This is a genomic window from Thiobacillus denitrificans ATCC 25259 (assembly GCF_000012745.1).
Classification (GTDB): domain Bacteria; phylum Pseudomonadota; class Gammaproteobacteria; order Burkholderiales; family Thiobacillaceae; genus Thiobacillus; species Thiobacillus denitrificans_B.
Map to the genome: position 1 here is coordinate 2309667 of NC_007404.1, position 222667 is coordinate 2532333.

General features: G+C 66.6%; 234 protein-coding genes, 1 tRNA gene and 2 pseudogenes (2 of these 237 only partly in view). 94 read left to right on the forward strand and 143 right to left on the reverse strand.

The genetic code is table 11. The annotated features are described in order from the left end of the window. Together TBD_RS11195 and rpe are read right to left on the reverse strand one after the other, a co-directional pair. Positions 1 to 136, reverse strand: the 5' end (the start) of a protein-coding gene (locus TBD_RS11195) for a phosphoglycolate phosphatase (RefSeq protein ID WP_011312741.1). 548 nt of this gene lie to the left of the window's left edge; only the first 136 of its 684 coding nucleotides appear in the window; it begins with the start codon at positions 134 to 136; the stop codon falls past the left edge of the window. 126 nt (positions 137 to 262) lie between these two features. After that, positions 263 to 946: a ribulose-phosphate 3-epimerase gene (gene rpe, locus TBD_RS11200; protein WP_011312742.1), complete on the reverse strand. Its 684-nt coding sequence runs from the start codon at positions 944 to 946 to the stop codon at positions 263 to 265. 105 nt (positions 947 to 1051) lie between these two features. Here rpe and apaG point away from each other — a divergent pair, with 105 nt between their 5' ends. Together apaG and mltA are read left to right on the forward strand one after the other, a co-directional pair. Continuing rightward, entirely contained in the window at positions 1052 to 1435 is a 384-nt protein-coding gene (apaG, locus tag TBD_RS11205; RefSeq protein ID WP_011312743.1) for a Co2+/Mg2+ efflux protein ApaG, read from the forward strand. Positions 1436 to 1610: 175 nt separating this feature from the next. Beyond that, positions 1611 to 2813 carry a murein transglycosylase A gene (gene mltA / locus TBD_RS11210; RefSeq protein WP_011312744.1) on the forward strand — a complete coding sequence of 401 codons (1203 nt, stop codon included), beginning with the start codon at positions 1611 to 1613 and terminating at the stop codon, positions 2811 to 2813. 46 nt (positions 2814 to 2859) lie between these two features. Here mltA and TBD_RS11215 read toward each other — a convergent pair whose 3' ends face one another. Together TBD_RS11215 and TBD_RS11220 are read right to left on the reverse strand one after the other, a co-directional pair. Further along, positions 2860 to 3438 (reverse strand): ferritin-like domain-containing protein, encoded by a 579-nt coding sequence (locus TBD_RS11215; protein WP_011312745.1) that lies wholly within the window; start codon positions 3436 to 3438, stop codon positions 2860 to 2862. Positions 3439 to 3480: 42 nt separating this feature from the next. Next, a complete protein-coding gene (locus TBD_RS11220) occupies positions 3481 to 3615 on the reverse strand; it encodes an entericidin A/B family lipoprotein (protein ID WP_011312746.1) in 135 nt (44 codons plus the stop codon). A 174-nt stretch (positions 3616 to 3789) separates the two neighbouring features. Between TBD_RS11220 and TBD_RS11225 the strand changes: the two genes are divergently transcribed. Further along, a complete protein-coding gene (locus TBD_RS11225; protein ID WP_011312747.1) occupies positions 3790 to 5163 on the forward strand; it encodes a sensor histidine kinase in 1374 nt (457 codons plus the stop codon). A gap of 1 nt (position 5164) precedes the next feature. On the opposite strand, the gene TBD_RS11230 is transcribed toward TBD_RS11225, so the two are convergent. The 4 genes from TBD_RS11230 to TBD_RS14635 form a co-directional block, all read right to left on the reverse strand. Beyond that, positions 5165 to 5551, reverse strand: coding sequence for a response regulator (locus tag TBD_RS11230; protein WP_041432728.1), 387 nt, complete (start codon positions 5549 to 5551; stop codon positions 5165 to 5167). A gap of 49 nt (positions 5552 to 5600) precedes the next feature. Further along, entirely contained in the window at positions 5601 to 6236 is a 636-nt protein-coding gene (locus TBD_RS11235; protein ID WP_011312749.1) for a response regulator, read from the reverse strand. Positions 6237 to 6287: 51 nt separating this feature from the next. Next, positions 6288 to 6452: a DUF1328 domain-containing protein gene (locus tag TBD_RS14630; RefSeq protein WP_041432730.1), complete on the reverse strand. Its 165-nt coding sequence runs from the start codon at positions 6450 to 6452 to the stop codon at positions 6288 to 6290. Between the two features lie 133 nt (positions 6453 to 6585). Next, positions 6586 to 6759 (reverse strand): DUF1328 domain-containing protein, encoded by a 174-nt coding sequence (locus tag TBD_RS14635; RefSeq protein WP_011312751.1) that lies wholly within the window; start codon positions 6757 to 6759, stop codon positions 6586 to 6588. A gap of 362 nt (positions 6760 to 7121) precedes the next feature. Between TBD_RS14635 and TBD_RS11250 the strand changes: the two genes are divergently transcribed. The 9 genes from TBD_RS11250 to TBD_RS11290 all read left to right on the forward strand — a co-directional run bounded on the left by TBD_RS11250 (position 7122) and on the right by TBD_RS11290 (position 15178). Further along, positions 7122 to 7421, forward strand: coding sequence for a hypothetical protein (locus tag TBD_RS11250; protein ID WP_011312752.1), 300 nt, complete (start codon positions 7122 to 7124; stop codon positions 7419 to 7421). Between the two features lie 23 nt (positions 7422 to 7444). Next, positions 7445 to 7858: a hypothetical protein gene (locus tag TBD_RS11255; RefSeq protein WP_011312753.1), complete on the forward strand. Its 414-nt coding sequence runs from the start codon at positions 7445 to 7447 to the stop codon at positions 7856 to 7858. Beyond that, positions 7818 to 8228 carry a hypothetical protein gene (locus TBD_RS11260; protein ID WP_148203052.1) on the forward strand — a complete coding sequence of 137 codons (411 nt, stop codon included), beginning with the start codon at positions 7818 to 7820 and terminating at the stop codon, positions 8226 to 8228. The genes TBD_RS11255 and TBD_RS11260 overlap by 41 nt, the downstream gene beginning before the upstream one ends. Positions 8229 to 8251: 23 nt before the next feature. After that, a complete protein-coding gene (locus TBD_RS11265) occupies positions 8252 to 9694 on the forward strand; it encodes a phospholipase D-like domain-containing protein (protein WP_011312755.1) in 1443 nt (480 codons plus the stop codon). A gap of 116 nt (positions 9695 to 9810) precedes the next feature. Then, entirely contained in the window at positions 9811 to 10401 is a 591-nt protein-coding gene (locus TBD_RS11270) for a hypothetical protein (protein WP_011312756.1), read from the forward strand. A gap of 261 nt (positions 10402 to 10662) precedes the next feature. Continuing rightward, positions 10663 to 11031, forward strand: a complete 369-nt coding sequence (locus TBD_RS11275) for a hypothetical protein (RefSeq protein ID WP_011312757.1) — start codon at positions 10663 to 10665, stop codon at positions 11029 to 11031. A 78-nt stretch (positions 11032 to 11109) separates the two neighbouring features. Continuing rightward, a complete protein-coding gene (locus tag TBD_RS11280) occupies positions 11110 to 12009 on the forward strand; it encodes a Ku protein (RefSeq protein WP_011312758.1) in 900 nt (299 codons plus the stop codon). A gap of 3 nt (positions 12010 to 12012) precedes the next feature. Then, positions 12013 to 14553 carry a DNA ligase D gene (gene ligD / locus TBD_RS11285; protein WP_011312759.1) on the forward strand — a complete coding sequence of 847 codons (2541 nt, stop codon included), beginning with the start codon at positions 12013 to 12015 and terminating at the stop codon, positions 14551 to 14553. Positions 14554 to 14692: 139 nt separating this feature from the next. Further along, the gene (locus TBD_RS11290) at positions 14693 to 15178 is read left to right on the forward strand and encodes a hemerythrin domain-containing protein (protein ID WP_011312760.1); all 486 of its coding nucleotides are present in this window, start codon (positions 14693 to 14695) and stop codon (positions 15176 to 15178) included. Between the two features lie 178 nt (positions 15179 to 15356). On the opposite strand, the gene TBD_RS11295 is transcribed toward TBD_RS11290, so the two are convergent. The 16 genes from TBD_RS11295 to TBD_RS14340 form a co-directional block, all read right to left on the reverse strand. Further along, a complete protein-coding gene (locus tag TBD_RS11295; RefSeq protein WP_011312761.1) occupies positions 15357 to 15908 on the reverse strand; it encodes a hypothetical protein in 552 nt (183 codons plus the stop codon). Positions 15909 to 16058: 150 nt separating this feature from the next. Next, a complete protein-coding gene (locus TBD_RS11300; protein ID WP_011312762.1) occupies positions 16059 to 16274 on the reverse strand; it encodes a CsbD family protein in 216 nt (71 codons plus the stop codon). A 45-nt stretch (positions 16275 to 16319) separates the two neighbouring features. Beyond that, a complete protein-coding gene (locus TBD_RS11305) occupies positions 16320 to 16631 on the reverse strand; it encodes a BON domain-containing protein (RefSeq protein ID WP_011312763.1) in 312 nt (103 codons plus the stop codon). Positions 16632 to 16692: 61 nt separating this feature from the next. Further along, positions 16693 to 17394: a PEP-CTERM sorting domain-containing protein gene (locus tag TBD_RS11310; protein ID WP_011312764.1), complete on the reverse strand. Its 702-nt coding sequence runs from the start codon at positions 17392 to 17394 to the stop codon at positions 16693 to 16695. Positions 17395 to 17671: 277 nt separating this feature from the next. Continuing rightward, the gene (locus TBD_RS11315) at positions 17672 to 18841 is read right to left on the reverse strand and encodes an AI-2E family transporter (RefSeq protein ID WP_011312765.1); all 1170 of its coding nucleotides are present in this window, start codon (positions 18839 to 18841) and stop codon (positions 17672 to 17674) included. A gap of 26 nt (positions 18842 to 18867) precedes the next feature. Further along, positions 18868 to 20766: an AsmA family protein gene (locus TBD_RS11320; protein ID WP_011312766.1), complete on the reverse strand. Its 1899-nt coding sequence runs from the start codon at positions 20764 to 20766 to the stop codon at positions 18868 to 18870. Between the two features lie 49 nt (positions 20767 to 20815). Beyond that, entirely contained in the window at positions 20816 to 21193 is a 378-nt protein-coding gene (locus tag TBD_RS11325) for a hypothetical protein (protein WP_011312767.1), read from the reverse strand. Between the two features lie 31 nt (positions 21194 to 21224). Continuing rightward, positions 21225 to 21929, reverse strand: coding sequence for a superoxide dismutase (locus tag TBD_RS11330; RefSeq protein WP_011312768.1), 705 nt, complete (start codon positions 21927 to 21929; stop codon positions 21225 to 21227). A 131-nt stretch (positions 21930 to 22060) separates the two neighbouring features. Then, positions 22061 to 22465 carry a hypothetical protein gene (locus TBD_RS11335; RefSeq protein ID WP_011312769.1) on the reverse strand — a complete coding sequence of 135 codons (405 nt, stop codon included), beginning with the start codon at positions 22463 to 22465 and terminating at the stop codon, positions 22061 to 22063. 231 nt (positions 22466 to 22696) lie between these two features. Then, a complete protein-coding gene (locus TBD_RS11340; protein ID WP_011312770.1) occupies positions 22697 to 23863 on the reverse strand; it encodes a Gfo/Idh/MocA family protein in 1167 nt (388 codons plus the stop codon). A 39-nt stretch (positions 23864 to 23902) separates the two neighbouring features. Next, positions 23903 to 24223, reverse strand: a complete 321-nt coding sequence (locus tag TBD_RS11345; protein ID WP_011312771.1) for a hypothetical protein — start codon at positions 24221 to 24223, stop codon at positions 23903 to 23905. A 27-nt stretch (positions 24224 to 24250) separates the two neighbouring features. Then, a complete protein-coding gene (locus TBD_RS11350) occupies positions 24251 to 25051 on the reverse strand; it encodes an OBAP family protein (RefSeq protein ID WP_011312772.1) in 801 nt (266 codons plus the stop codon). A 107-nt stretch (positions 25052 to 25158) separates the two neighbouring features. Beyond that, positions 25159 to 25494, reverse strand: coding sequence for a hypothetical protein (locus tag TBD_RS15015; protein ID WP_011312773.1), 336 nt, complete (start codon positions 25492 to 25494; stop codon positions 25159 to 25161). Positions 25495 to 25548: 54 nt separating this feature from the next. Further along, complete coding sequence (locus TBD_RS11360) at positions 25549 to 25911, reverse strand: PRC-barrel domain-containing protein (protein ID WP_011312774.1); 363 nt, start codon at positions 25909 to 25911, stop codon at positions 25549 to 25551. A 51-nt stretch (positions 25912 to 25962) separates the two neighbouring features. After that, the gene (locus TBD_RS11365) at positions 25963 to 26271 is read right to left on the reverse strand and encodes a hypothetical protein (RefSeq protein ID WP_041432734.1); all 309 of its coding nucleotides are present in this window, start codon (positions 26269 to 26271) and stop codon (positions 25963 to 25965) included. Between the two features lie 166 nt (positions 26272 to 26437). Then, positions 26438 to 26863 (reverse strand): BLUF domain-containing protein, encoded by a 426-nt coding sequence (locus tag TBD_RS14340; RefSeq protein ID WP_011312776.1) that lies wholly within the window; start codon positions 26861 to 26863, stop codon positions 26438 to 26440. A 260-nt stretch (positions 26864 to 27123) separates the two neighbouring features. On the opposite strand from TBD_RS14340, the gene TBD_RS11375 reads away from it, so the two are divergent. Together TBD_RS11375 and cueR are read left to right on the forward strand one after the other, a co-directional pair. Next, entirely contained in the window at positions 27124 to 29496 is a 2373-nt protein-coding gene (locus tag TBD_RS11375; RefSeq protein ID WP_011312778.1) for a heavy metal translocating P-type ATPase, read from the forward strand. Beyond that, entirely contained in the window at positions 29493 to 29891 is a 399-nt protein-coding gene (gene cueR, locus TBD_RS11380; protein WP_011312779.1) for a Cu(I)-responsive transcriptional regulator, read from the forward strand. Before TBD_RS11375 ends, cueR begins: the two co-directional genes overlap by 4 nt. 2 nt (positions 29892 to 29893) lie before the next feature. On the opposite strand, the gene TBD_RS11385 is transcribed toward cueR, so the two are convergent. Next, positions 29894 to 30745, reverse strand: a complete 852-nt coding sequence (locus tag TBD_RS11385) for an energy transducer TonB (protein WP_011312780.1) — start codon at positions 30743 to 30745, stop codon at positions 29894 to 29896. Between the two features lie 108 nt (positions 30746 to 30853). Here TBD_RS11385 and TBD_RS11390 point away from each other — a divergent pair, with 108 nt between their 5' ends. Further along, positions 30854 to 31654 (forward strand): dienelactone hydrolase family protein, encoded by an 801-nt coding sequence (locus tag TBD_RS11390; protein ID WP_011312781.1) that lies wholly within the window; start codon positions 30854 to 30856, stop codon positions 31652 to 31654. Between the two features lie 22 nt (positions 31655 to 31676). Here TBD_RS11390 and TBD_RS11395 read toward each other — a convergent pair whose 3' ends face one another. Beyond that, a complete protein-coding gene (locus tag TBD_RS11395; RefSeq protein ID WP_011312782.1) occupies positions 31677 to 32441 on the reverse strand; it encodes an extracellular solute-binding protein in 765 nt (254 codons plus the stop codon). A gap of 329 nt (positions 32442 to 32770) precedes the next feature. Between TBD_RS11395 and TBD_RS11400 the strand changes: the two genes are divergently transcribed. The 4 genes from TBD_RS11400 to TBD_RS11415 all read left to right on the forward strand — a co-directional run bounded on the left by TBD_RS11400 (position 32771) and on the right by TBD_RS11415 (position 36747). Beyond that, positions 32771 to 33337 (forward strand): ANTAR domain-containing response regulator, encoded by a 567-nt coding sequence (locus tag TBD_RS11400; protein WP_011312783.1) that lies wholly within the window; start codon positions 32771 to 32773, stop codon positions 33335 to 33337. Between the two features lie 264 nt (positions 33338 to 33601). Then, a complete protein-coding gene (locus TBD_RS11405; RefSeq protein ID WP_011312784.1) occupies positions 33602 to 34873 on the forward strand; it encodes a CmpA/NrtA family ABC transporter substrate-binding protein in 1272 nt (423 codons plus the stop codon). Between the two features lie 52 nt (positions 34874 to 34925). Then, on the forward strand, positions 34926 to 35825 hold the full coding sequence (gene ntrB, locus TBD_RS11410) for a nitrate ABC transporter permease (RefSeq protein WP_011312785.1): 900 nt from the start codon (positions 34926 to 34928) through the stop codon (positions 35823 to 35825). Positions 35826 to 35949: 124 nt separating this feature from the next. Next, positions 35950 to 36747 carry an ABC transporter ATP-binding protein gene (locus TBD_RS11415; RefSeq protein WP_011312786.1) on the forward strand — a complete coding sequence of 266 codons (798 nt, stop codon included), beginning with the start codon at positions 35950 to 35952 and terminating at the stop codon, positions 36745 to 36747. 73 nt (positions 36748 to 36820) lie between these two features. Here the strand turns inward: TBD_RS11415 and TBD_RS11420 are convergent, their stop codons facing one another. Genes TBD_RS11420 through TBD_RS11435 form a run of 4 tightly spaced genes read right to left on the reverse strand, consistent with a single transcriptional unit; the run spans position 36821 to position 41918 of the window. Beyond that, the gene (locus TBD_RS11420; protein ID WP_011312787.1) at positions 36821 to 39529 is read right to left on the reverse strand and encodes a DEAD/DEAH box helicase; all 2709 of its coding nucleotides are present in this window, start codon (positions 39527 to 39529) and stop codon (positions 36821 to 36823) included. Between the two features lie 32 nt (positions 39530 to 39561). Continuing rightward, positions 39562 to 41172, reverse strand: a complete 1611-nt coding sequence (locus TBD_RS11425) for a site-specific DNA-methyltransferase (RefSeq protein WP_041432736.1) — start codon at positions 41170 to 41172, stop codon at positions 39562 to 39564. A gap of 43 nt (positions 41173 to 41215) precedes the next feature. Further along, the gene (locus TBD_RS11430; protein WP_011312789.1) at positions 41216 to 41599 is read right to left on the reverse strand and encodes a type II toxin-antitoxin system RelE/ParE family toxin; all 384 of its coding nucleotides are present in this window, start codon (positions 41597 to 41599) and stop codon (positions 41216 to 41218) included. Then, a complete protein-coding gene (locus TBD_RS11435) occupies positions 41592 to 41918 on the reverse strand; it encodes a type II toxin-antitoxin system Phd/YefM family antitoxin (protein ID WP_238376450.1) in 327 nt (108 codons plus the stop codon). The genes TBD_RS11430 and TBD_RS11435 overlap by 8 nt, the downstream gene beginning before the upstream one ends. A 514-nt stretch (positions 41919 to 42432) precedes the next feature. Here TBD_RS11435 and TBD_RS11440 point away from each other — a divergent pair. Beyond that, the gene (locus TBD_RS11440; protein WP_202943205.1) at positions 42433 to 43686 is read left to right on the forward strand and encodes a sensor histidine kinase; all 1254 of its coding nucleotides are present in this window, start codon (positions 42433 to 42435) and stop codon (positions 43684 to 43686) included. Between the two features lie 129 nt (positions 43687 to 43815). Here the strand turns inward: TBD_RS11440 and TBD_RS15020 are convergent, their stop codons facing one another. The 7 genes from TBD_RS15020 to TBD_RS11470 all read right to left on the reverse strand — a co-directional run bounded on the left by TBD_RS15020 (position 43816) and on the right by TBD_RS11470 (position 49906). After that, positions 43816 to 43977 (reverse strand): hypothetical protein, encoded by a 162-nt coding sequence (locus TBD_RS15020; RefSeq protein ID WP_187147195.1) that lies wholly within the window; start codon positions 43975 to 43977, stop codon positions 43816 to 43818. Between the two features lie 50 nt (positions 43978 to 44027). Further along, positions 44028 to 44537 (reverse strand): FKBP-type peptidyl-prolyl cis-trans isomerase, encoded by a 510-nt coding sequence (locus TBD_RS11445; protein ID WP_011312792.1) that lies wholly within the window; start codon positions 44535 to 44537, stop codon positions 44028 to 44030. A gap of 15 nt (positions 44538 to 44552) precedes the next feature. Next, on the reverse strand, positions 44553 to 44942 hold the full coding sequence (locus tag TBD_RS11450; RefSeq protein WP_011312793.1) for a hypothetical protein: 390 nt from the start codon (positions 44940 to 44942) through the stop codon (positions 44553 to 44555). A 99-nt stretch (positions 44943 to 45041) separates the two neighbouring features. Beyond that, on the reverse strand, positions 45042 to 46910 hold the full coding sequence (gene aprA / locus TBD_RS11455; RefSeq protein ID WP_011312794.1) for an adenylyl-sulfate reductase subunit alpha: 1869 nt from the start codon (positions 46908 to 46910) through the stop codon (positions 45042 to 45044). Next, the gene (aprB, locus tag TBD_RS11460; RefSeq protein ID WP_011312795.1) at positions 46910 to 47392 is read right to left on the reverse strand and encodes an adenylyl-sulfate reductase subunit beta; all 483 of its coding nucleotides are present in this window, start codon (positions 47390 to 47392) and stop codon (positions 46910 to 46912) included. The genes aprA and aprB overlap by 1 nt, the downstream gene beginning before the upstream one ends. A gap of 48 nt (positions 47393 to 47440) precedes the next feature. Further along, entirely contained in the window at positions 47441 to 48289 is an 849-nt protein-coding gene (locus tag TBD_RS11465) for an adenylyl-sulfate reductase (protein ID WP_011312796.1), read from the reverse strand. A gap of 687 nt (positions 48290 to 48976) precedes the next feature. Beyond that, positions 48977 to 49906 carry a LysR family transcriptional regulator gene (locus tag TBD_RS11470; RefSeq protein ID WP_011312797.1) on the reverse strand — a complete coding sequence of 310 codons (930 nt, stop codon included), beginning with the start codon at positions 49904 to 49906 and terminating at the stop codon, positions 48977 to 48979. Between the two features lie 106 nt (positions 49907 to 50012). Here TBD_RS11470 and metE point away from each other — a divergent pair, with 106 nt between their 5' ends. The 3 genes and pseudogenes from metE to TBD_RS15305 all read left to right on the forward strand — a co-directional run. Further along, positions 50013 to 52331, forward strand: coding sequence for a 5-methyltetrahydropteroyltriglutamate--homocysteine S-methyltransferase (gene metE / locus TBD_RS11475; RefSeq protein WP_011312798.1), 2319 nt, complete (start codon positions 50013 to 50015; stop codon positions 52329 to 52331). 202 nt (positions 52332 to 52533) lie between these two features. Beyond that, positions 52534 to 53289: a DUF2238 domain-containing protein gene (locus TBD_RS11480; protein ID WP_011312799.1), complete on the forward strand. Its 756-nt coding sequence runs from the start codon at positions 52534 to 52536 to the stop codon at positions 53287 to 53289. Between the two features lie 25 nt (positions 53290 to 53314). After that, positions 53315 to 53533, forward strand: a pseudogene (locus TBD_RS15305) (hypothetical protein); the annotation flags it as partial. Between the two features lie 100 nt (positions 53534 to 53633). Here the strand turns inward: TBD_RS15305 and phnP are convergent. The 14 genes from phnP to phnF are packed head-to-tail and all read right to left on the reverse strand — an operon-like array spanning position 53634 to position 64775. Next, entirely contained in the window at positions 53634 to 54401 is a 768-nt protein-coding gene (phnP, locus tag TBD_RS11485) for a phosphonate metabolism protein PhnP (protein ID WP_011312800.1), read from the reverse strand. A 1-nt stretch (position 54402) separates the two neighbouring features. Next, a complete protein-coding gene (gene phnN / locus TBD_RS11490) occupies positions 54403 to 54975 on the reverse strand; it encodes a phosphonate metabolism protein/1,5-bisphosphokinase (PRPP-forming) PhnN (RefSeq protein WP_011312801.1) in 573 nt (190 codons plus the stop codon). Continuing rightward, on the reverse strand, positions 54968 to 56122 hold the full coding sequence (locus TBD_RS11495; RefSeq protein WP_011312802.1) for an alpha-D-ribose 1-methylphosphonate 5-triphosphate diphosphatase: 1155 nt from the start codon (positions 56120 to 56122) through the stop codon (positions 54968 to 54970). The genes phnN and TBD_RS11495 overlap by 8 nt, the downstream gene beginning before the upstream one ends. Next, a complete protein-coding gene (gene phnL / locus TBD_RS11500; RefSeq protein ID WP_011312803.1) occupies positions 56119 to 56841 on the reverse strand; it encodes a phosphonate C-P lyase system protein PhnL in 723 nt (240 codons plus the stop codon). Before phnL ends, TBD_RS11495 begins: the two co-directional genes overlap by 4 nt. A gap of 10 nt (positions 56842 to 56851) precedes the next feature. Next, complete coding sequence (locus tag TBD_RS11505) at positions 56852 to 57682, reverse strand: ATP-binding cassette domain-containing protein (RefSeq protein WP_011312804.1); 831 nt, start codon at positions 57680 to 57682, stop codon at positions 56852 to 56854. Beyond that, positions 57679 to 58578 carry an alpha-D-ribose 1-methylphosphonate 5-phosphate C-P-lyase PhnJ gene (locus tag TBD_RS11510; RefSeq protein WP_011312805.1) on the reverse strand — a complete coding sequence of 300 codons (900 nt, stop codon included), beginning with the start codon at positions 58576 to 58578 and terminating at the stop codon, positions 57679 to 57681. The genes TBD_RS11505 and TBD_RS11510 overlap by 4 nt, the downstream gene beginning before the upstream one ends. Then, a complete protein-coding gene (locus TBD_RS11515) occupies positions 58575 to 59687 on the reverse strand; it encodes a carbon-phosphorus lyase complex subunit PhnI (protein ID WP_011312806.1) in 1113 nt (370 codons plus the stop codon). The genes TBD_RS11510 and TBD_RS11515 overlap by 4 nt, the downstream gene beginning before the upstream one ends. Continuing rightward, positions 59684 to 60268 (reverse strand): phosphonate C-P lyase system protein PhnH, encoded by a 585-nt coding sequence (phnH, locus tag TBD_RS11520; protein ID WP_041432740.1) that lies wholly within the window; start codon positions 60266 to 60268, stop codon positions 59684 to 59686. The genes TBD_RS11515 and phnH overlap by 4 nt, the downstream gene beginning before the upstream one ends. Next, positions 60255 to 60722 (reverse strand): phosphonate C-P lyase system protein PhnG, encoded by a 468-nt coding sequence (phnG, locus tag TBD_RS11525; RefSeq protein WP_011312808.1) that lies wholly within the window; start codon positions 60720 to 60722, stop codon positions 60255 to 60257. The genes phnH and phnG overlap by 14 nt, the downstream gene beginning before the upstream one ends. Further along, positions 60722 to 61528 carry a phosphonate ABC transporter, permease protein PhnE gene (gene phnE, locus TBD_RS11530; protein WP_011312809.1) on the reverse strand — a complete coding sequence of 269 codons (807 nt, stop codon included), beginning with the start codon at positions 61526 to 61528 and terminating at the stop codon, positions 60722 to 60724. Before phnE (TBD_RS11530) ends, phnG begins: the two co-directional genes overlap by 1 nt. Beyond that, a complete protein-coding gene (gene phnE / locus TBD_RS11535; RefSeq protein WP_238376451.1) occupies positions 61525 to 62328 on the reverse strand; it encodes a phosphonate ABC transporter, permease protein PhnE in 804 nt (267 codons plus the stop codon). The genes phnE (TBD_RS11530) and phnE (TBD_RS11535) overlap by 4 nt, the downstream gene beginning before the upstream one ends. Further along, entirely contained in the window at positions 62303 to 63082 is a 780-nt protein-coding gene (gene phnC, locus TBD_RS11540) for a phosphonate ABC transporter ATP-binding protein (protein ID WP_011312811.1), read from the reverse strand. Before phnC ends, phnE (TBD_RS11535) begins: the two co-directional genes overlap by 26 nt. A gap of 56 nt (positions 63083 to 63138) precedes the next feature. Then, positions 63139 to 64011 carry a phosphonate ABC transporter substrate-binding protein gene (gene phnD, locus TBD_RS11545; protein WP_011312812.1) on the reverse strand — a complete coding sequence of 291 codons (873 nt, stop codon included), beginning with the start codon at positions 64009 to 64011 and terminating at the stop codon, positions 63139 to 63141. A gap of 35 nt (positions 64012 to 64046) precedes the next feature. Beyond that, positions 64047 to 64775 carry a phosphonate metabolism transcriptional regulator PhnF gene (phnF, locus tag TBD_RS11550; protein WP_011312813.1) on the reverse strand — a complete coding sequence of 243 codons (729 nt, stop codon included), beginning with the start codon at positions 64773 to 64775 and terminating at the stop codon, positions 64047 to 64049. Between the two features lie 487 nt (positions 64776 to 65262). On the opposite strand from phnF, the gene minC reads away from it, so the two are divergent. The 3 genes from minC to minE are packed head-to-tail and all read left to right on the forward strand — an operon-like array spanning position 65263 to position 67114. Beyond that, positions 65263 to 66018 (forward strand): septum site-determining protein MinC, encoded by a 756-nt coding sequence (minC, locus tag TBD_RS11555; RefSeq protein WP_011312814.1) that lies wholly within the window; start codon positions 65263 to 65265, stop codon positions 66016 to 66018. A 24-nt stretch (positions 66019 to 66042) separates the two neighbouring features. Further along, on the forward strand, positions 66043 to 66858 hold the full coding sequence (minD, locus tag TBD_RS11560; protein WP_011312815.1) for a septum site-determining protein MinD: 816 nt from the start codon (positions 66043 to 66045) through the stop codon (positions 66856 to 66858). A 1-nt stretch (position 66859) separates the two neighbouring features. Continuing rightward, positions 66860 to 67114, forward strand: a complete 255-nt coding sequence (gene minE / locus TBD_RS11565) for a cell division topological specificity factor MinE (RefSeq protein ID WP_011312816.1) — start codon at positions 66860 to 66862, stop codon at positions 67112 to 67114. Positions 67115 to 67236: 122 nt separating this feature from the next. On the opposite strand, the gene TBD_RS11570 is transcribed toward minE, so the two are convergent. From TBD_RS11570 to TBD_RS11595, 6 genes are all read right to left on the reverse strand, one after another. After that, complete coding sequence (locus TBD_RS11570; protein ID WP_041432741.1) at positions 67237 to 67794, reverse strand: DUF305 domain-containing protein; 558 nt, start codon at positions 67792 to 67794, stop codon at positions 67237 to 67239. A 121-nt stretch (positions 67795 to 67915) separates the two neighbouring features. Further along, entirely contained in the window at positions 67916 to 68389 is a 474-nt protein-coding gene (locus TBD_RS11575; RefSeq protein WP_011312818.1) for an SRPBCC family protein, read from the reverse strand. 31 nt (positions 68390 to 68420) lie between these two features. After that, entirely contained in the window at positions 68421 to 68903 is a 483-nt protein-coding gene (locus tag TBD_RS11580) for a GNAT family N-acetyltransferase (RefSeq protein ID WP_041432743.1), read from the reverse strand. A gap of 46 nt (positions 68904 to 68949) precedes the next feature. After that, positions 68950 to 69282 carry a nitrite reductase small subunit NirD gene (gene nirD, locus TBD_RS11585; protein WP_011312820.1) on the reverse strand — a complete coding sequence of 111 codons (333 nt, stop codon included), beginning with the start codon at positions 69280 to 69282 and terminating at the stop codon, positions 68950 to 68952. A gap of 19 nt (positions 69283 to 69301) precedes the next feature. Then, positions 69302 to 71758, reverse strand: coding sequence for a nitrite reductase large subunit NirB (gene nirB / locus TBD_RS11590; RefSeq protein ID WP_011312821.1), 2457 nt, complete (start codon positions 71756 to 71758; stop codon positions 69302 to 69304). Positions 71759 to 71846: 88 nt separating this feature from the next. Then, a complete protein-coding gene (locus TBD_RS11595) occupies positions 71847 to 74531 on the reverse strand; it encodes a nitrate reductase (protein ID WP_011312822.1) in 2685 nt (894 codons plus the stop codon). Between the two features lie 269 nt (positions 74532 to 74800). On the opposite strand from TBD_RS11595, the gene TBD_RS11600 reads away from it, so the two are divergent. The 3 genes from TBD_RS11600 (at position 74801) to TBD_RS11610 (ending at position 79202) form a co-directional block, all read left to right on the forward strand. Beyond that, complete coding sequence (locus TBD_RS11600; RefSeq protein ID WP_041432746.1) at positions 74801 to 76885, forward strand: catalase; 2085 nt, start codon at positions 74801 to 74803, stop codon at positions 76883 to 76885. Positions 76886 to 77212: 327 nt separating this feature from the next. Beyond that, complete coding sequence (locus TBD_RS11605) at positions 77213 to 77662, forward strand: Hsp20/alpha crystallin family protein (RefSeq protein ID WP_011312824.1); 450 nt, start codon at positions 77213 to 77215, stop codon at positions 77660 to 77662. 223 nt (positions 77663 to 77885) lie between these two features. Continuing rightward, positions 77886 to 79202, forward strand: coding sequence for a hemolysin family protein (locus TBD_RS11610; protein WP_011312825.1), 1317 nt, complete (start codon positions 77886 to 77888; stop codon positions 79200 to 79202). A 19-nt stretch (positions 79203 to 79221) separates the two neighbouring features. Here the strand turns inward: TBD_RS11610 and queD are convergent, their stop codons facing one another. From queD to TBD_RS11630, 4 genes are all read right to left on the reverse strand, one after another. Next, positions 79222 to 79590 (reverse strand): 6-carboxytetrahydropterin synthase QueD, encoded by a 369-nt coding sequence (gene queD, locus TBD_RS11615; RefSeq protein WP_011312826.1) that lies wholly within the window; start codon positions 79588 to 79590, stop codon positions 79222 to 79224. A 75-nt stretch (positions 79591 to 79665) separates the two neighbouring features. Further along, positions 79666 to 80802: an NAD(P)/FAD-dependent oxidoreductase gene (locus tag TBD_RS11620; RefSeq protein ID WP_011312827.1), complete on the reverse strand. Its 1137-nt coding sequence runs from the start codon at positions 80800 to 80802 to the stop codon at positions 79666 to 79668. Positions 80803 to 80850: 48 nt separating this feature from the next. Continuing rightward, positions 80851 to 81021 (reverse strand): rubredoxin, encoded by a 171-nt coding sequence (locus TBD_RS11625; RefSeq protein WP_011312828.1) that lies wholly within the window; start codon positions 81019 to 81021, stop codon positions 80851 to 80853. A gap of 38 nt (positions 81022 to 81059) precedes the next feature. Continuing rightward, positions 81060 to 81533 carry a rubrerythrin family protein gene (locus TBD_RS11630; RefSeq protein ID WP_011312829.1) on the reverse strand — a complete coding sequence of 158 codons (474 nt, stop codon included), beginning with the start codon at positions 81531 to 81533 and terminating at the stop codon, positions 81060 to 81062. Between the two features lie 185 nt (positions 81534 to 81718). Here TBD_RS11630 and TBD_RS11635 point away from each other — a divergent pair, with 185 nt between their 5' ends. Beyond that, the gene (locus TBD_RS11635) at positions 81719 to 82129 is read left to right on the forward strand and encodes a YqaA family protein (RefSeq protein ID WP_011312830.1); all 411 of its coding nucleotides are present in this window, start codon (positions 81719 to 81721) and stop codon (positions 82127 to 82129) included. On the opposite strand, the gene TBD_RS11640 is transcribed toward TBD_RS11635, so the two are convergent. From TBD_RS11640 to TBD_RS11660, 5 genes are all read right to left on the reverse strand, one after another. Further along, the gene (locus tag TBD_RS11640) at positions 82130 to 85201 is read right to left on the reverse strand and encodes an efflux RND transporter permease subunit (RefSeq protein ID WP_011312831.1); all 3072 of its coding nucleotides are present in this window, start codon (positions 85199 to 85201) and stop codon (positions 82130 to 82132) included. Continuing rightward, positions 85198 to 86343 carry an efflux RND transporter periplasmic adaptor subunit gene (locus TBD_RS11645; RefSeq protein WP_011312832.1) on the reverse strand — a complete coding sequence of 382 codons (1146 nt, stop codon included), beginning with the start codon at positions 86341 to 86343 and terminating at the stop codon, positions 85198 to 85200. The genes TBD_RS11640 and TBD_RS11645 overlap by 4 nt, the downstream gene beginning before the upstream one ends. Continuing rightward, positions 86340 to 87725 carry a TolC family protein gene (locus tag TBD_RS11650; protein WP_011312833.1) on the reverse strand — a complete coding sequence of 462 codons (1386 nt, stop codon included), beginning with the start codon at positions 87723 to 87725 and terminating at the stop codon, positions 86340 to 86342. Before TBD_RS11650 ends, TBD_RS11645 begins: the two co-directional genes overlap by 4 nt. 92 nt (positions 87726 to 87817) lie before the next feature. Next, on the reverse strand, positions 87818 to 87958 hold the full coding sequence (locus TBD_RS15160) for a hypothetical protein (RefSeq protein ID WP_011312834.1): 141 nt from the start codon (positions 87956 to 87958) through the stop codon (positions 87818 to 87820). A gap of 196 nt (positions 87959 to 88154) precedes the next feature. Then, positions 88155 to 89060, reverse strand: a complete 906-nt coding sequence (locus TBD_RS11660) for a LysR substrate-binding domain-containing protein (RefSeq protein ID WP_011312835.1) — start codon at positions 89058 to 89060, stop codon at positions 88155 to 88157. Positions 89061 to 89151: 91 nt separating this feature from the next. On the opposite strand from TBD_RS11660, the gene TBD_RS11665 reads away from it, so the two are divergent. Next, positions 89152 to 90069, forward strand: coding sequence for a ZIP family metal transporter (locus TBD_RS11665; protein ID WP_011312836.1), 918 nt, complete (start codon positions 89152 to 89154; stop codon positions 90067 to 90069). Here TBD_RS11665 and TBD_RS11670 read toward each other — a convergent pair. The 3 genes from TBD_RS11670 to TBD_RS11680 all read right to left on the reverse strand — a co-directional run bounded on the left by TBD_RS11670 (position 90020) and on the right by TBD_RS11680 (position 92082). After that, positions 90020 to 90877 carry an HPP family protein gene (locus TBD_RS11670; RefSeq protein WP_011312837.1) on the reverse strand — a complete coding sequence of 286 codons (858 nt, stop codon included), beginning with the start codon at positions 90875 to 90877 and terminating at the stop codon, positions 90020 to 90022. The genes TBD_RS11665 and TBD_RS11670 overlap by 50 nt on opposite strands. Before the next feature lie 18 nt (positions 90878 to 90895). Further along, entirely contained in the window at positions 90896 to 91243 is a 348-nt protein-coding gene (locus TBD_RS11675; RefSeq protein WP_011312838.1) for a TusE/DsrC/DsvC family sulfur relay protein, read from the reverse strand. Positions 91244 to 91746: 503 nt separating this feature from the next. Next, positions 91747 to 92082: a TusE/DsrC/DsvC family sulfur relay protein gene (locus TBD_RS11680; protein ID WP_011312839.1), complete on the reverse strand. Its 336-nt coding sequence runs from the start codon at positions 92080 to 92082 to the stop codon at positions 91747 to 91749. Positions 92083 to 92190: 108 nt separating this feature from the next. On the opposite strand from TBD_RS11680, the gene TBD_RS11685 reads away from it, so the two are divergent. Together TBD_RS11685 and hmpA are read left to right on the forward strand one after the other, a co-directional pair. Beyond that, a complete protein-coding gene (locus TBD_RS11685; protein ID WP_011312840.1) occupies positions 92191 to 93042 on the forward strand; it encodes a LysR family transcriptional regulator in 852 nt (283 codons plus the stop codon). Between the two features lie 199 nt (positions 93043 to 93241). Then, positions 93242 to 94429 carry an NO-inducible flavohemoprotein gene (gene hmpA, locus TBD_RS11690; protein ID WP_011312841.1) on the forward strand — a complete coding sequence of 396 codons (1188 nt, stop codon included), beginning with the start codon at positions 93242 to 93244 and terminating at the stop codon, positions 94427 to 94429. Positions 94430 to 94458: 29 nt separating this feature from the next. Here hmpA and TBD_RS11695 read toward each other — a convergent pair whose 3' ends face one another. From TBD_RS11695 to TBD_RS11725, 7 genes are read right to left on the reverse strand one after another with little or no spacing between them, the layout of a single operon-like run. Beyond that, positions 94459 to 95064 (reverse strand): class I SAM-dependent methyltransferase, encoded by a 606-nt coding sequence (locus tag TBD_RS11695; RefSeq protein ID WP_011312842.1) that lies wholly within the window; start codon positions 95062 to 95064, stop codon positions 94459 to 94461. Continuing rightward, complete coding sequence (locus TBD_RS11700; RefSeq protein WP_011312843.1) at positions 95061 to 95771, reverse strand: DsbC family protein; 711 nt, start codon at positions 95769 to 95771, stop codon at positions 95061 to 95063. Before TBD_RS11700 ends, TBD_RS11695 begins: the two co-directional genes overlap by 4 nt. 28 nt (positions 95772 to 95799) lie before the next feature. Then, positions 95800 to 96957, reverse strand: coding sequence for a UbiH/UbiF family hydroxylase (locus TBD_RS11705; RefSeq protein ID WP_011312844.1), 1158 nt, complete (start codon positions 96955 to 96957; stop codon positions 95800 to 95802). Continuing rightward, complete coding sequence (locus tag TBD_RS11710) at positions 96954 to 98090, reverse strand: FAD-dependent monooxygenase (protein ID WP_011312845.1); 1137 nt, start codon at positions 98088 to 98090, stop codon at positions 96954 to 96956. Before TBD_RS11710 ends, TBD_RS11705 begins: the two co-directional genes overlap by 4 nt. Next, positions 98087 to 99388 (reverse strand): aminopeptidase P N-terminal domain-containing protein, encoded by a 1302-nt coding sequence (locus tag TBD_RS11715; RefSeq protein WP_011312846.1) that lies wholly within the window; start codon positions 99386 to 99388, stop codon positions 98087 to 98089. The genes TBD_RS11710 and TBD_RS11715 overlap by 4 nt, the downstream gene beginning before the upstream one ends. Then, positions 99378 to 100070, reverse strand: a complete 693-nt coding sequence (gene murU / locus TBD_RS11720) for an N-acetylmuramate alpha-1-phosphate uridylyltransferase MurU (RefSeq protein WP_041432747.1) — start codon at positions 100068 to 100070, stop codon at positions 99378 to 99380. The genes TBD_RS11715 and murU overlap by 11 nt, the downstream gene beginning before the upstream one ends. A gap of 17 nt (positions 100071 to 100087) precedes the next feature. Then, positions 100088 to 101080 (reverse strand): aminoglycoside phosphotransferase family protein, encoded by a 993-nt coding sequence (locus TBD_RS11725; RefSeq protein WP_011312848.1) that lies wholly within the window; start codon positions 101078 to 101080, stop codon positions 100088 to 100090. A gap of 42 nt (positions 101081 to 101122) precedes the next feature. On the opposite strand from TBD_RS11725, the gene TBD_RS11730 reads away from it, so the two are divergent. The 6 genes from TBD_RS11730 (at position 101123) to TBD_RS11755 (ending at position 107919) form a co-directional block, all read left to right on the forward strand. Continuing rightward, on the forward strand, positions 101123 to 103309 hold the full coding sequence (locus tag TBD_RS11730) for an LPS-assembly protein LptD (RefSeq protein ID WP_011312849.1): 2187 nt from the start codon (positions 101123 to 101125) through the stop codon (positions 103307 to 103309). Beyond that, entirely contained in the window at positions 103287 to 104597 is a 1311-nt protein-coding gene (locus TBD_RS11735) for a peptidylprolyl isomerase (RefSeq protein ID WP_011312850.1), read from the forward strand. Before TBD_RS11730 ends, TBD_RS11735 begins: the two co-directional genes overlap by 23 nt. A 25-nt stretch (positions 104598 to 104622) precedes the next feature. Then, entirely contained in the window at positions 104623 to 105609 is a 987-nt protein-coding gene (pdxA, locus tag TBD_RS11740; RefSeq protein WP_011312851.1) for a 4-hydroxythreonine-4-phosphate dehydrogenase PdxA, read from the forward strand. Positions 105610 to 105643: 34 nt separating this feature from the next. Beyond that, positions 105644 to 106411, forward strand: coding sequence for a 16S rRNA (adenine(1518)-N(6)/adenine(1519)-N(6))-dimethyltransferase RsmA (gene rsmA / locus TBD_RS11745; RefSeq protein ID WP_011312852.1), 768 nt, complete (start codon positions 105644 to 105646; stop codon positions 106409 to 106411). 201 nt (positions 106412 to 106612) lie between these two features. Further along, on the forward strand, positions 106613 to 107290 hold the full coding sequence (locus TBD_RS11750) for an OmpA family protein (protein WP_011312853.1): 678 nt from the start codon (positions 106613 to 106615) through the stop codon (positions 107288 to 107290). Positions 107291 to 107322: 32 nt separating this feature from the next. Beyond that, positions 107323 to 107919, forward strand: a complete 597-nt coding sequence (locus TBD_RS11755; RefSeq protein ID WP_011312854.1) for a DUF4202 domain-containing protein — start codon at positions 107323 to 107325, stop codon at positions 107917 to 107919. A 9-nt stretch (positions 107920 to 107928) separates the two neighbouring features. On the opposite strand, the gene gloA is transcribed toward TBD_RS11755, so the two are convergent. The 9 genes from gloA to TBD_RS11800 form a co-directional block, all read right to left on the reverse strand. Further along, entirely contained in the window at positions 107929 to 108342 is a 414-nt protein-coding gene (gene gloA / locus TBD_RS11760; protein WP_011312855.1) for a lactoylglutathione lyase, read from the reverse strand. A 100-nt stretch (positions 108343 to 108442) separates the two neighbouring features. Continuing rightward, positions 108443 to 109096, reverse strand: a complete 654-nt coding sequence (locus tag TBD_RS11765; protein ID WP_011312856.1) for a M48 family metallopeptidase — start codon at positions 109094 to 109096, stop codon at positions 108443 to 108445. A gap of 28 nt (positions 109097 to 109124) precedes the next feature. Continuing rightward, positions 109125 to 109847, reverse strand: coding sequence for a lysophospholipid acyltransferase family protein (locus TBD_RS11770; RefSeq protein ID WP_011312857.1), 723 nt, complete (start codon positions 109845 to 109847; stop codon positions 109125 to 109127). Beyond that, positions 109844 to 110386, reverse strand: a complete 543-nt coding sequence (gene gmhB, locus TBD_RS11775) for a D-glycero-beta-D-manno-heptose 1,7-bisphosphate 7-phosphatase (RefSeq protein WP_011312858.1) — start codon at positions 110384 to 110386, stop codon at positions 109844 to 109846. The genes TBD_RS11770 and gmhB overlap by 4 nt, the downstream gene beginning before the upstream one ends. A 9-nt stretch (positions 110387 to 110395) precedes the next feature. Next, positions 110396 to 112501: a glycine--tRNA ligase subunit beta gene (glyS, locus tag TBD_RS11780; protein ID WP_011312859.1), complete on the reverse strand. Its 2106-nt coding sequence runs from the start codon at positions 112499 to 112501 to the stop codon at positions 110396 to 110398. Beyond that, positions 112498 to 113436: a glycine--tRNA ligase subunit alpha gene (gene glyQ, locus TBD_RS11785; RefSeq protein ID WP_011312860.1), complete on the reverse strand. Its 939-nt coding sequence runs from the start codon at positions 113434 to 113436 to the stop codon at positions 112498 to 112500. The genes glyS and glyQ overlap by 4 nt, the downstream gene beginning before the upstream one ends. 119 nt (positions 113437 to 113555) lie before the next feature. Next, positions 113556 to 114326: a molybdopterin-binding protein gene (locus tag TBD_RS11790; RefSeq protein WP_011312861.1), complete on the reverse strand. Its 771-nt coding sequence runs from the start codon at positions 114324 to 114326 to the stop codon at positions 113556 to 113558. Further along, a complete protein-coding gene (locus tag TBD_RS11795) occupies positions 114319 to 115161 on the reverse strand; it encodes a cytochrome b/b6 domain-containing protein (protein ID WP_011312862.1) in 843 nt (280 codons plus the stop codon). Before TBD_RS11795 ends, TBD_RS11790 begins: the two co-directional genes overlap by 8 nt. 82 nt (positions 115162 to 115243) lie before the next feature. Then, on the reverse strand, positions 115244 to 117196 hold the full coding sequence (locus TBD_RS11800) for an ABC-F family ATP-binding cassette domain-containing protein (RefSeq protein WP_011312863.1): 1953 nt from the start codon (positions 117194 to 117196) through the stop codon (positions 115244 to 115246). Between the two features lie 278 nt (positions 117197 to 117474). Between TBD_RS11800 and TBD_RS15025 the strand changes: the two genes are divergently transcribed. Next, the gene (locus TBD_RS15025) at positions 117475 to 117636 is read left to right on the forward strand and encodes a hypothetical protein (protein ID WP_187147196.1); all 162 of its coding nucleotides are present in this window, start codon (positions 117475 to 117477) and stop codon (positions 117634 to 117636) included. Positions 117637 to 117798: 162 nt separating this feature from the next. On the opposite strand, the gene TBD_RS11805 is transcribed toward TBD_RS15025, so the two are convergent. Together TBD_RS11805 and TBD_RS11810 are read right to left on the reverse strand one after the other, a co-directional pair. Beyond that, complete coding sequence (locus TBD_RS11805) at positions 117799 to 119085, reverse strand: ATP-binding protein (RefSeq protein ID WP_011312865.1); 1287 nt, start codon at positions 119083 to 119085, stop codon at positions 117799 to 117801. Between the two features lie 9 nt (positions 119086 to 119094). After that, complete coding sequence (locus TBD_RS11810; RefSeq protein ID WP_011312866.1) at positions 119095 to 119802, reverse strand: response regulator; 708 nt, start codon at positions 119800 to 119802, stop codon at positions 119095 to 119097. A 149-nt stretch (positions 119803 to 119951) separates the two neighbouring features. Between TBD_RS11810 and TBD_RS11815 the strand changes: the two genes are divergently transcribed. The 3 genes from TBD_RS11815 to TBD_RS11825 are packed head-to-tail and all read left to right on the forward strand — an operon-like array spanning position 119952 to position 121311. Beyond that, positions 119952 to 120293 (forward strand): hypothetical protein, encoded by a 342-nt coding sequence (locus TBD_RS11815; protein ID WP_011312867.1) that lies wholly within the window; start codon positions 119952 to 119954, stop codon positions 120291 to 120293. A gap of 32 nt (positions 120294 to 120325) precedes the next feature. Then, complete coding sequence (locus tag TBD_RS11820) at positions 120326 to 120898, forward strand: glycine zipper 2TM domain-containing protein (RefSeq protein WP_011312868.1); 573 nt, start codon at positions 120326 to 120328, stop codon at positions 120896 to 120898. Between the two features lie 41 nt (positions 120899 to 120939). Continuing rightward, positions 120940 to 121311: a hypothetical protein gene (locus TBD_RS11825; RefSeq protein WP_011312869.1), complete on the forward strand. Its 372-nt coding sequence runs from the start codon at positions 120940 to 120942 to the stop codon at positions 121309 to 121311. Between the two features lie 14 nt (positions 121312 to 121325). Here the strand turns inward: TBD_RS11825 and TBD_RS11830 are convergent, their stop codons facing one another. The 7 genes and pseudogenes from TBD_RS11830 to ilvA all read right to left on the reverse strand — a co-directional run bounded on the left by TBD_RS11830 (position 121326) and on the right by ilvA (position 129915). Next, positions 121326 to 122072, reverse strand: a complete 747-nt coding sequence (locus tag TBD_RS11830) for a ferredoxin--NADP reductase (RefSeq protein WP_011312870.1) — start codon at positions 122070 to 122072, stop codon at positions 121326 to 121328. A 68-nt stretch (positions 122073 to 122140) separates the two neighbouring features. Continuing rightward, positions 122141 to 123571 carry an RtcB family protein gene (locus TBD_RS11835; protein WP_011312871.1) on the reverse strand — a complete coding sequence of 477 codons (1431 nt, stop codon included), beginning with the start codon at positions 123569 to 123571 and terminating at the stop codon, positions 122141 to 122143. A 1-nt stretch (position 123572) separates the two neighbouring features. Continuing rightward, positions 123573 to 124022: an archease gene (locus TBD_RS15165; RefSeq protein WP_238376523.1), complete on the reverse strand. Its 450-nt coding sequence runs from the start codon at positions 124020 to 124022 to the stop codon at positions 123573 to 123575. Next, a pseudogene (locus tag TBD_RS11840) lies at positions 124011 to 125201 on the reverse strand (multifunctional CCA addition/repair protein); the annotation flags it as partial. The pseudogene TBD_RS11840 and the gene TBD_RS15165, both read right to left, overlap by 12 nt. Before the next feature lie 16 nt (positions 125202 to 125217). Then, positions 125218 to 126255 carry a complex I NDUFA9 subunit family protein gene (locus TBD_RS11845; protein ID WP_011312873.1) on the reverse strand — a complete coding sequence of 346 codons (1038 nt, stop codon included), beginning with the start codon at positions 126253 to 126255 and terminating at the stop codon, positions 125218 to 125220. A gap of 43 nt (positions 126256 to 126298) precedes the next feature. Beyond that, entirely contained in the window at positions 126299 to 128248 is a 1950-nt protein-coding gene (locus TBD_RS11850; RefSeq protein ID WP_238376452.1) for a transglycosylase SLT domain-containing protein, read from the reverse strand. Between the two features lie 149 nt (positions 128249 to 128397). After that, positions 128398 to 129915 carry a threonine ammonia-lyase, biosynthetic gene (gene ilvA / locus TBD_RS11855; protein ID WP_011312875.1) on the reverse strand — a complete coding sequence of 506 codons (1518 nt, stop codon included), beginning with the start codon at positions 129913 to 129915 and terminating at the stop codon, positions 128398 to 128400. Positions 129916 to 129995: 80 nt separating this feature from the next. Here ilvA and rpiA point away from each other — a divergent pair, with 80 nt between their 5' ends. Then, complete coding sequence (gene rpiA, locus TBD_RS11860) at positions 129996 to 130652, forward strand: ribose-5-phosphate isomerase RpiA (RefSeq protein ID WP_011312876.1); 657 nt, start codon at positions 129996 to 129998, stop codon at positions 130650 to 130652. Here the strand turns inward: rpiA and TBD_RS11865 are convergent, their stop codons facing one another. The 8 genes from TBD_RS11865 to TBD_RS11900 all read right to left on the reverse strand — a co-directional run bounded on the left by TBD_RS11865 (position 130653) and on the right by TBD_RS11900 (position 138270). Then, on the reverse strand, positions 130653 to 130862 hold the full coding sequence (locus TBD_RS11865; RefSeq protein ID WP_011312877.1) for a DNA gyrase inhibitor YacG: 210 nt from the start codon (positions 130860 to 130862) through the stop codon (positions 130653 to 130655). It abuts the gene before it with no gap. After that, complete coding sequence (gene zapD / locus TBD_RS11870; RefSeq protein WP_011312878.1) at positions 130859 to 131614, reverse strand: cell division protein ZapD; 756 nt, start codon at positions 131612 to 131614, stop codon at positions 130859 to 130861. The genes TBD_RS11865 and zapD overlap by 4 nt, the downstream gene beginning before the upstream one ends. A 52-nt stretch (positions 131615 to 131666) precedes the next feature. Next, a complete protein-coding gene (coaE, locus tag TBD_RS11875) occupies positions 131667 to 132275 on the reverse strand; it encodes a dephospho-CoA kinase (protein ID WP_011312879.1) in 609 nt (202 codons plus the stop codon). Further along, on the reverse strand, positions 132275 to 133126 hold the full coding sequence (locus TBD_RS11880) for a prepilin peptidase (RefSeq protein WP_011312880.1): 852 nt from the start codon (positions 133124 to 133126) through the stop codon (positions 132275 to 132277). Before TBD_RS11880 ends, coaE begins: the two co-directional genes overlap by 1 nt. Further along, entirely contained in the window at positions 133123 to 134346 is a 1224-nt protein-coding gene (locus TBD_RS11885; RefSeq protein WP_011312881.1) for a type II secretion system F family protein, read from the reverse strand. Before TBD_RS11885 ends, TBD_RS11880 begins: the two co-directional genes overlap by 4 nt. A gap of 12 nt (positions 134347 to 134358) precedes the next feature. Then, positions 134359 to 136074 (reverse strand): type IV-A pilus assembly ATPase PilB, encoded by a 1716-nt coding sequence (gene pilB, locus TBD_RS11890; protein WP_011312882.1) that lies wholly within the window; start codon positions 136072 to 136074, stop codon positions 134359 to 134361. Positions 136075 to 136171: 97 nt separating this feature from the next. After that, the gene (locus TBD_RS11895; protein ID WP_011312883.1) at positions 136172 to 137470 is read right to left on the reverse strand and encodes an HlyC/CorC family transporter; all 1299 of its coding nucleotides are present in this window, start codon (positions 137468 to 137470) and stop codon (positions 136172 to 136174) included. Between the two features lie 11 nt (positions 137471 to 137481). Next, positions 137482 to 138270, reverse strand: a complete 789-nt coding sequence (locus TBD_RS11900) for a cytochrome C assembly family protein (protein ID WP_011312884.1) — start codon at positions 138268 to 138270, stop codon at positions 137482 to 137484. Positions 138271 to 138334: 64 nt separating this feature from the next. Between TBD_RS11900 and ffh the strand changes: the two genes are divergently transcribed. From ffh to xerD, 7 genes are all read left to right on the forward strand, one after another. Next, positions 138335 to 139678 (forward strand): signal recognition particle protein, encoded by a 1344-nt coding sequence (ffh, locus tag TBD_RS11905; protein WP_011312885.1) that lies wholly within the window; start codon positions 138335 to 138337, stop codon positions 139676 to 139678. A gap of 71 nt (positions 139679 to 139749) precedes the next feature. Then, positions 139750 to 139998: a 30S ribosomal protein S16 gene (gene rpsP, locus TBD_RS11910; RefSeq protein ID WP_041432748.1), complete on the forward strand. Its 249-nt coding sequence runs from the start codon at positions 139750 to 139752 to the stop codon at positions 139996 to 139998. Then, the gene (rimM, locus tag TBD_RS11915; protein WP_011312886.1) at positions 139937 to 140506 is read left to right on the forward strand and encodes a ribosome maturation factor RimM; all 570 of its coding nucleotides are present in this window, start codon (positions 139937 to 139939) and stop codon (positions 140504 to 140506) included. Before rpsP ends, rimM begins: the two co-directional genes overlap by 62 nt. Continuing rightward, positions 140506 to 141216, forward strand: coding sequence for a tRNA (guanosine(37)-N1)-methyltransferase TrmD (gene trmD / locus TBD_RS11920; protein WP_011312887.1), 711 nt, complete (start codon positions 140506 to 140508; stop codon positions 141214 to 141216). Before rimM ends, trmD begins: the two co-directional genes overlap by 1 nt. A gap of 137 nt (positions 141217 to 141353) precedes the next feature. Further along, positions 141354 to 141734: a 50S ribosomal protein L19 gene (rplS, locus tag TBD_RS11925; protein WP_011312888.1), complete on the forward strand. Its 381-nt coding sequence runs from the start codon at positions 141354 to 141356 to the stop codon at positions 141732 to 141734. Positions 141735 to 141840: 106 nt separating this feature from the next. Then, on the forward strand, positions 141841 to 142311 hold the full coding sequence (locus tag TBD_RS11930; protein WP_011312889.1) for a methylated-DNA--[protein]-cysteine S-methyltransferase: 471 nt from the start codon (positions 141841 to 141843) through the stop codon (positions 142309 to 142311). Beyond that, on the forward strand, positions 142292 to 143182 hold the full coding sequence (gene xerD / locus TBD_RS11935) for a site-specific tyrosine recombinase XerD (RefSeq protein ID WP_011312890.1): 891 nt from the start codon (positions 142292 to 142294) through the stop codon (positions 143180 to 143182). Before TBD_RS11930 ends, xerD begins: the two co-directional genes overlap by 20 nt. A 2-nt stretch (positions 143183 to 143184) precedes the next feature. Here the strand turns inward: xerD and TBD_RS11940 are convergent, their stop codons facing one another. From TBD_RS11940 to TBD_RS11950, 3 genes are read right to left on the reverse strand one after another with little or no spacing between them, the layout of a single operon-like run. Then, on the reverse strand, positions 143185 to 144153 hold the full coding sequence (locus tag TBD_RS11940; protein ID WP_011312891.1) for a succinylglutamate desuccinylase/aspartoacylase family protein: 969 nt from the start codon (positions 144151 to 144153) through the stop codon (positions 143185 to 143187). Continuing rightward, complete coding sequence (locus TBD_RS11945; RefSeq protein ID WP_148203055.1) at positions 144150 to 144887, reverse strand: sulfite exporter TauE/SafE family protein; 738 nt, start codon at positions 144885 to 144887, stop codon at positions 144150 to 144152. The genes TBD_RS11940 and TBD_RS11945 overlap by 4 nt, the downstream gene beginning before the upstream one ends. Further along, entirely contained in the window at positions 144884 to 145246 is a 363-nt protein-coding gene (locus TBD_RS11950) for a dihydroneopterin aldolase (RefSeq protein ID WP_011312893.1), read from the reverse strand. The genes TBD_RS11945 and TBD_RS11950 overlap by 4 nt, the downstream gene beginning before the upstream one ends. 60 nt (positions 145247 to 145306) lie before the next feature. Between TBD_RS11950 and plsY the strand changes: the two genes are divergently transcribed. Next, on the forward strand, positions 145307 to 145909 hold the full coding sequence (plsY, locus tag TBD_RS11955; protein WP_011312894.1) for a glycerol-3-phosphate 1-O-acyltransferase PlsY: 603 nt from the start codon (positions 145307 to 145309) through the stop codon (positions 145907 to 145909). A 12-nt stretch (positions 145910 to 145921) separates the two neighbouring features. Further along, a complete protein-coding gene (locus TBD_RS11960; RefSeq protein WP_011312895.1) occupies positions 145922 to 146722 on the forward strand; it encodes a hypothetical protein in 801 nt (266 codons plus the stop codon). Positions 146723 to 146743: 21 nt separating this feature from the next. Here TBD_RS11960 and tsaD read toward each other — a convergent pair whose 3' ends face one another. Continuing rightward, entirely contained in the window at positions 146744 to 147769 is a 1026-nt protein-coding gene (gene tsaD, locus TBD_RS11965; RefSeq protein WP_011312896.1) for a tRNA (adenosine(37)-N6)-threonylcarbamoyltransferase complex transferase subunit TsaD, read from the reverse strand. Between the two features lie 94 nt (positions 147770 to 147863). On the opposite strand from tsaD, the gene rpsU reads away from it, so the two are divergent. From rpsU to slmA, 6 genes are all read left to right on the forward strand, one after another. Further along, on the forward strand, positions 147864 to 148076 hold the full coding sequence (gene rpsU, locus TBD_RS11970) for a 30S ribosomal protein S21 (protein WP_011312897.1): 213 nt from the start codon (positions 147864 to 147866) through the stop codon (positions 148074 to 148076). A 39-nt stretch (positions 148077 to 148115) separates the two neighbouring features. After that, complete coding sequence (locus tag TBD_RS11975) at positions 148116 to 148562, forward strand: GatB/YqeY domain-containing protein (RefSeq protein ID WP_011312898.1); 447 nt, start codon at positions 148116 to 148118, stop codon at positions 148560 to 148562. A 49-nt stretch (positions 148563 to 148611) separates the two neighbouring features. Then, positions 148612 to 150309 carry a DNA primase gene (gene dnaG, locus TBD_RS11980; RefSeq protein WP_011312899.1) on the forward strand — a complete coding sequence of 566 codons (1698 nt, stop codon included), beginning with the start codon at positions 148612 to 148614 and terminating at the stop codon, positions 150307 to 150309. Positions 150310 to 150364: 55 nt separating this feature from the next. After that, positions 150365 to 152335, forward strand: a complete 1971-nt coding sequence (gene rpoD, locus TBD_RS11985) for an RNA polymerase sigma factor RpoD (protein WP_011312900.1) — start codon at positions 150365 to 150367, stop codon at positions 152333 to 152335. A 33-nt stretch (positions 152336 to 152368) separates the two neighbouring features. Next, positions 152369 to 152445 (forward strand) — tRNA-Ile (locus TBD_RS11990). A 48-nt stretch (positions 152446 to 152493) separates the two neighbouring features. Beyond that, the gene (gene slmA, locus TBD_RS11995; protein WP_011312901.1) at positions 152494 to 153108 is read left to right on the forward strand and encodes a nucleoid occlusion factor SlmA; all 615 of its coding nucleotides are present in this window, start codon (positions 152494 to 152496) and stop codon (positions 153106 to 153108) included. Here slmA and TBD_RS12000 read toward each other — a convergent pair. The 5 genes from TBD_RS12000 to gpmI all read right to left on the reverse strand — a co-directional run bounded on the left by TBD_RS12000 (position 153082) and on the right by gpmI (position 158547). Then, entirely contained in the window at positions 153082 to 153837 is a 756-nt protein-coding gene (locus TBD_RS12000) for a HesA/MoeB/ThiF family protein (protein WP_011312902.1), read from the reverse strand. The genes slmA and TBD_RS12000 overlap by 27 nt on opposite strands. Positions 153838 to 153850: 13 nt before the next feature. Then, complete coding sequence (locus tag TBD_RS12005) at positions 153851 to 154246, reverse strand: hypothetical protein (protein ID WP_011312903.1); 396 nt, start codon at positions 154244 to 154246, stop codon at positions 153851 to 153853. A gap of 82 nt (positions 154247 to 154328) precedes the next feature. Further along, positions 154329 to 155735 (reverse strand): S41 family peptidase, encoded by a 1407-nt coding sequence (locus tag TBD_RS12010; RefSeq protein ID WP_011312904.1) that lies wholly within the window; start codon positions 155733 to 155735, stop codon positions 154329 to 154331. A 1-nt stretch (position 155736) separates the two neighbouring features. Beyond that, on the reverse strand, positions 155737 to 156948 hold the full coding sequence (locus TBD_RS12015; RefSeq protein ID WP_238376453.1) for a murein hydrolase activator EnvC family protein: 1212 nt from the start codon (positions 156946 to 156948) through the stop codon (positions 155737 to 155739). Between the two features lie 57 nt (positions 156949 to 157005). Next, a complete protein-coding gene (gene gpmI / locus TBD_RS12020; RefSeq protein ID WP_011312906.1) occupies positions 157006 to 158547 on the reverse strand; it encodes a 2,3-bisphosphoglycerate-independent phosphoglycerate mutase in 1542 nt (513 codons plus the stop codon). Positions 158548 to 158706: 159 nt separating this feature from the next. On the opposite strand from gpmI, the gene TBD_RS12025 reads away from it, so the two are divergent. From TBD_RS12025 to TBD_RS12070, 10 genes are all read left to right on the forward strand, one after another. Further along, positions 158707 to 159036 (forward strand): ArsR/SmtB family transcription factor, encoded by a 330-nt coding sequence (locus TBD_RS12025; RefSeq protein ID WP_011312907.1) that lies wholly within the window; start codon positions 158707 to 158709, stop codon positions 159034 to 159036. Between the two features lie 461 nt (positions 159037 to 159497). Next, positions 159498 to 160538 carry an efflux RND transporter periplasmic adaptor subunit gene (locus tag TBD_RS12030; protein WP_011312908.1) on the forward strand — a complete coding sequence of 347 codons (1041 nt, stop codon included), beginning with the start codon at positions 159498 to 159500 and terminating at the stop codon, positions 160536 to 160538. Between the two features lie 12 nt (positions 160539 to 160550). After that, complete coding sequence (locus TBD_RS12035; RefSeq protein WP_011312909.1) at positions 160551 to 163748, forward strand: efflux RND transporter permease subunit; 3198 nt, start codon at positions 160551 to 160553, stop codon at positions 163746 to 163748. A gap of 10 nt (positions 163749 to 163758) precedes the next feature. Further along, the gene (locus tag TBD_RS12040; RefSeq protein WP_011312910.1) at positions 163759 to 163977 is read left to right on the forward strand and encodes a YgaP family membrane protein; all 219 of its coding nucleotides are present in this window, start codon (positions 163759 to 163761) and stop codon (positions 163975 to 163977) included. Between the two features lie 9 nt (positions 163978 to 163986). Continuing rightward, the gene (locus TBD_RS12045; protein WP_011312911.1) at positions 163987 to 164403 is read left to right on the forward strand and encodes a rhodanese-like domain-containing protein; all 417 of its coding nucleotides are present in this window, start codon (positions 163987 to 163989) and stop codon (positions 164401 to 164403) included. Positions 164404 to 164412: 9 nt separating this feature from the next. Continuing rightward, a complete protein-coding gene (gene grxC, locus TBD_RS12050; RefSeq protein ID WP_011312912.1) occupies positions 164413 to 164676 on the forward strand; it encodes a glutaredoxin 3 in 264 nt (87 codons plus the stop codon). Between the two features lie 81 nt (positions 164677 to 164757). Further along, a complete protein-coding gene (gene trxC / locus TBD_RS12055) occupies positions 164758 to 165186 on the forward strand; it encodes a thioredoxin TrxC (RefSeq protein WP_011312913.1) in 429 nt (142 codons plus the stop codon). Between the two features lie 59 nt (positions 165187 to 165245). Next, positions 165246 to 165704: a protein-export chaperone SecB gene (gene secB, locus TBD_RS12060; RefSeq protein ID WP_011312914.1), complete on the forward strand. Its 459-nt coding sequence runs from the start codon at positions 165246 to 165248 to the stop codon at positions 165702 to 165704. A 14-nt stretch (positions 165705 to 165718) separates the two neighbouring features. Continuing rightward, on the forward strand, positions 165719 to 166171 hold the full coding sequence (locus TBD_RS12065; RefSeq protein WP_187147197.1) for an SH3 domain-containing protein: 453 nt from the start codon (positions 165719 to 165721) through the stop codon (positions 166169 to 166171). Continuing rightward, positions 166168 to 167154 carry an NAD(P)H-dependent glycerol-3-phosphate dehydrogenase gene (locus TBD_RS12070; RefSeq protein ID WP_011312916.1) on the forward strand — a complete coding sequence of 329 codons (987 nt, stop codon included), beginning with the start codon at positions 166168 to 166170 and terminating at the stop codon, positions 167152 to 167154. The genes TBD_RS12065 and TBD_RS12070 overlap by 4 nt, the downstream gene beginning before the upstream one ends. Before the next feature lie 382 nt (positions 167155 to 167536). Here the strand turns inward: TBD_RS12070 and TBD_RS15250 are convergent, their stop codons facing one another. Further along, positions 167537 to 169237: a methyl-accepting chemotaxis protein gene (locus TBD_RS15250; RefSeq protein ID WP_011312918.1), complete on the reverse strand. Its 1701-nt coding sequence runs from the start codon at positions 169235 to 169237 to the stop codon at positions 167537 to 167539. A 207-nt stretch (positions 169238 to 169444) separates the two neighbouring features. Beyond that, positions 169445 to 169909 (reverse strand): tRNA (cytidine(34)-2'-O)-methyltransferase, encoded by a 465-nt coding sequence (locus TBD_RS12080; RefSeq protein WP_011312919.1) that lies wholly within the window; start codon positions 169907 to 169909, stop codon positions 169445 to 169447. Positions 169910 to 169953: 44 nt separating this feature from the next. Between TBD_RS12080 and gshA the strand changes: the two genes are divergently transcribed. From gshA to ptsP, 7 genes are read left to right on the forward strand one after another with little or no spacing between them, the layout of a single operon-like run. Continuing rightward, a complete protein-coding gene (gshA, locus tag TBD_RS12085; RefSeq protein ID WP_011312920.1) occupies positions 169954 to 171234 on the forward strand; it encodes a glutamate--cysteine ligase in 1281 nt (426 codons plus the stop codon). After that, positions 171231 to 172175, forward strand: coding sequence for a glutathione synthase (gshB, locus tag TBD_RS12090; RefSeq protein WP_011312921.1), 945 nt, complete (start codon positions 171231 to 171233; stop codon positions 172173 to 172175). The genes gshA and gshB overlap by 4 nt, the downstream gene beginning before the upstream one ends. A gap of 10 nt (positions 172176 to 172185) precedes the next feature. Continuing rightward, on the forward strand, positions 172186 to 172632 hold the full coding sequence (locus tag TBD_RS12095; protein WP_202943206.1) for a GFA family protein: 447 nt from the start codon (positions 172186 to 172188) through the stop codon (positions 172630 to 172632). A gap of 49 nt (positions 172633 to 172681) precedes the next feature. Next, positions 172682 to 173701 carry an FAD:protein FMN transferase gene (locus TBD_RS12100; RefSeq protein WP_238376454.1) on the forward strand — a complete coding sequence of 340 codons (1020 nt, stop codon included), beginning with the start codon at positions 172682 to 172684 and terminating at the stop codon, positions 173699 to 173701. 29 nt (positions 173702 to 173730) lie between these two features. Then, complete coding sequence (locus TBD_RS12105) at positions 173731 to 174147, forward strand: PTS sugar transporter subunit IIA (RefSeq protein WP_011312924.1); 417 nt, start codon at positions 173731 to 173733, stop codon at positions 174145 to 174147. After that, on the forward strand, positions 174128 to 174397 hold the full coding sequence (locus TBD_RS12110; RefSeq protein ID WP_011312925.1) for an HPr family phosphocarrier protein: 270 nt from the start codon (positions 174128 to 174130) through the stop codon (positions 174395 to 174397). Before TBD_RS12105 ends, TBD_RS12110 begins: the two co-directional genes overlap by 20 nt. Continuing rightward, a complete protein-coding gene (ptsP, locus tag TBD_RS12115) occupies positions 174394 to 176118 on the forward strand; it encodes a phosphoenolpyruvate--protein phosphotransferase (protein ID WP_011312926.1) in 1725 nt (574 codons plus the stop codon). Before TBD_RS12110 ends, ptsP begins: the two co-directional genes overlap by 4 nt. A gap of 11 nt (positions 176119 to 176129) precedes the next feature. On the opposite strand, the gene TBD_RS12120 is transcribed toward ptsP, so the two are convergent. From TBD_RS12120 to TBD_RS12135, 4 genes are all read right to left on the reverse strand, one after another. Next, positions 176130 to 178034: a dynamin family protein gene (locus TBD_RS12120; RefSeq protein ID WP_041432751.1), complete on the reverse strand. Its 1905-nt coding sequence runs from the start codon at positions 178032 to 178034 to the stop codon at positions 176130 to 176132. A 207-nt stretch (positions 178035 to 178241) separates the two neighbouring features. Further along, positions 178242 to 178817: a YggT family protein gene (locus TBD_RS12125; protein ID WP_011312928.1), complete on the reverse strand. Its 576-nt coding sequence runs from the start codon at positions 178815 to 178817 to the stop codon at positions 178242 to 178244. Next, positions 178814 to 179629: a pyrroline-5-carboxylate reductase gene (proC, locus tag TBD_RS12130; RefSeq protein ID WP_011312929.1), complete on the reverse strand. Its 816-nt coding sequence runs from the start codon at positions 179627 to 179629 to the stop codon at positions 178814 to 178816. The genes TBD_RS12125 and proC overlap by 4 nt, the downstream gene beginning before the upstream one ends. A 3-nt stretch (positions 179630 to 179632) precedes the next feature. Continuing rightward, a complete protein-coding gene (locus tag TBD_RS12135) occupies positions 179633 to 180373 on the reverse strand; it encodes a YggS family pyridoxal phosphate-dependent enzyme (protein WP_011312930.1) in 741 nt (246 codons plus the stop codon). A gap of 49 nt (positions 180374 to 180422) precedes the next feature. Here TBD_RS12135 and TBD_RS12140 point away from each other — a divergent pair, with 49 nt between their 5' ends. Both TBD_RS12140 and TBD_RS12145 read left to right on the forward strand, forming a co-directional pair. Next, positions 180423 to 181466, forward strand: coding sequence for a type IV pilus twitching motility protein PilT (locus TBD_RS12140; RefSeq protein WP_011312931.1), 1044 nt, complete (start codon positions 180423 to 180425; stop codon positions 181464 to 181466). Between the two features lie 23 nt (positions 181467 to 181489). After that, on the forward strand, positions 181490 to 182617 hold the full coding sequence (locus tag TBD_RS12145) for a PilT/PilU family type 4a pilus ATPase (RefSeq protein ID WP_041433238.1): 1128 nt from the start codon (positions 181490 to 181492) through the stop codon (positions 182615 to 182617). 97 nt (positions 182618 to 182714) lie between these two features. On the opposite strand, the gene TBD_RS12150 is transcribed toward TBD_RS12145, so the two are convergent. The 5 genes from TBD_RS12150 to TBD_RS12170 form a co-directional block, all read right to left on the reverse strand. Beyond that, a complete protein-coding gene (locus TBD_RS12150) occupies positions 182715 to 183428 on the reverse strand; it encodes an AbiV family abortive infection protein (protein WP_011312933.1) in 714 nt (237 codons plus the stop codon). 153 nt (positions 183429 to 183581) lie between these two features. Next, complete coding sequence (locus TBD_RS12155) at positions 183582 to 183968, reverse strand: type II toxin-antitoxin system VapC family toxin (RefSeq protein WP_011312934.1); 387 nt, start codon at positions 183966 to 183968, stop codon at positions 183582 to 183584. Continuing rightward, positions 183965 to 184213 carry a type II toxin-antitoxin system Phd/YefM family antitoxin gene (locus tag TBD_RS12160; protein ID WP_011312935.1) on the reverse strand — a complete coding sequence of 83 codons (249 nt, stop codon included), beginning with the start codon at positions 184211 to 184213 and terminating at the stop codon, positions 183965 to 183967. Before TBD_RS12160 ends, TBD_RS12155 begins: the two co-directional genes overlap by 4 nt. 80 nt (positions 184214 to 184293) lie before the next feature. Further along, the gene (locus TBD_RS12165) at positions 184294 to 185490 is read right to left on the reverse strand and encodes a THUMP domain-containing class I SAM-dependent RNA methyltransferase (RefSeq protein WP_011312936.1); all 1197 of its coding nucleotides are present in this window, start codon (positions 185488 to 185490) and stop codon (positions 184294 to 184296) included. A gap of 106 nt (positions 185491 to 185596) precedes the next feature. Next, on the reverse strand, positions 185597 to 186010 hold the full coding sequence (locus TBD_RS12170; RefSeq protein WP_011312937.1) for a CopD family protein: 414 nt from the start codon (positions 186008 to 186010) through the stop codon (positions 185597 to 185599). Between TBD_RS12170 and TBD_RS15180 the strand changes: the two genes are divergently transcribed. From TBD_RS15180 to TBD_RS12180, 3 genes are read left to right on the forward strand one after another with little or no spacing between them, the layout of a single operon-like run. After that, complete coding sequence (locus TBD_RS15180; protein ID WP_238376455.1) at positions 186009 to 186383, forward strand: TlpA disulfide reductase family protein; 375 nt, start codon at positions 186009 to 186011, stop codon at positions 186381 to 186383. The two genes, TBD_RS12170 and TBD_RS15180, sit on opposite strands and share 2 nt — an antisense overlap. Continuing rightward, on the forward strand, positions 186356 to 186565 hold the full coding sequence (locus TBD_RS15185) for a hypothetical protein (protein ID WP_049750256.1): 210 nt from the start codon (positions 186356 to 186358) through the stop codon (positions 186563 to 186565). The genes TBD_RS15180 and TBD_RS15185 overlap by 28 nt, the downstream gene beginning before the upstream one ends. Then, positions 186562 to 186765: a SlyX family protein gene (locus TBD_RS12180; protein ID WP_011312939.1), complete on the forward strand. Its 204-nt coding sequence runs from the start codon at positions 186562 to 186564 to the stop codon at positions 186763 to 186765. Before TBD_RS15185 ends, TBD_RS12180 begins: the two co-directional genes overlap by 4 nt. A gap of 106 nt (positions 186766 to 186871) precedes the next feature. On the opposite strand, the gene TBD_RS14355 is transcribed toward TBD_RS12180, so the two are convergent. The 5 genes from TBD_RS14355 to TBD_RS12210 form a co-directional block, all read right to left on the reverse strand. Next, positions 186872 to 189736, reverse strand: a complete 2865-nt coding sequence (locus TBD_RS14355) for an EAL domain-containing protein (RefSeq protein WP_011312940.1) — start codon at positions 189734 to 189736, stop codon at positions 186872 to 186874. A 68-nt stretch (positions 189737 to 189804) separates the two neighbouring features. Next, entirely contained in the window at positions 189805 to 190263 is a 459-nt protein-coding gene (locus TBD_RS12190; protein WP_011312941.1) for a YhcH/YjgK/YiaL family protein, read from the reverse strand. Positions 190264 to 190271: 8 nt separating this feature from the next. After that, entirely contained in the window at positions 190272 to 191936 is a 1665-nt protein-coding gene (gene ettA, locus TBD_RS12195; protein ID WP_041432753.1) for an energy-dependent translational throttle protein EttA, read from the reverse strand. Positions 191937 to 192204: 268 nt separating this feature from the next. Next, positions 192205 to 192699: a peroxiredoxin family protein gene (locus TBD_RS12205; protein WP_011312943.1), complete on the reverse strand. Its 495-nt coding sequence runs from the start codon at positions 192697 to 192699 to the stop codon at positions 192205 to 192207. Then, entirely contained in the window at positions 192696 to 193265 is a 570-nt protein-coding gene (locus tag TBD_RS12210; RefSeq protein ID WP_011312944.1) for a gamma carbonic anhydrase family protein, read from the reverse strand. The genes TBD_RS12205 and TBD_RS12210 overlap by 4 nt, the downstream gene beginning before the upstream one ends. 66 nt (positions 193266 to 193331) lie before the next feature. Here TBD_RS12210 and TBD_RS12215 point away from each other — a divergent pair, with 66 nt between their 5' ends. The 3 genes from TBD_RS12215 (at position 193332) to xth (ending at position 196946) form a co-directional block, all read left to right on the forward strand. Then, positions 193332 to 195425, forward strand: a complete 2094-nt coding sequence (locus tag TBD_RS12215; RefSeq protein ID WP_041433241.1) for a M3 family metallopeptidase — start codon at positions 193332 to 193334, stop codon at positions 195423 to 195425. Positions 195426 to 195565: 140 nt separating this feature from the next. Beyond that, positions 195566 to 196105, forward strand: coding sequence for a glutaredoxin family protein (locus TBD_RS12220; protein ID WP_011312946.1), 540 nt, complete (start codon positions 195566 to 195568; stop codon positions 196103 to 196105). 73 nt (positions 196106 to 196178) lie between these two features. Beyond that, positions 196179 to 196946 carry an exodeoxyribonuclease III gene (xth, locus tag TBD_RS12225; RefSeq protein WP_011312947.1) on the forward strand — a complete coding sequence of 256 codons (768 nt, stop codon included), beginning with the start codon at positions 196179 to 196181 and terminating at the stop codon, positions 196944 to 196946. Here xth and TBD_RS12230 read toward each other — a convergent pair. From TBD_RS12230 to leuS, 10 genes are all read right to left on the reverse strand, one after another. Then, the gene (locus TBD_RS12230; protein WP_011312948.1) at positions 196943 to 197569 is read right to left on the reverse strand and encodes a DNA-3-methyladenine glycosylase family protein; all 627 of its coding nucleotides are present in this window, start codon (positions 197567 to 197569) and stop codon (positions 196943 to 196945) included. The two genes, xth and TBD_RS12230, sit on opposite strands and share 4 nt — an antisense overlap. Before the next feature lie 104 nt (positions 197570 to 197673). Beyond that, the gene (gene rng / locus TBD_RS12235) at positions 197674 to 199125 is read right to left on the reverse strand and encodes a ribonuclease G (RefSeq protein WP_011312949.1); all 1452 of its coding nucleotides are present in this window, start codon (positions 199123 to 199125) and stop codon (positions 197674 to 197676) included. A gap of 16 nt (positions 199126 to 199141) precedes the next feature. Then, positions 199142 to 199753, reverse strand: a complete 612-nt coding sequence (locus TBD_RS12240) for a Maf family protein (RefSeq protein WP_011312950.1) — start codon at positions 199751 to 199753, stop codon at positions 199142 to 199144. A 17-nt stretch (positions 199754 to 199770) separates the two neighbouring features. After that, entirely contained in the window at positions 199771 to 200241 is a 471-nt protein-coding gene (gene rlmH / locus TBD_RS12245; protein WP_041432758.1) for a 23S rRNA (pseudouridine(1915)-N(3))-methyltransferase RlmH, read from the reverse strand. A 5-nt stretch (positions 200242 to 200246) separates the two neighbouring features. After that, entirely contained in the window at positions 200247 to 200600 is a 354-nt protein-coding gene (gene rsfS / locus TBD_RS12250) for a ribosome silencing factor (protein ID WP_011312952.1), read from the reverse strand. After that, positions 200597 to 201238, reverse strand: a complete 642-nt coding sequence (nadD, locus tag TBD_RS12255; protein ID WP_041432759.1) for a nicotinate-nucleotide adenylyltransferase — start codon at positions 201236 to 201238, stop codon at positions 200597 to 200599. Before nadD ends, rsfS begins: the two co-directional genes overlap by 4 nt. A gap of 2 nt (positions 201239 to 201240) precedes the next feature. Then, complete coding sequence (locus TBD_RS12260) at positions 201241 to 202518, reverse strand: glutamate-5-semialdehyde dehydrogenase (protein ID WP_041432760.1); 1278 nt, start codon at positions 202516 to 202518, stop codon at positions 201241 to 201243. Further along, positions 202518 to 203552: a DNA polymerase III subunit delta gene (holA, locus tag TBD_RS12265; RefSeq protein ID WP_011312955.1), complete on the reverse strand. Its 1035-nt coding sequence runs from the start codon at positions 203550 to 203552 to the stop codon at positions 202518 to 202520. The genes TBD_RS12260 and holA overlap by 1 nt, the downstream gene beginning before the upstream one ends. Then, positions 203549 to 204040, reverse strand: coding sequence for an LPS assembly lipoprotein LptE (gene lptE / locus TBD_RS12270; RefSeq protein WP_011312956.1), 492 nt, complete (start codon positions 204038 to 204040; stop codon positions 203549 to 203551). Before lptE ends, holA begins: the two co-directional genes overlap by 4 nt. Next, on the reverse strand, positions 204037 to 206610 hold the full coding sequence (leuS, locus tag TBD_RS12275; protein ID WP_011312957.1) for a leucine--tRNA ligase: 2574 nt from the start codon (positions 206608 to 206610) through the stop codon (positions 204037 to 204039). The genes lptE and leuS overlap by 4 nt, the downstream gene beginning before the upstream one ends. 129 nt (positions 206611 to 206739) lie before the next feature. Here leuS and TBD_RS12280 point away from each other — a divergent pair, with 129 nt between their 5' ends. After that, positions 206740 to 207231 carry a GlcG/HbpS family heme-binding protein gene (locus TBD_RS12280; RefSeq protein ID WP_011312958.1) on the forward strand — a complete coding sequence of 164 codons (492 nt, stop codon included), beginning with the start codon at positions 206740 to 206742 and terminating at the stop codon, positions 207229 to 207231. A gap of 104 nt (positions 207232 to 207335) precedes the next feature. Then, entirely contained in the window at positions 207336 to 208223 is an 888-nt protein-coding gene (locus TBD_RS12285; protein ID WP_011312959.1) for a phosphoribulokinase, read from the forward strand. A 65-nt stretch (positions 208224 to 208288) separates the two neighbouring features. Here TBD_RS12285 and TBD_RS12290 read toward each other — a convergent pair whose 3' ends face one another. Then, positions 208289 to 208540, reverse strand: coding sequence for a MoaD/ThiS family protein (locus TBD_RS12290; protein WP_011312960.1), 252 nt, complete (start codon positions 208538 to 208540; stop codon positions 208289 to 208291). Positions 208541 to 208587: 47 nt separating this feature from the next. Here TBD_RS12290 and TBD_RS12295 point away from each other — a divergent pair, with 47 nt between their 5' ends. Beyond that, complete coding sequence (locus tag TBD_RS12295) at positions 208588 to 210768, forward strand: UvrD-helicase domain-containing protein (protein WP_011312961.1); 2181 nt, start codon at positions 208588 to 208590, stop codon at positions 210766 to 210768. Here the strand turns inward: TBD_RS12295 and TBD_RS12300 are convergent. The 3 genes from TBD_RS12300 to TBD_RS12310 all read right to left on the reverse strand — a co-directional run bounded on the left by TBD_RS12300 (position 210744) and on the right by TBD_RS12310 (position 212770). Continuing rightward, positions 210744 to 211520, reverse strand: coding sequence for a BPSS1780 family membrane protein (locus TBD_RS12300; RefSeq protein WP_011312962.1), 777 nt, complete (start codon positions 211518 to 211520; stop codon positions 210744 to 210746). The genes TBD_RS12295 and TBD_RS12300 overlap by 25 nt on opposite strands. A gap of 156 nt (positions 211521 to 211676) precedes the next feature. Beyond that, positions 211677 to 212000: a DUF2782 domain-containing protein gene (locus TBD_RS12305; protein WP_011312963.1), complete on the reverse strand. Its 324-nt coding sequence runs from the start codon at positions 211998 to 212000 to the stop codon at positions 211677 to 211679. Between the two features lie 41 nt (positions 212001 to 212041). Further along, on the reverse strand, positions 212042 to 212770 hold the full coding sequence (locus TBD_RS12310; protein ID WP_011312964.1) for a TIGR00730 family Rossman fold protein: 729 nt from the start codon (positions 212768 to 212770) through the stop codon (positions 212042 to 212044). A gap of 14 nt (positions 212771 to 212784) precedes the next feature. Between TBD_RS12310 and polA the strand changes: the two genes are divergently transcribed. Beyond that, positions 212785 to 215508 carry a DNA polymerase I gene (gene polA / locus TBD_RS12315; protein WP_011312965.1) on the forward strand — a complete coding sequence of 908 codons (2724 nt, stop codon included), beginning with the start codon at positions 212785 to 212787 and terminating at the stop codon, positions 215506 to 215508. A 64-nt stretch (positions 215509 to 215572) separates the two neighbouring features. On the opposite strand, the gene TBD_RS12320 is transcribed toward polA, so the two are convergent. Both TBD_RS12320 and mscL read right to left on the reverse strand, forming a co-directional pair. Continuing rightward, positions 215573 to 216781 carry an OmpA family protein gene (locus TBD_RS12320; RefSeq protein WP_011312966.1) on the reverse strand — a complete coding sequence of 403 codons (1209 nt, stop codon included), beginning with the start codon at positions 216779 to 216781 and terminating at the stop codon, positions 215573 to 215575. 116 nt (positions 216782 to 216897) lie between these two features. Then, positions 216898 to 217323, reverse strand: coding sequence for a large conductance mechanosensitive channel protein MscL (gene mscL / locus TBD_RS12325; RefSeq protein ID WP_011312967.1), 426 nt, complete (start codon positions 217321 to 217323; stop codon positions 216898 to 216900). Positions 217324 to 217448: 125 nt separating this feature from the next. On the opposite strand from mscL, the gene dusB reads away from it, so the two are divergent. The 6 genes from dusB to hemF form a co-directional block, all read left to right on the forward strand. After that, positions 217449 to 218501, forward strand: a complete 1053-nt coding sequence (gene dusB, locus TBD_RS12330) for a tRNA dihydrouridine synthase DusB (protein ID WP_011312968.1) — start codon at positions 217449 to 217451, stop codon at positions 218499 to 218501. 13 nt (positions 218502 to 218514) lie between these two features. Next, positions 218515 to 218754 carry a helix-turn-helix domain-containing protein gene (locus tag TBD_RS12335; RefSeq protein ID WP_011312969.1) on the forward strand — a complete coding sequence of 80 codons (240 nt, stop codon included), beginning with the start codon at positions 218515 to 218517 and terminating at the stop codon, positions 218752 to 218754. A gap of 7 nt (positions 218755 to 218761) precedes the next feature. After that, the gene (gene purH / locus TBD_RS12340) at positions 218762 to 220321 is read left to right on the forward strand and encodes a bifunctional phosphoribosylaminoimidazolecarboxamide formyltransferase/IMP cyclohydrolase (protein ID WP_011312970.1); all 1560 of its coding nucleotides are present in this window, start codon (positions 218762 to 218764) and stop codon (positions 220319 to 220321) included. A 111-nt stretch (positions 220322 to 220432) separates the two neighbouring features. Beyond that, entirely contained in the window at positions 220433 to 221710 is a 1278-nt protein-coding gene (gene purD / locus TBD_RS12345) for a phosphoribosylamine--glycine ligase (RefSeq protein WP_011312971.1), read from the forward strand. A gap of 10 nt (positions 221711 to 221720) precedes the next feature. Further along, on the forward strand, positions 221721 to 222287 hold the full coding sequence (locus tag TBD_RS12350; RefSeq protein WP_011312972.1) for an L-threonylcarbamoyladenylate synthase: 567 nt from the start codon (positions 221721 to 221723) through the stop codon (positions 222285 to 222287). Then, a protein-coding gene (gene hemF, locus TBD_RS12355) for an oxygen-dependent coproporphyrinogen oxidase (protein WP_011312973.1) crosses the window boundary here: on the forward strand, positions 222287 to 222667 show its beginning. It continues 531 nt past the right edge of the window; 381 of the gene's 912 nt are visible here — the first part of the coding sequence; it begins with the start codon at positions 222287 to 222289; its stop codon lies beyond the right edge, outside the window. Before TBD_RS12350 ends, hemF begins: the two co-directional genes overlap by 1 nt.

Below are 222667 nucleotides of genomic sequence, written 5' to 3' on the forward strand. Positions count from 1 at the left end.
TCTCGAGCGACGGGCAGGGCCGCCCGAGCTCTGCCATCATGAGTTCGGCGGCATGCGCGAGATCGGGCGCCGTATTGAGCAGGGTGCCGTCGAGGTCGATGACGACGGCCTTGATGGGAAGGGGGAAGCTTTTCATTTGAGTAGGGGTCAGGATTCAGGGGTCGGGGTTCAGGGGACGAGCGGCCTGCGGCCGCACAATTTCGAAAGGCGCGAAGCACAAAGCCCCCCGACCCCTGACCCCCGAATCCTGGCCCCTGCGGTTTTACACTTTCGCCAACTCCGCGCGCATCGCGGCGATGATGCTGTTATAGCGCTGCGGGTCGCCCTCTTTGGCCGCGCCGAACACGGCCGAGCCGGCGACGAAGGTGTCGACGCCGGCGCGCGCGACTTCGGCGATGTTGGCCGGGCCCACGCCGCCGTCGATCTCGAGGCTCACGTCGAGGCCGCGGTCGTCGATCATCTTGCGCACGGCGCGCGCCTTGTCGAGCACATAGGGGATGAACTTCTGCCCGCCGAAGCCAGGGTTCACGCTCATCAGGAGCACCATGTCGAGCTTGTCGAGCGTGTATTCGAGCACGTCGAGCGGCGTCGCGGGGTTGAAGACGAGGCCGGCCTTGCAGCCGTTTTCCTTGATCAGTCCGATGGTGCGGTCGATGTGCTCCGACGCTTCGGGGTGGAAGGTGATGTAGGTCGCGCCGGCCTTGGCGAAGTCGGGAATGATGCGGTCGACCGGCTTGACCATGAGATGCACGTCGATCGGTGCGGTGACGCCGTGCTTGCGCAGCGCTTCGCACACCAGCGGGCCGATCGTGAGGTTGGGCACGTAATGGTTGTCCATGACATCGAAATGAACGATGTCGGCGCCGGACGCGAGCACGTTGTCGACCTCCTCGCCTAGGCGGGCGAAGTTGGCGGACAGAATGGACGGGGCGATGCGGTACGTCATGGGGGAGCTCCGGAATTTTTGTCGACCCCGCATTTTAGCTTAAGTGCACCGGCCCATTGCGTTACACTCGGCGATCCATCCCGTCGAGCGGAGCCCAGCACAACCGTGGCCGAAGGCAAGAAATACCAGATAAACATCAGCGTCAACACGGCTTATCTGGCGGAGCAGAGCGACCCGTCGGCCGACCGTTACGTGTTCGCCTACACCATCACGATCGAAAACGTCGGCACGGTCGCCGCGCAGCTGATCTCGCGTCACTGGGTGATCACCGACGCCGACGACGTCGTGCAGGAAGTCAAGGGCCTCGGCGTCGTCGGCGAGCAGCCGCTGCTGCGCCCCGGCGAGACCTTCGAATACAGCAGCGGGGCAGCGCTCGCGACGCCGGTCGGAACCATGCAGGGCAGCTATCAGATGGTGGCCGAGGACGGCAACAAGTTCGACGCCGAGATTCCCCGCTTCACGCTGGCCATGCCGCGCGTGCTGCACTGACGCCGCTGGCGCACGGGGCTTATTTCTTCATGGTCCACCAGACGATGAAAGCGAGCAGTCCCAGCGCAATCCCGGCTTCCAGCACCAGCCAGCCCAAGCCCTGGCTCTCCATGAGTCGTCCTCCTCGCTTGCTATACTCGGCGCTCGTTTTTCCTGCCGTGAACGATATTCACCCGTGACGCCACTACGCGCAAGTCCGTGGCTGGTCGCGCTGCTGCTTTCGGCGTGCGCGGTCCGTCCTCCCGCGCCCGAGGTCCCGCCGCCCGCGCAAGCACCGCAACCCGTCCCGCCGGTGGCCGCGCCCCTGCTGCCAACGCTCGTTCCGGCCGACTGGTCGGCGGTCACTTCCTGGCAGAGCGACAGCGCCGAAGAAGCCTGGGGCGCGTTCCTGCAAAGCTGCAGCGCGCTCGGCAAGCGTCCGGCGTGGCAGGCGGTCTGCGCCGACGCCGCGGCCATGCCCACGCCCGACGCGGCCGCTGCCCGCGCCTTTTTCGAGCAGCGCTTCCAGCCCCACGAAGCGCGCCAGGAGGACGGCAGCGCCGAAGGGCTCGTAACCGGCTACTACGAACCGCTGCTCAAGGGCGACCGCGTGCGCACCCAACGCGCGCGCTACCCGCTCTACGCCGCGCCCGACGATCTCGTCGCGGTCGAACTGGCGAGCGTCTACCCCGAGTTGAAGAACCTGCGGCTGCGCGGACGTCTGGTCGGGAAAAAGGTCGTGCCCTACCCGTCGCGTGGCGAGATCACCACGGGCGGCGACAACGGGGGCTTCCGCGGCAGGCCGATCGCCTGGGCCGAAGACCCGGTCGACCTGTTCTTTCTGCAGATCCAGGGGTCAGGCCGCATCGAATTGCCCGACGGTTCGCACTTGCGCGTCGGCTATGCGGACCAGAACGGCCACCCCTACCGCTCGATCGGCAAGCTCCTGGTCGAACGCGGCGAACTCAAGCTCGAAGAGGCTTCGATGCAGGGAATCAAGAACTGGGGCGCGAAAAATCCCGAGAAGCTGCCCGAACTTCTCGCCAGCAATCCGAGCTACGTCTTCTTCCGCGAGTTGCCGAACGGCACTGAGGGGCCCCTCGGCGCGCTCGGTGTGCCGCTCACGGGCGGGCGCTCCATCGCGGTCGACCCGCGCTTCATTCCACTCGGCGCGCCGGTCTTTCTCGCGACGACCGAGCCGAACTCGAGCGTTCCGCTAAACCGGCTGGTCATGGCACAGGACACGGGCGGTGCGATTCGCGGCGGCGTGCGCGCGGATTTCTTCTGGGGGTTCGGCACGGCGGCCGGGGAACAAGCGGGCCGCATGAAGCAGCGCGGCCGGATGTGGGTATTGCTGCCGCGTACGGCAATCGAGACCGCAGCCGAGCTGCGGCGCTAACCGGCTCGGAACGACAACGCCGGCCGGATCGCGCGACTGCGCGGACTCAGTGCAGCAAGTCCGCCAGCTCGTCGGCGTGGTCCTCCTCCATCGCGAGGATGCCTTCGAGCATGGCGCGCGTCGTCGGATCGTGCTCGCCGAAATAACGCACCATTTCGCGGTAGCTCTCGATCGCGATCCGTTCCGCGACCAGGTTTTCGCGAATCATGTCCTCGAGCGACGCGCTCGTCACGTATTCGGCGTGGGACAGCGAGGTCAGGCACTCCGGATTGAATTCGGGCGCACCGCCGAGTTGCACGATGCGCTTGGCGAGCAGGTCGGCGTGGGCAAGTTCCTCGTTCGAGTGGACGAGAAACTCCTGCGCGATCGGCTCGGAATTGATGCCCTTGGCGACGAACGCATGCTGGCGATACCGCAGCGTGCAGACGAGTTCGGTCGCCAGGGCGGCGTTGAGCAACCCGACCGCGGCCTCGGCCTTGAGGCCGTAGTCCCCGGTCACCGCGCCCGCTTCGATGTGCTGGCGGGCGCGCGCCCGCAGCGTCGCGACGTCGGTCAGAAATCCGCCTGCGGCCGTGCTCCCTTCCGCCTTGCCGGTACCCGCCGCCGGGCGCGCGGTGTCATTCATGAGTTGCTCCTCGGGTTGAAATGAACGGACAGCGTTTGCGGATTACTTGTCGCGGTCAGCGGCGTCCTGAATCTTTTCGCCACCGCTCTCGATATCCTTGCCCGCGCCTTCCATCGTGTTGCAGCCCGCCAGGACGACAAAGAACGACGACATCAACAGTGCAAGAAGCTTTTTCATGGTTTTCTCCTAGGGTTTCATGACTGAATGCGTCACAAGCGGGGCGCTTTGGCACACGCCGGATGACGAATCCATCCTAAGCGCCGGCCCGGGCGCCATCTGTCAGTGCGCGCGGATTGACCTGTCGGAAGATTCCTGCAATAACAAACGACCATTCGCGTTACGCTATCGATCATGCCCAACGCCTCCGCCCGCCCCCCTATTCACGCGCTGCCGCGGCCATCCGAGGATTTGCGCGTCAGCACGCATTTGTATCTTGCAGCCGGCATGGCGCTGCTGATCGGCATGCTCGTCGCGAGCTACATGCAGGCCTCGGCGGGCCTCACCGCGCTCAAGCAATTCGGCGTCGCCAACCAACGCGCCGACCATCTCGACCGCCTGAGCCAGCTCCTGCTCCATGCGCAGTCGGCGACGCGCGGCTACGCGCTGACCGGCAGTCAGTCGCAGCTCGATTCCTATCGCGCGACCGTGCCCCTGATCCAGGACATCCTGCGCGTGATCGAGCGCGACCACGTCACGGAATCGCGCTCCGACACCGCCCGCCTGGTACAGCTCGCGCACGGCGTCGCCGCGCGCCAGGAAATCACGACGCGCCACCTCGAAAGCGGCCTTCCGGCGAAGAAAACTTGGTTCGAGGAAGGCACGCTGGCGATGGACGCCTACCTCCAGCAACACAACAAGATCAAAGTCGATCTGCTCACCGACAACCTGCAGAACGTCCGCCAGTCGGTCAGCGGCTTCGAGATGGCGCGCGTGAGCACGGTCCTGCTCGCGATTGCCTCCTTGCTGCTGCTGTTGCTGACGATCTCGCAGCAGCAGAAGAAGCAGGAGCTGCAAGCCAGGATTCGTCACCTGCTCGAAGCGGAAAACGAACGGCTCGATCACGAGGTCCAGCTGCGCACGGCCGAATTGACGAATCTTGCGACCTACCTCACGGACGTGCGCGAGAGCGAGAAACTGCATCTCGCGCGCGAACTGCACGACGAACTCGGCGCCCTGCTCACCGCGGCCAAGCTCGACGCGGACTGGATCGAGCGCAAGCTGCCGCCGGAAATGCGCGCCCTCGTCGAGCAGCGGCTCACGCGTCTGCGCCAAAGCCTGGTCGGGGGGATCACGCTCAAGCGACGGATCACGAACAACCTGCGTCCTGCGCTGCTCTATGACCTCGGGCTGATCGAGGCCCTCAAGTCGCTGGTCGCCGAGTTCCGCGAGGACGGCGAGGCGGATATCACCGCGGAACTTCCGGAAGACTGCCCCGAACTCTCCGAAGAGGTGTCATTGAGCCTTTTTCGCATCGTCCAGGAAGCGCTCACCAATGTGCGCAAATACGCCCAGGCGAAGCACGTACATATCGCACTACGGACGAAGAGCGACGCGGTCGAGTTGTCGATCACGGACGACGGCGTCGGCTTCGACCCGCATTCGCCGAAAGTCGCGCGCCACGGTCTCGCGGGAATCAAGCATCGGGTGTTCGACCACGGCGGCCAACTCGATATTCGTACGGCGCCGGGAAAAGGCGTGGCGATCAGCGTGATGCTGCCGCTCTGAGTCAGTGCGCGGACTTGTCGTGCGCGGCGGCCGCGACGTAATCCAGGAGCTGGTTGATGTGCAGGGACTTGTCGAAGAAGGCATCCATGCCGAAGCGCTCGCAGCGCTGGCGCATCGTGGTGTGCCCGTAGTTGGTCAGCACGACCTTGCGCGGCGTGCCGTAGCGATCCGAATCGGTCTGCAGCGCGTCGAGCACGCCGATCCCGCTGCCCTGCTTGAGCTCGACGTCGATGATCACGAGGTCGACGGGGTTCTCGGCGAGCCGGCGCAGGGCTTCGGCCTCGCCGTCGGCGCACCCGACGTACTCCACGCCGTCGAGCTCGCTCAGCATGCTGCCGAGCAATTCCTGGAGCAGCAGCGAATCCTCGATCAGGAAGATCTTCAGCATGTCGGGATGCGAGGGCGAGAGCCGAGCCGAGAACTCATTGTGAGCCGGCTTATTCTGCAATGAGTCCGTGTCGTAATGCATAGGTCGCAAGTTCCGCATTGCTCGCGACGTTGAGCTTTTCGGTCACGCGCGAGCGATAGGTACTGATGGTTTTGACGCTGAGGTGGAGTTGCGAGGCAATGTCGGACACCGACTCGCCGCGCGCGAGCCTGAGAAACACCTGAAGCTCGCGGTCCGACAAGGCTTCGTGCAGCACCCCGCGCCGCTCGCCGCTCATTTCTTCGGCGAGCAACTCGGCTGTGCGCGCGGAAACGTAGCGCCGCCCATTGGAAACGGTGTGGATCGCCCGCAGCAGGTCTTCCTGTTCGCAGTCCTTGCACAGGTAGCCGTTGGCGCCGTTCTTGATCATTGCGAGCGCATAGCTTTCCTCGGGAAAGCCGCTCAGGATCAGTACCTTGACGTCAGGATGACGCTGCCTGATCGTTCTCAGCACGTCGACCCCACTTTTCCCGGGGAGGGAAATGTCGAGCAGCAGCACGTCGCAGGGCGCGGTCCGCAACTGCGCAAGCGCCTCGTCGCCATCCGCGGCCTCGAAACTGATGCGAATCGCGGAATCGTCGCCGAGAAGCTCGCGAAAGCCGGTCCGGACGATTTGATGGTCATCGACGATGGCAACCTGAATCATGTAGCGCTCCGTGGCAATGCCGCTACGATCGATCCGGTATTTTCGCGCCTGCTAGCGCCCACGCAGCAGGTTCACCACGAACGTCGCGATTGCCATTATTAGAAAGACGACAAAAAGAATCTTTGCGATGCCTACCGCACCTGCCGCGATTCCGGAGAACCCGAACACGGCCGCCACAATGGCGATGATGAAGAATACCAACGCATAGTACAACATCAAATTCTCCTCGATAGACCTGGGGATGAGTGCCGATCAGATCTGCCGTGTCTCAAAGACTAAACACATGGCAAGCGTGAGCCATCAGCCTGAGCCGGGCCCGTTTGTGGGATTCCGCCTACACACACCTGAGCTACTTGATGCTTTTGACCGCGAACACACCGAGAACCAGGAACAGCAGGAACAGTGCAACGGCAATGTAGAACAGGATCTTGGCGATGGCGGCCGCGCCGGAAGCCACCCCGGTAAAGCCGAAAAATCCGGCAATCAACGAGATGACGAAAAACACCAGTGCCCATTTCAGCATGACGCATCTCCTTCCAAATGACGGCAGACCTGGGGGGCCGATACTTCCGCCTTCGGCGGCGTATGCGGTACCGTACCCGCCTGCCCATCTGATCGCATCATTGCCTACGCGTCACGCCATGAATGTCGGAGACGACCGCGATCGGACTCGGTCAACGCTGTCTTGTCGCGTAAGTGTCGTCCGATTGGACTGTACGAACGATGTAGGGGACCACCTACAGCGGCTTGGCAACGTGACGGACACCGAGCCGCGGTCGACTCTCCTGTGTACCCGCCTGTACGTTTCCTAGACTGAAGCTGTGCCCGGCGCGTGTCCGGCACCGTCCGCAAAACCAGTCTGCCAAGACCACATAGGAGAATCACATGGACCCATGGAACACTGAAAATCCGGCCGGCGGCGTGAGCACCGGCGACCCCGCGGCCGAACACGCCCGCCGCTCGCTCGAGGAGGTTCGCGCGAGCGCCGAAGACCTCGCCGCTCGCGGCAGCGACGCGATCCGCAGCAGCACGGCGCGTGCGCGCGAAGCGATCCATCACACGACCGATCAGGCCGCCCATTACATCCAGCAGCAGCCCTTGAAAGCCCTGCTGATGGCCGCGGCGGCGGGCGCGGCGATCGCGATGCTCGCCGGCCTGCTCAGCAAGAGCCACCACACGCACTGATCGACGACCCTAGGCGGCCTGCCATGTTGCCACCGCTCGTGCGCGCGATGCTCGAGGAGCCCGGCCTGTTCACCGGGTACGTCAAAGCCTACGCCGTGTTGTTCAAACAGGACGCGGCATGGTGGCGAACCAAGCAGGTGCGCCGCCTGGTGAATCTCGCCGCCCTCGTCGGCGGCGGATTTTTCGCCGTGCTGTTCGGCGGCGTGGCGTTGATGATGTTCGCCGTGACCGGCGTGGCCCACTGGCTGTTGTGGGCCGTCCCCGTCGCGCCCGCGCTCGTCGCACTCGTTGCAGCTTGGCGCCTGCGTCACCCGCGGCCGGAATCGGAAATATTTCCACGCGTCCGCGAGCAGGTCGCGCAGGACATGCGCTTATTCAGCCTCAAGGAGCGGACCCATGAACCAGCCCATGAACCAAAACTACAACCAAGATCATGACGCGTCCGTCGCAGCGCCGGCGTTTGGCGACGCCGAGAGCGCACTGCAGCAGAACCGCGACGTGCTGCGCCAGCGTCTGGCACAGCGGGAGCAGGAAAAGCACTCGCTCGACGGCGTGTCCGACTTCGTCGAGATCGCCGCGCCGCTCGCACGTCGGCTCGTGCGCAAGCACCCCTACGCCGCCATCGGCGGTGCCGCCGTGGTCGGCGCACTGCTCGCGCGCGGCAACCTCTGGCGCACGCTCGGCGGGTCGCTGATCGCGGGTGCCGTCGCCCGCGAGGTCGTCAAGGTATCGCTGTCGTCGGGTCGCAGCTGGCTGGAACGGCTCAACGCGGCGGCCGCCGCCGAGGACAGCAGTCCACCGCCGTAATCGCGTGAGGGCGGGGATACGCGATGCCGCATCCGAGCCCCTCACCCATCCCGCGACGCAGTCGCGGCGGGATCGCGGGCCTGACAAGAATCCTGATCGCTTGTTGCGCGGCGCCGCTCTGCGCCTGCGCCACCCTGCCCGAGGCGCCGCGTCTCGCGGCGGGTCCAGTCGCCAGTCCGCCGGTCAATTTCGAGTCCGCTCGCGGCCCGGTTTCGGCACGCCGCAACGCGGCGATCTTCGCCGAGCTCAAGCGCGACGGCGGCGACAGCGCGATCCTGCTGCGCCACCTCGCGCTCGAGGAAGCGGTCAATCGCGACAGCCCGCTCGTCGTCGGCAACCGGCTGACGTTGCTGCAGGACGGGCCGGCGACCTACCGCGCGATGTTCGCCGCGATCCGCAGCGCTCGCGATCACGTCAACCTGCAGACCTATATTTTCGAGGCGGGGCAGACCGGCGAGACCTTCGCGCGCCTGCTGCTCGAGAAACAGGCTGCCGGCGTGCAGGTCAACATCATCTACGACAGTGTCGGCTCGATCGACACGCCGCCCGCTTTCTTCCAGCGGCTGCGCGACGCCGGCATGCGCGTGCTCGAATTCAATCCGGTCAACCCGGCCAAGCTCAAGAAGAAGAAATGGCGGCTCAACAACCGCGATCACCGGAAGCTGCTCGTCGTCGACGGCAAGACGGCTTTTCTCGGCGGGATCAACATCAGCGAGACCTATTCGAGCGGCTCGCTGTCGCGCCCGAGCAAGAAAAAAGCCAAGGACCGTGAATCGGAGGGATGGCGCGACACGCATCTGCAGGTCGACGGTCCTGCCGTCGCCGAATTCCAGAAGCTGTTTCTCGACACCTGGGCGCGGCAGAAAGGCCCGCCGCTGCCCGCGCGCGCGTATTTCCCCAAGCTCGCGCGCCAAGGCAACGAAATCGTGCGCGCGATCGCGAGCGAAGCCGACGAGGGCGACAGCCCGATCTATCTGACGCTGCTCTCGGCGATCGAACACGCCGAGCGCAGCATCCGCCTGACCAACGCGTATTTCGTCCCCGACCCGCAATTGCGCCGGGCGCTCGCCGCCGCGTCCCGGCGCGGCGTCGACGTGCAGATCATCCTGCCGAGCCGGACCGACTCGTGGGCCGTGTTCCACGCCGGACGCTCGCACTACGACGAACTGCTCGACGCCGGCGTGAAGATCTACGAACGCCACGGTACCGTGCTGCACGCCAAGACCGCGTCGGTCGACGGCGTCTGGTCGACGATCGGTTCGACCAACCTCGACTGGCGCAGCTTTCTTCACAACGACGAGCTCAACGCGGTCGTGCTCGGAACCGACTTCGCCCGCCAGCTCGACGCGATGTTCGTGCGCGACCGGGCGGCATCGGAAAAGATCGACCTCGAGAAATGGCGTCGTCGCGCGCTGCACATCCGCATGCAGGAATGGATCGCCCGGCGCTTCGAGTACTGGCTGTAGATCGCGAGCGCCTCGGAGAACGCGGGAACGGAACTTAATCGCCAACGCGGCGACGAATTCGAGTCGCGCCGAATTACAAGCGGCCCCTTCCGGGCCAGAACAGTAAGGAGAGAGACATGAAAACGCTGATCGTCGGCCACTACGGCCAGCAGACCGACGCGGACAACGCCGCACGCGAATTGCTGCGGGCCGGCTTTCCGGCCGCCGAACTGGGCCTCTTTTACTTCAACCCGCAGGGACAACACGCGACCTACCCGATCGGTGGCGACGAGAATGAATCGCCCGGCACCCACGACGCCAAGAGCGGGGCGGTACGCGGCGCGGTGGGCGGCGTCGGCGCCGGCACGCTCGTCGGTGCGGCGACCATTCCGGTTCTCGGTCCGGCCGCGCCGCTGTTCGGTGCGGCCGTCGGCGCCTACACGGGTTCGCTCGTCGGCGCGCTCAAGCACATGGAAGAGTCCGAGGAAGCCGCAAGTCCGCCGCCCGAGCGGGCCCCACGTGCCGCCGCCGCGGACACGCGCAAGGCCGGCATCATGCTCGCGGTCGCGGTCGACACGGCCGACGAGCGTCAAACTGCCGTCGAGGTTCTCGGCGCCCAGGCCGATGAACTCGAAGAGGCGCAGGGCACGCTGCAGAACGGCGACTGGGTTGATTTCGACCCGCTCGCCCCGCGCAAGCTGATCCCCTCCGCCGCCCCACGCCCCTGAGTCCGACGCGGCGGCGCTACCGTCACGCCGCTTCGGACGTCTCCTACATCCGCCTCCACCCGCGCCTGACGGCTGCGAAGACGCGCCCCGGCTAATATCCGAGGGACCGTACGTCGCGCCGGGTTGTGGAAGGGTGGGTTCCGGTGCGACCGATAATGACAAACATACGGAGCAGCCCCCACGGCCCGGCGCGTCGCCACTTGCGCGCGGCCTCTGCGCGCTCGCCTCCGAGGGCCTTTCGCCTGCGAAAGGAGGGAAAAAATGGCTAGCTGGCTGCGGAATTGGTTCGAGAATCTGACCCAGACGCGCAAATTCCATCCGTCCTGGATCCTGATCGGCGTCATCGTATCGGCCTTTCTTGCCGCGCTGGTCTGGGGCGCGGCCGTGCTCCTGACACGCGCCGAGGCCGACGACCTCACGCCCGTCGACACGCGGATCCCGACAGGCGGCGACGCAGTGCACGAGGGCGCGCCGGCGACCATCACGCCACCGGCCGTGCCGCGCGAAGCGCCGCAGAAGACGATCCAGGTCCGCTTCCTCCCGCCGGCCGCCCAGTGGGAGCGCATTCCAGCGGCGACGCCGGCGCCCACGCCGCTGCCCTGGGCGCGCCCGCTCCGCCGCGTGACCTGAGCGCAGGCCGCGGAACGCCCGGCCTGCGGGTGGCTCGAAAGAGTCTGGATCCACGTTTTTGACGACCGGAGGTGAAGCATGGCGACAAGCCCACGAACGCTCTGGAAAGGCGCCATCAGTTTCGGCCTGGTACACATTCCGATCGCCCTCTACACCGCGACCACCGAGCAGGGACTCGACTTCGACTGGCTCGACAAGCGCAGCATGGATCCGGTCGGCTACAAGCGCGTCAACAAGCGCACCGGCAAGGAGATTTCGCGCGAGAACATCGTCAAGGGCATCGAGTACGAGGACGGCCGCTACGTCGTGCTGTCGCCCGAAGAGATTGCCGCAGCCTACCCGAAGACGACGCAGACGATAGAGATCGAGACCTTCGCGCCGGCCGCGGACATCCCCTTCATCTACCTCGATCGACCCTACTACGTCGCGCCGATCAACAAGGGCGCGAAGGTCTACGCCCTGCTGCGCGAGATCCTGCGCAAGACCGGCAAGGTGGGCATCGCGCGCGTCGTCATCCAGAGCAAGCAGCATCTCGCGGCGCTGATGCCCTATGGCCCGGTCATGGTCCTCAACCTGCTGCGCTGGGGCGACAAGATACGCGGCTACGACGCCCTCGATCTGCCGGCGGAAGGCATCAAGGCGGCCGGCGTGAGCGACAAGGAAATGCGCATCGGTGAGCAGCTCGTCGAGGACATGAGCGCCCCCTGGGATCCGGCCGCGACCCGCGACTCGTTCAAGGAGCAGATCCTGCAGCTCGTCGAGGCGAAGGCACAAGCCGGCAAACTCGAATCGGTCGCGCCGATCGAAGCGCGCGAGCACGAACCGGCCGGCGCCACGATCTACGACCTCACCGAACTGCTGCAGCGCAGCCTGAGCAAGGCGAAGCAGGACAAACAGCCTTCGGCGCGCGCCACGCCCAAGGCCCGCGCGGGTGCGAAGACGCCGACCAAGTCGGGCGGCAAGCGCAAGGCCGCGTAACCAATGGCCAAGCGCGACCCGCTTTCCACCTACACCGAGAAACGCGATTTTTCGATCAGCCCGGAGCCAGTGTCGGGCGGCCAGGCCAATGAGGCGGCGCGCTCGTTCGTCGTGCAGAAACACTGGGCGACGCGACTGCATTACGACTTCCGGCTCGAACTCGACGGCAGCATGAAAAGCTGGGCCGTACCGAAGGGGCCGAGCCTCGACCCCGCGGACAAGCGCATGGCCGTGCACGTCGAGGACCACCCGATCGCCTACAACGCGTTCGAGGGGACGATCCCGCCCAGGCAATACGGCGCCGGCAAGGTCATCATCTGGGACAAAGGCACCTGGGTTCCGCTCGTCGATCCGCGCCGCGGCTACGAGGAAGGCCATCTCAAATTCGAACTCCACGGTCACAAGCTGCAGGGGCGGTGGGCGCTCGTGCGCATGAAGGGTAAAGGCGAAGCCAAGGAGCCCTGGCTCCTGATCAAGGAAAAGGACGAACATGCGCGCCCCGCCGCCGACTACAGCGTCGTCGACGCCCTGCCCGACAGCGTCGCGGACAAGGACGACGCCGCGGCCGTGACGAAGGCCGCGGCGCCGCGGCGGCGTGCAGGCGAAACGCCGCGCCCGCGCAAGGCGCGCGCGGCGAAGGCCACGGAAAAAGCGGGCGCGGCGGCCGTCGAGGGCGCGGTGAAAAGCGCGCTGCCGGCGACGCTGGCCCCCCAGCTCGCGACGCTCGCCGACAAGCCGCCGGACGACGGCGACGGCTGGGTCTACGAGGTAAAGTTCGACGGCTATCGCATGCTCGCGCGCATCGACAAGACGGTCCGCCTGTTCACGCGCAACGGCAACGACTGGAGCCACAGGCTCGCGCCGCTGGTCAAGGCGATCGAAGCGGCCGGGCTGCGGCCCGGCTGGCTCGACGGCGAGGTCGTCGTACCGAACGCGGCCGGCGTGCCGGACTTCCAGGCGCTGCAGAACGCCTTCGACCAGGCGCGCGCGGACGCCATCGTCTACTACGTCTTCGACCTGCCGTTCTACGACGGTTACGACCTGCGCGCGGCGCCGCTCGTCGCGCGCAAGGCGCTGCTCGCGGGCTTGCTCGACACGCCGCACAGCGACGCGCTGCGCTTGAGTGAAAGCTTCGACGCAGCGCCGCGCGACATCCTCGCATCAGCCTGCAAGATGGGGCTCGAGGGCGTGATCGCGAAGCGCCGCGACGCGCCCTACGTCTCGCGCCGCTCGACCGACTGGCTCAAGCTCAAGTGCACGCGGCGCCAGGAATTCGTGATCGGCGGCTACACCGATCCGCGCGGCTCCCGGCCCGGGCTCGGCTCGCTGCTGCTCGGCGTGCACGACGCGCGCGGCGAACTCGTCTACGCCGGCAACGTCGGCACCGGCTTCGACCACGGCACGCTCGGCGATCTCAGGAAAAAACTCGCGGCGCACGCGCGCGACACGAGCCCGTTCGTCGACGCGACGGGCATCGCGGGCAAGCCGCACTGGGTCGACCCCAAACTTGTCGCCGAGGTGTCGTTCGGCGAATGGACCAAGAGCGGCCGGATCCGCCACGCGGTGTTCGAGGGGCTGCGGCTCGACAAGCGCGCGGCCAGCGTCGTCCGCGAGGAACCCGTTGCCGCGGCGGCCGCCGCCCCGCGCCTGCCGGCCGATCTGAAGGTCTCGCACCCGGAGCGCGTGGTCGACAAGGCGAGCGGCACCACCAAGCTCGCGCTCATCGCCTACTACGCGCGGGTCGCCCCGCTGATGATGCCGCACCTGAAGGCGCGGCCGGTGTCGCTGGTGCGCGCGCCCGACGGCGTGGGCGGATCGCTCTTTTTCCAGAAGCACGTCGAGGCGTCGCAGATGCGCGGCGTCAAGACGCTGCCGCGCACGCTCGACCCGGGTCACGCGCCGCTCATCGAGGTCGCCGCGGCCGAGGGCCTGCTGACCGCAGCGCAGATGAACGTGATCGAATTCCATACCTGGAACGCGCGCAAGACCCGGATCGACAAGCCGGACCGCATGACCTTCGACCTCGATCCCGGCGAGGGCGTCGGCTGGACCACGGTGCAGGAATCCGCCCACCTCGTGCGCGAATTTCTCTCCCAGCTCGGGCTGGCGTCGTTTCTCAAGACCAGCGGCGGCAAGGGCCTGCACATCGTCGTGCCGCTCAAGCGCCTGCACGACTGGGATACGGTCAAGGATTTTTCGCACGCGATCGTGCGCCATCTCGCGAGGACGCTGCCGCAACGCTTTGCCGCCAAGAGCGGGCCGAAAAACCGGGTCGGCAAGATCTTCATCGATTACCTGCGCAACGGCTTCGGCGCGACCACGGTCGCCGCCTGGTCGGTGCGCGCACGCCCAGGGCTCGGCGTCTCGGTGCCACTCGAATGGCGCGAACTCGACGCGCTCACGAGCGCTGCGCAGTGGACGGTCCCGAACATCGACTCGCGCCTCGAAATCGGCAACGCGCCGTGGGAGGCCTACGACGCCTCGAGCCACAGCCTGACCCGGGCGATGAAGACGCTGGGCCACGTTCCGAAAACGCCGGCATAGGCCGCGTCCGACAACACGTCGCGCCGATCGCCCTTGAAGCACCGCGCGCCGCGCCGTGAAATAGAGGGGAGCGACCCTCGGCCCGCCCGATGTGGTCGCCACTCATCTTCCTTCAACCCGTGATGCGAAAGGACACACCATGACCACAGCAAAACAGAAGGACGCCTGCGATCTGCTCGACGCCGATCACAAGGCGGTCAAGAAGATGTTCGGTGAATTCGAGGAACTGACCGAGGCGCGCGGCAATACCCGTGAGAAGAAACGCGCGCTCGCGGAGAAGATCTGCCGCGAACTGACGGTCCATACCCGGATCGAGGAGGAGATCTTCTATCCCGGCATCCGCAACGCGATCCGCGACGAGCTCATGATGAGCGAGGCCGAAGTCGAGCACGAAAGCGCCAAGCAGCTCATCGCGCAGATCCAGGCCATGGAGCCGGGTGACGCGCACTACGACGCCAAGGTGATGGTGCTCGGCGAATACGTCGACCACCACGTCAAGGAGGAGCGCAACGAGATGTTCCCCAAGGCGCGCGCGACCAAGGTCGACCTCGTGAAGATGCGCGATGCGCTGCAGGCGCGCAAGGAGGAACTGATGGCGGAATACGAGGAAAAGGCCGCGGCCTGATGCAGACCCGGGCGGGGCGACTCTCCGCCCTACCCCCGCGCCCGGCGACGCCGGGACGCCAACACACCTCGCGCGCGGTGGGACTCCCCGTGCGACGAGGCGATCCCCCTACATGGAAGTGGCATCCCCTGCCGGCACGGCGGGGGCAGACCAGCGAAACGCGGGCCGCAGGCGCCGTTCAGAGGCTGCGCACGACTCGCTCGCTGCGCTGACGCAGTTCGCGCATCGCGGCGTGCAATTGCTGCGGCGTGAGCGGGTGGACGACCAGCGCCCAGCGTCCCTGCCGGATCGCACGCCGCACCGTGGAGATCACGCGGCTGTGGTCGGGCCGCGCGGTGAGCAGACCGCCGAGCAGCAGCCCGATCGCGCCGGCGAAGGCGACGAAGCCGAACAAGGCCATGCCCGGCGTGCTCCTGACCGCCGGATTTCCCGCGGCCATCAGGCCGAGCCAGATCAACACCCCGATCGCGCCGCCGACGAATCCCATCACCAGGTGGGTGCGGATCATCGTCCGCCAGATTCCCGCCTGCTCGGGCTCGAGCTTGCGCGAGAACGCCGGTGTCGGAGCAGCGGCGTCGTCTTCCGGTCCGATCAGATAGACCTGGGCATCGTCGACCTGCGCGGCGCGCTTGAGCTCCTGCGCCACGCTCTCGGCCTGCGCCTTGCTGGCGAACAGCGCCGCAACCTTGGTCAGCGAGCGTTCACCGAACAGCAGTTGCTTCAGTCTCATCGCCGCTCCTTATGCTGAGAAGACCGGCCGGCGGCGGGTAAATCGCCTCCCCTCGACGCAGCAACGGCTGCGCAAAGCGCGCAGCCGTCGTACCCGCCGCCTGCGCGGCTTGAGCGCCGGCGACCGGGGTCGCCCGCTCGATGGAACCGGTCAATGGAACCAGTCGTCGCGCGCGCGCGTCTGCCAGTCGTTGATCTGTCTTTCCGCTTCGTCCTTGGTGACCCCGTAGCGCTCCTGGATACGCCCGGCCAGCTGGTCGCGCTGCCCCTGGATCCTGTCGAAGTCGTCGTCGGTCAACTGTCCCCACTGCTCCTTGAGCTTGCCCTTGGCCTGCTTCCAGTTACCTTGGATGATGTCCCAGTTCATGCTGTCTCCTTCCAATGCGTGTTCGTGAAGTGCGCCTGCGCGCGCTCAGGGTTGCACGACGATGTCGTTGCGTACGTCCTTGACGTTGGCGACGCTGCGGGCGATCGACTCGGCCGCCTCGCGCTCGCTGGCGTTCTTGGCGAAGCCCGATAGCTGCACGGTGCCGTTGAGCGTCTTGACCTTGATCGCCATCGCACTGACGACGGGGCTTTCGGCAAAGCGTGCCTTGACCTGGGTCGTGATCGCCGAGTCGTCGACGAACTGGCCGACCGTCGACTGGTCGCGCGTGACCGCGCAACCCGCAAGGCCGAGCGTGCTCGCGACGAATACCGCGGCAATGAGTTTTCCGGTCGCCATGATGATGTCCTTTTTGTTCCGGGGCGGGCGTCGCCCGCCCCTTGCGCGACCCGACTAAGGCTTAGGCCTTGGTCGTCAGGCCGCGACGACGGCTGACCTGCCAGCCGATGAGGCCGAGGCCGGCGAGCATCATCGCGTAGGTCTCGGCTTCCGGGATCGGCGCCGTGGCGACGGTCAGGCCGCCGTACTTCTTGTCGACGAAGGCCATCGACGAACCGGCGTTCGTCTCGCCGATCAACAGATTCTGCCAGGTGACATTGACGGTCTGCGCGTCGGTCCAGCTCGAGATGTCGGTCGAGTTGCTGGCGGACCAGTTGGTCGTGCCGCCGCTGCTGATGACGTCCAGCGGCGCGTCGGGCGCGATCGCGGTCGTCACGTCGGAGAGCGGATTCGCGACGTCGAAGACGCGAACCTGGCCCGCGACGTTGGCGCTGCTGCCGCCGCCGAGCAGCATGTAGTCGCCGCGCTCGGTCATGTCGACGCTCGAGAAGTTGTAGCCGCTGTGGGCGGTGACCTGGACGTTGACCGTGTTATTGGTCAGGTCGATGCCTGCGCCGTTGAGCGATTCGGCCTGGAATTCCACCGGCGTGAACGACAGGGTGTCGCCGACCAGGGTCGGGGTGCCGAATAGGCCCAGCAATTCGTCGTCGAAGGTGTAGTCGACGGTATCTCCGGTCAGCGTGACGGACGCCGCCGACGCTGCGCCGGACAGTGCTTGCCCAAGCAGGAAGACAGCTACTGCCGCTTTTTTCATATGCTTCATGGATCGCTCCTTAAAATTGCCTTTGGGAATAGAAGAACCTGGGCTGGCCAGGCTCTCGACCGTCCCTCTCGCGAGGTTCGGCATGTGCTTGAAGCGGACACGAAATGCATGCGCGGATCGCGCTTCGCGCCCGTTTCAGGCTCGACGCGCGGGAAGCAGACGCTCCGCACGACATGCTGGAACTCTACGAGCGGCGCGGGTTTCCGCCCATCGGCCCGCCGCGCTTTAGGGTGTAGGAATCGGCGAAGCCTTGTTGAGGGAAGGCGCTGTCGGACACTCAGTCGCCCAACAGTTCGCCTATCGACCTGAAGTCCTCGATGTGGTCGCAGATCGCCTTGATCGCGATCATGATCGGCATGCCGAGCAGCAGCCCCCAGGCGCCCCACAGCCAGCCCCAGAACAGCACGCCGATGAAGATCACGACCGCGTTCATGCGGTTGGCGCGGCCGGTGAGCCAGGGCATGAGGAGGTAGCCCTCGAGGCTGTTGATGACGAGCGAAACGCCGCCGACCGTCAGCGCCGTGCTCACGCTGCCGAATTGCAGCAGCCCGACCAGCGCCGCCCCGCCGGCGACGATCACCGCGCCGAGATAGGGAATGATGTTGAGCACCCCGGCGACGACGCCCCAGAGCGCCGCGTGCTCGACGCCGAGCCAGCTGAACGCGGCCCAGGTGGCGAGGCCGACGATGGCGCCGGCGAAGGCCTGCACCAGCAGGTAGCGCTGGATCTGCACGCTGATTTCGTTCAGCACCTGCAGCGTTATCTTCTTTTTGCTGAACGCGGGGCCCGAAATCTGCACCAGCTTGCGGCGGTAGGTGTCGCCGGAAATCATCATGAAAAAGGCGAGGAAGAGCACCATGACCGCGAGGCTCACGATCGAGAGGGCGCCGAGCGTACCGTTCCACAGATAGTCCTCGAGGCGGAAGCGCGGCTCTTCGATCTGCACGCGCGTCACGCCGCGCGGGACGACCGGATCGGACGCGGTTTCGCGCGCCGCGCGCTCGATCTGGCTGGCCGCTTCCTGGACGTTGCCGATCGCGCCGCTTTCGAGCCCTGCAATCTCCTTCTGCACGGTGCGGCGCAGTTTTTTCGCCGCCTGCGGCAGGGTTTCGATCATTCCGATGGCCTCGTCGCGCAGCGAATACGCGAGCGATCCGCCCGCACCGACGATCAGCGCCAGCAGCAGCGACGCGCCGACGATCTGCGGCACGTGCAGCCGGCCGAGCAGACGCATGGGCGGCGCCAGCGCGTAACTGATGATGACGGCGAGCACGAGCGGGATGAACACGGCCTGCGCCCAGTCGAGCACGAACACCGTCGACAGCACGCTGAGCAACAGAAGCGGCCCGTTGCGGTTTTCGCCGGAGAGCTGTACGGCCGGCGTGTCAACGTCGCACTGCGCATCGCGGGCAGCAGTCACCGGGCTGGCAGGTTTGTTCTCGTCCATGTTCGCGCCCCTTTTCTCGGCGGGGGTCAGGGCGACTGCCGGGCCTCGGCGATCAGGCGGCGGCACGCGCTGTCTTCCGCAGTGTTCGCTTCGATCAGCGGCGCGAGCGCCAGCGCCGGGTTGACGATACCGAGCGCGAGCGCGCCGAGCCCGCGCAGCGCGAGCTTGCCCTTGTCGAGGCCGATGTCGGGCTTGGCGAAACGGCCCTCGATATGGATCGGGGTACGCAGGGAGGCGACGCGTAGTTTCTTCGACCTCGGCACGATCTCGAGATCGAGCCTTTCTTCGCCGAGGTCGACGGTGCCGCGGCCATCGATACGCACGACGTCGGTATCGAGCACCAGGCTGCGCGCCTCCATGACGCCATCTTTCACGCCGAAATCGGCGACGCCGCAATCGATGGTGATGATCTCGTCGCCGGTAAGCGTGAGCTTCAGCATCTCGAGCAGATGCAGGCCGACCGCCTCCATCATGAAACGGCTGACCGTTCCGCCGTCGACGACGAGCGCGAGCTTGCCGTCGGCGTTGCGGAGCATTTCGGCGACCGAGTCGCCCTTTCCGGCGAGGTCGAAGTCGCCGCTGACCCGGCCGACCCTCGCCTTCTTGATACGGGCGTCCGGAAACAGGCGCGCCAGTTGCATCTTGCGCGCCTCGAGGTCGACCGCCGCCTCGATCGGGCCCTGTCGACCGTCGAGGCGGATCGTGCCCGCGAGCGTGCCGCCGGCGGCGTCGAACTTCAGCGGGTCGAGCGTCAGCACGCCGTTGTCGAGGCGCAGCCGGGTCGTGAGATTGTCGATCGGCAGCGCGTCGGGGCGCGCGATCGCGCCTGCGGTCAGCCGGACATCGGCATCCATGCGCCGCCAGCGCTCGGTCGAGAACGGGCGGTCGGGCAGCACGCCGCCGGCGCGATCCACCACCGGCTCGTCGCTTCCACCGATGACCGGCCCGAGGTCGCCGAGATCGAGCTTGTCCGAACGCAGCGTCGCCGCCAGTACCGGCCGCTCGCCGGCACGATCGACCTGCAGGGTTCCGGCGACGTCGCTCTTGCCGACGCGGCCGCGGAAGTTCTCGTAACGCCACAGGCTGCCACGGTGGATCAGGCGACCCGCGGTTTCGTAAGGCGGCGTGCGCGGAAATACGGTGCCGATCAAGGGATAGAGGTGGCCGAGGCTCGCGCCCGCGACTTTGATCTGCAGATCGACCGCGGAGGGCTTGAGCAGATTGGTGATCCGGCCTGCAGCACTCGCGCGCGTCTGTCCGACGCGCCCCGCGACCGCGAGGCGGTACGGCTCCTGCTGTTCGCGCAGGCCGAGCACGCTTTCACCGCTGCCGCGGGCGACGATCGGCTCGCCCTTGTAGCGGCCCTCGACATCGAAGCGCAGCCCGCCGGTGGTCTCGCCAGCGTCCGGACGCACAGTCGCGACGCGCGCGCGCAGCGAGGTTTCGGCGGCCGGGTCGCTGTACGCCACCCGGCCATCGCTCACGGAGACGTGCTTGACGACGACACGCGCCTCCTCGTCGCGCTGCTCGCGGTCGAGCAGCCAGTTCTTGCGACCGTCGGCGCTCTTTTCGAGATCGACCTCGGCCCGGTCGAGGCGGACGTCGGCGAAAACCAGGTCACCGCCGAGCAGCGGGACAAGCTCGACGTGGAACGCGACCTGCCCGATGTCGAGCATGTTCTTTTGGGCCGCCCAGGACGGATTGGCAAAACTGACGTCGGCGGCGCCGATCCGGATCGCCGGCGGCCATGCGAGGCGGACCTTCAGGTCGCCGCCGATGCGCAGTTCGCGGCCGGTTTTCTCGGCGACGAGGCGCTCGATCGGATCACGCAGCGCGTTCCAGTTCGGCAGGGCAAAAAGAATGAGGACCGCCGCGACGACGACGGCGAAGCTGATCGCGAACCATTTCAGCGCACGCCGCGCCATGGCCGCCGCTGACGCCCGTCGAGCGCAAGCGCCGAGGGCGACGACGCGCTCACGCGCCGCCTCCGGGGCTTTCGACCGCTGGCGCAAGCGCGGGCAGGCCGGCGAGTTCGTGGATGCGCGCGAGTACGCCGCGCGCGTCCGCGACGACCGCGAACAGCGAATGCAGGTAGGCGCGGCCGCCGCGGAACTCGTAGGCCTCCTCGAGGAAGCGCATCGCCTCGTGGACGAGGCGGCTGCCGCGCGCGCAGCAGCCTCGTTTGTAGTGCGCGATCAACGAGCGGATCACGTTCAGATGCTCGTCGCCGAGGTCGAAACATCGTGCGGCGGCGTTGCGTCGCGCGGTCTGCTCGATCTGCTCGGGGGTCACGTAGCGGACCGCGTCGTAGATCGGCGTTTCGCGGTCCGGCGTCGGGGTGCTGTCAGTCATACGGTTTCCTCGGGCGGGGCGTCGAAGCTCGTCAGACAAGATTCTTCGCCGCGAAATCCCAGTTGACCAGGCGGCCGATCACGCCGCTGACGTGATCTTCGAGCCGGTTCTGGTAATCGAGGTAGTACGCGTGTTCCCACAGGTCGATCGCGAGCAGCGGGGTCAGCTCCCGCGTCAGCGGGTTGTCGGCACCACAGGTCCGCACGACCCGGATCTTCTTGTCGTCGCGCGCGAGCCACACCCAGCCCGTGCCGAACTGCGCGATGGCCGCGTGGGCGAGCTGGCGCAGGCAGGCGTCGACCGAGCCGAACGACGCGTCGATCATTTTCCGCAGCGCAGGCGGTGGCAGGCCGCCGCCTTGCGGCGTGAGGCTGTCCCAGTAGAAGGCGTGGTTCCACGCCTGCGCGGCATTGTTGAAGATCACGGCCGTCTCCGGTTTGCCGGCCGTCGCGCGGATGACCGCGCGCAAGGGCATCGCCCCGAACTCGGTGTCGTCGATCCCGCGATTGAGTCCGTCGATGTAACGCTGGTGATGCTCGCGATGGTGGAAACGGATCGTGTTCCCGGAAATCAGCGGCCGCAGGGCGTCCGGCCCGTACGGCAGTGGCGGAAGCTCGTAGGGGAAGCGCATCGCCTCGATCGTGGACGTGCAGATGCCGCATTCGCCTGCGGACATCCCGGTTTCCATGGTCTGTCGCGTGGGCGGCGCGGTCCATGCCATCTTTAATGCATTCATTACTGCTGAGTTCTCCTCGATCCTGTCTCGCGCAGGGACGGCGGCGCATCCCCGTACCGCGCGGAACACGACGCTGTCGTCCGGCTGGCGCGCGAGACTGCGCGCCCCACCGGTCATGTTCGAAGCAGCGCTCACTTCGCGTACTTGATCTTGGCCTCGCTGATGCAGCTGTCCTTGGCCGCGCCCGAAAGCTGGTCGCAGCGCTCGCGGGCGGCCTTGTAGTCCGCCTTCAGCTGCTCCTCGGTGGCCTCGGCCTGCGCCTTGCCGCCCTTCTCGTATGCCTTGGCCTGCGACTTGGCTTTCTTGAGGTCGGCCTTGGCCTGGGCGATGCAGGCGTCCTTCGCCTGGCCGCGCAGATCGTCGCACTTCTCCTTCGCGCGTTCGTAGTTTTGTTCGGCCGTGTCGTGCGCCATGTCGGAACGCGCCTCGGTACGATCCTCCATGGTGTTTTTCACGTCGCTGGGGTAGTCGCGGGCGTACAAGGGGCTCGCTGCCGCGAGGGTCATGGCGATGAGCAGGGCGCTGGCAAGTTTCATTTTTCTCTCCTGGAAAAAAGAATCGGGTATGCACTGGACTCCACGGTCAGGCACTGCGAGACGTGGGAAGGGGACGGACCCGTATCTCGCCTGGCCGAAGCGTCCAGGGCACGGGAGCAATCTACATGCCCGCCCCGGGGCGCGAAATCCGGTTGTACTGAGAAAGGCGTGAGCGGGCCGGAGGGGGCCGTGTAGGGATTCTCCGACCGACGCGAGCGCTGCAGGCGCAGCCTAGCCCTTGTCAGATGGCGCGCGGGCGCGCACGAGCCGCGGTTTGTCGATCGGCGGCCGCGAGCGTTCCTGATCGCTGTCGGGCCGCTCCACCTTGCCGGCGGGCGCGAGGCGGACGAGCTTTCCGATTTTGGCCGAGCGGTAGAGCGCCTCGATAATGCGCACGTCGAGCCGGCCCTCCTCGCCCGAAGGCTCGGGCGTCCGGTCCTGCAGGATGCAATCGGAGAAATAGAGCAGTTGCGGGGCGAACTGGTCGCCGCGCGGAAACACGCGCTCCCGCGTCTTGCCGCCGATCGTCACGACGTGTTTGAGATCCTCGGCGTAACCGTAGGCGGGCGCGACGCGCAATGAACCCTTGGTGCCGACGACCTCGTAGGACGAGCCGCGGGCCGCGCCGAAGCTCGCGGTGAAGCTCGCGAGGCGGTCGCCCGGAAAGCGCATGAGCGCGCTCGCCATCTCCTCGACCTCGTCGAAGCGCGCGTCCGGCTTGCGCGCCGTCGCCGCGAAGACCTCGGTCGGCTCGTCGCGAAACAGGTAACGCGCAGCGTTGATGCAGTAGACGCCGATGTCGTAGAGCACCCCGCCGCCGGTTTCGTCCTGCAGGCGGATGTTGTCGGGATCGTTGACCTGCATCGTGAACACCGAATTGAAAATCCGCGCGTCGCCGAGCTTGCCCGAATTGACGAGTTCGGCCGCCGCGAGATTCGCCTTCTCGAAGTGCAGACGGTAGGCGATCATCAGCTTGACCCCGCGCTTTTCGCATTCACGCGTCATGCGCCGGCATTCGGCCTCGGTCACCGCCATCGGTTTTTCGCACAGCACGTGCACCCCGGCGCGCGCCGCGCGCAATGTGTAATCGAGGTGCAGGTGGTTGGGCAGCGCGATGTAGACGGCGTCGATCTCGCCGCTCGCCAGCAGCGCGTCGTATTCCGCGTAGCTCGCGACGCGCGGGACGCCGTATTGCTTCGCCAGCTTCTTGAGCTTGACCGGGTCATCCGACACCAGCGCCGCGAGTTCGGCGTTCTTCGCGGCCTGGGCAAAAGCCGGCAGCACGGCGATCTGCGCGATGTAGCCGAGGCCGACGACGGCGTAGCGGATCTTTCTGCCGCGTCGCGGCGCGGCCTTCACCCCGGGGGCAGTCGCCGCCCGCTTGCTTGTACGAGCCATACGGAATCTCCTCGATGCGCTGCAGGCGGCGACGGCCGCTCAGGAAGCGGCCTTCCTTTTCGCGGCGTTGCGCGCACGCGTCTGCGCCCCCTTCTTCGCCGACGCGCTGCGCTGCGCCGCGGTACGCGACGCCGAGGCCGCGCCACCGGCCTTGCCGCCTTTTTTCGCGGGCGAGGTATCGACCGCCTTGCCGCGACCCGACCCGCTCTTCTTGCCGCCGCCGGTCATTTTGTTGACCGTGGCCCAGGCGCGCGATTCGGCTTCCTTCTCCGAGACGCCGCGCTGGCGATAGCCTTCCTCGATGTGCTCGGCCTGCCGTTTCTGTTTGCCGCTGTAACTGGATTTGTCACCTCTGGGCATGATCTGTCCCTCCGGATGATGTCCCGCTCAACGCGGGACGGTCGGACGTGGCGCCGGGCCGGTGCTGCCGGCGGCCTCGAGGACGCCAGGTACGGGTTGGCCCGGGCCGGCGAACTTGCCGTGCAGGGCGTCGACGCCCTGCTGCGGCCGCGCGAGCGGGGTCAGGTCGGCGCGTCCGCGGCGCTTCTTCACCGGGTCGATCTCGAGTGCGCGGTCGCGGCGCTGGACCATGCCTGCGTCGGCCTCGCCGTCGCGGTTGAACGACCAGGCGAGCGCCGGGTCGCCGTACGGCAAGGGGTCGCCCTTTTTCGTGGCGTCCCCCGTGTTCCAGACGTGCCAGGTCTTGCCGTAGCTGTTCATCTTGCCTTTCATCAAGGCCTTCTCGGCGACGTCCGGCAGCCCCGGCGCGACGAGCTGGCCCGACAGGATCTCGTAGTTGTGGGGGTGCCAGTACTGCCTCTCCTGCGCCGGTAGCTGCTTGAAGAGCTTTTCCGAAATGATGTATTCGATACCGGTCAGGTTGGCGCTCCGCGTGTTGCCGTCGAACAGCGCACACTGCGCGAAGTCCTCGTTGACCTGGCTGCAGTAGTGCTCGGCCGCCATCTGGTGCGCGGGGTCGTTCTTCATCGCGTGAAAACCGCTTAGATGGACGTGCATGGGTTTGAGCGGGCTTTCGGACTGCAGCACCGCGGAGCCGGCCTTCAGCACCTGGGTCTTGGAAGAGGCCTCGGCACCGGGCGGATGGGTCGGCGTCTCGACCGCGTCGGCCGCGAGCGCGGGTGTCGCGACGGTGACGATCAGACTCAGCAGCAGCGCACTCCTGGGCATGGGATTTCCTCGACGTGTCCCGACTCGCACTTCCTGCACGCGCGTCCGGTTCGTGTGTGCCCTGCTTCGCGCGACGGCGCCGCGCGAAATGCGCAGCGCCCCGCGGCTCAGGGCTGGTAGATTGCCTCGGCTTCGTCGACGCAGGCCGCGCGGACCCGCCCGCTGTAGCGCTCGCAGTAAACGGCGGCCGCGCGCAGGTAGGCCCGGTTGCGCAAACGCGTCGAACGCGCATCGGCATAGACCCGCGCCTCGTCGCGCCGTGCTCGGGGCGCAGGCGCGGCATCCTGGTCGCAAGGCTTGCCACGCGCCCCCGTGGCCGCGCCACAGCGGGGAGTACTGGCGATGAGGGCTGCATCGGCCGCATGCGCCGCGCCGGTTGTCCCGGTTGCGGCATGCGCCGCAAATGCGACCGCGGCGAAGCACGCCGCGGTCGACCACTGCATGAGCACGCGGCGCGCGCGGGCGAAACGCCGGGGCGCGCCGGTTTCGCTCAGGGCTTACTCCCAGTACGGCCGAATGCCGTAATGCGAGTGGACGCTCGCGCCCCAGGTCCGGTCGGCGAAGTCGGGCCAATGGTCCTTGTCGAAGCCGGGCGCGTTCTTCAGTGTTTCCTTGTCCTGGTCGAAGACGAAACGATGGTGCTCGGTGTCGACCTCCATCGCCGGCAGCGGCACGGCGAAGAGCTTGCTGCCGAGGCCGAGGAAGCCGCCCGACTCGAGCACGGCGTAGGCAACGCGGCCCGTGTCGACGTCGATCATGAGATCCTTGATCTCACCGAGGTCTTCGCCGGCGCGGTTGACGACCTTGTCGCCGGAGATGGTGCTCGAGGAAAGGACGTGGCCTGTATCAATACGGTTCATGACTTATCTCCTATCGATCTAAGAACAAAAAAGGACTTCACGCACGAGGGCTCAGCGGCCCGGGATCTTGCGCGGAACGGGGTTGTTGCCCTCAGGGTGCTCGCCCTGCAACTTCTCGTCTTCGCGGCCCTGCACGCGCCGGCCGTCACCGGTACGCGCGCCCTTTGCGTGCGCGCGGCCTTCCGCTTCGGCGCGACGCATCTCCTCCGCTTCGCGGGGGTCGCGCGGCGCAGCGTCCTTGGCTGCCTGCTCGGTACGGCCCGACTGGGCGAACGAACGCGCGTGCTCGTTGTACTTCTTGGCCGAGGCGTAGTCGCCTTCGCCTTGCACACCGGGGGATTTGGAACTGCTGGATTTCATCGGACTCGTCTCCTGTCTTGGGTTGCGCACGGCGGATGCGCGTGCGCGGCCAGTACAGCTTGGACTTCTGGCCCGCCGGATCAAAACCGGCTGTGGTGAGACCATTGTGGGAAACCCTCCGCAGAGCACCAGTCGGAGCCTGTTGCCGCCCCGCGTAGGAGGAGTCCTAAAAACCCGAAACCCGCTTCAGCAAAGGCTCGGCGGTGCTGGCGTCGAGCTGCGGCAGAAGCCGGCGGAACGCGTCCAGCGCCTCCGCACCGCGCGCCGCGGCGACCGCGTCGAGGCCCGCGTCGTAACACAGCGCGAAGACCAGCGGCAGGGCGACGAGCGGCGCGCCCGAGGGCGGCCCGGTATGGAGGAGCGTGAAGTCGGCGTGGCGCGCATCGGCCTGCAGGCGCTGCGCGAGCGTCTCGAGCGCGCCGGCGCTGCCCGAGAAATACTGACAAAAGCGCCAGCCGTCAAAGACGAGCACGCTGCGGATGCCGCGGCCGACGTTGCGGCTGCGCGCGTGGCGGACGATGCCGCCGACGCAGGCCGGCGACACCCCTCCGGCGAGCGCACTCAGATACAGCAATTCGCGACGTTCGGTCATGACCTTCCTCCGTCAGGCGAGGCCGCCATGATCACGCCGCGCGATGACGCGCCCATGACGGCGCGATGACGGCGCGCAGGGCACGCCACCGCCGCGTACCGGGGGGTTGAGCGCGGCGCCGCAGGGAAACGTCCGCCCGCGCCGACGCTCTCAGCAACAGGCGTCGCGCCCGCGCACGGGCCCGAAAAAAGCGCCCGCTTGACCTTGCCATGATGGCAAGGTTTATGCTCGACTTGTCCCAGTCCATCAGGAGCGATCGCATGGCTTCCTCGCATTCCATCGGCATCGAAGGCATGACCTGCGCGAGTTGCGCGACCCGGGTCGAAAAAGCGCTCCGGCAGCTGCCCGGCGTGACCGACGCCTGCGTCAACCTCGCGACCGAGACCGCGACCGTCACCGGCGACGCGGACCTCGCCGCCGTGCAGCAGGCGATCGAGAAAACCGGCTTCAGCGTGCCGACCGAATCGCTCACGCTCGCGATCACCGGCATGACCTGCGCGAGCTGCTCGGCACGCGTCGAAAAAGCCCTCGCGCGGGTTCCCGGCGTGGTCGGCGCGAGCGTCAATCTCGCGACCGAACAGGCGACGGTCGACGTCGCGCGCGGCACCTCGCCGGCAGCGCTGATCGCGGCGGTCGAGCGCGCGGGCTACGGCGCGCAACTGCCGCAACAGGCGGCTGCCGCGCCGGCACCGGCCGCGGCGCTGCCCGACTGGTGGCCGGTCGCGCTCGCGATGGCCCTGTCGGCGCCGCTCGTTGCGCCGATGCTCGCGAGCCTTGCCGGCGCGCACTGGATGCTGCCCGGCTGGCTGCAGCTCGCGCTCGCGACCCCGGTGCAGTTCTGGCTCGGCGCGCGCTTCTACCGCGCGGGCTGGAAGGCCTTGCGCGCGGGCAGCGGCAACATGGACCTGCTCGTCGCCGTCGGCACCAGCGCGGCCTGGGGCCTTTCCGTCTATCTGCTGCTGACCCGCGACGATCCGATGCACCTGTATTTCGAGGCCTCGGCCGTCGTCATCAGCCTCGTGCTGCTCGGCAAGTGGCTCGAGGCGCGCGCGAAGCGGCAGACGACCGAGGCGATCCGCGCGCTGCAGGCGCTGCGCCCGGCGACCGCACGTGTGCGCGTCGACGGCGTCGACCGCGACGTACCGATCGAGGCGATCCGCGTCGGCGACCTCGTCGTGATCCGCCCCGGCGAACGCGTGCCGGTCGACGGCGAGGTGATCGAAGGCACGAGCCAGGTCGACGAATCGCTGCTGACCGGCGAATCGCTGCCGGTCGACAAGCAGCCGGGCGCGGGGCTCACCGGAGGCGCGATCAACGCCCACGGCGTGCTCGTCGCGCGCACGACCGCCGTCGGCGCCGAGACGACGCTCGCGCGCATCATTCGACTGGTCGAGAACGCCCAGGCAGCCAAGGCGCCGATCCAGCGTCTGGTCGACAAGGTCAGCGCGGTGTTCGTGCCGGTCGTCATGGTCATCGCGCTCGTGACCTTCATCGGCTGGTGGGCGTGGGGCGGCAGCGCAGAACAGGCGATCCTCAACGCCGTCGCCGTGCTCGTGATCGCCTGCCCCTGCGCGCTCGGACTTGCGACGCCGACCGCGATCATGGCCGGCACCGGCGTCGCGGCGCGGCACGGCATCCTGATCAAGGACGCCGAAGCGCTCGAACTCGCGCACAGCATCGACACCGTCGTGTTCGACAAGACCGGCACGCTGACCGACGGCACGCCTCACCTCGCCGCACACGTCGCCGCGCCGGGCGAAGACGCGAACCGGCTGCTCGCGCTGGCAGCGGGCCTGCAGCGCGGCAGCGAACATCCGCTCGCGCGCGCGGTGCTCGCCGCGAGCGACGCGGCCGGGCTCGCGCCGTTGCCGGCCGAAGCCCAGCAGGCCCTGCCCGGCCGCGGCATCGCGGGCAAAGTCGAGGGCACCGGCTACTGGCTCGGCAACCGCCGGCTGATGCAGGATCAGCAGGTCGACACGAGCGCGCTCGACCCCGCCGCACGCGAACACGAAGCCGCCGGACGCAGCGTCTCCTGGCTCGCGCGCGCCGACGAGCGCCGGCTCCTCGGCCTGCTCGCCTTCGCCGACGCGGTCAAGCCGAGCGCGGCGCAGGCCGTAGCGAAGCTCAAGGCGCAGGGCGTCGAGACGGCGATGCTGACGGGCGACAACCGCGGCGCCGCGGCCTACGCGGCGCAGGCGCTGGGCGTCGAAAACGTGTTCGCCGAAGTGCTGCCGGAAGACAAGGCCGGCCACGTCGGCGCGCTCAAGGGCCGCGGCAGGACCGTGGCGATGGTCGGCGACGGCGTCAACGACGCGCCCGCGCTCGCCGCGGCCGACGTCGGCATCGCGATGTCCTCGGGCAGCGACGTCGCGATGCATACCGCCGGCGTCACGCTGATGCGCGGCGACCCGGCGCTCGTGGCCGACGCGATCGACATCTCCAAGCGCACCTACGCCAAGATCCGGCAGAATCTGTTCTGGGCCTTCGTCTACAACGTCGTCGGCATCCCGCTCGCCGCGGCCGGCCTGCTGAGCCCGGTCATTGCGGGCGCGGCGATGGCGTTCTCGAGCGTGAGCGTCGTCACCAACGCGCTGACGCTGAAACGCTGGCGCCCGGCCGAGGACAGGCGATGAACATCGGCGAGGCCGCCGCCGCGAGTGGCATATCGGCGAAGATGATCCGGCACTACGAGCGCATCGGGCTCGTGCGCGAGAGCGGCCGTACGCCGGCCGGATACCGGCAATACGAGGCGCGCGACGTCCACCTGCTGCGCTTCGTGCGCCGCGCGCGCGACCTCGGCTTCTCGCTCGAGCAGATCCGGCAGTTGTTGTCGCTGTGGGAGGACCCGGCGCGCGCGAGCGCGGACGTCAAGCGGCTGGCCGAAGCGCACATCGCGGAACTCGACGCGCGCATCGCAGCGCTGAGCGAGATGCGCGCGACGCTCGTCACGCTCGCCCGCGACTGCCGCGGCGACCACCGTCCCGATTGCCCGATCCTCGCCGACCTCGCGTCCCCGCGCGCGGACTGAGCTCAATTCCGCCCCTCCCAGTCGTACACGACCTCGATCAGCACGCGAGAACGAACCGGGCGACCCTGTCTTTGCGCCGGCGCGAAGCGCGCCTCGCGAAACGCAGCACGCGCGGAATCGTCGAACACGCCGGGCGGGTCGGCGCTGACGACGCTGACGTCGCGCACGCGGCCGTCGGCCTCGAGCTCGACCTGCAGGCGGACCGTGCCGGAGATCCTGCTGCGATCGGCGAGCGGCGGATAGTCGGGGACGATTTCGCGCAGCGCGCGCGGCTGCACGTCGAGTTCGCGCGCGCTGTAATAGGTGAGGTCGACGGCGCTCGTGACTTCGAGCGGGGCGACCGACCGGCGCGCCTCGCTTGCCTCGCTTGCCTCGCTTGCCTCGCTTGCCTCGTTCGCGGCGGGCGCTGGCACCGGAGCCGCGGCCGCACCGGGCGCCGGTTGGGCTGGCGCAGGCGCCGGATCAGGCGATTTCCCCTGTCGGGCCTCCGCGCGCGCCTCAAGGTCCGGCGCCGCGGGCCGGCGAACAGGCGCGACTTCGGGGCTTGCTGGTTCGGATCGGGGCTGTTCCGCTCGGGGCGGCTCGGCCGGGCGCTCGTTGGATTGGCGCGCTTCGGCCACCCGCGTGGTCGGGGGGGCCGGCGCGGCTTCGGATTGCGCCGGCTCCCGCTGCTGCGTCCACGCGTCGATCAGCCGCGCCTCGATGACGGCTGGGTCGACGCCACGCGAGGTTGGCGGCGCGACCTGGATCAGCGCGACCAGCGCCGCGTGCACGCCGATCGAGATCCAGACCGCGGCGAGCGGGCGGCGCAGCCGCGTCGGGATCGTCGGTTCTTCGAATTCGGCGCGGTTCACGCGCGCGTGTCCTGCGCGAACCGGGGCCGCGTCAGGTACGTTTGGACTGCAGGGAAAAGCGACGCGGCGGCCCTAGAATGAGGCCGGGACACAGCCAGGGAGCACAGCATGAAAAGACTCGTCATCGCGGCCGCCATCTTAGCATCGGCCCTTGCGGCGCCCGCGCGCGGCGCCGACGTCGAACTCGTCAAGGCCACGATCCGCGCGGCCGACGGCAGCGACGTCCCGGTCGAGGTCGCGACGCCTGCCGGCAAGGGTCCGTTCCCGCCGGTCCTCTTCATCCACGCCAAGCGCGGCTACGAAGGCGACGAGCGCGCCCACGTGCGGGAGCTTGCGGCCCAGGGCTTCCTCGTCGTCGCCCCGGACTGGCAGAGCGGCCGCTTCATCGAGCGCTGGCCGTCGGCGCACGACCCCGAGACCGAGATGGACGTCGAGGCCGGGCTCGACTATCTGAAGTCGCTGCCGAACGCGTGCAAGGGCAAGGTCGGCGTCGTCGGCCTGTCACGCGGGCCCTATTACGCGATCCGGCTCGCCGCCAAGCGCGGCGCCGACCTCGCCGCGATCGTGAGCTACTACGGCCACATGCAGAACCCCAACGCGCCCGAGCCGGACCAACTCTTCCGCATCGCGCCCGAAGTCACGCAGATCACGACGCCGATGCTGTTCCTGATCGGCGACGCCGACTACGAGCTGCGCCGCATGAACGGCGGACGCGCGTTCTATGCGCTGTGGGAGCGCGGGGTGCCGGTGGAATGGCAGGAATACCCGATGGCGCGGCGCGCGTTCGACTTCCGTCCGGACCAGACGCCGGAGGAAAAAGTCGCGACGCGGCACGCGCGCGAGCGGGCCAAGAACTGGCTCGTGCAATGGATGAAGCTCTCGCCCGACATGCGCTGCGCACGTTCCTGAACGCCCGGGCCGACCCCGGCGTTCAGCGCGACCAGCCCCACTTGCGGAAGATCGCCTCGCCCGCGTCGGAGGCGAGGAAGTCGACGAATTCGCGGGCCGGGGCGCGGGTCTTGCCCTGCGTCGTGAGGACGACGTTGGTGTCGCGGTAGATCGCGTAGTCGCGCTCGATTTTGACGACCTCGGCGAGATCGGGATTCGCCACCTGCCAGATGTTCCAGATCAGCCACGCGTCGATGTCGGGCGTTTCGGTCCAGGTCTTTTTCGCCTCGGCGCTGTTCTTGGCGTAGGCGACGATGTTCTTGCGCAGGCGCTTGACCGTTTCGATGTCGCCTTTGCGGCCGGCCATGTCCTCCCACGCCCCGGTCTGCCCGGCGCCGTTCACGACAAGAATCTGCACGCCGGGGCGCAGCAGATCCTTGACGCCCGAAATTTTCGCGGGGTTGCCCGGACGGACGAGAATCGCGTAGGGGCGCAGGTACAGCGGCTCCACCTCGGGCGCGTCGATCCGCCCCTCCATCGCGCCGACGAAGTCGGTCATCATGTGCTCGGACCCGCCGTAGACGACGTCGGCGTCGGCCTTGGCTTTGTCGATCCATTCCGGCGTCGGCCCGGCGGTGACCACGACCTTCGTGCCGGTTTTTTTCTCGAACGCGCTCGCGGCCTCCTTCATCGCCGGCGCCGGGCCGCCGGGGCCGTAGACGTTCAGCGTTTCGGCGGCCTGCGCCGCGCCGACGAGTGCGAACAGCCCGATCAGCCCGGTCATCAGCGTGTGGACAAAGGTATTCATGGCGGCTCCTTGGCGTCTCGCAGAAGCGAAGAGGACCGGCGGGACCGCGCAAAAGTTCTGCCGCGGCCAATACGGGCGGCAGGGTCCGCCGCCGATCGAGCGCCCCGTTTTGACCCGCTCCGCGCGTGCATGCACCACAAGCGCCCGCCGTGGGGCCGCGGACTTTCGCGGCGCAACGCCCTAATCCCTTGATACGCAAAGGCCGGCACAGTTGGCACGCCGCCTGCTCTATTCGCACTGCTCACTGGCCGTGGGCGTTGTCGGACAGCACCGATCGACGGCGGTCCGTGTTGCCTTTTTTTGGACGGCTGCAAACGGGCGGATAGAACATGCGCGTACTGATCGTAGAGAACCAGCCGGAACGGCTGGCAATGCTGGTGCCCGCGCTCGAGCACGCGGGCTGCGTGGTCGCGGCGACGCTCGATTCGGCGCGCAGCCTCGACGCACAGGTCCGGACGCTGCAGCCCGACGTCGTGATCGTCGCGCAGGATTCGCCAGACCGCGATACGCTCGAGCAGGTCTGTGTCGCCAGCCGCGACTGCCCACGGCCGATCGTGATGTTCACCGGCGACGGCAGCCCGGCATCGATCCGCGCCGCGACGCAGGCCGGCGTCACGTCCTACGTCGTCGACGGCCTCGACCCGGCGCGGCTGCGCGCGATTCTCGACGTCGCGGTCTCGCGCTTCGAGGCCTTCCAGGGCTTGCACGACGAACTCGAGCGAGCACGGCGCGAACTGTCCGAACGCAAGCTCATCGATCGCGCAAAGGCGCTACTGATCAAGCACAGCGGCGCATCGGAGCCCGAGGTCTACGGCGAGATGCGCCGCGCGGCGATGGACCGCGGACTGAAGCTTGCCGACATCGCACGACAGATCCTGCAAAAGCCGCCGGCGTGAGCGGGTCGCCTTGGTGCGCGACACGGCTTCGCTGCACCGGGCGCGTGCGAAAGTCCCGCCACAGGCACGCGCAGCGTTTGTCGACGTGGTCCGCAAACCCTGCTCCCGCCTGGGTTTGGCCGATCTGGCACAGCCGTTGCTAAATCCCGGTTGAGCGTCGCAACGCAGCGGCATTCGGCATCCCCCCGCATTCCGATTTCTGGACAAAGGCGTCCGCCCTCCGAGGCGACGCCTTTTTTATTTGCTTCATCTGGAGAAACGACCGTGACCGACAGCCAGGACAAATCCCGCATACAGGACCCGAGCAAACGCGACTTCATCAAGCAGGGCGCTCGACTTTCGGCCGCCGCCGCGCTCATGGCGCTGGTGCCGCCGGGCGTGCGCAGCGGCGCGTGGGCCGCGGGCTCCGACGCGCCCGAGAAGGCCGCGCTCAAGATCGGCTTCATTCCGTTGACCGACTGCGCGTCGGTCGTCGTCGCGGCGGTCAAGGGCTTCGACAAGAAGTACGGCCTCACGATCACGCCGAGCAAGGAGGCGTCGTGGGCGGCGGTGCGCGACAAGCTCGTCAACGGCGAGCTCGACGCCGCACACGTGCTCTACGGCCTCATCTACGGCGTGCAGCTCGGCATCGGTGGGCCGAAAAAGGACATGGCGGTGCTCGCGACGATCAACAACAACGGCCAGGCGATCACGCTCTCGAACCAGTTGAGGGCGAAGGGCGTGAGCGGCGGCGCGAGCCTCGCCAAGCTCGTCAAGGCCGAGCCGCGCGAATACACCTTCGCCCAGACCTTTCCCACCGGCACCCACGCGATGTGGCTCTACTACTGGCTCGCCGCCTACGGCATCGATCCCTTCCGCGACGTCAAGAACATCGTCGTGCCACCGCCGCAGATGGTCGCCAACATGCGCGTCGGCAACATGGACGGCTTCTGCGTCGGCGAACCCTGGGGGGCGCGCGCGATCCGCGACCGTATCGGCTTCACCGCAGTCACGACGCAGGAAATCTGGAAGGACCACCCCGAGAAGGTGCTCGGCACGACCGCCGAATTCGTAGAGCGCTATCCCAACACCGCACGGGCGATGGTCGCGGCGATCCTCGACGCGTCGAAGTACATCGACGACCTGAAAAACCGCGCCGAAGTCGCGAAGCTCATCGCCGCCAAGTCCTACGTCAACACCGACGTCGCTTCGATCGAAGGCCGCATGCGCGGCCAGTACGACAACGGCATCGGCCGCAAGTGGGTCGACGCGAACTCCATGAAGTTCTTCGCCGGCGGCCAGGTCGGCTTCCCCTACCTCTCCGACGGCATGTGGTTCCTGACCCAGCACAAGCGCTGGGGGCTGCTGAAGACGCATCCCGACTATCTCGCGGTCGCGAGGACGGTCAACCGCATCGACGTCTACAAGGACGCCGCGGCACTGACCAAAACGCCCCTGCCGTCGTCCGACATGCGCGCCTCGAAACTCATCGACGGCGTGGTCTGGGACGGCTCGAACCCGCAGGCCTACGCCGACGGCTTCCGAATCAAGGCCTGAGCGAGCGCCGCTTCGATCCGAGTCCGACGCATCACCCTTGGAGGACTACCCCATGCACGCAATCAACGCAAGAAACCAAGCGCGCAGCGCGCTTCCGGCGAAAGCCGAAGTCGTCGCGCTTCCCACGCCGCCGGCGCGACACGCGCCCTATTTCGAGACCGACGCCGGCCGCCGCCTGCTCGACGGCGGCGCGACGCTGGTGAAGAACGCGATTCCGCCGCTGCTTGGCCTGCTGCTTTTCACGGCGCTGTGGGCGCTGGTCGCGAACAGCGGGCAAACGCTTCCGGGGCCGACGGAGACCTGGGAGGCGGCACGCGCGCTGTTCGCCGACCCCTTCTACGACAACGGGCCCAACGACCAGGGCATCGGCTGGAACGTCCTCAACTCGCTCTATCGCGTCGGCGTCGGCTTCGGCGCAGCAGCAGCAGTCGGGATACCGCTCGGCTTCATGATCGGCCGCTTCGATTTTCTGAACCGCATGCTCGCGCCGATCATCGGCATCCTGCGCCCGGTCTCTCCGCTCGCGTGGCTGCCGATCGGCCTGCTCGTGCTGCAGAAGGCCGAGCCGGCGTCGATCTGGGTGATCTTCATCTCGAGCATCTGGCCGATGGTGCTCAACACCGCTGCCGGCGTGCAGCGCGTGCCGCAGGATTACATGAACGTCGCGCGGGTGTTGAAGCTGTCCGAGTTCCGCGTGTTCACGCGCATCCTCTTCCCCGCCGTGCTGCCCCACGTGCTGACCGGCGTGCGCCTGTCGATCGGCGTCGCCTGGCTCGTCATCGTCGCCGCCGAAATGCTGACCGGCGGCGTCGGCATCGGCTTCTGGGTGTGGGACGAATGGAACAACCTCAACGTCGCCCACATCATCATCGCGATCTTCATCGTCGGCCTCGTCGGGCTCGCGCTCGAGCAGGGGCTGATGGTGCTGGCGAAGCGGTTCTCTTACGAGTAGGGATCAGGGGTCAGGATGCAGGGATCAGGGGACGTGCGGCCTCCGGCCGCGCCTTCCCATATCCGCGAAGCGACCTCCCCTGACCCCCGACCCCTGAATCCTGATCCCCCGAAGGAATTCAAACATGCAACGTTACCTCCAGATCGAAAACGCCGGCATGGCGTTCCACACCCGCAAGGGCACGTTCACCGCGCTGACCGACGTCAACCTCGACGTCGCGCGCGGCGAATTCATCGCGCTGATCGGCCACTCGGGGTGCGGCAAGTCGACGCTGCTCAACCTCGTCGCCGGCCTGCTCGACGCGACCGACGGCGTGCTGCTGCTCGCCAACAAGGAAATCCGCGGCCCCGGGCCCGAGCGCGCGGTGGTGTTCCAGAACCACTCGCTGCTGCCGTGGCTCACGACCTTTCAGAACGTCTACCTCGCGGTCGAGAAGGTCTTCGGCGGCAAGGAGCCGCGCGCGCAGTTGAAGGTGCGCACGGCCGCCGCGCTCGACCTCGTCGGCCTCGCCCACGCGGCGGCAAAGCTGCCGGGCGAAATCTCCGGCGGCATGAAGCAGCGCGTCGGCATCGCACGGGCGCTCGCGATGGAGCCGAAGGTGCTGCTGATGGACGAGCCGTTCGGTGCGCTCGACGCCCTGACCCGCGCCCACCTGCAGGACGAACTCATGAAGATCGTCGCCGCGACCGGAAGCACCGTCATCATGGTGACCCACGACGTCGACGAGGCCGTGCTGCTATCGGACCGCATCGTGATGATGACCAACGGCCCGGCGGCGACGATCGGCGATATCCTCGACGTCGACCTGCCGCGTCCGCGCGACCGGCTGCGACTCGCCCACGACCCGCAATACCACGCGCTGCGCAGTCGGGTGCTGGAGTTTTTGTATAACCGGCAGATGCGGCCGAAGGAGGCGGCCTAAAGGGACACAGGATGCCGATCCATGCGGCCCGCGGAGGGAGCAGAAATCCTTGAGCTGGTCGCTTACGCGTTGGTCAAAGCTGGCGGAGCTTCACCAACGCATCGGCCAGCCGCTCGGCCCCGTCGATTGGGTTGTGCTCGAACACCATCATGTAGCGATAGCCGCGCCCGGCCTTCGCCTCCCACAGCTTGCCGAGCTTCAGCTTCAATTCGGAATCCGTGTTGTCCCGGTCGTCGCCTTTGGTCTCCAACAAAATGATCCGGCCTGGCTTAGTTTTCACGATGAAGTCGGGGTAGTGGTTCAGAAAACCGTTGATCCTGAAGCCCTTCCCACGCGAGCCATTACGGTGCCACCACTGCACGCTGCCCAGGTTGGCTACGTCGTTAATTACGCGGCGCTCGAAGTCCCCCATGGCGGCTTCGGTGACGTACAAGCTCTTCGGCACCGCGGAGGCATTGGCGCTGGGCGTGATCGAGTCCGGCAGCGCGAAACTTGGCTGCATGGCGATCCGGTCTACGTCCAGCATGTCGGTGAAGGTTTTCTGCGCATGCGCGTTGGCCAGCGCCGTGATCTTCTGCTTGATCTTGCGGACGTAGGCCACATCGCGCTCGATGCAATCACGGATTTGCTCGGCATTCATGCCGGTCACCACGCGACGGATGTACTCCTTCACCTCGGGGTCGGTGATCGGGTACATGTTGCCCACGAGTTCAGTCAGGCGTGACACGAGGTTCATCATCTGGCTTTCGTGCGACAACGCCAGCAGGTAGTTGGTGAACTGCACGCGCTCACGCGCCGCCAATTTGAAAGCACGCGGCGCGTAGTTCTCATCGCCCAACTGCTCCAGGTCGACACGATAAATCTCGGTTTCGACATCCTCGAACGAGATCGTCGCGTCGCCCTGCGACAGGCGAAAGTCCTTAAGTAATTCCTCGCGCTCGAACAACTGAAACGGCTGCTCTTCCGTGAAGAAGCCGCCGTTCTGCACCTGGATGAAGAACTGCGGCAGGCGTACCGCCAAGGCTTCGTCGCGGAAGATGTCTTTGATCTTGTGGCGGTTCATCTTGTCTTCCAGTTCCGGTGAAACGTCGTCGTTGCCGGCCTGCGCCTTTTCCTCGAAGGCCTGGTTTTCAGCCAGTGCGCGGGCTTTGATGTCGGCGACGAAGGCCGCGCTGGCCGGTGTGACGTCTGGCGTCGTGGCGCCGGACTCCCTCGCGCCCGTGCCAGCCTGCGCCGTGGTAGCGGCTGCGGCCTCCCAATCTGGTGAAACGCCGCTCACGTCCAGTTCACCGACCGGTTCTGCCTCGGCATCGGCTGTTGCCTGCCCAAACAGCCCCCCCAAGGGCAGTTGCTCGGTACCGGCAGCACCCGCTTGTGCCGCCGTGTCCGCTGCCTGGGCGTCGATGGCGCGATAGTCCTTGTCAGAAAAGCCGGCGCGGTTCAGGCCCTTCACCACGCTTTGCAGCGTATCCATGAAGCGGTTGCTGGCGGTAAATACATAGGCGAGGTTCAGCAGGTCATGGCCGTGCTGTTGGACATGCGGCATGCGCAGCACGCGCCCCAGTATCTGCTCTACGTCCACGGCCGAAGTCTTGTCGGCCAGCGAAGCCAGGATGTACGCAAACGGGCAATCCCAGCCCTCCTTGAGCGCGTTCACCGTAATGATGAAACGCACCGGGCAATCCCGTTTCATCAAGTCAACGTCTTTCAGCTCGTTGATGTCGGCGGTCTTGATCTTGATCTGCTCGGCCGGAATCTTCAGCTCAATCAGCTTCTCGCGAATCTTCTCGAAGGTGGTGTTGTCCTCATCCGTGCGCGGCTGCGCCTGGAACAGCACGATGGGGCGGATGTACTTGCCGCCTGCCGCCTCTTCCTGCTTGGCCAGGTCTTCGAGCTGCCTGCGCAGGATCAGCGCCGACTCGATCACCTCGCCCTTGCTGGTGCGGTTGGCCACGATCACCGGCAGCTTCACCATGTGCTGCTTTTTCAGCGCCAGCGCGTCCACGAAACTGATGATGTTGCTGTTGTTGCGCGGCGTGGCGGTCAGGTCGAGGATGAAGTCCGGGTTCAGGTTCGTCGTCATCTCCACCGACAACTGGCTCTCGGCGTTGTGGCTCTCGTCCACCACCACCACCGGCCGCAGCCGCCGGATCACGTTGATCAGGGCCGAAGCATCGTGCTCGGGCAGCAGCCAGTCGCCGGGGTCGCCCTGGTCAGGCTGCAGGAAAGAAGCCAGGTTGCCGTTCTCCTGGTAAATCTTGCGGTCTTCCTTGTTGCGGGCGCGCAGCGAATCGAAGCTCATCACAACGATGGACAGTTGCTCCTGTGCCGTGTCGTAGGAGAAGCCGGCGCCCATCAACAGGTCGCGCTTCTCGTACACCGCCACCCGATGCCGGAATAACTGATCCAACCTTTTTCGATACGGATGCTCCGGGCTGTTCAGTGCCTTCACCGTCTGGTCCAGGATGGTCAGCGAAGGCACCAGCCACACCACCATCTTCGGCCGCCTTGGGCTGCGTTTGGCCAACGCGGTAAAGACCGTATCGAGCGCGTTCACGGCAATGAAAGTTTTGCCGCCCGCCGTGGGCACCTTGGCGCAGATGTGCGGCACGCCGGGCACGGTGTTCTTGTAGGGCTCGATACCGTCGTCGCCGCCTACCCGCACGCCTTTGCCGGCCCAGTAGTCCCGGAACGCCTGCGCAAGATTGGGCGTGCCGTCCAGCACGTCGAGGTAGCCCGCCAGATCGGCCAGCACGCGGGCCTGATAATCCTTGAGTTCCATGGTGTGTCTGCTCTCGTTGTTGTTCTTTTCGGTCAGAAGCGGGTGATGTCGCGGGGAATCTTCTTGAAGACGATGCCGTGCCGGATCATGAAGTCCTTCGACAGCAGGCAACGGTCGGCGTAGACGATCACAGTGTCGGGCTTGCCGGCGCCGGTATCGCCGCCAAAGCGCAGGCCGGCCAGAAAGTCCATGTCCAGGCTGGTCGCACGGTCCGGCTCGTAGTGGAAGAGCCAGGCCGTTTCCCGGTTCAGGCCCAGCAGATAAGGGCTGTGCGGGTTGTCGGTTGTGGTCTGGTCGGCAGTGGGGATGCCCTCGCTGTAGGCCACGTAGCCCCGGATGGCCTCGGTGCCGGCGGCTTCATTGAGGTTGTCGTCGGGTAGAAACATCGGCTCGCCGACGATGTAGTAGTCGAAGCCGCCGCCGAGGCCTTGCATTGCCTTCGTGCCTTCGCCGTAGCCAGTCATCACCCGTCTGATCCGCTCGGCGGTCAACGTATCCGCATAGCTTTCGGTCTCGATCATCACGAAGCGCCGCGCCCCTGAGTCCTGAGCGTTCAGCTTCATCACTGCGTGCCCAGTTGTTCCGGAGCCAGCGAAAGAATCCAGCACGATGTCGCTGGACGACGCTGCTATCTGGATAACTCGCTCGATCAATGCGCTGGGCTTCGGCGTGTCAAACGACGCAGTGCCAGCAAAGATCGCGCGCTGTTCGTTTTTGGACGAACGATTGCTACCTACGGCCTCCTTGGTCCAGAGTGTGCGGGGCACAAGGTCGGCCACCTCGTTCAAATAGCGTTTGATGCTGGGCCTAGCTTCGCCGGTCGGACCCCACCAAATCCGGCCGTCGTCATCCAACTCCCTCAGCTTTTCCTCTGACACACGCCAGTAGCGACCAGCCGGAGGCGAAAACTCCCGGCCGGTAGGCCCCGTGATCGTGTACAAGCCCTTTGAATACGGCTTGTTGGCAAAGGGATCGCCTGGTATCCAAGGGCCGCGCTCGTCATCATCCTGATTTTGATAGATCGCATCGGATTCTTCGTTGCGTGGCAGGCGAGCAGGCGTCCAGCCTGGCTTCTTGGAGTAGACGAGGATGTAGTCGTGATCGGTCGAGAACTGGCGCGCCGAGTTCCTGGGGGAGTCTGCCTTTTCCCAGATGACGGTCGCGACGAAGTTGGCACCCCCGAAAATTTCGTCCAACAATGGACGCAGCAGGCCGGAGGCGTTGTCGTCAATCGAAACCCAAATTGACCCGTCGTCATGCAGCAAGCGATGCAGGAGTTTCAGACGCGGATACATCATGCACAGCCACTTGTCGTGGCGCGACAGGTCCTCGCCTTCCTTGCCCACCACTTGGCCGAGCCAGCGCTTGATCTTCGGATCGTTGACGGCGTCGTTGTAGACCCACCCCTCGTTGCCGGTGTTGTACGGCGGATCGATGTAGATGCACTTCACGCGGCCCTCGAACTCGGGTAGCAGGCTCTTCAGGGCTTCGAGGTTGTCGCCGTGGATGATGCGGTTGTCGGTGGTATTCGCGGGCGTGCCTTCGGGCGCGGTAAAGGTCGAAACCTTCTGGAGCACGCGAAACGGCACATCGTGGTGGTGGTTGATCACCTTGTCTTTTCCTACCCAGTGCAGTGTTGGCATGTTGTTGGTTGTAGCGGTCAGTTTCTGGCTTGCGCGGTAGCCATCAGGCCCCGAGCCACAGCCTGGCAAAGTCGAACGAAAGCTGGCGGTGATGCCGGACGGACAGCAGGTAAACGGTGGCATCGGTTTCCGATGCGATATACAGAATCAGGTAATCGCCGTGCAGGTATACGCGCAGGGCATCGGCTCGGCCGGCCGGCAGCGCTGCGAGCACGGCCAGTGCTTCGGCTGACTGCGGTGGATTGTCGAGGTAGCGCCGGCCGATGCGTGGGAAGCGGCTCAGGTTCGGAATGACCGAGCCGCGCAACTCGGCCAGCAGCGCATCGAAGGTTTGCTCGGCGTCAGCTTCCCGCAGAAAGGCTTCGACCGCTTCGAGGCATTGCAGGAAGCTCGCGGTCAGTTCGACCCGGCAGGGGCGGTCAGCCACGCTTATTGGCGGGCTTTCTGCTGGGCTTTCCTGCAGCCGATTCGACAGCTCCAGTCGCGGCGCGGCGCTGTTGCAGCCGCTCGATGGCGTCATCCGCAGCGAAGGTGCGGCCCGCATCGATGTCGGCCAGACCGCGGCGCGCATCGTCGATCAGCAGCAGGTGGATGCGCTCGCGTTCCAGCCGGTGGTAGTAATCGAGCCGGTCGGCGTCGATCAGGGCGACATAACTCTCGCCGTTCTTGGTGATGATCTTCTCGGCGCCGGCCTTGGCCTGGTCGGCCAACTCCGAAAGATTCGCGCGTGCCTGCGTGAATGGCACCACGTCTCCAGTAGTAAACCCCATGGCAAGCTCCTCGAATGGGATGACAGAATTGTGCACAGCATACTGCGCGTCACCCCGCTCCGTCCATCCTCGGTGCTTCCGCATCCGGCGGAGCGATGACAGTAAGGCGCTGCAAGCGGTCTCCACTCGGGTCGATCCGAGTGCTCGCGGCCCGGCCTTGTTGCGGGTTGCGCGGCTCTTGGTTCCGAGCGCGCGCTGGCCCCGCAATGACCGTCCTTGCGGGCTGAATCGCCTGGCTCGAAAAATCCGCTACGCGCAATCGCTCGCGAACAGGAGCCGATCCGCCGCTTCATCGCCGCGTCGCGACGGCTATGATTGATCGATCCGCTTCGCGCTGCGCCGGACGCGCACTTTCAGGGAAAATACACCGTCGTGTCGCCGCGGCGGCGGGCGCGGCGGCATGACACGGACGCAGGCCATGGCTGCGCGTCGCAACACGGGAATTTCCCGCCCTCACGGGAAATCGGCCCTTTTCTCGACGGAGGATTCGATGCGACTGAGGGAATTCATTTTGGAGAACGTCCAGCCGATCCTCAGCGAGTGGGAGGCTTTCGCGGGGAGCCTCGCGCCGGGCGCGAAGATGACCAAGCTTGCGCTGCGCGATGATGCGGAGTCGATCCTTCTGGCGGCGGCGCGCGACATGCAGGTCGGCCAGAGCGGCGTCCAACAGACGAGCAAGTCTCAAGGGCACGGTGGTGCTGGCGGCGCGGAGAGCGAGCGGCTCGACGACGCGTCGGCACTGCACGGCGTCGGGCGCGCCGGCTCGGGCTTCGACATCCTGGAGGTGGTCTCGGAATACCGCGCACTGCGCGCCAGCGTGCTGCGCCTCTGGCGCGAGAGTCTCCCGCAGCCGGACATCGACGACATCGACGACATCACGCGTTTCAACGAGTCGATGGATCAGTCGCTCGCCACGGCCGTTGGCAGCTACAGCAGGCGCGTGGATCAGTCGCGCCGCATGTTTCTCGCGGTCCTCAGCCACGACCTGCGCAACCCGCTGACCTGCATCCGCATGGCCGCTCTGGTTATATCGCGTAGTGCAGAGGGAAACGCGAAGGCTAGCCGCCTCCTGTCGCAGATCGAGACGAACGCGGACGCGATCAGACGGCTGATCGACGACCTGATCGACTTCGCATCGACCGGCCTCGGCAGCGCCATGCCCCTGACGCGCGGGCCGGTGGATCTGGAAAGACTCGGCCGCGAAGTGGTCGACGCGTCTCGCACCGCGCACCCCGGGCGCACGCTTCGCTTCCACGCCGACGGCGATCTCGCCGGCCATTGGGATGCGGGCCGACTTCGCCAGGTGGTCTCCAACCTGGTGGGCAACGCACTGCAACACGGGTCTGAAACAGGGGCAGTCGGGCTGTCGCTCGCGTCAGAAGGGGCTACCGCCGTACTAGCCGTGCACAACGAAGGCGCGCCGATTCCGTCGGAGCTGTTGGCGACGATCTTCGATCCGCTGGTGCGCTACGCGCCGGACGCGGCTGTGCGGCGCGTCCCGGGCAGCGTCGGGCTGGGCTTGTACATCGTGCGCGAGATCGTCGTCGCGCACGGGGGCACCGTCGACGTCGTCTCGACAGCACAGGAAGGCACGACGTTCACGGCCCGGCTTCCGCGGGCGCAGCCTGCCGAAGACGACAAGCATGGCGACACAAAGGCGGCGGCAAGCGGCGGGGCGGCGTCGAATTGCGCTCTGCCCACTCCGGGTCGATCCGGCGCAGGAAAGAGGTCAGCCGAGCGGTAGCTTTGGCCTGCGAACAGCGGGCCCTCGAACTCCTCAAGCTGAAGCTCCGTCCGGCGGTACACCCGTCTCCAAGCCCCGCTCGGGTCAATCAGTACGACGCGCGCGACCGGTCAGATTCGCGCCATCGATTCACGGCTTCTTAGGCGTGGTGTATTTGACTTCTTTATGGAACGGCTCCCAGACGGTCTCGTATCCGACGTAGCCCTTCTCGTTCGGCGGTTTTTGCCGCGTTGTCACGAAGCGCGATTTGCCTTCGGGAACCGGACGCCTGGTTTTGGTGGGTTCGCTCATGATGACCTCTCGAAAAAATGGGACTCGGAAACAGGCGGCTTCAACGCCAGTCAAACGGGAACGGCGCGACAGTTGTTGAGGTCTGGCGGCGCTTCCACCTTGCCACCGTAGCGGATTTCCGCGTCGGTGGCGTCACGCACCATCAGGATCTCGAGCTTGAAAACGACCTGCCGGCCGCACAGCGGGTTGTTGCCGTCTATCGTCACTGTTCTGTGGTCGACCCGCGTCACCAGAAAGCTTTTGGTTTGCCCGGCGTCGTTTTCCATCAGGATGGCGGTGCCGACTTCGCGGTAGGCCTCGGGGACGTTCGCGATCGCTTCGATGATCACGAGGGATTCATCGCGCGGGCCATAGATGTCGTTGCAGTCGATGGGGACCTCGATGACGTCGCCCTCGGATTTGCCTTCCAGCGCGTCCATGACGCGCGGCGACAATATCTCGTTGACGCCGTGGACGTAGCCCAGCGGAAACTCGACCTGCGTCAGCACCTGGCAGGTTTTCTGGTCGATGACCTTGTAGGTCAGTTCGACGTATTTGTTGGCTTCGATGATGGCTTTCATGAGGTGTCCGGCCGTTCAGAATATGGAGGCGGCAAAGATGCGCACCTCGCCTTGTTCATAGCCCAGCACCAGCCGCCCGAGCCATTCACCTTCCCGCTTGGTGCTGCGGACGCGGTACAGCACCGTGACGTGCTGGCCCCTGCGGATGATGCCCAGGTAATCCCAGTCCTTGCGCAGGCTTCGAGCCAGTTCGCTGTTGGCGAACTGTTTGCCGAGCTCGACTTCGTTGAGACCGAGCAGCAGGTCGTAGGAGAACCTGCGGATGAATTTGCCGTATTGCCCCAGGGTGGAGTATTTGATCAGGTCGTTCCACATCGGGTGGGCGAGCGCCAGGATCTCCTCGTCCGTGTGGTCGATGATGTTCAGGGTGGTCTGGGGTGTGGCCTGGACGACGGAGCTGCTCATGGGTCATTCCTGATAGGGTCGCTGGGTCGCTTGAAAAACACGCAAAAAAAGTGAGCGCCGTGAGGCGGCGCACACCCAGGCGCCGACCGGAACTGCGGCTTACTCGCCCGCACCGACCAGGTGGTAGCACGGGGCCTTTTCCATGGTGTATTCGCCCGTCGCGGGGTCGCGTCGCGAGACCGTGAGGACGTGCCAGTTGGCGTCGTCGAGCTTCATCGCATCGCCCCGGTAGTAGTAACCGGGCCAACGGGTTTCCTTGCGGAACAGGGTGTGTTGCATGACCGCCTCCGAGGTGAGGTGGCGGTGCTTCAACTCCCAGGCACGCAGCAGTTCGTGGATGTCTTCGGCGGCCACCTTCTCCAGGTCTTCTTCCATGAGCTTGAGTTTCTTGAGGCCGATCTGCAGCAGCTTGTCGTTGGTCATGTAGTTGACCGTCGCCCCGGCGCAGTACTCGTCCATCAGTTTCTGCAGGCGGTCGAGGCCCTGCCGCGGGTTGATGTAATTGGGGTTGACGCTGCCCGCCGTGATTTCGTTCCGGAAGATCCGGTAATGCTCCATCGGCTTGTAGATTTCTTCGCGACGGCGCTGGATCTGCTCATCGGTCACCCGGATGCCTTCGGCCTTGCCATCGTCGATGTATTTGCACGCCGCCTTGGCGGCCAGCCGGCCTTCGGTGAACGAACCCGACGAGAACGCATGCGGCGTGCCGCCGACGGCATCGCCCGCGCCGAACAGGCCCTCGACCGTGGTCATGCGGTTGTAGCCCCAGTAGTACTCCGGCGGGGAGACGTCCTCGGGTCCTGAACACCATGCGCCGCAGCCGGTCGCATGCGAGCCCATCACGTAGGGCTCGGAGGTGGTCAGTTCGGGGTTTTCATATTTCGGATTGACGTCGGTCGCCGCCCACAGCACGGCCTGACCCACGGTCATGCCGAGAAAGTTGTGCCAGCCGATCTCCTCGAGGTGAGGATCCTGGAACGCCTCCATGGTCACCATGTGGATCGGCCCGCGACCGGCGTTCACCTCGGAGATGAAGGCGTGGTTGCGCAGACAGGTCGGAATCGGTTTGTGGGACAGATGCTGGCCTTCGGTGTCGAGGTATTCCTTGCCGACCATTTCGGTCAGCGCCGGGAACCACTTCGACTCGTACTCTTCGCCGTTGCAGTTCTGCGTGTAGGTCTTGAGGTGCAGGAAATAGGCGCCCACCGGACCGTAGCCGTCCTTGAATCGCGCCAGCACGATGCGGTTTTCCATCTGGGTCATTTTCGCGCCGGCCTGAATCATCAGGCCATAGGCCGAGCCCGACGACCACGGCGCGTACCAGACACGGCCCGCGCCTTCACCCACCGAGCGCGGCTTGAAGATGTTGGAGGCGCCGCCCGCGCCGACGATGACCGTTTTCGACTTGAAGACGTGGTAATCACCAGTCCGCACGTTGAAGCCGACCGCGCCGGCGACGCGATTCTCCTTGGCGTCGTCCATCAGCAGATGGGTCACGCAGATCCGGTTGTAAACCTTGTCGGCGGATTTCTTGGCGGCCTCGGCGACGATGGGCTTGTACGATTCGCCGTGGATCATGATCTGCCAGCGCCCCTCGCGCTGGTAGTGGCCGGTCTTGGGGTCGCGCATGATCGGCAGGCCCCACTCCTCGAACTGGTGGACGGCGGAATCGACGTGACGCGCCATGTCGAACAGCAGGTCTTCGCGCACCATGCCCATCAGGTCCATGCGCGCATAACGGACGTGGTCTTCAGGCTTGTTCTCGCCCCAGCGCGTGCCCATGTAACAGTTGATCGCGTAGAGACCCTGGGCCACCGCGCCCGACCGGTCGATGTTGGCCTTTTCGGCGATGACGATTTTCTTGTTCTGGCCCCAGTAGCGCGCTTCCCATGCAGCGCCCGTGCCGCCGAGGCCCGCGCCGACGACGAGGATGTCGATGTTGTCTTCGACCACCGTGTTGTAAGCCATCAGTAGTACACCCCCTCTTTCATCACGAGACCGTTCGATGCCAGCGTGTGCAGATCACCTTCGTCCAGGCGGATGTATTTGGGCTCGTTGAACAGCAGCTGGCTGTCGCGCATCGCCTGGCTCGGCGCGGGCACATCGGCGAGTTGCGGGATGTGCTTGCCCCAGGGTTTGGTCGTGATCGGCGCCAGCAGCTCCATGTCTTTTTCGCCGTTGCGGAACTTGATGCGCCAGGCGATGACGCCTTTTTCTTCGTCGCGGCGGACGCGCACCGAATGGCCCAGCGGCGCGAACTCGGCGTAGCCGCGCACGTCGATCGCGTCCATGGGGCAGGCCTTGACGCACGAATAGCACTCCCAGCACATGTTCGGCTCGATGTTGTAGGCGCGCCGTGTGACTTTGTCGATGTGCATGATGTCCGAGGGACAGATGTCGACGCAGTACCCGCAGCCGTCGCAACGCGTCATGTACACAAAGGTAGGCATGGGGCTCCTCTCGATTCTGTGGGCTCGGTTCGGGGGTGGCTCAGCCCGTTAAAAATGGCTCGGCGCTTCGCGCTTGATGCCCAGTCCCATGTTGGGCGGGTTGGGGCCCATGTAGGCTGGGACATCGGGAAACCTCGCCTGCACGTCGGGATCCGACGGATCGTAGACGGCGGGCATGTTCTCCCTCGATCCGTCGGCCTTGATGACGCGCTTCTGGAACGCGGCCGCGGGCTTGAAGAACATGTGGGCGAACTTGGACCAGTACACCGAGCCGAAGAGCAGCGTGCTGAACGCGACGAAGAGCACGAAAAACAGCGTGCCCAGCGTGTCGACGTCCCGGGTGAACGACCAGAGCAGCGCAAAAGTCGCCATGCCTAGCAGGCCGACGATGAAAAGGTCGCCGCGCCCGTTCAGCTGATACCACTTGACGCCTTCGGAGGCGACGTCGACGCGGATGCTGAACCAGAACCAGTAACCCCCGAAGGCCAGCATGGCGGCGCCCAGGTGCCAAAGCAGCGGCACGACGGTTGGCGCAGGATCGTCCGGGGTCGGATAGGCAAAGATCAGGATCGCCGTGGTGACGACGAAAATGATGAAGCCGTACATCGTGAGGAGGTGGGAAATGCGGCGCTTCGGATTGTTGAATTCGCCCGAGGTCAGCACCTCCTTGCCGAGTGTCTTCAAGGCCAGTGCGCCTTTTTCGCCCGAACTTAGCGTGCGCGTCGCGTTTCTTTTGGCCCGCCTGGCATTCTCGAAAAAGTATTGGCCGCTCTTCTTGTGCAGCATGTCGAGTATCGTCCCGACCGCCACAAGAACAACCATCAGTACGACGTAGGCCTGCATCGCAGTCGGGGAGATGAAGGCGGCGAGTTCGGCAAAGGGGTTACTGTCGATCATGGGCTCGGGTCTCCTCCGATCTCAGGAATACGAACACGACATCTGTGCGAGCTTTGAAGATGCAGCGGGGATAGCTTGGCGATTTCGTGTATGGGACCGCAGTTCACGGATATCTGCCGGCCACCGAACAGCGTGCACGGATTTTCCGCTGCCCTCGAACGCCTCACGTCTCCAGAACGGCCGGTCTCTTTCAGAACAGCGGGCGCCCTCGATCACGCGCGCCGCCAGAGGTCGTGCCGACTAACCGCTAGCTACAGTGTGGTCCATCGGGATGCCGCCGACAGCGGATAGTGGTGCATGGCTGTGTAGGAGATGTCTGACAATGGCTCGGTGCGGGTGCCCGCGTCGGGCCCTCGTTTCGGCGCAGCGGTGCCGCTAACGGCCGGTCGTTCCCCAAGCCGCCGCGGCAAGACCTCCGGGGTGCTTTCGAACCGCCCCGGTCTCGAATCCACCCTGACCCGCACGCCGCGCCGACGTGAGCCTCCTGCGGCGCCCCGCTGGAACGCAAAACGACACGCCTCGCCGGCGTCCAGGTCGCCCTCACGGCGCCGAGCATGAGGCGCTGAACAACCACCCCACCCCGACGTTGCCGCGCCGGATTTTTTCGGCGGCGAGGCGGGGGTAGTCGCCTGTGGCCGGTTGGCGGCGGATGCGGTTTCGCCCGAGCGGCGCTGGCTCGCGCAGAACTCAAGAGCCGCGCGCGCGCTCCTTTCCGCGCCCCGAACGCGTCGCGCGGCCGCGCGCCAACTCGACGAATGCGCGCAGGTAGTCGATCTCCACATCCGCCTCGCGCAAACCCACGAAGATCTGCTTGGCCATGCCGCGGCGACCGAGCCTGACCGCGGCGACGTCGAAGCTGTCGGCCTGCGCTTCGACGAGCCAGCGCGGCAGCGCCGCGACGCCGCGGCCGCTGGCGACCATCTGCAGCATGATGTCGGTGGTCTCGATGGTCTTGTGGCGCCGGGGGCTGACGCCGGCCGGCGTGAGGAAGCGCGTGTAGATGTCGAGCCGGTCGGTCTCCACCGGATAGGTGATGAGCGTCTCGTCGGCGAGTTGCTGCGGGCGCACGTAGGCGGCCCGGCGCAACGGGTGGCCGGGGCCGACGACGAGCACCTGCTCGTAGTCGAACACCGGCTCGAAGCGCAGGCCAGGCGCGTCGAAGGGATCGGGCGTGACGAGCAGGTCGATCTCGTAAGCGAACAGCGCGCCGACGCCGCCGAACTGGAATTTCTGCTTCACGTCGACGTCGACTGCAGGCCACGCGGCCAGGTAGGGCGACACAATCTTCAGCAGCCACGCGTAGCAGGGATGGCATTCCATGCCGATGCGCAGCGTGCCGCGCTCGCCACGGGCGAACTGGTCGAGTTGGGCCTCGGCGCGTTCGAGTTGCGGCAGCAGCCGATTGGCTATGGACAGCAGGTAGGCGCCCGCTTGTGTCGACCGCAGGCTGCGTCCCTCGCGGTGCCAGACCGCGAGCCCGAGCTGATCCTCGAGTTTGCGCACCGCGTGGCTCAAGGCCGATTGGGTGAGGTGGAGCGTTTCGGCGGCGGCGGTCAGCGAGCCGTGCTGGTCGACCGCGCGGACGATTTCGAGATGGATGCGTTCGAGAGCGGCCATGACGTTCCATGAGTGTTATTCATCGATGGATGAGAACATACCATTTTTGTTCATGTACCGTTTTGCCTAGGATGCCTCCACGTTCCATCAAAAAAGGTATCCCGCCATGGCTCTCACCCACAACCTCGGCTTCCCGCGCATCGGCGCCCGGCGCGAACTCAAATTCGCGCTCGAGTCCTACTGGAAGGGCGAATCCTCGCGCGACGCGCTCGAAGCGGTCGGCGCGGACCTGCGCCGCCGCCATTGGCAGGATCAGGCCGCGCTCGACCTCGTGCCGGTCGGCGACTTCGCCTTCTACGACCAGGTGCTCGACATGAGTTTCACGCTCGGCAACCTGCCCGAACGCGTGCAGGGTTTCGACGGCCACCCGCTCGACAATGCCTTTCGCGTCGCCCGCGGCCGCTCGGCCGACATCGCCGAGACGCACTGCTGCAGCGCTGCGTGCAGCGGCGTGGCCGCCGGCGAGATGACCAAGTGGTTCGACACCAACTACCACTACATCGTCCCCGAATTCGCGGCTTCCACGTCATTTAAGCTCGACGCGTCGCGCCTGCTCGCGCAACTGGCCGAAGCGCAAGCGGCGGGCGTGCGCGCCAAGCCCGTGATCATCGGCCCGGTGACCTACCTTGCGCTCGGCAAGGCCAAGGACGGCTCCGACAAACTCGGCCTGCTCGACCGCCTGCTGCCGGTCTACGTCGAACTGCTCGAGGCGCTGGCTGGCGCCGGGGCGGAATGGGTGCAGATCGACGAACCGCTGCTCGTCACCGAACTCAACGCCGAATGGCAACACGCCTTCAATCGCGCCTATCACGCGCTCAAGGCGAGCCGGGTCAAGCTGCTGCTCGCGACCTATTTCGGCCAGCTCCTCGAAAACCGCTACCTCGCCGCCACCCTGCCCGTCGCCGGTCTGCACGTCGACGCGATCAGCGGCCGCGACGACGTCGAGCCGCTCCTCGGCCTCTTGCCCGCGCACAAGGTCCTTTCGCTCGGCGTCGTCAACGGCCGCAACATCTGGAAGACCGACCTCGGCGCCACGCTCGACTGGCTCGAACCCGTCGCCGAGCGCCTCGGCGAGCGCCTGTGGATCGCGCCGTCGTGCTCGCTGCTGCATGTGCCGGTCGACCTCGACAGCGAAGATGCGTTGGACGGCGAGATCAAGTCCTGGCTCGCCTTCGCGAAGCAGAAGCTCGACGAACTGCGCGTGCTGGTCGCCGCGTTGAACCACGGCCGCGACACGGTCAGCGCCGAGCTCGCTGCCAACCGCGCCGCGTGCGACGCGCGCCGCAACTCGCCGCGCGTCAACGACCCGGCGGTCAAAGCCGCGGTCGCCGCGATCACGCCGCAATCCGGTGCGCGCCAGAGCCCCTACGCCGTGCGTGCCGCGAAGCAGGCCGCCCACCTCAGGCTTCCCCGGTTCCCCACCACGACGATCGGCTCGTTTCCGCAAACCGCCGAAATCCGCCAGGCACGCCGCCGCTTTAAGGCCGGCGAGATCGACGACGCCGCCTACCGCGCCGCGATGCAGGACGAGATCGCACACAGCGTGCGCGCGCAGGAAGCACTGGGGCTCGACGTGCTCGTGCACGGCGAGGCCGAGCGCAACGACATGGTCGAATATTTCGGCGAGCAGCTCGACGGCTACGCGTTCAGCCGCTTCGGCTGGGTGCAGTCCTACGGCTCACGCTGCGTCAAGCCGCCGATCCTGTTCGGCGACGTGCGCCGCCCCCGCCCCATGACCGTTGAGTGGACCCGGTACGGCCAGTCGCTGACCGAGAAGCCGATGAAGGGCATGCTGACCGGCCCGGTGACGCTGCTCAACTGGTCCTTCGTGCGCGACGACCAGCCGCGCGCGGAGTCGTGCAAACAGCTCGCCCTCACGATCCGCGACGAAGTGGCCGATCTCGAAAAGGCCGGCGTGCGCGTGATCCAGATCGACGAGGCCGCGCTGCGCGAAGGCCTGCCGCTGCGCCGGTCGCAATGGAAAACCTACCTCGGCTGGGCCGTCGAATCCTTCCGCATCGCCGCCAACGGCGTCGCCGACGAAACCCAGATCCACACCCACATGTGCTACTCGGAATTCAACGACATCATCGAAGCGATCGCCGCGATGGACGCCGACGTCATCACCATCGAGACCTCGCGCTCCGACATGGAACTGCTCGACGCCTTCGATCATTTCAGCTATCCGAACGAAATCGGCCCCGGCGTCTACGACATCCACTCGCCCAACATCCCGACGCCGCAGCACATCGTCAACCTGATCAAAAAGGCCGCCGAGCGCATCCCCGCGGAGCGCCTGTGGATCAACCCGGACTGCGGCCTCAAGACGCGGCAGTGGAACGAGGTGATTCCGGCGTTGGGGAACATGGTTGCGGCGGCGAGGACATTGCGGGCGGGATGGCAGGAGACAGGACGCGCAGGCTAACCCCGCAAGGCCGGCCAGCGCCTTGCGGCCCCGCAGGCCACCGGCCTATGATGCGTGGGCTTGCGGATGCCCCAGGGAGGCGCCCATGACAACGAATGAAGCTTTCCAGGGGATGTCGTCGGACCTGATCGCTCGGCTTCGGGCTCAAGCTCAGCCAGCCACCCCGGGCGCATAACCCGAACAACCGACTCCACGACAGGTCATGGTCAGCGACAACGCAGCTGCAATCGACGATCCTCGCCGCACACACCGCAGGTATCTCCTGATCCTCAGCGGGCTGTTCGCGCTGCTGTGGATAGCGCTCGCGATCGATCCGCTATACCGCGACGACTGGGCGCTCGAGAACGCCCTGGTCGTCGTGTTCGTGCTGGCGATCGCCCTGAGCTACAGGCGGCTGCCCCTGTCGCGCATATCGTACACGCTGATATTTCTGTTCCTCTGCCTGCACGAGGTCGGCGCGCACTACACCTACGCCGAGGTGCCGTACGACGACTGGTTCATGGCCGTCAGCGGAGTCAGCCTCAACGACGTGCTGGGGTGGGAGCGCAACAATTTCGACCGGGTCGTGCACTTTCTGTATGGCCTGCTGATCGCCTACCCGGTGCGCGAAATCTTCCTGCGCGTGGCGGCGGTACGGGGCTTCTGGGGCTACTTCCTGCCGCTCGACCTGACCATGTCCACGTCAGCGATGTTCGAGCTCTTCGAGTGGGCGGCAGCCGAACTGTTCGGCGGCGGCCTCGGCGTCGCCTACCTCGGCACCCAGGGCGACGTTTGGGACGCGCACAAGGACATGGCGCTTGCAAGCCTTGGCGCGTTGATCGCCATGCTGATCACCTACGCCATCAACCGCACGCTGCAACGCGACTTCGCCGAGGAATGGGCGCAGAGCCTCAAGGTAAAGGAGCCGCGGCCGCTGGGCGAGTATGCGCTGGCACGCATGCTCAAGCGCCGCGCTTGATCCCCGCGGTCTTCGTCGCAAAGACCTGATCAGGAAGGCCGCCGAGCGCATCCCCACAGAACGCCTGTGGGTCAACCCGACTGCGACCTCAAGACGCGGCAGTGGAATGAGGTGCCCGACTTTGGGGAGCATGGTTGCGGCGGCGAGGGCGCTGCGGGCGGGATTAGCATGGCGTGTCGGGATCCGTCCTCGGCCGCCAGGCCAGCGATGGACCGGAAAGGGAAATTCAGCGGGCTTGCGGTGAATGCCTCATATTCGGCCGAAGCAGACGGTTGATGAGTGCCCGGCCCCTCACGAATGTCCGCAATGCGGCGGCACTCACGTCGCGCCTCTTATCGGCATTGCTATAGAAAGCCTGCATCCGATACGACTTGTGAGTCATAGGCAACAGCCATGTGCGGTGGCAGATCGCCGATGTTCTCTAGTAGCCAAGCGTCAAGTTCGTGGCTGACGTGGGTCAGCCAGACCTTGGCTGGCGCGAGGGTTTCCGCAATCGTCAGGGCGAGAGTCAAATCGTTGTGGTTGCGCGGCAAATCGGATTGCGGTGGATAGCTGCAGTCCAAGGCGAACGATGCAGGCCGCCAATTTTTCAAGAACGCTTCCGTCCGCGGCGGAAGGCCCGCGGTGTCGGTCAGATAAGCGAAGCGCTGGCCGTCGGTGTCTTCGATAGCGTAGCCAAACGTTGCCTTCGAATGGATCAAGGGCAACGGCGTCAGTACCAGATTGCCGATCGTGACCGGCTCGAACTTGCTGAGCCGCCGGAATTCGAGGAGGCCATGATTCTTGTAGAGGTCAGCGCAGCCTTCTGAATCTGGCGGGCCGTAGACTGGAATATTTTTACCGATTCCCCAGCGCAGAGGAAACAGACCCTGCACGTGATCGGGATGGAAATGGGTCAGCACGATGGCCGACAGGCTGCCGGACGGGAATCGCTCGGCGAGATCGGTCAGGCCGGCATCCAGCAGAATGCGGGTTTCGCCAGCTTCTATAAGTGCTGTACAAGGCTGGCGACGAAAGTCGACCACCGCCCGCGCTCGCGTGCAAGCCGGACAATCGCAGCCGTAAAGCGGCACACCGCCTGCGGCACCCGTACCGAGAAACGTCACGCGCATGTCAGGCAAACGCTCGTTTGGAAGCGTCGGCGTCCGACAACAACTGTACCAAGCGTTCACCGGCTACGTGCAATTCAGCGTCGTTCGCAATGACTTCCAGGCGCCCCTCAGGGTGCATGAATTGCTTCGCGCGTGCGACCCGCCGGGATATCTGATCTTCCGTTTCCCGGCCACGGGCGCGCAGTCTCTCGGCAAGAACTTCGGGCGAAACGTTGACCAGAATCGCGGTCAACCCCGGGTAGCGGCGCCTTGCCTCTGGCAGGTATTCGCGCGAGCCGTTCAACACCACGTTGCAGCCCTTGGCCAGCCAAAGGTTGATTTCCCGGCCGATGCCGTAGCGCAGGCCGTGGCTGTCCCAGTGCAGGGCGAAGAGGCCGGTAGCGAGGCGGGCATCGAATTCGTCCTCGGTCAGGGCGACGTGATTCTCCCCGTGAAGTTCCACCGGCCGCGTGATGTAGCGGTGGGCGAAGACAACGCCGGGGTCGCCGGCGAGACGCTCGCGGCCGTAGCGCATCAGGCTGTCCTTGCCACTGCCGGAAGGGCCGATGACGTAGAACAGTTTCCCTTCAGACATGGTCGAAACGGGCTTCGAAGACCGGCTTGCCCGCCGAAAACACGCTGCTCGCTTGGGCCAGCCCGTTGATGTGGGCGACGGCGACCAGATCGGCGCGCCTGCCGACGGCAATTTCGCCGCGATCCGTCAATCCCGCGGCGCGCGCCGGGTTGGCGCTGACCAGCCGCACCGCGTCGGCCAGCGTGATGCCCGCCAGTTCCGGCAGGCGGAACACCGCCACGATCAGCGTCGCCGGGTGATAGTCGGCGCACAGGCAATCGGCCACGCCGGCCTGCACCGCGTCGAGCGCCCGCATCGCACCCGACTGGCTCTTGCCGCGCAGGATGTTGGGCGCGCCGAACACCGTGCTCATGCCGCGTTCGCGGGCGGCCTGGGCGGATTCCAGGTTGATGGGGAACTCCGAGATGCCCACGCCCAGACCGTGCAGGGTTTCCACCTTTTCCGGCGTGTCGTCGTCGTGGCTGGCGACGTGGATGCCCTGCGCCTGCGCCGCGTCGATCAGCAAGCGGATGCGCGCCATGGCCCCTTCCGCCTGGGCCAGCTTGTTCTCGACCAGCGCATCCAGTTCGCCCTCGGTTTTCTTGTAGGTGCGCGCCAGATAATCGCGGTAGGCGGCGATGTCCCTGAACTGCCCCTGGCCCGGCGAATGATCCATCACCGACAGCAGGTGCATCTCGCCGGCGGCCATCAGTTCGAGCAGGATGTCGGGCGCGGTCGGGTCGGTCACCTCGTAGCGGCAGTGCACGCGGTTGTCGACCAGGCCGTGCGGGTTCCAGGCGTGCACCGCGCGCGCCACCGAGGCGGCGAAGGCGTTGTTGCGCACGCCGAGCTCCTCGTTGGCGAAGGACAGGGCATGGAACACCGTGGTCACGCCGGCGGCGGCGTTGCGCTTGTCGGCCTGGGCGCAGGCGAAGTCGAGCGGGAAATGCACGTTCGGGCGCGGCTCGACTTCCTTTTCCAGGGCGTCGCAATGCAGGTCGATCATGCCGGGGATCAGCGTCTTGCCGCGGAGGTCGATGGCTTGCGCGCCCTTGCCCGATTCGGGGTCGATGGCGGCGATGACGCCGTCCTCGATCAGCACGGCGGCGTCTTCGAGCACGGCGTCGGGCAGCACCACGCGGGCGCCGGTCAGATACAGCGGGTTCATGCGATTTCCTTGAGGAGGGTTTCCACGGCGGGCGGTGGGGCCAATTCGACGACCTGGTCGGCCAGCCGGCGGGTGGTTTCGGGGTGGTGGAAAATGGCGAGCATGGCCGTGCCCCCGGCCTTCAGCCCTTCGATCAGGCCGATCACGCATTCGGCGGTCGCCGGGTCGAGGCTGGCCGTGGGCTCGTCGAGCAGCAGCAGGCGCGGGCGGGCGATGAAGCCGCGGGCGAGGTTCACCCGCTGGCGTTCGCCGCCGGAGAAGGTCGCCGGCGAGACGCTCCACAGGCGCTCCGGCAGCTTCATGGCCGAGAGCAGGTCGGCGGCGCGCTGCCTCGCTTCCGGGCGCGGGACGCCCAGCGCGAACAGCGGCTGCGCCACCACGTCGAGCGTCGCCTGGCGCGGCAGGCAATGCAGAAACTGGGTGACGAAGCCGATTTCGCGGCGCCGCAGCTCCAGGATCTGGTGCTCGCTGGCCAGGGCCAGATCGAGTTCGTGGCCCAGCGCGTCGCGATAAAGCATGCGGCCGGCGCTCGGCAGATAGGTGCGGTAGATGCCTTTCAGCACCGAGGACTTGCCGGCGCCGGTGGGGCCGATCAGGGCCGTGAGTTCGCCGCTGCGTACCGTGAAGCTGACGTTGTGCGAGGACGGGATCAGCTTGTTCTGCTCGTGCAGCTGGAAATGCTTGGCGTAGCCTTCGACCTGGAGTATGGGGGGGGTCATGTCGCGCGCCTCACAGGGCGGAAGCCACCAGCCGCTGGGTATAGGCGTGCTGGGGATCTTCCAGGATTTGATCGGTGAGCCCCGTCTCGATGACGCGGCCGTATTTCATGACGATGGCGCGGCCGGTCAGCAGGCGGATCACGCCGAGGTCGTGGGTGACGACGACCATGGCGGTCTTCAGCTCCTGCTGGATTTCCAGGATCAGATCGAGAATGCGCGCCTGCACCGACAGGTCGAGCCCGGTGGTCACTTCGTCGAGGAACAGCAGCGGCGGCTGGGTGGCGAGCGCCTTGGCGATCTGCACCCGCTGCTGCATGCCGCCGGAAAAATGCTTCGGCAGGTCGTCGACGCGGGACAGCAGCACCTCGGTGCGCGCCAGCAGGGCCTTGGCCCGCTCGCGGATCGCGCCGTAGTCCATCAGGTCGCTCATCAGCAGTCGCTCGGCGATGTTGCCGCCGGCACTGATGTTGAAATTCAGGCCCAGATTCGGGTTCTGGTAGACCATGCCGAAGCGGTGGTTGCGCAGCCAGCGCTGCCGGGCGGCGTTGAGCGCGAACAGCTCGTGCTGCGTGTCGCCGTCGAAAAAGATCGCCTCGCCGCCCGAGGGCGCCTGATCGAAATAGAGGGCCTTCACCACCGTCGACTTGCCGCTGCCCGATTCGCCCATGACGCCCAGAATTTCGCCCTCGAACAGGTCGAAGGACACGTCGTGGAGGGCGACCACGCTGCCGCAATGCGGGCACAGGTTGGTGTCCGCTTCCGGCCCGGTCGATTCGATGCAGTGCGGGCAGCCGGGGCCGTAGATTTTCGACAGATTCCTGACTTCGAGAATTTTATTCATGCCGCTTCTCCCCGCAGCGATTCCTTGCGCAGCAGTTTTTCGTCGCACCAGTCGGTGTCCGAGCATTGGTAGACCTTCTCGCCGGCATCGCTGCTGAACTCGTCGAGAAAGGAATCCGTGCAGCCGCAGCGCGCGCAGGCGCGGCGGCGTCCCGCCTCGTCGCGGAAATCCTCGACCCGGAACGGCACGTCGGAAAACGCCAGCGGCTCCGCGCGAGTGTGCGGCGGCACCGCGTAAATCTTCTTCTCGCGCCCGGCGCCGAACAGGGTCAGCGCCGCCGCATGGTCGAGCCTGGGCACGTCCCAGCGCGGAATCGGCGAGGGGTCGATGACGTAGTGGCCGTTGATGCGCGTCGGATAGCGGTGCGAGATGGTGATCTCGTCGAACTGGACGATGTCCTCGTACAGCTTCACCAGCAGGCGCGAATAGTCGGCCTCGCCGTGCATGATCTTGCGCTTGTCCTCGGACGGCTCGACCACCACCAGCGGGTCCGGGTAAGGCACTTGCAGCACGAGGATCTGCGTCGGGGTCAGCGGCCGTTCCGGGATGCGGTGGCGCGACTGGATCAGGCTCGCCTCCGCGGTGCGGGTGGTGGTGGAGACGCCGGGGCAGGTCATTTCGATGAACCGGCGCAGATTGACCGCGTTCACCGAATCGTCCGAACCCTGGTCGATGACCTTGACCACCTCGCCGGGACCGATCAGGGCCAGCGTCAGTTGCAGGCCGCCGGTGCCGAAGCCGCGTCCCATGGGCATTTCGCGCGAGGCGTAGGGCACCTGGTAGCCGGGGATGGCGATGGCCTTGAGGACGGCGCGGCGGATTTCCTTCTTGGCGTATTCGTCGAGGAAGCCGAAGTTGTAGGCGTTGCCGCCGGTGGTGTGGGGCATGGCGTTCATGCGGGTTCTCCCGACTTCTGCTGCGTGGTGCGCAGCCGGTCCAGGTCGGACTGGAAGGTGACGTAGTGCGGCATCTTGTAGTGCGAGGCGAAGCCCATGGAATCGACGCCGTCGACGTGCAGCAGCACGAACTCCGGATCTTCGGAAGGATTCGCCGGGCCGTCCTGCATGCCCTTCTGCAGCGCGCGGTCGAGAATGGCCATGGAGATGGCCTTGACCTCGTTGTGGCCGAAACAGGCGCCGTAGCCGACGGTGAACTGGGGCTTGCCGCCGGGCTCGGCGGCCGCGTACATCGCCACCACCTCGCATTCGGTCATCAGCACTTCGCCCGCTTCGGCAAGCTCGCCGGTGACCGGGTGCGGCAGCAGCACCGGCAGATAGCCGACGCGCAGTTCCGCCACCGTGGGATGGACGTCGCCGTAGCCACGCATGTTGGAATAGGCGATGGCCAGCAGCGAGCCGGTTTCCGCCCTGGCCATGGTCGCCAATGCGGCCGAGCGCGGCACCGGGAACACCAGCGGCTCGCGGGTGATGTCGAAGGCCGTTTGCCGTCGGGTCTTCGCGACCGGCGGCAGCAGGCCCTCCGCGCGCAGGGCGTCGAGCACCTTGGGATAGCTGTCGGGCAGTTGCGCCTCGCGGCAGTTCTCCAGCCAGTCGCGGGCCACGGCGCGGAAGGCTTCCGGCGATTCGTCCATCAGCTCCAGGCGCAGCAGGCGCAGGGCGTAATCGGGGGTCGGCCCCAGCATCTGGCCGCCGGGAATCTCCTTGAAGGCGGACGAGATGCGGCGGATCAGGCGCATGCGCGAAGTGTCGAGCGGCGGCGTCGCGCTCAGGCGCGGCCGCGTCGAGCGCCAGGCGCGCAGCGCGAAGGCGGCTTCCAGCGTGTCGCCCAGGCTCTGCTTGACGGCGAGCGCGGCGAATTGCGGGTGATACACCCCGCCTTCCGAAACCACGCGATCCACCAGATGGCGCAACTGGTGCAGGATGGCATCAATTTCGAGCGGCTCGGCATCGGGATTGCCCAGCCCTTCCTCGGTGCGCAGATATTCGGTCACGGCGGCGGCGCCGGCGATGGCGCGCCCGCCGCCCTTGATGGCAACGTAACTCATGTCGGCGGGTTCCCCATGGGGGCCGCGCGCGTGGTGCGCGGCAAGGCGACGATGCGCGTCGCGTCGGTGAACAGGATGTCGACGCCGAGCGGAAAGCCGGCGGTCCAGTCGGCGCGGCGCAGCAGCCAGTCGGGATGCAGGCCGTCGAGGCGCAGTTCGCGCCGGCCGTCGATGCCCGGACCATCAATTCCAGGCCCGGCGAGTTCCAGGGCCAGCGGGCCGCTGCCCACTGCCGCCACCTCAATCAGCAGGGTCGCGCCCGATTCCGGGCTTTCCAGCGTGCCCAGCGCCGGCTCGAAACCGGGCGCGCGGCGGCCGTCGGCGACGACGTAGCGCGCGTCTTCCGCCGTGCCGATCCGGGCCTGGAGCAGGGGCCAGTCCGCCGCGCCGAGCCGTGCATGGGGGTCGGCGAGCGTGGTCTCGCCATCCATCAGCGTGGCCAGTACGGCGCGTTGCGCGGTGGCGCCGTCAAGCCATGGCGTCAAATCGCGCACCTCGCCCGGCCGCGAAAACGCCTCGACCAGTTCGCGGAACACGCGCTGCTGGACGTCGGCCAGCCAGATGCATTCATGCTTCATCATCGTCCTCCCCGGTGTTGCCCAGCAGGGCGAAGTCGACGCGGGTCGCGGCGAGCATGGCGCGACGGCGGCGGTCTGCTTCGGCACGCAGGCGGGCGCCGGCCTGCACCTGCGCGGACACGTCTTCCCAGCCCGGCAGCCGGGCCGCGAGCACCGCGTCGAGAATCGCCAGCGTGCGGGCGAGCGCCGCGTCGTCGGCCATGACCTGCGCGCCGCCCTCGGCGCGGCGGCCGTCCGCCAGCGTCAGTTCGAGGCTGCACGTGGACAGCGGAAACTCGCCCAGGTAATAGGCTTCGTGAAAGGCGCCGTCGGCAAGCTGAAGCAGGCCCAGGCCCGCCTGCGGCAGGCGGGTGAGCCTGAGCTCGCAGCCCGCCGCCAGCCGCTCGGCCAGCGCGTGCAAGTCGGGCGCGGGATGGGCGGTCAGCGCCCGGATCCAGTCTTTTCTTTCCAGTTCCATCAGCCCAGTCTCCTTCGCAGCCACGCCGAGGCGTAGTCGATGATCAGAATGGTGGCGAGTATCACCAGGATCAGCGCCGCCGACTGGCCGTAGTCGAACAGGCGCAGGGTGTCGTGCAAGGCCAGGCCGATGCCGCCGGCGCCGACCAGGCCGAGCACCGAGGCCATGCGCACGTTGCGGTCGAGGATGTAGAGGGTGTAGCCCAGGGCCTCGCGCAGAATGGACGGCCAGCCGGCGTACATGACGCGCTGCGGGAAATTCGCGCCGGTGGCGGCCACGCCTTCATAGACCCCTTGGTCGATGCGTTCCAGACTTTCGGCGAAGAACTTGCCGAGGAAACCGGCCGTGTGCACGCCGAGCGCCAGCGCGCCGGGCAGCGGCCCCAGCCCCAGCGCCGCGACGAAGATCAGCGCCAGCAGCAGGTCGGGCATGGCGCGCATGAAGTTGAGGACTTCCCGCGCGATGCGATAAGAGACGGCGCCCGGCGTGAAGTTGCGCGCGGCCAGCGGCGCCAGGAAAAACGCCACCACCAGCGCGAACGCCGTGCCCCACAGCGCCGTGGCCAGGGTGACGCCCATCAGTTCCAGATATCTAGACAAGTCTGAAAAATCGGGCTGGCCGTAGCGGCTGAAATACTCGCCCATGTCCTCGACGCCCCAGACCAGCGTCTCGAAGGAGATTTCCAGATCCCACACGATCAGCCACAGCGCCGCCAGCGCCGCCGCCGCCCACACCGGGAACAGGTTGCGCGGCCGCGGCGGAAGCGCGGCCGCCGGCGCGCGCGGTTTCAATTCCTGTGTGTTCATACCCGTCTCCCGTGGATGATGCGGCTGCGCAATTGATCGGACAGGCGGTCCAGCAGCGTCACCACCAGATAGATGGACAGCGCGATCAGCAGCAGCCGCTCGTACTGAAACAGCCGCATGGACATCACCAGGTCGTAGCCGATGCCGCCGGCGCCGACCAGGCCGAGGATGGCGGCCGCGCGCAGATTGTGGTCGAGGATGTACATCACCGTGCCGACGAAATCCGGCAGCGCCTGCGGCAGCATGGCGAACAGGCGCACCTGCAGCCAGCCCGCGCCGTGCGCGCGCACGCCCTCCACCGCCTTGTTGTCCACCACTTCGATGGCCTCGGCGAAGAACTTGCCCATGAAGCCCACGGTCACGAAGGCCAGCGCCATGACGCCCGGCAAGGGACCCAGTCCGACCGCCGACACGAACACCAGCGCCCACACCAGTTCCGGCAGCGCGCGCATCAGGCTCAACAGATCGCGCGTGACCCGGTACACCGCCGGATGCGGGGTGGCGTTGCTCGCGGCCAGCACGCCCAGCGGCAGGCTGACGACGATGGCGATGGCCGTGCCCAGCACCGTCATTTCGATGGTTTCGAGCATCTTGTCCAGCAGTTGCGGCACGTAGGCCCAGTCGGGCGCGACGAACATCTGCCCGGCGAAGTCGATCATCCTGCCGACGGAGCCGATCAGGCGGACGAAGTCCACCTCCACGATGGGCGCGGTCAGCGCCAGCGCGGCGAGCAGGGCCAGCGCGCCGCCGACCAGCGGCAGCGGCGGCAGGCCGCTAGGCGTAGGCCAGCGCCAGGTCAAGACTGGTGTCATCTTCGATGCCTTCGCGTTGATAAATGGTGCGCAGGGCCTGCGCCGACAGTTCGGCGGGCGTGCCGTCGAACACCACGCGGCCGGCGTTCATGCCGATGATGCGGTCGGCGAAACGCTTGGCGAGATCCACCTGGTGCAGGTTGACCACCACCGTGATGCCGTCGCGGTCGCAAATCTCCCGCAGCAGCGCCATGATCTCCTCGCTCGATACGGGATCGAGACTGGCCACCGGCTCGTCGGCCAGGATCACTTTCGGCCGCTGCGCCAGCGCGCGGGCGATGCCGACGCGCTGCTGCTGGCCGCCGGAGAGCTTGTCGGCGCGGCTCCAGGCCTTGTCGGTGAGGCCGACGCGCGCCAGGGCTTCGCGTGCGATCCCCAGGTCTTCCTGGCGGAAGAGATAAAACACGCTGCCGACCCAGGAGCGCTGCGCGAGCCGCCCGGTAAGGACATTGGTGACGACCGACAGGCGCTCGACCAGGTTGAACTGTTGGAACACCATGGCCACTTTGGAGCGGATGTGGCGCAGCCTGTGCCCGTCGACGGTTTCGCCGTCGATGCGCACGGCGCCCGTGGTCGGCGTTTCCAGGCCGTTCATCAGGCGCAGCAGGGTGGACTTGCCCGCGCCGCTGGGGCCCAGCACGACGGTGAAACTGCCGGTTTGAATCTCCGTATCGATGCCCTTCAGGGCTTCGAAGCCGTTCGGGAAGCGCTTGGTCACGGATTGAATGGAAATCGCGGACATGATTTTCTCCTTGGTCCGGGAAGACAGGCCAAGGCGGCCTGTCTTCCCCTCTGCCCTTACTTGAGCAGGTCGTTCTTCTTCAGGCCCAGGTCCTTCACCATGTCGCGGATCATCTGGTAATCCTTGGGCGCGACCGCCACGTAATGGCTCAGGTTGCCGTAGCCGCTGACCTTGATTTCCTTGTGGGCGTTCAGGATGGCGTCCCGGATTTTCTTTTTCGTCGCCGCCGGCAGATCCTTGCGATAGACCAGGGGCGAGCCCGGCAGCGGATCGGATTCCTTGACGACGCAGTTGGTCTCTTTGGTGATGAGGCCCTTGGCGAGCATCTTCTCGTAGGTGATGTCGTTGTCGGCGGCGGCGTCCACGGTCTTGTTCTTGACCGCCAGCTCGGCGGCGTCGTGCGAGCCGGAGTAGGTGAACTTGCCGAAGAACTGCTGCGGCATCATGCCGGTTTCCTTCTTGACCATGTAGGTCGGCATCAGGCCGCCCGATGTCGAGGCCGGATCGACGAAGGCCACGCTCTTGCCCTTCAGGTCCTTGATCGACTTGACGCCGGCGTCGCAGGGCGCGACGAAGAGGCTCTTGTAGGTATGGGTGGTGCCGCCCTCGCGGATGCCGACGGCGAAGGCCTCGGCGCCGGCTTCCTGCTCGGCCAGGTAATAGGACAGCGGGCCGAACCAGGCGACGTCGACGCGCTTCTTCTTCATGCCTTCGATGACGCCGGCGTAGTCGGTGGCGGTGTACACCTTCACCTTCTGGCCCAGTTTCTTCTCCAGGTGGGCGCGCATGGGCTCGAACTTCTGCACCATTTCTTCATTGTTTTCCGCCGGGATGAGGCCCATGACGATGTCGCGCGCCTGGGCGGATGCGGCGGCGAGGGAAAGGACCAGCGCCAGCGCGCTTGCCGAGAAAGTGTGTTTCACATACATTGCGGTTGCTCCCGTAAGATTGATCGATAGACAGGTCAAGGATTGATGCGCAGTTGGATCCGGTCGGCGCGGAACCGGGTCAGGGCGTATTCGAGCGGGGTACCGTCCCGCTCGTCTACATTGACGCTTTTGACCCGCAGCACCGGCTGGTTCTGGGCCATGCCCAGCAGCGAGGCGTCGTCGCCTTGCGGGAGTGCCGCGCTGACCAGGCTTTCGATGCGCCGCAGCTTCAGTCCGTGGCGGACGGCAAGATGTTCGTGCAGCGAGCCGCCGGGGTAGTCCGCCAGCACGTCGGGGAAGGCCTGCCGCGGCAGGAAATGGGAAATCACGCAGATGGCCCGGTCGTCTGCCAGGCGCAGGGATTCGATCCAGACGACGGGATCGTTTTCAGCCAGGCGCAGGCGGGTGGCAACGCCACCTCTCGCCGGGATGACCAACTTGCGCAAGACGCGGCTGCTGGCAGTCTTGCCGAGGGATTCGAAGGTTTCCGTGAAGCGCGTGCCGCTGCCCAGCACATAGTCGGCGGGGGCATCGAGTACGAAAGTGCCCTTGCCGTGGCGGCGCTCCAGTAACCCGGCGGCGATCAAGTCCTCTACTGCGCGTCGTATCGTGTGCCGATTGACGCCAAAACGCTCCGCCAACTCATTTTCCGAAGGCAGGCAGGCGCCCGGCGACAGGAACGAAGCGATCTCCCCCTTGAGCAATTTCGCGATCTGGCTATAGATCGCTTCGCCGCCATTCCGTTGCAAAGCCACAAGACTCATCTAGACATCCCCACATGACGTTTCGGGAACTCTAGGGGTTCAATGTGACCGTATGATGATGGAAATTCCGGGGGTGAACTGAAACTTGAATCGGTCCCTCGACAGCCTTCGAGACCGTCAGCATTTCAGGCCTGTAAGTTTTCTTTCGCCGAAAACGAGACGTACTCCATGAACCGCATGAACTTCTGCGATGAGTCGGCGACGCGCGTCAATGTTTCAGAAAACAGACATTACCGAGCGTCCGCAATCCGCAAGAAGCGACTGGCTGCAAAGGCCGAACAACCGTCCTTAACAGGATGTCAGGTTGCCGCATCCCCTATGCCGGCCTTCAAACACCGGTCGTCCCCCGCGATTATCCAGAGGCACCTGCAGCCACACCCCGCCTAGCCGCCGGCCCCACGCGGTTGCCCCGCCTCCCCGCTGCCGCTAGACTCTCGGGGTCGCTTTCTAACCGCTTTTGTCGTGAATCCACCCTGCCCCGCCCGCCATGCCACGCCGACGTGAGCCTCGTCCGGCGCCGGCGCTGGAACTCAAAACGACGCGCCTCGCCGGCATCCAGGTCGTCCTCAACAGCGCCGAGCATGAGGCGCTGAACAGCCACCTCACCACGATCTTCGCCGCGACGCCGGATTTCTTCGGCGGCGAGGCGGCGGTATTCGAGTGCGGGCGGCTGGCGGCGGACGCGGCCTCGCCCGACTGGCGCTGGCTCGCGCAGGAACTCAAGGACCGCGGGCTCAATCCCTTCGCGGTGCAGAACGCTTCACCCGAGATGGCGGCGGCGGCCGCCGAAGCGGGCCTGCTGGTGCTGAACGCTGCGGCGGCTGCGGCGCCGGTGGAAGCGGCACCGGCACCCGCGCCTGAACCGGAACCCGCGCCCGAACCCGAGCGCCCCGCGCCGGCCGCGGCCTCTGCGCCGACGCGGGTGATCGACAAGCCGCTGCGCTCGGGCCAGCGCGTCTACGCCGCCGGTGGCGACATCGTCGTGCTCGCGGCGGTGAACCCCGGCGCGGAGGTGATCGCCGACGGCAGCATCCACGTCTACGCGCCGCTCAAGGGCCGCGCGCTCGCGGGTGCGCGCGGCGACACCTCGGCGCGGATTTTCACGACGCACCTCGAGGCCGAGCTGGTCTCGATCGCGGGCGTCTACCGCACCTTCGACGCGGCGCCCGACGCCGCGGTCGCGCGCAAGCCTGCGCAAATCCGCCTGGCCGACGCGAGCCAGATCGTCATCGAACCTCTCTAACCCAACCCACCAAAAGGAAGCTCTGTGGCAACCATCATCACTGTCACCTCAGGCAAGGGCGGCGTCGGCAAGACGACGACCAGCGCATCGATCGCGAGCGGCCTCGCGCTGCGCGGCTTCAAGACCGCAGTGATCGACTTCGACGTGGGCCTGCGCAATCTCGACCTCATCATGGGCTGCGAGCGCCGCGTGGTGTACGACTTCGTCAACGTGATCCAGGGCGACGCCAACCTGAGCCAGGCGCTGATCAAGGACAAACACGCCGACAACCTGTTCGTGCTGCCGGCCTCGCAGACGCGCGACAAGGACGCGCTGACCGAGGAAGGCGTGGAAAAGGTGTTGAAGGAGCTCGAACACCAGGGCTTCGACTACATCGTCTGCGATTCGCCGGCCGGCATCGAGCACGGCGCGGTGATGGCGCTGACCTTCGCCGACGAGGCGATCATCGTGACCAACCCGGAAGTCTCGTCGGTACGCGACTCCGACCGCATCCTCGGCATCATCCAGTCGAAGAGCCGGCGCGCGATCGAAGGGCGCGAGCCGGTCAAGGAACACCTGCTCGTCACGCGCTATTCGCCCAAGCGCGCGGTCGACGGCGAGATGCTGACCTACACGGATATCCAGGAACTGCTGCGGATTCCGCTGCTCGGCGTCATTCCCGAATCCGAAGCCGTGCTGCAAGCTTCGAACCAGGGCATTCCCGCGATTCACCAGAAGGACACGCCGGTGGCCGAGGCCTACCTCGACGCGATCGCGCGTTTCCTCGGCGAACAACGCCCGCTGCGCTTCGTCGATTACGAGAAGCCCGGCCTCATCAAGCGACTATTCGGAGGCAAGTGACATGTCCTGGCTCTCCCTCATCTTCGGCGAAAAGAAATCGACCGCCTCGGTCGCCAAAGAGCGGCTGCAACTCATCATCGCGCACGAGCGCGTCGGCCTGTCGGGCCGTGACTTCCTGCCCGACCTGCAGAAGGACCTGGTCGCGGTGATTTCGAAATACGTCAAGATCGATCCCGACGACATCAAGGTCGGCCTCGAAAAACAGGGCAACTACGAGGTCATCGAGGTCAACATCGTGCTGCCCGAGATGCGCTGATCCGCACGGTTCCCAATCTACGAACGGCCGCCCGAGCGCAGGCGGCTCACCGCTGAACCTTCGCGCTCACGGGCGACGGGCTGACCGCCCCGCACCGCTTCGAGTCAGCCACCCTCGCTTCACTATTTCACCGCCTCGCGGATTTCGCGTTCCATCTCCGGCGTAACTTCGGTCGAACGCGCCGGCAGCGGCGCGGTGGCCCGTTCGCCGTTGCGTCCAATATCGTCGATAAGTCGCTTCATCTCCTCGATTTCGCGGACCTGGGATTCGATGATCTTGTCGGCGAGTTCACGGACCCGGGGGTCGCTGATCTCGGCCTTGCGCGCATTGTTGATCGCGATCGAGTGGTGGGGAATCATCGACTGCATGAAGCGAACATCGTCGATCAGAGCCTGGCGCCTGTTCAGCGCCAGCAGGATGACGCCGGCCAGCGCGGCGACGACGACGACCGCGATCTTGGTCGCCATGCCCTTGTACATCTGCCACATGAACGCGAGCATCACGACGCTCATTGTGCATCCCATCACCAGCGATGCGACCGCGCGGTTCGCGCTGAACAGCGCGTGGTCGAGCGAATAAACGAGCTGATACATCAGGAAGAACATGATGAAGGTCGACACGGCGATCATCGCCGCGAAACGGCCCCAGCTCATGCTCATCGTCTGCTTCGAGTGCTCCATGATTTCTCCTCGTCCGATGCCGTGCGGCGTTTGCGGGTTCTGCGGGCGGAAAGTCCGCGCGCAGCCCTGAAACATAGACGAGTATGTCGCCGTCGCCAGGCGCCGGCCACGGCGCGGCGATTCAGCCAGTGGAAGACGCGCGGTCTGCCTGGGCGGAAGTTACGCGCGCCACTTCCGCCGCCAGTCGCTCGAGATTTTGCTGGTTCGCGGCGGCGACGAAGTCGGCAATGCGCGCGTAGTGCGCGGGCGTGTCGAAGGTCTGCCGCCACACCGCCTCGGTGCCCGCGGCGTGCGGACGCAACTCCAGCGTCAGCACGAAATGGTGGCCGTTGAGATGCTCGATCTCGAACAGCCGATCGGTTTCGATGCGCGTGAAGCGGCTCTCGTTCGGATAGTCCTTGCCGTCGGGGCCGTTCATCGTCAGCAGCCAGCGCCCGCCCGGGTGGAATTCGAAGGTGTGGATCGTGCTCGTGAAGCCCTCGGGCCCCCACCAGCGCGCGATGCGGTCGGGATCGCGGATCGCGGCGAAGACCTCGGCGGGCGTGGCGGGGATCACGTGGGTTCTGTGGTCGGAGCGGTCGTCGGTCGGGTTCATGCGTTCCTCTTCACGGGGCGGGCAAGGGCGCTCACAGAAATCGATGCATCACGAACGCATCGACGTAAGCGTGTTCGGGATGGCAGAACGCCTCCGGAATGCGGCCGACGATTTCAAATCCGAGGGCCTGCCACAGGCGCACGGCGTGCGTGTTCGTGCTGACGACAAAGTTGAACTGCATCGCCCGGTATCCGCGCGATGCGGCGTACGCCAGCGAGTGCTCGCACATGGCGCGCGCGACGCCGCGGCCGCGGGCCTCGGCGCGCGTCACGTAACCGCAGTTGCAGACGTGCCGCCCGCCGCCGGCCTGATTCGGGCGCAGGTAGTAGGTACCGACGATGCCGCCTTCGTCCTCGGCGACGAAGGATTCCTTGTCCGCTGAGGTCCAGTACCCGAGCGCCTCGTCCGCGCGCAATGCCGGATCGATGGCGTACGTCCCACCTTCCCGCATGACAGGGAGAAGGATTTCGACGATCGCCGGGTAATCGCGCGCTTCCGCCGCCCTGATCTGCATCGCCGGAATTATAGGGGTGTCGGCCGCGCGCCCGGGCGCGCGACGCTCACGCCGCGACGCGCTCGACCGCAGCCAGATCGAGCATCACCCGCCCGTCTTCGACCCTGACCGGAAACTCGCGTGCGCAACCCTCGTCGGGCGCGACGGCGCAGCCCGAATCGAGTTCGATGTTCCAGTTGTGCATCGGGCAGGCGACGCGCTTTCCGTGCACGATGCCCTGCGAGAGCGGCCCGCCCTTGTGCGGGCAGCGGTCCTCGAGCGCGAAGACCGCGTCGTCGGCGGTGCGGAACACGGCGATGTCGATCGCGCCGTGGCGCACGATGCGCGCGCCGAGCCGGGGGATGTTGTTGAGGTCGAGAACGTCTGTCCACTGGGTCATGCTGTCTGTCCTTTTGCGCTCAGGCGGAAATGGTTTCGAATTCGTGCTTCAGCTTGCCTTCCTGGGCGCGCTCGAGCCACGGGTCGCGCTCGACCGAGAGCGCGAACAGCAGGCGCTCGTAGAGGGCGCACCTGCTCGCGGCGTCGTCGACGACTTTCTTCTTGACGTAGTCGAGGCCGACGCGTTCGAGGTAATGCACGGTGCGGTCGAGGTAGCGCGCCTCTTCGCGATAGAGCTGGAGGAAGGCGCCGGAATATTCCAGCACTTCGTCGGGCGTCTTGACCTTGACGAGGAATTGCGCGACCTCGGTCTTGATGCCGCCGTTGCCGCCGACGTAGATTTCCCAGCCCGAGTCGACGCCGATGACGCCGACGTCCTTGATCGCGACTTCGGCGCAATTGCGCGGGCAGCCCGAGACCGCGAGCTTGACCTTGTGCGGCGCCCACATCTTGTAGAACACCTTTTCGAGATCGATGCCCATCTGCGTCGAGTCCTGAGTGCCGAAGCGGCACCACTCCGAGCCAACGCAGGTCTTCACGGTGCGCAGCGCTTTTCCGTAGGCGTGGCCCGACGGCATGTCGAGGTCGGCCCAGATCTTGGGCAGGTCTTCCTTCTTGACGCCCAGAAGGTCGATGCGCTGGCCGCCGGTGACCTTGACAGAAGGCACGGCGTACTTCTCGGCGACTTCGGCGATGCGGCGCAATTCGGCCGGGGTCGTCTGCCCGCCCCACATGCGCGGGATGACCGAATAGCTGCCGTCCTTCTGGATGTTGGCGTGGGCGCGCTCGTTGATGAAGCGCGACTGCGGATCGTCCTCGGCCTCGCCCGGCCAGGTCGAGATCAGGTAGTAGTTGAGCGCGGGCCGGCACGAGGCGCAGCCGTTGGGTGTGCGCCATTCGAGGAAGGCCATCGCCTGCGGAATCGTCAGCAGCCGGTGTTCACGGATCGCCGCGCGAACGGCCTCGTGGGTGTGATCGGTGCAGCCGCACATCGATTTGGTTTTCGGCGCGGCCGAGTAGTCACCGCCTGCGGTGACCGCGAGGATCTGCTCGACGAGGCCCGTGCACGAGCCGCACGAGGACGACGCCTTGGTGTGCTTACGCACGTCCTCGAGCGTGAACAAGCCCTTCTCGCGGATCGCCTTGACGATGTCGCCTTTGCAGATGCCATTGCAGCCGCAGACTTCCATGTCGTCGGTCATCGCGGCGGCGCGGTTGATGCCCTGGTGGCCGAGATTGCCGCAATGATCCTGGCCGAACATCAGATGGTCGCGCAGCGCGCCGATGTCCTTGCCGTCGCGCAGCAGCGAGAAATACCACGCGCCGTCGACGGTGTCGCCGACCATGACGCCGCCGACGAGCTTGTCGTCGCGGATCACGAGTTTCTTGTACACGCCGCCGATCGGGTCGGAATAGAGGATCGTCTCGGTGCCCTCGCCACCCATGAAGTCCCCGGCCGAGAAGAGGTCGACGCCGGTGACCTTGAGCTTGGTCGACGTCGCCGAGCCCTGGTAGCGGCCGATGCCGTAGTGCGCGAGATGATTGGCGCAGACCTTGGCCTGTTCAAACAGCGGCGCGACCAGGCCGTAGGCGACGCCGCGGTGGGCGACGCATTCGCCGATCGAGTAGATGCGCGGGTCGAAGGTCTGCATCGTGTCGTTGACGACGATGCCGCGATTGCAGTGCAGGCCGGCGGACTCGGCGAGTTCGGTGTTGGGGCGGATGCCGACCGCCATCACGACGAGGTCGGCGGGAATCGCATCGCCGTCCTTGAAGCGGACCCCGGTGACGCGGCCGGACGCGCCCGCGACGAGTTCAGCCGTGTGTTTCTGCAGCAGGAACTTCATGCCTTTCTCTTCGAGGCTTCTCTGCAACAGGCGCGCGGCGGGTTCGTCGAGCTGGCGCTCCATGAGCCACGGGCCGATGTGCACGACGGTCACGTCCATGCCGCGCTTCATGAGGCCGTTGGCGGCCTCGAGCCCGAGGAGCCCTCCGCCGATCACGACCGCATGCTTGTAGCGGCCCGCGGCGTCGACCATCGCGTCGACGTCGGCGATGTCGCGAAAGCTCACGACGCCGGGAAGATCGGCGCCGGCTACCGGCAGGATGAAGGGCGTGCTGCCGGTCGCGAGCAGCAGCCGGTCGTAGCGCGCGCGCGTGCCGTCGGCAGTCTCGACTTCGCGCGCAGCGCGGTCGATCCTGACGACCTTCTGCCCGAGGTGGAGGCGGATGCCGTTCTCGCTGTACCAGTCGGCGCCGTTGAGGATGATGTCATCGACGGTCTGCTCGCCGGCGAGCACCGGCGAGAGCAGGATGCGGTTGTAATTGGGATGCGGCTCGGCGCCGAATACGGTGATGTCGTAAAGCTCGGGTGCAAGCTTCAGCAGTTCTTCGAGCGTGCGCACGCCGGCCATGCCGTTGCCGACCATCACGAGCTTCATCTTGGGGCCCTGCCCCATGGGCGTACTCATATCCATCTCACCACTCCAAACGAATAGCCAAAAGTGAGGACCGGCACGCCGTTGCGCCGGATCCACGGTTGCCGCGCGCGTACCTGCCGGCCGCTCATGCCGCGGCGCGGCTGGCCGCGAGCAGCCGTTTGAGCTCGGGCACGCACGACCCGCATTCGGTGCCACACTTCAACGCCGCTTGCAGCGCGCCGAGGTCGGCCCCCGCGTCGGCCGCGGCGACGATGTCGGCCTCTGCAACGTCGAAGCAGTTGCAGATCACGCGCCCGCGCACACGTCCGCCCGCCGGCGGATGCGCAACCGGAGCGAGCACCCAGGCGCGAAGCGCCTGCGCGTCGACGCCTTCGACGGCGAGGTCACGCAGCCAGGCAAACCCGGCGGTCTCGCCGGTGAGCCGCGCGGCGACGACGCGCCCGCCCTCGACGCGCACGCGCTTGGCGATCCCGCGCGGACGGTCCTCGTAATGCATGACCGTGAGCGGGTCGGCGAGGCCGAGCGCGGCGTCGAGTGCGGCGAGCAGTTCGTCGGGCACGGGATGCGCGTGCCCGACGCGCAGTGTCAGCACGTCATGCGCGCGCCCGGCGAGCCCCGCGGCACCGTACTCGCACGCGCGCAGGAGCGGCTGCACGGCGTCGAGCAGTCGCGCGCCGTCGCCGACCGCGATCGCGGCCATGCGCCACGGCAGATCGGCGCGCGCGACCTGCACCGCCGCGTGCTTGAGTTCGGGCTGCTTCGACACGGCATCGAAGGCCGGCAGCGTCAGCGCGTTGGCTCCAAGGCCCGACATGAAGCGCGCGCCCCAGTGCATCGGCAGGAAGCACTGGCCGGGCCGCACAGCCTCGCTCGCCTCGACTTCGACGACGACCTCGCCGCGGCGGCTCTTCACGCGCACGAGTTCGCCGGACGCCAGCCGACGCAGCGCGAGATCGCGCGGATGCATCGCCAGCCGCGGCGCGTCGGCATGAGCGAAGAGCCGGGCGACGCGACCGGTGCGGCTCATGCCGTGCCAGGCGTCGCGCAAGCGGCCGGTGTTCAGATGCAGCGGGAAGCGCGCGTCGATCGCCTCGGCGACCGGGCGGTAGGGCGCGGCATGAAAACGTGCGCGTCCCGAGCCGGTCGGGTAGACGCCGTCGGCGTAGAGCCGCACGCGCCCCTCGACGGCGCCCTCGGCAAACGGCCAGTGTTGCGGGCCTGCGTCGAGCCTGGCATAGGAAAGCCCGGTGATGTCGAGGTCGCGTCCGCGCGTCGTTTCGCGATGCTCGTCGAAGACATCCTCGGCGCACGCGTAGGGAAAGAGACGAACGCCACGCTCGGGATCGAGGCGACGCGCGAAGTCGGTGACGATCTCCCAGTCAGCGCGCGCCTCACCGGGCGGCGGGACGGCGGCGCGGACGCGCGCGATGCGGCGTTCCGAGTTGGTCATCGTGCCGTCGGTTTCGCCCCAGGCCGCGGCAGGCAGCAGCACGTCGGCGAAGCCCGCGGTCTCGGTGTCGGCGTACGCGTCCTGCAGCACGACGAGCTCGGCCGCGGCGAGCGCCTCGCGCACACGCGCCTGGTCGGGCAGCGATTGAGCCGGGTTGGTGCACGCGATCCACAGCGCGCGGATTTCGCCGCGCCGGACGGCGTCGAACATCTCTATCGCAGTCTTGCCGGGCTGCCCGGGCAGCGCGTCGACGCCCCAGAGCCGCGCGACCTCGGCACGGTGTTCGGGATTGTCGAGCTCGCGATGCGCCGAGAAAAGGTTCGCCATGCCGCCGACCTCGCGCCCGCCCATCGCGTTGGGCTGGCCGGTCAGCGAGAGCGGCGCGGCACCGGGTTTGCCAATCTGCGCGGTGGCGAGGTGCAGGTTGATGAGCGCGGCGTTCTTGTCGACGCCGCAGGTCGACTGGTTGAGCCCCTGGCAGTAGAGCGACAGGGTCGGCCCCCGCGCGAACCAGCGCGCGGCGGTGACGATGTCGGCCGCGGGCACGCCGCAGATCGCGGCCGCCTTCTCGGGCGTGTAGTCGCGCACGAGGTCGCGCAGCGCCGTCCAGCCTTCGGTATGCGCGTCGATGTAGGCGCGGTCGACGCGGTCTTCCCACAGCATGACGTTGAGCATGGCGTGAAACAGCGCGACGTCGGTGCCCGGCAGGATCGCGAGGTGCAGGTCGGCCTCGGCCGCGGTGTCGGTGCGACGCGGGTCGACGACGACGAGCTTCAGGTCGGGGCGGGCGCGCCGCGCGGCCTCGATGCGGCGGAACAGGATCGGGTGGGCGTAGGCAGTGTTCGACCCGGCGATGAACAGCGTTCCGGCTGCCTCGATGTCGTCGTAGCAGCCCGGCGGCGCGTCGACGCCGAGCGTCGCCTTGTAGCCGGCGACTGCGGACGACATGCACAGGCGCGAGTTGGTGTCGATGTTGTTGGTGCCGACGAGGCCGCGGGCGAGCTTGTTGAAGACGTAGTACGCCTCGGTCGTGAGCTGGCCCGAAACGTAGAACGCGACCGCGTCGGGTCCGTGTTCGGCGACGACGCTGCGGAATTTCTCGGCGATGTGGTCGAGCGCGTCGGCCCAGCCCGCGCGTGCGCGCACCGACGTCCTGTCGCGGCGAAATTCCGGATGGCGCGCGCGGCCCGACGCAGCCGCGGCGGCGAGGTGAAGTGTCGCACCCTTGGTACACAGGCGACCGCGGTTGGCCGGATGCGCGGGATCGCCGGCGACGCCGGTGACGACGCCGGCGTCGGCCTCGATCAGCACCCCGCAGCCGGTGCCGCAATAGCAGCAGACAGATGAAACGACAGACATGTTGGCTCCTCGGTGAGCCTTTCAGCAGGCCGCGTGCCAGCCGCGGTATCGCGCAAATTCAAGGACTTGGCGGAAGCGAGCCGGCGCCGGCGCGCGCCCTCGGTGCGCCTCGGGGGGCGCGCGCCGCAAATTGGTGCGAGGTGCGGCGCCGATGCGCGCCCGGGTCCCGCGACGCCGCTTCAAGACAGTCGCCGCTGGCCGCCCGGCCTTGTCTAGCGCCCCTGAGCGCCTATAAAGACGAGTCCAAGCGCACGTTCAGGAAAGCAACGATGAGCCAGAAAAAAAAGCCGGCGAAGGCCGGCCCCGACGAAAATTTCGAGCGCGGCGCCGGGGGTGAAATCCACCAGACCGCCAACGGCGCGCATCCGCCGCTGACGACTAACGACGGTGTACCGATTTCCGACGACCAGAATTCGCTGCGCAGCCACCCGCGCGGCCCGACGCTGCTCGAGGATTTCGTCCTGCGCGACAAGATCACGCACTTCGACCACGAGCGCATTCCCGAACGCGTCGTCCACGCCCGCGGCAGCGCGGCGCACGGCTACTTCGAACTGACCGAATCGCTCGAGAAATACACGACCGCGCGCATCCTCACCGAGGTCGGCGAGAAGACCCCGGTGTTCACGCGGCTCTCGACCGTCGCCGGCGGCGCGGGCTCGGTCGACACGCCGCGCGACGTGCGCGGCTTCGCGGTCAAGTTCTACACCAAGGAAGGCAACTGGGACCTCGTCGGCAACAACATCCCCGTGTTCTTCATCCAGGACGCGATCAAGTTTCCCGACCTCGTCCACTCGTTCAAGATGGAGCCCGACCGCGGCTTTCCGCAGTCGTCGACGGCGCACGACACCTTCTGGGACTACGTGTCGCTCACGCCCGAGTCCATGCACATGATTCTGTGGATCATGTCCGACCGCACGACGCCGCGCTCCCTGCGCATGATCGAGGCCTTCGGCGTGCACAGCTTCCGTCTCGTCAATGCGAAGGGCGCGTCGACCTTCGTCAAATTCCACTGGCGACCCAAGCTCGGCCTGCAATCGACGATCTGGGACGAGACGGTCAAGATCGCCGGCGCCGACCCCGACTTCCACCGCCGCGACCTTTTCGAGGCGATCAGCGAGGGCAATTTCCCGGAATGGGAGTTCGCCGTGCAGCTCTTCACCGAGGCCGACGCCGAGCGCTTCCCCTTCGACCATCTCGACGCGACCAAGCTCATCCCCGAAGAACTCGTGCCGCTCAAGGTCATCGGCCGCATGGTGCTCGACCGCTGGCCGGACAATTTCTTCGCCGAGACCGAACAGGTCGCCTACTGCCCGACGCACGTCGTGCCCGGCATCGACTTTTCCAACGACCCGCTGCTGCAGGGCCGGCTCTTCTCCTACGTCGACACCCAGTTGCTGCGCTTCAACTCGCCGAATTTCCACCAGGTGCCGGTCAACATGCCGAAGTGCCCGTTCGCCAACCTGCAGCGCGACGGCCACATGCAGATGGAGCGGCCGAAGGGGCGCGTGAACTACGAACCCAACACGCTCGGCACGGACACGCCGCGCGAGACGCCGCAAGGCTTCCGCAGCGCGGCCGTGACCGAAAGCGGCGAGAAGGGCCGCATCCGCGCCGAGCGTTTCGCCGACCACTACAGCCAGGCGCGCCAGTTCTACGTCAGCCAGACCGAATACGAGCAGGCGCATATCGCGTCGACGCTCGTGTTCGAGCTCGCCAAGGTCGACCACGTTCACATCCGCGAGGCGATGGTCGGGCATTTGCGTCATGTCGACGAGGACCTCGCGCACCGCGTCGCGAAGGGGCTCGGCATCGATCCCTTGCCGCCGGCGCCCGAGGCCGCCGCGCCCGTGCAGGACCTGCCGCCCTCGCCCGCCCTGCAGATCATCGGCAACATGAAGGACACGCTCGAAGGGCGCATGGTCGGCATCCTCGTCGGCGACGGCTCCGACGGCGCGCGCGTCGAGGCGCTGCGCCGGGCCGCGACGGACGCCGGCGCCGCCGTGAAGATCATCGCCGCGCACGTCGGTCAGGTGAAGCTCGCCAACGGCAAGATGCTCAAGGTCGACAAGCAGCTCGCCGGAACGCCGTCGGTCCTCTTCGACGCCGTGGCCGTCGTCGTCTCCGAGGACGCCGCGAAGATGCTGCTGAAGGAGAGCGCGGCGCTCGATTTCGTCCACGACGCGTTCGGCCACCTCAAGGCGATCGCGAGCGACGCGGGCGGCCAGGCGCTGCTCGACGCCGTCCACGTCGTGCGCGACGCGGGTGTCGTCGATGCGGCCGACGTCGGCGCCTTCATCGCCGCGGCAAAAACGCGGCAGTGGGACCGCGAACCGTCGGTGCGACTACTCGCGTGAGCGCACGGCGCGCGGCGGAATAGCGCGGAGCGCGCGTCAACCTGCGCGCCGCGCAAAAGGCCTTGAGGGATTTTCGGCCCGTTGCGCGGGGCAGGCGATACCGTCGGTTGGAGGACAGGAATGTTTACGGACAACCCGTTTCTCGCCGTGGCCATGTTCGTGTTGCCGCGGTTCGGGAGATGGGGCTGCCGGTCCGCCACATCGTGTCCCGAACCGCGGTCGACTTTCGGCCGGTCTTGAATTAGACCGGGCCGCCACTACATTGAATGCATGGCCGCCCGGCGCGGCTTGAGGCTGTATTCACCAACTTCTTTTTGGAGAGCAATCATGGCCAACATTTCGCGGTACGACCCGTTCAGCATGTCCCGGATCGACCCCTTCACCGACCTCGATGATTTCTTCAAGGGCTTTTTCGTCCGCCCGGCACTCATGGAAGGCGGCGCGCAAGCCCCGCTGCAGATCAAGATGGACGTGAAGGAGAACGACAACGCCTACACCATCCACGCCGACATCCCCGGGGTGAAGAAGGAAGACATCCAGGTCAGCGTCGACGGCAACCAGGTCTCGATCAGCGCGGAAACCCGGAGCGAAAAGGAAGAGAAGGAAGGCGAAAAGGTCCTCCGTTCCGAGCGCCACGTCGGCAAGATCGCGCGCAGCTTCACGCTTCCTCATGAAGTCGACGACGCCCAGTGCCAGGCCAAATACAGCGACGGCGTGCTCGAACTGACGCTGCCGAAGAAGGCCGCCGCCTCGGCGAAGAAACTGTCGATCCAGTAAGGCCGCGCAGCAGCGGTCGCTCCCCGCCTGCGCGTGCCGCGGCGTCCCTAGGGCGCCGCTTTTTTTTTGCCGGCCGCCCTCGGCGGCGCCGCTTGTTTTTTTCGGGCGGCGTCCTCAGGCGCCGCCTTGTTTTTTTCCCCAGCGGGGTCGGGCGTTCTTTCGTGTCGGCGCCCGCCGGGCCGACCGCTGCTATCGTTTCGCCACTCCCCTTCGAGACCCGACCATGGAAATCCTGCTGTTGACCGGCCTGATTCTGCTGAACGGCGCCTTGGCCATGTCCGAGATCGCGCTGATCACCGCGCGCCGCGGGCGCCTCGTTCGACTCGCCGAGGACGGCAGCGCTGCGGCCGCGGTCGCCCTGCGCCTGCACGACGACCCGACGCGCTTCCTGTCCACCGTGCAGGTCGGCATCACCTCGATCGGCATCCTCAACGGCATGATCGGCCAGGCGGTGCTCGCGGAGCCCTTGGCGCGGTGGCTGCATTCCCTCGGCGTCGAGGCCGAGGTCGGTGGGGTCGCCGCGACCGCGCTCGTCGTCCTCGTCGTCACCTATGTCTCGATCGTCATCGGCGAACTGGTGCCCAAGCGCATTGCGCAGTTCAACCCCGAGAGCGTCGCCCGCCGCGTCGCGCGGCCGATGCAGGCGCTGGCCCTGCTGGCGCAGCCCTTCGTGCGGCTGCTCTCGGTGTCGACCGATACGATCCTGCGCCTGCTCGGCAAGCAGGCCGCGAGCCAGAGCGACGTCATCGAGGAGGAAATCCACGCGCTGCTCGACGAGGGCTCGGAATCGGGCGCGATCGAGCGGCAGGAGCGCGAGATGGTGCGCAACGTCTTCCGCCTCGACGAGCGCCATATCCATTCGCTCATGGTGCCGCGTGCCGACATCGTCTACCTCGACGTCACGCTGCCGCTCGAGGAAAACCTGCGACGTGTCGCCGACTCCGAGCACTCGCGCTTTCCGGTCTGCCGCGGCGGCCTCGACGAGGTGCTCGGCGTCGTCACCGCCCGGCAACTGCTCCAGCAGACGCTGCAGCGGGGCCGGCCCGATCTCGGCGGGCAGCTGAGCCCGGCCGTCTACGTGCCCGAGAGCCTGACCGGCATGGACCTGCTCGAGCAGTTCCGCGCCTCCGACGCGCACATGGTGCTCGTGATCGACGAATACGGCGAAATCAACGGCCTCGTCACGCTGCAGGACGTGCTCGAGGCGGTGACCGGCGAATTCACGCCGCGCAACCTCGACGAGGCGTGGGCGGTGCAGCGGGCCGACGGCTCGTGGCTGCTCGACGGGCTGATCCCGATCCCCGAGCTGAAGGACCGCCTCGATCTGAAAAGCGTGCCCGATGAAAGCCGTGGCCGCTACCACACCCTGAGCGGCATGGTCATGTGGCTGTCGGGACACCTGCCGCAGACCGGCGACGTCGTGGACTGGGAAGACTGGCGGCTCGAACTGATCGACCTCGACGGCAAGCGCATCGACAAGGTGCTGGCGACGCGTCTGCCAGATGCGCCGGCCGGCACTGCGGCCCCCGACGCACGTTGAGGCAAGGACCGCCGCCGCGCTAGGAAGCGGTCGGCTCGCCGCGGTAGATGCAGCCCGAGTCGTGGGTCTCCATGACCCGGATCTGTGACAGGCCGGGCAAGGACGGCTTCAACTGCGCCCACAGCCAGATGGCAAGCCGCTCGCTGGTCGGATTGTCGAGTCTGTCGACGTCGTTGAGGTAGCGGTGGTCGAGCGCCTCGTGGATCGGCCGCCACGCTGCCTCGATCTCGGCGAAATCGCAGACCCAGCCAAGACGCGCGTCGACCTCGCCGCTGACCGTCAGCTCGACCTCGAACGAATGCCCGTGCACGCGCGAGCAGCGGTGGCTGGCGGGCAGCGCGGGCAGGCGCCGCGCGCATTGCAGGTGAAAGATGCGGAAGATGTCCATGACGCATTCTCGCCGATGCGCCGCGGCCTGACCATGCGTGCCGCGGCCGGGGGGTGCGCCGCCGGCCGCGGGCGTCTAGGCTGCCAGTTGCTTGAGCAGGGCCGTTCGCCGGCCGGTTTCGCTTCCGGTCAGGACGAAACCCTGCATCTCGCCGGCCTTGCCGAGGTGGAGCGCGCAGACCCCGCCCTCGCCGCAGTCGACCTGCCAGCCGCCGGCAACACCGGCCTTGGGCGGCAGCACCGCGACCGGTTGTGCCGGCGTCTTCACCATCACCGGCATCGCGGGATACGCGACAGCGGTCGGCGTGCCGGTCAGGGTCGCCGCGAGTGCGCGCGCCTGCACGAGCAGCGGCTGCACGAATGGCAGATTGGCGCCGTCGACTTCGGCGCAGTCGCCGAGCGCATAGACGTCTGCGGCGCTCGTCTCGAGCAGGCGGTCGGCCCGGATTCCGCGCCCCACCTGCATCCCGGCCGCCTGTGCGAGTTGCACGCGCGGCCGCAGGCCGATCGCGGAGAGCACGACCTCGGCGACAACGGCGCTGCCGTCGTCGAGCACGAGGCGGTAGCCGCCGGCATCCGGCTCGACGCTTTTCGCGCTGCGCCCGAAATGCCAGGTCACGCCGAGCGCGGCGAGGCTGTCGGCCAGGCGCTCCCCCGCTTCGGGCGGGATCAGGCGTTCGAGCGGCCAGGCACCGAGATGCACGACGTCGACCGCGAAACCGGCCTGCGCGAGGTCGTTGGCGAATTCGCAGCCGATGAGGCCGCCGCCGAGCACGGCGACGCGCCTCTTGCCCTCGATCGCGCGACGGAAGGCCGCGTAGTCGGCGAGATCGTTCACGGCCAGAACGTCACCCGCCGCGCTGCCGGACAGCCCGTGCGGGATCGGGTCGGCACCGAGCGCGAGCACGAGCTTGCCGTAGCCGAGTTCGCCCTGGTCGGTCTGCACGCGCCGGCGGGTCGTGTCGATCGCGAGAACGCGCGTCCGCGGCTTCACCGTCGCACCGAAATCGGCTGCCATCTTCTCGGGTGATGCCCCGGCCAGCGCGGCCGCCGACTTGCCCGCGGCGAGCGCGTTCGACAGATTGGGCTTCGAATAGAAGACGCCGTCGTCCGCCGTCACGAGCGTGACCGGCGTCGTGCTGTCGCGCTTGCGGATTTCCTTGAGCAGGGTGTAGCCGGCGAGGCCGGAGCCGACGATCAGTATCGGTTGCATGGGACGCTCCTTGGTTGTTAAAACCGGGGGCCGCGGCCCCCGTGGCGGTCAGGCGACGACTTCGACCATCTCGAAGTCGGCCTTCGCGACGCCGCAGTCGGGACATTCCCAGCCTTCGGGCACGTCCTCCCAGCGGGTGCCCGGCGCGATGCCGTGCTCGGGGTCGCCTTGGGTTTCGTCGTAGATGTAGCCGCAAACGATGCATTGCCAGGTTTTCATGAGTCTTCCTTTCGATTGAGTCTGTTCGGGTTTCGCGGTCAGGCCGTAATCGCGTCTTTCTGCGCCTGATAGTGGCGGGCGTGCTTCTCTTCCACCTTGGCCAGCGCGGCGAAGCGCTTTGCCGCCTTCTCGAGCACGCCCTTGAAGCGTTCCGCGTGCTCCTTCGATTCGGCGATCTGCTCGTCCATCTCGGCGACCGCGGCGCTGTTGCCCTCGATCATTGCCGCGTGACGGAACTTCGGGTACATCTCGGTGTACTCGTAGGTCTCGCCCTCGATCGCATATTCGAGGCAGCGCGCCGGCGTCATCGACTCGCCGCTGAAGAGCAGTTCGGCGTGGCCGAAGGCGTGCAGAAGTTCCTGCGCCGCGGTGTCCTCGAACACCTTGGCGCTTGCCTCGTCGCCGGCCTGCCGACAGTGGCGGGCGAACCAGAGGTATTTGATGTGGGCCATCGACTCGCCTGCGAACGCGGCTTCGAGGTTCTGGATGGTGGGTGACGTGTTTTGCTGCATGATCGGCTCCTTGTCGAGTTATTCACGATGTCAATCAAGACAGAAGCGATGATAGAGATGAGCGAATAATCGATCCAACGGATAGTATTGATATCAATGATTGATGTTTTCAATCGGCCGTTCTCGGCCTGCAGGTCCTGCCGGGTCTGGCGGTCGGCCGATCGCAGGGCCGACGCGCCTCGGCGATGATCGACTGGACCTTGTTCGGCTCGGCCCTGTTGTCGTCGACGCTCTTTCCGGGCGGCTCGGAAGCCTTGCTGCTCTATCGCCTGCACGGCGGCGCGGACCCGCTCGCGAGCGTCGCAACTGCGACGGCGGGCAACGTGCTCGGCAGTGTCGTGACCTATGCGATGGGGCGTTTCGGGCGCGCCGCACTGGTCCGCCCCGCTGCCGCAGCCGAGCGGCGCATGGCGCGCGCCGAACGTTGGTTCGGGCGCTTCGGGCGCCCGGTGCTGCTGCTGGCCTGGCTGCCGGTCGTCGGCGACGCGCTCTGTCTTCTCGCCGGCGCGTTGCGCGTCGGCCTCGCGAGCTTTGTCGTGCTGGTGACGCTCGGCAAGCTCGCGCGCTACGCCGCGCTCGCCTGGACGGTGGTGTGATCAGGCGTGGCGCGCGCGCCAGCGCGTCAGCGCGGCGCCGGCGCTGGCCATGCTGACGTAGAAGGTCGGCGTGATGTAGAGCGTGAGGAACTGCGAGAACGCGAGCCCGCCGACGACGGCGATGCCGAGCGGGCGGCGCGCCTCGCCGCCCGCGCCGAAGCCGATCGCGATCGGCAGCGTGGCGAGGATCGCGGCGAAGGTCGTCATCATGATCGGCCGCAGGCGCACGAGGCTCGCCTCGACGATCGCGTCCTCGGCGCTCATGCCGGCGCGCTGCCGGGCCAGTGCGAAGTCGATCATCATGATGCCGTTCTTCTTGACCAGGCCGACGAGCAGGATGATGCCGACGAAGCTGAAGATGTTGAGTTCCTGCTCGGCGAGCAGCAGCACGAGCAGCGCGCCGAAGCCGGCGAGCGGCAAGGCGGTCAGGATCGTGAGCGGATGGCCGAGGTGTTCGTACAGCACCGCGAGCACCATGTAGATGACGACGACCGTGAACAGCAGCAGCAGCGGCAGTTGCACGGTCGATTCCTGGAATTTTTCCGCCGCCCCGGTGAACGCCAGCGCGACGTCGGCCGGGACAACTTCGGCGGCGGCCGTATGCGCCGCGGCCAGGGCGGCGTCGAGCGAGACGCCCGGTGCGAGGTCGAACGACAGCGTGACGGCGGGCTGCTGGCCGTAGTGATGCACCGCCACCGGCCCGACCCCGGCCTCGACGGTCGCGACGGCGTCGAGCCGGATCAGCGTGCCCGACGCGGTCTTCAGCGGCAACTCGCCGATGACGGCTGGATTCTGTTGCGCCTCGGGAAGCGCCTTGACGCTCACGACGTATTGGTCGCTGGCGCCGTAGATTTCGCTGATGCGGCGCCCGCCGAAGGCGTCGTAGAGCGCCTGCTGGACCTGTTGCGTGGTCACGCCGAGGCGCGCCGCCGCGACCGGGTCGAGGTTCACGCGCAGCTCGGGGTTGCGCAACTCGAGGTTGCTCGTGACCTCGTCGATCTGCGCGACGCTGGCGAGCCGTGTCTCGACCTCGCTGGCGGCGGCCTTGAGCGCCTCGAAGTCGCCCGAGGTCAGCGTCAGCTGGTAATCGCTGCTCGACGCGAGCGCGCCGACGTTGATCGACGCCGGATTCTGGAAGCTCACGTTGACGCCGGCGAGACCGCGCGTCTCTGCGCGCAGCTGGTCGATGACCTCGTCGGCGCCCGGCCGGTCCCCGCGCGGCGCGAGGCGGATCACGAGGCGGCCGACGTTGCCGCCGCTGACCCCGCCGCCGCCCTGCCCGGCCGACGACATCAGGCCCTCGACGGCCGGGTGCCGCTGCACGCGTGCCGCGAGTTGCTGCTGGCGGCGGGACAGCTCGTCGAAAGGGATGCCTTCCGGATACTGCACGCTCGCGAAAATCATTCCCGAGTCGACGCGCGGAATGAATCCCTGCTTCACCTGGCCGGCGAGCCACAGCATCGCGACGAGCAGGACGAGCGACAACAGAAGCATGGCGCCGCGATGGCGCATCGACGCGCGCAGACTGTCGCCGTAAAAGCGCTGGAAGCGCGTGAATCCGGCGTCGAACGCGCGCGAGAGCCGGTTCGTCGGCGATTCGCGAACGAGCGCGCGCGCGCACAGCATCGGCGTCAGCGTCAGCGCGACGACGCCCGAGAGCAGCACGGCGACGCCGATGCTGACGGCGAATTCCTGGAACAGCCGGCCGACCATGCCGCCCATGAACAGGATGGGCAGGAAGACCGCGGCGAGCGAAATCGTCATCGACAGCACCGTGAAGCCGATCTCCTGGGCGCCATCGAGCGCGGCCTGCATGCGCGGCTTGCCCATGTCGAGGTGGCGCGTGATGTTCTCGATCACGACGACGGCGTCGTCGACGACGAAACCGATGGCGAGCGTGATCGCCATCAGCGAGAGGTTGTTGAGGCTGTAGCCAAGCAGATGCATGAAGGCGAAGGTGCCGAGCAGCGAGCTCGGCAGCACCAGCGCGGCGATCAGCGTCGCGCGCAGGTTGTGCAGGAAGGCGAAGATGACGAGGATCACCAGCACGAGCGCGAGCAAGAGCGTGAAATTCACTTCGTGCAGCGAATCCTTGACGAAGCGCGAACGGTCGGAATGCACCTGCAGGCGCACGCCGTCGGGCAGCTCGGCCTCGATCTGCGGCAGCATCGCGCGGATGCGCTCGACGACCTCGACCGTGTTCGCGCCGGGCTGGCGCTGGATGGCGAGGACGATCGCGCGCGTGCCGTTGTACCAGGTGCGGCGCTTGTCGTCCTCGACGCTGTCCTCGGCGCGTCCGAGATCCTTCACCCTGAGCGCGGTGCCGTCGCGGTAGGCGACGATGATTTCGCCGAAGTCGCGCGCATCGGCGAGCGCGACTGGCGCTTTCACGGTATAGGCGCGCGACGCGCCGTCTAGCGTTCCGGCCGGCAGGTTGGCGTTGGCGGCCTGTACCTTCTCGATGACGTCGGCGAAGGTGAGGCCGCGCGCCTGCAGCTTCGCCGGGTCGAGGTAGATCCGCAATGCGTATTTCTGCGAGCCGAACACGAGCACCTGGGCAACCCCGGAGAGGCTCGACAGGCGCTGCGCGACGCGCGAATCGGCGAGCGCGTCGAGCTCGGTCAGCGGCAGGCGCTCGGACGAGAGCGCGAGATAGAGGATCGGTGAATCGGCCGGGTTGATCTTCCGCAGCTGTGGCGGGTCCATGCCCTGGGGCAGATTGCGCGCCGCCTGCGCCACGGCGGTCTGCACGTCCTGCGCCGCGGCGTCGATGTCGCGACCGAGCTCGAACTGCAGCGTGATGCTGGTCGATCCCTGACTCGACTGCGAACTCATCGACTCGATCCCGGCGACGGTCGCGAGCTGCCGTTCGAGCGGCGTCGCGACCGTGTTGGCCATCGTCTCGGGGTTCGCGCCGGGCAACGCGGCGCTCACGCGCAAGGTCGGGAAATCGACCTGCGGCAGGTCGTTAATCGGCAGCTGGGTGTAGGCGAGCGCGCCGAACAAGGCCATCGCCAGCGCCAGCATGAGCGTGGCGACCGGCCGCTCGATGAAGCGCCGCGACAGGTTCACCGCGGACGCGCCGTTCCGGTCCGGGCACCGGCGCCCGCCGCGGGCTCGAGCCTGACCGCGTCGCCGGCCTTGAGCCGCTGGGGGATTTCGGTGAGCACGGATTCGCCGGCACGCAGCTCGCCCTCGACCATGTGTTCGCCGTCGAGGCTGCGCACCGAGGTCACCGGCTGGACGACGGCCTTGCCCCCGCGCACGACGTAGACGTAGCTGCCCGCCTGCCCGTGCTGCAGCGCGGCCTCGGGAACGACCCGGGCACCGGGATCGCTGCCGAGAAGCAGGCGCACGCGCACGCTCTGGCCCGACAGCAGGCCGAGCGGCGGGTCGGCGAGCCTGACCTTGATCGGCACGGCGCCGGTCGGCGCGTCGATCTGCGTGTCGACGAAGACGAGCTCGCCACGGGCGCGCGCGCCCGGATGGGTGTCGAGGAAGACTTCGGCGGTGACGCGCCCCTGCTCCCGGGCGGCCGCGAGTTCGGGCCAGTCCTGCTGGGCGACGCTCGCCCGCACGTCGAGCGTCCCGGGCGCGATTAGCGTCGTCAACGGTTCGCCGCCCGCCTGCACGAGGCTGCCCGGCCGCACGGATATCCGTCCGACGCGGCCGGCGATCGGTGCGCGTATCGCGGCGTATGCGACGTCGAGCCGGGCGGCCTCGAGCTCGCCGCGGGCCGCGCCCGCGCGCGCCCGTGCCGCCTCGAGCGCGACGCGTGCGGTCTCGTATTCCTGGCGGCTGATGTAGCCGGAGGCCATCAGCGGGTCGAGGCGACGGAGCTGGCGTTCGGCCTCCTCGGCCTCGGCGAGCGCACCGGCGAGGGTGGCCTGGCTCTGCGCGATGCGCGCGCGCGCCGGGCGTGCGTCGAGCGTAAAGAGGATCTTGCCCGCGGCGACCGCGTCGCCCTCCTCGACGTGTTGCCGCAGCACGGTGCCGCCGACCTGAGCGACGATCGCGACCTGTTGCGCGGCTTCGAGCGTGCCGGGAAGATCGAGGACACGCGGGAAATCGCGCTCTTCGACCGGGACCGCGCGCACGGCGAGCGCGCGGTCGCCGCTGCCGCGGCGCTCGCCCGCGCCTTGCTGCTGGACGCGATAAACGACCGCAGCGAGCAGCGCCAGCACGACGATCGACACAAGAATGCGCAGTTTCATGGCGGCGTTCCCGGTGAGGCGCCCGGCAAACGTCCGAGCGCGTGATTGAGGGCCGAAAACGCGGCGAGCCAGTCGCTGTCGGACTGGGCGCGCACCTGGCGGGCGCGTGCGAGGTCGGCCTGTGCGGTCAGCCATTCAAGCAGGCTGCCCACCCCGGCGCGGTAGCGCGCCTCGGCTGCGCGTGCCGACTCGGCAGCGCTCTCGAACTGCACCGCGACGCCGGCGCGGCGCGACTGGGCGTGACGCACGTCGTGGTAGGCGCGCGTGATCGCGAGCGCGACCTGGCTGCGCTGCACCTCGGCCTCGGCCTGCAGACGCTCGGCCTCGCGCGCCGCCGCGCGCGCTTCGGCGGCGAGCCGGCCGCCGTCGAATAGGGGAAGCGCGACGCTGAGGCCGACGCTATACGTCGTCGATGGCACCCGTTCGTCCTCGAGAAAAAACGTACGGCCGCTGTTCGCCGCGAGCGACACGCTCGGCCAGCGCGCGGCGCGGGCGCGCTCGGCCACTGCCCGCGCGCTGGCCGCGGTCGCCTGCAGCGCATGCAGATCGGGGCGCTGCCGCTCGGCCTCGGCGAGCAGGTCGGCAAGCAGTGCGTCGACCTCCGGCAAGGCTGGCGGCGCGACGTCCCAGGCCAGCGTCAGCGGCTGGGTCTGCGCGATTCCCGCGGCCTGCTTCAGCGTCGCCATGGCGTTTGCCTGGTCGCGTTCCGCGGCCTCGCGCGCGAGTTGCGCCTCGACCAGCGCCGCCTCGGCGCGCAGCCGATCGGCGCGCGCCGCGAGTCCGGCCTGGAGTCTGACCTCGACGGCCTCGAGACTCGTGCGCAGGGCGGCTTCCTGCTGCGCCTGGGCGTCGACCAGGGCTGCCGCCGCCTGCACGCCGTAATACGCGGCCTCGACCGCGGCAATCACGTCCTGGAGCGCGCGGTTGGCCGATAGCAGACTCGCGATCAACCGGTAGCGCTGGGCGTCGACGCCTGCCGCGCGCGCCCCGAAGTCGAACAGCACGTAGCTCAGGCTCAGACTCGGCCCGTAACGATGCAGGGTGGCGACCGGCGCGCCCGAACTCGACAGGCCACGGCTGCGCGTGAAGTTGAATTGCCCCGTCACGCTGGGCCACAGTTCGGCTGTCGCTGCGTCGAGGCGAGCCGCCTCGGCCTGCGCCGCGAGCCACGCCGCGCGCGATTCGGCGCGCTCGCGCAAGGCGTGATCGGTCAAGGCCGCGAGGCTGTCGAAACGGACCGGCGCCGCGATGGCCGGCGCCGGCTCGGCCACGGCGTGCGGTGGCAGCCAGAAGCTACCCGGCCGCGCAGGCGGTTCGAGCGCGGCGGCGTGGACGATGCCGGCGCTCGCAGCCGTCCAGAGAATGAACAGGGAGGACTTCAAGGTGTTTGAATTCTAAACGACTTCACAGGCGCCCCACCGCCCCGGGTGCCCGCTCACGGCCGCCTCGGCAGGGCCGCAACGGGCATGGCCGCCTACAGCTCGGAAAAGAGATAGCCGGGCAGGGCAATGCCCAGCACGACGACCGCGAGGCTCGTCGCGACCCCGCCCGAGGTGCAATAGCGCTGGGGAATTTCGACCGGTTTCAGGGTCTTCAGGACACGGCGGAACTGCACGATCGAAAAGGCGATGCCGATTCAGAAAGAGGTGTCGCGCCCCGCAGCGCTCGGCGTCCGGCCTGGCTCGTGCAGGAACAGCCCGAACCGGTCGAGCACGAAGCCGAACACCATCAGCGTGAGGCCGGTGCGGTTTCCACGCCCCGAGCGTGCGCTCGGCGGCGAAAAATACGCGGGTCGTTCAGATCGGACGTCGTCAGACCGCCTCCACGCCGGCCGGCAAGCTGGCTTTGAGCGTTGCGGCGAGGCGCTCGAAGGTCTCGGGAAACGGCGCGCGACGGCGCCAGACAAGGCCGATCGTGCGCCCGGGCGGGGGCGATCGGAACGGCCGGATCTCGACCAGTTTTCTCGTCTGGCGCGGCGCGGCGTCGACGGCGAGCGCAGGCAACAGGGTCAGCCCCAGACCCATGCCGACCATCTGGCGCAGCGTCTCGAGACTGGTCGCGCGGACCTCCTCGCGCCCGCTGCTGCGCGCGCCGCAGACGTCGAGCGCCTGCTCGCGCAGGCAGTGGCCCTCGTCGAGCAGCAGCAGTTTCTCGGCCATGATGTCGGCCACGCTCAAGGCCTCGCGCGCGGCGAGCGCGTGGTCGGCCGGCAGGGCCGCGTAGAAGGGCTCGTGGAACAGCGGCTCGACGCGCAGCCCCTCGTCGGTGACTGGAAGCGCGAGCAGGCCGGCGTCGAGTTTCCCGTCGGCCAGATGTTCGAGGATCTGCGGCGTCATCTCCTCGCGCAGCAAGAGCCGCAGGCCCGGATGCTTTCTGTGCACGAGCGTCAGCGCGTGCGGCAGGTAGTAAGGGCCGAGCGTCGGGATGACGCCGAGATGGACGGTCCGCGTCATCGGGTCCTGCGCGTGCTTGGCGAGCGTGCGGATGCGCTCGGCCTCGTCGACGATCGTGCGCGCGGCCTGCAGGATCTCGCGGCCGATCGGCGTCGGCGTCACGCGTTTGAGACTGCGGTCGAATAGCGTCACGCCGAGGAAGTCCTCGAGTTTCTTGATCTGCGTCGACAGCGTCGACTGGGTGATGAAGCAGGCTTCGGCGGCCCGCCCGAAATGGCCGTGATCGGCGAGGGCGACGAGATAGCGCAGTTCCTGGAGCGTCATGCGGACGGTCGGTTAAGGCGATCGGCCTATTCTAGCCCTCCCCGCCGGTTCCCCCTGCGCGTGCCAGGGCGCGCTCGGCTAAATTGAAGCCATGAACACCCGGGCCCGCAGCGTGCAGCGTTTCCTGACCGACCCGGGTCGCACTGCCGCCGTGCGGCGCCTGGGGACGGCGCTCGCGCTCGCGCTGCTCGGCGGCCTGGTCTGGGTCGCCTGGGTTCACGGCCGCGGGGGGCTCGGTACGCCGATGGGCCTGGCCCTGGCCGGCTCAGGCGTCGCCGCGCTCGCCACCGCCGTGGGTGCGCTGCCCGCGCTCTTCATTCGCCGGATCTCGCCGCGCTGGGAAGACGTCATGCTGGGTTTTGGCGCCGGGGTCATGATCGCCGCCGCCTGCTTCTCGCTGATCGTGCCGGGAGTCGCGGCGGGTACCGAGACGACCGGGAGTCGCGCCGGCGGCGCTACGCTGGTCGCCGCGGGGCTCGTCCTCGGCGCCCTATTCCTGCTGCTCGCCGACCGGGTCGTGCCGCACGAACACCCGCAAGCAGGCCGCCACGGGCCAGAGTGGGTGCATCTGCGCCGGGTGTGGCTGATGGTCTTCGCCATCGCGCTGCATAATTTTCCGGAGGGAATGGCGATCGGGGTCGGCTTCTCGGGCGGAGACCCGGCGGTCGGCGTGCCCTTGACCGCGGCGATCGCGATCCAGGACATCCCCGAGGGACTGGTCGTCGCCGTGGCCTTGCGCACGGTCGCCTATCTGCCCTGGCGGGCGACGCTCGCGGCGGCGCTCACCGGGCTCGCCGAGCCGCTCGGCGCGATCGTCGGGGTCGCGCTGACGAGCGGGTTCGCGCCGCTTTATCCCTTGGGCCTGGGCTTTGCGGCCGGCGCGATGATCTGGGTCGTGTCGCACGAGATCGTGCCCGAGACCCATCGCAAGGGGCACGAGCAGGCCGCGACGCTCGGCCTCATCGGCGGTTTTGTGTTGATGATGATGCTGGACACAGCGCTTGGTTAGACGCGCGCACCGCCGCGCCCGGCGCGGACTCGGTGGCCTGCGCCTGCGAGGGCGTTCCGGCTTCCTGCTGATGTTGATGACCCAGGGCGAGCGCGTAGATCCGCTGCAGATCCGCTTCGCTGATGTCGACGAAGGTGTCGATCTGGCTCAACGCGTAGACGAGGTCGCTGTGCGGAATCATGCATTTCTCTTCGGTTGAGGGCGTCTGCACGGTTTCCGCCGTCTTTTGACGCCACCAGACCTCGGGGTACCGCCGCCAGGGGAACGGATAGTTGAAGGCCACAGCCATCAGGATCAGGATGATCGCGTTCAGCGCGACCGGGTCGAACGCATAGCCATATCCCAGCGCGTGCACGCTCTCGCCGCCGAGGACAGCGTACATCGCAGTCGCGCCGCCGGGCGGATGCAGGCAGCGCAGGCTGTACATGGCGGCGATCGACAGGGCGACCGCGAGCGAGGCCGCGAGCAGCGGATCGGCGCCGAGCCATTTGGCGCAGGCCACGCCGATCAAGGCCGAGACGACATGGCCGCCGAAAACCGACCACGGCTGCGATAGCGCGCCATGGGGGGCGGCGAACAGCAGCACCGCCGAAGCGCCCATCGACGCGATCGGCACCACACCCGTCTGTCCGTACAGCCAGATATGGCTCACCCACAAGAGGGTCAGCATGCCAAGCAGGCCGCCGGCCGCGGACACCCAGTGCTCGCGTTCCGAGACGGTATAGCCGATCTTCAGCCCGCGCCAGCCCCGCAGCAGTCCTGCCTTCTTCTTGCTGACCACCTCGGGCACCGTGTAGATATTCTTCATCGTGTCCTGGTCTCCGCTTTACACATCGAGCATCAGTTTCAAAGGCTTGCGCATCCCGGCGATGCGGCAGGCCTGCTGGCCGTATCCCAGCGGAAAGAGTTCATACAGCGCACGCTTGGCCGCCCGCTTGTCGCCGCGATCCGCGGCGAGATGCTGGATCACGCAGCGCGCCTCCGGCACGCTCTCGTTGCGGGCGTACCAGTCGCGGATAAAGTCGATCACCTGCCAGTGCGCGTCGCCGAGTACCAGACCGTCTCTTGCGGCCAGCAAGGGGGCATGCGCCCCCACCCACTGAGCCGGGTCGAGCAGATAGCCTTCGTTGTCGCATTCGGGGAGCAAGGCATCCAGGTCGGCACGACTATTCACGGCGGCTCCTTAGAAGGGGGGCAAGTTTAGAGATCTCTAATGTGCCCATCCAACGAAAAATTCCGGGTTCTGATATCGAAAGACGCGATAGCTCCCGGCGGCGACTACTTGATCTTTCTGGCTTTCGCCCCGGCAACTTTGCAGGACATCTTTCTGGGGCTTTCGCCCCTGCGACTTGCGGGACGCGCCCGCAGAGTCTTGCGCGCGGGACAGCGCGCTTCGGTAACCGTTCAGGCGGTGCCTCGAGGTCGGAAGCGACCGTGCTCGAGCGGCATCAAGAGCCGCTGCGGTGCGATGTAACGGTGGGCGCTGCGCTGGACTGGGCCCGGCCCTTGCGCTGCGCGCCGGGCAAAGCGACGACCGGTTGGTTTGTGTTTCGCGGTGGTCAGCAGTTTCCGGGTATCCACCTGAAAATGCCGGCCCGCGACTCGGGCTGCCCCTGAGGCGGGGCGCCGACCGTCAGGGTTACGCGACTCCGACGGAATGAGGCGTACGCTTCGGGTTCAGCCCGTGCTCCAGGCCCGGGGCCGGCGCATGCCGGCGATTTTGCAGGCCTGCTTGACGTAGCCGTAGGGAAACAACTCGAACAACTTTTTCTGCGCGTCCTTGCCGAGGCGCTCGGCGAGGTGTTTGATCACGAAGCGGGCGTCGGCCGCGACCTGATGCTCCTCATAGTACTCGCGCATGAAGTTGATCGCGTCCCAATGATCGTCGTTGAGTTCGATGTTCTCGTCGGCGGCGAGCAGGCGGGCGACGTCTTCGTTCCAGTCACCCGGCTCGATCAGATAACCCTCAGCATCGCGCTCGGGCATCACTGCGGCATCAGAAATCTGGTTCATGCTGTGTCCTTCGTCCTCGTTGCTGTTGCCTACAGCTTAAGGATCGGGCACCCATCTATCCAGCGATTATTTTTGGTTTTTGATATCGAAAAAAGCGATAATCCACCGATGGATACCGAACTCGCCCGGACATTTCTGACCGTCGCGGCAACCGGCAATTTCGTCGCCGCGGCGAGCCGCCTCCACGTCACGCAATCGACCGTCAGCGCGCGCATTCAGACGCTCGAGACGACGCTCGGCGCGCGCCTTTTCCAGCGCGGGCGGAACGGCGCGGAATTGACGGCGTCGGGCAAGCGCTTTCTGCGTCACGCGAAGCACCTCGTGCGCACGGTCGAACAGGCCTTGCACGACGTCGGCCTCCCGCAGGGCTTCCACGACGTGCTGACGCTGTCAGGGCGGATCGCGTTATGGGAAGGTTTCCTGCCGCACTGGGTCGCGTGGATGCGCGAAGCCGCACCCGACGTGTCGCTGCGGCTGGAGATCGGCTTCGAGGCCGATATCATGCAAGGCCTCATCGAAGGCACGACCGATATCGGCGTCATGTACACGCCGACCTCGCGCCCCGGACTCGTCGTCGAGCCGCTGTTCGACGAGAACCTCATGCTCGTCACGAGCGATCTCGCGCGCGGCTGGCCCGAGGAGGGCTATATCCACATCGACTGGGGCCCCGAATTCCACGCCCAGTTCAGCGACCACTTCCCCGACGCGCCGCCGCCGACCGTCGTTGCCAACATCGGCTGGCTCGGCGTGCAGCAATTGCTGACCTACGGCGGCAGCGGCTATTTCCCGCAGCGGCTGGTGCGCCAGCTCATCGAGGACGGTCGGCTATGGCGCGTGCCCGACAGTCCGCAGTTCAAGCTGACCGCGTGGATGGTATTCCCGCGTGAGGGCAGCGCCACGCTGAAGAGCGCGCTCGACGGGCTGCGCACGCTCGCACGCGACGAGCAGGCGCGCCTCTAAGTCCTCCCCCCGTTTCCCCCGCCGCGCGCGAACGACCGGCCGGCGCCACGCCACGCGGCGCCCGGGGGCGCGCTTTGCGCCGTAAACCCGCGTCACCGCCAGTATCTTGCTTGCCCCGAAAATTAGATTCACCTACTATGCGCGTCCATTTCATGCATACGGTATGCATGTTTTGTCCGAAACGCCTCAAGGAGAAACGATGCTATCTGCCGAAACCCTGGCAACGATCAAGTCCACCGCACCGCTCCTCGCCGAGCAGGGCCGTGCAATCACCGATCTGTTTTATTCCAAGCTCTTTTCCGAACACCCGGAACTGCAGCACATCTTCAACATGGCAAACCAGGCGCAGGGCGAGCAGTCGCGCGCGCTCGCAGAATCCGTCTTCATGTATGCGACGCACATCGACGCGCTGCAGAAACTCGGCCCGATGGTCAGCCGCATCGCCCACAAGCACGCGAGCCTGCAGGTCGCCCCCGAACACTATCCGATCGTCGGCAAATATCTGCTCGAGGCGATCCGCGACCACCTCGGGCTGGAAGACGGCCATCCGGTGCTTGGCGCCTGGTCCGAGGCCTACGCGCAACTCGCCGATATCTTCATCACGACCGAAGAGGGCATCTACGCGGCAAACGCCGACAAGCCCGGCGGCTGGCGCGGCTTCCGCGCCTTCGTGATCGACGAGATCCGCGACGAGGCGCAGGGCATCAAGTCGATCTATCTGGTTCCCGAGGACGGTCAGGCGATCGCCGACTTCGAGCCGGGGCAGTACCTCGGCGTCAAGGTTCAGGTGCCCGGCCACGCGTACGACGAGATCCGCCAGTATTCGCTGTCCGACGCACCGGGCAAGCGCACCTACCGCATCACGGTCAAGGCCGAGGGGGACGCGCCTGCGGGCAAGGTGTCCCACCATCTGCACGGCGCCGAGCCCGGCGACCGGGTCTGGGTACAGCCGCCGACCGGCGACTTCACGGTCGAGCGTGAAGACCGCCGGCTCGCGTTCATCGCCGGAGGCGTCGGCATCACACCGCTGCTCAGCATGCTGCACGCGCGTGCCGAGCGCGGCGCCGACCTCTCCGACGTCGTCTTCGTGCACTGCTGCCGCGACAAGGCGCACCATGCGATGGCGGACGAGTTGCGGCAGCTTGCCCGCGCGCACGGCTTCTCCTACCGCGTCGCCTACGAGCGCGGCGAGGGCGGTGATCATCAAGGCTATCTCGATCGCGACGTGCTCACGCGCTGGCTCGGCGAGCCCGACGCCGACGTCTACTTCTGCGGGCCTAGGCCCTTCATGGCCGCGCTCAATACCGCGCTCGGCGAGATGGGCTACCGCGAGGAACGACTGCACTACGAGGTGTTCGGCCCGAGCATCCGCCTGCAGCCGCATTGAGAAAAGGGAGCCTCGGGCTCCCTTTTTTTCTAGGCTTTCCGCGCCACGAGGTCGATCAAGGCAGACTGACCATGATGATGCGAGCCTTCGCTGATGAAGGATTCGTGTTCGCGCAGGTGCAGGATGTCCCAGTCGCCGAACCATTCGCGCAGCAGCGCCGCGGTGTACATGTTCTCGGCGTTCGGCGGGCCCCCGGTGCCGAACTCGCCCTGCTTAGGCGTGTAGCCCTGCAGGATCAGCACGCCGCCTGACTTGAGCGTGCGGCGGATGCCGTCGATGACGCGGTCCCGCGCGGGCGGCGGCGCGAACTGAATGAAGATCGCGACGACCAGGTCATACGCCGCTTCCGGCCAGTGCCAGTTCAGCGCATCGGCCTCTTCGGTCTCGAGCGCGACGCCGCGCGCGGCCGCAAGCTTGCGGGCCTTCTCCAGCGCGAACGGCGAGACGTCGATCGCATGCACCGCCGCGCCCTGCTCGGCGAGCCACACGCCGTTGCGTCCCTCGCCGTCGGCGATCGCCAGCGCCCGCATTCCCGGATGCACCAAGGCCTTCTGGCTCGCCAGAAACACGTTTGGCGCGGTGCCGAAGACGTATTCGTCGGTCGCGTAGCGCGCGTTCCAGAACTCGGTGCTCACTTCGCGTTGGCGGCAAGCAGTCGCTCGAGTTGCGCGGCGGGCACCATGCCGGGCACGCGCACGCCGTTGGCGAAGAACAGCGTTGGCGTGCCGTTTACTTTCAACCGGTTGCCGAGGGCGATCGTGGCGTCGACCGGGTTGGCGCACTTGCCGTCGTTGTCGGGCACGGTGCCGCGCGTGATGTAGGCGTCCCAGGCCTTGTTGCGGTCGGGCGCACACCAGATCTGCTTCGACGTCTGGACGGCCTTCGGGTGCAGCCCGGCGATCGGGTAGAGGAAAGTGTAGACGGTGATGTTGTCGACCTTGGTGAGTTCAGCCTCGAACTTGCGGCAATACGGGCAATCGACGTCAGAGAACAGCACCAGCTTGCGCGCGCCGTTGCCTTTCACGGTCTTCAGCGCGTTGTTGAGCGGAAACACGTCCCAACTCACGGCCTGCAACTGGTTGAGTCGCGCCTGCGTCAGGTTCGTGCGATTCTTCAGGTCGATCACGTCGCCCGCGAAGACGTATTTCGCCTTCGCGTCGACGTAGACGAGCTGGCCGTCGAGGTAGACCTCGAACAGGCCGCTGTAAGGCGTCGGCTTGACCGAACTGACCTTCGCACCCGGGAACTGCTGTGCCAGGGTCTTGCGGATCAGCTTCTCGTCGGCGTGGGCGGCTGCGGCGAACATCAGGCTTGCAGCCAGCGCCAGGGAAGTGAATTTCATGCGTCGCTCCAAAGAAATCGAAAAAAGATCAGGACATTGCTTCACGTATCAGCGCCGCCTTGAGTGGCGGCAGGTGGTCGACGAGGTCCATCCCGGCGTTGCGCAGCCACTGGGCGCGCGGTGCCGCGAAGAGATGGTGCAGCCCGTGCGTGACGCCCTGTATGCGCGCGACCGGTTCGGCCCGCGCGCGCGCGTAGCGGCGCAGCAGCGCGGGATCACCGGGGCTGGCACGGCGATGCTGCGCGAGCACGGCGACGAGCGCCTCGGCGTCACCGAAGCCGAGGTTCACACCTTGTCCGGCAAGCGGGTGTACGCCGTGGGCGGCATCGCCGACCAGCGCGACGCCGGGTGCGATCGGGGATTCGACGCGGATAAGTCGCAAGGGAAAAGCCGCGGGCGGCGTCAGCAGACGCAGGGCGCCGAGCCGGTCACCGCCCGCCGCGCGGACCTTTTCCGCCAGTTCGGACGCAGGCAGCGCCAGCAGCGCCGCGGCGGAGGCCATCTCCGTTGACCAGACGATCGACACGCGGTTCCCGGGCAGCGGTAGCCAGGCAAGGACGTCGCTGCCCGAAAACCACTGGAAGGCCGTGCCGTGATGGGGTCGTTCGCAATCGAAATTGGCAACGACCCCGCTTCGCTCATAGGGCGTGACCTCCGCGGCAAGGCCCGCCCAGTCACGGATGCGGGACGCCGCGCCGTCGGCGCCGACGACGAGATCGGCTTCGAGAACGGTGCCGTCGGCGAGCGTCACGCGGGTCGAATCTTCGCCGCGGTCGAGCGCGTCGATCGCAGCCGGGCAGTGCACGGCGACGCTACCGTCGGCCTCGATCGTGCGCCACAGCGCGTCCTGCAGGCGGCCGCTCTCGACGATCGAGGCGAGATGCGAGACGCCGGCTTCGTAAGCGTCGAGCCGCACCGCGCCGTGGCCGTCGCCCGCCACCTCCATGCGGTAAATCGGCTGAATGCGCGCCGCGTCCATTTTCTGCCAGGCGCCGAGCCGTTCGAGAAAGCGCTGGCTCGCCGGGCTGATGGCGTAGATCCGGGTGTCCCAGGTCGCATCGGGAACGTCGGGCGGACGCCGCTCGATCAAGGCCACGCGCAGGCCTTGTCGCGCGAGCGCGAGTGCCGTTGCGGCGCCGACGAGGCCAGCGCCGACGACCACTACCTGATGGCGGGCGCGGCTCACCCGCGCGCCCCGAACATCATGCGCCGCGCGACGAAGGCCTTCAGCGGCGGCAGCGCCTCGAGCGCCAGCAAGCCGAGCCCGCGGGCGTGACGCAGCACCGCGACGTCGTTCGAAAACATGCGCACCAGGAAGTCGGTGAAGCCGAGTCCGGCGACGACGTCGAAGCGGCGGCCGCGCGCGTAGGCGTGCAGCATCGCCTCGCCGCCGAGGGCGGTCGCCGGGGTGTCGGCACAGAGGCGCGCGAGCTCCCAGGCGTCGCGCAGGCCGATGTTGAAACCCTGGCCTGCGACCGGATGCAGCGTCTGGGCCGCGTTGCCGATGCGCACGACGCGCGCGCCGACTTCGCGCCCGGCGTAGACACAATGCAGCGGAAAGGTCTTGCGCGGCGTCGCGGCGAGGAACAAGCCCTGGCGCCCGCCGAAATGGCGCTGGAGCGCGGCAAGAAATTCCGCGTCGGACAATGCGGCGATACGCATGGCCTCGGCGCTCGCGGCGGTCCACACCAGCGCGTAGCCGTCGCGCTTGGGTAGCAAGGCCGCCGGGCCTTCCGGCGTGAAGCGCTCGAAGGCCTGCCCGCCGTGCGCGAGCTCGGTCCGCACTTCGCACACCACGGCCGTCTGCGCGTAATCGTGCGCGAAGCGCGGCGCGGGCGTCTGCGTGCCCCGTCCGCCGTCGGCGACCGCGACGAGTGGGGCCGACCAGGTGCGACCGTCCGCCGCCTGTACGCAGGCTGCCTCGATGCCCGGTTCGATGCGCTCGACCGGCACGCCGTACTCGACGGCGATGGGCGCTTCAGCCAGCGCCTGCTTCAGCACCTCGGTCAGGTGCGCGTAGGACAGTACGTAACCGAGGGCCGGGACGCCGAGCGCCTCGGCGGAGAGCCGGGTCACGCCGAGCGCGCCGCGCTGCGAGATGTGGATGCGCGTGATCGGCGTGACGTCCTGCACGCGGGCCCAGACCCCGAGCCGCTCGAGAATCAGACGCGCGCCGTGCGCGAGCGCCAGGGTCCGCGTATCGGCGCGGGCGTCCTCGGCGCGCGCTTCGAGCACGCGCGCGGCGACGCCGTGCTGTTGCAAGGCCAGCGCACTGACGGCTCCCACGGGTCCGGCGCCGACGACGATGACCTCGTTCACGGACGCATCCACGCCTCGATCTCGGCGACGGTCTTCGGTGCATGGGTCAGCACCTCGCACGCGGATTCGGTCACGGCGACGTCGTCCTCGATGCGAATGCCGATGTTCCAGAACGCCTGCGGCACATCGTCCGCCGGACGGATGTAGAGGCCGGGCTCGACCGTGAGCGTCATGCCCGGCTGGAGCGAGCGCCATTCGCCATGCAGCTTGTATTCGCCGGCGTCGTGGACGTCCATGCCGAGCCAGTGCCCGGTGCGGTGCATGTAAAAACGACTATAGGCCTGCGACTCGATCAGGCCGTCGACCGCGCCCGCGAGCAGGCCGAGGTCGACGAGACCCTGGGTCAGTACGCGCACCGCCGTCTCGTGCGGCGTGTTCCAGTGGTTGCCCGGGCGCACGGCGTCGATCGCAGCGCGCTGGGCAGCCAGCACGAGTTCATAGACGTCTTTTTGCGCCGCCGTGTAGCGCCCGCTGACCGGAAAGGTCCGCGTGATGTCGGCGGCATAGCTGCCGAATTCGGCCGCCGCGTCGATCAGCAGCAAGTCGCCTTCGCGCAGCGGTTGGTTGTTGAAGACGTAGTGCAGCACGCAGGCGTTGGCACCGCTCGCGACGATCGAGGTGTAGGCCGGCGACTCGGCCCCGCCGCTCCTGAACGCGCACAGAAGCTCGGCTTCGATCTCGTATTCGTGGCGGCCGGGACGCGTCGCGCGCATCGCCGCGCGGTGTGCGCCGTCGGAGATTTCCGCGGCACGCCGCATCAGCGCGAGTTCGTGGGCGTCCTTGACGAGCCGGAACTCGTCGAGCCAGACCCGCGCGTCGACCAGGCGGTCGGGCGCGCGCACGCCGCTGCGCGCCTTGCTGCGCACGACGTTGAGCCAGCCCATGACCTGCGTGTCCCATGCCATGTCGCGACCGATGATGTAGGCGAGCAGCGGCTGGTTTTCGAGCAGCCGCGGCACTTCGGTCTGCAGCGTGTCGTAAGCGTAGGCCTCGTCAAACGCGAATGTCTCGCGCGCGGCCTGCGGTCCGTAGCGGAAGCCGTCCCAGATCTCCCTTTCCTCGTTGCGCTCGCGGCAGAAGAGGACGTGGCGCGGGTGCTTGCCGCCGATCAGCACGACGACCGCTTCGGGCTCGTTGAAGCCGGTCAGCCAGTAGAAGTAGCTGTCGTGCCGGTAGGGGTAGTGCGTGTCGCGGTTGCGCGGGACCTCGGGCGCGGTCGCGATGACCATCACGCCCTCGCCCATCTGTTCGAGCACGCGTTCGCGACGCGCGCGATGAATCGCGGAATCAGGCTGCATGTCGTCTCAGTTCCTCGTCGAGCGCGGCAAGACGCGCCGGCGTGCCGACGTCGGTCCAGCGCCCGCTGTAATGTTCGCCGCTGACCCGGGCCGCGTCCATCGCCTGCCGCAGCAGCGGCGCGAGCGGCGCCTTCTCGCCCGCGCGTAGGTCGGCGAAAAGCGCGCGCCGGTAGACGCCGATGCCGGAAAAGGTCAGGCGAGATGACTCGGCGGCCTGCTCGCCGCTTTTCACCCGGCCGTCTTCGAGCACGAAATCGCCGTTGGGGTGCTGCGGCGGGTTGTCGACCATGACGAGATGGGCCTGGTCGCCGCCTGCGGCGAGCCAGGTGAGCGGCTCGGCCAGGCGCCCGAAGTCGTAGTCGGTATAGATGTCGCCGTTGACGACGGCAAAGGCCTCGCCACGGATCAAGGGCAACGCGGTCGCGATGCCGCCCGCCGTTTCGAGCGCGCTCGCTTCGCGCGAATAATCGATTGCAACGCCCAAGGCCGCGCCATCGCCGAGCGCCGCCTCAATCTGTTCGCCGAGATGCGCGTGGTTGATGACGACGTGGCGGAAGCCGGCGGCGCGCAGCCGTTCGATGTGCCAGACGATCAGCGGTTTTCCGCCCACGTGCAGAAGCGGCTTGGGCGTGTGGTCGGTCAGGGGACGCATGCGTTCGCCGCGACCCGCCGCAAGGATCATCGCCGAGGGCGCAACGCTCAAAACGTGTACCCCGCCTGCGGCTGCCTGTCCTGCAGCGCGTCGAGCAGCAGCAGCAAGGGCTTGAGTTCGTCGTAGCGCCCGCACACGCTGCGCAGGTAATGCATGACGAGCGGCATGTCCTTGAGATAGCCGTCCTTGCCGTCGCGGTGGTAGAGGCGCGCGAAGATGCCGAGCACCTTGAGGTGGCGCTGCGCGCCCATCCATTCGAAATCGCGCCAGAAGTCGCCGAAATCCGCGGCGACCGGCAGACGCGCGGCGCGCGCCTTCTCCCAGTAGCGGATTACCCAGTCGAGCTGCCGCTCCTCGTCCCACTGGATGTAGGCGTCGCGGTAGATCGACGCGAGGTCGTAGGTGATGGGGCCAAAGACCGCGTCCTGGAAATCGAGAATGCCCGGATTCGGATCGCTGACCATCAGGTTGCGCGAATGCCAGTCGCGGTGCACGTAGACCTGCGGCTGCGCCAGGTTGTTGGTGAGCAGGCGTTCGAACACGGTGTCGAGCGTGGCGCGCTGCGCGGCGTTGAGCTCGACACCGAGATGTTTCGCCACGTACCACTCGGGAAACAGCATAAGTTCGCGGGTCAGCAGCGCGCGATCGTAGTCGGGCAGGACGCCCGGCCGGCTCGCCAACTGGATACGGATCAGCGCGTCGTTCGCCGCCAGATACAGCTCGCGCGCCGTGCTCTCATTCAGGGCCGACAGATAGGTGGTATGACCGAGATCGGTCAGCAGCAGAAAGCCCTGATCCAGATCCTGCGCCAGCACCTCGGGGACGTGGACGCCGGCGTCGCCGAACAGCCGGGCGACCGCGATGAACGGCCCGCAATCCTCGTGCGCCGGCGGCGCATCCATCACGATATAATCGCGGCCTTTGGCAGTGACGCGAAAATAGCGGCGAAAGCTTGCGTCGGCCGACGCCGGGGCGATGTCGACGGTTTCCTGGCCCAGCTGACGCGCGGCCCAGGCCTCCAATGCTTGCAAACGTTCCACTGCCGGTCGGCTCCGAATAACGAACTCCGGATTTTACATCGCTTGTCCGCCTTGCCCGGTTTCACGCTCGCTGCGCTGTTGCTGAACGTCTCCCTCGCGGAGGCGAACGGGCTCGTGCTGAAGAAGGACCTCGAACTGAAGGGTTCGACCGTTGCCGGGAAGGAGGCGCCGCTCTTCCTCACCGCCGACCGGATCGACTCGACGGCCGTGGGCATCATCGAAGCGGCCGGCCGCGTCGAGGCACGCCAGGCCGGGCGCAACTTCTTCGCCGACTGGCTGCGCTACGACACCCGCGAGAACAGCGTCCAGGCGCGCGGCAAGGTCCGGCTCGAACAGCCGGCCCTGCTCGTGACCGGCGACTCGCTGGACATCGATCTCGATACCTACAGCGGACAGCTCGCCGCACCCGTCTACCGCTTCGTCGGCCAGCCGGGACGCGGCGACGCCGAGCGCATCGACTTCATCGACGAAAACAATTTCAGCCTGGCCGACGCGACCTATACGACCTGCTCGGTCGAGGACGAGGACTGGTACCTCAAGATCGCCGACCTCGACATCGACCGCGGCCGCGACGTCGGCACCGCCCACCACGCGTCGCTGCGCTTTCTCGGCGTACCGATCCTGTATACGCCGTGGATGAGTTTTCCGCTCGGCGACGCGCGCAAGAGCGGCATCCTCGCGCCGACGATCGGCACGACCGAACGCAGCGGCCTCGACATCGTCGTGCCGTATTACCTCAACCTCGCGCCCAACTACGACGCTACGCTCTACCCCCGTCTGCTGTCGAAGCGCGGCGTGCAGCTCGGCGGCGAATTTCGCTATCTGCTCGAAGACGCCCGGGGCGTGAACCGTGTCGAATACCTCGACGACAGCGAGGCCGCGCGGACGCGCTGGAGCGTCGCGCTCAACAACAGCTATCGGCTGAACGCGAACACCCAGGCCGGCATGCTGTTCGACCGCGTGTCCGACGACGACTATTTCCGTGACCTCTCCAACCTGATCTCGATCACGTCGCTCAGCCACCTCAACCGCGAGGTATGGGTGACGACGCAGCATGCCCACTGGAACGCCGAGCTGCGCGCACAGAGCTTCCAGACCCTGCAGGACTCGACCGCGTCGACGCCGATCGCCGAGCCCTATGCGCGCCTGCCGCACGCCCGTCTCGGTGCGGCCCAGACCTTCGGCCGATTCGAGTTCACGCTTGAAAGCGAAGCGACGCGCTTCGCCCATCCGACGAAGACCGAGGGAACGCGCGTCCTCGCCTACCCGACGCTGCGCATGCCGCTCGTCAACGATTACGGCTTCCTCACCCCGCAGATCGGCTGGCACAGCACCTATTACGCGCTCGACGAGAGTGCGGCCGACGACAATATCGTGCGCAACCTGCCGATCTTCAGCCTCGACAGCGGCGTCGTGTTCGACCGGCCGATGCGCTTTTCGGGCGTCGATTTCGAACAAACGCTCGAACCGCGCGTCTACTACGTCTACGCGCCCTATCGCGATCAGGACGACATTCCGATCTTCGACACCGGGCTGCTCGATTTCAGCTACGCGCAGATGTTCACGCCGAACCAGTTCATCGGCGGCGACCGCATCAACGACGCGAACCAGCTGACCGTCGCCGTGACGAGCCGTTTCGTCGAGGCCGAAAGCGGGCTCGAGCGCCTGCAGGTCACGCTCGGCCAGCGCTACTACTTCACGCCCCAGCGCGTCACGCTGCCCGGCGTCGACCCCCGGAGTGACAACACGACCGACCTGCTCGCGGCCGTGAGCGGACAGATCACGCGAGACTGGCGCATCGACACGGCCTGGCAGTTCGACACCCAGAACGGCACGGTCATCCGCCAGAACCTCGGCGCGTCCTACCGTCCGGGCCCCGGCCGCGCGATCAACTTCGGCTATCGCTTCATCGACCAGACCACCGAGCAGGTCGACGTGTCCGCGCAGTGGCCCCTGGGCAGGCGCTGGTACGGCATGTTCCGCTACAACTACTCCTTCCAGGACGACAAGCTCGTCGAAGGGCTTGCCGGCCTTGAATACAATGGCGGCTGCTGGGCGCTGCGCACCGTATTCCAGCGCCTTGCCACGAAGGAAGACCAGTCGACCGACGCGCTGTTCTTCCAGCTCGAGCTCAACGGCATGGGCCGCCTCGGCTCCAACCCGCTCGACGTTTTGAAACAAAGTGTTCCCGGATACAGGCCAAGCAATGAAATTCTTCCAACGCCCTGAACGACGCCTCAAGCAGTGGGGACTGGCGCTTCTCCTCGCCGCGTCGGCGCTCCTGCCCGCACGCGCCGACGTCGTGCCGCTCAACCACATCGTCGCGGTCGTCAACGACGAAGTCATCACCCGCCAGGAACTCGCCAAGCGCTACGACGAGGTCGTGCGCAACCTGTCGCGGCAGAACACGCCGCTGCCGCCGCGCAACGTGCTTGAAAAGCAGTTGCTCGAACGCATGGTCACCGAACTTGCCCTGCAGCAGCATGCCCGCAACACGGGGGTGCGCGCCGACCCGACGCTGGTCGAGCGCGCGCTGCAGCGCATCGCGGCGCAGAACAAGCTTGACATGGCGGGCCTGCAGGCGGCCCTCGAGAAAGAGGGCCAGACGCTCGACGGCATGCGCAATACGATCCGCAACGAGCTCCTCATCGCGCGCGCGCGCGAGCGCGACGTCGACAACCGCATCTCGGTCAGCGACGCCGAAATCGACGGCTATCTGCAGACGCAGGCGCAGCAGGGTGCGGAAACCGAATACAACTTCTCGCACATCCTCGTCAGCGTTCCCGAGAACGCGTCGCCCGAGCAGATCAGGGAGCGCCGCGCCCGCGCCGAGGACATACTGGCCCAGCTCGCGGCGGGCGCCGATTTCGCGCAGTTGTCGGCGAGCCATTCCGACGCGCCCGACGCGCTGAAGGGCGGCAATTTCGGCTGGCGCGCGAGCGGCAAGCTGCCGGCGCTGTTCGTCGAGGCGCTGAAGCCGATGCAGCCCGGGGAGATCAGCCCCCTGCTGCGCAGCGGCAACGGTTTCCACATCCTCAAGCTCGTCGACAAGCGCGGTCTGGACGCCACGCTCAGCGTCACCCAGACGCATGCGCGGCACATCCTGATCAAGACGAACGAAATCACCTCCGAAGCCGACGCGCGCAACCGCCTGCTGCAGCTGAAGGAGCGCATCGACAACGGCGTCAAGTTCGACGAGCTCGCGCGTCTGCACTCCGAGGACGCGAGCGCGTCGAAAGGCGGCGACCTCGGCTGGATCAACCCGGGCGACACGGTCCCCGACTTCGAGAAGGCGATGAACGCGCTGCAGCCCGGCGAGGTCAGTGCGCCGGTCCAGTCGCCCTTCGGCTGGCACCTGATCCAGGTCCTCGAACGCCGTGACCAGGACGTGACGCAGGAGCGCCAGAAGCTGATGGCGCGCCAGGCGATCCGCGAGCGCAAGGCCGAAGAGGCCTTCCAGGACTGGGTCCGGCAGATACGCGACGCCGCCTACGTCGAACTGCGCCCGATCGATTGACGCCCGCTACGGCCGTGCGCGCACCGTGAACCCGCCCGTTGTCGCGCTGACCGCCGGCGAGCCGGCAGGCGTCGGCCCCGACCTCTGCATCGCCCTCTCGCAGCGGCCGCTGCCGTGTCGCATGACCGTCCTCGGCGACGTGCAAGTGCTCGAGGCGCGCGCCCGCCAGCTCGGCGTCGAGGTCGAATTCCTCGCTGGGGAGTCCGTCCCCGAACATCGGCCGGGGGCGCTCCACGTCCGTCATATCCCGGCCGCGGCAGCCGTGAATGCAGGCCAGCTCGACCGCCGCAACAGCGCGCACGTGCTGGCGCTGCTCGACGCCGCGCTCGCCGGCTGCATGGGCGGCGCCTACCAGGCACTGGTGACCGCCCCGGTGCACAAGGGCGTGATCAACGATGCGGGCTTTCCCTTCACCGGCCACACCGAATATCTCGCCGATCACAGCGGGACGCCGCGGGTCGTCATGATGCTGGCCGGCGGCGGGCTGCGCGTCGCGCTCGCGACGACGCACCTGCCACTGCGCGCGGTCGCCGACGCGATCACGCCGGCACTTCTCGACCAAGTCGTTCGCATCCTGGCTGCCGAGCTGGCGCGCAGATTCGGCCTTGCGCGCCCCCGCATCGCCGTCGCCGGCCTCAACCCGCACGCCGGTGAATCGGGCCATCTCGGGCGCGAGGAGATCGAGATCATCGAACCCGCGCTCGCGCGCCTGCGCGCCGAAGGTTTCGACCTCGTCGGCCCGCTGCCCGCCGACACGCTGTTCTCGCGGATACGCCTCGACCCCTGCGACGCGGTGCTGGCGATGTACCACGATCAGGGGCTGCCCGTGCTGAAATACGCGAGCTTCGGCAGCGCGGTCAACATCACGCTCGGCCTGCCCTTCATCCGCACCTCGGTCGACCACGGCACGGCGCTCGACCTCGCCGGCAGCGGCCGCGCCGAAGTCGGCAGCCTCGTCGCCGCGATCGCAATGGCGACCGAGATGGCCACCCGGGACGCGGTGGCTCCCTGAGCCGCCCCAACCCTCGGTCTCCGCCTCACCAGCCATGCACACACCGCGCAAACGCTTCGGCCAGAATTTCCTGATCGATGACGGCATCGTCCATGCGATCGTCAACGCGATTCACCCACAGGCCGGCGAGACCGTGGTCGAAATCGGCCCCGGGCTCGGCGCCCTGACGCGCCCGCTGCTCGAACGCCTGCCCCACCTCCATGCCGTCGAACTCGACCGCGACATCATCGCCCGCCTGCGCAGGGCCTGGCCACCGGAACGGCTCACACTCCACGCCGGCGACGCGCTCAAGTTCGACTTCGGCAGCCTCGGCGACGACCTGCGCATCGTCGGCAACCTGCCCTACAACATTTCGACGCCGCTGCTGTTTCATTTGCTCGAATTCGCTCCACGTATCCGCGACATGCATTTCATGCTGCAGAAGGAGGTCGTCGAGCGCATGGTGGCCTCACCGGCAACGGCCGACTACGGGCGCCTTTCGATCATGCTGCAGCGCCGATTCCACATGGAATGGCTGCTCGACGTGCCGCCCACGGCCTTCGATCCGCCGCCGAAAGTCGAGTCGGCGGTGGTGCGCCTGATTCCCAAGTCGACGGCCGAGGTCCCGTCCGTCGACGAGGCGCTTTTCGCGCGCGTCGTGGCCGCCGCCTTCGCGCAGCGGCGCAAGACGCTCAGAAACACGCTTTCCGCACTGATGCGCCCCGAGGATTTCGTAGCGCTCGGAATCGATCCGGGCCTGCGCGCGGAGGCGCTGCACGTCGCGGACTACGAGGCGATCACGGCATACCTGGCCACACGCTGAAAAGCGCGCTCTACGCAAAAACCCTGAGACCGTCACGCTATTGCGGGCGCGCACGTCCGTTATGATTGAAGGGTTCGTGCTTGCACGCCGAAGCGGGCAAAGCGGTCCGTGCCGCGGGAGAAGTTCGACAGGTGAACCTGTTGCTCCGACTGCCACGCTGCTGCGTGGGCCGACACCTTCACTACAGAAAAGGAGCTATCCATGCATAAGCCTTATCTCGCCGCGCCCTTGCTGACTGCTCTTCTCATCGCCGGCTGCGCCACCAACGATCTCGGCGAACCGCGCGAACTGAGCAAGACGCAAAAGGGCGCCATGATCGGCACGGTCAGCGGTGCTGCGCTCGGCGCCATCATCAACCACAAGAATCGCGGCAAGGGCGCGCTGATCGGCGCGGTCGGCGGCGGTCTCACGGGCGCCGGCGTCGGCTACTACATGGACCAGCAGGCCAAGGACCTGCAGAAGCAGCTGCGGCCCGAAATCGAGCATGGCGACATCAGCGTCGAAAAACGCGCCAGCGACAACGCGCTGCTCGTCAGCATGACCGCCAGCACCGGCTTCGACAACGATTCGGCGGCGCTGAAGGCGGGCTATCTGCCGACGCTCGACAAGATTTCGCGCGTGCTGAATCAGTATGGCAAGACGACCGTGACCGTGATCGGGCATACCGACAGCGTCGGCACCACGCAGTACAACCAGGCGCTCTCGGAACGGCGCGCACAGTCGGTCCTCGACTATTTCGCGTCGCAGAAAGTCAATCCGCTACGCCTCGAATCCTACGGCAAGGGCGAAACCGAGCCGCGTGCCGACAACAGCACCGAAGACGGCCGTCGGCTCAACCGGCGCGTCGAATTGTGGATCCTGCCCGTGGTCTCGGGCTGACCCACCCCCCCAAACATCAGGAAAACCGGAACATGATCGAAACCCAAGCCCACTTCGACCAGGCCATGGCCTTGTTCGACACGGCCAATGCCGAAGATCCCAACCAGCAGGACGGCCAGCCCAAGGAACTGCTCTATTCGCAGCGCATGTCGGACATGCTCGCGCGTTTCGCCCCCGACGCGTCGGAAGCGGCGCAGCTCGCCGTGCGCGCGCAGCACATCCGGCGCTGGACCGTTCCGCGCAACAGCTATCCGATGACCAAGGAGGGCTATCACGCCTGGCGCACCGGCCTCTACAAGTTCCACGCCGACACGGCCGGCGATCTGATGCGCCAGGCCGGCTACGACGAGGCGATGATCGAGCGCGTGAAGAAAGCCGTCGGCAAGCGCGGCATCAAGGTCAACGCCGAATCGCAGCTCCTCGAGGACATCGCCAACCTGGTCTTCATCGAGCATTACATGCTCGACTTCGCGCAGAGCAAGCCCGAGTACGACGAAGCGAAGTGGATCGACATCATCCGCCGCACCTGGAGCAAGATGTCGAAGGACGCGCAGGCCTTCGCGCTGGCCGGCAAGATCAAGCTCCCCGAGCCCCTGATCCCGCTGATCACCAAGGCGATCAGCGACTAGGGACGGCCCCTACTCCGCCCACTCCTTGACCCAGCCGGCCGTTCCCTTCTGGATGAACTCGATCGGATAGCCGTCGGGGTCCTCGACGAAGGCGATGACCGTGCTGCCGTTCGCCATCGGGCCTGCCGGGCGCAGGATGCGCACGCCCTTGTCGGCGGCCGCAGTGCAGGCTGCCGCGGCGTCGTCGACCTCGATCGCGATATGGCCGTAGCCCGTGCCGATCTCGTAGCGGTCGACGCCCCAGTTGTAGGTCAGTTCGAGCACGGCGGCCCGGTCTTCGGGCTCGTAGCCGAGGAAAGCGAGGGTGAACTTGCCGTCCGGGTAGTCCTTGCGGCGCAGCAGCGTCATGCCGAGGACGCGGGTGTAGAAGTCGATCGAGCGGTCGAGATCGCCGACCCGCAGCATGGTATGGAGTAGTCGCATGAGTGGTCTCCGTTCGGTTTTCGACGTGCCGTCCCCGCTTTGTCGGACTCGGTGCGTCTGCCGTATTCAGTCTAGATAGTCGGCGGACAGGAAAACATTTTTACAGCCGGAACAGTGCCGCGCCGACGCGGCGCAGTTCGGCACGGCGCACCAGCGCGTCCGGGCAGAGCTGTGCGACCTGCTGCCAGAAGCGCGGCGAATGGTCCAGGTGCACGAGATGCGCGAGTTCGTGCGCGGCGACGTAGTCGATGAGCGCGAGCGGCGCCTGCACGAGGCGCCAGTTGAGACGGATGTGGCCGCGCCGGGTGCAACTGCCCCACTGCGTCCGCGCGTCGGAAAGCGCGAAACGGCTCGGGCCACGACCGAGCCGTCGAGCCAGTCGCGCGATCCGCCAGGCGAGGACGCGCGCCGCGCGATTACTCAACCACTCCCTTAGCAGCGCGTCGGCGTCCTGCCCCGCGGGCAGGTAGACCCGCAGGGTCGCGCCGACGCGCTGCACCTCGCCGAACAGCGAAGGCCGGATGTCCAGTGCGAGTTCGCGACCGAGATAGCGGATTTGCGTCGCCGCGTCACATTCTGGCGCGCGCAGCTGCATGCGTTGCCAGGCGCGCGCGAGCCAGCCGTGCTGTTCGCGGACGTAGCGCTCGATCTCGGCGCGCGGGGTCCAGCTCGGTGCGTGAATGCGCACTTCGCCCGCGGTGACGGTCAGGCCCAGCGTCTGGCGGCGGCGCGAGCGGCGCAGGCGGTATGGCACGAGCGCCTCGCCGACGGCGAGGACGCCGCTATTGGCGTGCGGCAGCAGGCGGCAGCCTCCCCATTTCCGCTTCGATCCAGGCTTCGACCGCCCGGGTGAGTTCGGCGGCGCTTTTCTCGCGGCTGTCGATCGCGGGGCCGATGCGCACCGTGATCGTCCCCGGATGCTTGACGAAGGCGTTCTTCGGCCACACCTCGCCGGCGTTGTGCGCGACCGGCACCACCGGGGCGCCCGATTCCGCCGCGAGCCACGCGCCGCCGATGCCGTAGCGGCCCTTCTCGCCGGGCGCGACGCGGGTGCCCTCGGGAAACACGAGTACCCAGAATCCCTGCGCGAGCTTGTCCTTGCCTTGCCTGACGATCTGCTTGAGCGCCTCGCGCCCGGCGGCGCGATCGATCGCGATCGGCGAGAGCATGCGGAAGGCCCAGCCGAAGAACGGCACTTTGAGCAGTTCCTGCTTGATCACCGGCGAGACCGGCGGAAACAGGAACAGGAAGGCCACGGTCTCCCATGCCGACTGGTGCTTGGCGAGAATGACCGCGGGCTCGGCCGGCAGATGCTCGCGCCCCTCGACGACGTAGCGGATGCCGAGCACCCAGCGTGCGAGCCAGATCACGGTGTGGTTGTAGCCCGTGATCAGGCGATAGCGCGCGTGCGCCGAAAACGGGAAGGACAGCAAGGCGACCAGACTGAAAAGGATTGTCAGCGCGGTCTGCAGGACCGCGAAGACCAGCGAGCGGACGAGGCTCATGCGACGGCCTTGAGCAGGTGGTCGACGGCCTCGCTGAGGTCGGAATAAACCGGCGTGTTGTCCGGCATGCCGCCGGCCGCGAGCGTGCGTTCGCCTTTGCCGGTGCGCACCAGCAGCGGGCGCGCGCCGACCGTCGCGGCCGCCAGCAGGTCGCGCAGCGAATCGCCGACTGCAGGCACGTCATTCAGGTCGCGGCTGTAGCGCGCCGCGATTTCGGTAAAGAGGCCGGGTTTGGGCTTGCGACAGCCGCAGTTCATGTCGGCGGCGTGCGGGCAATAGAAAACCGCCTCGATGCGCCCGCCTGCCTGGGCGACCGCACGGTGCATCTTGGCGTGGATGGCGTTCAGGGTGGCCATCTCGAACAGGCCGCGCGCAAGTCCCGACTGGTTGGTCGCGACGACGACGCGCCAACCTTCTCGCGTCAGCCGTCCGATCGCTTCGAGGCTGCCGGGAATCGGCTTCCATTCGTCCGGCGACTTGATGAAGTGGTCGGAATCGAAGTTGATGACGCCGTCGCGGTCGAGAATGATGAGTTTCATAGCGGAAGTTTAGGCGGCGAGCCGGGAGATGTCAGCCACGCGGTTCATCGTCCGGTGCAGCTGATTCAGCAGCGCGAGCCGGTTGGCCCTGAGCGCCGGGTCGTCGGCGTTGACCATGACCTGGTCGAAGAAGGCGTCGACCGGTGCCTTGAGCGCGGCGAGCGCCTGCAGCGAGGCGGTGTAGTCGCCGCTGCCGAAGGCCGCGGCGGCACGCGGCGCCACCTCGTCCAGGGCTGCGAACAGTGCGCGCTCCGCAGCCTCGACAAAGCGGCCCGGATCGGCGCTGGCGCCGACCTCGCCCTCGGCTTTTTTCAGGATATTGCCGACGCGCTTGTTGGCCGCGGCGAGCGCTGCGGCTTCCGGCAGCGCGGCGAAGGCGCGCACCGCCTCGAGTTGCTGCGGCACGAGATCGATCCGGATCGGATTCAGGCTGAGCACCGCATCGACCTCGTTCGCCGAATAGCCCTGCTCGCGCATGGCGCCACTCAGGCGCTCGAACATGAACAGGTAGACATCGGTGTGCGCCTGTCCGAGTAGCCCCTGCTGGAAAGCGGAAAAGGCGATGCTGACGAGCTCGTTCAGGCCGATCGGCAAGTGCTTCTCGATCAGCATGCGGACCACCCCGAGGGCGTGGCGACGCAGCGCGAACGGGTCCTTGTCGCCGGTCGGCTTCTCGCCGATGCCGAACAGGCCGACGAGCGTCTCGAGCTTGTCGGCGAGCGCGACGCAGACGCCGACCGGGTTACGCGGCAGGTCGTCGCCGGCGAAGCGTGGCCGGTAGTGGTCCTCGATCGCGAACGCGACGTCGTCGGCGACGCCGTCGTGCTGCGCGTAATAACGCCCCATGACGCCCTGCAGTTCGGGGAACTCGCCGACCATGTCGGTAAGCAGGTCGGCCTTGGCGAGCAATGCGGCCTGGTCGGCCTTGAGCGCCAGCGCCTCGCCGCCGAGCTTCTCGCCGATCGCGCGCGCGACCGCCTGGACGCGGGTGACGCGTTCACCCTGCGTGCCGAGCTTGTTGTGATACACGACCTTGGCGAGGCCGAGCACGCGCGCATCGAGCGTCTTCTTGCGGTCCTGGTCGAAGAAGAATTTCGCGTCGGCCAGCCGCGGGCGCACGACGCGCTCGTTGCCGCCGACGACGGCCGACGCGTCGGCCGGCGAGATGTTGGACACGATCAGGAATTTGTTCGTCAGCTTGCCGGCGGCGTCGAGCAGCGGGAAATACTTCTGGTTCGCCTTCATGGTGAGGATGAGGCACTCCTGCGGCACCTCGAGGAAGGCCTGCTCGAACTGCCCGAGCAGCACGTTGGGGCGCTCGACCAGCGCCGTGACCTCGTCCAGCAGGGCCTCGTCCTCGACCGGCACGAGGCCCAACGGCGCGGCGGCGGCCTCCAGCTGGCGCACGATCTCGGCGCGGCGCTCGGCGAAGTTAGCAATCACGGCGCCCTCACTTTCGAGCTGCTGCGCGTAGCTGTCAGCGTCCTTGAGCACGATCGGATCGGCGGCGGCCTCAAAGCGGTGACCGTGTGTCTTGCGGCCCGCGGTAAGGCCAAACATGCGGACATCCACAGGATCAGTGCCATGCAGAGCGACCAAACCATGAACGGGACGTACAAAATTCACCGTGCTCCAACCATCAGCAAGTTGGTAGCTCATGACTTTCGGGATCGGTAGCTTATCCAATGACTCCCACAGCGCTTTCGCTAAGCCAAGCCCCAAGGAGATACCCTTGGCGACCGAATCCATGAATAACGCCTCGGCCTTGCCGTCGGATTCACGGCGCAACGTCGCAACCGCAGAAGCGTCGGCGCCAAGCGCGGCGAGGCGCTTGAGCAGCGCGGGCGTCGCGTTGCCATCCGCATCGAGGCCAACGCTGACCGGCATCAGTTTGGTCGAAACCGGCTTGTCGGCGGAGCGTTCCAACACATTCTCAATGTGCGCACCGAGGCGGCGCGGCGAGGCGAAGTGGGTGACCGCCGCCTGCGCGTGGACAAGGCCCTGCGCGACCAGGCTCTCGGTCAGCGCGGCGGCAAAAGCCTCGCCCAGCTTCTTCAGCGCCTTGGGCGGCAATTCCTCGACGAAGAGTTCAACGAGCAGGTTCGCGGTGGTCATGCGGCGGCCGCCTTCTTTTGCGTCTGTTTTTCGATGTTCGCGAGCACTTCGTCGGCCCAGGCACGGGGCGCCATCGGGAAGCCGAGGCGCGCCCGGCTGTCGAGATAGCTCTTCGCGACGCTGCGCGCGAGGTTGCGGATGCGGCCGATGTACGCGGCGCGCTCGGTCACCGAAATCGCGCCGCGGGCGTCGAGCAGGTTGAAGGTGTGCGCGGCTTTGAGCACCTGTTCGTAGGCCGGCAGCGCGAGCTGCGCGACCATCAGTTCCTGGGCCTTCTTTTCGTGCGCGCTGAAGGCGGTCAGCAGGAAGCCGACGTCGCTGTGCTCGAAGTTGTAGGCGCTCTGCTCGACCTCGTTCTGGTGGTAGACGTCCCGATAGGTGAGTCCGTCGGTCCATCTCAGGTCGAACACGCTCTCGACGCCCTGCAGGTACATCGCGAGGCGCTCGAGGCCGTAGGTGATTTCGCCCGTGATCGGCTTGCAGTCGATGCCGCCGACCTGCTGGAAGTAGGTGAACTGGGTAACTTCCATGCCGTTCAGCCAGACCTCCCAGCCGAGCCCCCAGGCGCCGAGGGTCGGGTTTTCCCAGTCGTCCTCGACGAAGCGCACGTCGTTTTTCCTCAGGTCGAAGCCGAGCGCCTCGAGCGAACCGAGGTAGAGCTCGAGGATGTCGGCCGGCGCGGGCTTGAGAACGACCTGGAACTGGTAGTAATGCTGCAGCCGGTTGGGATTTTCGCCGTAGCGGCCGTCCTTGGGACGGCGCGAGGGCTGCACGTAGGCGGCCTTCCAGGGCTCGGGACCGAGCGCGCGCAGGAAGGTCGCGGTGTGCGACGTGCCGGCGCCGACTTCCATGTCGTAGGGCTGCAGCAGCGCGCACCCGCGCTCGCCCCAATAACGCTGAAGGGTGAGGATGATGTCCTGAAAGGTGGGGTTCACGGGCAATGCAGGCTTTTCGGGAAAGCCGCATTTTACCGTGCCTGACGGGCGTTTCTAAGGGCGGCGCAAAGTTTGGACCGGCGAACGCACGCGCCCGGATCCCCGACGCCGAGCCGGACTCAGATGCCCGCGTACCATTCGTAGCCGCGGTCTTCCCAGTAGCCGCCCTTGCCGCCTGCGATCGTGTCGAGGCGATCGACCAGTTCTATCCGCATGACGTATTTCGCCATCTTGTAGCCGAGCTGACGCTCGACGCGCAGGCGAATCGGCGCGCCGTTCTTGATCGGCAGAGGTGCGTCGTTCAGCTCGTAGGCGAGGAGCGTCTGCACGTGCCAGGCGTCCTCCATGTCGATGCTTTCGTAGTAGCGCGTTCCCGACGCCTCCATCGAGTCGGCGCAGTAGAACACGACGTAGCGGGCCGAGGGGAGCGGCGTAACGGCTTCGAGGATGCGGGCGAGCGGGACGCCTTTCCACTTGCCGATCGCGCTCCAGCCTTCGACGCAGTCGTGACGCGTGATCTGGGTGCGGCTCGGCAGGGCTTTCAACGCGTCGAGCGAATACGCGCGGGGTTGCGCGACCAGGCCCCCGACCCGCAGCCGGTAGTCGACGAAGCGATCGGCGGCGAGCGCCTGATAGGCGGGGTCGTCGGGGTCGCGGGTGCCGTTACTGCGGAAATCGGGCGACAGGTCGGCCTCAGTGAATTCCTGCGCCATCGCCTTGCGCGGAAGCAACAGGCGCTGCACCCCGAAGTTCAGCTTCTCGGCGCTGCCGAGCACCCCGGTGAACCATTCGCTGCGCGACAGGCGCTCGCAGCCGGCGAGCACGAGCGCGCTTCCGGCGGCGAGCGCGCGCTGCAGGAAGCGCCGGCGGCCGTTTTCGCATTCACGCATCGCGATCCCCTTCGAGTCGATAACGCCCGGTCACCATGGCGCGCAGCTTGTTCCAGAAGCCGCTGACGACGAGCTCGAAGACGTGGATGAAGACGAAGGCCACGAGCATCCAGGCCAGCACGAAGTGCAGGGTACGCGCCGACTGGCGTCCGCCCACGACGTCGACCCAACCGGGCAGGAGCGCGTTCAGCGCCGGCGACATGGCCAGGCCCATCACGACCACGAGCGGAAACAGCACGAAGATCACGGCCAGGTAGGCGAGTTTTTGCAGCACGTTGTAACGGCGCTCGGCCTCTCCCGCCGGGCGGCGGAAAAGCAGGTGGTCCTTGAGCGACTGCCCGAACCCGCGCCAGTCGGCGCGATCCGGCAGGAGATCGCGCGCGAGGTGCCCGCTGGCGAGCGTGTAGCCGAGATACAGGAGGCCGTTGACGACGAGCACCCAGGCGAAGAACAGATGCCAGCGCCGCGCCATCGCGAGCCACTGCTCGCCCGGCAGCGTGATCCATGCCGGAAAACCGCGCACCGTCGGCGCCCCGTCGGCGCCCGCCGACACCCCGAGCACACCGGTCGTCTCGAAATCGCGCCCGAAAATGCGCGTCACCCCGACCGCCTTACCGTCGGCGTCGAGACGCGCGCCGATGCGCAGCAACGGGGCCTCGCCGGTGTAGGAGGATTTGCCCCAGTGAAGCGCCGGAAACGCGTTGAAGATCTGCAGCCCGCTCATGAGCAGCACCGCAAAGGCGACCACGTTGATCCAGTGCATGAGGCGGATCGGCCAGGCATGGCGGCGATACACGATGGTATCGGCACCGTCCGCCTGCTCGGATGTCGGCATTGAAATCCCTCGGCAATTCGCTGCGCCTTTGGCCTGTGCAGCATAGGCGGGCGGCGCGCGGAATCCAAGCGACCGCGGCGGCTCAGGCGCTCGCCTCGTGCGTCTCGATCTCTCCCGATATCTGCAGCCACCTTTCTTCTTCGCGCTCGAGTTCGTCGGCGAGCTGTTGAAGCCGGGTGCCAGCCGCGGCGATTTCGTCGCGCGCGACGGCGCCGTCGAGACGCGCCTCGAGCGTGGCCTTTTCGGCCTGCAACGCCGCGAGGCGTTGCTCGCTCTTCTCGAGCGACTGCTTGAGCGGCTTGAGCTTGCCCGAGGGCGCACGCTTCGCGGGCGCCAGCGGCGCCTTCGGCGCGGGCGTTTCCACCGCCTTGTCCGCCGCCTTCAGGCTTTCGCGCAGGCGTTTCGCCTCGTCGAGCAGGTAGCGCTGGTAGTCGTCGAGATCGCCGTCGAAGGGCACGACGCCGCCGCGCGTGACAAGCCAGAACTCGTCGCACACCGAACGCAGCAGGGCGCGGTCGTGACTGACCAGCATCAGCGTCCCCTCGAACTCGTTCAAGGCCATCGCGAGCGCCTCGCGCGTCGCGAGGTCGAGGTGGTTGGTCGGCTCGTCGAGCAGCAGCAGATTCGGCCGCTGCCACACGATCATGCACAGCACGAGGCGCGCCTTCTCGCCGCCGCTCATGCTGCCGACCGCCTGCTTGACCATGTCGCCGCTGAAATTGAAGGTGCCGAGGAAATTGCGCAGGTCCTGTTCGCGGCTGCTGAAGCGGCCGGCGCCGCCGTTGGCGATGACGTCGCGCGCGAGCCGGATCATGTGCTCGAGCGGCGTGTCGGCCGGACGCAGCACGTCGAGCTCCTGCTGCGCGAAATAGCCGATGTTGAGGCCCTTGCCTTCAATCACGCTGCCGGCGACGACGGGCAGCGTGCGCGCGATCGTCTTCACGAGCGTCGACTTGCCCTGGCCGTTGGCACCGAGGATGCCGATGCGCTGGCCGGCGAATACCGACCTGCTGACGTGCTGGACGATCACGGTCGGCGGCGTGCCGGCCGGCGCCCCGTCGGGCGGGGGGTAGCCGAAGCTCGCGTCGTCGATCGTGAGCATCGGGTTCGGCAGGCTCTCGGGTTCCTGGAATTCGAACGAGAACTCGGCGTCGGCGAGGAGCGGCGCGAGGCGCTCCATGCGGTCGAGCGCCTTGACCCGGCTTTGCGCCTGCTTGGCCTTGCTCGCCTTGGCCTTGAAGCGATCAATGAACTTCTTGAGATGGGCGATCTTTTCCTGCTGACGGGCGTAGGCTGCCTGCTGCAAGGCCATCTGCTCGACGCGCATGTCCTCGAAGGTGCTGTAGTTGCCGCCGTAGCGGGTCAGCCGGCCGTTCTCGATGTGGAGCGTGACGTCGGTGACGGCGTCGAGGAAATCGCGGTCGTGGCTGATCACCAGCAGCGTGCCGGCGTATTTCTTCAGCCAGGCCTCGAGCCACACCAGGGCATCGAGGTCGAGGTGGTTGGTCGGTTCGTCGAGCAGCAGCAGATCGGACGGGCACATCAGCGCACGCGCGAGCTGCAGACGCATGCGCCATCCGCCGGAGAAGCTGTTGACCGGTTGGCTCAGCTCGCGAACCTGGAACCCGAGGCCGAGAATCAAGGCCTGCGCCCGCGATTCGGCGTCGTGGGCGCCCGCGTCGTGCAGCGCCATGTAGGCGTGCGCCATGCGTTCGCCGTCGTCGCTCGCTTCGGCCGCTTCCACTTCGGCCTGGGCGGCGACGAGCCGCGTGTCGCCGGCGATAACGAAGTCGGTCGCCGGCGCATCGGTCTCGGGCATGTCCTGCGCGACCTGCGCGAGCCGCCATTGCGACGGGACCGAGAAGTCGCCCTTATCTTCATGCAGCGAGCCGTTCAGGAGCGCGAACAGGCTCGATTTTCCGGCGCCGTTGCGGCCGACGAGTCCGACTTTCTCGCCGGGATTGATCGCGACCGAGGCGTCGTCGAGCAGCACTTTCGCGCCGCGCCGCAGGCTCAGATTCTTCAGGAGGATCATGCACGATGCGACGCGCCGCAGCCCGTCGCCCCAAGGAAAAGCCGAATTCTACCGTGTCGTGCACGGGTGCCCGGCAGGCGCCTGGCCGTGAGCTGTTGAAGCCGTGGACGATCGATGACGGTTTTCCGTCACTCCGCACGGACCGCCGCCCGGACTGGCTCTCGCGGGCCGCGGCAAACGGATGTTTTGTCGGCATTTTTTACGGAGCCGTCAAGTCGTCGAAGATTGGCATAGGCATTGCAAAGAGATACAGCGACAGCGCAAAACGGGAGTGCATCATGAAACTGCAATTCGGCCAGAACCAGCTCGTGCTCGAGATCAGCAAGACGCCTTTCGCCTGGTTTCACGGGCATACGGAGCGCATGAGCCTGACCAGCCTGTCGCTCATGTTCGTGCAGTTTTCGCTCTTCGCCCGTCAGCCCGCAGCACGATGCAACTGAGCAAAGGCACGCGCGTGAGCCTCAGCCTATCTTCCTCACCGCTCGCCTTTTTCAGCGGCAGCACCTGCCGCATGTCGATGTTCAGTCTGACCCTGTTATTCATCGAACTGCGGATTCTGCGCCGCAGCAGCAGGCACTGCCCTTCCTGACTTCCCGTTCGGGCTAGCGGCGGATTTCGAGCACCGCCTCGAGCCCGCCGGTCTTGCGGTTGGCCAGCGAGACTTTCCAACCGTGGGTCGCCGCCAACTGCCGGACGATCGCAAGCCCGAGACCGCTTCCGCCGGTCGCTTCCGAGCGCGATGCCTCGAGCCGGTAGAACGGCCGGAACACCTTCTCCAGCTGATCTTCCGGAATCCCCGGTCCCGCATCGCGCACGGTCACCCGCGCCCCCAGCTCCGAGCATTCGAGTTCGAGTTCGACCGTCGCTGCGTCCCCGTAGCGCTGCGCATTCTGGATCAGGTTCGACACGATCTGGCGCAGTGCCAGGCGGCCCGCCTCGACCGTGCACGGCGCCGCGGAAAATCCCGCCAGGCCCGCGTCGGTCGCGACTTCCTCGAGCAGGACCGCGAGGTCGAAGCGCGTCTTCGCCTCGGCCTGGGTCGTGCGCGCGAGTTCGAGATAGCCTGTGATGAGCTTGTTCATGTCGGCGAGGTCGGCGACGGCGCGATCGATTCGTGCCGGGCTCGGCGCGTCGCGCAGCATTTCGAGATGGAGCTGGAGCCGGGTCATCGGCGTGCGCAGGTCGTGCGAGATTCCGGCGAGCAGGGTCGTGCGGTTGTCGAGCAGCTCGCGGACCTCGGTCGCCATGGTGTTGAAGCGACGCGCGAGTTCGGCGACCTCGGCCGGGCCGGTCTCCGGCAGCGGCTCGGGGAGCTGGCCCGCGCCGACCTGCCGTGCGGCCCGCGCCGCCCGCGCGAGCGGAAGCGTGATGCGGCGCACGAGCAGCAGCGCGGTCACCAGACTGAGCAGGGCGCCGAGCGCGATCACAGCGATCGCCGCCAGCGGCGGCTTCACCGCGTAGCGCGCCGGGTAGAAGCCGACCTGCAGGGCATGGCCGCCGGTCGGGATGTCGAGCCAGGCCGCGCGTGTCCCGGGCACCCCCCGAAGCTTGACCGGCTCGCCCACGCGGCGGCTGAGGGCGGTCTCGATCTGCGCACGGAACGCGAACTGCGGCGCGTCGGCGACCGCGCCGGGATCGCCGGCCGTGAGACGCAGACCGTGCCGGTCCGCCAGTTCCCGCTCGAACGCGGCGCGGGTTTGCGGCGGCAGTTCGACCCAGGTCTGAGCCGACAGCACGATCAGGCCCGCGAGGTCGTCGGCCGAGCGCTCGGCCAGCGGGATGATCAGGGTGCGGTATACGACCGCGAAGGCGGCGGCCTGAAAGAGGACGAAAGCGATGGCCAGCGTCAGCGCCGTGCGCGCGTAGAGCGAACTGGCGATGCGTACCATCGCCGGGCGTCAGCCCTTGCCCTGGGGCACGAACAGATAACCCTGCCCGCGCTGGGTGCGGATGTAGGCGGGGTTCGTCGGGTCGTCCTCGATTTTCTTGCGCAGGCGGTTGACCCGCACGTCGATGCTGCGGTCGAACGGGTCGCGCTCGAAGCCGCGCAGCTGATCCATGAGCCAGTCGCGTGACAAGGCGCGGTTGGCGTGCCTGACGAAGATTTCGAGCAACTCGTATTCGCCGCCGGTGAGCGGGATTTCGACCCCATCCCGGCTCAGCATGCGGGCGTCGAGATTGACGCTGAAAGGTCCGAAGCGGACCAGGCGCGCGCTTTCGGTCGGCTCGGCGGCGGTGGGCTGGCGACGCAACACGGCCCGGATCCGCGCCAGCAGTTCACGCGGATTGAAGGGCTTGGGCAGGTAGTCGTCGGCACCGACCTCGAGCCCGATGATGCGGTCGATGTCCTCGCCCTTGGCCGACAGCATGATGATCGGCGGAAAACCCGGCCGCGCGCGTAGCCGCCGCGCGACCGACAGGCCGTCTTCGCCGGGCATCATCCAGTCGAGCACGACGAGGTCGGGCAGGCGCGCCGCGAGCAGGCGATCGAGCGCCGCGGCGTCCTCGGCGGTCTCGACCGCGTAGCCCTGGCTCGTCAGGTATTCGGCGACGAGCTCGCGGATGCCACGGTCGTCATCGGTGACGTAGATCGTCTCTTTTCCCATGCGGCAACTATATCAGCGGCACGGAGCACCGCTTCCCACGGCGGTTACACACTGTTACAAAATCGTCCCTGCCTGAAACAGGGCGCTTACTCCCCTCAACCACACTGCGAAGCGTGGCAGCGTAGCGCGCGGCCACCGATGGAGACGACATGAACAGCTTGAAACAGGCTGCAGGGCATCAAGGCAAGACTGCACGGCGATTCGGGTTCCTTGGACTGGCGGTTCTGGGACTCGCGCTTGCCGCGCCGGCCCAGGCCGCCCCCGAGTATTTTTTCGACGGCGTCTTCCTCGCCGCGCGCGACCGGTCCGACACCCGCGGGCGCGACGAACGTCGCGATCCGCGCGCCGACGAGTACTACCCGGAGCGGCGCGACCAACGGGCGAACGAGCGCGGCGCTGAACGCGAGGAGCCACGCGGCTACGGCTACGGCTACGAGCGTCGGCAGCAACGCAGACACGAAAACGACGACCGTTCACGCGGCCGACACTGAAACGGCGAATCGACGCCATGAGGAGAGTAAGAATGACTGCACGCATCCCCACCCTGCTCGCGATCCTGCTCGCTGCAAGCGGCAGCGCCTACGCCGGGCATGGCCCCGGCGACGGCTTCACGACCCGCGCCCGCGTCGTGTCGAGCGTTCCGATCTACGAGAGCATCAGCGAGCCGCGCCGCGAGTGCTGGACCGAAACGGTCGGCTACGAGACGCGCAGCTATCGCGAAGGCAACGGCGGCGGCAGCGCGATCATCGGCGCAATCGCCGGCGGCCTGCTCGGCTCGACCGTCGGCAAGGGCGACGGGCGCGTCGCCGCGGCCGCGGTCGGCGCGGCGACCGGCGCAGTCGTCGGCGACCGCTGGAACCGCCCCGAGACGCGTTACGAATCGGTTCCCCAGGAGGTCGAACGCTGTCGCACCCGCTACGAGCATCGCGAGGTCATCGTCGGCTACGACGTGCGCTACCGCTTCCGCGGCCGCGAGTACAGCACGCGGCTCGATCACGATCCGGGCAAATGGGTCCGGCTCGACGTCGATTTCAACGTCGCCGAAGGAAGCCGGTACACGCACCGGCCGAACGACTACGACCACTGGGGCGACTGAGCTTTCCCCCGCCCGCCATCCCGAACCTCAAGGAGAAGATCATGCTACCCAAGCTTCTACTCGCCGCCACCCTGCTCGCCTCATCGGCGTCAGCGTTCGCGCACGACGACCGATACGGCCGCGTCGTCACGGTCGAGCCGCATTTCAGCATCTCGTTCGGGACCCGCCATCACGACGGCTTCCGGGTCCTGTACGAGTCCGGCGGAAGCCGCTACTGGACCCATACGCATTACCACCCGGGGCGGGTCATCGTGCTGCCGCAACATCGGCATGTCGAGCATGTGTACCACTATCGCGATCACGACCGCGACTGGGACGAGCGCCGGCACTGGCGCGAGGGCGGCGACCGCCACCACCACTACGACCGCGGCCACGGCAAACATCGGCACCACAAGCACCATCGGCACGGCTGAGGCGCGGCTCCTGTTCAGCCGTGATGCAGGACGAAGGCGACTTCTGTCGTGAAATTGCCGAGCCCGCGCGGGGTCGTCAGCGTCCAGCCGGTGTCCTTGAGAAAGCGCGTCATTTCGCGCGTCATCTGCGGGTTGCCGCAGATCATCACGCGGTCCTGCTCGGGGTCGGGCGGCGGTAAACCCAGGCGCTGCGACAGCAGGCCCGAGCGAAAAAGTTCGCTGCCGCGCTCGGTCGTCGGAAACGGCTCGCGGGTCACCGTCGGCACGTAGTGCAGTTGTGGCTGGTCCATGGCCTCGAGTTCCTCGCGATACGCGAGTTCGGCGGCCGTCCGAACCGAATGCACGAGCACGACCGTTTCGAAGCGCGCGAAGATCGCGGGATCGCGCACGAGGCTCACGAAGGGCGCGACCCCGGTGCCGGTGGCGAGCATGTAAAGGACGCGCCCCGGCGACACGTGGTCGAGCGTCAGCGTTCCCGTCGTCTTGTTGTTGATCCAGACCCGGTCGCCCGGCTTGATCTGTGAAAGCTGACTCGTCAGCGGCCCGTCCGGGACATGGATGCTCAGGAACTCGAGATAGTCGCGGTCGGCCGTCGAGACGATCGAATAGGCACGCGCCACGAGCTTGCCTTCCTGCTTGAGTCCGATCGTGACGAACTCGCCGTTCGCGAACGAGAAATCCTGCGGACGCGTCACCGTGAAGCTGAACGTCTTGTCGGACCACGGCCGCACCCACTGTACGGTTTGTTCGCTATAGGGCATCGCGGTTGCTCCATGCTGGATAGACGCTTTTTCGACGCCCGGGCGCGACGACAGTTCCGGCCCTGCGGTCAGCCCTTGATGCAGACGAGCGGCCTGAGCCTGGCAACTTTGCGCGCGAGGCCGGCCCGGTCCGCCGCGTCGACGACCGCCCTGACGTCCTTGTAGGCTCCCGGCGCTTCTTCGGCGACGCCGCGCGACGACGGGCTGCGGATCAGCACGCCCTGGGCCGCGAGTTCGTCGACGAGCGCCCGCCCATGCCAAGTGCGGCTTGCCTGGTGGCGGCTCATGGCGCGCCCGGCGCCGTGGCAGGCCGAGCTGAAGGCCAGCTGGTGGCTCGCTTCGGTACCGACGAGGATGTAGGAGGCCGTCCCCATGCTGCCGCCGACGATGACGGGCTGGCCGATATCCCGAAGTTCGGGGGGCAATCCGGGATGGCCCGGACCGAAGGCACGCGTCGCGCCCTTGCGATGGACGTAAAGACGTTTCGCCTTGCCGTCGACGGTGTACGACTCCTGCTTGCAGGTGTTGTGCGACACGTCGTAGACCAGCGCGAGGTGGGAATCGGGGACGACATCCGCAAAAACCTGGCGAACGAGATGGGTAATGACCTCGCGATTGGCGAGGGCGCAATTCGTCGCGGCACGCATCGCGCCGAGATAGGACTGGCCGAGCGCCGAGTCGATTGGTGCGCAGGCGAGTTCGCGGTCGGGCAGATCGATGCCGTGAGCAGGCGCCGCGAGCACCATCGCCTTGAGAAACTCGGTCCCGATCTGGTGCCCGAGTCCGCGCGAGCCGCAATGGATGCTGACGACGAGTTCGCCGACACGAAGCCGGAAGCGGTCGGCCGCGGGCACGTCGTAGATCTGGGTCACTTCCTGCAGTTCGAGGTAATGGTTGCCCGAGCCCAGCGTGCCAAGTTCGTCGCGCTGGCGACGCTTGGCCGCCTCGGAGACATGCTCGGGCGCGGCGCCCGCGACGCAGCCGCGCTCCTCGATACGCTCGAGGTCGGCCGGACTGCCGTAGCCACGCTCGACGGCCCAGCACGCGCCGCCGCGCAGCATCGCGTCCATGTCGACGCTGTTCAGACGCAACTTGCCGCTACTGCCGACCCCCGCCGGGATGCTCGCGAACAGGCGGTCGGCCAGTTTTTGCTTGACCGGCGCAATGTCGGCGACGGTGAGGCCGGTGTGTAGCGTGCGCACCCCGCACGAGATGTCGAAGCCGACGCCGCCGGCGGACACGACGCCGCCTTCGTCGGCGTCGAAGGCGGCGACCCCGCCGATCGGAAAGCCGTAGCCCCAGTGGGCGTCGGGCATGGCGTAGGCTGCCTGGACGATGCCCGGTAGCGCCGCAACGTGGGTGATCTGCTCGTAGACCTTGTCGTCCATCTGGCGGACCAGGTCTTCGTCGGCGAAGATGACGGCCGGCACGCGCATGCGCCCGTGCGGGCCGATCCGCCACTCGACCGCCGATGCCTGCTGCAAGCGCGCAAGATCCATGTCACACGTCCACGATGCACTGGGCCTGCCATTGCCCGGTTTCGTCTCTCCCTACCTTCAGGCCAGTATAGGTCGCGCCCTTGATCTCGACGACGGGTTGATGCCTGGGCGCGTCGACGGCCTCGCCCCAGGCTTTCGCGTACAAACGGCGGCGGTCGAGGTGCACCTCGAAACGGCCGAAGAGCATATGGCGAACCGCCATTTCGTAGATCAGCGCGTTGAGCCAGTCGACGAGCAGAAGCTCGTCGTCAGCGGCGTCGCAGCGTATCTCGACGCAGGTTTCCGTCGCGACCCGCGCGGGGTCGGTAATCACCGCCGTCATCGCGACGGCCACCTGCTCGAAGGCGGCCGCCAGATCGGGGCCGATGCCGCGCACACCGATGTCGGCTTCATGCGAGAACTGTTCCCAGCGGCTCGCGCGACTGCGCCGCCACCGGTTCACTGCCTCCACGCGCGCCGCGAGTATCGCTTCACGAATTCTCACCGACTCAACGCTGCGCGCGACCGCAGCCGCGTCGATCTGCTGCGCCGTGTGCAACGCCTGCCGCAGGTATTGCGGCGGCGGGTAAGTCTTGTCCGCGTAGCCGGGCCGCCCGCGGAAATCACATTCACAGGCTTCCAGAAAATGTTCGAAGCGTTCGGGGCGGCGGAAGGCATCGACGCGTTCGAGCAGTTCGACGATCGTGCGCGGTCGCAATTCGAGCGCACGATGTACGTTGCCATGATCGCGCGCTACCGCGACCGCGAGTTCGCGGCACTCGGCGGGTGCGCGCAGGCGCTCGCTCAGCGCGCGCACGAGTCTCACGCTCGCGCCTTCGTGGCCGTGGTGCCTGGGCCACAATTCGGGCGAGGTCTCGCCCTTGCCGAGGTCGTGGGTCAGGGCCGCGAAGCGCACGGCCAGGTTCGCGCCCTGCCGCGCCGCCCAGTCGATCACGAGCATGACGTGGATCCCCGTGTCGACCTCGGGATGATGCTCGGGCGGCTGCGGCACGCCGAACAGGCGGTCGACTTCGGGAAGCATCCGGGCGAGCGCGCCGCAGTCGCGCAGCACCGCGAACATGCGCGACGGCTGCGTCTCCATGAGGCCGCGGGCGATCTCCTGCCAGACGCGTTCGGCGACCAGTGCGTCGACTTCGCCGCTGTCGACCATGCGCCGCATCAAGGCATTGGTTTCCGGGGCGACGGTGAATTCGGTGAAGCGCGCGGCGAAGCGCGCGACGCGCAGGATGCGGACCGGATCCTCGGCGAAGGCCTCGCTGACGTGGCGGAAGGTCTTCGCCGCGAGGTCCGCCTGGCCATCGTAGGGGTCGATCAGGGTCCCACTTTCGTCCTCGGCGATCGCGTTGATCGTGAGGTCGCGCCGCGCCAAGTCCTCTTCGAGGGTGACCTCGGGCGCCGCATGCACGACGAAGCCCTTGTAGCCGCGGCCGGATTTGCGCTCGGTGCGCGCGAGCGCATACTCCTCGTGGGTGTGCGGATGAAGGAAGACAGGGAAGTCCTTGCCGACCGGCCGAAAGCCCGCCGCCAGCATCTCGTCGGGGGTGGCGCCGACGACGACGTGGTCGCGGTCGCTGACCTGCAGGCCCAGCAAGCGGTCGCGCACCGCGCCGCCGACGACGTAGGTCTTCATGTCATGCGCGGGGCGCCTAGCGGCGGGCGGTCTCGCGGTAGTCCTCGTAGCGCGCGCGCGGCGTGTCGGCGCGCAGGTATTCGGGCGCGATCGCTTCGAGCGAACCGGGTTCGAAGCCGAAGACCGCCGGCCAGCCCGCGGCACAGACGTTGTCCGTTCCCATCGCGTAGTAGTTGTCGCGGGTCATCAGCTTCTTGCCGGGCTTGAACTCGAGCGCCCAGGCCTGGAAATACGACGGCCACTTTCCAAGAGGAACGATGCGCCGGGGCTTGCCGGTGACTTCGCCGACGTAGCTCACGAGTTCCTGCAGCGTGTAGGCCCGGGGGCCGCACAATTCGTAGGTCTCGCCAAACGTCGCGACGTTGTCGAGGCTGTCGGCGAAGGCGCGCGCGACGTCCTCGACGTGCACCGGCGCGAAGCGGGCGTCGCCCGAGCCGAGCGGCAGCACCGGAAAGCGCTTCAGCAGCCGGGCGAACATCGACAGGAAGGAATCTCCGCGCCCGAAGATGACCGAGGGGCGGAAGACCGTGACGTTGAGGCCGTAGCCGTGGATGAACTTGGGGCCGTTCAGATACCAGTTTTCGTGCTCGACGTGGCGACGGCCAGCCTCGCGCACCAGCGCCTCGCCGATGCCCTTGGAGCGCTGGTAAGCCGAACGCGAATTGGGGTCCGCGCCGAGCGCGCTCATGTGCAGCAGGCGGTGCACGTTCGCCTCGCCCATGGCATGAACGATCTTGCGCGGCAATTCGATGTGGACACGCTGGAAATCGCCGCGCCGCGCGCTCGGCAGGTCGGCGCGCCCGACCTTGCCTTCGTGCAGGATGCCCACGAGGTTGATGACGGCGTCCATGCCGCGGAAGTGCCGGACGAGTTCGTGCTCGTCGTGGACATCGGCTTCGACCACTTCGACGGTCGGCAGCAGAATGAGCTCCTTGGCGGTTTCGCGGCGCCGGGACAGCACGCGCACATTGAGCCCGCGCGCGGCGAGCTGGCTGACGAGGTGGGTACCGACGAAGCCGGAGCCGCCGAGAACGCAAATGCGCTGAATCTTCATGGAATCGTGTGCAGGAATATAGGGATAGAAGGCAGCGCCGATTTTAATCGTCCGTCTGACCGAGTTCCAGAGAGCCTTGTGGTTCCGTGAGGGCCGCGAGCGGAATCCTGCGCGGCGGCACGACGCCGAGCCGGTCTTTCAACAACACCGACGGCTGGCCAAAGCGCACCGCGTAGTACATCGCGTTGCTCATCACCTTCTTGACGTAATCGCGCGTCTCGGCGAAGGGGATCGACTCGATGTAGACCGCGGCTTCCATCGCCGCCGTGTCGCGCCAGCGTTGCGCGCGCCCGGGGCCGGCGTTGTAGGCGGCCGTGGCAAGCACCGGCGAGCCGTCCAGCGACGTCTGCACGTGCTTGAGGTAATACGCCCCGAACTGGATATTGCGTGCCGGGTCGCGCATCTCACGCGGGTCGAATTTGCGGATGCCGAGCCGTTGCGCGATCCAGCGTGCCGTCGCCGGCATGATCTGCATCAGGCCCGCGGCACCCACGCTCGAACGTGCCACGTTGACGAAGCGGCTTTCCTGCCGCATCAAGCCGAACACCCAGGCTTCGTCGATGCCGTTTTCGCGCGCCGCCTCGCGCGCGAGCTCGCGGTACGGCGCGAGAAAGCGCAACTCGAAATCGTGCATGTCGCGCGTGCGCTCCGCGGTGTAGATCGCGCGGTCGTACCACTCCTTGCGCCGCGCCACTTCCGCGGCGGCGAGGAGCTGGGCGTCGGTAAATTCACGCGTCGCCCAGTTCCACTCGAGCGTCGCCTCGTTGCGCAAGCCGAGGTCGAGCAGCGCGAGCGCCCGTGCGATACCGGGGTCGCGCGCCATCGCAGCGAGGTCGTCGCCGCCCATCTTCACGTTGGGCAACGGCGACTGCAGCACCGGGCCGAGTTCCTCCTGCGCGAGCTGCCCGTAGTAATGGTGCTCGCGCGACAGGGCCAGAAAAATGGCGTTCGCCGCGCCGCGCGAACCATTGGCCTGCAGCGCGCGGCCGCGCCAGTAGCGCCATGTCGCCTGCGCGCGCAGGTCCTCGCTCATGCTGTCGATCACCCGTTCGACGGTTTTCCAGTCGCCCGCACGGAGTGCTGCACGCACCCACCATTCGCGCTGGAAATCGGTCGTCTCGACTTCCCCGGCGGCGGCGAACCAGGTCAATGCATTCGCCTCGTGACGCCGCGCCGCCCAGGTCGCGAGGCGCGCCCACGCCACCCGTCGCTCGCTGTCGGTGAACTGCGGCGACCAGCGGCGCAGCGCCTGCTCCGCCTGGCTCGAATCCTGGCGCGCCAGCTGGTCGAGCGCGTAGAGCGCGATCTCGCGATCGCCGCGGCGGCCGAAATCGAGCTTGCCCGGGTTCGCGAGCAGCCCGGACGGCGCCCGGGTGGCTGCGTCGATCAACGCCGCGGAAGGCTGCGGCGACTCGGCTACGGACTGGGCGACGACAGCTGCGACACGCGGGTTGGGCGCGGCGAGTGCGAGACGAAAACGCCGCCAGATGTCTTCGCTGCCGATCAGGCCGGCCTCGATGAGTTGCGCGAACAGCGGCGAGCACGCCGATGGCATGTCGCGGCCAGTAAACCACAAGGCGACGGCTTCGCCCTGACGCGTCAGGTTTCCGCGCGCCCGCTCGGCCCGGTACGCATAACACTGCAGCGACGCATCGGCCCGGACCAGGCGCGGATACTCCGCGAGGAAGCGCTCCCACTCGCCGCGTGCGCCGAGCGATTTGAGCCAGTCCGCGCGCAATGCTTCAGCCATGCGCGTGCCGGGATAGCGCGCCAGGAAATCCGCAATCCGCGCGTCGTCGGTGCGGCTGGCGAGCGCGAGGCGCCAGTATTCGACGAGCGGCGCGAGCACGTGGCTGGGGGGGACGTCGGCAGCCGCGCGCTCGAGCTGCGCGACCCGACGCGCCGCATACGCGCGTTGCGCATCGACTACCGCAGCGTCACCCGATGCGCCGGCGGCCGGCGTGACCGACAGCACGCCGAGCAGGAAAACCAAGACTGTTCGAAGCATCGCACGAGGGTAACATGCGCCCCGGCCGCCCTACCTGAGCGGAATTCACTACGATGACGTCGGCGGCGCCGCGCCCGGGGCCGTTCACCCGCGCCGCAAGCCCGCTGCCCCAGCACGGTAGGAGCGATCGTAGCTCAGCCCAGGAAGAGCGTGTACGCCGGGTTGCGCGACTCGTCCCAGTAGCGGTAGCCGAGGCCTTCGAGGAATTTCTGAAAGACCGGTTTTTCCTTGTCCGGCACCTGGATGCCGACCAGCACGCGCCCGTAGTCGGTGCCGTGGTTGCGATAATGAAAGAGGCTGATGTTCCAGCCGCGGCTCATGCTTTGCAGGAACTGCATCAGCGCGCCCGGGCGCTCGGGAAACTCGAAGCGGTACAGCACCTCGTTCACCGCGTCGGGCGCGCGCCCGCCGACCAGGTGGCGGATGTGGAGCTTGGCCATTTCGTTGTCGCTCAGATCGATCGCTTCGAGGCCGTGCCGCCCGAGCAGTTCGACGACGCGCTTGCTCTCGCCCTCACCGGGTACGGACAGTCCGACGAACACCCGCGCCACACGCGGATCGGCGTAGCGATAGTTGAATTCGGTGATGTTGCGCGCGCCGAGCAGGCCGCAGAAGGTCTTGAAGCTGCCCGGCGTTTCGGGAATGGTCACCGCGAGAATCGCTTCGCGCTTCTCGCCCAGTTCCGCGCGCTCCGCAATATGGCGCAGGCGGTCGAAGTTCATGTTGGCGCCAGACGCCACGGCGGCAAGCGTCTTCCCCTTCAGCCTGTCACCGGCGATCGCCGCTTTCATGCCGGCGATCGAAAGCGCGCCCGCGGGTTCGAGGATCGAACGGGTGTCCTCGAAGACGTCCTTGATCGCTGCGCAGATCGCGTCGTTGTTCACGCGGATGATTTCGTCGACATAGAGCTGCGCCAGCCGGAAGGTTTCCTTGCCGACCTTTTTTACCGCGACGCCGTCGGCAAAAATGCCGACGCGCGGCAGCGTCACGCGCGTGTTCTTGCACAGCGAACGCGCCATCGCGTCGGCGTCCTCGGGCTCGACGCCGACGATCTTGATCTGCGGCCGCAGCCGCTTGATGTAGGCGGCCATACCCGCGATCAGACCGCCGCCCCCGACCGGGATGTAGACGGAGTGGATCGGGCCCGGGTGCTGGCGCAGCAACTCCATCGCGACCGTGCCCTGGCCCGCGATCACGTCGGGATCGTCGTAGGGATGGACGAAGGTCGCCTTCGCCTCCTTCGCCAGCTGCATCGCATGCTCGTAGGCTTCGTCGTAGTTGTCGCCGTGCAGGATCACGCGGGCGCCGCGCGCCGCGACCGCGTCGACCTTGATCCTCGGGGTCGTCGCCGGCATGACGATGGTGGCCGTCGCGCCGAGCTTTTCGGCCGCCAAAGCGACGCCCTGCGCGTGGTTGCCGGCGGACGCCGCGACGACGCCGCGCGCCAGTTGCGCGGCGGTCAACTTCGCCATCTTGTTGTACGCGCCGCGGCACTTGAACGAGAACACCGGCTGCAGGTCCTCGCGCTTGAGCAGGATCTGGTTGTCGAGGCGACGCGAAAGATTGTGCGCGACCTCGAGCGGCGATTCGATCGCGACGTCATAGACGCGCGAGGTGAGAATGCGTTCGAGGTAGTCGTCTGGGTGGCTCATGGCGGGCGGCTGAGGTGCGTTTGTAAAAAGGGTGCGATGCCGCTATCTTAGTGGGCTGGACTCAAATCGACGAAAACATCATGACCCAAGACGAAATGAAGCGAGCCGTAGCGCGTGCTGCGGTGGATTATGCCAAGGGCGGCATCATCGGCGTAGGAACCGGCTCGACCGCGAACCATTTCATCGACGCCCTGGCCGAAGTCAAGGGGCGCATCGAGGGCACGGTGGCGAGTTCCGAGGCGACGGCGGCGCGGCTGAAAAGCCACGGCATACAGGTGCTCGACCTCAACAGCGTCGGAGAGCTCGAGGTCTACGTCGATGGGGCTGACGAGATCACGCAGCATTTCGCGATGATCAAGGGCGGCGGCGGCGCGCTGACGCGGGAAAAGATCGTTGCGGCGTGCAGCAAGCAATTCGTCTGTATCGCCGACGACAGCAAGCTCGTCGACGTTCTCGGCAAATTCCCGCTGCCGGTCGAGGTGATCCCGATGGCCCGCTCGCACGTCGCGCGGGAGCTCGTGAAGCTCGGCGGCCAGCCCCGCCTGCGCGAGGGCTTCACGACCGACAACGGCAACGTGATCCTCGACGTGCACAACCTTTCGATCATCGACCCGGTATCGCTCGAGACCGCGATCAACCAGATCGTCGGCGTGGTCACCAACGGCCTCTTCGCCCGGCGCGGCGCCGACGTGCTGTTGCTCGGCACGTCGACCGGGGTCAAGACCTTCACGAGATAGTCACTGCGGACGCTCGGCCTGGTCGGGCGTCTCGCCCTCATCCGGCTTCGGTTCCACCGGCACGCGATATTTCTCGGTCGCCCACTGACCAAGATCGATGAGCTTGCAGCGTTCGCTGCAGAACGGTTTCCAGCGGTTCTCGGCGAGCCACTTCACCGTTGCCCCGCAAATCGGACAATTGACGACCGGCGGCTTGCTCGCATTCGTCATAAGGTGCAAAACGTCAGTTCGAACTGGATCGACTCGCTGGCACAGCCTCGCGGCGCGCCGACCCCGGCGTGCACGAAGCGGATGTTGAGCATGTACTTGTTCGCCGATATTTCGGGAACGCAGGGCACATGATCCGCCAGGGTGACGCGGATCAGCTGCGGATTGCGCGACTCGAGCATGCGCTGGTAATGTCCCTTGGCTGCCTCCTGCGACTCAGGCTGACCGCTGTCGCGCAGCAGGCCGAGCACGATTCCGACCGCCGCGCGGATCGAAGCGAACGGCGCGCCCCAGGCCTGCAACTGGCCCACGCGCTGCTCGGCAGGCTGATGCAACCAGTAGTGGTAGGAAGGCAGGTCGAATTCGCACATTCCGCCGGGGATCGCCGCACGCTGTTTGACCGCCATCAGCCAGTCGTCCTCGCGCAGATGATTGCCGACTTTGCCCGGAAGCTGATACATGCCGTCGTGTGCCGCGTCGATCGCGGCCAGAACCTGCTCCAGAGTTGCCGACTGGACGTGAGGATTGCCGCGCAAGGCGGTCAGCACGGCCTTCTGCCGGTCGAGCTCCTGCAACAGGTCGGACTTGAGGTCGGCACGCGCCGCCACTTCCGCCATCTCGAACAAAGTCAGAAGCGCGGCGTGATGCGCCTGCGCAGCGGAAGACATGGCATGGGCATCGAAACGTTCGAACAGATCTTCGAGCCGCAACAGGGTGCGGATCCGTTCGCTCAGGGGATATTCGTAGTGAATCACGCGGCAACGCGTCGGTTGGGTTCACCCGATTGTCGCCGATCCGTCCTGAAAATCAAGGCAGACGGTTTGCAGCGAGCGTGAGATAGCGCTGATGCAGCGCGTCGACTTGGTCGCGAAGCGCCGCCAAAGAGCCGGTATTGACGATGACGTCGTCGGCTACCGCGAGGCGCGCAGGCCGCGCCGCCTGCGCTGCGAGGATGGCGCCGACCTCATCGGGGGTGAGTCCGCTGCGCGCAATGGTGCGCGCGATCTGGAGTTCTTCCGGGCAGTCGACGACCGCGATCCGGTCGACCGGCGCATCATAGGCGCCGGTCTCGACGAGCAGGGGGATGACCGCCACCGCGTACGGCCCCGAAAGCGACGCAAGCCGTGCCTTCACCTCGTGAAGAATGAGGGGGTGGAGAATCGCTTCGAGCTGCCGCCGCGCAGCCGGGTCGACGAACACGCGGCGACGCAGCACGGGGCGGTCGAGCGAGCCGTCCGCGGCGATGACCGCCTCCCCGAACGATGCGCGGATCACGTCCAGCGCGCGGCTGCCGGGTCGCGTCAGCTCGTGCGCGATCACGTCGGTATCGATGACCGGCACGCCGAGCTCGGCAAACCGTTCTGCGGCTGCGGACTTGCCGGAACCGATGCCGCCGGTCAGCCCGATCGTGAACATCAGAACTGCGCGAGATAGGCCTGCGTCAGGTCCGCACCGAAGAACAGGGCAACGAGTCCCCCGCCCGCGAGGTAGGGGCCGAACGGGATCGGCACACGGCGGTCGTGCTTGACGGCGACGATCATCGTGATGCCGACCACCGCCCCGACGACCGACGCGAGCAGAAGCGTGACGGGCAGCAACTGCCAGCCGAGCCACGCCCCGATCGCCGCCAGCAGCTTGAAATCACCATAGCCCATCCCCTCCTTGCCCGTCACCAGCTTGAACATCCAGTAGACCGACCATAGCACGAGGTAGCCCGCGGCCGCGCCGGCGACCGCGTCAGGAAGGGAAGCGAAATGTCCGCCGAGATTGATCAGCAAGCCGGCCCAGAGCAGTGGAAGCGTCAGGCTGTCCGGCAACAACGTCGTGTCAAGATCGATGAAGGCGAGCGCGATGAGCATCCAGACGAGCAGCAATGCACCGGCGGCCTGGACCGTCGGCCCCCACTTCCAGGCCACCGCCGCGGAGAGCAGCGCCGCGAGCAGTTCGACCAGCGGATAGCGCGCGCTGATCGGCGTCCTGCAAGACGCGCACCGTCCGCGAAGCCATAGCCACGAAAGCAGCGGTACGTTCTCGAGCGCCGTGATCGCGTGGCCGCAGGCCGGGCACGCCGAGCGCGGCGCCCACAGGTTGAAACGCGGCCCCGCCGGCGACGGCTCGCCGCGCAGCTCCGCGCACTGCGCCTGCCATTCGGCGTCCATCATTTTCGGCAGGCGGTGGACGACGACGTTGAGAAAGCTGCCGACGAGCAGGCCGAGCAGGAAAACCAGCCCTGTGAAGAGGGCCGGTTCGGCGACGAATAGCGTCATCCGACGACCGCGCCCATCTTGAAGATCGGCAGGTACATCGCGATGACCATCCCACCGATCAGCGTGCCCAACACGACCATGATGAGGGGCTCCATCAGGCTCGACAGCGCCTCGACGGCGTCATCGACTTCAGACTCGTAAAAATCGGCGACCTTGCCGAGCATCGCGTCGAGCGAGCCCGACTCCTCGCCGATCGCCGCCATCTGCAGCACCATATTCGGAAAGCGCCCCGAGTTCTGCATCGCGACGGTCAGGGCCGTCCCGGTCGCAACCTCACCGCGGATCTTCTGCGTCGCCTCGACGAAGACCTGATTGCCCGACGCGCCGGCAACCGATTCGAGTGCCTCGACCAGCGGTACGCCTGCCGCGAACATGGTCGATAGCGTGCGCGTCCAGCGCGCGATCGTCGCTTTTTCAATGACCGCGCCGAAAATGGGCAACTTTAGCAAGAATCGGTCCATGGCTATCTGGATCTTGCGCGAGCGCTTCCACGCCTGCAGAAACGCGTAGATGCCGCCGCCTATTCCGCCGAAAATCGCCCACCACCACGTGACGAAAAAGTCCGAAATCGCCATCACGACCAGGGTCGGTCCCGGCAGGTCCGTCCCGAAGCTGCTGAATAGCTCCTTGAAGGCGGGGATGACGAAAATCATGATGATCGCCGTGATGACGAAGGCGACCACGATGATCGACACCGGGTAGAACAGCGCCGACTTGATCTTGCCCTTGATCGCGAGGATCTTTTCCTTGTAGACCGCGAGCCGGTCGAGCACCGCCTCGAGGATACCGGCCGCCTCGCCGGCCCCGACGAGGTTGCAGAAGAGTGCGTCGAAATAGAGCGGGTGCCGTGCAAACGACTGCGTGAGGCTGCTGCCCTTCTCGATGTCGGCCTTGATCTCCATGAGCAGCCGCTGCATTGACGGGTTGGAGTGCCCGCGGGCCACGATTTCGAACGACTGCAGCAAGGGCACGCCGGCCTTCATCATGGTCGCGAGCTGCCGCGTGAAGAGCGCGACATCCTTTTCGGTGATGCGCTTGCCGCCGCCGAAAAGATTGCTCTGCTTCTTGAGCTTCGTGACCCGGATCCCCTGCTTGCGTAGCTGCGCGTTGACAAGCGTTTCGCCGGCGGCCTGGATCTGACCCTTGACCTTCTTGCCGCGCTTGTCCATGCCTTCCCACAGGAAGGTCGCGTCCTTGACTGCCTTTGCCGCTGTCGCCATCGAAGAATTTCCTTAAATGTTGGTAACGGCCTCGACCTCTTCCAGCGAGGTGAGCCCGGCTTTTACCTTCAACAGACCCGCCTGGCGCAAATCGAGCACGCCTTCGCGCTTGGCCTGGTCCGCGATGTCGGATTCGTTGCCGCCCTTGAGGATGATCCGCGTCATCGCGTCGGTGATCGGCATGACCTGATAGATGCCGACGCGGCCCTTGTAGCCGCTGCCGCCGCATATCTCGCACCCGACCGGCCGGTAGGGCTGCCACGTCCCGTCCAGCTGATCCTCGGTGAAGCCTGCGGCGAGCAGGGTTTCCGTGGGAACGTCGGCGGGCTGCTTGCAGCTGCACAGACGTCGACCGAGGCGCTGGGCGGTGATCAAAATCACCGACGAGGCGACGTTGAACGGCGCGACACCCATGTTCAGCAGACGCGTCAGCGTGCCGGGGGCATCGTTGGTGTGCAGCGTCGACATCACCATGTGTCCGGTCTGCGCCGCCTTGATCGCGATGTCCGCGGTTTCGAGATCGCGAATCTCGCCGACCATGATGACGTCGGGGTCCTGCCGCAGGAAGGATTTGAGCGCCGCCGAAAACGTCAGCCCAGCCTTATCGTTGACGTTGACCTGGTTGATTCCGGGCAACTGGATTTCGGCCGGATCTTCGGCGGTCGAAATGTTGACGTCGGGCTTGTTCAGAATATTCAGGCAGGTATAGAGCGACACGGTCTTGCCGGAGCCGGTCGGCCCGGTGACGAGCACCATGCCATAGGGGCGCCGGATTGCGTCCATCAGCAGATCCTTCTGCCAGGGCTCGTAACCCAGCGCTTCGATCCCGAGCTGCGCACTGCTCGGGTCGAGAATACGCATCACGATTTTTTCGCCATACAGCGTCGGCAGGGTGCTGACGCGAAAATCGATCGCGCGGTTCTTCGACAGCACCAACTTCATGCGGCCGTCCTGCGGCACGCGCTTCTCGGAAATGTCGAGACGCGACAGCACCTTGATGCGCGACGCGACCTTGTCCTTGATCGCCATCGGCGGCTGAGCAACTTCGTACAGCATGCCGTCGCGCCGGTAGCGAATGCGGTAGAACTTCTCGTAGGGCTCCAAGTGGATGTCGGAGGCGCCCATGTTGATGGCGTCGAGCATGATCTTCTGCAGGTAGCGCACGACCGGGGCGTCGTCGATCTCGATTCCGCCGGTCTCCTGGACTGCGGCGGCGCTCTCTTCGTCGGCGAAATCGAGGTCGAGGTCTTCGGCGTTCAACACGGCCATCGTGCTTTCCGAGGCCTCGCCTGCCTTTTCGATCAGCTTGCCGAGCTTGTCGTCTTCGACGACCACCGGTTCGACGGCCTGCCCGGTCTGGAATTTCACCTCGTCGAGCGCTTGCAGGTGCGTGGGGTCGGAGGTCGCCACGTACAGCTTGTTGCCGCGCTGATAGAGCGCGAGCACCCGCCGCTTCTGCACCAGCTTCTGGTCGAGCAGGCCTTGCGGCAGGCTCTCGGCGTCCATCGCGTTGAGGTCGAGATAGGGAAAGCCGAAGGACGCCGCGGCGAATTCGGCGACCTGGTCGGCCTTGAAGCGCCGCCCCTTGATCAGCTCGGTCACGAACGAGTCGCCGGACTGGTGCGCACGATTCCACACCCCCTCGGCGTCCTGCTCGGACAGCCAGCCGTGGTTGACCATCGCACGCGCCAGCCCGGTCAGGTTGTTCGTGTTCGTTACAGCGGCCATTGCTCGTTTCTCGACAAATCCACCTCAAACAGGGTCGGCATCGCCCGCGGGGAAGGCGGTCGACGCAGAATCAAACGCCTTAACGGCGATTTTTCGACTAAGTTGAGGCGCGCGAAGACGCCGCTTCCGGTACGGCCGGAAGGTATATCCGCGCCATTTTGACCGCGCGATCCTGGGTTTGCACGATTTCGACGGGCACATCGCCGAGCTTGAGACTCACCCCGGCCTCCGGAATGTCCTCGAAGTGTTCGAGCAAAAGGCCATTGAGGGTTTTCGGCCCGTCCAGCGGAAGCGCGAGGCCGAGCTTGCGGTTGAGGTGGCGCAACAGCACGGAACCTTCCGCGAGCCAAGTTCCGTCTTCTTCCCTGCGCAGGTAGCCCGTGTCGGAAGGCGCCTGGGTGGTGAATTCGCCGACCATCTCCTCGAGCAGATCCTCGAGCGTCACGAGCCCCTGCAGCTCGCCGTATTCGTCGACCACGAGCGCGAGCCGTCGCCGGGCGGTCTGGAAATTGCGCAACTGGGTGAATAGCGGCGTACCGGCGGGAACGAAATAGGCCTCCTCGAGGTTTTGCTTCATCATCTCCGGATCGAGCACGTCCCCACTCAGCGCGTGGAGGACGCGACGCACGTGCAGAACCCCGAGAACGGCGTCGGGCGCACCCTGGTAGACGACGAGGCGCGTGTGGTGACTGGTCGAGATCTGCTGGCGCAAGCGTTCCGGATCGTCCTCGATGTCGATCGCCTCGATCTGGCTTCGGGGCGTCATGACGTCGTCCACGGTGATGTCTTCGAGCTCGAGCAGGTTCACCAGTATCCGGTGGTGCTCGCGCGGCAGCCGACCCGAAGATTCCAGCACGATGGTCCGCAGCTCTTCGAGGCCCAGGCTGTTGCCCTGCGTCGGATCAGGTTGCTTGATGTGTGCGAGCTTGAGGATGCCCTGGACGAAGAGATTCACGAACCACACCACCGGGTAGGCGAGCTTCAGCAGGGGCGCGAGCAGCAGTGTCGCCGGATAGGCCACGCGCTCCGGAAACGACGCACCAAGAACCTTGGGCGTGACTTCGCTGAACACGAGAATCAGGAAGGTCAGCAGCAGGGTCGCCGTGAACAGCACGATCTCGCCGTCGCCGAACAGGCGGATCGCCAGCACCGCCGACAGGGTGCCGGACGCCGCGTTGACGAGATTGTTGCCAAGCAGGATCACACCCAGAAGCTTGTCGGTCTGATCGAGCAGCGCCTGTGCGCGCACGGCGCCACGCACGCCCGAGTCCGCCGCGTGGCGCAGGCGATAGCGATTGATCGCCATCATCGCGGTCTCGGATGCAGAGAAGAACGCCGAGGTCAGAAGCAGGACCGCGAGCACGCCGAACAGCGTGCCGGTGGAAATGTTGTCCAATCAGTCCCGCCTCAACGCCCGAGCACGACTTCGAGCACGAATTGCGTCCCGACGTAGGCCATGAGCAAGAGGGTGAAGCCCGTGATCGTCCACCACAAGGCCGTGCGCCCTCGCCAGCCACGGAAATGCCGGCCGAGCAGCAGGCCGCCGAAAACCAGCCACGAGAGGATGCCGAAGACGACCTTGTGCGTGAGTTGCAGCGGTTGGCCGAACAGCTCCTCGGAAAACAGGATGCCGCTCGACACCACGAGCGTCAGCAGCACGAAGCCCGCACCGATGGTGCGAAAAAGGATCGCCTCCAGGGTAAGCAGGGGCGGCGCCGCACCCACCGCCACGGCACCGCGGTGCAACTGCTTTTCGAGGATTGTCATCAGCAGGGCGTGCAGCGCGGCCACGGCGAGCAGGCCATAGGCGAGAAACGAGACCGCGAGATGGGCGCGCAGGGCCAGCATCTGCGAGTTGGGGATGACATGCGCGGCCGTGAAAATGGCCAGGAAGAGCGTTCCGGCGGAAGCAAGGCCGGTGACCCAGGACTGTACCCGGGCGAGCGGCGCGCCGTGGCTGCTGGCCCAGTACATGAGCGCCGCCAGCCAGAACACGGTCGACACCGAGTTGCCGAAGCCGAGGCGGATATCGCCCTCGCCGAGTACCGATACGTACAGCAAGGCCCCGTGCGCGAGCAGCGTCGCAGGCAGACCGAGGCGTAGCCAGAACGATTGCGGGGAGACGCTGCGCATGCGCCAGGCCATCCAGCCATACGCGGCGCTCACGCACAGGGCGGCCAGCGAAAACGGAGACATTCGTTAAAATAGGAAGGCGTTCCAGCCTATTATCCATGCCGCCCGAGGCGGCAACAAGGAAGCCATGTTCGAAAACCTCAGTGGACGCCTCGCCGGCGTCGTCAAGAACCTGCGCGGACAGGCTCGCATCACCGAAGCCAATATTCAGGATACCTTGCGGCAGGTGCGGCTCGCGCTGCTCGAGGCAGACGTCGCGCTGCCCGTCGTCAAGAGCTTCATCGACGCGGTGAAGGCGCGAGCGCTGGGCCAGGAGGTACTCACCAGCCTGTCGCCCGGACAAGCCCTGATCGGCATCGTCCACGAAGAGCTCACCCGGCTCATGGGCGGCGAGAACGCCGACCTGAATCTCGCGGCGACGCCGCCCGCCGTTATCCTGATGGCCGGCCTGCAGGGCTCGGGCAAGACGACCACGAGTGGCAAACTCGCGCTGCTCCTGAAAAACCGCAAGAAGAAAGTACTGCTCGCCTCGGCCGACGTCTACCGGCCCGCCGCGATCGACCAGCTGCGACAGCTCGCGAAACAGCTCGACGTCAGCTTCTTCGACGCCGATAGCGAGCGCGACCCGCTGAAAATCGCGCGCGCCGCGCAGGATCACGCGCGCAAGCAGTTCTACGACGTGCTGATCGTCGATACCGCAGGCCGTCTCGCGATCGACGAGGCCATGATGAACGAGATCAAGGCGCTGCACGCCGCCATCACGCCCGTCGAAACGCTGTTCGTGGTCGATGCGATGCAGGGCCAGGACGCCGTCAACGTGGCGCGCGCCTTCAACGAAGCGCTGCCGCTCACCGGCGTCGTCCTGACCAAGCTCGACGGCGACGCGCGCGGCGGCGCGGCGCTTTCGGTCCGACAGATCACCGGCAAGCCGCTGAAGTTCATCGGCGTCGGCGAAAAACCCAACGGCCTCGAGCCCTTCCATCCCGAAAGGATGGCGCAACGCATTCTCGGCATGGGGGACGTGCTGTCGCTGATCGAGCAGGCGCAAAGTTCGGTCGACCTGGCCGAGGCAAAGAAAATCGCCGACAAGGTCAAGAAAGGCAAGGACTTCGACCTCGAGGACTTCAAGGCGCAGATCCAGCAGATGCGCAAGATGGGCGGGCTGTCAGCGCTGATGGACAAGCTTCCGGGCGCCGGCCAGATGGCGGTCCCGGCCGGCGCCGACGACAAGGCCGTGAATCGCATCGAAGGCATCATCAACAGCATGACGCCGCTCGAGCGTCGCAAACCCGACATCATCAAGGCGAGCCGCAAGCGCCGCATCGCCGCCGGGGCCGGCGTGCAGGTGCAGGAGGTCAACAAACTGCTGAACCAGTTCGGCCAGGCGCAGAAGATGATGAAAATGATGGGCAAGGGCGGCATCGGCAAGATGATGCGCGGCATGAAAGGCATGCTCCCCGGGATGCGCTGAGCCGGCACTGGCGGACCGATCCGATTCGGGTATAATTCGCGGTTTTCTCCGTTTACCCGGTGGGTTGAATCATGGTCGTTATTCGTCTTTCGCGCGGCGGCGCCAAAAACCGCCCCTTCTACAACGTGGTCGTGGCCGATTCGCGCTGCCGCCGTGACGGCCGCTTCATTGAGCGCGTCGGCTTCTACAACCCCGTCGCCGCCGAGGGCGCCGAAGGCGTACGCCTGAATGCGGAACGCATCGGCTACTGGGTAAGCAATGGCGCCCAGCTGTCCGACACGGTCGCGCGTCTGGTCAAGCAGAACAAGCCCGCCGCCTGATTTGGCTGAGTCCGAAGCCTGGGTCGTGATGGGGCGGGTCAGCGCCCCCTTCGGCGTCAAAGGCTGGGTCAAGGTCCAGCCCTTCAGCGAAGACCCGGGGACGCTGATGGATTTCGAGTCCTGGCGCGTCGGACGAGGCGAGCAGCAGGCGCAATACGCCGTCGAGGCCGTGCAGGATCACGGCAAGTCGCTGGTCGCCAAACTAGTCGGCATCGACGACCGCGACGCGGCCTTTGCTTTGCGAGGTCAGGAAGTCTCGGTGGCGAAAAGCGCGTTACCGCCGCCGGAAGAGAACGAGTTTTATTGGTCGGACCTGATCGGCCTGACCGTGATGAACCGCGAAGGCGTCGAACTCGGCAAGGTCGACAGCCTCATGGAAAGCGGCGCCCACGATCTGCTGGTCGTCAAAGGCAGGCGCGAACATCTCATTCCGTTCGTCGCGGCCTTCGTCGGCAAGGTCGACCTGGCCGGCGGGACCGTCGAGGTCGACTGGGGCGAGGACTACTAATGCGCTTCGACGCGGTCACGCTCTTCGCCGAGATGTTCGATGCGGTACTGGACTACGGCATCACGCGACGCGCGCTGGATCGCGGGCTTTACCGATTCAAGTCGTGGAACCCCCGCGCCTTCACCGACGATCCGCATCGTACGGTCGACGACCGGCCCTACGGTGGCGGCCCCGGCATGCTGATGCTGGCCGAGCCCCTGGACCGTGCGCTGAATGCCGTGCAGCAGGAACTGGCGAGCGAGAATCTGGCGCCGTGGGTGGTGCATTTTTCGCCGCGCGGCCGCCCGCTGACGCAGCAGCGGGTGATGGAACTGAAGGACATGCCCGCACTCGTGCTGCTTTGCGGGCGATACGAAGGCATCGACGAGCGGCTGCTGCAGCGCCGCGTGGACGAGGAGGTCTCGCTCGGCGACTTCGTGCTGTCGGGCGGCGAATTGCCCGCGCTGGCGCTGATGGACGCGATCGTCCGCCAGTTGCCGGGCGCCCTGAACGACGCGGAGTCGGCGGCACAGGACTCGTTTAGCGCTGGGCTCCTCGACTGCCCGCATTACACGCGACCCGAGGTCTGGCAGGGCATGGCGGTGCCGCAAGTGCTGAAAAGCGGCAACCACGCGGCAATCGCCAAGTGGCGGCACGAACAGAGCCTGCGGCTAACGGGGGCCCTGCGGCCCGACCTGCTGGAACGGGCGCAGCACGATGAACGGAATTGACGGATAGCCTCCCCGGGCTCTCCGGAATGAGCGGCGCTGGGTTCAACGCGAATCCCGGCCCAATGTGAAACGGCGTCAAGTCCGCGAGCGGAAAAAAACCCGGTCGCGCACCTCTCCCGCCAGATGAAGGAAACATCATGAACATCATCGAGCAACTCGAACAGGAAGAAATCGCCCGCCTCGGCAAAACCGTTCCCGACTTCGCCCCCGGCGACACCGTCGTCGTCCAGGTGAAAGTGAAGGAGGGCAACCGCGAGCGTCTGCAGGCCTACGAGGGCGTCGTCATCGCCAAGCGCAACCGTGGCCTCAACTCCGCCTTCACCGTCCGCAAGATCTCGGCAGGCGAAGGCGTCGAGCGCACCTTCCAGACCTACTCGCCGCTGGTCGCGAGCGTCGAAGTCAAGCGCCGCGGCGACGTCCGCCGCGCCAAGCTCTACTATCTGCGCGAGCGCTCCGGCAAGTCGGCGCGCATCAAGGAAAAGCTGCCTGCGCGCAAGGCAAGCGTGGCCGCCGAATAAATCGTCTGCCGCCCTGCAAGAACGCCCGCCTCGCGCGGGCGTTTTTTTTGACCCGAGCCCCCACCCTTCCTCTGCACACGGACAAAGCGCGGGCTAGAATCCTGGAATGCCCGCCTACGACGCCGTCCTGCCAGCGCCCATGTGTCGCCTCGGCGCCCGCTTCACCGGGGACGCCCTGACGCGGCTGGATTTTTTGCCTGCGGACGCCGAAGTCTCGTCCGGCATCGACTCGCGCGCCCGAGAGTTGAGTGTCCAGCTCGAGGCGTATTGGCAGGACCCCGGCCATGTCTTCGATCTTTTCTACGTCCCCCTCGGAACGCCGTTTCAACTGCGCGTCTGGCACGCCCTCATGCGCATCCCGGCGGGCCGGCCGACGACCTACGGGAGCCTTGCCGCCCGCCTGGGAACCGCGCCACGCGCGGTCGGCCAGGCCTGCGGCGCCAACCCGCTGCCGATCCTGATTCCCTGCCATCGCGTCGTTGCCGCGCGCGGCGTCGGCGGATTCATGCACGCCGACTCGGGAATGCCGCTGGACGTGAAGCTCTCGCTGCTGGCCCATGAACGACGCGCTGATTGATCGTTTCTGCGACCACCTGTGGCTGGAGGACGGGCTCGCCGAACTGACCCTGGCTGCGTACCGGCGCGACCTCAGAAGCTTTGCCGGGTGGCTGGACAAAACGCGCGCGCGCTCGCTCGACGCGGTCGCGCCCGGAGATGTCGAAGCCTATCTCGGGTGGCGCTTCGCCCACCACGTCGGGCCACGCAGCGCAGCGCGTTATACCTCCGCGCTCAAGCGTTTCTATCGTTACCTGCTCCGCGAAAACCTAATCGCCGCCGACCCGACGCTGAACCTCGACCGCCCGAAACTGCCGCGCGCGCTTCCCGCCAGCCTGAGCGAAACCGACGTCGAACGCCTGCTCGAGCGCGCGGACAGCGACACGCCGCAGGGCCTGCGCGACCGGGCGATGCTCGAGACGCTATATGCTACGGGGCTCAGGGTGTCCGAACTCGTCGGCTTGAAGTTGAACGCGCTCAACCTCGACGACGGTGTATTGCGCGTGACGGGCAAGGGCAACAAGGACCGGCTGGTGCCGCTCGGTGAAGAGGCCGTGCGCCGGCTTCGGCACTATCTCGCCGAGGCGCGCTCGCAGCTCCTGCGCCGCCAGGTCTCCGACGCCGTGTTCGTCACCCCTCGCGGCGCCGCGATGACCCGGCAAGCCTTCTGGTACCTGATCAAGCGGCGCGCAGCGGCAGCCGGCGTCACGCGTCAGCTGTCGCCGCACACGCTGCGCCACGCCTTCGCTACCCATCTTCTCAATCACGGTGCCGACCTGCGCGTCGTGCAGATGTTGCTCGGACACAGCGACATCTCGACCACTCAGATCTACACCCACGTCGCGCGCGAGCGGATGAAGCGCCTGCACGCCGCGCACCATCCGCGCGGCTAGCGTTACACGCGGCCGCTCGCCTCCGCGAGGTAGAACCACTCCTGTCCGGGCAAGGCGCCCGGATTGGGAAAAACGACATAGCCTTCTCGGTCGGCGCGAAGCGGCTTTCCGTCGTGACGCGTGCCGATCAACTCACCGGCGGCGAGCCGGTCGAAACTCGCCCAGGAACGTACAAACCGGTCGTCCGGATGGTTGCGGTCGACGACCTCGTAGAGGCGCAGCGCCTCCCGTGCCGAGACGGGTTCCGGCGCGCCCTCGGCAGTCAGGCCGAGGTGTGCGAGGGCGTTGCGCAGCGCCCGGTAAGCGACCGCGGGGGCGGCCGGGTCGTCATGCTGACCGCATTCAAGCGTGAGCGCGATGCCGCCGTGGCGACGCATGTACTCGGTCGTGCCGACGCCATAGTGGACGTCCGCGTCGCGCGCCGGGGCACCCGCGGCCCGACGCCGCGCGACGCCGGCGGCATAGGTGTCGAGCCAGCCGTCGACGAAGCGGTGCACGCCCAGCGCGAGGGCAAGCGCCGTCTCCTCGGCCGCGCGCGTGAAGGGTTCCAGTTCGCCCGCGTTGTCTTCGGGGCCGAGCATCACGAAGGGTGCCCCGGCGGTATGGAAGGAATGCAGGTCGAGCAGCGCATCGTGCTGCCGCAGCAGCGGGCAGAGCCAGTTGGCCACGTGGTCCTCGAATTCGGTGGGCGAATCGCTCGGCGCCAGATTACGGTTGAGGTTGCGATCGCCCATGCGCTGGCGGCGGGCGTAGGCGAGCGGGTTCGCCACCGGAACGAAGGTGACCCGGCCTGCGACCGCGGCGAGCTGACCCGACTCGATTTCGCCGACCGCGCGACGGATCGCCTGCGTGCCGCAGGTCTCGTTGCCGTGCACGGCGCCGAGCACGATGAGCCGCGGCCCCGGCGCGAGGCCGGTGAAGGCGATCGACTGGAAGTGCAAAGCTGCGGAATCGTTCATCGCGTCATTCATGCGGCGGCTGCCTTGACGAGCAGCGAGATGCTCGACACCAGGAGCAGGAGGCCGACCAGGCGCGTCATCTGCGCCGGCGCAAGCCCCACGTGCGCGCGTCCGCCGAGATAAAGTGCGGCGAGCACGAGCGGCAGTGCGACGGCATAGGCCGACCACACCGCCGGGGTCAACAGCAGCCCCACTATCAGGAAGCTGCCGATGCGCGTCAAGCCCTCGATGAAGAACAACGCCGATAGCGTGGCACGCGACTCGCCCTTGTCGCGGATGCGATGGGCCAGGTAAATCACATAGGGCGGGCCGCCCGTACCAAAAAGACCGCCGACGGTGCCGCCCGTCAGCGAGGCCGGAATCGCCCAGAGCCGGGACACGGGCTTGTCGCCGTGCAGGTTCAGCAGGCTGCGCAGCCCAAAAACGAGGACGAACAATGCCAGCCCGATCAGCATAGGGGCCTGCGGCAGGTTCACCAGCAGACCCGTTCCGAACGCGACGCCGACGACGCTGAACGGAATCAGGATACCGATCTCGTCCCAGCGCACGCGTTTGAAGTGCACCCCGCCGAGCACGAGCGAGGCCGTGAAATCGAGCAGGAGCACGAGGGGGACGACGAACTGCAACGGCATGAACAAGGCCAGCAGCGGCACCGCGATCAACCCCGAACCGAAACCGGTGATGCCGCGGATGAAATAGGCCGCGAGCAGAATCGCCGCGGCGGCGGCCATGTGTTCGAAACTCAAGGACGCGCGCCGCGTTCGATCGTGATACCGAGTTCCTTGATGCCGGGGACAATCGCGAACTTGGTCACCGAAACCTTCACCCAGGGTGCGCCGAATTCGTTGCGCACGATCGCCGCGACGTGTTCGGCGACCGACTCGACCAGCGTGATCGGCTGCGGCGCGTCGTGCAGATACGCCTTCACGCGCGTGGCCACGGCCCCGTAGTCGATGGTGTCGGCGACGTCGTCGGTGCCGCCAGCCTTGTTGTGCGGCAGGCCGATTTCGAGGTCAAGCCGCACCGGTTGTGGTACTTTGCGTTCCCATTCGTAGATGCCGATAATCAGATCGAGACGGAAGTCCCGCAAAAATAAGATATCCATCGCCTCGAACCTCACGGGCGCCACTCGGCGCGCTTGCCAAACCCGCTATCTTACTGACTTATGATCCACCTGTTGCTCGTTGTCGCCGCGTACCTGCTCGGCTCGCTGTCGTTTGCGGTGATCGTCAGCCGCGCGATGGGACTGCCTGATCCGCGCAGCTTCGGCTCCGGCAACCCGGGCGCGACCAACGTGCTGCGTACGGGACGCAAGACCGCGGCGATCCTCACACTTCTCGGCGACGCCCTCAAGGGATGGGTCGCGGTCGTCGCGGCGCGCGGGCTGGCCGCGCAGTTCGGACTCGACGACGACATCGTCCTGCTCTGCGCTCTCGCCGCGTTCATCGGCCACCTGTTCCCGGTGTTCTTCGGCTTCCAGGGCGGCAAGGGCGTCGCCACCGCGCTCGGCATCCTCGTCGCGCTCGATCCCTGGCTGGGCCTGGCGTGTCTGGCGACTTGGGTCGCGATGGCGCTGGTGTTTCGCATTTCGTCGCTCTCGGCGCTCGTCACGGCCGTGCTGGCGCCGGTCTACGCCGGCCTCTTGCTGGGTTGGAACGACAGCGCGACGACCGTGCTGGTGATCGCCCTGCTGCTGGTCTATCGTCACAAGGCGAACCTCCTCAAACTCGTTACCGGCCAGGAAGCGCGCATCGGCAAGCGCTCCTGATCACTGTCTGCCATGGCCCTGTTCGACAAAACCATCGATCACGCGAAAGAGAGCCTTGCGGAGGTTTCGCGCGAGGCCATCGACCAGGCCGGAAAGCGCCTCTCGGACGTCGTCAAGGACGGCGTCTCGCAGGCCGGGACCGAACTCAAGGACGTGATCTGGCGGGCAAGCCAGGAAATCGACACCAAGCTTGAGAAGATCTCCGATGAACTGCACGAACAACGCCAGTTCACGAAGGACGACGTGCGCGAACTCGTCGACTACGCGGGGGCCCGTCTCGGTGCGCTGATGGACGAGCGCATCGTCTATGCCAAAGCCGAGTTCTCGGCGCTGGTCCAGGAGAAGGTCGAGTATTTCAAGCACGAGGTCGACAGCTTCTTCATCGAGCGCCAGCGCGACCTCGCGCGCGAGCGGCGGCGCCTTTTCATCAACGTCGCGGTTGCGATCCTCGCGTCGCTGTCGCTCGGCTTCGTGTCCTGGCTGTATCACCAGTATCTGGGAGGCGGACTCGACGTGTTCGCCCTCTTCCGCATCGTGTTCGCCTCGCTTGCAGGCGGCTATACGGCCTATCTCGCGGTCAAGTTGCTGCGCCGCTGGCTGTCGATGTCGGAACACAAGAAGGACACGCTCTTCCTGGTCAGCCGATACTGGGGCGTGCTTCGCCCGGAAAGCGTCTTCGGAACGGTCGTACTCGTGTGCCTGATGGCGGCGCTGGTCGGCTTCCTGTTGTTTCCGGATCAGATCGCGGCACTCACCGGCAGCGAGAAATGGCTCCGGGCCTTGCGCAACGCCTACCCTGCGTTGCGCCCGTGACTGCCGGTTGGCGGCGCACGGTCACTCGACCGGGCCAAGCGAAGCCAGTGCCCAGCGCGGCTTGACCGCGAAGTCGAGGTCTGACGCGCGCGCCACACGATCTGCCACGGATGCCAGGCGCTGAGCCCCGGCGAACGCGATCATTGCGCCGTTGTCGGTGCAGAATTCGAGCGACGGATAGAACACGCTGACGCCGGCGCGGCCGCCCTCGGCGGTAAGCCGCTCGCGCAGCCGCGCGTTGGCGCCGACGCCGCCGGCGACGACGAGACGGTTCGCCGCGGCGTGCCGACACGCCGCAAGACTTTTGCCGACCAGCACATCGACCGCGGCGGCTTCGAACGCAGCGGCGATGTCGGCCGCCTGTCCCAGGCCCTGTTTGCGCACGAGCGTCAGCACTGCGGTCTTCAAGCCGCTGAAGCTGAAATCGAAGTCCCCCGAATTGAGCATCGGCCGCGGCAGCGCGAAGCGCGTTGCGTCGCCCGCCGCCGCGAGGCGCGACAAAGCCGGTCCCCCCGGGTATCCGAGCCCGAGCAATTGCGCCGTCTTGTCGAAGGCTTCGCCCGCGGCGTCGTCGAGCGTCTCGCCAAGGAGCGTGTATTGCCCCACCGCCGAAACGAGCATCAGTTGGGTGTGGCCACCCGATACCAGCAAGGCGACGAACGGGAACGCCGGCGGCGTATCGGAAATGAGCGGCGACAACAGATGCCCCTCGAGATGATGGACGCCGATCGCCGGCACGCGGAGGGCAAACGCCAACGCCCGGCCCATTCCAGCGCCGACGAGGAGCGCACCGGCCAGGCCTGGCCCCTGCGTGAAGGCGACGCCGCCGAGTTCGGAAAGCAGGCGGCCGCTTTCCTCGAACACCTGGCGGGTCAGCGGCAGAATCCGTCGAATATGGTCACGCGAGGCGAGCTCGGGCACGACACCGCCGTACGCGTTGTGCATCGCGATCTGCGAATGTAAGGCGTGCGCCACGAGGCCCTCTGCGCTGTCGTACAGCGCGACACCGGTTTCGTCGCAGGAAGATTCGATACCGAGCACTAACATAGGGAGACGGACTGGGCTGGAAAAATCCCAGCGGGCTTGTTATTATTCTTGTTTTTCCAGTTCACAGGAAGCTTTCCAGAAAGCCCATCTTCCAATGCCCCACGTCAAAGTCAAAGAAAACGAGCCGTTTGATGTCGCACTGCGTCGCTTCAAGCGTTCGATCGAAAAAGTCGGCCTCCTCACCGAACTGCGCGCACGCGAGTTCTACGAGAAGCCCACCGCCGAACGCAAGCGCAAGCTCGCCGCCGCGGTCAAGCGCCAGAGCAAGCGCCTGCGCAGCCAGCAACTGCCGCCCAAGATGTATTGATTCTGCGCGCGCAGAATTTCCCCGCCTAACACCTCGATCATGTCGCTGCGGACCCGCATCACCGACGACATGAAGAGCGCCATGCGCGCCAAGGAAACGGCGCGCCTCGGTACGATCCGCCTGCTGCTGGCTGCCATCAAGCAGAAAGAGGTCGACGACCGTACCGAGCTAGACGATGCGGCCGTCACCGGCATCGTCGAGAAACTGATCAAGCAACGCAAGGATTCGATCGGCCAGTTCGCAGCTGCCGGGCGGGACGATCTCGTCGCCGCTGAACAGGCCGAACTCGCCGTTCTGCTGACCTATCTCCCCGAGCAATTGTCGGCCGACGAGGTGGAAACAGCGGTCGCCCACGCGATCAGCGAGTCCGGTGCAACTTCCGTCAAAGATATGGGCAAGGTCATGACGCTGCTGAAGCCGCGTCTCGCCGGCCGGGCCGACATGGCGCAGGTTTCCGCGCTCATCAAGGCGCGCTTGGCAGGCTGACCCTTCGCCCGGCCCAGCCCCAGCCGGCCGGGTCTATCATGCGGTAAACATGATTCCGCGCGATTTCATCGATACCCTGCTGAGCCGCGTCGACATTGTCGACGTGATTGACCGACGGGTTCCCCTCAAGAAAGCCGGCCAGAACTACCAGGCCTGCTGCCCCTTTCACAGCGAAAAGACGCCGTCCTTCACGGTCAGTCCCAGCAAGCAGTTCTACCACTGCTTCGGTTGCGGCGCCCACGGCACCGCGCTCGGCTTCCTAATGGAATACGAGCACATGAGCTTTCCCGACTCCGTCGCCGCGCTTGCCGAGGACGCGGGCCTGCCGATGCCGGAATCGAGCCTCGAACCCGAGCGTCCGAAACCACCGCCAGCGCTGTGGGACGCGCTAGAACAAGCGGCACGCTTCTACAAGCAGCAACTCAAGCAGGCACCGCATGCGATCGACTACCTCAAGCAGCGCGGCCTGAGCGGCGCCATCGCCGCGCGCTACGGTATCGGTTACGCTCCCGACGGATCGCCGCTCAAACGCGTTTTCGCCGACTACGACGCAGAGGCGCTCGCCGCCTCGGGACTGGTCGTCGACAACGAAGGCCGACGCTACGACCGCTTCCGCGACCGCATCATGTTTCCCATCCGCAACGTCAAGGGTCAGATCGTCGGCTTCGGCGGCCGGGTGCTCGGGCAGGGCGAGCCGAAATACCTGAACTCCCCGGAAACGCCGCTGTTTCACAAAGGCTCGGAAATCTACGGGCTGTTCGAAGCGCGTGCCGCGATCAAGCGCGCGGCGCGGGTCGTCGTCGTCGAGGGCTATATGGACGTCGTGGCGCTCGCGCAGCACGGCGTCGAATTCGCCGTCGCGACGCTCGGCACGGCGACGACGCCCGTCCACGCGCGCACGCTTCTGCGCCATAGCGACCGGCTTGTCTACGCCTTCGATGGCGACGCCGCCGGGCGCAAGGCCGCGTGGCGGGCGCTGGAAAACAGCCTCGAAGCGCTGCAGGACGGCAAGGAAGTCAGCTTCCTGTTCCTGCCTGAAGGCGAGGATCCGGACAGCTACATCCGCGACCACGGCTGCGACGCCTTTCTGCGACTCCTCGACAATGAAACCTTGCCCTTGTCGGCGTTCCTGATGCGCGAACTCGCGCGCGGCCGACGACTCGACACTCAGGAAGGCCAGGCGACCCTGTTGAAGGACGCCAAGCCGCTGCTGGAAAAAATCGGCGCACCGCTGCTCGCACGCCTCATTCAGCGTCAAATCGCGGAGTTGACGCAACTTCAGGTCGGCGATCTCAGCGCAATGGGCCTGCGACCGGTCGCGTCCCGCCCGCTTCCGCCGCGCCAACAACGCCGCATCGCCCCTTCGCGCCTCCGGGGTTTGGCACGCATTCTGCTAATGAATCCGCAGCGGGCAAGCGAAGTCGAGCCGCTTTGGTTCGATGCGCGCGATCCGCTCCATGCGACGGCAGGCGAACTGATCGCCTGGCTGCGCGAAGTGGGGCCGCTCAGGCTGCACACATTGGCGGAAGCCGCGAAGGGCAGCGGCATGGAAGACTTCGTCAATGAACTGATGGTCGATTTACTCGACAAAGATGACACCTGGGACTGGAACGCGGAGTTCGAAGGTGCCGTCCAACAACTACGCGACGACTGGCGCCGCCGCCGGGTGCAGGAATTGGCGGCCCGTCCGCTCGCCAGCCTGTCGGTCGAAGAGCGCCGCGAACTGGGTGACTTGGCACGCTCGTAGCTTGCTGGGCGCGCCGGGACATTGCCCCGTTTTACGGTATAATGAGCGGTTTTGAATGATTTTTTCCGGCGCGGTCCATAGCGTAACGGAAAACATAAGCGGAGAAAAGCCTGTGGCTGTACGTGGAAGAAAACCCGGCGGCGGCGCCAAGAAACCCGAGGCACTGCTCCCCCTGAAGGAGTTGACGCCCGTCGAGGCCGAGGCACGCCGTACCCAGCTGAAGAATCTCATCATTCTGGGCAAGGAGCGCGGCTTTCTGACGTACGCCGAGATCAACGATCACCTGCCCGACGAGGTGCTGGACGCCGACCAGATCGAAGGCGTGATCAGCATGATCAACGACATGGGCATTCAGGTCTACGACGAAGCGCCGGACGCCGAGACGCTGCTCATGCAGGAAGCGGCGCCGGCTGTCGCGGACGAGGACGTCGTCGCAGAGGCCGAGCAGGCGCTGACGACGGTCGATTCCGAATTCGGGCGGACGACCGACCCCGTGCGCATGTACATGCGCGAAATGGGCTCGGTCGACCTGCTCACGCGCGAGGGCGAAATCGAGATCGCGAAGCGCATCGAGGAAGGCCTGCGCCATATGGTGCAGGCGATTTCGTCGTGCCCGCTGACGATCCAGCAGATCCTCGACATGGCGGCCCAGGTCGAGAAGGACGAACTGCGCATCGACGAGTTGATCGATGGTTTCGTCGAGGCGGAAACCGAAGCTGCCGCCGAGGAGGAAACCGCGGCGGGCGACGATGAAACCGACGAGGACGACGAGGACGCGAGCGCCGCCGTGGCCGCCGCCAACCTTGCGCAACTCAAGGCCGAGGCGCTCGCGCAGTTCGACTACATCCGCAAGGCCTACAAAAAGGCGCAGAACGCCCACGTCAAATATGGACTCGGCAGCGCGCAGCACATGAAGGCACAGGCCGAAGTCACCGAACTGCTGATGGCGATCCGCTTCTCGGTGCGCCAGGTGGACAACCTTTGCGAGCAGATCCGCAGCGCGGTCGAAGAAGTGCGCTCGCACGAGCGCAAGATCATGGAGTTTTGCGTAAACCGCTCGGGCATGCCGCGGGCGCACTTCATCAAGGCCTTCCCCGGCAACGAGACCAATCTCGCCTGGCTGGACAGGGAAATCGCCGCCAAGAAAGCCTACTGCTCGACGCTCTCGAAAGTCCAGTACGAGGTCAAGGCGCACCAGGAGGCCTTGATCGCGATGCAGGACCGGGTCGGCCTGCCGATCAAGAATCTCAAGGACATCAACAAGCAGATGTCGACCGGCGAAGCCAAGGCGCGGCGCGCGAAGCGCGAGATGATCGAGGCGAACCTGCGGCTGGTGATCTCGATCGCGAAGAAGTACACCAACCGCGGCCTGCAGTTCCTCGACCTGATCCAGGAAGGCAACATCGGCCTCATGAAGGCCGTGGACAAATTCGAATACCGCCGCGGCTACAAGTTCTCGACCTACGCGACCTGGTGGATCCGGCAGGCGATCACGCGCTCGATCGCGGACCAGGCCCGCACGATCCGCATCCCGGTACACATGATCGAGACGATCAACAAGATGAACCGGATCAGCCGGCAGATTCTGCAGGAAACGGGCATCGAGCCGGACCCCGCGACGCTCGCGATCAAGATGGAAATGCCGGAAGACAAGATCCGCAAGATCATGAAGATCGCGAAGGAGCCGATCTCGATGGAGACACCGATCGGCGACGACGAGGATTCCCATCTCGGCGACTTCATCGAGGACGCGAGCACGCTCTCGCCCGACGACTCCGCGATCTACGCCAACCTGCGCGACGCCACGCGGGAGGTGCTCGACAGCCTGACCTCGCGCGAAGCCAAGGTCCTGCGCATGCGCTTCGGTATCGAGATGAACACCGACCACACACTCGAGGAAGTCGGCAAGCAGTTCGACGTGACCCGCGAGCGCATTCGGCAGATCGAAGCGAAGGCCCTGCGCAAGCTGCGCCATCCGACCCGCTCCGAAAAGCTGAAGAGCTTCGTCGGCAGCGGCGAACAGTAAAGCCCCGCCGCCCGGCGGGGCTTCCACGTTTTCGGGTCTGTAGCTCAGCTGGTTAGAGCAGGGGACTCATAATCCCTTGGTCCACGGTTCAAGTCCGTGCAGACCCACCATTCACCCGGCATCGGCGATAATCACCCCGATAAAAAAGGGGGTAGCGGATGGAAGGGGAAGTCAGAAGAAACGGCGAGCGACGTCTGCAGATCCTGCAGGCGCTCGCGACGATGCTTCAGGAACCACAGCCGGAGAAAATCACCACGGCGGCACTCGCCGCGCGGGTCGGAGTGTCGGAAGCTGCACTCTATCGTCATTTTTCCAGCAAGGCGCAAATGTACGAAGGGCTGATCGAATTCATCGAGCAGACGCTTTTCGGCCTGATCGCGCGCATCGTTGCCGACACGCATTCGCCGCCTGCCCAGGTCGAAGCCATCCTCGTCACGCTCCTGAGCTTCGCGACGAAAAATCCCGGGATGACACGCGTGCTGATCGGCGAGGCGCTGGTCCACGAAAACACGCGCCTGCAAAAGCGCATCAATCAACTGCAGGACCGGATCGAAGCGCAGTTACGGCAGTGCCTGCGTCTCGGCGGCGACAGGCTGGCGAATGCGAGCGCACCGCTCGCCAATCTGCTGCTCTGTCTGGTCGTGGGTCGTTGGCACCAATACGCGAAGAGCGGCTTCACGCGCGGCCCCGAGGGCGACGTCGCGTTCATGCTGTCACACCTGCTCGCAGACGCCGCGTCTACAGGTTCAGCGCGAGCGACAGACCGGGCATAGGGGATCGCGGCGCAGTTTCATGACGCGGGCGTCGCTGCGCAAGCCGTCCCACAACAGCAGCCGGCCGACAAGAGGGTCGCCGACGCCGGCCAACAACTTCAGAACTTCGGACGCCTGCATCGCGCCGATTACGCCGACGAGCGGGGAGAACACGCCGGCCTCGGCACAGCGCAATTCCGGCTCGCCGGCTTCGTCCGGAAACAGGCAGTGGTAGCAGGGGCTGCCGGCGCGGCCTGGGGCGAACACCGCGAGCTGCCCCGAAAAGCCGATGGCCGCGCCCGACACGAGCGGCTTGCCGAAGCGCACGCACGCCGCATTGACTGCGTGGCGGGTGGCGAAGTTGTCGGAGGCGTCGACGACGACGTCGACCTGCGCGACCGCCGCCTCGAGCGCGGCGCCGGCAAGCGCTTCGCCGCGTGCGTCGACTTCGATCGTCGGATTGATCGCCTGCACGCTGCGGGCAAGAGATTCTGCCTTGTTCTCGCCGATGGCGGCGCTGCCGTGTCCGATCTGGCGCTGCAGGTTGCTCAGGTCGACGCGGTCGCCGTCGGCCAGAACGAGTCGTCCTACGCCGGCGGCACCGAGGTAGAGCGCGACCGGACAACCCAGGCCGCCGGCGCCGACGACGAGCACCGAAGCGGCCGAGATCTGCATCTGGCCGGTCACACCCAGTTCAGGCAGGAGGATGTGCCGGCTGTAGCGCAGCAGCAGATCGTCGTTCAGCTCCATCGAGAACCCGGGCTTACTTGTACCCGCGCCACTCCTCCGGCGTGTCGTCGCGGTCCCCGTGAAGATGAAGTTCGTACACCCGCATGAAGGCCTGCTGCGATTTCGCCTCCGGCTCGTCGGCCGCGACGTTGCGCCGCTGCACGCTTTCACAGAAGTACGCAAGCGCGCGCCGGAGCCTGCTGAGCAGGCTGTTGTCGAGATGAAAGCCCTGACTGGAGAGGGCCGTTTCCAAACCCTCGAGCGTGTATTCGCAGACGTGGTAGGTCACGAGCAGCCGATTGCGCTCGGCCTCCATGACGACTTGCAGCCCTTCGAGTCCTTCGAGCAGGACCCGCGCGCGTTCGACCTGGCCGGGCGGCAGGGAATGGAAGACGATTTCCCGATTTTTCTCCAGATCACACGGTCGCATGCCCAGGCCCGACAGACTAGTGAGATGCAGTATAGCCGCGTTGGACGCTGCCGGCAGGGAACGCGCCGGCAGGTCGACAGCCTCAGTGCGCCTGGAGAATCTGCAGGCCTTTCAGCAGGTTCAGCGCCTGATTGACCTGGAAATCGTTCTTGGACACGATTTCACCGGGTTCGAGCGGTGCGAGCGGCTTTCTTTCCCGCGAGGGCTGCTCCGCGGGCCCGGCCTCGTCGTCGGCCGGCACGACGATGGACGTACCCTCCTTGTCGGAAGGATTGGCCAGGTGCTTGGCGAGGTCGGCCTCGCGGATGCCGAGGCCGTCGTCTTCCGACGGCATGCTCGGATCCTCGACGACGATGTCGGGTTCGATGCCTTTGGCCTGGATCGAGCGCCCGTTCGGCGTGAAATAGCGGGCGGTCGTGAGCTTGATCGCGGTGCCGTTGCCGAGCGGCAGGATGGTCTGCACCGAGCCCTTGCCGAAGGTGCGCGTGCCCATGACCACGGCGCGCTTGTGGTCCTGCAGCGCGCCGGCCACGATCTCCGAGGCCGACGCCGAGCCGCTGTTGACGAGCACGACCATTGGCACCTGTTTCACGCCCTGCGGCAGGTTCTTCAGGTAGTCCGCCTGCATCGGGCGCAGATAGTTTTCGCGGCGCGCGGTGAGCTGCATCTTGGCATCCGGCGTGCGCCCCTCGGTGTAGACGACGAGTGCGTCGGGCTTGACGAACGCTGCGGTGACGGCGACCGCGCCGTTGAGAAGACCGCCGGGGTCGTTGCGCAGGTCGAGGATGAGGCCCTTGAGCGGCGCCTTGTTGTTCTTGTACAGCGCGTTCAGGGCTTCCGCCAGCAGTTCCCCGGTGTGCTCCTGGAACTGGGTGACACGCACATAGCCGTAGCCGCTTTCCATGAGCTTCGACTTGACGCTGCGGATCTTGATGATCGCGCGCGTGAGCGTCAGCACGATCGGTTTGTCGACGCCCTTGCGCGCGACGGTGAGCCGGATTTTCGAACCCGGCTTGCCGCGCATGCGCTTGACGGCGTCGTTGAGCGCCATGCCCTTCACCGGGGTGTCGTCGAGCTTGACGATGAGGTCGCCGGGCTTCACGCCGGCCTTGAATGCGGGCGTATCCTCGATCGGCGAAACGACCTTGATGAAGCCCTCTTCCATCCCGACTTCGATGCCCAGCCCGCCGAATTCGCCCTGGGTCCCGACCTGCAGGTCCTTGAATCCCTCGACGTCGAGATAGGCGGAGTGCGGATCGAGGCCGGTCAGCATGCCGTTGATCGCCTCGGTGATGAGTTTCTTGTCCTCGACCGGCTCGACGTAGTCGTTCTTGACCCGCGCGAACACGTCGGTGAATGCGCGCAACTCCTCGATTGGCAGCGGCGCCCCGGCCTCCTTGTCGGCGATCGCCGAAAGATTGAGCGTGAGGGCAGCGCCCGCCAGCACGCCGGCCACACCGACGAGAACGAATTTCGACTTCTGTGTCATCTCACTTCACCCACCCGAGGGGATTAACAGGGCGGCTCTGATGCCGCATTTCAAAGTACAGGCCGGAGTCCGGTTGGCCCCCGCTGTTGCCCACCGCGGCGATAGGATCGCCGGGTTTAACCCGCTCGCCCACCTGCTTATACAGACTTTCATTATTGCTGTACAGGCTCATGTAGCCCTCGCCGTGGTCGACGATGATGAGGTTGCCGAACCCTCGCAACCACTCGGCGAAAACGACCTGGCCGGCCGCAATCGCCTTCACGGCGCTACCTTGCGCGGCACGGATGAAGATGCCTTTCCAGCTCGTCCCGCCGCCTTCTCTCGGAGCACCAAAACGGTTCATCAGTTCCCCGGCGACTGGAAGGTGCAGCGATCCCTTGAGCCGGGAGAACGGCCGATCCGACTCGAACGCGACCGGCGTTTCGGTATTGACGCCGAGCGGTCGCCGCGACCGGGACGATTCGGCTGTCGAGGGCGCGCTCTTCCGCGCCGCGCGCTTCCGTGCCGCCTCGCGCGCGGCCTGCTCAGCCATGACACGGTTGAGGCGCTGCACGAGTCGGGTCAGGTTGCGCTCGTCGCGCTTGAGATTGGAAATTTCGCGACGCTGTTGCTGTATCTGAAGCGAGAGCTTCTGCAGCGTCTGCTCGCGCGCCTGCTTGTCAGCCACAAGCTTGCGCTGCTCGGCCTCGCGTGCGGCCTGTAGCTCGGTCAGCTCGCTCGTCTTTTCCGCCGCCTGCTGCTCGAGCATCGCGAGCTGCGCGAGATCGGCCCGCAGCGTCGCGATCATCGCGTGACGGGCGCGCGAGACGTGGGAAAGATAACGCAGGTCGCGCGCGGCCTGGTTCGGATCGCCACCGTTGAGCACGAGTTTGAGCGGGTCGCCCTGGCCGCGCCGATAGGCGCTCTTGAGCACATGCGCCAGGCGCTCCTGTTGTTCCGTCACACGATCCGCGGTCAGCCGCGCCTGCGCGCCGAGCTTCTGCAGTTCGCCGTGTGCCTGGGCGCGCTTCTGATCGAGCTCACGCAACTGGCGCACGCCGCTGCTGATGGCGCGTTCGGAGTCCCGCAGCGCATCGACCGCCTCCTTGCGGTCGGCCTGCGTATCCCGGAATTGCTGCTGAAGCGTCTGCAGGCGCTGCTTGAGTGCGTCGAGCTCGGACCGCTTGCGGCTGGCCTGATCGGCCGCGGCGTACAGCGGCAGGCAGAGCAGCAACAGGATGAGGAAGCGTTTTCCGTTCACCCTCGCGCGCTTACTCGAAGGGCCGCGCGTTTACTCGAACGCAAGCAGCGATTCCCCGCTCATTTCGGGTGGCTGCGGCAGACCCATCATTCTGAGCAGCGTCGGGCTGACGTCCTCCAGAGCCCCGGTCTCGGCCAGACTCGCGTGGCGACGGCCGACGAAGATCACGGGCACGAGATTCATGGTGTGTGCGGTGTGCGCCTGGCCGGTTTCGGCGTCGAGCATGAGTTCGGCGTTGCCGTGGTCAGCCGTGATCAGGACCTCGCCGCCGCGGGCGAGCTGCGCCTCGACGACGCGGCCGAGGCAGGTGTCGACGGTCTCGATCGCCTTGATCGCCGCCTCGAGATTGCCGGTGTGGCCGACCATGTCGGGATTGGCGTAGTTGCAGACGATGAGGTCGTACTGCTTGCTGCCGATCGCGGCGAGCAGCTTTTCCGTTACCTCGAAGGCACTCATCTCAGGCTTGAGATCATAGGTCGCGACGTCCGGCGACGACACGAGGATGCGGTCCTCGCCCGGGAACGACACTTCCTCGCCACCGTTGAAGAAGAAGGTCACGTGCGGATACTTCTCGGTCTCGGCGATGCGCAACTGGCGCAGCCCGAGGTTGGCGACGTATTCGCCGAGCCCGTTCTTGATGCGTTCGGGAGGGAACGCGACCGACACGTCGAAATCGTCGCTGTAGCCGGTCAGCGTGCAGTAGGTCGCCAGACGCGGCGTGCGTTCACGCTCGAACTCGCTGAAGTCGGGCTCGATGAAAGGTCGCGACAATTGGCGTGCGCGGTCGGAGCGGAAATTCAGGAAAATGACCGAATCGCCGTCCTCCATCGTCACCGGCCTGCCGTCGGCCGGCACGATCGCGGTCGCCTTGACGAACTCGTCGGTCTCGCCGCGCGCGTAGGCCGCTTCGAGTCCGGCCTGTGCAGACCCGGCGCTGAACTCGGCCGCGCCTTGAGTCAGGAGGTCGTAGGCCGATTTCACACGTTGCCAACGACGATCGCGGTCCATCGCAAAGTAGCGGCCGATCATCGACGCAACATGACCGACCCCGGCCTGCGCTATCTTGTCGGTCAGGCGGCGCAGGTAGAGTTCGGCGCTCTTGGGCGGCGTGTCGCGGCCATCGAGAAACACGTGCAGGCAGACCTTGCTGAGCCCCTCGCGCGCGGCCAGATCGAGCAGGGCATGGAAATGCAACTCGTGGCTGTGCACGCCGCCGTCCGACAGCAGGCCCAGGACGTGCAGGGTCTTGCCGTTGTCGCGCGCCAGATGCACGGCGTTCAGCAAGGCCGGGTTGGTGTAGAAGTAACCCGACTCGATCGCGCGGTCGATGCGGGTGAATTCCTGGTACACGACCCGCCCCGCCCCGATATTGAGATGGCCGACCTCGGAATTGCCCATCTGCCCCTTCGGCAGCCCGACCTCCGACTCGGAGGCGTGGATGAGGGTGTGCGGATGGTGCTTCCAGAGCCGGTCCCAATTCGGCTTGTTGGCCTGTGCAATCGCATTGTTCGCGCGTTCGTCGCGGCAGCCAAACCCGTCGAGGATGATGAGGAGAACCGGCAGGGCTTTCATGAAAAAGTTCGTTATTACCTGACTCGTTTACAAGGAATTATTTTAATATATGCGTGATTGCTAATCTATACGCGACCGCCAAAGTCGCGGGAAATGTGGCGCGCAAGCGCGTGGGGACAAGCCTCCAGACCGCGCCTGCGGGACCCAAGGATCGAGGGAATGAATATGGCAGCTGAGTGGGATGAAGTGGATCTCCTGGACAAGGACGAGCACATCGAGCAGGCCTCGCGTGCGATGAAGGCCATGTCCCATCCGCTGCGGCTCAAGATTCTTTGCGTGCTCGGCGACAAGGAAGTCAGCGTCCAGGACATCGTCGACCACGTCGGTACCTCGCAAAGCAATATCTCGCAACACCTTGCGATCCTGCGCGACAAGGGCGTCCTGCGGACGCGCAAGGACGCCAACCGTGTGTTCTACCGCGTGGGCGATACGCGCACGCTCAAGCTGTTGGGCATGATGCGCGACGTGTTCTGCGGTTTCACCAAATAAACCCGGCATCTGCACCCTCTTCGACTTCTCCGCGTTTGCTCGCCCGGCACGCTGACCCGGCCTGAATAGCCAGCTCGACACCGTCATGCCGTCGGATACGCGACGCCGGCGACAAGGCCCCGTGAACACGACGCATTGTCCCAGCACCCGGATTTTCTGCACGCGTCGCCAAGCTCCCGGCGGAACGCAGCGGATATAATCGCCTGACTCCGGAACCTTGGGCAAAGCTCTCGGGCCCGGCTCAATCGATCGGGATGCATGCGACTGACTCACTCACGGACTCCATCGACGCGCGTCATGCTTGATTCTGCGCGCCATCCCGCCGGCCGATCGCCGCACCGGCGAACACGGCCTTTCCTCCGCCCTACCGATTCCACGCATACCGCGGGCCTACGCAGCTTCGAGCCTTTGAATCTTCCGGAATCGACGGATACTTTAATGAATTGCCTGGAGATTTGCCCGTGCTGAGTCCCGTTCGTCTACTGGTCTGCGCCCTCCTGCTCTCGCCTTCCGCCTGGGGGGCACTACCGTTCGCGGTTGCGCCGGTCAAATATCAGGTCGCGGACAGCGGCTACAGCACCGAAGCGAGCGTAGAAGCGGTCAAACAGTCGACGCTCGCCGCGCAGGTTTCCGGCCGGGTTGCAGCGGTCAACTTCGACGCCGGCGATTACGTCAAGGCGGGCACGGTGCTCGTGCGGCTGTCGGCGCAGGAGCTCTCGTCGGCCGTTGCCGGCAGCCAGGCACAGGTCGCGGAAGCCGCGGCGGCGCTCGCCAATGCACGTGCCAATTACGAGCGCCAGCAGCAGCTGTTCCGCCAGCGATTCATCAGCCAGGCCGCGCTCGACCGCGCCACCGCCGAGTTCCGCGCCGCCGAGGCAGCGGCGCGCGCAGCCCGCGCCGGGGCCGGCGAGTCTTCCGCGGTACGCGGCTACACCGTGATCCGCGCGCCGTATTCGGGCGTCGTCGCGGCGCGCCACGTCGAGGTCGGTGAAACGGTGACACCCGGCAAGCCATTGATGACCGGCTTCGACCCCAAGGACATGCGGGTCGTCGCCAACATCCCGCAATACAAGCTTGCCACCGTGAAGGCCGCGCCGCGCGTCGCGGTCGAAATCCCCTCGCTCAACAAGTGGATCGACGCCGTCGGCGTCACGGTCCTCCCCTCGGCCGACGCGGCGACGCACACGGTCAAGGTGCGGCTCGACCTGCCGGCCGACGTCGACGGCGTCATCCCCGGCATGTTCGCGCGCGCGCACTTCTCGACCGGAAGCGCGCGCAAGCTCGTGATCCCGCTCGCCGCGCTGGTGCGCCGGTCCGAGATCACGGCCGTCTACGTCGTCAGCGGCGAGCGGGTGAGCCTGCGCCAGCTGCGCCTCGGGACGCCGAATGCGCGCGGCCAGGTCGAAGTGCTCGCGGGACTCAATCCCGGCGACATCATCGCGCTCGAGCCGATCAAGGCCGGGATCTACGCCAAGAGCGCCGCCAACAAATCGGCCAAATAAGCGCAGACAGCCATGGGACTCTCCGGACGCGTCGCCCGCTTCTTCCTCACCTCGCAGCTGACGCCGCTCATCGCCCTGATGGCGGCCCTGCTCGGTCTCTTCGCCATCCTCGTCACGCCGCGGGAAGAGGAACCGCAGATCAACGTGACCATGGCCAACGTGTTCATTCCCTTCCCCGGTGCGTCGGCGAAGGACGTCGAAGCCCTGGTCGCCACGCCCGCGGAGCAGGTGTTGTCGCAGATTTCCGGCATCGAACACGTCTACTCGGTGTCGAAACCGGGCATGGCGATCCTGACCGTGCAGTATCTGGTCGGCCAGGATCGTACCCAGGCCTTGGTCCGGCTCTACGACACGATCCAGGCCAACCGCGACTGGGTCTCGCCCGAACTCGGCGTCGGCGAGCCGATCATCAAGCCGCTCGGCATCGACGACGTGCCGATCGTGACCGTGACGCTGTGGACGCGCGACCCCAAGCGCGCCGCCTACGAACTCGAGCAGGCCGCGCACGCCGCCGAGATCGAATTGAAGCGCATCGCCGGAACGCGCGAGGTCACGACCGTCGGCGGCCCCGGCCGCGCGGTGCGGGTGATGATGGACCCCGACCGCATGGCGGCCTTCGACGTCTCGGCGCAGGACATCCGCGATGCCTTGCAGGTGTCGAACGCCGCCCAGCCGTCGGGAACGCTGGTGTCGAACAACCGCGAGATCCTGGTGCAGACCGGCACCTTTCTTTCCGGAGTCGACGACGTCAAGCAGCTCGTGGTCGGCGTCGCCGAGGGCCGGCCGGTCTACATGAACGACATCGCGAGCGTCGTCGGCGGCGCCGATCAGCCGGCGCGCTATGTCTGGCACGGACCGGGGGCCGGGGGCACGCACCAGGCCGACAGCGGCCAGACCTTCCCGGCCGTCACGCTCGCAGTCTCGAAAAAACCGGGCGAAAACGCGGTCGACGTCGCGCAAAAGGTCATCGAGCGCGTCGCCTCGTTGCAGAACAGCGTACTTCCCGAAGGGGTCGAGGCGAGCGTCACGCGCAACTATGGCGCGACCGCTGACGACAAGGCGAAGAAGCTCATCCAGAAGCTGATTTTCGCGACCGCCTCGGTCGTGCTGCTGGTCCTCTTCGCGCTCGGCAAGCGCGAAGCGCTGATCGTCGGCGCCGCCGTGCTGCTGACGCTCGCGGCGACGCTGTTCGCGTCGTGGGCCTGGGGGTTCACGCTGAACCGCGTGTCGCTGTTCGCGCTGATCTTCTCGATCGGCATCCTCGTCGACGACGCCATCGTCGTCGTCGAGAACATCCACCGCCGCATGAGCCTCGACCACGACGGCCTGGAGGCGATCATTCCGCGCGCCGTCGACGAAGTCGGCGGGCCGACCATCCTCGCGACGCTGACCGTGATCGCCGCGCTGCTGCCAATGGCCTTCGTCACCGGCCTCATGGGGCCGTACATGAGCCCGATTCCGATCAACGCGTCGATCGGCATGCTGATCTCGCTGGCGATCGCCTTCATCGTCACGCCCTGGCTCGCGCTCAAGCTTATCCGCAATGCCCCCCACGCCGGGCACACCGCGGGCGAGGACAGGCTGCACGCGCTCTTCCGCACGCGCCTGACACCTTTTCTGCGCGGCGCGGACGGCAAGCGGGCGCGCAACAAGCTGTGGCTCGGGATCGCGCTCGCGATCCTGGTCTCGGTCGCGCTGCCGGCGGTGCAGCTCGTGATCCTGAAAATGCTGCCCTTCGACAACAAGTCGGAATTCCAGATCGTCGTCGACATGCCGGTCGGCACGCCGCTCGAAAAGACCGCGCAAGTCCTCGCCGAGATGGGCGCGGCGGTCGCCGAGATGCCGGAAGTCACCGACTACCAGGCCTACGCCGGCACCGCCGCGCCGATCAACTTCAACGGCCTCGTGCGCCAGTATTACCTGCGCGCCGGACCCGAGGTCGGCGACCTGCAGGTCAACCTCGTCGACAAGCACGACCGCGACCGCAAGAGCCACGAGATCGCCCAGGCCGTTCGCCCGCGGGTCGAGGCCGTAGCGCGGCGTCACGGCGCTGACGTCAAGGTCGTCGAAGTGCCGCCCGGGCCGCCGGTGATGTCGCCGATCGTCGCCGAAGTCTACGGCCCCGACTACGAGGCCCAGATCGCCGTCGCCAAGCAGGTGCGCGGCGTTTTCGAGAAGACCGAGGGCATCGTCGCGATCGACGACACGGTCGAGGACGACGCCCAGCGGCTGGTCCTGCGCGTGCTGCAGAACAAGGCAGCGCTCGCCGGCGTTGCGCAGAAGGACGTGGTTGCGGCGATGCGCATGGGGCTTTCGGGCGAGAACGTCACGCCGATCCACGGCAGCGGCGCCAAATACGAGATCCCGGTGCGCATCACGCTGCCGCCCGAGCGCCAGAGCGAGATCGACGAACTGCTGAAGCTGACCGTGCGCGGCGCCAACGGCAACCTCGTCCCCTTGTCGGAGCTCGTCGAGGTGCTGCCGAGCGCGCGCGAGAAGACGATTTATCACAAGGATCTTCTGCCGGTCGTCTTCGTCTTCGGCGACACCGGCGGCAAGACCGACTCCCCGCTCTACGGCCTGTTCGGCATGCGCGGCGCGCTCGAGGGCAAGGCGCTCGAACAGGGCGGCAGCCTCGCCGAATATTTCATCACCCAGCCCGCCGATCCCTACGCCGGTTTCAGCCTGAAATGGGACGGTGAGTGGCAGGTGACCTACGAAACCTTCCGCGACATGGGGATCGCCTACGCGGTCGGACTGTTGCTGATCTATCTGCTGGTCGTCGCGCAGTTCAAGAGCTACCTGACGCCGCTCGTCATCATGGCGCCGATTCCGCTCACAGTCATCGGCGTGATGCCCGGACACGCGCTGCTCGGCGCCCAGTTCACCGCGACGTCGATGATCGGCATGATCGCGCTCGCCGGCATCATCGTGCGCAACTCGATCCTGCTCGTCGATTTCATCAACGAGCAGGCCGCTGCCGGGGTGCCGTTCCAGGAAGCCGTGATCCAGGCCGGCGCGACCCGCGCCAAACCCATCGTACTGACCGGCCTCGCGGCCATGCTCGGTGCGTTCTTCATTCTCGATGACCCGATCTTCTCGGGCCTCGCGGTATCCTTGATTTTTGGCATCTTCGTCTCCACCTTGCTGACGCTGGGCGTCATCCCCGTGCTCTATTACGCCGCGAATTACCGCAAACACTTGTCCTAGGAGTTTCACCATGACCGTTGAACGCTTGGTCCGCATCATCGCGGGTTTCTTCATCATGCTGTCGCTGGCGCTGGCCCACGCGGCCGGCAGCGTCGACATGACGTCGCTGTCGTGGCTGTGGTTCACGGCCTTCGTCGGCTTCAACCTTTTCCAGTCCGGTTTCACCCGCTTCTGTCCGATGGACACCATGCTGAAGAAAGCCGGCGTCAAATCCGGCTGCGGTCTGTAGGAAGACCTCATGGACATGCAATTCCTGCAGGACAACTGGATGCTCGTCGCCCTCGCGCTGATATCGGGCGCGATGCTCGTCTGGTCCTTCGTCGGCGGCTCGCTTTCCGGCGTCGAACAGGCCGACACGCTCAAGGCGACGCGGCTGTTCAACGACGACGCCCTCGTCCTCGACGTGCGCGAAGACAAGGAATACGCGGCCGGCCACATTCCGAAGGCCAAGCACATCCCGCTCGGGCAGCTTCAGAGCCGGCTCAGCGAGCTCGACAAGCACAAGAACAAGCCCGTGCTCGTCACCTGTCGCAGCGGCAACCGCTCGGCGCACGCCTGCCGCATCCTGAAGAAGGCCGGTTTCGAATCCGTGTACAACCAGGCCGGCGGCATCCTCGCGTGGGAACGCGCCAATCTTCCGGTCACTCAGAAATAAGGAGCCCCCATGGCTAAAGTCGTGATGTACTGCACCGCCGTCTGCCCGTATTGCGTCGCCGCCGAGCGGCTGCTGAAAAGCCGCGGCGTCGCCGAAATCGAAAAGATTCGCGTCGACCTCGACCCCTCCCGCATGGACGAGATGATCGAGCGCTCGGGCGGGCGCCGTACCGTGCCCCAGGTGTTCATCGGCGACACCCACGTCGGCGGCTTCGACGACACCTCCGCGCTCGACGCGGCCGGCGAGCTGCTGCCGTTGCTCGCGCGCGACTGACCGCAGCGGCGGGCGCCACTTGAATTTTCCGGCGCCTTCCCCCACCTTGAAGCGAAGCCCTTTCGTTTCGAGGACGCCGCCATGGAACTCGCCTGCCCCCACTGCCTCGCCGTCAACCGCGTGCCCGACGAGCGCCTCGCCGAGTCGCCGAAGTGCGGCAAGTGCGGCGCCGTGCTCCTGCCGGCAAAGCCACTCGACCTGACGGCCGACAGCTTCGACCGCTTCATCGCACGCGCCGGCCTGCCGGTTCTCGTCGACTTCTGGGCCGAGTGGTGCGGCCCATGCAAGATGATGGCGCCCGTGTTCCAGCAGGTCGCAGCCGAGATGGCGACGCGGGTGCGCTTCGCCAAGGTCGACACCGAGGCCGAGCCGCAGGTCTCGATGCGCCATCACATCAAGGGCATCCCGAGCCTGATCCTGTTCCGCAACGGCGCCGAGGCCGCGCGCACGTCGGGCGCGATGGACGGCCATGCGCTGAAACGCTGGCTCGCGGCGCAAGGGATTCGATAGCGCGTTAAAATAAGCCTTCCGGAGCCTGCGGCTCCGGTTTTCTTATTCAGGGGGAGACCATGAGCGACGCGCAGCAGCCCGTATTCAACATCGAGAAACTCTACGTCAAGGATTTGTCGGTCGAGGTTCCGAATGCCCCCGCCGTCTACCTCGAACGCGAAGCGCCGCAGATGGAAGTCAACATGTCGACCGAAAGCCGCGCGCTCAACGAAGACATGTATCACAGCAGCATCACGGTGACGGTCACGGCGAAGCTCGGCGACAAGACGATGTTCCTCGTCGAATGTACGCAAGCCGGCATCTTCCGCATCCAGAACGTACCCCAGGACCAGATGCCGATGGTCCTCGGCATCGGCTGCCCGAACATCGTTTTCCCCTATCTCAGGGAGACCGTGTCCGACGTCGTGATCCGCGCGGGCTTCCCGCCTCTGCTCCTGAACCCGGTCAACTTCGAAGCCATTTTCGTGCAGCAACAGCAGGCCCAGCAGCAACAGGCGGGCGCCGCGCAGACGCATTGAGCGGGATCCCGAATTTGCGAATACCGCGCCCCGCGCCGCTTTTCCTGGGCAGCCTGTTGCTGCTCGGCAACCCGGCCGCGAATGCCCTCGACTTTCGCACCACGAGCCGACCGGCGCTGCTGTACACCGCGCCGTCGAACACGGCCGGCAAGGTCGCGATCGCCGGCAGCGGGTTGCCACTCGAAGTCGTCGTCGACACCGAAAACTGGGCCAAGGTCCGCGATCACAGCGGGCGCCTCGCATGGATCGAGAAAGCGGCGCTGGGTGGCAGCAGAAACGTCGTCGTCAAGGCCGAGACGAGCCTTGTCCGCACGCAGCCGCGGCCCGACGCGGAAGTCGCGTTTCGCGTCGCGCGCGGCGTGCTGCTCGGGGTGACCGGCGAACCCGACGCCTACGGCTGGCTGCCCGTCAAGCACGCCGACGGCATGGCCGGTTGGCTGCCCTTGCACGAGGTCTGGGGTCGATGAAGCTCACCGTACTCGGCGCCGGCGCGTGGGGAACGGCGCTGGCCGCGAGCTGGGCGTCGCAGCATGCGGTGACGCTGTGGGGGCGCAATGCACGCGATGTCGACACGATGCGCGCCTCCCGCGTCAATACCCACTATCTGCCCGGCTGCCCACTTCCTTCGTCGCTCGCCCTGAGCGCCGATTTCGACCGCGCGCTCGAGGCGGCCGAACTCATCGTCATCGCCGTACCCAGCAGCGGCCTGCGCGCGACGCTCGCAGCGCTGGCCCGCCGGCCCGCGCTGCCGCCCATCCTCTGGGTATGCAAGGGCTTCGAGCCGGGCACCCGGCGGCTTCCGCACCAACTCGTCGCCGAACTTCTGCCGGCGGGCGCCGAGACTGGCGTGCTGTCGGGCCCGAGCTTTGCCCAGGAGGTGGCGCACGGCTATCCCACCGCGCTCACCCTGGCGTCGGCAGACATTGCGCTGGCGCAGCGGCTCGCCGAGGCGCTGTCCGGAAACCGCCTGCGACTTTACGCGCACGACGACGTCGTCGGAGTCGAGATCGGGGGCGCGCTGAAGAACGTCATGGCGATCGCCGCGGGCATCTGCGACGGACTCAATTTCGGCCACAACGCGCGCGCCGCGCTGATCACGCGCGGACTCGCCGAAATGACCCGGCTCGGGGTCGACTCCGGCGGCCGATTCGAAACCTTCATGGGGCTGTCCGGCCTCGGCGATCTCATCCTCACGACCACGGGCGATCTCTCGCGCAATCGTCAGGTCGGCCTGCGCGTCGCCAAGGGGCAGCCGCTCGACCGCATCCTCGACGAACTCGGCCACGTCGCCGAAGGCGTCACGACCGCACGCGAGGTCGCCGCGCTGGCGGCCGAGCGCGGCGTGGAGATGCCGATCGCGCGCATGGTCTGCCGCATCCTGTTCGAGGGCCTGCCCGCGAGCGAAGCCGTCGACTCGCTGCTCAACCGCGAAATCCGCTCGGAATTCTAGGCGCGCTCAGGCCTCGGGCGCCGACGCTAGCGGATCCCATTCCCGCAGCCGGCGCTCGGGATCACAGCCACCAGCGCGCGGCTGAACAGGTAGCCTTGGGCGTAGTCGCTCCGCTGTGTTCGCAGGGGTGCGAGCCGGGCCACGATGTCCTTCCGCGACGACTTTCGATCCGGCCGCGCTGTCGACGGCGCCTGTGCCGCCTCCCAGCACGGAACGACGCAACAGGATTCGAACGACGGAAAAACGGAATGGCACAAGTGCCCCGTTCGTACGACTGCCCATTCGCTCGCCGGACGAGGGGTGTAGAAACTCGCCGCGACGCGCGCCGCGGGGTCGGAGCGGGGTCGCCAGATCATGCCGCGCAGCCGCAAAGGCGGCGAACTCAGCGGCCGATTGCCCGCGCGGCGGTGCCGCGACGCTTCTGAGGTGACGCGGCCGGCATCAGCCGCGGCGCGGGGCGCGTTCCTGCCGGCTGGGAGCGCGCGCGCCCTCGCCCGAGGCTGAACACCCCGACAGCCTGAGCGAGCCGGTCTGCCTGTTCGTGCAGGCTTTGCGCGGCGGCGGCCGCCTCCTCGACGAGCGCCGCGTTTTGCTGCGTGATTTCGTCCATCTGCCCGACCGCCTCGTTGACCTGCTCGATGCCCGCGTGCTGCTCCTGGCTCGCGGTCGCGATGCCGCCGACGATCCCGGCGACGAGTTCGACCGAGGTGACGATATCGTCCATCGCCTCCCCGGCCTGGTCGACGAGTTTGGCGCCCTGCTCAACTTTTTCGACCGAGTCGCCGATCAGGTCCTTGATTTCCCGCGCGGCGAGCGTCGAGCGCTGCGCGAGATGCCTGACCTCGGTGGCGACGACGGCGAAGCCCCGCCCCTGCTCGCCGGCGCGCGCCGCCTCGACCGCCGCGTTCAGGGCGAGGATGTTGGTCTGGAACGCGATCCCGTCGATGACGCTGATGATGTCGGAGATGCGCGCCGAACTCGCCTTGATCGACGTCATCGTGTCGACGACCTGATTGACGACGCCGCCGCCCTTGACTGCGATATCGGTCGCCGCGTCGGCGAGCTGGTTGGCGTGGCGCGCGTGCTCGGCGTTCTGCTTGACCGTACCCGTGAGTTCCTCCATCGACGCCGCGGTCTGTTCCAGATTCGACGCCTGCGATTCGGTCCGTCCTGCCAGATCCGCGTTACCGGCCGCGATCTCGCCCGTTGCGACACGAATACTGCCGACGTTGGAACCGATGTCGCTCAGCACGGCGACCATGTTCGCCGTCATCTGCTGCAGCGCGAGCATCAGTTGCCCGGTTTCCTCCCACGCCGTCACTTCGAAGCGGTGCGACAGGTCACCGCCCGCGATCGCACGGGCGACACCCAGCGCGCGGTCGAGCGGGCGCAGGATCGTGCGCGAAATGAAGTAGCCGAACAGCAGCGTCAGCACGGCACCGACCGCGCCGGCAGCCGCCACGACGGTCGGGATGACGCTGTCGACGCCGGCGGCGCGGGCGAGCGCGCTCGTCTCGTACCAGCCGAACACCCCGCCCGCGAGCATCAGCGTCGCGCCGATTGCGGTGCTCAGCAGGATGCGCGTATTGACCGGGATGCGGCGGAACGCCAGCAGACGACCGACCAGGCCGCCGCGTGACACGACGCCACGGCGGATTTCGAGGCGCTTCGGCGACCCTTCGCGCAACTGCCGATACAGCTGCTCCGCCTCGGCGATCTGTTCGCGGGTCGGTCTGGTGCGTACCGACAGGAAGCCGCTCAGAACGCCATCTTCGCGGACCGGAGTGACGTTCGCCTGGACCCAGTAGAAATCGCCGTTCTTGCGCCGGTTCTTCACGAGCCCGGTCCACGGCAGCCCCGCCTGCAGGGTTGACCAGAGGTCGGCAAAGGCCTCCGGCGGCATGTCCGGGTGGCGAACGAGGTTGTGCGGCTGGCCGATGAGTTCCGCCTCGGTGTAGCCGCTCGCCTCGACGAACGCCGGGTTGGCGTAGACGATCACCCCCTCGCGATCGGTCTTGGAAACGAGCGTGTCGCCCTCGCTCAGTTCGTAGGCATGGTTCGTAACGGGCAGATTGACGCGCATGGCTGGCGATGTGTAGTGAATGTTATCTGGAGCGCAGCCGGCCCGCTTCACGCGTGAGCAAAACCGAGGAGCGTTGGCATGCCGGTCGGGGCGGACCCGCCTGCCCGATTCGGCATATCGTGATATGTATATCGTCATTGTCCGAGAAAACTTTAGGCCGCCGCGGTCTGCGGCCGCGGAGATGCGTCGGTTCTGTGTCGCCGGCCGTCACCCCCCGCCGGCAAACCCGTTCTGCCGCCAAGCCTCGAACACCACGACGCTGACCGCGTTGGAAAGATTGAGGCTGCGCGAACCCGGCAGCATCGGCAGACGCAGCCGTTGGTCGACGTCGAAATGCGCGAGCAGGTCGGCCGGCAGGCCGCGGGACTCGGGGCCGAACAGCAGCACGTCGCCGGCCTCGAACGCCACGCTCGCATAGCTGCGACTGCCCCGGGTCGTGAGCGCGAACCAGCGCCGGCCGGCGAGGGCCTCCTGCACCGCGGTCCAGTCGGCATGCACGTGGACGCTTGCCATGTCGTGATAGTCGAGCCCGGCGCGTACAAGCTGCTTGTCCGACAGGTCGAAGCCGAGCGGCTCGACGAGGTGCAGGCGCGCGCCGGTGTTGGCGGCGAGGCGGATCAGATTGCCGGTATTGGGCGGGATTTCGGGCTGATATAAAACAATGTCAAACATCGGGCTTGCCCTAAAATAAAACATTCTCGGAGTCCGCCTATTCTATGGTTCCTTACCTCACGACCGCCCTCACCGGGCCCTTGCTGGAACTCGAAAAACGCCTGCTCGACGCGCAGCCGACGATCGAGCACTGGTTCCGCCAGCAATGGAAGGAGCAGGCCGCGCCCTTCTATACCTCGGTCGACATCCGCAACGCGGGCTTCAAGCTCGCGCCCGTCGACACCAATCTCTTTCCAGGCGGCTTCAACAATCTCAACCCGTCGTTCATGTCGCTGTCGATCCATGCGGCGATGGGTGCCGTCGAAAAGATCTGCCCCGACGCGCAGCGCCTGCTGCTGATCCCCGAGAATCACACGCGCAACAGCTTCTATCTGCAAAACGTCGCCGTGCTCGCGCACATCCTGCGCCAGACCGGGCTCATCGTGCGTATCGGCACGCTGATTCCGGACATCACCGAGCCGACCACGCTGCAGCTTCCGGGCGGCGCGCAGCTGACGCTCGAGCCGCTGGTGCGCACGGGCGACCGCATCGGCCTCGACGGCTTCGATCCCTGCGCGGTATTGCTCAACAACGACCTCTCCGCGGGCGCGCCCGAGATTCTCAAGGGCATCGAACAGACGATCATGCCGCCTTTACACGCGGGCTGGGCGACGCGCCGCAAGTCGCGACATTTCAGGGCCTACGAAAACGTCGCCATCGAGTTCGCGCGCCTGATCGACATCGACCCCTGGCTGATCGACCCCTATTTCACGCATTGCGGCAAGATCGATTTCCAGGCGCGCCAGGGCGAGGACTGCCTCGCGGAGAAAGTCGGGCAGATGCTCGAGAAAATCCGCGCCAAGTACGACGAATACGGCATCGACCAGCCGCCCTTCGTCATCGTCAAGGCCGACGCCGGCACCTACGGCATGGGCATCATGACCGTGAAGTCGCCCGATGACGTGCGCGAACTCAACCGCAAGCAGCGCAACAAGATGGCCGTCATCAAGGAAGGGCTCGAAGTCAGCGAGGTCCTGATCCAGGAAGGCGTCTACACCTTCGAGAGCATCAACGAAGCGGTTGCCGAACCGGTCGTCTACATGCTCGACCATTTCGTCGTCGGCGGTTTCTATCGCGTCCACACCGGACGCGGCGCCGACGAGAACCTCAACAGCCCGGGCATGCATTTCGTGCCGCTCGCGTTCGACGACACCTGCGTGATGCCCGACAGCAACGCGAGCCCCGACGCCAGCCCCAACCGCTTCTACGCCTACGGCGTCGTCGCGCGCCTGGCGATGCTCGCCGCCTCGATCGAACTCGACGAAGCCTTGAACGAGACGGCATGAAGCTGCTGTTCGTCGTCGATCCGCTGGCGAGCCTCAAGCCGTACAAGGACAGTTCGGTCGCGATGATGCGCGCGGCCTGTGCGCGCGGCCACGCCGTGTTCGCGGCCGAAGCACGCGCGCTGCTGGTGCGCGACGGAGTCGCGCGGTCGCGCGCCGACGCCGTCGAGACGCGCGGCGACGACGATTGGTATCGCGTGACCGAAACGCGCGAATTCGCGCTCACGGATTTCGATGCCGTTGTGATGCGCGCCGACCCGCCGGTCGACGTCGACTACCTGCTCGCGACCCACCTGCTCGGCGTCGCCGAGACCAACGGCGCGCGCGTGCTGAACCGGCCGCGCGCGCTGCGCGACTTCAACGAAAAACTCGCCATCCTCGAGTTTCCGCAATTTGTCGCCCCGACGCTGGTTTCGGCCGACGCGACAGAAATCGCCCACTTCCTCGCCGCCCACGCCGACATCATCGTCAAGCCGCTCACCGAGATGGGCGGCAGCGGCGTCTTCCGCCTCGGCGTTTCCGACCCGAACCGCAACGCCATCCTCGAAACGCTCACCCGACGCGGCAGCCGGCCGATCATGGCGCAGCGTTATCTGCCGGCGATCAGCGAAGGCGACAAGCGCATCCTGCTGATCGACGGCGAGGTGGTGCCGTGGGCCCTCGCGCGGATTCCGCTGACGGGCGAGACGCGCGGCAATCTCGCCGCGGGCGGCACGGCGCGTGCCCAGCCGCTTTCGGAACGCGACCGCGAGATCGCCGAGACGATCGCGCCCTGGGTGCGCTCGCAAGGCATCTTCCTCGCCGGCCTCGACGTGATCGGCGACTGCCTCACCGAAATCAACGTCACGAGCCCGACCGGCTTTCAGGAAATCACGGCGCAGAGCGGCCACGACGTCGCGGACCAGTTCATCGCCGCGATCGAGCGTGCCACGCGTCCGGAATAAGGCCGGTGCGGTGACCAGCATCCTCGGCACCTGCCTGTGCGGCCAGATCGAATTCAGGGTATCCGGCCCGTTTCCCGGGCTCTATCAATGTCATTGCTCCCTGTGCAGAAAGGCGAGCGGCTCGGCTGCCAACGCTGCGCTCATCGTACGGCACGAAAACTTTTCGTGGACCCGCGGCCGCGAACACGTCCGCTCTTATCAAGCCGCGACTTACCGCTCGGATTTCTGTTCGCGCTGCGGCAGCCCCGTCCCCAACCCGCTTGCGGACAGACCGGTGTATTGGGTGCCCGCGGGGTCGCTCGAGGATCACGCCGGTCTGTACGTCGCCGCCCATCTCCACATGGCGTCGAAAGCAGGCTGGGACGTGATCGCGCCGACGGGTGCTCAATACCGCGATGCTCCCGATCTCGACGGCCTGATCGACATGCTTCACGCACATGGCCGGAACCGGGCTTGAAACAGTGCGCGCAGTCCGGCTTTTTGATTGCGCCCAGGCAGGCATGAACATGAGCCCCTCCCCGTATATCCGGCTCGCACGCCACGCCCTCTGGCTGCTTCTGGTGTGGGCGCTCGCCGCGTGCAGCCCGCCTCCTCCGCTGCATCAGCAGCAGTCCTACGTCTTCGGAACGCTGGTCGACGTCACCGTTTACGGCGCTCCCGAGGCGCAGGCGCGCGAGGCGACCGCAGCGGTTCTCGCACGCTTCGACGCGCTCCACCGCGAACTTCACGCCTGGCAGCCGAGCGCACTATCGCGACTCAATGCCACGCTTGCGCGCGGCGAGTCCGCGGCCGTGACTCCGGAACTCGCCGCGATGCTGCACGACGCCCGCGAGCTGTCGATCCGCTCGCAGCACCTCTTCAACCCGGCCATCGGCGGCCTGGTCGCGCTGTGGGGTTTCCACGCCGACGTTCCGCAGCGGCGCGTGCCCGATCCGGCGGCGATCGCCGGCTGGGTCAAGGCCCGGCCGCGCATGTCGGACCTCGTCATCGCCAACAACACGGTCACCACCTCCAACCGCGCCGTGCAGCTCGATCTCGGCGGCTACGCGAAGGGCCGCGCTCTCGACGACGCGGTCGCAATTCTGAAGGCGCACGGCATCGCCAACGCGCTCGTCAACATCGGCGGCAACGTGATCGCGCTCGGGGCCCACGGCGAGCGGCCGTGGCGCGTGGGTATCCAGCACCCGCGCGAGCCGGGCACGCTCGCGACGCTCGACCTCCACGACGGCGAGGCGATCGGCACCTCGGGCGATTACCAGCGCTACTTCGAGATCGGCGGGCGCCGCTACAGCCACCTCATCGATCCGCGCACCGGCCGGCCGGCGACCGGAATGCAGGCCGTCACCGTGCTCTTCGGCGGAGCGCGCGCGGGAACGCTTTCCGACGCGCTGTCGAAGCCGCTCTTCATCGACGGCCCCGCGCACCTCGCCGAAAACGCGGCGCGGCTCGGCGTGCGCAACTACCTCGCCGTCGACGCCGCCGGCAAAACCCACGTCTCACCTGACCTCGCTCCCCGCCTTCGCTAGAATGCGGGTTTTGGGCTGACTTTCCGGCAATGATAGGCATCCTCATCGTCGCGCACGGCTCGCTCGCCGACAGTCTGGTCGAGTGCGCGACCCATGTGCTCGGACTGCAGCCGAGCGGCCTCGCGACGCTCGACTTCATCGGCCATGCCGACCCTGACGAGCGCGAGAGAGCCCTCCAGGCACGGCTCGCCGAACTCGACGAAGGCGACGGGATCCTGGTCCTCACCGACGTCTACGGCGCCACGCCAAGCAACACGCTGTGCCGCCTGCTGGAGCCGGCGCACATCGAGGGGGTCTCCGGCGTCAACCTGCCGATGCTGCTCAAGGCCCTCAATTACCGCGAGACGCTGACGCTGACGCAACTCGTCGAGCGCATCGTCGAAGGCGGGCGCAACAGCATCAACCACATTTCCGAGACCATGTGCAATGCAGCAACGGGACGTTGAAATCGTCAACAAGCTGGGGCTGCACGCGCGGCCGTCAGCACGCCTCACCCAACTGGCATCGAGCTTCAAGAGCAACGTCTTCCTGTCGCGCAACGGCCGCCGCGTCAACGCCAAGAGCATCATGGGCGTGATGATGCTCGCCGCGGCCAAGGGCAGCACGATCACCGTCGAGGCCGAAGGCGACGACGAGCAGGACGCGGTCGACGCGCTGGCGAAACTGATTTCGGACGGATTCGGGGAAGAGCGATGAGCTTCTCCATGCACGGCATCGGCGTCTCGGGCGGCATCGCGATCGGCTATGCCCATCTCGCATCGAGCGCGCGCGTCGAAGTGCCGCAGTACATGCTCGACCACAAGTACATCAAGGACGAGCTGGCACGCTTCGACGAGGCGATCCTCGCCACCCGCGCAGAACTCGAAACGCTCCGCAGCCACATCCCGGCGAACGCCCCGGCCGAGTTGTCGGCGTTTCTCGACATGCACCTGATGTTCCTCGGCGACTCGATGATTGCCGAGCAGCCCAAGCGGCTGATCCGTGAAACGCAATGCAACGCCGAGTGGGCGCTTGCGCAGCAGATGGAAGCGCTGGTCGCGCGCTTCGACGAGATCGACGACCCCTACCTCAGGAGCCGGCAGGAAGACGTCGTGCAGGTGGTGCAGCGCGTGCTGAAGGCGCTGATGGGCCATCCGAGCCATTTGCCGCTCGACGTCGACTTCGACAGCGAGCGCATCCTGGTCGCGCACGAATTGTCGCCGGCCGACATGGTGATCTTCAAGAACGTGCACTTCGCGGCCTTCGTCACCGACCTCGGCGGCACCACCTCGCATACCGCGATTCTCGCCCGCAGCATGGGCATGCCGTCGGTGATGGCGCTGCACAATGCGCGCGGGCTGATCCGCGACCACGATCTCCTGATCGTCGACGGTCGCGAGGGCGTCGTCATCGTCAATCCCGACGAGTCGGTGCTCGCCGAATACCGCTTGCGCCAGAACCAGTGGCGCATCGACACCGACAAGCTCAAGCGGCTGAAGACCAGCAAGTCGGCGACGCTCGACGGTACGCCGGTCGAGCTGATGGCGAACATCGAGCTGCTTTCCGACATCGATGCGGTCAAGGCCGCGGGCGCGCATGGGATCGGCCTGTTCCGCAGCGAATTCCTGTTCCTCAACCGCAGCGACCTGCCGACCGAGGAGGAGCAATACGAGTCCTACAAGGCCGTCGCCGAAGCGCTCGACGGCAAGCCGGTGACGATACGCACGCTCGACCTGGGCGCGGACAAGCAGGCGCCGTGGGGGCACACGGTCGCCGACAACCCTGCGCTCGGCCTGCGCGCGATCCGTCTGTGCCTCGCCGAGCCGGGGCTCTTCCACACCCAGTTGCGCGCGATCCTGCGGGCCTCGGCACACGGCCGTGTCCGCATGCTGATTCCGATGCTGGCGAACTTCGTCGAGTTGCGGCAGACGCTGCAGCGCATCGACGAGGCCAAGGACTCGCTACGCCGCGACGGACTGGCCTTCGACGAAGGCATCCCGGTCGGCGGCATGGTCGAGGTCCCGGCGGCGGCGCTCGCCGCGTCGTTCTTCGCCGACCAGCTCGATTTCCTGTCGATCGGCACCAACGACCTGATCCAGTACACGCTCGCGATCGACCGCGCCGACGACAGCGTCGCCCATCTCTACGACCCCTTGCACCCCGCCGTGCTGGGCCTGATCCAGCAGACGATCCGCGCCGGCGCCAAGGCGGGCAAGCCGGTCGCGGTGTGCGGGGAGATGGCGGGCGATCCCTTGCTGACGCGGCTGCTGCTGGGTCTCGGCCTGCGCACGTTCTCGATGCATCCGGCGAGCCTGCTGCAGGTCAAGCAGCAGATCTTGCGCTCGCACCTCGCCGAGCTCCCGGCGCTGACCCAGCGGCTGCTGAAGAACACCGATCCCGACCGCACGCTGACGCTGCTCGGCCGCCTCAACGGCTGAGCCGCGGGCCGCTAGGCCGCGAGGTCGCCGGCGATGCGCACGAGCTCGGCCTTGTCCTGACGCAGCTGATTGATCTCGTCCTTGATCTGCGCCATGCGGCCGTGCAGCGTGCCCATGTTCTCGAGGATGCGCTGCAGGTTCGCGAGGCGCGCGTCGAGAAAGTGCTTGTGCTCGCGGATACGCGTCATCAACGGGTCGAGTGCGATGCGTAGCCAGCGCTCGGCCTCGGTGCGGGCGAGCTTGAAAGCCTGGCGCACCTCTTCGGCAAGGCCGGCATAGAAGCGCCGGATCATGAAGCGCTTTTCCAGCAGCAAGTTCGCGGGATCGGTGCAAAAGACCTCGGTTTCGCGTATCAGCACGTCGAGCCGGTTGCGGTAGGCGGACAGATCGAGACGCGGCACCTGCATTTTCGGCAGGCGATGATGGCGATGGAAGCGGGCGTAGGCCTTTTCCAGCGCAGCGAGCATGTTGTCGGAGAGTTGCGTCGCCTGCTGCAGGCGCTTGCCCATGCCGTCGCTCAGCTCGCGGATCCCGTTGGTGAGCCCGCGCGTCGTCCAGCTGTCCTCGAGTGCGGCGCGCCCTGCCTTCAGAATACCGTCGAGCGTCTCGTCGGACAGTTGCGCGAGCAGTTGCTCGCCCTGGCTCTGCACCATCCTGCGGGTCGTGCGGAACTGCTCAGCCGTCGCGTCGTACGCGTCCTTTTCCTTCTGCAGCGTCGCCCGCGTCTGCTCGATCAGCTCGCGATTCTTGCCCGACAGCTGGGTCAGCAGGATGAGCTCGTCGCTGTACTGCTTGAGGCGCGCCGCGAGGTCGACCCGGCTCTCGTCGAGCAGCGCGTTCACCTCGCGGTTGACCGCATTGAAGAGCATGTCGCGCCGCGCCGGGATGACCTGGTGCGCGAGCAGATATTCGAGCGACTCGATGCCCGAGCGGGCGCGCACCGCGGCGTCGCCGCGGATCGTCGCGCTCAGTGCCTTCTGTGCCGAGACGGCAAACACGCGGCTGCGCGGCAGCTTCAGCACACGCGCCGTCTCCTCGGCCTGGCGTTCGATCGTCGCCTGCACCTCGGCGTCGCTCTTGAGCTCGTCCCACAGCATGTCGATCTTGTTGAGGACCGCGACGTGGTAGTTGGCGTGGCGGTGCACGTATTTCTGCCAGATCTCGAGGTCGGACCGCGTGACGCCGGAATCGGTCGCGAGCAGGTAGATCACGGCGTGGGCGTTCGGAATGACCGAGAGCGTCAGTTCGGGCTCGGCGCCGAGCGCATTCAGGCCCGGCGTATCGAGCACCGTCAGGCCCGCCTGCAGCAGCGGATGCGGGAAATTGACCAGCGCGTAGCGCCAGGCCGGCACCTCGACCGTGCCGTCGGCCCGCAGCTGATGGCGCTCGCTCGCATCCTCGCTGTCCCACAGCCCGAGTTCGACCGCATCGGCCGCCGGAATCGTCTTGGTTTCGGTCAGCTTCCGGAGGCTCTCCTGCAACTGCCGGGGATCGTTCGGATCGAGCAGCACGCGCGACCATTCGATCGGCTGGTGCTTGAGCCGGGCGAGCGATTCGCTGCGCCGCCGGGTCTCGATCGGCAGCAGCGACAGACTCGGCGGCTCGTCCTCGCTCGCGAAGAGTTCGGTCGGGCACATCGTCGTGCGCCCCGCGTCCGAGGGCAGCAGGCGCTGGCCGTGATCGGCGAAAAACAGCGCGTTGATGAGCTCGGTCTTGCCGCGCGAGAACTCGGCGACGAAGGCGACGACGAGCTTGTCGCGGCGCAGCGCACTGGCCGTGTCCGCGAGCCGCAGCGTGCGCTCGGCGTCGATACCATGCTGACGGTCGAGCCAGTCGGCGTAGTCCGTGATCGCCGAGGCGAGCCGCATGCGCCGCGCGCTGTAGCCGGCGACCTCCTGTTCGAGATGGATGCTCATGGTCTGCTGTTGTTTTCGCTCATCGTCCCCGGGGCCTCCCACCCCCACCCCGCCGCTCGGTCTTCGCCGCGACGGCCCCGCGCCCGCGTCGAGCGCGGCCCGAGCCGGCGGCACTGGCGCGCGGCAGCGCGCATCCGCACTTATCGACGGGGAATCCGGCAATCTTTAGGGACGCGCCGGCGACGCCGACCAGCGGCGGCGCCGCCGTCAGAGCGCGCCAAGCAGCGCGCGCTCGAGCGCCATGATCGGCAGCATCAGGATCAACTGGGCGATGATGAAAAGCACGAGCGGCGTCAGGTCGACGTTGGCGACCATCGGCACGACCCGGCGCAGCGGCGCGAGAAACGGCTCGGTGAGTCCGTAGACCACGGGCATGAGCGGTGAATGGGTGTTGATCCACGACAGCAGCGCGCGCACCAGGGTCAGCCCAATCACGAGGTAGACGGTGAGACTCAGCAGCCGCACCGCCGCGAGGCCGAGCATGACGGGCCAGACACCACCCCCTGCCAGCGCGAACGGGAAGTCGTCGAGCCAGTAGCTCACGAGCACGACGACGAATTCGGCGAGGAACGCGGCGACCAGGCACGCCCAGTCGAGCCCCCCGAACCCGGGAACGACACGACGCAGCGGTTTCACGGCGAAGTCGGTGACCGCGACGATGAACTGTGCGAAAGAATTGCGGAAGGGCACGCGAAAGAGCTGCATCATGAAACGCAGCAGCACCGCGATCGCGAACAGGTTGCCGAGGGTCTGGACCAGGAAGGTCAGGGCGCCGGCGATCATGCGAGGCGTCCCAATTCGTCGCCGAGTTCGGCGCCGCGCCGGCTGGCGGCGTCGACCGCCTGGCCGACCGCCTGCTTGACCCCGGCCGCGTCGAGCGCGGCAAGCCCGCGTTCGGTCGTGCCCCCCTTGGACGTGACGCGCTGGCGCAGCAGCGCCGGCTCCTCGCCCGATTCGAGCGCGAGCTTGGTCGCACCGAAGAAGGTCTGCAGCGCGAGCTGACGCGCGACCCCCGGTGCGAGACCCTGGGCCTCGGCCGCGGCTTCGAGCGATTCGATGAAATAGAAGACGTAGGCAGGGCCGCTGCCCGACACGGCCGTGACCGCGTCGAGCTGCGGTTCGTCGTCGACCCAAACGACGCCGCCGACTGCGCGGAGCACGCTCTCGGCCTGCGAACGCGACTCCTGGCTGACGGCGTCGGGGGCGAACAGGCCCGTGATCCCGGCCTGCACCAGCGCCGGGGTATTGGGCATCGCGCGCACGATGCGCGCATGACCGCCGAGCCAGCGCGCGAGATCGGCGACGCGCACGCCGGCCGCGATCGAGACGACGAGCTGGCCGCTCAGCCGCTGCGCGAGCGCGGCCGCGACTTCGGGCAAGGTCTGCGGCTTGACCGCGAGCACGACGAGCGCGTGCAGGCGGGCCTGCGAAAGATCGGTATGGGTGACGACGCCGAAGCGCGTCGCGAGCTTGTCGCGCGCGTCCGCGTTGATTTCGACGACCTCGATATCGGTCGGCGCGGTGCCGCTCGCGACGAGGCCGCCGATGATCGCGGCGGCCACGTTGCCGCCGCCGATGAAGCTGACTTTATGCATGTTTCACCTCGGGTATTTCCTTTCGCCAAACAGGGCGGTGCCGACGCGAACGATCGTCGCGCCCTCCAGAATCGCCGCCTCGAGATCCGCCGACATACCCATCGACATGGTGTCGAGCGCATGGCGTTCGCGCAGTCCGTCGAACAATTCGCGCAGTCGCCGGAACGCGGCCCGCTGCGCATCAAAATCGTGGGTCGGCGCGGGAATCGTCATCATCCCGCGCAGGCGCAGACCCGGAAGCCTCGCCACGGCCTCGACCAGCTCGGGCAGCGCGTCGGGGCTCGCACCGCCTTTGCTCGCCTCGCCGCTGACGTTGACCTCGATGCAGACGTTGAGCGGCGGCAGCCCAAGCGGCCGCTGCGCCGACAGCCGCTGGGCGATCTTCAGCCGGTCGACGCTGTGCACCCAGCCGAAATTCTCGGCGATCGGTCGCGTCTTGTTGCTCTGGATCGGACCGATGAAATGCCAGTCGAGGGCGAGATCGGCCAGCGCCGCCTGCTTGACGAGCGCCTCCTGCAGGTAGTTTTCGCCGAAGGCGCGCTGTCCTGCCCCGGCCAGCGCGCGCACCGCGGCCGCGCCGAAGGCCTTACTCACCGCGAGCAGTTCGACGCTCGCCGGATCGCGACCGGCACGCGCCGCAGCGGCGGCGATCCGGCCGCGCACGCCCTGCAGACGCGCCGTCGCCGAGTCGGCTCCCGGCCCCGCTGCAGGCTCAAGTTCGGACGGAAACGGGCCGTTATTCATGGCGTTTATTATCGGTCAAAACCCCACCCCCATACTGCACGAGGCACGCGTGGATATTTCTGAATTGCTCGCTTTCGCCGTCAAAAACAAGGCTTCCGACCTGCACCTTTCCTCGGGTCTGCCGCCGATGATCCGCGTGAACGGCGACATCCGCCGCATCAACCTGCCGCCGATGGAGCACAAGGACGTGCACCGCATGGTGTACGACATCATGAACGACAGCCAGCGCAAGGTGTACGAGGAGACGCTCGAAATCGACTTCTCGTTCGAGATACCCTCGCTCGCGCGCTTTCGCGTCAACGCGTTCAACCAACAATACGGCGCGGGCGCCGTGTTCCGCACGATTCCGTCGAAGGTGCTGACGCTCGAAGAACTGAACTGCCCGCCGATCTTCAAGGAAATCGCCGACCAGCCGCGCGGCATCGTGCTCGTCACCGGGCCGACGGGTTCGGGCAAGTCGACGACGCTCGCGGCGATGATGGACTACGTCAACGAGAACCAGTATTCGCACATCCTCACCGTCGAGGACCCGATCGAATTCGTCCACCAGAGCAAGAAATGCCTGATCAACCAGCGCGAGGTCGGGCCGCACACGCTCTCGTTCAACAACGCCTTGCGTTCCGCGCTGCGTGAAGACCCCGACGTCATCCTGGTCGGCGAATTGCGCGACCTCGAAACGATCCGCCTCGCGCTGACCGCTGCCGAGACGGGCCACCTCGTCTTCGGCACGCTCCACACCTCGTCGGCGGCCAAGACGATCGACCGCGTCGTCGACGTCTTCCCCGCTGCGGAAAAGGAAATGGTCCGCTCGATGCTCTCGGAATCGCTGCGCGCGGTGATTTCGCAGACGCTGCTGAAGACCAAGGACGGCACCGGCCGCGTCGCCGCGCACGAAATCATGGTCGGCACCCCGGCGATCCGCAACCTGATCCGCGAGAACAAGGTCGCACAGATGTATTCGGCGATCCAGACCGGCGGCAACCTCGGCATGCAGACCCTCGACCAGAACCTGCAGGATCTCGTGCGCCGCAACGTCATCGCGTCGAACGTGGCCCGCTCCGCGGCGCAGAACAAAGACGCCTTCATGCTCTGAGGACGAGACGAGACGACATGGCAATGAACGCAGAAAAAACCGTCCACGACCTGCTGCGCCTGATGCTGGCGAAGAACGCGTCCGACCTTTTCATCACCGCGGGATTCCCGCCCGCGATCAAGGTCGACGGCAAGATCACCCCGGTCTCGAACCAGAGCCTGACGCCCGCGCACACGAGCGAGCTCGCGCGCTCGATCATGAACGATCGCCAGTGGAAAGATTTCGAGGCGACCAACGAATCGAACTTCGCGATCAGCCCGCCCGAGATCGGGCGCTTCCGCGTCAACGTCTTCGTGCAACAGGGCCGCGTCGGCATCGTCATGCGGACGATCAATACCAAGATCCCGAAGATGGAAGACCTCAACCTGCCGCCGATCCTGCGCGACGTCGCGATGATCAAGCGCGGCCTCGTCGTCTTCGTCGGCGGCACCGGCACCGGTAAATCGACCTCGCTCGCCGCGATGGTCGGCTACCGCAACGAGAACGACGCCGGCCACATCATCACCGTCGAGGACCCGATCGAATACGTGCACGAGCACCGCAAATCGATCGTCAGCCAGCGCGAGGTCGGCATCGACACCGACAACTGGTTCTCCGCGCTCAAGAACACGCTGCGCCAGGCGCCCGACGTCATCCTGATCGGCGAAATCCGCGACCGGGAGACCATGGAATACGCGATCGCCTTCGCCGAAACCGGCCACCTGTGCCTGTCTACGCTGCACGCCAACAGCGCCAACCAGGCGCTCGACCGCATCATCAACTTCTTCCCCGAGGAGAAGCGCGATCAATTGCTGATGGACTTGTCGCTCAACCTCAAGTCCTTCATCTCGCAGCGCCTGATTCCGCGAAAAGGCAGCAACGGCCGCGTCGCCGCCGTCGAAATCCTGCTCAACTCGCCGCTCATCGCCGACCTGATCTTCAAGGGCCACGTCCACGAGATCAAGGAGATCATGGCCAAGTCCCGCGAACTCGGCATGCAGACCTTCGACCAGGCCCTGTTCGACCTCTACGAAGCCGGACTGATCTCCTACGAGGACGCGCTAAGAAACGCCGACAGCCTCAACGACCTACGCCTGCAGATCAAGCTGCACGGCCAGGAGGCCAAGGGGCGGGACATGATGGCGGGGTTGGATCATCTCGATATTGTTTAAGTCGTCGGGAGTGCAAAACAAAACGGGGTGTTTAGCACCCCATTTTGTCTTGTCAACGCCGGCTCGGTGCCGGCGTAGCCTCGCATCAAACTTGTTGTTAAACCTCTCTGCCAATTTGTTTGGCCTGATCTGTCGCGAGGCCTTCCTTCACGAACGCCTGCATTTTATTTGAGCCTGCTGGCATTAAACCTTCAGCTTGCATTGCGCCATACCAATTAACCAAAGCCTGTTTCATCCAATCCAGATTCTTGTTCCAGACGGGTCCCATGTGTTCGGCCCAAAGTTCCAGTTCCCGCACGGAGATATTCCGGTCCGGCGAGAGGACCTCAGCTGCATTGACTAGATTCTTCGCCAAAGTTTCATCCACCACTTCGGTTGGTCTCGACCAGTTTGTTTTTCCCAAGCAGTCCGTATAGAAGCCTATTTGCTTCATCGCATCCAATATATCTGGATGGTCTGACGCACTATCAACGATTGGTTTGAAGTCCTCTAGGCGGCGTGCGCCCTTGGCGACTAGCTCTGGAAGAATCCAGTTAATGTTTTTCTTTGTATGAGTCCGGTATTCCTTCCAGAGTCTCTTGATGTCATCCGTGTTCGCGGTCACGAACCGCCTGAGAATGACGACCTTTCCAGACTCTTCTATCGAGAGAGCGGCTAGTGACGCTGCCGTCGGCCACCGCTTGTTAGCGAGTAACAGCCGAGCGTCCTGAGCCAAACGCCTCGCATTGGCTGTAGCCGCATTCATTCCAGTTGCAACCTGCTCGACTGTCAGAGGGCCACGATAAGGCGCGAGAAGATCTGCTGAGGACATAGTGAGGCCTAGCGCAATAGACTCGGTGAGAATAATTCACAGCCAGCCTAATTCAAGGCAACCGGCTCGAACATTGCCTGCTTCGACACAAAAAATTCCCGCCCCTCACCTCATCCCCGAATAACGAATAATGGGGTCAGACACTATTGCAGCTCACACCTTTCTCACGCCGTCGCCGTAGTTCGCCACGGCCTTGTCCACGGTCAGCAAAGTCAAACCTTCCACCCGCGCCTGCGCGACGAGAATGCGGTCGAAGGGGTCTTTGTGCAGGTTCGGCAACTCGTTCACGGCGACCGTGTGTTCGCTCGTGACCGGCAGTTCGCGATAGCCGCTCACCAGCAGCATGCGCCACAAGCGGCGCGGATCGACGTTGAAATCCGCGCGATCGAGACCGTTCTTGATACTGATCTCCCACAGGCTGGCCGAACTGAAGACGAGGTGGTTGCCCGGGTCGAGCAGCATCCCCCGCGCCTTGGCCGACAACCGCTTGGGCTCGCTCGCCGCCCACAGCAGCAGATGGGTGTCGAGCAGCAGGTTCAAGCCTTGCGACCGGTGAACAGGTCTTCGATTTCCCCACCGCCCATCTGGTCGAAGTCATCCGGGACGGAAAACTCTCCGGCCATGAAACCCAGACGGCTTGCCGTTCCCGCTTCACCCGGCGCCAGTGGGATGACCTTGACCATCGGCTTGCCGGCCTTGGCGATGATGAAGGCCTCACCCTGGGCGGCCTGCTCGACCAGCTTGGAGAGCTGGGTTTTGGCATCGTGGATGTTGACCGTCAGCATGATGACCTCGCGGTGAACTAATTTCGGTTAGTTTAACCGGGATCAACGGAAGGACAAGCGCTTCGCCGAAACGGATATCACTAGGGACCGCTCGCAGCTTCCGGCTTCTTCACTTTCATCGACCCCGCAATCAGCTTGTACTGCAAGAACCGCGTCTCGATCTGGCCGTTGAAGAGCGGTATGCGGCGGCTGGCCTTGAGGCCGATCGCCTTCGGCAGCAGCGGGTCGCCCGAGATGATCCACGCGTCCCAGCCGGCGAAGTTCTGCTTGAGCCAGTCGCCCAGGAGCGGATACCACTCGGCGAGATCCTCGGCTTCGCCGATGCGTTCGCCGTAGGGCGGGTTGGTGACGATGGTGCCGACGGGCGTCGGCGGCTTGAGGTCGAGCAGGTCGGAGACTTTGAGTTCGATCGCGTCCGCATACCCGGCCACGGCGAGGTTGTTGCGTGCCTTGTCGAGGACCCAGCGGTCCTGGTCGGCGCCGAAGATAGGCAGCTTGGTCAGCGGTTTTTCCAGCGCTTTGGTCTCGTCCTTGATGCGCTGCCAGAGCGCGGCGTCGAAGTCGCGGTAGTGCTCGAAGGCGAAATGGCGGGCGCGGCCCGGTGCGCGGTTCAACGCGAGGTCGGCGGCTTCGAGCAGGATGGTGCCGGCGCCGCACATCGGGTCGAGCAAGGGCGTGCCGGGCTCCCAGCCGGAGAGCAGCAGGAGGCCGGCGGCAAGGTTTTCCTTGATCGACGCCGCGCTCGCCTCGCGCTTGAAGCCGCGTTTGAACAACGGCTCGCCCGAGGTATCGAGATAGAAGGTGACTGCGTCGGGCGTGAAGAACGCATACACGGGCACGTCGGGCGACTCGGTGTCGACGCTCGGTCGCTCGCGTGTTTCTTCCCGGAAGCGGTCGCAGATCGCGTCCTTGATCTTGAGCGTGATGAAGTTGAGGCTTTTCAGCGGCGCGTTCTGCGCGCCGACTTTCACCGCGATGGTCTTCGTGACGTCGAACCACTCGGGCCACGGCAGATCGAGGGCGGCGCGGTAGATGTGCTCTTCCTTCTTGTAACGCGTGTACCCGACCTTGCGCAGGATGCGCGTCGCGGTCCGCGAGGTGAGGTTGGCGCGCATCTCGGCGGCGGCGTCGGCGATGAACAGCACGCCGGCCGGCAGCTGGCGCACGACCTGGGCGCCGGCGGCGTTCAACTCCGCGACGAGCAGCTCCTCGAGCCCGCGCGGGCAGGTCGCGAAGTGGCTCGCGGGCGGGAGTTGCTCCCGCGAGCGGGGCGCCACCTCATGCTCGCCCTTCGGGCGGCTTTGGTGCCCGGAGTGAGCAGGACGCGGAGGCGGGTTGCGGCGGGGCTGCGGGTTTGCGGACTTGGGTTTCAAACAGGGCTTTCTAGAACGGTTTCAATACGACCAGCAGCACGACGACGAGCAGCACGAGAACGGGGATTTCGTTGAACCAGCGAAACCAGACGTGGGATTTGCTATTCCGCCGTGCTTGGAATTGCTTCAGCAGACGGCCGCAGACATGGTTGTAGCCGACGAGCCCGGCGACGAGCGCGACCTTGAGCCACAACCAGGTCCCGGTCGGAAGCCAGTAGGCAAGCCACAGCCAGACGCCGGTGATCACGGTCAGCCACATGATCGGCGAGACGAACCGATACAATTTGCGCGCCATCAGCAGCAGGCGGTCGTAGGCGGCGGGGTTGGTTTCCATCGCCAGGTTGACGAAGAGGCGCGGCAGGTAGAACAGCCCGGCGAACCAGCTCACGACCATGACGATATGAAACGATTTCAGCCAGAGCATGGATGGACGAACCTCGACAATGATGGAGGCGGCCAGGGCATGGAGGCCGAGCCCGCCGACGCTGATTCTACTGGGTTTGATCGCCTACCTGTGGGTGCGCCCGCCGGCCGAGGTCAGCGACGAGAACCGCATCGCGCCGCCCTGGCACGTGGCGCTGACCGAAGTCCGCGTACTCACGAGCGAGGCGCGCGAGGGCCGCGTCGTGCTCGTCGATTTCCGGGCGACAGGGTGCCCATACTGCCGCAAGGAGAAACCGGTCATCGAACGTTTCTGGCCCGACCACCGCGACCCGGGATTCGAGGTCGTTTCGATCAGCGTCGACGACCTGGCCGACAGGATCGCGGCATGCACGACAAGGGTTTCCGTTTCCTAGCGGCCCCGACCAACGCAGCGGTCGCCGCCGCATTCGGCAAGGTCGCAACGGTTCCGACCTCGTTCATCGTCGGCCACGAGGGGCGGATACGACACAAGATCGCCGGTCAGGTGCATTATCCGGGACTGGAAAAACGCATTGTGCCGCCGCGGCAGTCCCGGGCGGCCGAGGAACCGCGATGAGCGACGCACGCATCACCGAACTCGAAACCAAACTCATCTTCGCCGAAGACCTGATCGAAACGCTCAACCAGACCGTGATCCGGCAACAGGCCCAGCTCGACCAGATCCAGCAGCAGCTGCGCCTGCTGCACCGGCAATTGCAGGACGCGCTCGCGCGCGAGGCCCCAGCGCCGGGAAACGAACCGCCCCCACACTACTAGCGCGGCACGTGCTTTCGTAAGAACACGCGATCGCGGGGAGAGCTCCATGAGAACGAAACGCGCGTAGCGCCCAGACGGTACACCGGTCGGCTGGTGCCGCCCCCCTTCAGTCGGTATCGACGGTCTCGCGCAGCGCAAGCGAAGGCGCGTCGACGAGCAGGCGAATCAGTTCGTCCTCCGGCATGGGTCGTGCGTAGCGGTAGCCCTGTGCGCGCAGGCAGCCGTGCTGCATGAGAAAAGCTTCCTGCTCGGCATGCTCGACGCCCTCGGCGATGACGCCGAGCCCGAGCTTGGCCGACAGCGCGAGAATCGCCTGGACGATCGCTGCATCGTCGGAATCGACCGCGATGTCGCGAATGAAGCTGCGGTCGATCTTGAGTTCGCTGATCGGCAGGAGCTTGAGGCGGCTCAGCGAGGAATGACCCGTGCCGAAATCGTCGATCGCGATCTCGACGCCGAATTCGCGCAGTGCCGTCATCACGGCGACCCCGGTCGCCTCGCTTTCCATGATGCTGCTCTCGGTCAGCTCGAGCACGACGCGTGCGGGCGAGACGCCGGCGCGTGTGAACGCGTCCGACAGGCGCGTCGGCAAATCTTTCTGCAGCAACTGCTTGCCCGACAGGTTGACGTGGAGCGCGAAATCCGCAGGCAGCAGTATCTCGGTTTCCCAGCGTTTCAAGGCCTCGCACGCTTCGCCGACGACCCACTCGCCGATCGGGACGATCAGGCCGGTGTCCTCGGCGAGCGCGATGAAGTGATCGGGCGGGATCGCGCCGGCTTCCGGGTCGTTCCAGCGCAGAAGCGCCTCGGCGCCGCAGATGTGTCCGGTGTCGAGGCGGACGAGCGGCTGGTAGTGGACTTGCAGTGTGCGGTCGTCGAACGCGCGGCGCAGCCGCGACTCGAGCTGGAGGCGACGCATCGCCCGCTCGGTGATGCCGTGTTCGTAGAAATGGAAGGTGTTGCGCCCGCGTTCCTTGGATTTGTACATTGCCGCATCCGCGTGCCGCAGAAGCGCTTCGGCGTCCCGGCCGTCCTCCGGGTAGAGGCTGATGCCGATGCTCGCCGAGATGTGCAGCGGATAGCTTCCGACGTGCAGCATCCTCTCGAGCGCAGTGATGATTTTTTCAGCGACGGCGCCGGCCGCCGCGTTGTCGCGCAGACCGTCGAGCAGCAGCACGAATTCGTCGCCGCCCAGGCGGGCGAGCGTGTCGCCGTCGCGGGTCAGGCTCCTGAGGCGGCTCGCAGCGGCCTGCAGGACCGCGTCGCCCACGGCGTGACCGAGACTGTCGTTGATCGTCTTGAAGCGGTCGAGATCGATGAAGACGACGGCGAGGCGGCCACCCGTGCGGCCGTTGCGGCTGACCGCGGCGCGCAGCCGGTCGAGCAGCAGCGCGCGGTTCGGCAGGTCGGTCAGGGGATCGTGATAGGCGACATGTTCGAGATGCGCGTCTTTCTCTCGCAGCGCCTGCTCGGCTTCCCGCCAGTGCGTGACGTCCTGCACCGTCCCGATCATGCGACTCGGCTTGCCCAGCGCGTCGAGCAGAACTTCGCCGGTTTCATGCACCACGCGCACACTGCCGTCCGGCCGCACGATGCGGTGGTCGAGCGCGTAGGGCGCGCCGGTGTTCAGCGCACGCTGGACCGCGGCGTCGACCGCGGCCCGGTCGGACGGATACACGCGCACCAGAAAGGCTTCGTAGCTCGCCTCGAACTGGCCTTGCCGCAGCCCGAACAGCCGGTAGATGCCCTCCGACCAGAACAGGCGATTTTCGGCGATGTACCAGTCCCAGTTTCCCATCTGGGCGATGCGCTGGGCGCGGTCGAGACTGTCCTTGGTCTCGCCGAGCTGCCGCGAAGCCAGTGCGATCTGCCGATTCTTCCTGGCGAACAGCAGGAGCAGCAACACCAGGCTGATCAGAAGCAGGACCACGGCGACGAAGAGCGACCCGAGGATAACCGGACGGTTCGCTTCGTAGAAGGTCGGCGCGGCGTTGATCAGCCTCACGTCGTCCCGCAGCGCGCGCGGAAGCACGAGGCCGGCCTTGCGCAATTCGGCTGCGTCGAGGAGGTATTCGTTGGGGCTGCGCTCGATCGGTGGCAACGCGCGCATCGCCATCCCGTCGAGGTGACGGATGAGCAGTTCGGCGGCGCTGTGCCCCTGGCTCGGCCCGCTCGTCACGAAACCGCCGAGCACCCCCGGATAGAGGTACGCGTCCTCCATGCTGAATACGAAGAAGCGCCCCGCGCCGACGATCGCCGCGACGGTCTCGGGCAGCGTCTGCGTGCCGCCGTCGGCACCCGTGAACGCGCCGAGCGTCGTCAGGAACACGAAACGCTCGCGGCGCGTGCGAAGCCGCGCGACGACGTCGTCGATGCGACTCGCAGAAATGAAGGTCGCACGGATGTCAGGATAGGCGCGCAACGCCTGTTTGATCTCGTCTTCGATCGCCCGGTAGGTCTCGCTTGCGTCGCCGACGACGACGATATCGCGGGCCCCGGGATCGAACTCGCGCATCAGCCGCAGGTTGGGGCCGATCGCCTTGTCTTCGAACACGCCGGTGATTTTCACGGGGTCGAGCTGCGCGCGGACGTTCGCGTCGTTCACGCCGGAGAAAAAAACCGGCGCCCCGGGGAACACCGAGCCCAGATGCGCGCGCGCGAAGCTCAGCGCGTTGTCGTCGGTGACGTAAATCGCCGCCGGCTGGTAGCCGCGATACTTCTCGCGCAGGTGATCGGCGACGAGGCTCGCGTATTCGGGCGTGTAGGCGGCGCGCTTGCTGTCGAGATATTCGACACTCAGCGAGTAGGCCCGCGCGCGGTCAGCGTCGAGGGCGGCAACGAACCCGGCGTGCTGGCCGCGCGTCCACGGGTATTCCTGGCTGTAGGCATGAAGAACGAAGACCGGGGTCGGCGCGGCCGCCGTCGCCCACGGACCGCACAGACTCAACAGGACCAGCAGGACGAGGCGCATGGCAGGCTAAGGTTCAAGGTAGAACGATAACGGCAGCCTTGCCCTGCACTTGAGACCCGCGCCCTCGGTCAGGGTGACGCGTCGACCGCCACCTTCATCACGACCTTGCGCAGCGGCCCCGAACTCACGAGCGGCGCGTGCGCGTCTTCCGGAAAGAACACGCAGAACATCCCGGCGTGCGCCGCGACCCAGGTGGCCGGCGCATCGGCGAAGAAACGGATGTCACGGTCTTCATCGTGGTCGCCGAGCGGCTGCCGGCACTGCGACAGCGGCCGCCAGCCCATCTCGTCGACCCCCTCGAGTATGAGCTGGATATCGATATAGCGACGATGACTTTCGAGTCTGGCAGCCTCGCGCGTCCGGCCTTCCGCCGCCTCGACGATGGCGAAGACGCTGTCGCCGCGGACCGCATGGATGCCGGGCGCGAGCGTATCCAGATCGAACCGGCGCAGGAAGGCGAAGGCCTCGGAAAACAGCGGGTGCAGGGCCAGGTAGCGCTCGGCGTGCGCAAGCGGGGCGAGGATCACGGGCGTGCTCAGCGGCTGATCGGCTTGTAGCGGATGCGCTTGGGCTTCGCGCCCTCCTCACCCAGCCGTTTCTTCTTGTCGGCCTCGTATTCCTGGTAGTTGCCGGGGAAGAACACCACCTGCGAGTCGCCCTCGAAGGCAAGGATGTGGGTGGCGATGCGGTCGAGGAACCAGCGGTCGTGCGAGATCACGAGCACGCAGCCGGCGAATTCGAGCAGCGCGTCTTCGAGGGCGCGCAGGGTTTCCACATCCAGGTCGTTCGAGGGTTCGTCGAGCAAGAGCACGTTGCCGCCGGAGATCAGGGTCTTCGCCATGTGCAGGCGTCCGCGCTCGCCGCCCGAGAGGTCGCCGACACGCTTCTGCTGGTCGCCACCCTTGAAGTTGAAGCGGCCGAGATACGCGCGTGACGGGATCTCGTAGCGACCCACGGCAAGAATGTCGCGGCCTTCGGCGACCTCGTCGAACACGGTCTTGTCGGCGGCGAGCGCGTCGCGGCTCTGGTCGACGTAGGCGAGCTTGACGGTCTGGCCGATCTCGACTTCGCCGGAATCGGGCTTTTCCTGGCCCGTGATCATCTTGAAGAAGGTCGACTTGCCGGCGCCGTTCGGGCCGATTATGCCGACGATGGCGCCGGGCGGCACGCTGAACGAGAGGTCGTCGATCAGCAGGCGGTCACCGAAGGACTTCGACACATTGTGGAAGTCGATCACCTTGTCGCCCAGCCGCTCGCCGACCGGAATAAAAATTTCCTGCGTCTCGTTGCGCTTCTGGTATTCGGCCGAATTGAGCTCCTCGAAACGGGCGAGGCGCGCCTTCGACTTCGCCTGGCGCGCCTTCGGGTTCTGCCGCACCCATTCGAGTTCGTGCTTCATGGTCTTGATGCGCGCGGCCTCCTGCTTGGACTCGGTCTCGAGACGCGCCTCCTTCTGCTCGAGCCAACTCGTGTAGTTGCCCTTCCACGGGATGCCGTGGCCGCGGTCGAGTTCCAGAATCCACTCAGCGGCATTGTCGAGGAAGTAGCGGTCGTGCGTGACCGCGACGACCGTGCCCGGATAGCGCACGAGGAACTGCTCGAGCCAGTCGACCGACTCGGCGTCGAGGTGGTTGGTCGGCTCGTCGAGGAGCAGCATGTCGGGGTTGGACAGCAGGAGCTGGCACAACGCGACGCGGCGCTTCTCGCCGCCGGACAGGTTGCCGATCACCGCGTCCCACGGCGGCAGGCGCAAGGCATCGGCCGCGATTTCCATCTGCGTGTCGAGGTCGGCGCCGGCGGTGGCGAGAATGGCCTCGCACTTCGCCTGCTCCTCGGCGAGCTTGTCGAAGTCGGCGTCGGGCTCGGCGTAGGCCGCATAGATCTCGTCGAGCCGCGCCTTCGCCGCGACGATTTCGCCGAGGCCCGCTTCGACGGCCTGACGTACCGTGTGCGTCGGGTCGAGTTGGGGCTCCTGCGGCAGGTAGCCGATGCGGATGCCGGGCATCGGGATCGCCTCGCCCTCGATGTCCTTGTCGACGCCGGCCATGATGCGGATCAGCGAGGATTTGCCCGAGCCATTGAGGCCGAGCAGGCCGATCTTCGCGCCCGGGAAGAAGCTCAGCGAAATGTCCTTGAGGATCTGCCGCTTGGGCGGGACGATCTTGCCGACCCGGTTGAGGGAGTAAACGTATTGCGCCATGAATGAAGTTCTGCCGAAGAGGGTTAGGGGGTTTCGCGCGGGCAGGCGTCGAACGCGCAGTCCCGCGCCGGATTGCGACTGACGAAACTGCCGTCCGCGCATTGCCTGACGTCGGCCGCGCATACCAGGGTCCGTTCCGGCAAGGGCGGCGGGGGCGGCGCCGGCACCGCGGCGCGCGCACCGCTCGGCGCAGGGGCAGGGGCAGGCGGGCCATTCGCGGCGCACGCGCCGAGCGCCAGAAACAGCGCTGCGCCGGCGAGCCGCCGGATCACGAGAGCTCGCGCTCGAGCAGCGCCTTGAGCTTGTCGAAGTCGAGTTCGCCGAGCTTCTGTTCGAGGATGTCGCCGTTCTTGCCGATGATGAAGCTCGTCGGCGTGAGCTGCACGTTGCCGAAGGCGCGCGCGTGTTCGCCGTTGACGTCGAGCGCGACCGGGAAAGGCAGCTGGCGGGTCTGGACGTAGTTCGCGACGTAATTGGGCGGATCGTAGCTCATCGCGACGGCGACGATCTCGAAGCCGCGATCCTTGTACGCGTTGTAGGTCTCGACCATCCCGGGCATCTCCTTGATGCAGCCGGGGCACGAAGTCGCCCAGAAGTTGACGAGCACGACCTTGCCGCGAAGATCGTCGAGCGCGATCTGCCTGCCCTCGAGCGTCGTGAAGGTCGACGCGGGCGCGGTCGGCTTGTCGACGAGTGCGTAGGCCAGCGCGGCGACGATGGCGAGCGCGGCGACAAGGAAAAGAACGGGTTTTGCGAATTTCATGGCGATTCCGGGGACGAAGCGTCTTGGTACGACCGCGCGAGTGCCACATAGTGCTGCGCGGAATAGCTGAAATAGGCGATTTCCTCATCGGTCAGCGGCCGCACCATCTTGGCCGGGCGGCCGAGGTAGAGATGGCCGGATTCGAGCACCTTGCCTTCGGGCACCAGCGAACCGGCGCCGAGCAGCACGTGCTTCTGCACGACCGCGCGGTCGAGGATGATCGAGCCCATGCCGATCAGGCATTCGTCCTCGATCGTGCAGGCGTGCAGGATCACCGAGTGCCCGACCGTGACCCCGGCGCCGATGACGAGCGGCCCGCCGGCCGGGTTGTCCCGCGTCTTGTGCGAGACGTGGAGCACGCTGTTGTCCTGGATGTTGGTCGCCTCGCCGATGGCGATCGCATTGACGTCGCCACGGATCACCGCGCCCGGCCAGATCGACGCGTCGCGACCGAGGCTGACCTCGCCGATCACGCTCGCGCGCGGATGCACCCAGGCGCCCGTGGCGAGCGTCGGCATGACGCCGTGATGCGGCGCGAGCGCGGAATCGTAAACCTTGTCGGTCATGGGGTTGAAAACGGGGAAGACAGCCGAAATTATAATTCCCCTAACTCCCCACTAATGGTCGTCGCCATGAATACCCCCAAGGGCTCCAACCCCCTGCTCGACTTCTCCGGCCTGCCCCGCTTCGCCGAGTTCAAGCCCGAATACGTCACCCCGGCGGTCGACGCGTTGCTGGCGGAGTGCCGCGCCGCGGTCGCCCGCGCCGAGGCCGCCGACACGCCGGCCGAATGGGACGCCTTCGTCGCCCCGCTCGAGGATGCGAACGAGAAGCTCGGCCGCGCCTGGGGCCAGGCTTCCCACCTGCACTCGGTCATGGATTCGCCCGAGTTGCGCGAGGTCTACAACGCCAATCTGCCGAAGATCACGGTCTATTACGCCGAACTCGGGCAGAACGAGGCCTTGTACGCCAAATACAAGGCCCTCGCCGCGAGTCCCGCGTTTGCCGCGCTGTCGCCCGCCCGCAGGAAAGTCGTCGACAACGAGTTGCGTGGCTTCCGTCTCGGCGGCGCCGAGCTGCCGGCCGACAAGAAGGCGCGCTTCATGCAGGTGCAGGAGGAACTCGCGCAGTTGTCCACCAAGTTCGAGGAAAACCTGCTCGACGCGACCAACGACTACGCGCTCATCATCGACGAGAAGGGCGAGCTCGCCGGCATTCCCGACGACGTGCTGGAAGCCGCGCGCGCCGCGGCCGAGGCCGCCGGCACCACCGGCTGGAAGTTCACGCTGCACATGCCGTCCTACCTGCCGGTGATGCAGTACGCCGACAGCCGCGAACTTCGGCAGATCCTTTACCGCGCCTACGTCACCCGTGCCTCCGAGTTCGGCAAGCCCGAGCTCGACAACACGCCGCTGATCGCGCGCATCCTCAAGCTGCGCCGAGAGTCCGCCGAGTTGCTGGGTTTCAAGAGCTACGCCGAGGAGTCGCTCGAAGCCAAGATGGCCGAATCGCCGCGCGAGGTGCTGGATTTTCTCGACGAGCTCGCCGCGCGTGCCCGCCCCTACGCGGAGAAAGACTACACCGAACTCAAGACCTTCGCCCGCGACGAACTGGGCCTGGACGAGGTCGAAGCCTGGGACACGACCTACGTCTCGGAAAAACTGAGCGTCGCGCGCTACAGCTTCTCGGACCACGAAGTGAAGCAGTATTTCCCCGAGCCGCGCGTGCTCGCAGGCCTGTTCCGACTGATCGAAACGCTGTACGGCCTGCACATCCGCGAGGACAACGCGCCGGTGTGGCACCCCGACGTGAAGTTCTACACGCTTTACGACCGCGCCGGCCAGCGCATCGGCCAGTTCTACCTCGACCTCTACGCGCGCGCCTCGAAGCGCGGCGGCGCCTGGATGGACGACGTCATCACCCGCCGTCGCCTGCCTTCACTCGATGGGCGGGCAGAGGGCATGCAGACGCCGGTGGCCTACCTGAACTGCAATTTTTCTGCGCCGGTGGGCGACACCCCCGACGGGGGCAAGAAACCCGCGCTGTTCACCCACGACGAGGTCATCACGCTGTTCCACGAGATGGGCCACGGCCTGCACCATCTGCTGACCCAGATCGAGGAGCTGGGCGTCTCCGGAATCAACGGCGTCGAATGGGACGCGGTCGAACTGCCGAGCCAGTTCATGGAAAACTTCTGCTGGGAATGGGACGTGCTCAAGCACATGACCGCCCACGTCGATACCGGCGAGCCGCTGCCGCGCGTGCTGTTCGACAAGATGCTCGCGGCGAAGAACTTCCAGGCCGGCCTGCAGACGCTGCGCCAGATCGAGTTCGCGAGCTTCGACATGCATCTGCACGACGATTTCGACCCGAACGGCGTACGCACCGCGCAGGATCTGATCGACGACATCCGCAAGAAGGTCGCGGTCATCATCCCGCCCGCGTACAACCGCTTCCCCAACAACTTCTCGCACATCTTCGCCGGCGGCTACGCGGCCGGCTACTACAGCTACAAGTGGGCCGAAGTCCTGTCGGCCGACGCCTATGCGCTGTTCGAGGACGAGGCCGAGGGCTACGGCGGCGTGCTGAATCCCGAGGTCGGCCACCGGTTCTGGAGCGAGATCCTGGCGCAGGGCGGCGCGCGCCCGGCGCTCGAGTCGTTCAAGGCCTTCCGAGGCCGCGAGCCGACGATCGACGCACTGCTGCGGCACAACGGCATGGCGTGAGCCGTCGTCGACGTCCCGGGTCGGGCACCGCGCGCCGGCCCCCGTAGATTCATCGTACTCAGGCCCTGAAATGCCTTGCGGGTAAAGCCGCAGCCGCCGGCGCCGTTACAACGAGGAATCACGTTATTTCGGAGTACGGCATGAAAGCAGGCATCCTTGCCCTCACGGCAGCTCTGGTCGCGGGGAGCGCGCCGTTGGGCGCCGCCGGCCTTTACGAATGGAAGGACGCCCAGGGGCGCAAGGTCTACAGCGACCTCGCGCCCCCGATCGACGCCCGCAACGCGCAGCAGAAGCGCTTCACGGGCAGCGTCGTCGAAGGCGGCGAGTCCTACGCGACGAAGACCGCGCGCGAGAAACACCCGATTACGCTCTACGCCAACGCCTGCGGCATCCCCTGCGACCAAGCGCGGCAACTGCTCGCCGAACGCGGCGTGCCGTTCAACAGCAAGGACCCGCAGGCGAGTCCCGAAGGCCAGGCCGAACTGCAGAAGCTGACCGGCCGCCTGAGCGTGCCCGTGCTCGTCGTCGGCACCGAGCGCGTCGACGGTTTCGAATCCGGCCGCTGGCACACCGCGCTCGACCGGGCAGGCTATCCGAGCTCGGCCATCCCGGGCCGCAAGCTCGCGCCGCCCGCCGCGCCAGCGTCGGAGCCCACGCCAGCACCTGCACCCGGCGAATAGGCACCCCGGGGACAGCCGCTCGCCGTGCCGCGAGGCGGCGCGCGCTTGGCCACGCTGCGGTAAACTCCGCGCCATGAAAATCGCCGCCTGGAACGTCAACTCGCTCAAAGTCCGCCTGCCGCAACTGCTGGATTTTCTCGCGACACGCCGGCCCGACGTCGTCTGCCTGCAGGAAACCAAGGTCCCCGACGACGCCTTTCCGTCCGTCGAGCTGTCGGCGGCGGGGTATCGCGCGGTCTTTTCCGGGCAGAAAACCTATAACGGCGTCGCGATCCTGAGTCGTTCACAAGCCACGGACGTGAGCGTCGGCATTCCGGGCTTCGGCGACGAGCAGAAGCGCGTCATCGCGGCGACGGTTGAAGGCACACGCGTCGTCTGCGTCTATTGCCCGAACGGCCAGAGCCCCGATTCCGACAAGTATTTCTACAAGCTTGCCTGGTTCGATGCGCTCTCGCTGTGGCTCATGGAGGAGCTTGCGCGCCACCCAAGGCTGGCCGTCCTCGGCGACTTCAACATCGCGCCTGAAGATCGCGACGTCCACGATCCCAAGGCGTGGGAAGGTTCGGTGCACGTGTCACCGCGCGAGCGCGAGCGCTTCCAGGCGTTGCTGCAGCTCGGTCTCAAGGACAGCTTCCGCCTGTTCGAACAGCCGGAGAAGAGTTTCTCGTGGTGGGACTACCGGATGATGGGGTTTCGCCGCAACCACGGCCTTCGGATCGACCATATCCTGCTAACCGACGCGCTCGCCGCGAGCTGCACCTCGAGCACGATCGACCGCGACATGCGCAAACTCGAGCGGCCGTCGGACCACGCGCCGGTGCTGGCGGAGATCGGCGTCTAATACTGCACGACCGCAGGGTCCAGGCTGCGCCATAAATACCAGGTCGCGACCGTCCGCCACGGCGCGTGGCGTTCGCCGTGCGCGCGCAAGACCTTCGGCGTCGGCCGAACGCCTTCGAGATAATGCAGCGCGACGGCCTTCTGCAGACCGATGTCGTCGACCGGCCAGACGTCGGGGCGCTGCAGATTGAAGATCAGGAACATCTCCGCGGTCCAGCGGCCGATGCCGCGCACGTCGACGAGCTCGGCGATGACGTCCTCGTCGTCCATGCGCTTCCAGCGCGAAGGCTCGACGCGGCCGTCGATGAAATGCCCGGCGAGGTCGACGAGATATTCGACCTTGCGTCGCGACAGCCCGCAGGTCGCGAGCGTGTCGCGATCGAGTGCGACGAGCCGGGCAGGCGCCACCGCTTCCATCAGCGCAGCGAAACGGGCCCAGATGCTGTCGGCGGCCTTGACCGAGATCTGCTGGCCGACGATTGCGCGCGCGAGGGTCTGGAACGGGTCGCCGCGGTTGCCGAGCACGCAGTCGGGATAGCGCGCGATGAGCCCGGCCATGACGGGGTCGGCCGCGGTGAGTTCACTGCAGGCGGCGTGCCAGTAGTCGGGGGGACGGGCGGTCATGGCATCGCCGGGATGGAGTTCATTACAAGATGGAACAATCGCGCCCCCTGACCCCTGACCCCTGACCCCTGACCCCTGACCCCTGACCCCTGACCCCTGACCCCTCACAGCAGGATGATGTCGTACTGCTCCTGCGGATAGGTCGTCTCGACCTGCAGCGACACCGGTTTGCCGATGAAGTCGATGAGCTGGGCGAGGCTGCCCGATTCCTCGTCGAGGAACAGGTCGATCACGCTTTGTGCCGCGAGGATGCGGTATTCACGCGCGTCGAACTGGCGAGCCTCGCGCAGGATCTCGCGCAGCACGTCGTAGCACACGGTCTGCGCGGTCTTGATTTCGCCGCGACCGGCGCAGGTCGGACAGGGCTCGCAGAGCACGTGCGCGAGCGATTCGCGGGTCCGCTTCCGCGTCATCTCGACGAGGCCGAGCGTGGAAAATCCGCTCACGGTCGTGCGGGTCGGATCGCGCGTGAGTGCTTTCTTCAACTCGGTCAGCACCGCATCCTGATGCTCGACGTTGTCCATGTCGATGAAGTCGATGATGATGATGCCGCCGAGGTTTCGCAACCGCAATTGGCGCGCGATCGCCTGCGCGGCCTCGAGGTTGGTCTTGAAGATCGTGTCGTCGAAGTTGCGCGCGCCGACGAAGCCGCCGGTATTGACGTCGACCGTCGTCAGTGCCTCGGTCTGGTCGATGATGAGATAGCCGCCCGACTTGAGGTCGACGCGGCGCCCGAGCGCCTTGGCGATTTCGTCCTCGATCGCGTGCAGGTCGAACAGCGGCCGGTCGGCGCCGTAGTGCTGCAGCTTGTCGAGCACGGCATGGGTGTAGTTCTGCGCGAACTCGGCCATGCGCTGGTAGGTTTCGCGCGAGTCGATCAGGATGCGCGTCGTGTCGCGGTTGACGAAGTCGCGCAGTACGCGCAGCGACAGGTCGAGGTCCTGATAGAGCAGGCACGGCACGACGCAATTGCCGCGCGACTGGATGCTGCTCCACAGGCGTCTGAGGTAGTCGATGTCGGCGAGCATCTCGGCGTCCTCGGCGGTCTCGGCCATCGTGCGGACGATGAATCCGCCGGTCGCGTCCTGCGGAATCAGCTGGTGCAGCTTCTGGCGCAACTGTTCGCGCTCTTCCTCGCCTTCGATCTTCTGCGAGATGCCGATATGGGTTTCCTGCGGCAGGTAGACGAGGTAGCGCCCTGCGAAGCTGATCTGCGTCGACAGCCGCGCACCCTTGGTGCCGATCGGGTCCTTGATCACCTGCACCATCAGGTTCTGGCCTTCGTGCAGGATCTGCTCGATCGGGCGTTCCGTCTCGCCGTTGTGGCGCTCCTCCCAGATGTCGGCGACGTGCAGGAAGGCCGCGCGTTCGAGCCCGATGTCGATGAAGGCCGACTGCATCCCGGGCAGCACACGCACGACGCGCCCCATGTAGATGTTGCTCACGAGTCCGCGGCATTTGGCGCGCTCGATGTGCAGCTCCTGGACCGCGCCGAGGTGGAGCACGGCGACGCGCGTTTCCTGCGGCGTGACGTTGACGAGGATTTCTTCGCTCATGGTGCAGCGGCGGCGCTCAGACGGCGAGACCGAATTCCCTCAGTAAGGCGGCAGTCTCGTATAACGGCAGACCCATGACGCCGCTGTAGCTGCCCTCGAGATATTCGACGAACGCCCCCGCCCGCCCCTGGATGCCGTAGGCGCCGGCCTTGCCAAGATACTCACCGGTTTCGAGGTAGCGCGCGATGAGCGCGTCGTCGAGCGCGCCGAATTTGACCCGGCTCGATGACAGCCGCACGTCGACCCGCGACTCGTGCTGCACCGCCACCGCCGTGTGCACCCGATGCTCGCTGCGCGAGAGCCGTGCCAGCATGGCCTTTGCGGCCGCGCGGTCGGCGGGTTTGCCGAGAATGTCGCCGTCGAGTTCGACGACCGTGTCGGCGCCGAGCACGGGAAAGCGCAACAGCCGCCGCAGGTCGACCGCACGCCAGCCGCAGGCCGCTTTCTCGGTCGCCATGCGCCGGGCGAAGTCGGGCGCGGCCTCACCGGCGTGCGCCACCTCGAGCACGTCCATCCGCCCGGAAACGGCACGCAGGGGCAGCACGTCGTAGGCGATGCCGATCTGTTTCAGAAGTTCGCGGCGTCGCGGCGATTGCGAAGCCAGGTAGATGCGTTTGTCGACCAGCATTTTTTCGTTATTCCCCCTCAATCCCGATGGTAGGGATGCCCCTTGATGATGCATGCGGCACGGTACAGCTGCTCGGCGAGGATCACGCGCGCGAGCGCATGCGGCAGTGTAAGCCGCGACAGGCCGAAGAGCTTGCCGGCGCCGGCCTTGACGCTGTCGTCGAGCCCGTCGGCACCGCCGATCACGAACGCGGGCGTGAGCCCCTCGCCCATCCAGTTCTCGAGCCAGCCCGCGAGCTCGCGCGTCGTCGCCTGCGTGCCGCGTTCGTCGAGCACGACGCGCACCGCGCCGGGCGTAATAGCGGCGAGGATGCGCGCCGCCTCGAGCTGGCGGGCCCGCGCGCCGTCCGCGCCCGCCACCCGATGCCCCGGCTTGATCTCGGTCAACGCGAGCTGCAGATCGCCCGGCATGCGCCGCACATAGTCCGCATACCCCGCGTTGATCCAGTCCGGCATCTTGTGCCCGACTGCGATGAGCTGCAGCTTCATGCGGCCTAGCGTGTCGCCTTGCGTACGCGCGCCGCTTCGCCGGCCCCCCACAGTTCTTCGAGATTGTAATGCGCGCGCACGGCCGGCAGCATGACGTGGACGATCACTTCGCCGAGGTCGAGCAGGACCCAGTCGCCGCTTTCCTCGCCTTCCATGCCGCCGACGTGCTCCCCGGCCTCCTTCACTTTTTCGCGTACGTTGTCGGCGAGTGCGCGCGTCTGCCGGTTGGAGTCGCCGCTCGCGATCACCATGCGCTCGAACAGCGAGGTGAGCTTGCTCGTGTCGAGCACCGCGATGTCGCGCGCCTTGATGTCTTCGAGCGCGGCGACGACGAGTCGGGTCTTGTCTTCAATGTTCATGGCTGTATATAGAGTCGATGTTCGTGAATGTAGTCGAGCACAGCGTCGGGCAGCAGATAACGTGCGCTCTCGTGGCGGGCCAGCGCGGTCCGGATCGCGGTCGCCGAAATGCCGAGCGGCGTCATGGCCTGCATGCGCACGGAGCCGGCGGGCGCGTCGCGCGTTTCGTGATTCCGGCGCTGGGCAATTTCCTGTTGTAGTTCAGACGACGGCTCGCCGGTCTGCGCCCCCCCATTCGGCCGGGTCGCGACCGCGAGATGCGCGAGCTCGAACAGCCGCCGCCATTCGTGCCAGGTCGGCAGGCTGAGGAAGGCGTCGCCCCCCAACAGCAGCCAGACGGGAACCTCGGTTCCGAGTTCCGCGCGCAGGGAAGTCAGGGTGTCGACGGTATAGCTCGGGCCCGGCGCGGCGACCTCGCGGCCGTCGACGGTAAAGCGCGGGTTGCCCTGCACGGCGCGGCGCGCCATTTCGAGCCGGTGCGTTGCCGGCGTACGCGGCGTACCGCGGTGCGGGGGCTGCCCCGCCGGGATGAACAGCACGCGTGCGAGGCCGAGCGCCTCGGCCATTTCCTCGGCCAGCCGCAGATGGCCGAAATGAATCGGATCGAAGGTACCGCCGAAGACGCCGACAGCGTGCATCGCTAGGCGCGCACGTGGCCATCCCCCAGCACGACCCATTTCTGGCTCGTAAGCCCCTCGAGGCCGACCGGCCCGCGAGCGTGGATCTTGTCGGTGGATATGCCGATCTCAGCGCCGAGTCCGTACTCGAAACCGTCGGCAAAGCGCGTCGATGCATTGACGACGACACTGGCCGAATCGACCTCGCGCAGGAAGCGGCGCGCGCGGCCGTAGTCTTCGGTGACGATCGCGTCGGTGTGCTGGGAGCCGTGGGTGTTGATATGGATCATCGCGGCGTCGAGGTCGTCGACGACCTTGACCGCGATGATTGGCCCCAGGTATTCCTCGTACCAGTCCGACTCGACGGCCGGCCTGAGCTTGTCGGCCGGGACGCCCGCCGCCTGCAGGATCGCCAGCGACTCGGGACAGCCGCGCATCTCGACGCCCTTGCCGGCCAGCATTGCGCCGATCTGCGGCAGCGCTGCGGCCGCAACCGCGCGCGCGACGAGCAGTGACTCGGTCGTGTTGCAGGTGCCGTAGCGCTGGGTCTTGGCGTTCTCGACGATCTTCACGGCTTTGGCGAGGTCCGCGCGGTCGTCCACGTAGACATGGCAGTTGCCGTGCAGATGCTTGATCACCGGCACGCGCGCCTCGCCGGTGATGCGCTCGATCAGACCCTTGCCGCCGCGCGGCACGATGACGTCGACGTAGTCCTTCATCGTGATGAGTTCGCCGACCGCGGCGCGGTCGGTCGTTTCGACGACTTGCACCACGGCGGCCGGCAGGCCGGCAGCCTCGAGGCCTTCGCGCACACAGGCCGCGACGGCCTGGTTGCAGCGCAGCGCCTCGGAACCGCCGCGCAGGATCGCCGCGTTGCCGGACTTCAGGCACAGCGCGGCCGCATCGGCGGTCACGTTGGGGCGGGCTTCGTAGATGATGCCGATGACGCCGAGCGGCACCCGCATCTTGCCGACCTGGATGCCCGACGGGCGGAATTTGAGGCCATCGATCTCGCCGACCGGATCAGGCAGCGCCGCGATCTGTTCGAGGCCCTCGGCCATGCCGGCGACCGTCTTCTCGCTCAGTTGCAGGCGGTCGAGCAGCGCGGCGTCGTAACCCGCGGCGCGGGCGTGTTCCATATCCTGTGCGTTGGCGGCCAGGAGCCTGGCGGCGTCGCGCCGGATCGCCGCGGCCATCGTGAGCAAGGCGCGGTTCTTCTGCTCGGTGTCGGCGCGCGCGATCGCGCGCGAGGCCTCGCGCGCCTGCCTGCCGAGGGTCTGCATGTAGCTTTTCACGTCCATCATCGTGTCCTGTTTTCGCGGCGTTCACCGCCGGCAAGTGTCATCGCAGCGCGCAGCAGGCTGTCCCACGGATCGCCTATGCGGTCCAGGCCTTTCGCCTGGCGGTCGACCCCTGCGAGCGCGCCCAGCGCGGCCTCGATCTGCGTCATGCTCAGGCGTTTGAGTGCGCGCTCGATCTGCGGAGCGCGCTGCTTGTCGCGTCCCCACAGCGTCCGCATCAGCGCGGGCAGGCTTTCGCCGTTCGACTGGGCCAATTTTAGCCTGAGCAGCAACTGCACCGCCGACGCCACCTGCCACAGGATGGCCGGCACGGCCTCGCCGCTGTCCTGAAGATCCTTCGCCACCTGCGCGAAGCGCGCGGCGTCGCCGGCGTACAGCGCATCCTGCAGCGCGTCCGCCTCGAGGCGACTGACGTCGACCACGGCATGCTCGACATCGGCAAGCGTCACGGCGCCGGGCGGCAACAGCAGGGCGAGCTTGTCGATCTCCTGCTGCGCGGCCAGGAGATTTCCCTCGACCTGGTCGGCGAGGAATTCGAGCGCCGCGCGTTCGGCGTGCAATCCCTGGCGGGCGAGCCGGCGGTCGATCCACGCCGGCAATTGCGCGCGCTCGACCGGGCGCGCCTCGACGACGACGGCGCTTTTGGCCAGCGCGGTGAACCAGCGGCTTTGCTGGGTTTTCCTGTCGAGCCCGGGCAGGCTGACGAGCGTCAGCGTGTCGGCCGGCAGCTTCGCCGCGTAGGCCTCGAGCGCCTTGGCGCCGTCGACGCCGGGCTTGCCCGAGGGAATGCGGATTTCGGTGAGCCGACGTTCGGCGAACAGCGAAAGATTGTCGGCGCCGGCGAAAATGCCCTGCCAGTTGTAGCGCCCCTGCGCGGTGTGGACCGTGCGCTCGCTATAGCCGGCCGCTCGCGCGGCAGCGCGGATCGCGTCGCCCGCTTCCTGCGCCGCCAGCGGCTCGTCGCCGACCAGCACGTAGAGCGGGGCGAGGCCGCGCGCAAGCTGCTCCGGCAGACGGTCGCTCGTGACGTTCAAGTGTCGCCGCCGAGCGCCTGCAGCCGGCGCAGGATCCGCCGCGCCGCGCTGTCTTCCATGTCGCGGTACAGCAGCTGCTCCTCGGCGCCCTTGGCCAGCAGTTGCGAATCGTCATAGGTCATGTCGCGGTTGAGTTCGAGGGACTCGGGCTCGGCAAGAACCCGTTCGTCCGGGCCGACGATGCTGTAGGAAAGCGTGAGGCCGAGCCGGTATTCGGTCACGCGCCCGGCGCCCGACAGCGAAAGGATCCTCTTGCTGCGTACCTCCTGCGTCAGCTTGAGCAGCGCTTCGGCCTCACCGGGCACCGTCACAAGCCGTGTCTTGCGGTTCGCGGTCAGCAGGCTGCGCAGGCGTTGCGCGACCGCGCTGCCGCCTGGCGCGTCGAGATAAAGGCTCTTGAACGGGATGCCCGCGGTGCGGCGCAGTTGGAAGCCGCAGCCCGCAGCAAGCGCGGCCGGCAGCACGGCGAGGAAGAGGCGTCTGTTCATGCGACGATGTTAACCAAACGCCCGGGCACGACGACGACTTTTTTCGGTGTCTGGCCGGCGAGGTACTTCTGCACTGCCTCACTCGCCAGTGCCGCGGCCTCGATGGCCGGCTTGTCGGCACCTGCGGCGACCCGGATCTGGCCGCGCAGCTTGCCGTTGACCTGCAGCATGAGTTCGATCTCGTCCTGCACGAGCGCTGCCGCGTCGACCTCGGGCCAGCGCATCGCGGCGCCCGGCCGCAGCTCGGCATGAATCGCCTCGCCGACGTGGGGGACGATCGGGGCGAGCAGCACGGCCACGGCCTCGAGCGTTTCCTGGCGCACGGCGCGGGTGTCGGCGTCCATGCCGTCGAGTTTCGCCAGCGCGTTCATGAGTTCCATGACGGCCGCGATCGCCGTATTGAATTGCTTGCGGCGCTCGATGTCATCGCCGACCTTCTGGATCGTCTGGTGAAGTTGGCGGCGCAGCGCCTTGAGCGGCTCCGGAAGCGCGCCGCCCGCCCGCGTCACGACCGGCCCCGCCTGCACGTGTTCGTAGACGGTCTTCCACAGCCGTCGCAGAAAGCGATGCGCGCCCTCGACGCCGGCGTCCGACCATTCGAGGCTCTGCTCGGGGGGCGCGGCGAACATCGTGAAGAGCCGCGCGGTGTCGGCGCCGTACTGGTCGATCAGCGCCTGCGGGTCGACACCGTTGTTCTTCGACTTCGACATTTTCTCGGTGCCGCCGACGACCACGGGCTTGCCGTCGGCCCTGAGCGTCGCGACGCCGTCCTTCGTTTCGACGTCAGCCGGGTTGAACCAGGTCTTCTTGCCGCCCGCGTCCTCGCGGTAATAGGTGTCGGCGACGACCATGCCCTGCGTCAGCAGGTTGGCGAACGGCTCGTCGCTCGCCACCAGGCCCTCGTCGCGCATGAGCTTGTGGAAGAAGCGCGCGTAGAGGAGGTGCAGGATCGCGTGCTCGATGCCGCCGATGTACTGGTCGACCGGCAACCACTGGTCGGCGCGCGCGTCGAGCATGCCGTCGGCGTAATCGGGACAGGCGTAGCGCGCGTAATACCAGGATGACTCGACGAAGGTGTCCATCGTGTCGGTTTCGCGCCGCGCCGGTGCGCCACAGGCGGGGCAGGTGCAATTGACGAAGTCGGCGCGCTTGTTGAGCGGGTTGCCGGAACCGTCGGGCACCACGTCTTCGGGCAGCACCACTGGCAGTTGCTCGGCCGGAACCGGCACGTCGCCGCAAGTCTCGCAGTGGATGATCGGAATCGGGCAGCCCCAGTAGCGCTGTCGCGAGATGCCCCAGTCGCGCAGGCGGAACTGGGTTTTCTTTTCGCCCAAGCCCTTGGCGGCGAGGTCGGCGGCGATCGCATCGACCGCGGCCTCGTAGCCAAGGCGGTCGTACTTGCCGGAATTCACGCATTGGCCGCGTGTCTTGTCACCGTACCATTCGGCCCAGGCGTCGAGCGAGAAGGTCTCGCCGTCGACGCCGATGACCTGCTTGATCGGCAAGTCGTATTTCTTGGCGAAGCCGAAGTCGCGCTCGTCGTGCGCCGGCACAGCCATCACCGCGCCCTCCCCGTAGCTCATCAGCACGTAATTGCCGACCCAGACGGGAACTTCTTCGCCGGTGAGCGGATGGGTCACCTTGAAGCCGGTGTCCATGCCCTTCTTTTCCATCGTCGCCATGTCGGCTTCGGCCACGGAGCCCTGCTTGCACTCGGCGACGAACGCGGCGAGTTCGGGATTGTTCTCGGCGGCGCGCGCGGCGAGCGGATGCTCGGCGGCGACGGCGACGAAAGTCACACCCATCAGGGTGTCGGCTCGGGTGGTGAACACCCACAGTTTTTCCTGACTGCCGTCGAGTTCATACGGGAAGGCGAGGCGCACGCCGGTGCTCTTGCCGATCCAGTTCGCCTGCATGGTCTTCACGCGCTCGGGCCAGCCCGGCAGCGTGTCGAGGCCCGACAGGAGCTCGTCCGCGTACTGGGTGATGCGGAAGAAGTACATCGGGATGTCGCGCTTCTCGACCAGCGCGCCCGAGCGCCAGCCACGGCCGTCGATGACCTGCTCGTTGGCGAGCACCGTCTGGTCGACCGGGTCCCAGTTGACCGTCGCCATCTTCTTGTAGATCACGCCCTTCTCGAACAGCCGCGTGAACAGCCACTGCTCCCAGCGGTAGTAGTCGGGCTTGCAGGTAGCGAGCTCGCGCGACCAGTCGATGGCGAAACCGAGCGCCTGCAGCTGCGTGCGCATATGGTCGATGTTGGCGTAGGTCCACTGGGCAGGCGGCACACCGTTGGCGATCGCCGCGTTCTCGGCCGGCAGACCGAAGGCGTCCCAGCCCATCGGCTGCATGACGTTGAAGCCGCGCAGTGCGTGGTAGCGCGCGAGCACGTCGCCGATGGTGTAGTTGCGGACATGCCCCATGTGCAGCTTGCCCGACGGATATGGGAACATCGACAGGCAGTAGTATTTCGGTCGGTCGGAAGCGTCCGCGGCGCGATAAGTCTGGTCGGCGGTCCAGCGGGCCTGGCCGGCGCGCTCGATTTCGGAGGGGAGATATTTTTCTTGCATTGCGGCAACCGCGGGGAATCAAGGGCGCGATTATACCGTCCGGCCGCGGCGGAACGCGCCCGCAAGCCGCTACGCCGCGCGCTTCGGCCGCGCCGCGACGGCGCTTCTGTCAAACGAGGAGAAAACCCGATGAGAACGCCCCTGACGATCGCCCTGCTCGCGCTTCCGCTCGCCCCGCAGGCAGCGCAACCCGACCTCCTGCCGGTTAGGCAGATCAGCCTCGAACTCGCGCGCGACCTCGCGTCGGCCGCGGTCGACGCCTGTCGCAAGGACGGCTACAACGTCGCGGCTGTCGTGCTCGACCGCACCGGCGACGTCCAGGTCGCGCTGCGCGACACGCTCGCGAGCCGCCACACGCTCGAAATCGCGGCCCGCAAGGCCGGCATGAGCATCATGTCGGGCAGCGATTCCGGCGAATTCCGCAGCGCCCGCGACGACATCCGCCCCGAGCTCAACCATATCGATGGCCTCATCGTCATGGACGGCGCGCTGCCGATCCGCGCCGCCGGCAGCCTCGTCGGCGCGATCGGCGTCTCGGGCGCGCCCGGCGGTGACAAGGACGCGGCGTGCGCCGCCGCCGCGCTAAAAGCGGCCGAGGAGCGCCTCGAATTCGCGCCCTGATCCCGCCTCGCGGCGCGCCGGCCGCCGAGTGACAAGCGCCCCCGGGCGCGGGTAAAATGCGGCGATTTCGCCTCGTTCATACCCATCTCCCAGGGAGTCCCAGCATGTCCAAGAAGCATCCCGTCATTGCGGTCACGGGTTCGTCCGGCGCCGGCACCACCACGGTCAAGCGCGCGTTCGAACACATTTTCTTCCGCGAGAAAATCAACGCTGCCGTGATCGAAGGCGACAGCTTCCACAGCCTTGCGCGCGTCGAGTTCAAGGAGGCCGTGAAGAAGGCCGAAGCCGAAGGCAATTTCTCGTTCAGCCACTTCGGCCCGCAGGCCAACCATTTCGACAAGCTCGCGGAACTGTTCAAGACCTATGGCGAGACCGGCGGCGGCAAGAAGCGCTACTACATCCACAGTGATGAAGAGGCCGACCAGCACAACAAGCGTCTCAACACCAGCCTCAACCCGGGCGAGTTCACGCCCTGGGAAGACGTGCCGCCCGGTTCCGACGTGCTGTTCTATGAGGGCCTGCATGGCCTGGTCAAGACCGACACGGTCGACGTCGCGCAGCACGTCGACCTCGGCATCGGCGTGGTGCCGATCGTCAACCTCGAGTGGATCCAGAAGATCCACCGCGACGGCGCCGAGCGCGGCTACTCGGCCGACGTCATCGTCGACACGATCCTGCGCCGCATGCCGGACTACGTGAACTACATCACGCCGCAGTTCTCGCGCACCGACATCAACTTCCAGCGCGTGTCGACCGTCGACACGTCCAATCCCTTCATCTCGCGCGACATTCCTACGCCGGACGAGAGCTTCATCGTGATCCGCTTCCGCAACCCGCAGGGCGTGGACTTCCCCTACCTGCTGAACATGATCTGCAACTCGTTCATGTCGCGCCGCAACACCATCGTGGTGCCCGGCGGCAAGATGGGCTTCGCGATGGAATTGATCCTCGCACCGCTGATCCAGGACATGATCGCGAACAAGAAGAAGTAAAGGCCTGTCCCGGCCAAAGCAAAACGGAGCCGCGCGGCTCCGTTTTTGTTTCTGCCACGGGCAGGCTAGGCGACTGCAAACCCGACCAGCGCGATTTCGTCGCCGTCTTTCACCGCCGAAGATTTTTCCGCGAACTGCTTGTTGACCGTGACACTGAGCTTCGGATTGCCGAGCAGCATCTTCTTCCACATCTCGCCGCGCCTGGAGAGCACGAACAGCAGGCGCTCGACGTCGGTGACGTCGGGCTGCAGTTCGATCTCGTCCGACGCCATGCCGAGCGTGTCGACGAGGTCGCCGAAAAAGAGGATTTTCACCATGGACCGCCCCGTATAATTCGTAGTCGTTCGGCTGATTCTACCTCCGTATGTCCTCCTCCCCCGACGGGCACCAGCGCCTGCTGGATTCGCTCAATCCCGAACAGCGCGCCGCGGTGACGCTGCCGCACGAGTCCGCGCTGATCCTCGCCGGGGCCGGCTCGGGCAAGACGCGCGTGCTGACCACGCGCATCGTCTGGCTCGTCCAGACCGGCCAGGTGTCGCCGCACGGCATCCTCGCCGTGACCTTCACCAACAAGGCGGCGAAGGAGATGCTCACGCGCATTTCGGCGATGCTGCCGATCAACACACGCGGCATGTGGGTCGGCACCTTCCACGGCCTCGCCAATCGCCTGTTGCGCACGCACTGGCGAGAAGCCGGATTGCCGCAGTCCTTCCAGATCCTCGACGCCTCCGACCAGCTCTCGGCGATCAAGCGGCTCATGAAGGCGATGAACGTCGACACCGAGAAATACGAGCCGAAGAAGGTGCAGTGGTTCATCAACGGCCACAAGGAGGCCGGACGCCGCGCGCGCGACGCCGAGGCCTACGACGAGTACTCGATGCGGCTGGCCGAGATCTACGAAGCCTACGACGCGCAGTGCCAGCGCGAGGGCGTGGCCGACTTCCCCGAACTGCTGCTGCGCTCCTACGAATTGCTCTACCGCAACGAGCCGCTCAGGCAGCATTACCAGGATCGCTTCCGGCACATCCTGGTCGACGAGTTCCAGGACACCAACACGCTGCAATACCGCTGGCTCAAGCTCTTCGCCGGCGCGCACAGCGTGATCTTCGCGGTCGGCGACGACGACCAGTCGATCTACGCCTTCCGCGGCGCCGACACCGCCAACATGGCCGCGTTCGAACGCGAATTCGCGCACGGCAACGTGATCAAGCTCGAGCAGAACTACCGCAGCCACGGCAACATCCTGACCGCCGCGAACACGCTGATCGCGCAGAATGCCCACCGCCTCGGCAAGAACCTGTGGACCGCCGCGGGCGAAGGTGAGCCGATCCGCGTCTTCGAGGCGTATTCCGACCAGGACGAGGCGAGTTTCGTCGTCGACGAGGTGCGGAATCTGAACCGGGAAGGCATCGCCTACGCCGACATGGCGCTGCTTTACCGCTCCAACGCGCAGTCGCGCGTGCTCGAACACGCCCTGTTCTCGGCCGGCGTCGCCTATCGCGTATACGGCGGCCTGCGCTTCTTCGAGCGCCAGGAAGTCAAGCACGCCCTCGCCTACCTGCGTCTTCTGACCCACCCCGAGGACGACGGCGCCTTCCTGCGCGTGGTCAACTTCCCCACCCGCGGCATCGGCGCGCGCACGCTCGAGCAATTGTCCGAGACCGCCGCGCGCGCGGGAACGAGCCTCTGGCAGGCCGCCTGCACCAGCGGCGGCAAGGTCGCGGCGTTCGCGCGGCTGATCGAGGACATCAAGCGCGCCACGGCCGACCTGCCCTTGCCCGAAGCGATCGGCCACGTCGTCGAGGCGTCGGGCCTGGCCGATTACTACCGTGCCGACAAGGACGGCGCCGACCGCCTGGAGAACCTCAACGAACTCGTCAACGCGGCCGCGCTTTTCGCCGAGGAGTCGGCTGCCGAGGCTTCGGCGTCCGACGAGCCGGCGCCGTCCGAACTGGACCGTTTTCTCGCCCATGCCGCGCTCGAGGCCGGCGAGCACCAGGCCGAGGCGGGGCGCGACGCGCTGCAGTTGATGACCGTGCACGCGGCGAAGGGCCTCGAGTTCGAGGCGGTTTTCATCACCGGGCTCGAGGAAAGCCTGTTTCCGCACGAGCAAAGCACGCTCCAGGGCAGCGGGACACACGCCGACGAGGGGCTCGAGGAAGAGCGGCGGCTGATGTACGTCGCGATCACGCGGGCGCGGCGCAGGTTGTATCTCTCGCACGCGCAATCGCGCATGCTGCACGGCCAGGTGCGCTACGGCATCGCCTCGCGTTTTCTGTCCGAACTGCCCGAGCAGGTGCTACTGCACCTCAATCGCCGGGCGACGCCGGCGCATGTGCGCGAAGCGCCGGCGCCATCGCCGCGGGCCGCGCGCGCCGGCGAAGACACGGGGTATCGCGTCGGTCAGAGCGTCGCGCACGCCAGGTTCGGCACCGGCATCATCATCGACTTCGAAGGACGCGGGCCCGACGCGCGCGTGCAGGTCAAGTTCCGTGATGGAACGAAGTGGCTTGCGCTCGCCTACGCCAAGCTGTCGCCGGCCTGAGCCGGCGTCGCGTCATCCGCCCACACCGCGAAGATCGCCTGATACGACGCATAGAGCGAGCCGAACAGCACCGGCATCGCGACCAGCAGGCCCAGCATCAGGGGCACGAGCGCCGCAACGAAGAGCACCGCACCGAGTGCCAGGCCGTTGAGCATCATCGCAGCGAGGTTGCGCCCCACCGCCTTGAAGCTCACGCCGAGCGCCGTCAACGGCCGCGCGCCGCCGAACAGGATCAGCGCCGGCGCGAACCAGGTCGCCATGATCAGGGGCAGAAACAGCAGCAGGCCCGTGAGCATGGCGGGCATCGACTGATCGAGCACGGCCTGCATTTCCTGAGGGTCCTTCTGCGACTGCGCGGCGGCCATCAGCGCCTGCGGATCGAATCCCATCGCGAGCATGACCTGGCCGATCGCCAGCGTGCCTAGCAGTTGCACGGCGCCGACCGTCGCCAGCGGGATCGCGGGCCCGCGCACGCCGGCGAGAAATTGCGGCAGTTCCAGCTCGCGCCCTTCGTCGAGCGCGCGATACGCAGCCATGAAACCCGCCACCATGAGCGGCGACGCGAGTTCGGAAAGCGAGCCGCCGATCACCGGGATGAGGCCCAGCGCCATGACGACGCCGAACAGCACGCCGAACGCGGCGGAGAGCAGGAGCGGATTCTTGCGATAAAGGCGAAAGCCCGCGGCGACCCACCGAAAACCCTCGGCGGCCGCGACGCGGCGGGGAATGTCCTGACTGCTTGGCGTGTTCATGCGACGGATTGTAATGGAGGCTTGCGGCCGGGCAGCAGCCCGAGGCGCGAAGCGAGTGCGGCGTGGGCTGAGCCGGCGCGGCCCGGAACGGACGTCTCGTTCAGACGTCGCCCGCGCGGCGCCGGGACGAGCGCGCCGGCGTCCCGCGCACGGAAATCAGAACTCCTTGATCACCCACATCGGCGGACGCATGCCGGAATCGAGGCTGTCCTGGCGGGCGAACTGCCCGTCACCCTTCTGGTCGACGAGGTAGTAGGGCTTGCCGACCTTGGGAATCACCTTGAGCATGTACAGCCTGCCGTTCGCGCGGTATTCGACGACCCGCCCTTGGGCGCTGGGCTTGATCGTCACCTCCGGCGCATCGCCCGGCCCGGGTGGGCCGTCGGGAACCGGCGCCAGCTCGGGCGGCCGGTCGTCCGGCGGGGCCGCGACGGCGGCGCCGCACAGCACGAGGGTCAACAGCAGAACAGGGTAGCGCATGGCGGGCTCCGGAAGATGAAGGTCGGTTGGGTCGGATGACGTCAGAGATTGAACTGGATTTCGCGCTCGGCCGGCGAAGGCATGAAGCCGCGCTTCTCGTAATGGTTGAAGATCGCGTCGACCACCTCTTCCGGCTTGTCGAGCACGCGCATCAGTTCCACGTCCTCGGCCGAGACCATCCCCTCCTTCACGAGACGGGTCCCGACCCACTCCGCAAGCCCGCCCCAGAATGAGGAGCCGACGAGGATGATCGGAATGCGCTGGATCTTGCCGGTCTGCACGAGCGTCAGCGCTTCGGTCAGTTCGTCGAGCGTGCCGTAGCCGCCGGGCATGACGACGTAGGCCGCAGCGAACTTGACGAACATGACCTTGCGCGCGAAGAAATGCTGGAAGGTCTGGCTGATGTCCTGGTAGGCATTCGCGCTCTGCTCGTGCGGCAGCTGGATGTTGAGGCCGACGCTCGGCGACTTGCCGAAATACGCGCCCTTGTTCGCCGCTTCCATGATGCCGGGCCCGCCGCCCGAGATCACGGAGAACCCGGCATCGGAGAGCTTGCGCGCGATGTCCTCGGTCAGCGTGTAGTAGGCGTGATCGGGCGGCGTGCGCGCGCTGCCGAAGATCGAGACCGCCGGGCGGATCGGGGCGAGCCGCTCAGTCGCCTCGACAAACTCTGCCATAATCCCGAGCATCCGCCAGGACTCGCGCGCCGAGTAATTGGTCTCGGCGGTGCGCCCCGGGTCAACCGCTGCGGGCAATTTATCCAAATGCATTTTTCGAGCGCCTCGTGAACGATCCTAGTGTAAGTCAGCCCGGCAAGACCCTGTTGTTGGTGGACGGCTCGTCCTATCTGTACCGCGCCTTTCATGCGCTGCCGGACCTGCGCAACGCGGCGGGCGAACCGACCAGTGCGATCAAGGGCGTTCTCGCCATGCTGCACAGGCTGCGCAAGGATTACGCGGCCGATTATATCGCCTGCGTGTTCGACGCGAAGGGCAAGACCTTCCGCGACGATCTCTATCCTGCGTACAAGGCGAACCGCCCGGCGATGCCGGACGATCTGCGCAGCCAGATCGAACCTCTGCACGAGGCCATCCGCGCCGAGGGCTGGCCGCTCGTCGTCATCGACGGCGTCGAGGCGGACGACGTGATCGGCACACTCGTGCGCCACGCCGCACAAAAAGGCATCCGCAGCATCGTCTCGACCGGCGACAAGGACATGGCCCAGCTCGTCGACGGCCACGTCACGCTCGTCAACACCATGAGCCTCGAGACGCTCGACGAAGCCGGCGTCGTCGCCAAGTTCGGCGTGGCGCCCGACCGCATCATCGACTACCTCACGCTCGTCGGCGACGCGGTCGACAACGTGCCCGGGGTCGCCAAATGCGGGCCGAAGACCGCCGCGAAATGGCTCGCCGAATACGGCACGCTCGACAACCTGCTCGCCCACGCCGACGCGGTCAAAGGCGCGGTCGGAGAGAACCTGCGCGCGGTCGTCGACTGGCTGCCGCAGGCCCGCGCGCTGCTCACGATCAAGACCGACGTCGCGCTGCCCTTCGATTTCGACGACCTCGTGCTGAAGCCGCGCGACATCGACGCCCTGCGCGGGCTGTTCGAGCGCTACGAATTCCGTACCTGGCTGCGCGAACTCGACGCCTCGCCGGCGACGGCCGTTTCGTCCGAACCCGACTGCAGCGGATCGCACCGCGCCGGCTACGAGATCATCCTGAGCGAAGCGCAGCTCGACGCCTGGGTCGCGCGGGTCGCGACCGCCGACGCCTTCGCGCTCGACGTCGAGGCGAGCAGCGCGAGCCCGCTGCAGTGCGAACTGATCGGCCTGGCGTTCGCGGTCTGCGAAGGCGAGGCTGCGTATCTGCCGCTCGGCCACCATTACGCCGGCGCGCCGGCGCAGCTCTCGCGCGCCGCGGCTTTCGCCAGAATCAAGCCCCTGCTCGAGGAGCGCGCGGCGAAAATCGTCGGCCAGAATCTCAAATACGCGCGCCACGTGCTCGCCAACTGCGGCATCGCGCTCGGCGGCGCGGCCGACGACACGCTGCTGCAATCCTACGTGCTCGAAGCGCATCAGCCGCACGAACTCGCGAGCCTCGCCAATCGCCATCTCGGGCTCGCGACGCTCGCCTGCGACGAACTCACCGGCAAGGGCGCGGCGCGCATCGGCTTCGATCAGGTCGCGGTCGAGCGCGCCGGCGAATACGCGGCCGAGCAGGCGGACGTCACGCTGCGCGTCCGCGGCCAGCTCGCAGCGCGCATCGCGGCGTCGGAGAAACTCGAATACGTCTACCGCGAAATCGAGCTCCCGGTTTCCGAAGTGCTCTTCCGCATGGAACGCGCGGGCGTGCTGCTCGATCGCGCGCTCCTCGCGGCGCAAAGCGGCGAGCTCGGCCGCAAGATGCTCGAACTCGAGCAACGCGCCTTCCAGGAAGCGGGCCAGCCTTTCAATCTCGGCTCGCCCAAGCAGATCGGCGACATTCTGTTCGCGCAAAAAGGCCTTCCGATCCTCAAGAAAACACCGGGAGGGGCGCCGTCGACCGACGAGGAAACGCTCGAACTGCTCGCACTCGACCACCCGATCGCGCGTGCGATCCTCGACTACCGCGGACTCGCCAAACTGAAGTCGACCTACACCGACAAGCTGCCGCAGATGGTGCATCCGTTGACCGGCCGGCTGCACACAAGCTATTCGCAGGCGACCGCGGTGACCGGCCGGCTCGCGAGCGTGGAGCCGAACCTGCAGAACATCCCGGCGCGGACGGCGGAAGGGCGCCGCATCCGTGAGGCCTTCATCGCGCCGCCCGGCCACCTGCTCGTCTCGGCCGACTATTCGCAGATCGAGCTCAGGATCATGGCGCATCTATCGGACGACGCCGGCCTGCTTCACGCCTTCGCCAACGATCTCGACATCCACACCGCGACCGCCGCCGAGGTGTTCGGCGTCCCGCTCGACGCGGTCAGCGCCGAGCAGCGCCGGATCGCCAAGGTCATCAATTTCGGCCTGATCTACGGCATGTCGGCCTTCGGCCTGGCGAGCCAGCTCAATCTCGAGCGCAGCGCCGCGCAGGCGTGGATCGACCGTTACTTCACGCGCTATCCCGGCGTCGCGAACTACATGCTGCGCACCCGCGAATCGGCGCGCGCGCAGGGCTACGTCGAGACCGTCTTCGGCCGCCGCCTCTATCTCCCTGAAATCAACGCGAGGAATCCGCAACGCCGACAAGGCGCCGAACGCGCCGCGATCAATGCGCCGATGCAGGGCACGGCCGCCGACCTCATCAAGCTGGCGATGATCGCAGTGCAGCGGTGGATCGACAGCGAAAGACTCGGCACGCGCCTACTGCTGCAGGTCCACGACGAACTGATCCTCGAGGTGCCTGAACACGAGCTCGAACGCGTCCGCGCCGAACTGCCGTCGCACATGTGCGACGTCGCCGCGCTCAAGGTACCGCTGCGGGTCGGCGTCGGCGTCGGCGGCAACTGGGAAGCGGCGCACTGAGCGTCCTGTCTCGCCCATGAAAAACGGGCGCCGCGAGCGCCCGTTTTTTTTAGCAGCCAGGTGGCTACTGCGGCACGAGTTCCACGCGGCGGTTCTGCGCGCGGCCGGCCGCGGTGCGGTTGTCCGCAACCGGCTGCGACTCGCCGTAGCCGCGGGCGGTCAGCCGTTCGGCGCGAACGCCTTTTTTCACGAGATAGGCCCGCACGGCCTCGGCCCGGCGCTGCGAGAGCTCGAGGTTGAAGGCGGCCGAGTGGGTCGAGTCGGTGTGACCGGCGACCTCGACCCTGACTTCACCCCATGCGTTCAGCGAGGCCGCGGCATTGTCGAGGATCGTGATCGAGTCGGGCGTCAGACGCACGCTGCCGGGCTCAAAGCTCACGCCGTCGAGCGTCATCCGCCGTGGCATGGACGGCCTTGGCGGCTCGGGCTCGGGTTCGGCTTCACGCGCCGCCCGCGGCGGGCAGCCGTCGGCGCTGCCGCGCCCGGCTTCGGCCGGGCATTTGTCGCGCGCGTCGGGAACGCCGTCACCGTCGCGGTCGGAGGGACAGCCGGCCGCGTCGACGGTGGCGCCGGGCGGGGTCGACGGACAGCGGTCAAGGCCGTCGAACACCCCGTCGGCATCGGAATCGAGCGGACAGCCCAGCGCATCGACCGCGGCACCCTTGGGCGTGCCGGGGCATTGTTCGACGCGGTCGATCACGCCGTCACCATCGGCGTCGGACGGCTCGCCGAGGCCCCAGGCATAGCCGACGAGGACCTGAACCTGGGTCAACCCCGCACCCGGCAGCGCATCGTTGCCGAAGGAACGGTCGGCACGCAGCTCCCAGCGCAGCGCGTCGTTCGAACCGAACGCCCAGTTCTGGCCGACGCCGAACGACGCCGCGGGGCGCGTGAAGTCGACGTCGCCGTCGGTCTCGGCGCGGATCAGGCCGAGACCGCCGGCGAGGAACCAGTCGTATTGCCGTTGGCGGGAGAACGCCCACTCGACGCCGCCACGCAGCGTGGCGAGTTTCGCGTCGCCGACCCCCGGTCGGTCGCTGTCGTAGGCACCGTAGACGAAATCGCCGAACAGCCGGAAATCGCGATCGAGCTGCTGGCTGTAGCGCAGGCCGAACAGCGGGTTCGCCGCGTCGTCCTCGCTGCCGACGAGACTATCGTCCGCCCAGCCCGCACCCAACAAAATACCGACTTCCTGCGCCGGCATGTCGGCCGCCTGGCCGCCGCCCAGCAGCGCGAGGCCGGCAAGCAGGCAGGCCCCCTGTGCTCGTTTCATGTGATCCACCCAAACAACCAAAAAACCTGCTTCGCCGACAGCGAGCAGCCGGCGGCGATTGTAGCCCCGGCGCACGCTGCGCCGGCCACTTGCCCGCACTTGCGCGGCTCAGGGCGCTACTTTTGTCTCAACGCGTCACGAATCTCGCGCAGCAGCACGATGTCTTCGGGCGGCGCCGCCGGCGCGGCCCCGGGCGCCGGCCGCTTGAGGCGGTTGATCTGCCTGACGATGATGAAGACGATCAGGGCGAGGATCAGGAAATTGAGCAGCACGGTCACGAAGTTCCCGTAGGCGAGGACCGGCACGCCGGCCTTTCTGACCTCCGCCAGCGTCAACGCCACCCCCTCGGGCACACTGCCGAGCGCGATGAAGAGGTTGGAAAAATCGAAGCCGCCGAACACGGCGCCGACGATCGGCATGATCAGGTCGTCGACGATCGACGCGACGATCTTGCTGAACGCGGCGCCGATGATGACGCCGACCGCGAGGTCCATTGCGTTGCCCTTGGCGATGAATTGCTTGAACTCGGACGCGAAGCTCATATCTCCCCTTTCCCGGTTTCTGGATGATCCGGTCATAGTAGCCTGCCGGCCAACGGGCCGGGCGTACAGCGGTAATTTTTGCCGGCTTGGTGGGTCCCGGCGACGGGAGTAAAATTCCAGCCCTTATGCGCATCGGTTCCCACCTCCTGAAAAACCGCCTGATCGTCGCCCCGATGGCCGGCGTGACCGATCGGCCGTTTCGCCAGCTGTGCAAGAAGCTCGGCGCGGGCATGGCGGTCTCGGAAATGGTGACGTCGAACTCGCTGCTGTACGGCTCGGCCAAGACGGCGCGGCGCGCCAACCACGAAGGCGAGGTCGACCCGATCAGCGTCCAGATCGCCGGCGCCGATCCGCGGATGATGGCCGAGGCGGCGCGCCACAACGCCGACCGCGGCGCCCAGATCATCGACATCAACATGGGGTGCCCGGCGAAGAAGGTCTGCAACGTGATGGCCGGCTCGGCGCTGCTGCAGGACGAGGCGCTCGTCGGACGCATCCTCGACGCCGTCGTCGCGGCCGTGCCCGAGCTGCCGGTGACGCTGAAGATCCGCACCGGCTGGGATCGCGAACACCGCAACGCACTCGCCATCCTCGGGATCGCCGAGAACGCCGGCGTAAAGGCGCTCGCGATCCACGGCCGCACACGCGCCTGCGGCTACTCGGGCGAGGCCGAATACGACACGATCCGCGCGGTGAAGGCCGCGGCGCGGATTCCGGTCATCGCCAACGGTGACATCACGACCCCGGAAAAAGCGCGCCACGTGCTCGAACACACGGGCGCCGACGCGGTCATGATCGGCCGCGCCGCCCAGGGGCGGCCCTGGATCTTCCGCGAGATCGAGCATTACCTGCGCACCGGCGAACACCTGCCGCAGCCTGAAGTGGCCGAAATCCACCGCGTGCTGCTCGATCACCTCCACGACCTCTACGGCTTCTACGGCGAAGTCACCGGGGTGCGCGTCGCGCGCAAGCACATCTCCTGGTACACGCGCGGGCTCGTCGGCAGCAGCGCTTTTCGCCACGCCATGAACCGGCTCGACTCGGTCGCCGAGCAGCTTGCCGTCGTCAACGACTATTTCGCCCAGGCGGCGCGCGCGGACGTCCGCCTCCGCTACGAAGCCGGCCAAGACAACAATAACGCGGACGACCTGCTGCCGGCCTCACGGCTCGCGGCATAAGGGGAACTTCAAAATGATAGAAGAAAACGAAATCGCCGCCTGCGTGCGGCGGTCGCTCAACCGCTATTTCAAGGACCTCGACGGCGAAATCCCGAGCGAGATCTACGGCATGGTGGTGAGCGCGGTCGAAAAACCGCTCCTGGCCTACATCCTCGACCGCGCCGAGGGCAACCAGACCCGCGCCGCCGAAATGCTCGGCATCAACCGCAATACGCTGCGCAAGAAAATGCGCGAACACGGCCTCTCTGACTGACCCTTCCATGACGATCAAACGTGCCCTGCTTTCCGTGTCGGATAAAACCGGCCTCGTCGATTTCGCCCGCGCGCTCGCCACTGCCGGCGTCGAACTGCTGTCCACGGGCGGCACCGCCAAGACCCTGCGCGACGCCGGCCTCGCGGTCATCGACGTCAGCGAATACACCGGCTTTCCCGAAATGCTCGACGGGCGCGTCAAGACCCTGCACCCGAAGGTGCACGGCGGCATCCTCGCGCGCCGCGATCTCGACGACCATGTCGCGACGATGGACACGCACAGCCTGGGCTACATCGACCTCGTGTGCGTGAATCTCTATCCCTTCGTCGCCACGGTTTCCAAGCCGCATACCCTCGACGACGCGATCGAGAACATCGACATCGGCGGGCCGGCGATGGTGCGTTCGTCGGCGAAAAACTACCGCTTCGTCGCGATCGTCACCGACCCGGCCGACTACCCGGCGCTCGTCGTCGAAATGCAGGCCAACGCCGGCGCGCTGACCGACGCGACCCGCTTCACGCTCGCCAAGAAGGCCTTCAGCCACACCGCGGAATACGACGGCGCGATCAGCAACTACCTGACGTCGCTCAACGACGCCAACGAGCGCGAGACCTTCGGCGAGAAACTGAACCTGCAGTTCACGCGCGCGCAGATCTGCCGCTACGGCGAGAACCCGCATCAGGCCGGCGCCTTCTACGTGGAATCCGACGCGCCGGCCGGCACGATCGCCACCGCGCGCCAGATCCAGGGCAAGGAGCTTTCCTACAACAACATTGCCGACACCGACGCCGCGCTCGAGTGCATCAAGCAGTTCGACGCCGCGCCCGCCTGCGTCATCGTCAAGCACGCGAACCCGTGCGGCGTCGCGTACGGCACGAGCCTCATGGAAGCCTACGACCGCGCCTACGCGACCGACCCCGAATCCGCGTTCGGCGGCATCATCGCCTTCAACGGCCGGCTCGACGGCGCGACCGCCGCGGCGATCGTCGAACGCCAGTTCGTCGAGGTCATCATCGCCCCCGCAGTGAGCCCGGAAGCCTCGGCCGCGGTCGCCGCCAAGAAGAACGTGCGCCTGCTCGAATGCGGCCAGTGGACAGGCAGCGTCGCCCAGCTCGACATGAAGCGCGTCGCCGGCGGCCTCCTGGTGCAGGATGCCGACGTTTTGCTCAACGCCGAGCTCAAGGTCGTCACCCAACGCGCCCCAACCGACAAGGAAATGGACGACCTCCTGTTCGCCTGGCGCGTCGCCAAGTTCGTCAAGTCGAACGCGATCGTCTACGCGAAGGACCGCATGACCATCGGCGTCGGCGCCGGCCAGATGAGCCGCGTCAACTCGGCGCGCATCGCCGCGATCAAGGCCGAGCACGCCGGGCTCGTCGTGCCAGGCTCGGTCATGGCGTCGGACGCCTTCTTCCCTTTCCGCGACGGCATCGACCAGGCCGCGGCGGCGGGCATCAAGGCCGTAATCCAGCCCGGCGGCTCGATGCGCGACGACGAGGTCATCGCCGCGGCGAACGAGCACGGTCTCGCGATGGTGTTCACCGGCACGCGGCATTTCCGTCACTAGGAATCAGAGGTCAGGTTTCAGGGATCAGGGAATGCGCCCGAGGCCGCCATTTTCCGAATCCACTCCACCTGACCTCTCCTTGACCCCTGAATCCCGACCCCTGACCCCTCTATGAAAATCCTCGTCATCGGATCCGGCGGACGCGAACACGCACTCGCCTGGAAGCTCGCGCAATCGCCCAAAGTGTCGCGCGTCTTCGTCGCGCCCGGGAACGGCGGGACGGCGCGTGAGGAAGGCGTCGTCAACGTGCCGATTTCAGCGACCGCCGAACTCCTCGACTTCGCGTCGCGCGAAGACATCGGACTGACCGTCGTCGGTCCCGAAGCGCCGCTCGCGGCGGGCGTCGTCGATGCCTTCCGCGCCGCCGGGCGGAAGATTTTCGGGCCGACCCAGGCCGCCGCCCAGCTCGAGTCGTCGAAGGATTTCGCCAAGCAGTTCATGGCGCGCCATCGCATTCCGACCGCGGCATTCGCGACCTTTAGCGACGCGGCCGCGGCGCACGTCTATATCGACGCCCAGGGCGCGCCGATCGTCGTCAAGGCCGATGGCCTCGCCGCGGGTAAGGGGGTCGTCGTCGCAGCGACGGCCGACGAGGCGCACGCCGCGGTCGATGCCATGCTCGCCGGCAACAGCATGGGCGAAGCTGGCCATCGCGTCGTGATCGAGGAATGCCTCGTCGGCGAGGAAGCGAGCTTCATCGTTCTGGTCGACGGCGAGCACGTGCTGCCGCTCGCGTCGAGCCAGGACCACAAGCGCCTGCAGGACGGCGACCAGGGCCCCAACACGGGCGGCATGGGCGCCTACTCGCCCGCGCCCGTGGTCACGCCGCAGCTCCATGCGCGCATCATGCGCGAGGTCATCGTGCCGACCGTCGAGGGCATGGCGGCCGACGGCATCCGCTACACGGGCTTCCTCTACGCCGGCATCATGGTCGCGGCCGACGGCAGCCCGAAGGTGCTCGAATTCAACTGCCGCATGGGCGACCCGGAAACCCAGCCGATCATGATGCGCTTGAAGTCCGATCTCGTCGCATTGCTCGAGGCCGCCGTCACGGGTCGGCTCGATCAGGTCGACGCCGAGTGGGACCGCCGCACCGCGCTCGCCGTCGTGCTCGCCGCAGCCGGCTATCCCGACAGCCCGCAGAAGGGTGCGCCGCTCGCCGCCCTGCCCGACGCGGCCGAGGATCTGCGGATCTTCCACGCCGGCACCTCGGCGCAGGACGGCCGCACGGTCGTGAGCGGCGGCCGCGTCCTTGCCGTGACCGCGCTCGGCGACAGCGTGCGCATGGCGCAGAAGCGCGCCTACGACGCGGTCGCCGCGATCCACTTCGACGGCATGCAATTCCGTCGCGACATCGGCTGGCGCGCGCTCGACCGCAGCAAGAAGTGAGTCCCCGGGCGTGAGCACCGCGGAAAGCCGGGAAGGGGCGCAGCCGGGTCTGCACGCCTACCTCAGGCGCGGCGGCGTGATCGCGTATCCGACCGAATCGTGCTACGGCCTCGGCTGCGATCCGCGCAACGCCGCGGCGCTGCGCCGGCTCATTCGCCTCAAGGGCCGCGACGCCGGCAAGGGCATGCTGCTGATCGCGGACCGCTACCGGCGCCTGCAGCCTTTCGTCGGCGCACTGAGCCCGACGGGCCGCGCGCGCATGCGCCGCAGCTGGCCGGGCCCGGTGACCTGGGTCGTCCCGGCGTCGCGCCGCTGTCCGCCCGAACTGACCGGCGGGCGTACGACCGTCGCGGTCCGCGTGACCGCTCACCGGCCCGCCGCAGCGCTCTGCCGCAGCCTCGGCACCGCGCTGGTCTCGACGAGCGCCAACAAAAGCGGCCACACGCCTGCCAAAACTGCGGCGCAATGTCGCAGAATGTTCGGCGCGCGCGTGCGCGTCGTCGACGGACGCATCGGCACACGCCGCCGCCCGTCGACGCTCATCGACCTTGCCACCGGAAAAATCCTTCGAGCCTGATGTCTGTCACCGCCTGCGATCCCTCCGCCGTCAAAACCTGGCTGCTCGACCTGCAGTCGCGCATCGTCGCCGCGCTCGAAGCCGCCGACGGCCTGCCCTTCCGTACCGATTCCTGGGATCGCCCGGAGGGCGGCGGCGGGATTTCGCGGCTGATCGAGGAAGGCAACGTGCTCGAGCGCGGCGGCGTCAATTTCTCGCACGTCACCGGCGTCCAGCTGCCGCCTTCGGCCAGCGCGCACCGCCCCGAACTCGCCGGGCGCCGCTGGGAGGCAATGGGCGTCTCGCTGGTCTTGCACCCGCGCAACCCCTACGTGCCGACGGTCCACATGAACGTGCGCTGCTTCTCCGCGCTCAAGGACGGTGAAGCACCGGTATGGTGG

Coding starts and splice junctions, on each gene's coding strand:
- rpe (WP_011312742.1), bottom strand. CDS start 946: ATGACGTACCGCATCGCCCCGTCCATTCTGTCCGCCAACTTCGCCCGC.
- TBD_RS11215 (WP_011312745.1), bottom strand. CDS start 3,438: ATGAATGACACCGCGCGCCCGGCGGCGGGTACCGGCAAGGCGGAAGGG.
- TBD_RS11220 (WP_011312746.1), bottom strand. CDS start 3,615: ATGAAAAAGCTTCTTGCACTGTTGATGTCGTCGTTCTTTGTCGTCCTG.
- TBD_RS11225 (WP_011312747.1), top strand. CDS start 3,790: ATGCCCAACGCCTCCGCCCGCCCCCCTATTCACGCGCTGCCGCGGCCA.
- TBD_RS11230 (WP_041432728.1), bottom strand. CDS start 5,551: ATGCTGAAGATCTTCCTGATCGAGGATTCGCTGCTGCTCCAGGAATTG.
- TBD_RS11235 (WP_011312749.1), bottom strand. CDS start 6,236: ATGATTCAGGTTGCCATCGTCGATGACCATCAAATCGTCCGGACCGGC.
- TBD_RS14630 (WP_041432730.1), bottom strand. CDS start 6,452: ATGTTGTACTATGCGTTGGTATTCTTCATCATCGCCATTGTGGCGGCC.
- TBD_RS14635 (WP_011312751.1), bottom strand. CDS start 6,759: ATGCTGAAATGGGCACTGGTGTTTTTCGTCATCTCGTTGATTGCCGGA.
- TBD_RS11250 (WP_011312752.1), top strand. CDS start 7,122: ATGGACCCATGGAACACTGAAAATCCGGCCGGCGGCGTGAGCACCGGC.
- TBD_RS11255 (WP_011312753.1), top strand. CDS start 7,445: ATGTTGCCACCGCTCGTGCGCGCGATGCTCGAGGAGCCCGGCCTGTTC.
- TBD_RS11260 (WP_148203052.1), top strand. CDS start 7,818: ATGAACCAGCCCATGAACCAAAACTACAACCAAGATCATGACGCGTCC.
- TBD_RS11265 (WP_011312755.1), top strand. CDS start 8,252: ATGCCGCATCCGAGCCCCTCACCCATCCCGCGACGCAGTCGCGGCGGG.
- TBD_RS11270 (WP_011312756.1), top strand. CDS start 9,811: ATGAAAACGCTGATCGTCGGCCACTACGGCCAGCAGACCGACGCGGAC.
- TBD_RS11275 (WP_011312757.1), top strand. CDS start 10,663: ATGGCTAGCTGGCTGCGGAATTGGTTCGAGAATCTGACCCAGACGCGC.
- TBD_RS11280 (WP_011312758.1), top strand. CDS start 11,110: ATGGCGACAAGCCCACGAACGCTCTGGAAAGGCGCCATCAGTTTCGGC.
- ligD (WP_011312759.1), top strand. CDS start 12,013: ATGGCCAAGCGCGACCCGCTTTCCACCTACACCGAGAAACGCGATTTT.
- TBD_RS11290 (WP_011312760.1), top strand. CDS start 14,693: ATGACCACAGCAAAACAGAAGGACGCCTGCGATCTGCTCGACGCCGAT.
- TBD_RS11295 (WP_011312761.1), bottom strand. CDS start 15,908: ATGAGACTGAAGCAACTGCTGTTCGGTGAACGCTCGCTGACCAAGGTT.
- TBD_RS11300 (WP_011312762.1), bottom strand. CDS start 16,274: ATGAACTGGGACATCATCCAAGGTAACTGGAAGCAGGCCAAGGGCAAG.
- TBD_RS11305 (WP_011312763.1), bottom strand. CDS start 16,631: ATGGCGACCGGAAAACTCATTGCCGCGGTATTCGTCGCGAGCACGCTC.
- TBD_RS11310 (WP_011312764.1), bottom strand. CDS start 17,394: ATGAAGCATATGAAAAAAGCGGCAGTAGCTGTCTTCCTGCTTGGGCAA.
- TBD_RS11315 (WP_011312765.1), bottom strand. CDS start 18,841: ATGGACGAGAACAAACCTGCCAGCCCGGTGACTGCTGCCCGCGATGCG.
- TBD_RS11320 (WP_011312766.1), bottom strand. CDS start 20,766: ATGGCGCGGCGTGCGCTGAAATGGTTCGCGATCAGCTTCGCCGTCGTC.
- TBD_RS11325 (WP_011312767.1), bottom strand. CDS start 21,193: ATGACTGACAGCACCCCGACGCCGGACCGCGAAACGCCGATCTACGAC.
- TBD_RS11330 (WP_011312768.1), bottom strand. CDS start 21,929: ATGAATGCATTAAAGATGGCATGGACCGCGCCGCCCACGCGACAGACC.
- TBD_RS11335 (WP_011312769.1), bottom strand. CDS start 22,465: ATGAAACTTGCCAGCGCCCTGCTCATCGCCATGACCCTCGCGGCAGCG.
- TBD_RS11340 (WP_011312770.1), bottom strand. CDS start 23,863: ATGGCTCGTACAAGCAAGCGGGCGGCGACTGCCCCCGGGGTGAAGGCC.
- TBD_RS11345 (WP_011312771.1), bottom strand. CDS start 24,223: ATGCCCAGAGGTGACAAATCCAGTTACAGCGGCAAACAGAAACGGCAG.
- TBD_RS11350 (WP_011312772.1), bottom strand. CDS start 25,051: ATGCCCAGGAGTGCGCTGCTGCTGAGTCTGATCGTCACCGTCGCGACA.
- TBD_RS15015 (WP_011312773.1), bottom strand. CDS start 25,494: ATGCAGTGGTCGACCGCGGCGTGCTTCGCCGCGGTCGCATTTGCGGCG.
- TBD_RS11360 (WP_011312774.1), bottom strand. CDS start 25,911: ATGAACCGTATTGATACAGGCCACGTCCTTTCCTCGAGCACCATCTCC.
- TBD_RS11365 (WP_041432734.1), bottom strand. CDS start 26,271: ATGAAATCCAGCAGTTCCAAATCCCCCGGTGTGCAAGGCGAAGGCGAC.
- TBD_RS14340 (WP_011312776.1), bottom strand. CDS start 26,863: ATGACCGAACGTCGCGAATTGCTGTATCTGAGTGCGCTCGCCGGAGGG.
- TBD_RS11375 (WP_011312778.1), top strand. CDS start 27,124: ATGGCTTCCTCGCATTCCATCGGCATCGAAGGCATGACCTGCGCGAGT.
- cueR (WP_011312779.1), top strand. CDS start 29,493: ATGAACATCGGCGAGGCCGCCGCCGCGAGTGGCATATCGGCGAAGATG.
- TBD_RS11390 (WP_011312781.1), top strand. CDS start 30,854: ATGAAAAGACTCGTCATCGCGGCCGCCATCTTAGCATCGGCCCTTGCG.
- TBD_RS11395 (WP_011312782.1), bottom strand. CDS start 32,441: ATGAATACCTTTGTCCACACGCTGATGACCGGGCTGATCGGGCTGTTC.
- TBD_RS11400 (WP_011312783.1), top strand. CDS start 32,771: ATGCGCGTACTGATCGTAGAGAACCAGCCGGAACGGCTGGCAATGCTG.
- ntrB (WP_011312785.1), top strand. CDS start 34,926: ATGCACGCAATCAACGCAAGAAACCAAGCGCGCAGCGCGCTTCCGGCG.
- TBD_RS11415 (WP_011312786.1), top strand. CDS start 35,950: ATGCAACGTTACCTCCAGATCGAAAACGCCGGCATGGCGTTCCACACC.
- TBD_RS11420 (WP_011312787.1), bottom strand. CDS start 39,529: ATGGAACTCAAGGATTATCAGGCCCGCGTGCTGGCCGATCTGGCGGGC.
- TBD_RS11425 (WP_041432736.1), bottom strand. CDS start 41,172: ATGCCAACACTGCACTGGGTAGGAAAAGACAAGGTGATCAACCACCAC.
- TBD_RS11440 (WP_202943205.1), top strand. CDS start 42,433: ATGCGACTGAGGGAATTCATTTTGGAGAACGTCCAGCCGATCCTCAGC.
- TBD_RS15020 (WP_187147195.1), bottom strand. CDS start 43,977: ATGAGCGAACCCACCAAAACCAGGCGTCCGGTTCCCGAAGGCAAATCG.
- TBD_RS11445 (WP_011312792.1), bottom strand. CDS start 44,537: ATGAAAGCCATCATCGAAGCCAACAAATACGTCGAACTGACCTACAAG.
- TBD_RS11450 (WP_011312793.1), bottom strand. CDS start 44,942: ATGAGCAGCTCCGTCGTCCAGGCCACACCCCAGACCACCCTGAACATC.
- aprA (WP_011312794.1), bottom strand. CDS start 46,910: ATGGCTTACAACACGGTGGTCGAAGACAACATCGACATCCTCGTCGTC.
- aprB (WP_011312795.1), bottom strand. CDS start 47,392: ATGCCTACCTTTGTGTACATGACGCGTTGCGACGGCTGCGGGTACTGC.
- TBD_RS11465 (WP_011312796.1), bottom strand. CDS start 48,289: ATGATCGACAGTAACCCCTTTGCCGAACTCGCCGCCTTCATCTCCCCG.
- TBD_RS11470 (WP_011312797.1), bottom strand. CDS start 49,906: ATGGCCGCTCTCGAACGCATCCATCTCGAAATCGTCCGCGCGGTCGAC.
- metE (WP_011312798.1), top strand. CDS start 50,013: ATGGCTCTCACCCACAACCTCGGCTTCCCGCGCATCGGCGCCCGGCGC.
- TBD_RS11480 (WP_011312799.1), top strand. CDS start 52,534: ATGGTCAGCGACAACGCAGCTGCAATCGACGATCCTCGCCGCACACAC.
- phnP (WP_011312800.1), bottom strand. CDS start 54,401: ATGCGCGTGACGTTTCTCGGTACGGGTGCCGCAGGCGGTGTGCCGCTT.
- phnN (WP_011312801.1), bottom strand. CDS start 54,975: ATGTCTGAAGGGAAACTGTTCTACGTCATCGGCCCTTCCGGCAGTGGC.
- TBD_RS11495 (WP_011312802.1), bottom strand. CDS start 56,122: ATGAACCCGCTGTATCTGACCGGCGCCCGCGTGGTGCTGCCCGACGCC.
- phnL (WP_011312803.1), bottom strand. CDS start 56,841: ATGACCCCCCCCATACTCCAGGTCGAAGGCTACGCCAAGCATTTCCAG.
- TBD_RS11505 (WP_011312804.1), bottom strand. CDS start 57,682: ATGAATAAAATTCTCGAAGTCAGGAATCTGTCGAAAATCTACGGCCCC.
- TBD_RS11510 (WP_011312805.1), bottom strand. CDS start 58,578: ATGAACGCCATGCCCCACACCACCGGCGGCAACGCCTACAACTTCGGC.
- TBD_RS11515 (WP_011312806.1), bottom strand. CDS start 59,687: ATGAGTTACGTTGCCATCAAGGGCGGCGGGCGCGCCATCGCCGGCGCC.
- phnH (WP_041432740.1), bottom strand. CDS start 60,268: ATGATGAAGCATGAATGCATCTGGCTGGCCGACGTCCAGCAGCGCGTG.
- phnG (WP_011312808.1), bottom strand. CDS start 60,722: ATGGAACTGGAAAGAAAAGACTGGATCCGGGCGCTGACCGCCCATCCC.
- phnE (WP_011312809.1), bottom strand. CDS start 61,528: ATGAACACACAGGAATTGAAACCGCGCGCGCCGGCGGCCGCGCTTCCG.
- phnC (WP_011312811.1), bottom strand. CDS start 63,082: ATGTCCGCGATTTCCATTCAATCCGTGACCAAGCGCTTCCCGAACGGC.
- phnD (WP_011312812.1), bottom strand. CDS start 64,011: ATGTATGTGAAACACACTTTCTCGGCAAGCGCGCTGGCGCTGGTCCTT.
- phnF (WP_011312813.1), bottom strand. CDS start 64,775: ATGAGTCTTGTGGCTTTGCAACGGAATGGCGGCGAAGCGATCTATAGC.
- minC (WP_011312814.1), top strand. CDS start 65,263: ATGCCACGCCGACGTGAGCCTCGTCCGGCGCCGGCGCTGGAACTCAAA.
- minE (WP_011312816.1), top strand. CDS start 66,860: ATGTCCTGGCTCTCCCTCATCTTCGGCGAAAAGAAATCGACCGCCTCG.
- TBD_RS11570 (WP_041432741.1), bottom strand. CDS start 67,794: ATGGAGCACTCGAAGCAGACGATGAGCATGAGCTGGGGCCGTTTCGCG.
- TBD_RS11575 (WP_011312818.1), bottom strand. CDS start 68,389: ATGAACCCGACCGACGACCGCTCCGACCACAGAACCCACGTGATCCCC.
- TBD_RS11580 (WP_041432743.1), bottom strand. CDS start 68,903: ATGCAGATCAGGGCGGCGGAAGCGCGCGATTACCCGGCGATCGTCGAA.
- nirD (WP_011312820.1), bottom strand. CDS start 69,282: ATGACCCAGTGGACAGACGTTCTCGACCTCAACAACATCCCCCGGCTC.
- nirB (WP_011312821.1), bottom strand. CDS start 71,758: ATGGATATGAGTACGCCCATGGGGCAGGGCCCCAAGATGAAGCTCGTG.
- TBD_RS11595 (WP_011312822.1), bottom strand. CDS start 74,531: ATGTCTGTCGTTTCATCTGTCTGCTGCTATTGCGGCACCGGCTGCGGG.
- TBD_RS11600 (WP_041432746.1), top strand. CDS start 74,801: ATGAGCCAGAAAAAAAAGCCGGCGAAGGCCGGCCCCGACGAAAATTTC.
- TBD_RS11605 (WP_011312824.1), top strand. CDS start 77,213: ATGGCCAACATTTCGCGGTACGACCCGTTCAGCATGTCCCGGATCGAC.
- TBD_RS11610 (WP_011312825.1), top strand. CDS start 77,886: ATGGAAATCCTGCTGTTGACCGGCCTGATTCTGCTGAACGGCGCCTTG.
- queD (WP_011312826.1), bottom strand. CDS start 79,590: ATGGACATCTTCCGCATCTTTCACCTGCAATGCGCGCGGCGCCTGCCC.
- TBD_RS11620 (WP_011312827.1), bottom strand. CDS start 80,802: ATGCAACCGATACTGATCGTCGGCTCCGGCCTCGCCGGCTACACCCTG.
- TBD_RS11625 (WP_011312828.1), bottom strand. CDS start 81,021: ATGAAAACCTGGCAATGCATCGTTTGCGGCTACATCTACGACGAAACC.
- TBD_RS11630 (WP_011312829.1), bottom strand. CDS start 81,533: ATGCAGCAAAACACGTCACCCACCATCCAGAACCTCGAAGCCGCGTTC.
- TBD_RS11635 (WP_011312830.1), top strand. CDS start 81,719: ATGATCGACTGGACCTTGTTCGGCTCGGCCCTGTTGTCGTCGACGCTC.
- TBD_RS11645 (WP_011312832.1), bottom strand. CDS start 86,343: ATGAAACTGCGCATTCTTGTGTCGATCGTCGTGCTGGCGCTGCTCGCT.
- TBD_RS11660 (WP_011312835.1), bottom strand. CDS start 89,060: ATGACGCTCCAGGAACTGCGCTATCTCGTCGCCCTCGCCGATCACGGC.
- TBD_RS11665 (WP_011312836.1), top strand. CDS start 89,152: ATGAACACCCGGGCCCGCAGCGTGCAGCGTTTCCTGACCGACCCGGGT.
- TBD_RS11670 (WP_011312837.1), bottom strand. CDS start 90,877: ATGAAGAATATCTACACGGTGCCCGAGGTGGTCAGCAAGAAGAAGGCA.
- TBD_RS11680 (WP_011312839.1), bottom strand. CDS start 92,082: ATGAACCAGATTTCTGATGCCGCAGTGATGCCCGAGCGCGATGCTGAG.
- TBD_RS11685 (WP_011312840.1), top strand. CDS start 92,191: ATGGATACCGAACTCGCCCGGACATTTCTGACCGTCGCGGCAACCGGC.
- hmpA (WP_011312841.1), top strand. CDS start 93,242: ATGCTATCTGCCGAAACCCTGGCAACGATCAAGTCCACCGCACCGCTC.
- TBD_RS11700 (WP_011312843.1), bottom strand. CDS start 95,771: ATGAAATTCACTTCCCTGGCGCTGGCTGCAAGCCTGATGTTCGCCGCA.
- TBD_RS11715 (WP_011312846.1), bottom strand. CDS start 99,388: ATGCAGCCTGATTCCGCGATTCATCGCGCGCGTCGCGAACGCGTGCTC.
- murU (WP_041432747.1), bottom strand. CDS start 100,070: ATGATCCTTGCGGCGGGTCGCGGCGAACGCATGCGTCCCCTGACCGAC.
- TBD_RS11735 (WP_011312850.1), top strand. CDS start 103,287: ATGAAATTCTTCCAACGCCCTGAACGACGCCTCAAGCAGTGGGGACTG.
- rsmA (WP_011312852.1), top strand. CDS start 105,644: ATGCACACACCGCGCAAACGCTTCGGCCAGAATTTCCTGATCGATGAC.
- TBD_RS11750 (WP_011312853.1), top strand. CDS start 106,613: ATGCATAAGCCTTATCTCGCCGCGCCCTTGCTGACTGCTCTTCTCATC.
- TBD_RS11755 (WP_011312854.1), top strand. CDS start 107,323: ATGATCGAAACCCAAGCCCACTTCGACCAGGCCATGGCCTTGTTCGAC.
- gloA (WP_011312855.1), bottom strand. CDS start 108,342: ATGCGACTACTCCATACCATGCTGCGGGTCGGCGATCTCGACCGCTCG.
- TBD_RS11770 (WP_011312857.1), bottom strand. CDS start 109,847: ATGAGCCTCGTCCGCTCGCTGGTCTTCGCGGTCCTGCAGACCGCGCTG.
- gmhB (WP_011312858.1), bottom strand. CDS start 110,386: ATGAAACTCATCATTCTCGACCGCGACGGCGTCATCAACTTCGATTCC.
- glyS (WP_011312859.1), bottom strand. CDS start 112,501: ATGACCACCGCGAACCTGCTCGTTGAACTCTTCGTCGAGGAATTGCCG.
- TBD_RS11790 (WP_011312861.1), bottom strand. CDS start 114,326: ATGCGTGAATGCGAAAACGGCCGCCGGCGCTTCCTGCAGCGCGCGCTC.
- TBD_RS11795 (WP_011312862.1), bottom strand. CDS start 115,161: ATGCCGACATCCGAGCAGGCGGACGGTGCCGATACCATCGTGTATCGC.
- TBD_RS11800 (WP_011312863.1), bottom strand. CDS start 117,196: ATGATCCTCCTGAAGAATCTGAGCCTGCGGCGCGGCGCGAAAGTGCTG.
- TBD_RS15025 (WP_187147196.1), top strand. CDS start 117,475: ATGAAACTGCAATTCGGCCAGAACCAGCTCGTGCTCGAGATCAGCAAG.
- TBD_RS11805 (WP_011312865.1), bottom strand. CDS start 119,085: ATGGTACGCATCGCCAGTTCGCTCTACGCGCGCACGGCGCTGACGCTG.
- TBD_RS11810 (WP_011312866.1), bottom strand. CDS start 119,802: ATGGGAAAAGAGACGATCTACGTCACCGATGACGACCGTGGCATCCGC.
- TBD_RS11815 (WP_011312867.1), top strand. CDS start 119,952: ATGAACAGCTTGAAACAGGCTGCAGGGCATCAAGGCAAGACTGCACGG.
- TBD_RS11820 (WP_011312868.1), top strand. CDS start 120,326: ATGACTGCACGCATCCCCACCCTGCTCGCGATCCTGCTCGCTGCAAGC.
- TBD_RS11825 (WP_011312869.1), top strand. CDS start 120,940: ATGCTACCCAAGCTTCTACTCGCCGCCACCCTGCTCGCCTCATCGGCG.
- TBD_RS11830 (WP_011312870.1), bottom strand. CDS start 122,072: ATGCCCTATAGCGAACAAACCGTACAGTGGGTGCGGCCGTGGTCCGAC.
- TBD_RS11835 (WP_011312871.1), bottom strand. CDS start 123,571: ATGGATCTTGCGCGCTTGCAGCAGGCATCGGCGGTCGAGTGGCGGATC.
- TBD_RS11845 (WP_011312873.1), bottom strand. CDS start 126,255: ATGAAGATTCAGCGCATTTGCGTTCTCGGCGGCTCCGGCTTCGTCGGT.
- ilvA (WP_011312875.1), bottom strand. CDS start 129,915: ATGAGCCACCCAGACGACTACCTCGAACGCATTCTCACCTCGCGCGTC.
- rpiA (WP_011312876.1), top strand. CDS start 129,996: ATGACCCAAGACGAAATGAAGCGAGCCGTAGCGCGTGCTGCGGTGGAT.
- TBD_RS11865 (WP_011312877.1), bottom strand. CDS start 130,862: ATGACGAATGCGAGCAAGCCGCCGGTCGTCAATTGTCCGATTTGCGGG.
- coaE (WP_011312879.1), bottom strand. CDS start 132,275: ATGTTCACGATCGGGCTGACCGGCGGCATCGGTTCCGGCAAGTCCGCA.
- TBD_RS11880 (WP_011312880.1), bottom strand. CDS start 133,126: ATGACGCTATTCGTCGCCGAACCGGCCCTCTTCACAGGGCTGGTTTTC.
- TBD_RS11885 (WP_011312881.1), bottom strand. CDS start 134,346: ATGGCGACAGCGGCAAAGGCAGTCAAGGACGCGACCTTCCTGTGGGAA.
- pilB (WP_011312882.1), bottom strand. CDS start 136,074: ATGGCCGCTGTAACGAACACGAACAACCTGACCGGGCTGGCGCGTGCG.
- TBD_RS11900 (WP_011312884.1), bottom strand. CDS start 138,270: ATGTCTCCGTTTTCGCTGGCCGCCCTGTGCGTGAGCGCCGCGTATGGC.
- ffh (WP_011312885.1), top strand. CDS start 138,335: ATGTTCGAAAACCTCAGTGGACGCCTCGCCGGCGTCGTCAAGAACCTG.
- rpsP (WP_041432748.1), top strand. CDS start 139,750: ATGGTCGTTATTCGTCTTTCGCGCGGCGGCGCCAAAAACCGCCCCTTC.
- rimM (WP_011312886.1), top strand. CDS start 139,937: ATGGCGCCCAGCTGTCCGACACGGTCGCGCGTCTGGTCAAGCAGAACA.
- trmD (WP_011312887.1), top strand. CDS start 140,506: ATGCGCTTCGACGCGGTCACGCTCTTCGCCGAGATGTTCGATGCGGTA.
- rplS (WP_011312888.1), top strand. CDS start 141,354: ATGAACATCATCGAGCAACTCGAACAGGAAGAAATCGCCCGCCTCGGC.
- TBD_RS11930 (WP_011312889.1), top strand. CDS start 141,841: ATGCCCGCCTACGACGCCGTCCTGCCAGCGCCCATGTGTCGCCTCGGC.
- xerD (WP_011312890.1), top strand. CDS start 142,292: ATGAACGACGCGCTGATTGATCGTTTCTGCGACCACCTGTGGCTGGAG.
- TBD_RS11940 (WP_011312891.1), bottom strand. CDS start 144,153: ATGAATGACGCGATGAACGATTCCGCAGCTTTGCACTTCCAGTCGATC.
- TBD_RS11950 (WP_011312893.1), bottom strand. CDS start 145,246: ATGGATATCTTATTTTTGCGGGACTTCCGTCTCGATCTGATTATCGGC.
- plsY (WP_011312894.1), top strand. CDS start 145,307: ATGATCCACCTGTTGCTCGTTGTCGCCGCGTACCTGCTCGGCTCGCTG.
- TBD_RS11960 (WP_011312895.1), top strand. CDS start 145,922: ATGGCCCTGTTCGACAAAACCATCGATCACGCGAAAGAGAGCCTTGCG.
- tsaD (WP_011312896.1), bottom strand. CDS start 147,769: ATGTTAGTGCTCGGTATCGAATCTTCCTGCGACGAAACCGGTGTCGCG.
- rpsU (WP_011312897.1), top strand. CDS start 147,864: ATGCCCCACGTCAAAGTCAAAGAAAACGAGCCGTTTGATGTCGCACTG.
- TBD_RS11975 (WP_011312898.1), top strand. CDS start 148,116: ATGTCGCTGCGGACCCGCATCACCGACGACATGAAGAGCGCCATGCGC.
- dnaG (WP_011312899.1), top strand. CDS start 148,612: ATGATTCCGCGCGATTTCATCGATACCCTGCTGAGCCGCGTCGACATT.
- rpoD (WP_011312900.1), top strand. CDS start 150,365: ATGATTTTTTCCGGCGCGGTCCATAGCGTAACGGAAAACATAAGCGGA.
- slmA (WP_011312901.1), top strand. CDS start 152,494: ATGGAAGGGGAAGTCAGAAGAAACGGCGAGCGACGTCTGCAGATCCTG.
- TBD_RS12000 (WP_011312902.1), bottom strand. CDS start 153,837: ATGGAGCTGAACGACGATCTGCTGCTGCGCTACAGCCGGCACATCCTC.
- TBD_RS12005 (WP_011312903.1), bottom strand. CDS start 154,246: ATGCGACCGTGTGATCTGGAGAAAAATCGGGAAATCGTCTTCCATTCC.
- TBD_RS12010 (WP_011312904.1), bottom strand. CDS start 155,735: ATGACACAGAAGTCGAAATTCGTTCTCGTCGGTGTGGCCGGCGTGCTG.
- gpmI (WP_011312906.1), bottom strand. CDS start 158,547: ATGAAAGCCCTGCCGGTTCTCCTCATCATCCTCGACGGGTTTGGCTGC.
- TBD_RS12025 (WP_011312907.1), top strand. CDS start 158,707: ATGAATATGGCAGCTGAGTGGGATGAAGTGGATCTCCTGGACAAGGAC.
- TBD_RS12035 (WP_011312909.1), top strand. CDS start 160,551: ATGGGACTCTCCGGACGCGTCGCCCGCTTCTTCCTCACCTCGCAGCTG.
- TBD_RS12040 (WP_011312910.1), top strand. CDS start 163,759: ATGACCGTTGAACGCTTGGTCCGCATCATCGCGGGTTTCTTCATCATG.
- TBD_RS12045 (WP_011312911.1), top strand. CDS start 163,987: ATGGACATGCAATTCCTGCAGGACAACTGGATGCTCGTCGCCCTCGCG.
- grxC (WP_011312912.1), top strand. CDS start 164,413: ATGGCTAAAGTCGTGATGTACTGCACCGCCGTCTGCCCGTATTGCGTC.
- trxC (WP_011312913.1), top strand. CDS start 164,758: ATGGAACTCGCCTGCCCCCACTGCCTCGCCGTCAACCGCGTGCCCGAC.
- secB (WP_011312914.1), top strand. CDS start 165,246: ATGAGCGACGCGCAGCAGCCCGTATTCAACATCGAGAAACTCTACGTC.
- TBD_RS12070 (WP_011312916.1), top strand. CDS start 166,168: ATGAAGCTCACCGTACTCGGCGCCGGCGCGTGGGGAACGGCGCTGGCC.
- TBD_RS15250 (WP_011312918.1), bottom strand. CDS start 169,237: ATGCGCGTCAATCTGCCCGTTACGAACCATGCCTACGAACTGAGCGAG.
- TBD_RS12080 (WP_011312919.1), bottom strand. CDS start 169,909: ATGTTTGACATTGTTTTATATCAGCCCGAAATCCCGCCCAATACCGGC.
- gshA (WP_011312920.1), top strand. CDS start 169,954: ATGGTTCCTTACCTCACGACCGCCCTCACCGGGCCCTTGCTGGAACTC.
- gshB (WP_011312921.1), top strand. CDS start 171,231: ATGAAGCTGCTGTTCGTCGTCGATCCGCTGGCGAGCCTCAAGCCGTAC.
- TBD_RS12100 (WP_238376454.1), top strand. CDS start 172,682: ATGAGCCCCTCCCCGTATATCCGGCTCGCACGCCACGCCCTCTGGCTG.
- TBD_RS12105 (WP_011312924.1), top strand. CDS start 173,731: ATGATAGGCATCCTCATCGTCGCGCACGGCTCGCTCGCCGACAGTCTG.
- TBD_RS12110 (WP_011312925.1), top strand. CDS start 174,128: ATGCAGCAACGGGACGTTGAAATCGTCAACAAGCTGGGGCTGCACGCG.
- ptsP (WP_011312926.1), top strand. CDS start 174,394: ATGAGCTTCTCCATGCACGGCATCGGCGTCTCGGGCGGCATCGCGATC.
- TBD_RS12120 (WP_041432751.1), bottom strand. CDS start 178,034: ATGAGCATCCATCTCGAACAGGAGGTCGCCGGCTACAGCGCGCGGCGC.
- TBD_RS12125 (WP_011312928.1), bottom strand. CDS start 178,817: ATGATCGCCGGCGCCCTGACCTTCCTGGTCCAGACCCTCGGCAACCTG.
- proC (WP_011312929.1), bottom strand. CDS start 179,629: ATGCATAAAGTCAGCTTCATCGGCGGCGGCAACGTGGCCGCCGCGATC.
- TBD_RS12135 (WP_011312930.1), bottom strand. CDS start 180,373: ATGAATAACGGCCCGTTTCCGTCCGAACTTGAGCCTGCAGCGGGGCCG.
- TBD_RS12145 (WP_041433238.1), top strand. CDS start 181,490: ATGAACGCAGAAAAAACCGTCCACGACCTGCTGCGCCTGATGCTGGCG.
- TBD_RS12150 (WP_011312933.1), bottom strand. CDS start 183,428: ATGTCCTCAGCAGATCTTCTCGCGCCTTATCGTGGCCCTCTGACAGTC.
- TBD_RS12160 (WP_011312935.1), bottom strand. CDS start 184,213: ATGCTGACGGTCAACATCCACGATGCCAAAACCCAGCTCTCCAAGCTG.
- TBD_RS15180 (WP_238376455.1), top strand. CDS start 186,009: ATGGATGGACGAACCTCGACAATGATGGAGGCGGCCAGGGCATGGAGG.
- TBD_RS12170 (WP_011312937.1), bottom strand. CDS start 186,010: ATGCTCTGGCTGAAATCGTTTCATATCGTCATGGTCGTGAGCTGGTTC.
- TBD_RS15185 (WP_049750256.1), top strand. CDS start 186,356: ATGCACGACAAGGGTTTCCGTTTCCTAGCGGCCCCGACCAACGCAGCG.
- TBD_RS12180 (WP_011312939.1), top strand. CDS start 186,562: ATGAGCGACGCACGCATCACCGAACTCGAAACCAAACTCATCTTCGCC.
- TBD_RS14355 (WP_011312940.1), bottom strand. CDS start 189,736: ATGCGCCTCGTCCTGCTGGTCCTGTTGAGTCTGTGCGGTCCGTGGGCG.
- ettA (WP_041432753.1), bottom strand. CDS start 191,936: ATGGCGCAATACGTTTACTCCCTCAACCGGGTCGGCAAGATCGTCCCG.
- TBD_RS12205 (WP_011312943.1), bottom strand. CDS start 192,699: ATGAAATTCGCAAAACCCGTTCTTTTCCTTGTCGCCGCGCTCGCCATC.
- TBD_RS12210 (WP_011312944.1), bottom strand. CDS start 193,265: ATGACCGACAAGGTTTACGATTCCGCGCTCGCGCCGCATCACGGCGTC.
- TBD_RS12215 (WP_041433241.1), top strand. CDS start 193,332: ATGAATACCCCCAAGGGCTCCAACCCCCTGCTCGACTTCTCCGGCCTG.
- TBD_RS12220 (WP_011312946.1), top strand. CDS start 195,566: ATGAAAGCAGGCATCCTTGCCCTCACGGCAGCTCTGGTCGCGGGGAGC.
- xth (WP_011312947.1), top strand. CDS start 196,179: ATGAAAATCGCCGCCTGGAACGTCAACTCGCTCAAAGTCCGCCTGCCG.
- TBD_RS12230 (WP_011312948.1), bottom strand. CDS start 197,569: ATGACCGCCCGTCCCCCCGACTACTGGCACGCCGCCTGCAGTGAACTC.
- rng (WP_011312949.1), bottom strand. CDS start 199,125: ATGAGCGAAGAAATCCTCGTCAACGTCACGCCGCAGGAAACGCGCGTC.
- TBD_RS12240 (WP_011312950.1), bottom strand. CDS start 199,753: ATGCTGGTCGACAAACGCATCTACCTGGCTTCGCAATCGCCGCGACGC.
- rlmH (WP_041432758.1), bottom strand. CDS start 200,241: ATGAAGCTGCAGCTCATCGCAGTCGGGCACAAGATGCCGGACTGGATC.
- rsfS (WP_011312952.1), bottom strand. CDS start 200,600: ATGAACATTGAAGACAAGACCCGACTCGTCGTCGCCGCGCTCGAAGAC.
- nadD (WP_041432759.1), bottom strand. CDS start 201,238: ATGCACGCTGTCGGCGTCTTCGGCGGTACCTTCGATCCGATTCATTTC.
- TBD_RS12260 (WP_041432760.1), bottom strand. CDS start 202,518: ATGGACGTGAAAAGCTACATGCAGACCCTCGGCAGGCAGGCGCGCGAG.
- lptE (WP_011312956.1), bottom strand. CDS start 204,040: ATGAACAGACGCCTCTTCCTCGCCGTGCTGCCGGCCGCGCTTGCTGCG.
- leuS (WP_011312957.1), bottom strand. CDS start 206,610: ATGCAAGAAAAATATCTCCCCTCCGAAATCGAGCGCGCCGGCCAGGCC.
- TBD_RS12280 (WP_011312958.1), top strand. CDS start 206,740: ATGAGAACGCCCCTGACGATCGCCCTGCTCGCGCTTCCGCTCGCCCCG.
- TBD_RS12285 (WP_011312959.1), top strand. CDS start 207,336: ATGTCCAAGAAGCATCCCGTCATTGCGGTCACGGGTTCGTCCGGCGCC.
- TBD_RS12290 (WP_011312960.1), bottom strand. CDS start 208,540: ATGGTGAAAATCCTCTTTTTCGGCGACCTCGTCGACACGCTCGGCATG.
- TBD_RS12295 (WP_011312961.1), top strand. CDS start 208,588: ATGTCCTCCTCCCCCGACGGGCACCAGCGCCTGCTGGATTCGCTCAAT.
- TBD_RS12300 (WP_011312962.1), bottom strand. CDS start 211,520: ATGAACACGCCAAGCAGTCAGGACATTCCCCGCCGCGTCGCGGCCGCC.
- TBD_RS12305 (WP_011312963.1), bottom strand. CDS start 212,000: ATGCGCTACCCTGTTCTGCTGTTGACCCTCGTGCTGTGCGGCGCCGCC.
- TBD_RS12310 (WP_011312964.1), bottom strand. CDS start 212,770: ATGCATTTGGATAAATTGCCCGCAGCGGTTGACCCGGGGCGCACCGCC.
- TBD_RS12320 (WP_011312966.1), bottom strand. CDS start 216,781: ATGAAACGAGCACAGGGGGCCTGCCTGCTTGCCGGCCTCGCGCTGCTG.
- mscL (WP_011312967.1), bottom strand. CDS start 217,323: ATGAGCTTCGCGTCCGAGTTCAAGCAATTCATCGCCAAGGGCAACGCA.
- dusB (WP_011312968.1), top strand. CDS start 217,449: ATGCGCATCGGTTCCCACCTCCTGAAAAACCGCCTGATCGTCGCCCCG.
- TBD_RS12335 (WP_011312969.1), top strand. CDS start 218,515: ATGATAGAAGAAAACGAAATCGCCGCCTGCGTGCGGCGGTCGCTCAAC.
- purH (WP_011312970.1), top strand. CDS start 218,762: ATGACGATCAAACGTGCCCTGCTTTCCGTGTCGGATAAAACCGGCCTC.
- purD (WP_011312971.1), top strand. CDS start 220,433: ATGAAAATCCTCGTCATCGGATCCGGCGGACGCGAACACGCACTCGCC.